Origin of the sequence: Nocardia sp. FBN12 (genome assembly GCF_050320175.1) — a bacterium.
GTDB lineage: Bacteria > Actinomycetota > Actinomycetes > Mycobacteriales > Mycobacteriaceae > Nocardia.
In genome coordinates this window covers 6900393-7131078 of sequence record NZ_CP190048.1, presented here as the reverse complement: position 1 = coordinate 7131078, position 230686 = coordinate 6900393, and the positions used below count along the sequence as shown (strand labels likewise).

The following is a 230686-nucleotide window of genomic DNA, read 5'->3' as shown; positions in this document are numbered from 1 at the left end:
GTCCATCTTGGTGCCGCCGCCGGGGTCTGCGGCCAGCATCGAACCAGAGGCGTCGAGTACCAGCATGGTCGGCGCGAACTGGGAGTCCGTCGGGGCGGCGAACGCCGGAACAGCCAGCGGCAGTAGTCCGATCGCTCCCGCCGTCGCCAGACCCATCAACTTCGCGAAACGCACGGTGCAGCTCCATCCCGATCCGCCGGACCTCGACGCACCAGCACTAGACCTTAGCCGCGCGAACGACCCAAAGGGACAATACGGACGCGCGGCCTGGTCGGTGAGCCGCCGGCGTCGCTAGCACATCGGGGCGGGGCTGACGCACGGCTGCGACGAGCCGTTGGACAACCAGGCGATCGCCACAAGCGGCAAGTATGCTCGCGCCCACCAGTACTCGCTTCATCGTGCTCCCTCGTTCGGCGGCCGCCGAGGCCACTCGGCGAGAACGCTAAGCGGGTCGGCAACGCGAGAGCAGCCACCAATTCCGATGGCAGCGTCGATCAATCGGTCAGTGCGACCGCGCCGAAGGTTTCCGGATCACCTTGCAGGACAACACGAAAGGCCACATCGCGACGGGTCCAGTAGGCGGCGCAATCACGCATGGTCGCGTCGAACCAGGCGCGTTCGGTGGGTTCGGCGGCGAGCAGGTCGTCGGCGGTGCGCACCACCACCACGTAACCGGGGGCGTCGCCGACGAAATCGTCCAGGTCGCGCAGGCATTCGTCGAAGGCGTCCTTGTTCGCGCCGAAGTAGTACGGGAACTGGAAGGACGCGGCGAATTCGTCGAACAGTTCCGCCATGGTGCGCATCTTGGTGCCGCGCAGTTCGCGGACGCGGTAGTCGGCGGGGGCGTCGTAGCGGACGCCGCTGAACTGGTTGGCATCCACCGCCAACGCGCCGAGCACCGGTGCCGTGGTGGCGGCCGGTGCTTCGGCGTCGGGCCGAGCAAGGAACTGCGACAGCGTCATTCGCGGAGTCATCAGCGCATCCCGGTGAAGGTGTCGTAGTGGTCGCCGGTGTACCAGGCGGAGCCGTCGCTGCCGGTGACGATGCGTTCGGCGTCACGACCACGGTTGGGCTGCTTGGGATTCACATCCCATTCCTGGTACTTCACCGCTTTGCCCGCCGAATCCTTGGGCGGCAGTTTGGTTCCCCGGTTCATGAACTGCTCGCCACCTTTGGTGCCCTGCGCGTTGGCCGAGCCGGGCCAGCGACCGGCATCGATTTCGACGAGGGTCGCGTAGGCACGATCGGGCACACCCGCGGTCTTGGTGACCGGCGAGGCCGACGAATTCCCGGCGGGTGGACCAGGTTTCGGCGCACCGACCGTCGTGGTGATCCCGGCGACCGCCTTCGTGCTGGTCGCGGTGGTGGTGCTGTCGGTACCGCGACCGCCGAACAGGGTGAGGCCGATGGCCGCCAGAACAAGGACGAGTCCGCCGAGCAGGCTGAGAGTCTTGCGTGAGAGTTTCATCGATACTGGACAGTAACGGGCGCGTGGTCGGACCAGCGCTGGTCGTAGGCATCAGCGCGTTCGACGACGGCCTGCTTGGCGCGACCGGTCAGCTCACCGAGGGCCAGCTGGTAGTCGATGCGCCACCCGGAGTCGTTGTCGAAGGCGCGGCCGCGGTAGGACCACCAGCTGTAGGGCCCTGCGACGTCCGGATGCAGCGCGCGGACCACGTCGACGTAGCCCGCGGCGAGCAGATCGGCGATCCAGGCGCGTTCCTCGGGCAGGAAGCCGGCCGACTTCTGGTTGCCCTTCCAGTTCTTGAGGTCGACCTCGGCGGGGGCGATGTTCCAGTCGCCGCTCACCACGAACTCGCCGGTGCGCGACTTCAGGTAGGCGCCGAACTCGGCCATGAACCGGTACTTCTCGTCCTGCTTCGGGGTGTTCTCCTCCCCCGAGTGCACGTAGACGCTCGCCGCGGTGATGTCGTCGAAATCGGCTTCGATGTATCGGCCCGAGTCCGCGAACTCGGTACTGCCGAAGCCGATCCGGACCGCATCGGGCGCGCGCCGCGACAGGATTCCCACGCCCGCGCGGCCCTTGGATTCCGGCTCGGCATGGGAGAGCACCCACCCGGCGTCCAGCGCGGGGGCCAGCGCCGCCGCGGTCTGCGCGTCGGTCGCCCTGGTCTCCTGCAGGCAGACGATGTCGGCTTCGGTCGCGGCCAACCAGGCCAGCATGCCCTTGGTCGAAGCGGCACGAACCCCGTTGACATTCACAGTGGAGAGGATTATCGGCACCGTACGACCGTACAATGCAGGAGGGATACTCCCCCGGACACCGTCGTCCAGGAAGGGGTGATGACGATGACGTCACGCACCGCCAAGTCCACCGCCCGCCCAGCGCCCGTCGCGGCGCTGCATATCGGGTCCGGCGACCCGGTCCTGCTGTTGCACGGGTTCCTGCTGTCGCCACACTGCTGGGAACAGGTCGCGCAGCGGATGTCGGCGAACTGTGAGGTGTACGCGCCCGCGTTCGCCGGGCACTGGGGTGGTCCGAAGGTCGAGGGCTGGGCCCTGGATGTGTACGCGCTCGCGGATCAGATCGAAGATCAGCTCGACGAGCTCGGCTGGCGCACCTGCCACATCGCGGGCAATTCGCTCGGCGGCTGGGTGGGGCTGGAGCTGGCGCGACGCGGCCGGGCACGCACGCTCACCACGATCGCCGCGGCGGGCGGCTGGGCTTCGCCGTCGCTGAGCCAGGTCAGGATCGGGCTCAAGTTCGCCTCGCTGATCCCGTTCATCGAAGTCGGCAAGCTGCTGGGCGAGCTGGCGGTCAACAACGTGATCGTCCAACAGGCGGCCGCGATGCTGATCACCAAGCGCACCAGCGCCGTCGCCCGCCGGGAGATCGCGACCACGCTCACCGCGGTCCTGCACTGCGACGCGATGCTCCCGCTGATCCTCGGCAGCCTGCGCGCGCCGGGCATGGACGATCTGGGCGAGCTGAGCACGCCGATCCGGATGCTGCTCGCCGAGTACGACCGGATCATCCCCAACAGCGTGTACGCCACCCGCTACCTGCGCGAACTGCCCGAGTCAGCGGATCGCATCCTGGTGCACGGGGTGGGGCACGTGCCGATGCTGGAGGCACCGGATCGGATCGCCACCCTGATCGCCGAGCACATCTACGCCAGCCGCGGGCATCTGCGCGCGGTGTGAGCACGCGAAACCCCGACCGCGACAACACTGTTCGCGGCCGGGGTCGGCGGTAGTACTACTTGCCGAGCAGACCCTTGGCGATGTGGGTCACCTGGATCTCGTTGCTGCCCGCGTAGATCATCAGCGACTTCGCGTCACGAGCCAGCTGCTCGACCCGGTACTCGCTCATGTACCCGTTGCCGCCGAACAGCTGCACCGCCTCCATCGCCACCTCGGTCGCGGCCTCGGAGCAGTACAGCTTCATCGCCGACGCCTCGGCCAGGCTCGGCGGCTTACCCGCGCGAGCCCGCTCGAGCACGTTGAACACCATGTTCTGCACATTGATTCGTGCCACTTCCATCTTGGCCAGCTTGAGCTGGATCAGCTGGAAGCGCCCGATCTCCTGACCCCACAGCGTGCGGTTGCGCGCGTAATCGACACAGAGCCGGTGACATTCGTCGATCACGCCCAGTGCCATGAACCCGACGCCGATCCGCTCGGCGGTGAAACTCGCTCTGGCGCTTTCTCTTCCGTCGCCGCCCTGGTGCTCCTCGGTCTCACCGAGCAAGCGATCCTTGCCGAGCCGCACGTTGTCGAAGAACAACTCGCCGGTCGGTGAGGAGTGCAGGCCCATCTTCTTGAACGGTTTGCCCTGGGTGAGGCCTTCCATGCCCTTGTCGAGCACGAAGGTGAGCACCTTGCGGTCGCGCTTGTCGACGCCGTCACGCTCGTCGAGCTTGGCGTAGACGATCATCACGTCGGCGCACGGGCCGTTGGTGATGAAGGTCTTCTGACCGTTGAGGATGTAGTCCTCGCCGTCGCGCTCGACGCGAGTCTGCATGCCGCCGAACGCATCCGAGCCGGAATCGGGTTCGGTGATCGCCCAGGACGCCACCTTGCGCAGGGTGACGATGTCGGCCAGCCAGCGCTGCTTCTGCGCCAGCGTGCCGCGCGACATGATCGTGGTGGCACCCAGCCCGATGCTCACACCGAGCGCGGAAACCAAACCCATGCAGACACCGGACAATTCGCTGATCAGCACCGCCATCATCGACTGCTGATCACCGAACGGGCTGGGAGATTTCTTCTCGGATCCGCCCGCCTCCTTGGCGAGCATCTTCGCGACGGCGTCCTCGCCCATCGCGTCGATCCCGAACTGGCTGAACAGCTTTCGCAGGACGGGGTACGGCAGCATCTCACCGCTGTCGAGCGCGTCCAGATTCGGCCGGACCTCCTTGTCGATGAACGCCCGTACGGCGTCGCGGATCATCAGATCGGTCTCGGACCATTCGAACACTCTCGTCTCCTGACGCTCGCCTTCCGTTCAAAAACATACACGCGTGCTTGTTTTTGCGGGGCCGTTTCGGTGACCCCGGTCACCATCGGGCTGCGTAACAGCGGCGTAACGGAAAGGAAAATTCATGTCTACATCTATGCAGGACCGTCTGTGAGTCGCCGGTTACGGGCGGCAGCGGATGAAGGAGAGACGGAAATGGCTGGAGCGGATACCGCCGCCAAAGAAACACTCGAGGACTACACGCTGCGTTTCGCCCCGCGGAGCTACCGCAAATGGAGCCCCGCGGTCGTCGGCATTTCCGCCCTCGGCGGCATCGCCTACCTGGCCGATTTCGCGATCGGCGCGAATATCGGCATCGCGCACGGCACCGGAAACGCCCTGATCGGCATCGGTATCTTCGCCGTGGTGGTGATGCTCACCGGATTTCCGCTCGCTTATTACGCGGCGCGCTACAACATCGATCTCGACCTGATCACGCGCGGTAGCGGATTCGGCTACTACGGTTCCGTGATCACCAATATCGTGTTCGCGTCGTTCACTTTCATCTTCTTCGCGCTCGAAGGGTCGATCATGGCCCAGGGCCTGTTATTGGGCCTCGGAATTCCCTTGTGGCTGGGCTATCTGGCCTCCACGATCATCATCTTCCCGCTGGTCATCTACGGGATGAACACCCTGGCCAAACTGCAGGTGTGGACCACTCCCCTGTGGCTGCTGCTGATGGTGGCGCCGTTCGGGTTCCTGCTGCTCAACCACCCCGATTCGGTCGGCTCGTTCTTCGCCTACGGCGGTAAGGACGGCCAGGGCGTGAGTGTGTCCGGCGCGCTGCTGGCCGCCGGTGTGTGCCTGTCGCTGATCGCCCAGATCGCCGAGCAGATCGATTACCTGCGCTTCATGCCGCCCCGCACCCCGGAGAACCGGGCCAAGTGGTGGGGCTGGATGCTGCTCGCCGGTCCCGGCTGGGTGCTGTTCGGTGCGGCCAAGCAGGTCGTCGGCCTGTTCCTCGCGGTGTACCTGATCGCGAATCTGCCCGCTGCGCAGGGCATCGCGAACCAGCCGGTGCACCAGTTCCTGGAGATCTACAAGGACATGGTGCCGGGCTGGCTGGCCATGACGCTGGCCGTGGTGCTGGTGGTCATCAGCCAGGTCAAGATCAACGTGACCAACGCCTACTCCGGCTCGCTGGCCTGGACCAACTCCTACACCCGCGTCACCAAGACCTACCCGGGACGCCTGGTGTTCCTGGTGGTGAACCTGGTGGTCGCGCTGATCCTGATGGAAGCGAACATGTTCGACTTCCTCAACAGCATCCTCGGCTTCTACGCCAACTGCGGCATCGCCTGGATCGTCACCGTGGCCACCGATATCGCGGTGAACAAGTACCTGCTCAAGATCTCGCCGAAGGTGCCGGAGTTCCGGCGCGGCATGCTCTACGACTTCAACCCGGTCGGCCTGGTCGGCTTCGGGCTGTCGGCGGTGCTGTCGATCATGACCTTCTTCGGTCTGTTCGGTGAGCTGCTGAAGCCGTACTCACCGCTGGTCGCGGTGCTGGTCGCCTTCATCGCGACGCCGCTCACCGCGATCGCCACGAAGGGCAAGTACTACCTGCGTCGCACCGACGACGGCATCGACGTCCCGATGTTCGACGAGCACGGCAACCCCGCCGCCGATCTGCTGCCCTGCCACGTCACCGGCCTGGAATTCGAGCGCCCGGACATGATCGCCTCGGCGGTGCCCGGTCCCGAGGGCGAGATCCAGTACATCAGCTCGCTGGCGCTGTCCACGGACAAGGACGGAAAGCACCTGCTGCCCCGTCAGTAGTATTGGAGCGCTGGCGCGCTCGAGTTCGCGGCCCCTTGTGTCCCGTCGATCAGGCACCGTTGCTTGCTCCTTCGTCGCCTACGCAACGGCACCTGATCGACGGGACGGCCGCGAACCGCCGCTGCGCGGCGGCCCCTCCTCGAGGTCGGGGCGTTCGGGGCTGGTTTCAGATCATTTTGCGGACCACCGACAGCGGCAGTATCCGCAGCGCGAAACCCAGCGGCACCCACGGCCAACCGGGAACGTAGGCATTGGCGCGACGCTTCTCGATCGCGGCGACCATGGCACGGACGCCGGTTTCGGTGTCCACCATGAACTTCGGCTGATGCTTGACGCGGTCGTTCATCTCCGAGCGGATGTAGCCGGGGTAGATCACCGAGACGTCGACGCCCGGAATCGCTTCCGCCCGAACGCCTTCGGCCAGCGCGGCGACGCCCGCTTTGGTGGCCGCGTAGGTGGTGAGCGTCTTGGGCATGCCGCGCAGGCCGGAGATCGAGGAGATCATCACCAGGTGGCCGCGCCCCTGCGCGCGGAAGATCGTCAACGCGGCTTCGCTCTGCGCGAGAGCGGCAAGGAAATTCACCACTGCCGTCTCGCGGTTGGCCTTGTGATGGCCCGTGCCGAGTGGGGCGCCCTTTCCGAGGCCCGCATTGACGATCACACGGTCGATGGCGCCGAATTCCTCGGCGAACTCGTCGAAGACGGTGAACACCGCGGCGTCGTCGGTGACATCGAGTCGCTTGACCGAGACAACGCGATCAGGGTGTTCGGCGAGGATCTCGGCGCGCAATTCGTCGAGCCGCTCGGTGCGGCGCGCGCACAGGCCGAGGTCATAGCCCAGAGTGGCGAACTGGCGCGCCATCTCAGCGCCGAGCCCGGAGCTGGCGCCGGTGATCAGGATGGTGCCCCGGCTCACGAGCGCGTCGCGGTTCGTCGTGGGGTGTTTCGCAATTCCATGCGCTCACGCTAACCACGCGCGGCGGCCCGGTCTACGACGCCGCGGCGGTTCGCGCGGTTCGGCTCCGCTGACGGCCGGGCGCAATCGGTCAGCGGGCCGCGACCAGCCTGGCCGTGTTGGCGGCTTCGTCGTCGCTCGCCTCGTTGGCCGCGAGTTCGGCGTGCACGCGGTCGTAGTAGCGATTGATCTCGGTGTCGGTGGTCTCCTCGTTCCAGCCGAGCAGGGGCGCGATCAGCCGGGCGACCTCCGGTGCGGCGGCGAGGCCGCGGTCGGGGACCTCGATGGAGATGCGGGTGCGGCGGGTGAGGATGTCGTCGAGGTGCAGGGCGCCCTCGTGCGTGACGGCGTAGACGATCTCGGCGGCGATGTACTCCGAGGCGCCCGGAATCGGGTGGCGCAGTGCGGGGTCAGCGGCGACGAGGCCGAAGATATCGGTGCTCAGCGAACCGTAGCGGCCGAGCAGGTGTGCCACCACGTCGACGGGCAGTCGCTGCGAAGCCGCCAGGGTGTTCACTTCGGCGAGCAGGTCGAAATAGCCGTCCGCGCCGACGATGGGCAACTGCGCGGTCGACGAGGCGGGGATATCACCACCGAGGCGCGCGACGGCGGCGTCGACGACATCGGCGGCCATCACCCGGTAGGTCGTGTACTTGCCGCCGGCGATCACGAACAGGCCCGGTGCGGGTTCGGCGACGGCGTGTTCGCGGGACAGCTTCGCGGTTTCCTTCGTGGCGCCGGTCATCAGCGGGCGAAGGCCCGCGTAGGTGCCGACGATGTCCGCCCTGGTCAGCGGCTCGCGCAGCAGTGAATTGACGTGATCGAGGATGTATTGCACGTCGGCGGCGGTGGCCGTGGGGTGGTTCTTGTCGAGTGCCCACGCGGTGTCGGTGGTGCCGATGATCCAGTGTTCGGCCCACGGGATCACGAACAGGACCGACTTCTCGGTGCGCATGATCATCCCGGTGTGCAGGTTCAGCCGGTCGCGCGGCACGAGGATGTGCACGCCCTTCGACATCTGGACGTGGAACGGGAAGTCGACGCCGGTCATCTTGATCATGTCGTCGGTCCACACGCCGGTCGCGCTGATCACCGTGCGGGCCCGAATCGTGTGTGCGCGACCGGTTTCCAGGTCTTCGACCCGCGCGCCGACGACCTTCTCGCCGTCGCGCACCAGCCCGATCACCTTGGTGCGGGTCAGTACTGTCGCACCGTGCTCGGCGGCGGTCCTGGCGATCATCATCGTGTGGCGGGCGTCGTCGACCTGCGCGTCGTAGTAGCGGATGGCGCCGGTCATCGCGTCATCACGCAGTGCGGGCGCGAGTTCCAGTGCGCCCGAACGGCTCAGGTGCTTGTGCATCGGAACCGTGCGCGCGCCGCCGAGGGTGTCGTAGAGGGCGATGCCCGCGCCGATGTAGGCGCGCTCCCACACCCGGTGCTGCAGCGGGAACAGGAACGGCACCGGGCGCACCAGGTGCGGGGCGAGCGTATTCAGCAGCAGCCCACGCTCTTTGAGAGCCTCGCGCACCAGCGCGAAATCCATCTGCTCCAGGTAACGCAGACCGCCGTGGATGAGCTTGGACGAGCGGCTCGAGGTACCAGCGGCGAAATCGCGTGCCTCGACCAGGGTTACGGACAGGCCGCGTGCGGCGGCGTCGAGCGCGGCACCGGCGCCGGTCACGCCACCACCGATGACCAGGACATCGACTTCGGCGGTATCGAGCGAGCCGACGGCCTGCTCACGGTAGGTGGGGTCCAGTTGCACAGACACGATGATCTCCTTCTCGAAAGTATTGGGGTGACTCAGATTTCGGCCCAGTCGAGGGTTCGCTCGACGGCTTTGAGCCAGCGGCGATAGCCCTTTTCGCGTTGCTCGTCGGACCAGGTCGGATGCCAGCGGACGTCTTCGGACCAGTTGTCGAGCAGTTCGTCGGTGCCGCGCCAGAAGCCGACGGCCAGTCCGGCGGCGTAGGCGGCACCGAGTGCGGTGGTTTCGGCGACGACCGGCCGGGAGACGGGGACGCCGAGCAGGTCGGCCTGGATCTGCATGGCCAGCTGGTTCACGGTGACGCCGCCGTCCACCCGCAACGTCGCCAGGCGCACACCGGCGTCGCGCTGCATGGCCTCGACCACGTCGCGGGTCTGGTAGGCGATGGATTCCAGGGTGGCCCTGGCCAAGTGGGCGTTGTTGCTGTAGCGCGAGAGGCCGACGACCGCGCCGCGCGCATCGGGTCGCCAGTACGGCGCGAACAGGCCGGAGAAGGCGGGCACGAAGTACACGCCACCGGAATCCTCGACCTGACCGGCGAGATCCTCGATCTGCGCCGCGCCTGCGATGATGCCCATCTGGTCGCGCAACCACTGCACCGCGGAGCCGGTGACCGCGATCGAACCCTCCAGCGCGTAGGCGGGCTTGTCGTCGCCGAACTGGTAGGCGACGGTGGTGATCAGGCCGTGGTTCGAGCGCACGATCTCCGTGCCGGTGTTGAGCATCAGGAAATTGCCTGTGCCATAGGTGTTCTTGGCCTCGCCGGGCCGAAAGCACACCTGCCCGACACCTGCGGCCTGCTGGTCGCCGAGCACGCCCGCGATCGGCACCGAGCCCTTGAACGGGCCGTCGGGTTTCGTCGTTCCGAACAGTTCCGGGTTCGCCGACGGGGCGATGGTGGGCAGCATGGCGCGCGGGATGCCGAAGATCGCGAGCAGCTCGTTGTCCCAGTCCAGGGTTTCGAGGTCCATCAGCATGGTGCGCGAGGCATTGGTGGGGTCGGTGACGTGTACGCCGCCGGTGAGGTTCCAGATCAGCCAGCTGTCGAGGGTGCCGAACAGCGCGTCACCGCGCTCGGCATCGGCGCGCACGCCCGCGATGTTGTCCAGGATCCACTTCAGCTTGCCGCCGGAGAAGTACGGCGCGGGCGGCAGGCCGGTCTTCTCGCGGATTTGTGCGCTGTGGCCCGCGTCGTCGAGGTCGGCGATGATGCGGTCGGTGCGGGTGTCCTGCCAGACGATGGCGTTGCCGTAGGGGCGGCCGGTGCGGCGATTCCACACCACGGTGGTCTCGCGCTGGTTGGTGACGCCGATGGCGGCGAGGTCGTCGGCCGTGAGATCGGCGAGCGAGAGGGCGGTCTTGACGACAGTGCGGGTACGTTCCCAGATCTCGTCCGGATTGTGTTCGACCCAGCCGGGGCGCGGCATGATCTGCGAGTGTTCGAGCTGGTGGCGGGCGACCACGGTGCCGCTGTGGTCGAAAACCATGAATCGCGTCGATGTCGTGCCCTGGTCGATCGCGCCCACGTACCGGTTCATTTTCTCGCCTTCCCGGACCTCGTCGTCGAGTCCGCCGATCGGGCACCCGTGCCCGAAACCCACGCTAGGAACGCGCGGGTGCGTACACCACACACACCGTTCGACAATGCTGAACGGTGGTAGGTTCGGGCCCATGCCTGGCCCGATCCAGTCGATCGAACGCGCCGCCGCCGTGCTGCGCCTGCTCGCGCGCGGGTCGGGGCCGCTGGGTGTCGGCGAGATCGCTACCGCGCTCGACCTGGCCAAACCCACCGCGCACGGCATCCTGCGGACGCTGCTCGGGGTCGGGTTCGTCGGCCAGGACGCGCGCACCGGCAAGTACCTGCTCGGACCGGCGATCGGCGAACTCGGGACCGATCGGCTCGATGTGAACGAGTTGCGCTCGCGCGCGATCCATCGGGCCGACGCGCTCGCCTCGCGCGCCGGGGAATCGGTACGGATCGCGGTGGCGCGGGATACCGGGATCACGGTGATCCATCACGTCTTTCGGCCCGACAACAGCGAGCAGTCCCTGGCAGTCGGCGAGGTACTGCCCGCCCATGCGACCGCACTCGGCAAGGTGCTGCTCGCCTACGACGCCGCGGCGAAAGTCGGTGCGCTCCAGGGATTCACCCGGCGGACGATCACCGAACGCGACCGGCTCGACCGTGCGATCACCGAGGTGCGACGGCGGGGCTGGGCAGACGAAGTCGAGGAGTACCACTCGGGCGAAGCGGGGATCGCCGCGCCGATTCGAGCCAGAGGTGGCCTCGTCGTCGCTGCGATCGGCATCACCGGGCCGACAGATCGGCTGTGCGACAACCGATTACATGTGCGACCTGCCGCGATCGAGCAGGTGCGCGCCGCCGCCCTCGCCGTGCACCGTGATCTGACGGCGGCGCGATGATCTGGGACGTCACGAAGATACGCGCCGACGAGAGCAGCTGCCGATGACCCAACGTTTCGTGCTCGCCATCGACCAGGGCACCACCTCGAGCCGCTGCATCGTCTTCGACCAGCACGCGCGGCTGGTGGGGATGGCGCAACGGACCCATCGTCAGCATTACCCCAGGTCGGGGTGGGTGGAGCAGGATGCGCTCGAGATCTGGCGGACGGTGGAGCGGATCGTGCCCGCGGCGCTGCGCGATGCCGGGATCACCGTCGAACAGGTGGCCGCGATCGGGATCGCCAATCAGCGCGAGACCACCGTCGTGTGGGATCGGCACACGGGGATCCCGGTGCGCCTGGCGATCGTCTGGCAGGACGTGCGGACCGAGGAACTGGTCGATCGCTTGAAGGAAATGCCTGGTGCTCAACGTATTACGGAACTGAGCGGCCTGCCCTTGGCCACCTACTTCGCCGCACCTCGCCTGCGCTGGCTGCTCGACAATGTCGAGGGCCTTCGCGCCAGGGCAGAACGCGGCGACGTCCTCTTCGGCACCATGGAATCCTGGCTCATCTGGAACCTGACCGGCGAGCACGTCACCGACGTCACCAACGCGGGTCGCACCCTGCTGATGAATCTCGCCTCCCGCCAGTGGGACGCGGAACTGTTGCGGTTCTTCGATATTCCGCCCGCCATGCTTCCCCGCATCGAACCGTCGACCGGCGATTTCGGCACCGCGCGCACCGTCGTCCCCGGTGTGCGGATCGGCGCCGCCCTCGGCGACCAGCACGCGGCTCTCTTCGGCCAAACCTGCTTCGCCCCAGGTGAAACCGAGTGCACCTATGGCACCGGTGGCTTCCTCATGATGAACACCGGCACCGAACTGATCCGCTCCGAACACGGCCTGCTCACCACCATCGGCTACCAGGTCGGCCCCGAACCGGTCTACGCGCTGGAAGGCCCGATCGCGGTCACCGGCTCCCTGGTCCAATGGCTACGCGACATCGTCGGCCTGATCGCCACCGCCCCCGAAATCGAGACTCTCGCAAGCACAGTCGACGACAACGGCGGCTGCTACCTCGTCCCCGCCTTCTCCGGCCTCTACGCCCCCCACTGGCGCAGCGACGCCCGCGGCCTGCTCATCGGCCTGACCTCCTACGTCACCAAAGGCCACCTGGCCCGCGCCGTCCTCGAGGCCACCGCCTGGCAGACCCGCGACGTGGTCGAAGCCATGAACGCCGACGCGGGCCTGGAAGCGAAATCCCTGCGCGTAGCAGGCGGCATGGCCGCCAACAACCTGCTCATGCAGATAATCGCCGACGTCCTCGACACCCCAGTGATGCGCCCGCTGGTCACCGAAACAGTCTCCCTCGGCGCCGCCTACGCGGCAGGCCTGGCCGTCGGCTACTGGCCCGATCTCCAAGGCCTACGCCGCAATTGGAAGGTAGCCGCCCAATGGAACCCCGCCCCCGACCGCCGAATCCGCGACGAAGAATACGAACGCTGGCAACGCGCCGTCCAACTCAGCGTCGGCTGGGCCCGCCCGGCGAGTGGCCTGGCCAACCCGAACCCACCCTCCACACGGCGATAGCGATCACCATCACCTGTCCGGGTACGTCCCCGATCCGTCAGCCATCTTCGCCCGCACCACGTCCGGCCACGAGGTTGGTGGCGAAACGGGTGACATCGGCGGCCACTCCGGGATGCGCGCGTGGGTGCGGCGATTCGGTGGCTGCCAGGTCCAGCACGGTCGCGAGGGTGTCATCGACAACGTCGGCGGCGTCGGACAGCCCCCAGACCTTCCCCTCGGCGATCAGATGTGTGCGGGTGATCGCGCGATGGCGGTACTCCCGGTCGACCGCCAGCGCCATTTCTCCGTCGTTGGGCTGGTGCACTTGGGGAACGACGTCGTAGGCGGGCGCGAGACTGATCGACCCGTCGGGGTGGTGCAGCAGTGAGATGTTCTTCGCGTGCATATCCAGGTTGCCGACGGCGACGGCGAGCGTCGTCATACGCAGCAACTGCGCCACTGCCGCGCGGTCGCCGACCGCTGAAAGGACTCCGGCGATGCGCGCCGCGCTGACCTTGCCACCGAATTTCTGGTACTTCTGGTCCCCGCCCGCGCCGAGCACCTGACTGAAGTCCTCCTGATGAATGCGGCAGGCGGGGGCATCGGGTGCTCGGTCGTACCGCTCGATCACCAGGGCCGCGACGCCATCGAACTCCCGTATTTCGGTGCGGAACTCGCCATCCGGGCGAGCATTCGCCCCTCGGGGAGAAGTTCTCGAAAGAAATTCTGCCGCCGATCTTTTCGCGAACGGGTCGCGATCGCCGCCAAAGGGATCGACATCGACAAGATCGTGGCGTCGATCCCGAACTTGTCGACCGCCGCCGCATCTGCGATGAAGTCGAAGTTCCGCCAAGTGCCGACAATCGTTCCGACGCGAGTGCCGTACAACTCGACGACGAGGTCAGCCACGATCGCTCTTCGGCTCGATCGTGGCGGTGAGTTCCATCCCCGTTTCCCGCATCATGGCGAACAGCCGGTCGGTGTAGATCGACGGTTTGCCCGATTCGATCTCCCAGATGTAGCGCTGGGACGTGCCGAGTCGCTCAGCGAGCTCGCGCTGACTCAACCCGTTCAGCAGCCGTGCCTGCTGCAGGATTCGGCCGAGCGATTCCGCGCCGGACACTTTGCCCGTATACGCCATGCCACCTCCCGACTACCATTTAGTAGTCACGATACATGACTACCTTTTGGTAGTCGCACAACGTGACTACCATTTAGTAGTCAGGCCGCGCGCTGGCCGGGGCCTGGGAGGTGCGTCAGACGAAGAGTTCGTCGGTGCGAGTGGCGGTTACGGCCTGGGTCAACCACGCGTCGAGTTGGCTGAGGTCGGTGCAGGCGGCGAGCTGAGTGCGCTGTGCCGCCGACAACTCGAGTCCACGAGCGGTCAGCACCGTGAGCACCGCACGAGCAGCTTGCTCAGCGCGCCCTTCTTCACGACCCTTGGCTACGTACTTGGTAGCAATGCGGCCGCGGTATTCGGGAGTGCTCTTCATCAGTTCCTCCAAACGTCGGCTAGCCGCGAGGGTCAACGCGTCGTCGACCAGGTCCAGATACATTTTCACACGTTCGTCGTCGATTTTCATCAGCCCGGCCAGGAAAGCGGGTAGGACGTCATCCATGTGGGGGCCCGCCCCGTGCGCGATCGCTGACAGTGTTGCCCGTTCCGGACAACGGCGAGCCTCGTCGGGATCGGTCACCAGCGGAAAGCGATCCGGACCGAGAACCAACGGGTGTATCACCGAACCGCAGGGGCCCAGTTCGATCGGCTTCGCCGCCCATTCCGCGACCTGCCTGCTCGGCGTCACAACGAGCAGAACGGCTGGGCAGCCCAACCGGGATCGCAAAGTCGCCACGTAGACCGGCCACTTCCATCGCCGGTCATCCTTCTTGCTCAGCTGCACCTCGACGCACACACCGAGAATGGGCTGATCGCGATCGTCATGCGTACTCAGCGCCAGGTCCCCGCGATATTCCTTGGGGCCCATGTCGGTGAAGTCACACGGCTCGGCACGCATCTGGGCCGCGGCCTGCAGTGGTACGTCGAACTCCTCGACCAGCAGTGTCGGCGCCAGGGAGACCTCCGTGCGGAAAAGATCAAGCAAACCTTCGTGTAGGTAGCTCGGCATGCGCTGCACCGTATTCAGGTGCGGTGGGATCACGAATTCGGTTGCGGGGTGGCGGGGGAAACGCGACGGGCGAGCCAGACTGTGACGGTGAACAGGAGGACACCGGCGACCGCGAGGACAGCGCCGACCATGGCCGGGGCGGTGTAGCCGAGGCCCGCGGCGATCACGAGGCCGCCGAGCCAGGCGCCCGCGGCGTTGGCCATGTTCAAGGCGGCGTGGTTGAGGGCGGCGGCGAGGGTTTGGGCGTCGGCGGCTACGTCCATGAGGCGGGTTTGCAGGCCGGGGGCCAGGGCCGCGCCGGAGGCTCCGACGAGGAAGGCCCCGATCGAGGCGGTGATGGGGTTATGGGCGGCAAGGACGAAGCCGGCGAGGATGACGACCATCGCGATCATGGCGACGAAGATCGAGCGGTCGACGCCGCGGTCGGCGAGGATGCCGCCGCCGATATTGCCCACGATCATGCCGAGGCCGAACAGGGCCAGCACGATCGGCACCGCGCCGATGGGCATGCCCGCCACGTCGGTCATGGTGGTGGCGATGTAGGTGTAGACGGCGAACATGCCGCCGAAGCCGATCGCGCCGACGGCCAGGGTGAGCAGCACCTGCGGGCGGCGCAGCGCACCGAGTTCGGTGATCGGGTTGGTGATCTTCATGCTGGTCAGAGCGGGGACGTAGCGCCACAGGGCGGCCACCGTCGCCATCCCGATCACGGCGACGACCACATAGGCGTCACGCCAGCCGAAGTGCTGACCGAGCCAGGTCGCGCCCGGCACACCGACCACATTCGCCACGCTGAGCCCGAGCATCACCGCGGCCACGGCCTTGGCCCGCTGCCCGACGGGCGCGAGCGTGGCGGCGGCCAGCGAGGCGACACCGAAGTACGCACCGTGTGGCAGGCCGGACACGAAACGGGCGAGCACGAGCGTCTCGAAGGTCGGCGCGAGCACGGTCCCGATATTGCCGATGGTGAACGCGATCATCAACACGATCAGCAATTTCTTGCGCGCCACCCGCGCGCACAACGCGGCGATCAGCGGCGCGCCGACCACCACACCCAGCGCGTACGCCGACACCGCATGCCCGGCCGACGGCTCGGAGATACCGAAGTCCCGCGCGATATCGGGCAACAACCCCATGGTCACGAACTCGGTGGTCCCGATCCCGAATCCACCCAGCGCCAACGCGAGCATCGCCGGGACATGCCAGCTGGTGCGTGGCACGTCTAGGCGATCGGGGGCTGCAGTGGAAGAAGTCACGCTTCCATGCAACGGGCACAGATACCCATCCGCTACCCGAGATGAGCGTGAGTTAGCCCACCGTGGGAACAACCACCGGGTACGGACGCAGAAAGTGCTCGCATCGGATTCGATGCGAGCACCTTCTTACAGTCGTGTGGTTTCGCGGTTCAGCGCGGAACGCAGCACATCACTTCAGAGCGCGAGCCAGGTTCACATCGAGCGCGCCGAGGAATTCCTCGGTGCTCAGGTAACCCTGGTCCCCACCGACGAGCGCGGCGAGGTCCTTCGTCATCTGACCGCCTTCGACGGTCTTGATGACCACGTCCTCGAGCGCCTGCGCGAAGCCGATCACCTCGGGGGTGTTGTCCAGCTTGCCGCGGTGTTCGAGGCCACGGGTCCAGGCGAAGATCGACGCGATCGGGTTGGTCGAGGTCGGCTTGCCCTGCTGGTGCTGGCGGTAGTGCCGGGTGACCGTGCCGTGCGCGGCCTCGGCCTCACAGGTCTTGCCGTCCGGGGTGAGCAGCACCGAGGTCATCAGGCCGAGCGAGCCGAAGCCCTGAGCCACGGTGTCGGACTGCACATCGCCGTCGTAGTTCTTGCAGGCCCAGACGTAGCCGCCCTCCCATTTCATGGAGGAGGCGACCATGTCGTCGATCAGGCGGTGCTCGTAGGTGAGGCCCGCCGCGTCGAACTCGGCCTTGAACTCGGCGTCGAAGACTTCCTGGAAGGTGTCTTTGAACATGCCGTCGTAGGCCTTGAGGATGGTGTTCTTCGTGGAGAGGTACACCGGGTAGTTCTGCTGCAGGCCGTAGTTGAACGAGGCCCGCGCGAAGTCTTCGATCGACTTCTTGAAGTTGTACATACCCATGACGACGCCGCCGTCTTCGGGCATCTTCACGACCTCGTGGATGATCGGCTCGCTGCCGTCCTCCGGGGTGAAGGTCAGCGTGACGGTACCCGCCTCGTAGACCTTGAAGTCGGTGGCGCGGTACTGGTCGCCGAAGGCGTGACGGCCGATGATGATCGGCTTGGTCCAGCCGGGCACCAGGCGTGGCACGTTGGAGATGATGATCGGCGCGCGGAAGATGGTGCCACCCAGAATGTTTCGGATGGTGCCGTTGGGCGAGCGCCACATTTTCTTGAGGCCGAACTCTTTCACCCGCGCTTCGTCGGGGGTGATGGTGGCGCACTTGACGCCCACGCCGTACTTCTTGATGGCATTGGCCGCGTCGACGGTGACCTGGTCGTCAGTCTTGTCGCGGTACTCGATGCCGAGGTCGTAGTACTCGAGGTTCACGTCGAGATAGGGATGGATCAGCTTGTCCTTGATGAACTGCCAGATGATCCGGGTCATCTCGTCGCCGTCGAGTTCTACAACGGTGCCTTCAACCTTGATCTTGGACATGGATCTTCGTGTCCTCCTCGGTGGGTGCCCTTATTGCACGGCTAGGCGAACACGCTTGTGAGCGGACCCCAGCAGTTCCAACAGACAACGTATATGCCCCGCGTTGTCTGCGGGACGTGTGGTGCAAACAAGACGAGCGTACTGCTGTCCCCCACCTCACCGCGACGGGAGGCCCCACTGTGCGGGACGGCGCGAAGCCACCCCGCCCCGACCGCCCTTCGGTACCCGATCGGGCCCTGACCGGCTACTGAACGGTAACAACCGGGCCCGCGTGGTGACGCGCGCCCGGTCAGCCTGCGATCGGCACCGCGGCGGCGAGGCATCAGCTCGTGCCCGAATGTTCGAACACCGTCGAACGAGTGATCTTCAGCCGAAATGCGGGGGAAGTTTCCGCCTGCGGGAGATGTCCGGTTAACATGACGGCAAGGTCATGAGTACCAGCGCCAAGCCCCGGCTCGCTGGTCGGCAACCCTCCAGCTGCGGTGGGGTGCTCCGGGTGATGACCGGGCTCTCGAAAGTCGAGAGCAAGCGCGCATTGCAGGAGGCCCCCATGTGTTGTTGCCAGTCGATCCGACCCAATTGACGAGATCCCCCGGCTGACACCCATTTGGAGCACGACATGACCGACTCATCCCTGCCCGAGAACTGGTCCTTCGAGACCAAGCAGATCCACTCCGGCCAGGCACCCGACGCCGCCACCGGCGCGCGCGCACTGCCGATCTACCAGACCACCTCGTACGCGTTCCGCGACACCGAGCACGCCGCCGCGCTGTTCGGTCTCGCCGAGCCGGGCAACATCTACACCCGGATCATGAACCCCACCCAAGACGCGGTGGAGCAGCGCGTGGCCGCGCTGGAAGGTGGCGTCGCGGCGCTGCTGGTGGCCTCCGGCCAGGCCGCGGAGACCTACGCGATCCTGAACCTGGCGGGCGCGGGCGACCACATCGTGTCCAGCCCGCACCTCTACGGCGGCACCTACAACCTCTTCCACTACTCGCTGCCCAAGCTGGGGATCACGGTCTCGTTCGTCGAGGATCCCGATGATCTCGCGCAGTGGGAAGCCGCGATCCAGCCGAACACCAAGGCGTTCTACGGCGAGACCATCGCCAACCCGAGCAGCGCGGTGTTCGACATTCCCGGTATCGCCGGCATCGCGCACGCACACGGCCTTCCGCTGATCGTCGACAACACCGTCGCCACTCCCTACCTGATCCAGCCGCTGGCGCACGGCGCCGACATCGTCGTGCATTCGGCGACGAAGTACCTGGGCGGGCACGGTGCGGCCGTGGCGGGTGTCATCGTCGACGGCGGCACCTTCGACTGGACCGTGCGCGACGCCGATGGCAACGCGCGTTTCCCCGGCTTCACCGAGCCCGACCCCAGCTATCACGGTGCGGTGTTCGCCGATCTCGGCGCGCCCGCGTTCGCGTTGAAGGCGCGCGTGCAGTTGCTGCGCGATCTGGGCGCGGCGGTCTCGCCGTTCAACGCCTTTCTCATCGCCCAAGGCATCGAGACGCTGAGCTTGCGGGTCGAACGGCATGTCAGCAATGCCGAGACGGTCGCGAAGTTCGTCGCCGAGCAGCCGGGCGTCGACGCCGTGTTCTACGCGGGCCTCGAGTCCTCGCCCTGGCACGCGCGGGCCAAGGAGCTGGCCCCGAGGGGCGCTGGCGCGATCGTGGCGTTCGAGCTGGCGGGTGGTGTCGATGCGGGCAAGAAGTTCGTGGACGCGCTCAGCCTGCACAGCCATGTAGCTAACATCGGTGATGTGCGTTCTCTCGTGATTCACCCGGCGTCGACCACGCACTCGCAGTTGACGCCCGAAGAGCAGCTGGCGGCCGGTGTCACTCCCGGCCTGGTCAGGCTCGCGGTGGGCATCGAGGGAATCGACGACATTCTGGCCGATCTGCGGGCCGGGTTCGCGGCGGCGACGACGTGACTGTGAGCACCGAATCGCCGATCGCCCGACCCGGAACCGGGGTGGCCCTGCTGCCACCCCCGGACGGGCGTGTCGGCGTGATCGCCATCGGGGACGTGGCGCTGGAGAACGGCGCCGAAGTCCGCGATGTGCGGCTGGCGGTGCAACGCTGGGGCGAGCTCTCGCCCACGCTGGACAATGTGGTGCTCGTCGAACACGCGCTCACCGGTGACTCCCATGTCATCGGTGGGCCCGACGGGGCGCCCGGCTGGTGGGAGGGCATGGTCGGGCCCGGCGCGCCGATCGACACCGATGAATGGTGCGTGATCGCCACCAATGTGCTCGGCGGCTGCAAGGGCAGCACCGGGCCTGCCTCGCTCGCGCCCGACGGAAAGCCTTGGGGTGCACGGTTTCCCGAGCTGACCATCCGCGATCAGGTGACCGCGGAGGCGCAGTTGTTCGACGTGCTCGGCATCGAGCGGCTCGGCGCGGTGGTCGGCGGCTCGATGGGTGGCATGCGGGTGCTCGAGTGGATGATCGGCCTGCCCGAGCGGGTTTCGGCCGCGCTCGTGCTGGCCGTCGGGGCCCGCGCCACCGCCGATCAGATCGGCACCCAGACCACCCAGATGGCCGTTATCGCGGCCGATCCCGACTGGCAGGGCGGCAACTATCACGGCACCGGTCGCGCGCCGATGACCGGTATGGGGCTGGCCCGGCGCATCGCGCACCTGACCTACCGCACCGACGGCGAACTCGACCACCGCTTCGCCAACAATGCCCAGGGCGACGAAGACCCGTGGAACGGTGGACGTTACGCGGTGCAGAGCTACCTCGAGCATCAGGCCGACAAGCTGTGTCAACGCTTCGATCCAGCCACCTACGTACTGCTCAGCGAGGCCATGAACCGCCACGATGTGGGTCGCGGGCGCGGTGGTATCGCCGCCGCGCTGGCGTCGACATCGGTGCCGTGCGTGGTGGGCGGGGTCGACTCGGATCGCCTGTACCCGTTGAACACTCAGGCCGAGCTGGCCGAGGGGCTGCCGGGCTGCGCGGGTCTCGAGATCGTGCACTCGCGCGACGGGCACGACGGGTTCCTCACCGAGGCCGCCGCGGTGTCGAAGTTGCTGACCGAGACGATGCGCCTCGCGCGGGAGAACCGCTGACGTTCACTGCCCGGTCAGCAGGGTGACGATCGAACGGACGTAGGCCTGAAGCCGTTCGCGCGGATACTCTTCCGGCTCGCTGACCCCGAGCCGGCCGAGCATTTCGGCGACGGTGAGGGTCGAGCTCGCGAGCAGCCCGGCATCCATGCCCGACCACTTCGGCAGCACTGAGATGCCCATGCGGACAAGCGCTTCCGCACGCTCCAAGATCTCGGCGCGCGACGCGCGAAGAGCCGCGCGATATTCGTCGGGCGCACTCGCCGGGGTGGCGAGGATCAGCCGCCAGCGAGTCGGATTCGCCAGTGCCACACCGACGAACGCTTCGACGGTCGCCGAGGCAGCGGCCAGCGGGTCGGCGCCGAGCAGGTCGTCGGGCAGCGTGTCGGCGATCTGATCCAGTCCGCGTTCACGTTCGCGCTCCAGCAGCGCTTCGACGAGTTCGGCGCGGGTCTTGAACACCGTGTACAGCACAGGTTTTCCGACGCCCGCCGCCTGCGCGACGGCCTCCATGCTCAGCTCGTGCAGTTCCATCCGGCCCAGGACGGTGAACGCGGCGTCGAGAAGTTGCGCGCGGCGCTGTTCCGGCGGCAGGCGCGGTGCGTAGCGCCGTCGAGGTCGTTGCTCCTGCGTCGAGGTCACCCGCCCACCTGCCTTTCGCTCGCCGACGATACCCGTCAGCCTTCGGCACAAATCCTACGCAACCGTTGTATTCCCGTCGAGTGATTGCTACGGTGGTGTTGTATTCAATCTTCCTCGCACGGCAAAGGGGCATGTGCAATGGCTTTCGATGCGTCGACTCTGCGTCGCGACGACTACGGCTTCTTCGGGCCGGATTCCCCCACCTGGAAGGTGTGGGCGGCGCCGACCGCGCTGATCGGATTCCAGCGCGCGGTCACCCTCGAGCACTTCGATCCGTTCCTGACCGCCGCGGTCGCCGATTCGCACGGGATCTACGACAACCCCGCCACCCGTCTCGACCACACGCTGTCCTACTTCCTGCTGGTCGCGCTCGGCGACGGCCGCACCGCCATCCAGGCCGCCGAACACCTGATGAAGGTGCACGCGCCGATGACGGGCGTCGAACCGATCAGCGGCAAGCGCTACAGCGCCAACAACCCCGACTCCCAGTTGTGGATCCACGTCACCGGGTGGCATTCCGTGCTCAAGGCCTACGAGATGTTCGGGCCGGGGCCGCTGAGTCCCGCCGAAGAAGACCGGTACTGGGCCGAGTGCGTGATCGCCGCCGAACTACAGACCTGCAAGCCCGCGGATGTGCCGCGCAATCGTGCCGAGGTCCGCGCGTACTTCGAGCGCGTTCGGCCGCAGTTGTGCGTCAGCGAGCGGGCCGTGGAGGCCATGCACTTCCTGCTGTGGCCGTCGGTGAGCAAGGGTTTGCCGTTCGCGGTCGGTGGCCGGTTGCTGTCGCTGGCGACGATCTCGACGCTGCCCGCCTGGATGCGCGAGCTGGGCCGATTCGACCTGCCCCGGGTTGTCGACGCCGCGGTGCGTATCCCGGGGAAGGTGCTCGTCTGGGCCGCCGCACGTCGCGGCAACCGTGGGCTGATCGTGGCCAGCCCGTACGTCGCGAAGATGACCGGACAGATCCTGGCCAACCACGCCGGCGCCGCGCCCCCGCGAACCCGGTCGACGATCAGCCCGAGCGATGCCCGCGCGCGCTACGGCAGTAACGGCACCCACAGCCTCTGGGACAAGACCTCCGCCTGAACTGCTGTTTTCAGCTGACGCCGAGAGTATTGATGGTGGCCGCGAGGAAAACGATGGCGCTGCCGAGTGCGGTCAGCGCGGCCACGTCGAACGGGCGGCTGCGCACGGCCAGCAACCCCACCTGCACGGTCGGCAGGCACAGCCGGAACGCGGCGGCCACCAGCGCGGCACTGCCGAAGATCAGCGCGCCACGGCGCCACCGATCCCACGCCACGAAGCCGACCGCGATCACGATCAGCGCGGTCACCACGGTCATCGGCAGATGACTGCGCAGGTACTGCTCCCCCGCGCTCAACCGCGCGACCCGGTGCTTGCCGGTCGTCTCCGCCTCGTTCACGAGCCCGATTGTTCCAGATACCGCCTGCGCGCGGACGGGGTGGCGCATGACAGAGTGGTCCGCTGTGCTGCACCTGATCTTTCACGAGCCCGTGATTCCGCCCAATACCGGCAATGCGATCCGGTTGGCCGCGGGGACCGGTTGCGCGCTACACCTGATCGAGCCGCTGGGCTTCGACCTCTCGGAGTCCAAGCTGCGGCGGGCCGGACTGGACTATCACGACCTCGCGGTGGTGACCGTGCATCCCGACCTCGCGACGGCGTTCGCGGCGATCCGGCCCGGCCGGGTCTTCGCCTTCACCACCCAGGCCACCACCCGCTTCACCGATGTCGCCTATCGCGACAACGACGCGCTGCTGTTCGGCACCGAGCCCACCGGGCTGCCCGAGGAAGTGCTGGCCGATCCGCAGATCACCGAGCAGGTGCGCATTCCGATGCTGCCGGGGCGGCGGTCGATGAATCTGTCGAACGCGGCGGCGGTGTCGGTGTACGAGGCGTGGCGGCAGCTGGGCTTTCCCGGCGCGGTCTGACTCAGTCGATGTCGAAGCGCTTGAACCGTGAGGTCGCGCCCGCGGTCAGCCGGACAGCGGACTTGGCGACGCCGAAGTGTTCGGCCAGTAGTTCGATCGCGGCCTTGTTGGCCTTACCTTCGACGGCCGGGGCGCGGACGTAGAGGGTGAGGGTGCCGTCTTCCGCGGTTTCGACGAGTGGACCTTTACGGCTGTTCGGTTTGATCGTCGCCCGCACTGTGGGCACCGGGCGTCTCCTTTTCGGATGCTGCCGTGCTGGATGCGGTGGCGCCGGATGTGGTGGTTGCCGGGGCGGCGGGCGGCGGGGTCGTGGCTGCCGGGGCGGTGGTCGCGTGCGCGCCGGTGCGGCGCCTGCGCAGCAATCGCAGTGCGGCGTAGAGCAATCCACCGATCACCGCGAGGAAGCCGAGCCACGGGAGGGCCTTGCCGACGAAGACGATCGCGTCCTGCAGCCAGTCGATCAGCGAATGCCAGCCCGCGACGATGCCGTCCCAGAAGTTGTCCGGGTCGCCGGGGGCGTTCTTGTCATCGGCGGTGAGGGTGATGGTGAGCGTCGAGAACGCGACCTGATCGTCGAGGCTGCGCTTCTGCGCGGTGAGGCTGTCGAGTTCACCCTGCCTGCTCGACAGCGCCTCCTCGGCGGCGATCAGATCAGCGGTGTTGGTGGCGCCGGTGATCAGCGCCTTCAACCGATCGACGGAGGCCTGCAATGCCCTGATGCGGGCGTCGAGGTCCTGCCACTGCATGGTGACATCGTCGCGGTTGGTGCTGACCCTGGTCACCGTGCCGACCCCACCGAGCCCGGTGATGAAGGCATCGGTCTTATCGGCGGGCACCCGCACACTGAGCACGGCCCGCGCGGCGCGCTTGTCGGTGCCGGGCTGTTCGGTCCGGCTGTCGATCCGCCCGTCGACCGCGCGAACCTGCTCGGTGACAGTCCCGGCGGCGGCGATCGGATCGCCGGAGGTGACATCCACCGATCCGGTGATCACCTCTTTCCGATTCGACTGATCCGTCGGCGCCGGACTGTCCTGCTGCGGAGCGCCCTCCCGGAACCCGGGTGCCACCGCGGGAGCCGGCCCACCCATGACGGTGGGCGAGGACGCCTTACCGGCATGGTCCTCGCTGTCGTCATCGCCACACCCGACCAGGAACACGAGTCCGAGCAACGCGATCATCACCACGGCAAGCTTGCGCATGCTCGCAGCGTAGTGCGTGGGAGAGCCGGAGCGGGCGCGCTCGCGCGACCTGGTCATGACGGCTGATCGTCGGCCGTTGCCCGGTGCCGTTGAAGTTCGAGCGCTTCGACCGCGCGGCGGCGGTTCTCGGGCGACGGGTGGGTATGAATCAAGGGAGCCAGTAGGCGATTCTCGGCAGGGGTAGCGTCCCAGTCCGCCTGCTGTCGTCGTAGTACACCGCGAAGATCCTGGCCGTAGCCGAGTTCCACTGCTACTCGGTCGGCACCGTACTCCTGCCACTGGGACAGCCTGGCTCGCGCGAAGGGCTGCGCGACGAGGACCACCACCACGACCAGTGTGGTCGGCAGCCCGAGAAACCGGGTCGACACGGCGAGAAGCGCCCAACCCGAGCCGAGGACGGCTGCGGTCGGCACGATGGCGACCACCAGCACGCCGAGGAGGATGACCGGCCGAGGCCCCCGATACAGTCGGTGGGCGATCCACCGAGGCCCGATCTGCACCAACAACGCGACCCTGGACACAACTTCCACAGCGAGCTTGAAGAGCAGGTCGGCAGGACTTCGATACCACTTGATCAGCCGCCGTAACCACATTTGTCCCAGCAAGTGATGGCCCAACTCGTGCGCGAGTACTGCCTGCAGTTCCCCTCGCGTGAGCACGTCGAAAGCATGCCGGGTCACGACGACGTGTCGGCCCGCAGTCGCGTATCCGTACGCCTCTCCGTTCACCGATACGAGGTCGTAAACCCATGGCGTATAGCGAGAACCGTCGATCCGGGCAACGACGGCGACCGCCGCCCACGCGTCGTCCACTTCCGCGTGCTCGGGCGACGCGGACCGGTTGGCCTGTGCTGTCGCACCGGCGACCAGGACACCGACGAGCAGAACGCACGCGCCCGATACCGGCCACACCAGCGCGGCGATGACCACGAGCCAGTCCCCGACCTGCGCCGACAATGCCCAGATGAGCCATCCGCTGAGCACGATCGACGGCAGCGAGACAACCAGATCCCCGATCAGCACGAAGAACGTGGTCCGTCGTGCGACCAGCACCGGCCCCGCGGACTCCGACTCCTGCCGAACATGCGCGTTCATGCTGTACCCCCAATTCCCAAGATACCAACGGGGTTACCGCGAGATCAGCGGAAGTCGCGGGATCGGGCGACGATTCGCAGGTCGAGATGTTCGAGGTGGTCGGCGACAAGACTGGCGGCGCCTTCGGCATTCTGGATACGGCCGCGGATGAGCAGGGCGGTGGCGCTCTGCGCGAGGCGGCGGTAGCGGGTCCACAGGCCGACCGAGCAGACGACGTTGACCATGCCGGTCTCGTCTTCGAGGTTGAGGAAGGTGACGCCCGCGGCGGTGGCGGGGCGCTGGCGGTGGGTGACAGCGCCTGCCACCAGGATGCGGGCGCCGTCTTCGACGAGCAGTAGGTCGCAGGCTGGGACGACACCGAGCGAATTCAGATGGGCGCGAAGGAATTCGGTCGGATAGGTATCGGGCGAGATACCGGTTGCCCAGACGTCGGCGGCGGCGAGTTCGAGTGCGCTCATGCCGGGCAGGGACGGGGCGACGGTGGCGGGACCCGTGCCGGGTAGGCGATCGGGACGCTCCACGGCCGCCGCACCCGCTGCCCACAACGCCGCCCGTCGCACGCTGCTACCGCGCGAATCCCGTTGCACAAAACGGTGATCCGGCACGGCGTCGGGGTCCTGAACAGCCGCGATCCCACCGTGACCGTCGCCCGCGACGAGCCCGCTCGGTGGTGCGACGCGACCATTCGCGGTGTCGTCGTGGCGCGGTTCGGTATCGACCAGAACGTCCAGCGCCCCTGCGGTCGCGAGCGATTCCGATTGCGCGACAGTGAGTTCCACCCGGCCGGTGAGGTCGAGCATCGAGGTGAAGGGGCCGTGTTCGTCGCGGTCGGCGATGATGCGGTCGGCGAGGTCGGTGCCGATGTGGCGCACGCCCGACAGGCCGAGCCGGATCTCGGTGCCCGCGTTCTCGAGGGTGGGCTCGGCGCGGCTGGCGTTGATATCGGGGCCGTGCACGCGCACACCGTGCCTACGGGCGTCGGCGACCAGCGACTGCGGTGAGTAGAAACCCATCGGCTGCGCGCGCAACAGCCCGGCGCAGAACGCGGCCGGATGGTGCAGCTTGAACCACGACGAATAGAACACGATCGAGGCGAAACTCTGTGAATGGCTTTCGGGGAAGCCGAAATTGGCGAAGGCGTAGAGCTTCTCGTAGATGCGGTCGGCGAGGTCGCCGGTGATGCCGTGCAGGTCGCGCATGCCCTGGTAGAGGCGGTCCTTCAGCTGTTCCATCTTCTCCGGCGAGCGTTTGGAACCCATGGCGCGGCGCAGCTGGTCGGCTTCGGCGGGACTGAACCCGGCGACGTCGATGGCCATCTGCATCAGCTGTTCCTGGAACAACGGAATGCCGAGAGTGCGGGCGAGCGAGTTCTCCAGCGCGGGATGGTCGCAGACCGGCGCCTCCTTGCCGTTGCGCCTGCGGATGTAGGGGTGCACCGAGCCGCCCTGGATGGGGCCGGGCCGGATCAGCGCCACCTCCACCACCAGGTCGTAGAACTCGCGCGGCTTCAGCCGGGGCAGTGTCGCCATCTGCGCACGCGACTCCACCTGGAACACTCCGATCGAGTCGGCACGCGAGAGCATCTCGTAGACACCGGCTTCGGCGAGATCGAGCGCGTGCAGTTCGACCTTCTCGCCCTTGTGCTCGTGCACCAGGTCGATCATGTAGTGCAGGGCCGAGAGCATGCCGAGGCCGAGCAGATCGAACTTCACCAAACCGACTGCGGCGCAATCATCTTTGTCCCATTGCAGCACGCTGCGACCGGCCATCCGCGCCCACTCCACCGGGCACACGTCGGCGATCGGCCGATCGCAGATCACCATGCCGCCGGAGTGAATACCCAGATGCCGTGGTAGACCGTCGAGTTCGCCCGCGAGTTCGAGCACCGCGTCCGGGATGTCGGTGCCCGTCTCGGCAGCCACGCCGGACCAGCGGCTCACCTGCTTACTCCACGCGTCCTGCTGGCCGGGCGAAAAGCCCAGCGCGCGTGCGGCATCGCGCACCGAGGACTTGCCGCGATAGGTGATCACGTTCGCCACCTGAGCGGCATAGTCGCGCCCGTACTTGGCGTAGACGTGCTGGATGGCCTCCTCGCGCCGGTCGGATTCGATGTCGACGTCGATGTCGGGCGGTCCGTCGCGCTCAGGTGAGAGGAACCGTTCGAACAGCAAATTGTTGCCGACCGGATCGACATTGGTGATACCGATGGCGTAGCAGACCGCGGAGTTGGCGGCCGAACCTCTGCCCTGGCACAGGATGTCGCTCTGCTTGCAGAACTCGACGATGTCGTGCACCACCAGGAAATAACCGGGGAAGTTCATCTTCTCGATCACCGCGAGTTCGTGCTCGATCTGCCGGTACGCCTGCGGATTCCGCTCCGGCGGGCCGTAACGCTCGGCGGCACCGCGCAGGGCGAGCTCGCGCAGCCACGAGTTCTCGTCGCGGCCTGCGGGCACGTCGAACGGGGGTAGCTTCGGGGCGATCAACCCCAGGTCGAACGCGCATTCGCGAGCCAGCGCCACCGCGTTCGCCACCGCGTGCGGGTACTCGGCGAACAACTGCGCCATCTCCGCGCCCGAACGCAGATGCGCGCCGCCGGTGGGCGCGAGCCAGCCCGCCATCTCGTCGAGACTGCTCCTTGCCCGGATCGCGGCCAGCGCCATCGCTCGGCGACGCTGCGTGGGCGAGGCGAAATGCGCACCGGTGGTGGCGAGTACGGGAACATCGAGCCGATCGGCCAACGCGACCAGCAGTGCGTTGCGCTCGTCATCGGTGGCGATGCCGTGATGGGTGAGTTCCACACTCACCCGGTCGGCGCCGAATCGTTCGATCAGATCCCGCAGCGCCGCTTCGGCTTTCGGTAATTGTGTGTCACCGGCACTCAGGTCGTGCTCGAGTGCGGTGCGCAGGTGACCTTTTCGGCAGCCGGTGAGAACGTGCCAGTGCCCGCCCGCCGACGCGGCGAGCGCGTCAAGGTCGTACCGCAGCACCCCCTTCTCCCCCGCGGCCATGTGCGCCGCCGTCATCTCCCGCGACAGCCGCCGATACCCTTCCTGCCCCTTGGCGAGGATCAGCAGGTGCGGACCGTCCGGGTCGGGAGAACCCGTGCGCGGCACCGAGTCCGGCGCATCGACACCGGCTTCGCGCACCTCCGCCCGCCCGGTGCCCGGCGTGAAACGCACTCCGCCCCGAGGTACAGAACGGCGCCGGACCGCATCCCCTCGGCCCGGCGCCGCCTTCGCATCGGTTCCCAGTGACAGTTCGGCACCGAAAACCGTTGGCATTCCCCATTCCCTGGCCGCCTCGGCGAACCGGACGGTCCACCCCCTTCTCCCCCGCGGCCATGTGCGCCGCCGTCATCTCCCGCGACAGCCGCCGATACCCTTCCTGCCCCTTGGCGAGGATCAGCAGGTGCGGACCGTCCGGGTCGGGAGAACCCGTGCGCGGCACCGAGTCCGGCGCATCGACACCGGCTTCGCGCACCTCCGCCCGCCCGGTGCCCGGCGTGAAACGCACTCCGCCCCGAGGTACAGAACGGCGCCGGACCGCATCCCCTCGGCCCGGCGCCGCCTTCGCATCGGTTCCCAGTGACAGTTCGGCACCGAAAACCGTTGGCATTCCCCATTCCCTGGCCGCCTCGGCGAACCGGACGGTCCCGTAGAACCCGTTGTGGTCGGTGAGCGCGAGCGCTTCCAGACCGAGCCGCACCGCCTCCTCCACCAGCTCCTCCGGCTGGCTCGCGCCGTCGAGGAAGCTGTAGGCGGAGTGGGTGTGCAGCTCCGCGTAGGGCACCGTCGGGCCGGTCGGCCGGTCGAGCTCGGCGGCGTGGTACTCGCCGCGTTTGCGCGACCAGGCCGGACTGTCGCCGCCGTCGCCAGGGTGCATCTCTTCGGCCGGCCTGCCACTCGGCTTGCCCGAGAGCACTCGTTCCAGCTCCGACCAGGTCGGCGGACCGTTGCTCCAGCCCATGCACCCACTCCTCTCACGACCCCCGCATCACCGCACCCCTTTCCCCTTGTCGCACAACTCAACTCGCGGGCAAACGCTCCATCGATCGCGATTCCAGCGCCGCCTCCACATGCCCGAGACCCTGGCGGATCACCGCGCCGTAGGCATCGTTGGCGAGCACATCCAGGTGCCCGCGCGCGATCGCCAACTGCATCCGCGCCATCTCGAAGTCACCGACGCGGCGATGACTGTCGGCCAGGTTCAGATACAGCGAGGGCAGGAACCCACGCAGCCCCTCATCGAGCGGAATGCCCGGCCCGAACACCGCGGCCAGCGCCCGCTGATCCCACAGCAACGCACCCTCCGGCAACTCCTGCACATCGGCCAGGTGATGCGCCACCACGCAGCGATGCAACGGGTCGCCGCCTTCCCCTATTTCGCTCCACAGCCTGGTCAGCGCCGCGCGCGCCGCATCCGGGTCGCCACCGCCGAGCCGCACCGCGGCATAGATGTCCGCCATCCGATCGTCCGCCATGTACACCAGTATCGCACATACGTTCGAATAATAGCGAGAGGCGTTCGAACATATTTTCGAGTTTCCTGGAGGGTCTAGCCCTCGAACTTACTTCGGAGTAAGTTCGAGGAAACGAGCTGCGAAGGAGCAGTGATGTCTCAGGTTTCTCCAGGTGAACAAGGCCGTCGGCGGCGCGATCTCACCGGCAGGCATGTCGTGATCACCGGCGCGTCGTCCGGAATCGGGCGGGCCGCCGCGCTCTCGGTCGCCGACAAGGGCGGTGTCGTGTTCCTGCTGGCGCGCCGCGCCGACGAACTGGCCGAGGTGGTCGCCGAGATCGTCGACGCGGGCGGGCGGGCCTACGGCTATCCGTGCGATGTCACCGATTCCGAATCCGTTGATGCGGCCGTCAAGGCCATTCTCGACCAGCACGGCCACGTCGACATGCTGGTCAACAACGCGGGCCGGTCCATCCGCCGCGCCATCCACCGCTCCACCGACCGCCTGCACGACTTCGAACGCACCATGGCGGTCAACTACTTCGGCGCCCTGCGGATGACCTTGGCGCTGCTGCCGCAGATGCGCGAACGCGGCTTCGGCCACATCGTCAATATCTCCAGCGCCGGCGTCCAAGTGGCTACCCCCCGCTTCGCCGCCTATCTCGCCAGCAAAGCGGCCCTGGACAAGTTCACCGAGGTGGCCGCGGTCGAAACCCTCGCCGATGGAGTCACTTTCACCACTATCCACATGCCGTTGGTGCGCACGCCGATGATCGCCCCCAGCGGCGAACAGGGCCCCTCCGAATCCCCCGAATGGGCCGCGGGCACGATCGTCCGCGCCCTCACCGAACGGCCCAAACGCATCGACGTCCCCCTCGGCACGCTCGCCGAATACGGCGGCATCCTCACCCCCAAACTCCGCGACCGCATCCTGCACCGCTACTACCGCGCTCTCCCGGATTCCCCTGCGGCCAAAGGGGAATCGGTCGAGCCGACCGAGGTAGCGATTCCAGCTCATCCGAAGACTCCGTCGGCAGCCCGCAAAGCCACCGGCACTGCCCTGCGCCGCGCGGCCCGCTGGGTCCCCGGCACCCACTGGTAGCCCGGCGATGACGCCGGTTCCCAACGCGCGTCAGAGTTCGGAGTGGGAAGTCTCCGGGAGTGGTTCCACCGCGGCGGTTTCCAGGTAGGTGGCCGGTTTGGGGGCGGCGCCGCAGCTGGCTTGGCGAGGGGAGGCGGCGACGGTGCGGGCGGTGACGCGCCAGCGGCGGCCGTCGCGGTGGGTGACGATGGCGGCGCCGGCCAGGGTCGGGTCGTGGGTGGGAGCCGGGTCGGGGTGGACGGTGAGGTCGGTGGCGTCGGCCGGGACCCGTTCGCGCACAGCCACTTCGGCGAGCTGGGCGATCGGGGGGTAGCAGCTGCGGCCGCGGAGGCCGGTCAGGGAGACCTCGTCGACGTCGGCCGCTTCGAGCATCGCCTTGGCGGCGGGGGCGTCGACGCGACCGTAGGTGAGGCCGGAAGGAAGCAGGACGACCGCGGGGGCGAAGCGGTGACCACCGGTGTGCGAGGCCTCCCAGACCCGGCCCGGGTAATCGGCGGCCATGGCCGCGGCGATCGGGCGGCCCAACCGGGCACAGCACTGGTCACGTTTGCCGTGGGCGCAGACCAGGACCACCGAGTCATCTACCCGCACACCGACTCCCGGGGCCGACCCGTTGACGAGATGCAGGTCTATATCGAAGAGCTGGCGCAAGTCGGTGATCTCGAACCGTTCACACCAGGACCCCGCTGGCCGCGAACTGGCCAGCAGCACGGTGCGTGTACCGGTGAACTCGTTGCGGCCGGGACGACGGATCAGCGTCGGCCGAACCTGCGCAGCCGATGTCCGCGCCGCCAGTTCCGCGGTGATCTCCGAGCCGAGCACCTCGTCACCGATCACATCACCACCCCACGCGCCGGGATGCTCGATACACAGCCAGCCGGTGAAGTGCCCCGCGGTACCGAGAAGCGGAATGTCGGCAGCGGCCGCCGTACACAACATGCCCTCGAATGGGTTCACAGCGCTCCTCCCGCGACCGAGCCTTCCGGGGCAGATCCCGGACAGGCGTCGTTTCACTCTAGAACCGAGGGCTACTCGTAGACGCCCTCGGCGTGCCATAGCGTCGCGTCGTAGACGAGGAGGACAGCGCGGATCTCGGTGGGGTCGGCATCGAGTTGGACCTGGACGCGCACGGCAATGGCGGCGGGTTCGGCGGTGGACCACCATCGTTCGATGACCGGCCACGGGCCCGCCCAGCCGAGCAGTGCCCATTCCTTGCGGCCCCAGCGCAGGCGGGTGGGGGTGGCGGTGAACAGGCCTCGGTCGGTGATCCGGACGTGGGTGCCGTCGGCGGCGGTCAGGTGCACGACCGGGCGGTGCAGCAGGAGCAGGGTGGGGGCGGGTTCGGGGAGGCGGCCGGGCCAGGGCTGGGTGGGGTCGGCGGCGGGGGTCAGTTCGTCGCCGAGGGCGATCATCGTGATGCGTTCGGCGGGACCACGGCCGCCGCTGAGCACGCCGATGCGGACCGCTTCGCCGCCGAGCAGTCCCTGCACCCGGACAAGGGCACGGCGGGCACGTTCGGTCTCCTCGCCCTCGCCGCCCCACAGGCCGAGTTGCAGGGCGCCGGCGGCGACCACCTCCACCGGTTCCAGCGTGAGCGCGACGATCGGGCCGGTGGGGCGCGCGCGGCGGGTGAGCCATCCGTCGAGTTGCCAGCGGACGCGGTCGGCGGTGTCGGCGGGGGTGAGGGGGCGGGCGCAGCGCCAGATCCTGGTCAGCTCCTCACCCGTCTCGGTGCGCGCGGTCACGGCGAGCCGGGTGCAGGCCACGCCCGCCGCCGACAGCACCGCGTGCAGCCGGGTGGACAGTTGCCTGCCCGCGAAGGCGGCCGCGTCGACCCGGTCGATGGGTGGGTCGCAGGCCAGCTCGACGGTCAGTTCCGGGGCGGGGCGGCGCGCCGACGGTGGACGTTCGGGCAGGGCGCGAGCAGTGCGATGGGCGAGGACGGCGTCGGCGCCGAACCTGGAGGCCACTTCGGCCGGAGACAGACGCGCGAAATCGCCGACGCGGCGTAAACCCAAGCGGCGCAACAGGTCCGTCAATTCCTTGCGCTCGGGTGCGGCCAGGCTCGGTTCCAGCGCGAGCTCCGAGACCGGGAGCGGGGCGAGGTACCGCGCACCCTCCCCCGGTGCCACGATCGTGCCGCGCTTGGCCGCGATCACCGCCGTCGACATGGCATCGGCGATCCCGATCTGTGCCTCGGCTCCCGTCACGGCGACCGCATCGATCAACCGCACCACCGCCGCCTCCTCCGAGCCGAAATACCGTGTGGCACCGCGCGACCCGAGCACGATGAGCCCCGGCCGCAATACCTCCACCCCCGGCACCGTCGCGTCGACAGCCTCGACCACCGGCTCGAACAATCGCGCATCCCGATCCGGGTCATCCTGCACAACAACAAGTTCCGGACAGCAGCCCTGCGCATCCCGCCTACGCATCCCCCGCCGCACCCCCTCGGCCCGCGCGATCGCCGAACACGCCACCACCGAATTCCCCCGCAACACCGCGATCGGCCGATCCGCCGACACCCCCGCCACCGCGGCCGCCGCCACCGCGGGCCAATCCAGGCACCACACCGCCACCACCCGATCAGCGCGCGCCACGACACCACCGACCCAGATGCCCACCGCTACTGCGGTGTGTGCCCGGCATTTTCGTGTAATCCGGCCGCGGCCAGTCAGTTTTCCGACTGAGCGGCTCCCTCACGCCCATCGGTCAGAACCGGGTAACGGGATCACGACACAGCCTCGTGTAATGCGGTGACCTCGGTGGTGCGGGTGACGGTTTCACGAGGCCGCCATTCGGTGCGGCCTGCCTGGGCGCACAGGTCCATGCGGCCGTGGCGGGTCTGGCCCGCCTTGGCGCTGACCCGCACGTCGAGACAGACCGAGCGCAGGCGGCCGCGACCGGGGCCGAGACCTCGGTAGCCGGTGACGCGGGAGTCGAGGCGCAGGGTCGGGTTGGCCCATTCGCCCGCGACGACCAGGGTGGCGCCGCGGTTGCGGGCGCGGGCGGCGAGGACCCGGCACCGAGACGGCGGGACAACCAGCCCACCGAGACCGAGAACCACCAGGTCGAGGCCGTCGAGCAGGACCGCGGCCACCTCGGCGGGGTCGGGGCCTGGGTCGGCGATCACCGCCAGGTGGGACAGCTGGGCGCCCATTTCCGCGGCGGCCAGCAAACCGAGCCGGGGCAGGCCGACCACTGCCGCGTGCCCCCCGTTTCCGGTGACCGCGGCGAGCAGCCCGGACAGCAGGGAGTGCGCGCCGGTATAGGCGACCACCGCGCCTTTGGGCAGCCCACCGTCGGGCAGCAAGTCGGCCAGCGGCGGCGGTACCGGCAACAGATCGCGGCGTAATGGCTGTTCACGCGGTACATGACCGGTCGCGGACTCACCACGTCCCGGCACCGCGGCCATCCGCCTTCGCAGCTCGTCGAGCATGCCCGGATCGGGCGACAACGCTTCCGAACCCATCAACACCACCTACTTCCACGATGGACCCGCGAGCGGAAAACCGCCCTGCGCCGAAACGGCAGCACCGTTCCAGCTATCGATCGTATTCGAATATACGTTCGATAGCGACCAGCGTGACACCCACCCCTCCCCGTGTCCACCGCGAGGGACGCCCAGCCTCCGGTGCCGCGAACAACCGAGCCGCGCGGAGCTGGTCCGGGCGGACTCTGACCGGGATCCCGGCCAGTCAGCGCCGGTTTCGGCTACCCTCGCACCCGTGACCGAACGTGCTCGTCCCCATATCGGCCCCGACTACCTGGTCGCGGGTCGCTACCGCCTGCAATCCAAGCTGGGTGGGGGTGGCATGGGTGCGGTCTGGCTCGCGACCGATCGGTTGCTGAACCGGGAAGTCGCGATCAAGCAGGTGCTGTCCACCGCGGGACTGAGCGCGGCCGAGGCCGAGCAGGTGCGCAGCAGCATCGTGCACGAGGGCCGGGTGGCCGCCAAGCTGTCGCACGTGCACGCCGTGGCCGTGCACGATGTGGTGATCGAGGCGGGCGAGCCGTGGCTCGTCATGGAGTACTTACCCTCGCGCAGCGTGGCCAAGGCGCTCGCGCTGGTCGACACGCTGCCCGCGGTCGAGGTCGCCCAGATCGGCGCGCAGGTGGCCGACGCGCTCGCCGCCGCGCACGCCGCCGGCATCGTGCACCGCGATATCAAGCCAGGCAACATCCTCGTCGCCGACCGCGGCAACAGCATCGGTCTGGCCAAACTCAGCGACTTCGGCATCTCGCGCGGCGCGGGCGACACGCACGGTGACGAACCCGACGGTGTGATCACCGGCACCCCGGCCTACCTCCCGCCCGAGGTCGCGCGCGGCGCAAGGCCCACCGAGGCCAGCGACGTGTTCTCCCTCGGCGCCACCCTCTACACCGCGCTGGAAGGCCAGCCGCCGTTCGGCTTCGACTCCGACGAGAACGACGTCGTCGCCAAGGCCGCGATGGGCCGGATCATCCCGCCCACCCGCAGCGGCATCCTCACCCAGCCCCTGCTGCACATGCTCGAGCCCGCCCCCCAGCGTCGCCCCACCATGGCCGAGGCTCGCGACGAAATCCTCACCGCCGCCTTCGGACCCGGCACCGGCGCCTACATCCTCGGTGTGCCGCTGCGCACCGAGGACAGCACCATCCCCGCCTGGTCCACCCGCAACTCCGCGAGCGGCCTGCGCAGCCCCAACGCCGCCCCGCTCCCGCGCCCGCACCGCGCCCCCCTCGCCGCCACCGCCGCCGCGCCCCCACAGCGCACCGGCAGCTTCATCGACAACCTCCCCAACGGCGCCCCCCTCGCCATCGGCGCAGGCGTACTGATCGGCTTGATCATCCTGATCGCCATCATCATCGCCGTGATGTAGCGCCGCGGCCCTACCGCTTCACTCGATGCGGCGCCGATGAGCCCACCGAGTCAGCGCGTTCCGGTTCGACTGTTGTGTCTTACGAAGCACATTCGACGCGTGCGTCTCGACGGTCTTCACCGAGATGAACAAGGATTCGGCGATCTCCCGATAGGTGTAACCGCGGGCGAGCAAGCGCAGCACTTCCAGCTCACGCGGGGTGAGCGAGTCCAGCTCGGGATCGAGCGGCGGCTCGGGAACCGGCGAGCGCCCGGTGAACGAGTCGAGCACGAAGCCAGCCAGCCGCGGACTGAACACCGCGTCCCCACCCGCGACCCGGCGAATACCGTCGGCAAGCTCCGCACCGGAAATCGTCTTGGTGACATACCCGCGCGCCCCCGCCCGGATCACCGCGATCACGTCCTCGGCCGCGTCGGACACACTCAACGCCAAACACACCGGCCCCGTGGCGATCCCGCTCAGCACCGCCACCCCACCGCCATCGGGCATGTGCACATCCAGCAGCACCACGTCCGGCTTCGCGGCATCGATCCCGGCCACCGCCTCGGCCACCGCGCCCGCCTCACCGACGACCTCCATGTCGGTCTCCCGGCTCAGCTCTGCCCGTACCCCCGACCGGAAAACCGCGTGATCGTCGACCAGGAAAACCCGAACACTCACTACCAGACTCCTCATTCGAACCGTGTCGATCGACCTGCTGTCATCGGTACCACACCGCGGTGTCCTGGCGCCGAAATCGGCTCGGGTCGCGCTCAGTGATCGGCTGGGTGGTCCCGCGTCGACGCGCGATCATCGGGGCGCAGTGGGGTGGTCGGCGCGTCGACGGGGCCTGGTACAGATGTTTCGGCCTCGGTCGCGATTCCGCCCGGTCCTGCGGAGTCGCCCGCGACCTGGTCCGACGCGACGCCGCTCGCGCCCTCGTCCGGCTCGGAGGTACCGGAGTCGGTGCGCGGCATGACAATCCGTACTTCGGTGCCACGGCCGATCGTCGAGTCGATCTCGGCGGTGCCGCCACGGCGCTCGATTCTGGCACAGATCGACTTGGCCACCCCGCGCCGGTCGGCCGGGACCGCGGACACGTCGAAACCGGCGCCGCGGTCGCGCACGAAGATGCTCACCTGGTGGGGTTCGGTCTCGGCGTACAGGTCGATCTCGGGGACGTCGGCGTGCTTGGCGGCGTTCACCAGTGCCTCGCGGGTAGCGCCGAGCAGGGCGGTGAAATGTTCCTTGGGCAGGCCGGCGCCGGTGTCGCCGGGGTCCATCGCGACATCGCCGACGACGACCGGGGTGACCTTCACCCCGTGCTGGTCCTCCACCTCGCCCGCGATGGTGCGCAGCGCGGTGGCCAGGCTGGACTGGGCGGGTGCGGTGTCGTCGAAGAGCCACTTGCGCAGTTCGCGCTCCTGACTGCGGGCCAGCCGGAGCACCTCTTGCGGATCCTCGGCCTGACGCTGGATCAGCGCGAGTGTCTGCAGGACCGAATCGTGCAGATGGGAGGCGATCTCCTCGCGTTCCTCATTGCGGATGCGGGCGCCGCGCTCGGCATTGAGCGCGCGAACCATGCGCAACCACAACGGCACCGTGAGCAGACCCGCGCCCACCAGGGTGACCGCCACCGCGATCAGCGCCGACCCGAGCGAGCTGAGATCGATCCTGGCCAGCACCACCACACCGAGCCCGACCACGATCAGCGTCGCCCCGGCCACGATCCGCGACCAGGTGACCACCGAGGGTCGCGCGGGCAGCCCGAACAGCGCCCGTGGACCCGGCGCGGCGACATCGTATTCGCGCCACACCAGCGCGGCACCCACCGCGACCACCACGATCGGCACGATCACCTTCGCCGCGGTCCCCTGGAACAACCAGCCCACCGTGACCGCGAGCCCGAGCCCGAGCAAGGCCAGCCCGATGGCCTGCCTGCGCTCGTCACCGGTCGGTTTCACGGCGTCCGCGCCACCGGGAGTGAAGATCCACAGCAGCCCGTACGCCACCAGCCCCGCACCGACCAGCGCGGACAGCAACACGAACGCCAGCCGCACCTTGATCACGTCGACACCGAGATGGTCGGCCAGACCACCCGCGACACCACCGACTACCCGACCACCGCTACGGCGGACCAAGCGCGGAGTCTCGGGCAAGGGCGCACCCGTCGGTTCGGGGCCGGGGGCAGGCAGCATCGGCCGATAGCCGCGAGGCACGCCGTAGCCCTGCGGATAGCCCGGCGCTGTCCGGTACTGCTGGGGCGGAATGTATTGCTGCGGCGCTCCATAGACCACCGGCTCGCGCCCTACGAAACGGTCGCGTAGCCGATGTCCCCCGAACCGCGGATCCGCCGCGGCCCCCGGCCCATCGGAAGGTCCCGCCGAACCACGCGGCCGATTCGCGGCCGCCCCTGTGCCGATTCCAGGCTGATGGCCAGGCGCGGGGCTGCTCGCGCCGTTACCGATGGCACCGTTACCGGCCATCGGCTGGTAGCCCGCCCCATACCCGCCCCCTCCGACCGTCGAGCCGACAGCACTGTTGCCTGCGACAGGCCGATAGCCGGCAACGGCACCATTGCCCACTGGCCGGTAGCCGGGCGCGACGCCGTCGCTCGCATTCGCACCGCTGCCGCCCGCGGGGGCCTGGTAGTTGGGGGCGTTGTTCCCGGCGGCGGCGCCGGGCCCGGGTGGGGTGGCAGACCCCTGGGCGGCAGTGCGGGCGGAAACAGACGGATCCATGCTCTCGATAGTGGCACGCGGGGCGGGGTGCTGACATCAGGAAAGTCCCTGATCTCGTCCCCGATGTCGGCGATTCGGCGCTGACCTGGGCGCGAGCCGTCCGGTCCGGACAGAAATCAGTCCCTACCAGGGCGGATGCCCGCGCCGGTGACGAACAGGTCCGGTGGCGCCGGATCGCCGGACCGGAAACCCCGCCGCGGAGTCCTCAGCAGGCCTTTTAAGCCGATGCGCGGCCGCTCCGAAAGCCCGGCCGCAGAGGGTTTTCCTACGTTGATGGCAGGCCGGAATTACGGCCGCCGCTTCAGGGGAGGAACACGTGAACATCTTCACCACCGTGCTGGGTGCCGCCACCATCGGACTGAGCACCATCGGGCTCACACCGATCGCCTCGGCGTCGCCGATGGCACCGCACGAGACGACCTACCACGGGCCCGACGGCTTCGAACTCACCCTCGGCCACACCGAGGAGTCCTACCGGCTGGTGCCCCCGCTCAACGCGATGCCGACCAATCGCGAGGTATTCCTGGACAACACCGCCTACGTCACCGCCCCGCCCGGCGCGACCGGTGACCTCACCTCCGGCTATCTCGTCGCCTGCGCGGTGGACCTGACCCTGTCGGTCGGGCTCGACGGCGGCATCTCGGTCGGTGCGGGGGCCACCATCGGATTCGGCTCGTCCGGACCCGACGTGTCCGCCGACATCGGTCCCTCGATCTCGGCGGGTCTGGATCTGAGCCTGTCGCTCGCGCCGGGCGAGATCAAGAAGATCGATGTGGGATCCATGCCGCTCGGGTCGGGCACCACCTATCTGGTGAACCGGGACTTCCATCTGATGGTCGGCAACTGCGGCGGACCGCTCAACATCTACTCGTGGGCGACGGTCACCGCGAGCACCGGACAGGTGCGCGCGACGAACTCGATCTTCGGCGACACCATGTTCCTGTGAGCTGAACCGGGACCCGGCGAACTCGCCGGGTCCCGGTCCAGCCGAATACCATGGCCCTCGGTCGTTTTCATCGAACGGGGGGTTCCTTGACCAACAGTGACGCGCAGAGTTCTTCACCGCGTGTGCTTTTCGCCCAGCGGTTCGCCGAACTCTATGCCGCGGCGGGCAATCCGACCTTGCGCCGGGTCGCCGCGGCCACCGAGCGGCGCATGCGCGGCACCCAGGCCGGCACGCCGTCACCCCAGCGGATCAGTGACTGGAAGGCCGGGCGCAATGTGCCCGCTCGCTTCGAATCGCTGCTGCCGGTGGTGCTCACGCTCGTCGAGCTGACCGAGAAGGCCAAGCGCGACCTACCGCGCAGACTCGCCGACCCGCACGAATGGCGACAGCTCTGGCAGGAATCGGTCACCTGGACGGCGGCCGCGGGCGACGGCGACACCTGCCCCTACCCCGGCCTGCGCGCCTACCTACCCGAGGAGCACACCATGTTCTTCGGACGCGAGCAGGCCACCGCCGAATTCGTCGAGCTGGTTCGCGTGAGCACCGGCATCGCCGTCCTGATCGGCGCGTCCGGTGCGGGCAAGTCGTCCCTGCTGGCGGCGGGTTTGCGACCGGCGCTCGACCTGCCAGCCGCCACCATGACACCGGGTGCGACGCCGACCGCCGGACTGGCCGCGACGCTGACCGACGACCTGCGGGTCTTGATCGTCGACCAGTTCGAGGAACTGTTCACCCTGTGCCAGGACGAGGCCGACCGCGCGACATTCCTGGCCGCACTCGCCGCCCTGCCCGCGTCACTGACGGTCGTCCTTGCGCTACGCGCCGACTTCTACGAACACTGTCTGCACTATCCCGTGCTGCGAAACAGCCTGCAGCACAACAACTATCTGCTCGGCGCGATGTCCATCGACGAGGTGACACGCGCGATCGCCGGACCGGCGTCCACCGCCGGGATCACGCTGGAGCCGGGTCTGGAAGAGCTGGTGCTCACCGAGCTACGTGGGCTCGGCGGACATCTCAGCACCGACGGCTACGACCCCGGTGCGCTACCACTGCTGTCGCACGTGATGGCCGCGACCTGGCAGCAGCGCGAGGGTCGCAAACTCACCGTCGCGGGCTATCGCAAGGCAGGCGGTGTCGCGGGGTCGGTCGCCGAGACCGCCGAACTCGCCTGGAGCGAGCTCACCCCGGCTCAGCAGACCGCCGCGCGGGAACTGCTCGGCTCGCTCGTCACGGTCGGTCAGGACGCGCGCGACACCAGACGGACCGTCGATCGTGCCGAATTACTCAGCCGCAGCGGCGATCCCGATGCCACCGCGGAAGCGCTCGAGGTCCTCGCGGCCAGCAGACTGATCGCCCTCGACGCGGGCTCGGTGCAGTTCTCCCACGAGATCGTGCTGACCGCGTGGCCCCGGCTGCGCGGCTGGATCGACACCGACCGGGTCGGGCACCTGGTTCGTCAGCGGCTCGAGCACGATGCGGCCGAATGGGAAGCAGCGGGCCATGATTCGGCACTGCTGTATCGGGGCACCCGACTCCACAGCGCGGGCGAGCACACCGGTCGCACTTCGATCAGCCCGCGCGTACACACCTTCCTCCAGGCCTCCCGACGGGCCGCGCGGATCGGCGGACGCTGGCGAATCGGGGCGGTCGTGGTCGTAATCGCCCTGCTCGCCACCGGTGTCATCGCCGTCGACCGCAGCAGGCTCGCCGACCAGCGGGCCATGGACCGCGACTACGCCGAACTGGTGGCCGCGGCCCATCGGACGAGAAGCATCGATCCGTCGATCTCGGCGCAGTTCCTGTTGGCCGCGTATCGAATTCGGCCCGACGACGCGACGCGCACCCAACTGTTGAACACCCAGGATTCGCCACTGGCCGTCACCGTGCCCGCTCACGAACGAGGCATCTCCGTGCTGGCCTATCGCCCGGCCGACGCGCTACTGGTCTCGATCGACTACGCGGGCGACACCGCCTTCTGGGATCTGCGCGATCCCGCACGACCGCACCGAATCACCACCTCGCTCGGCACGCGAACCCACCAGTTCGATTTCATCCCGGGCCGCACCGACGCGGTCGCCCTCGGCGATTCCGGTATCCAGCTGTGGGATCTCGCCGACCCCGAGTCACCGCGTCTGATCCACACACTCGATACCCCCCGGGCCGACACGATCGCCATCGATTCGAGCGGAACCCGACTCGCCACGGTCGAGGCATCGACACTCACACTCTGGGATATCCGCGATCGGGCACGGCCGTCGCGCACCGTCACCCGTCCACTGGCCGGTGACCACCACGCCATCGAATTCGGCCCCGGCGGCACAGTGCTCGCGGTCGGCTCCGTCACCTTCGACACCGGTCTCCCCGATACCGTGCAGTTGTGGGACACCACGGCGGCACGCCCACTCGGACCGCCGATCTCGACGACGGCAGGCGACTTCCTCCAAGAGGTCACCCTCAGTCCCGATGGCACCCGCCTGGCCATCGGCACGCACGGCGCGAAGGGCACCAGCAGCGCACCGTCGAGCCAGTTCGAACTCTGGGACATCACCGATCCGCACCACCCGCGCTCCTTCGGTGCCTCGACTCGCGTCGACAACGACGTGCTGGCCTCGATCGTTTTCCACCAGGACGGAAATCTCCTCGCCACCGGATCCGACGAGGCCGCCCGGCTGTGGAACATCTCCGACCCGGCCCAGCCCGTGCAAGCGGGCCCTGCCCTCTCGGTGAGCCCGGCCGCCTGCCCACAAGCCCGGATCTCCCTGTGCAGCGGCGGACCGACGTCGATGCTTTTCATCCCCGGTGAGCCGGTGCTCGTCAGCGCGGGGCACGACGGCCTGCTGCGCACCTGGACACTGCCTCGATCAACGATCGACGTGATTCCCCGTATGCCCTCGGGCCCGGTGTTCGATCGAGCCGGAGATCGGATGGCCATGGTGACCCGGACCGGCGACGTCGGGGTCTGGGACACCACCGATCCGCGTCGCCCGACCCGGCTGACCACGATCCCGAACGTACTGGCGCTGTCGAACCCTGTTCTGAGTCCGGACGGACGGACACTGAGCCTGCACGAACTGGGCGGCAAGCGGCGGCTCCTCTTCGACCTCGACGATCCGGGTGATCCACGACCACTGCCCAGCTGGCCGACCGGCGAGGCCGACAGCTCGACCGTCAAGGGCGACCGGATGCTGCTGACCTTCCCCGACTCGGTCCAGATGTGGGACGTCGCCGACCGCATGGCGCCCAAGCCCCTCGGGTCGCCGATCACCGCGAGTTTCGGAAAGATCGTCGGCGACAGCTTCAGCCCCGACGGCAGCCTGGTCGAAGTGATGCTCGTCGACCAGGCTGACAATTGGCAGCAATACACCCGGCAGATCTGGAGTCTGGACGACCCGGCGCACCCACGTCTGATCGCCGAAGTCGACGTGGAACTCACCACCGTTTTACAGCCGTCCCGATTTCTGCCCGACAATCGAACAGTCGCCGTCACCAAAGGCGATCGCTTCGGGCTGTGGGACACCGAAGCACCGGAGACGTTCACCCCGCTCGTCGACGCGGTCCGCACCGAAATCGGGCCGATCAGCTGGATCTCCGCGTCGACGGACGGCTCCGAACTGGCCGTGTCGAGCGACGACGGCACGACCGGCCTGTGGAATCTCGACGACCCCCGCGCACCACGCAAATACATCGGCCCACTCGGGCCCGCCGACGGCCGCGACCGCCAGGTGACCCTGCACCCAGGCGGCGAACAGCTCATGGTCGTCACCGACAACGGCCAGCTCGGCGTGTGGGACCTCGACGCCGAGACCGTCGCCGCCCGGATCTGCGCGGCCACCGGCCGACTCACCGAAGCCGTGTGGCGCGGTCACGTCGCGAACGTCGCCTACCGTTCCCCCTGTTCGTGAACCCGGGAAATTCTCAGGGTTACCCCCGATGTGCGGAAGGGGTGGCTCGGCACACCATGGATGGCATGAGCAGAACGAGCTTCGCCGACCAGGTTCACCAGATGTGGCAGACGCGGCCCGTCCGGCTGCCTCGGCAGGGCCCGATTGCCGGGGTGGCGGCGGGCTTCGGGTTGCGGTACGGGGTGGATCCGGTGCTCGTGCGAGTGGCCTTCGTGGTGTCCACGATTTTCGGCGGGGCCGGGATCGTGCTGTACCTGCTGGCCTGGCTGGTGCTCGGGTCGGCGGGGAACGAGGTGTCGGCGGCGCAGGCCCTGGCCGCGCACGATCGGGGCGGGCATTCGCAGACCAAGACGATCGTGTTGATCGTGGCGCTGGCCATCGCGGTGTCGACCATGGGCCCGATCGGGTTGGGGATGGGCGGGTCCGGGGTGATCAGTCTGGGGCTGATGCTCGCGGGCTGGTGGATGCTGTATCTGCGGCATCCCGAGTTGCCCGCGGGGTTCGACGCCTACCGCTCGCCCCTCGGCGCGACCGGCTATCCGGGCGCGGGCTACCCGACCGGTGTCCCGGTGCGCGGTTACCCGTACAACCCGGAGGTGCCGCCGACCGGGATGTACACCCCCTACACCACACTCCCCGACGCCTACGTCCCCGATCCGGCCCGCGAGGAATCTCGCACGGCCACAGCCGAATCCACGCCGCTGCTGCGTGTCGATGCGACCGAGACCGTCGTTCTACACAAGGACATCGACGAAACAGCCAGCGCCACTGCTGATTCGGTCGACACGGTGCGAATCAGCGCGACCTCGGCGAACCCCGCCGCGCCCAGCGTCGAGGCGCCGACGAACCAGCCGGACACCTCACCAGCCATCGCGGATACCGAGCACGCATCGAATTCCGATCGCCCGGTTGATGATTCGCCCGCACCCATCGACCTCGGGAAGCAGGCGGCCACCTCGAACGAGGTCGTTCCCGCCGGCGAACCGACCTCGCTGGAGGAAGCCGACGCCACCGCGATCCTGCACAAGAACCTATCCCGAACCATCTCCGCCGCACCGGAACCCCCGCGCATCAACGCGCAGGTCCCCAACGGCTGGGACCCGCTCGCCGTCGCGCCGCTGGCCTGGGAGTTCCCGGAAGCCGCACCCCGCTACGCACCCGTGGCACCCCCGGCACCGAAACGTCCACGCTCCCGGCTGACTCCGGTCACCATCGGCCTGGCGATCCTCGCCGCTGCGCTGGCCGGTGCGGCAGCGGCATCGGGTGTCGAATGGATGACCCCCGCCCGCATCGCGGCCTTCGCGTTGGCCGTGATCGGCCTCGGGCTCGTCGCAGGCGCGTTCCTGCGGCGTGGGTACGGGCTACTGGTACTCGCCGCTCCGCTGGCCGGATTCGTGGCGCTGGCCGCGCTGATCGGGCCGATCGACTTCGACGAAACCGCCATCGGCGACCGGGTCTGGGCACCGACCTCGGTGGCCGAATTGCAGCCTCGCTACGCCCTCGACATCGGTTCGGGCACGCTGGATCTGCGCGGTCTCGACCTCACCGAGTCGCGCAGTGTCGAGGTCGCGGTGAATGTCGGTGACGCGAAAGTGCAACTGCCCGAAGGGATGACAGTGAAGACGACATGTGACATCGGAGTGACCGATTCCAACTCGACCTGCCAGGACGGGCTGAGCGGGCCGAACTCCGCCGGCGCGCCGGTCCTCGACCTGCTCATCACGATGCACGTGGGTGACGCGGTGGTGACCCGTGGCTGAGCCGACCGGTACCGAACCCGCCCGCCGACCCGCGTTCACCCTGCTGACCACCGGCCTGATCGCGCTCGCCGTGAGCGTCTGGGCCCTGCTCGGCGCACCCACCCCCGACGACGGCATCCTGCCCATCGGCTGGGGCGTGGTGATCGCGGCCATCGTCATCGGCCTGCTGCTCACGCTGGCCCCGAGCCGTAAACGCCACTGAGGACAACCCCGACGAACAGCGATGGCCCGTCATCGATGACGGGCCATCGCTGTTCGCGAACCAGTTGAAAGACAAGGGCGATGGACGAATCCGAGAAGCGACCGGAAACCCCACTGGCGAAGGTCCTGCCACCGGCCACCCACCGACCACACACCGGCGGCTTCCTCCTCGGCAGGCTCCTGCTCACCCAGGCGGCGCGGCCGGCGCGGCCGGCTTAGCTCACTCCCACTCGATGGTGCCCGGCGGCTTGCTCGTCACGTCGAGGACCACGCGGTTGACCTCGGCCACCTCGTTGGTGATGCGTGTGGAGATCCGCTCGAGCACGTCGTAGGGCAGGCGAGTCCAGTCCGCGGTCATCGCGTCCTCGCTCGACACCGGGCGCAGCACGATCGGGTGACCGTAGGTGCGGCCGTCGCCCTGCACACCGACCGAGCGCACGTCGGCCAGCAGCACGACCGGGCACTGCCAGATCTGCTTGTCCAGACCCGCGGCGGTGAGCTCCTCGCGGGCGATGGCGTCGGCCTGACGGAGCAGATCGAGCCGGTCGGCGGTCACCTCGCCGACGATGCGAATGGCGAGACCCGGGCCGGGGAAGGGCTGGCGCGCAACGATTTCCTCGGGCAGGCCCAGCTCGCGGCCGACCGCGCGGACCTCGTCCTTGAACAGCAGACGCAGCGGCTCGACCAGGTCGAACTCGAGGTCGTCGGGCAGGCCGCCGACATTGTGGTGGCTCTTGATGTTCGCGGTGCCGGTGCCGCCACCGGATTCGACGACGTCCGGGTACAGCGTGCCCTGGACCAGGAACTCGACCTTCGGCGCGCTGCCCGCGGCCACACCCTCTTCGGTGACGATGCCGGCGACCGCGTCCTCGAAGGAACGGATGAACTCGCGACCGATGATCTTGCGCTTCTCCTCGGGATCGGAGACGCCCTTCAGTTCACCGAGGAACTTGTCCACCGCGTCGACGGTGACCAGCTTGGCACCGGTCGCGGCGACGAAGTCGTGCTGGACCTGCTCGCGTTCGCCTGCCCGCAGCAGACCGTGGTCGACGAACACACAGGTGAGCCGGTCACCGATCGCGCGCTGCACCAGCGCGGCCGCCACGGCGGAGTCGACGCCACCGGACAGACCACAGATGGCGTGCCCGTCACCGATCTGCTCGCGCACACTCTCGATCAGCGACTCGGCGATATTGGCCGGGGTCCACTGCGCCGGAATGTCGGCGAGCTCATGCAGGAAGCGGCTGAGCACCTGCTGGCCGTGCGGGGAGTGCAGCACCTCGGGGTGGTACTGGACGCCGGCCAGGCGGCGCGCGCGATCCTCGAACGCGGCGACAGGGGCGCCCGCGGTGGTGCCGGTGACCTCGAAGCCCGCCGGGGCATCGGTCACCGCGTCACCGTGCGACATCCACACCGGCTGGATGGTCGGCAGGCCGCCGTGCAGCACACCGCCGTCGATGTTCAGTTCGGTCCGGCCGTATTCGCGAGTGCCGGTCTCGGAAACCGTGCCGCCCAGCGCCTGTGCCATGGCCTGGAAGCCGTAGCAGATGCCGAACACGGGAATGCCGAGGTCGAACAGCCGCGCGTCGAGTTGCGGTGCGCCCTCGGCGTATACGCTCGACGGCCCACCGGACAGGATCACGGCCAGCGGCTGCTTGTCGGCGATCTCTTCCACGGTCATCGTGTGGGGAATCACCTCGGAGAACACCCGCGCCTCCCGCACCCGTCGGGCGATCAGCTGGGCGTACTGCGCGCCGAAGTCGACGACGAGGACCGGTCTCTGAGTATCTGCCACCGCCACAGTTTAGTGACGGGGTACGACGAGCAAGCAGCGGGCATCGCCAGAGCCGGACGCGCCGTAGTGACCGAGCACGACGCGCCCCCGTTTTTGGGCGTGGCGCGGCAGTGCTGGCTATCCTCGTGCTCGTGCCATTCGCCCGCGCGATCGATGCCGACATCTACTACGAGGACAGCGGTGGCACGGGCCCGGTGGTGTTGCTCGCCCACGAGTTCTTCATGGATCGCACGATGTTCGCCTCGCAACAGGCCGCCCTCGCCCCCGAATTCCGGATTGTGGCCTGGGACGCGCGCGGGCACGGCCGCACCAGAGACCAGCGGTTGCCGTTCACCTACTGGACCGCGGCCCGCGACGCGCTGACCGTGCTCGACTCGATCGGGGTCGAACGCGCCATTGTCGGCGGCACCGCGCAAGGGGGCTTCACCGCGTTGCGGACCGCGCTGGTGGCGCCCGAACGGGTCGCCGCGCTGATCTTGATCAGTACCGAGGCGCACGGGCCGACGCTCGGCCAGTCCACCGCCACCCAGCGATTCCTCGACGAGTGGCACGACCACAGCTCCCGGGAGGAAGCCGCGGGGCGCCTGGCGGACTGGCTCATCGGCGACGACACCTGGTACCGCGATATCTGGACCCGACGCTGGGTCGGCGACGCCCACAGCGGCCTCGACGCCGCCGTCGGCTGCCTACTCGGGCGCGACTCGGTACTCGACCGGTTGCGCGAGATCACCTGCCCGGCGCTGATCATCCACGCGAATCAGAGCGGCATCGCGGGCGATCGCGCCCGCACACTGGCCGACGGGCTCACCGCCTCCACCTTCGTGGAGATCGATGGCGCCCGGCTGGCCGTCACGATGACCCACCCGGAACCGGTCAATACCGCGATCTCCCGGTTCCTGCGGGATCGGGTCTCACTGACCCACGTTCGCTAGCGGACGCTCAGCCCGACCTTCTGGAATTCCTTGAGGTCGGAGTAGCCGGCCTTGGCCATCGATCGGCGCAGGCCGCCGACCAGGTTCAGCGAGCCGAACGGGTCGTCGGAGGGGCCGTAGAGCACGCGCTCGAGGCTCGGGCGGGTCACCGCGCCGTCGGGGCCGTCCAGCCAGGCCTCGTCGACCGGCAGGAACGAACCACGCGGCACCGAGGGGTGCGCGGTGGCCGAAGGCCAGTACCAGCCGCGACCGGGCGCCTCGGCCGACGCCGACAGCGGCACACCGAGCATCACGGCGTCGGCACCACAGGCGATGGCCTTGGCCAGCTGGCCCGAGGTGGCCACGTCACCGTCGGCGATGACGTGCACGTACCGGCCGCCGGTCTCGTCGAGGTAGTCGCGACGGGCCGCGGCGGCATCGGCGATCGCGGTGGCCATCGGGACGCCGATGCCGAGCACCTCGCCGGTGGTGGTGGCCCCGGGGAACGAGCCGTAGCCGACGATGACGCCCGCCGCGCCGGTGCGCATCAGGTGCAGCGCGGTGCGGTGATCGCTCACGCCACCGGCCACGACCGGCACGTCCAGCTCGGCGATGAAGGTCTTGAGGTTGAGCGGCTCGTCGCCACCCACGTGCTCGGCGGAGATGATGGTGCCCTGCACGACCAGCAGGTCGACGCCCGCCTGGAGCAGCGCGGGGGTCAGCGCGCGGGCGTTCTGCGGGCTCACCCGCACCGAGGTGGTCACCCCGGCCGCACGGACCTGGGCCACGGCGGCGGCGAGGAGGTCGGGCTGCATCGGCGCGGCGTGCAGTTCCTGCAGCAGCGAGATGGCCTTTTCGTAACCACCCTTGTCGACCAGATCGAGCAGCTGGTCGATCTTGGACTGCACGTCGGCGTGGCGGGCCCAGAGGCCTTCGCCGTTGATCACACCGAGGCCACCCTGGCGACCCAGCTCGATCGCGAACTCGGGCGAGACCAGCGCGTCGGTGGGGTGCGCGAGCACCGGGATCTCGAAACGGTAGGCGTCGAGCTGCCAGGCCAGCGAGACCAGCTTCGACGACCGCGTCCGCCGCGAGGGGACGATATCGACGTCGTCCAGCTCGTAGGTCCGCCGGGCGACCCGTCCCATACCGATTTCGACCATGTCACGCACAGTTGCTCCTGTGTTTTTGGAGCGCTGGCGCGCTCGAGTTCGCTGTGTTTATCGGCGCGCTGGCGCGCGCGTGTCCGCGGCCCCAAGGGGTCGCCGGTTAGCCACCGTTGCTTGCTCCTTCGTCGCCTACGCAACGGCGGCTAACCGGCGACCCGGTCGCGGACCGGCCACTTCGTGGCCGCCGCTCCCTAAGGGTCGCGGGTGCGGGGCTGGAAGTGCGCCAGGTAGCGAACTCAGAGTCAGCCTCCATCACTTCCGTGCTCCGGGAGCTTATCTCCCGGAGCACAAACGCATCTATTGTACTCAGCCGCGCCCGGTGTAGTTCGGGGCCTCGACGGTCATCGTGATGTCGTGCGGGTGGCTCTCCTTGAGACCCGCCGCGGTGATCTGCACGAACTGCGCGCCCTGGAGGTGCTCGATGTTCTGCGAACCGGTGTAGCCCATCGCGGCGCGCAGGCCACCGACGAGCTGGTGGATCACCTGGTTGACCGGGCCGCGGAACGGCACGCGGCCTTCGATGCCCTCGGGGACGAGCTTGTCCTCGGCGAGCACGTCGTCCTGGAAGTAGCGGTCCTTTGAGTAGGACTTGGCCTGTCCACGGCCCTGCATGGCGCCCAGCGAGCCCATGCCGCGGTAGGCCTTGAACTGCTTGCCGTTGACCAGCACCAGGTCGCCGGGCGACTCGGCGGTACCCGCGAGCAGCGAGCCGAGCATCACGGTGGACGCGCCCGCGGCGATGGCCTTGGCGACGTCGCCGGAGTACTGCACGCCGCCGTCGGCGATCACCGGCACGCCGGCGGCCTTGCACGCGGCGACGGCTTCGAGGATCGCGGTGATCTGCGGCGCGCCGACACCGGCGACCACGCGGGTGGTGCAGATGGAGCCGGGGCCCACACCCACCTTCACCGCGTCGACGCCCGCCTCGACGAGCGCGGCGGCACCGGCGCGCGTGGCGATATTGCCGCCGACGATCTGGATGCGGTCACCGACCTCGGCCTTGACCTTGGCGACCATCTGCAGCACCTGCGACTGGTGGCCGTGCGCGGTGTCGACGATCAGCACGTCCACCCCGGCGTCGGCCAGCGTCATCGCACGCGACCAGGAATCCTCGCCGACACCGATCGCGGCGCCGACCAGCAGGCGGCCGTCGCGGTCCTTGGTGGCATTGGGGTACTGATCGGTCTTGACGAAGTCCTTGACCGTGATCAGGCCACGCAGGCGGCCGTTGCCGTCGACGATCGGCAGCTTCTCGATCTTGTGGCGGCGCAGCAGACCCAGCGCGGCCTCGGCGGTGACACCCTCACGAGCGGTGATCAGCGGCGCCTTGGTCATCACCTCGTCCACGCGACGGTCCTGATCGACCTCGAAGCGCATGTCGCGGTTGGTGATGATGCCCACCAGCGCACCGGTCTCGTCCACCACCGGCAGACCCGAGATGCGGAAGCGCGCGCACATGGCGTCGACCTCGGCGAGGGTATCGGTGGGACGACAGGTGACCGGGTCGGTCACCATGCCCGCCTCGGAGCGCTTCACCGTCTCCACCTGGGCGGCCTGGTCGGCGGCCGAGAGGTTGCGGTGCAGCACGCCCATACCGCCCGCACGCGCCATGGCGATGGCCATGCGCGCCTCGGTGACGGTGTCCATGGCCGAACTCACCAGCGGCGTGCGCAGGGTGATGTCCCTGGTCAGCTTGCTGGACGTCTCGACCGAGCTGGGGATGAGATCCGAGGCGGCAGGCAGCAACAGCACGTCGTCGAACGTGAGGCCGAGCATGGCGATCTTGGTCGGATCGTCGCCCCCCGTAGGAGGGCGCACCGCGATTCGTTCGCCCGATACGGGATTACTCATTCGGATCGACCCCTCCTGGTCGTCATAGCTACCGACGCGGTAGACACGGTGCGTCGGTGCTCGAGCGGAAAAAGCTTTCGGATCGGTCGGCTGGAACAAAGTCGCCGACGCCTGTATTCCATGGTATCCGGCGCCCGCAGACGCCTGTGAAGTGAGCCCTTCCGCAAAACTTGCCCCCCGCATCGCTGGCGCGATGCACCGAGTACTGCGTACCGTGGGGATGTGCGTGACCATCTACCACCTGGCCTGCCGCCGGATCCCTTCGCCGGAGACCCCTCCGACCCGTCTGCCGCGCTCGATGCGATCGAGCCCGGTGAGCCGTTGGATCCTCATGAGCGCCTCGCGGTCGAGGAAGATCTCGCAGACCTCGCCGTATACGAAGCCCTGCTGGCCCACCGCGGTATCCGCGGACTGGTCGTCAGCTGTGAGGATTGTCGGCAAGATCACTACCACGACTGGGACATGCTGCGGGCAAACCTCCTACAGCTACTCGTCGACGGCACCGTCCGTCCACACGAGCCCGCCTACGACCCCACCCCCGAGGCTTACGTCACGTGGGACTACTGCCGCGGCTACGCGGACGCGTCGATGAACGAGGCGTTCCACGGCGACGGGTTCGACGGGTTCGACAACTGAGCGGGTTCGATAACTGAGCGGGTTCGATAACTGAACTCAGCACAGCCGGGCCTGTCGCACGACCCCGCACCCTTCGCGGTCACGCACGCGTAGGGCCCGCCGGGCTCGCCAAGCCGGCCTCACACCAAAGAAGAAGGCCCCGAACAGGTTCGGGGCCTTCTTCTTTGGTTCAATTCATCGTTCTACTACGGAACCGGCACCACGGGCGGTGACTGCAGGATCGTCGCCGGCGGGGGCACCTGCTGCGTGGGCGGCAAGCTCGGCGGCCGCGGCGCGGACGTCGGGACCACCGTCGGCACAGTGATGACCGGCGGTGGTTCGGCGATGGTGGTCGGTGGGGTCGTCGGGTCGACCGTGACGGGCGGCGGAGTCACCGGCGGCGGGGTGGTCACCGGCGGTTCCGTCGGCTCGACCGGAACCAGCGGCTTGGTCTCCGGCCCCGGTGTCTGCATGATGATCGGGCCCGACGGATCGGTGGTCACCGTTCCGGGATCGGTCGGCGCCACCGGAGCGGAGGTGCCCGGGTTCGTCGTCGGCGGGACCTGCACGGGCGAACTCGGCTTGGTCGTCGGGTCGGTCGAGGTCGGCGGCAGTTGCGCGCCGATCTCCGGGGCGACCTTGAGCAGCTGATCCCGCAGCAGGTTCCAGCGCGCGATCAGATCCTCACGCTTGGCCTGGTCGTCGACCTGGCCCGCGTTGGCGGAAGCCTGTTCCAGCCTGGCCTTGGCCTGTTCCGGATCGCCCGAGGTGAGCAAGTTCTGTGCGGCCAGCAGATCTTCGTCGGCGTACTGGACAACGGTCGACTGGGCCTGCTCGCTGAACACGACCTCCTTGACCCGCCACAGCGGATCGCCGGGTGCCGCGCTGTACGCGAACGCCGTGATGCCGCCGAACACCAGCGACAATGCCGCTGCTGCCCCGAAAATCGGGCGGACCAGTCGTAGACGTCCGCGCGAGGAAGCTCCGACTCGAACCTGCCGCGCGCCGATCTCCTGATTGACCGCCGCGAACACGGTGTCGAGGTCAGGGCCCGCGGGCATCGGCTCGGCCAGTATGTCGGCCCGCCAATCCGCGAGTAACGACGCCAGCTGGAACTCTTCGGGGCTGTCGGTTCGTACCGGACCATCGCTCGCTATCGCGTCGATCAGCGCGTCATCGCTGCGCACCGCCGCGATGTCGACCGGCCCGGAATCACCGGCACCCTCGGCGGCGTAGGGACCGCTTTTGCCAAGACCGTGCTCGCCATCCCTAGCCATACATTTCACCTGCCCTCGCCACTTGTGACTTCAGTTTCGCGAGTGCCCTGTGCTGGGCAACCCGTATCGCCCCCGCCGTGCTGCCCACGGCGACTGCGGTTTCCTCTGCTGACAGACCCATGACCAAACGCAGGATCAGGATCTCTCGATGCTTCTCGGGGAGCGTCGCCAGCAGAGTGTTCATCTGCCTGCTCGTCTCCGAGTCGAGAGCCCGCTGTTCCGGACCTTGGTCGGTGGATATGACATCTGGTACTTCGGCCATCGCCTCCGCCTTGTTACGGGCGGCGTTGCGATGGGCGTCGGCGACCTTGTGCGAAGCGATTCCGTACACGAAGGCCATGAAGGGCCGACCCTGATCCTGATAGCGGGGCAGGGCGGTCATCACAGCCAAACAGACCTCTTGCGCAACATCGTCCGCGGAGAGCTGTCCGCGCTCCGCGGCCCCGATCCGCGCCCTGCAGTAGCGAACTACCAAGGGACGGACCAGTTCCAATACCCGAGCTAAAGCGGTCCTGTCGCCCTGCGCAGCCGCAGCGACGGCGAGGTCCAACTCTTCGCCCATATGCGTCATCGTCAGAGATTTTCCTGGCGTTACGAGTGGCGCGGTCGAATGTGACCGAGCTTCCACCGAAGTGGCGGAACGGGACTAACAATAGCGACCCCCGGATCGGCCGCCAGCGGGCGTGGTCGCTTCTAACCGAGCTCTCAGAAAGATCATCCGCAGCGATTCACGCACCCAGCGGGGCGATGTCCCCACCCAAGGCGCGCAGACGGGCGCCATGATCTGCGGCTTCGTCCGCCGCGGCGCGCGCTCGCGCCGGTTCGGCGACCCCCGCGCGCAGCATCGCGGTGGCCCAGCGCAGTGGGAGAAGGGCGTTTTCGCGGCAGGCCGTGTCGACCCGTTCGGCCAGTTCCGCAGACTCGGCGAGGTCACCGTTCGCGGCGGTCGCGGCCGCGACGAGCAGTGCTGATTTCACCCGGTGGCGCACCGAAGGCAGGGCCGCGGCGAGTTCGGCAGCCATGTGCGCGTCGCTCAGCGCTTCGCGAGCGAGACCGCCGGCGAGCGCGGTCTCGGCGCGCACCCAATGCCAGCGCACTTCGGCCCGCGGGGGTGCGTCGGCGAGCAGTGGGGGCACGCGGCCGAGTAGTCGCCGGGCGAGGGCGAGCCTGCCGGTGCCGAGCGCGTCGGCGGCTAGGCCCGTATACGCGTCGGCGAGTGCCTCGGCGCGGGCCGCTCCGGTGGCGCCGAGGGCGAGCGCCGCGGCGCGGCCGTCGAACGCCGCCGCTCCCGCGTGGTCGCCGAGCTGGCGCAGCAGCGATCCGCGGGTGCTCTCGACGAGCGATTTCAGGCCGGGTTCGGTCGCGATTCGAGCCAATATTCGCAGGTCAGAGCGGGCGGCGGCATAGCGGCCCTGCCCGCCGAGCGCGACCGCGCGGTACCACCTCGACAACGGGTCCCCCGGCTCCGGCAACTCCGTAGCGGCGAGGCCCGGGGTGGGCCCGAAAGCAGTCGAAACGAGTATTTCGGAACCGATATCCGCGGGTGAGGCCGTTGTCTGCACGGCGAGACTCTAGCCGCCACCGGCCCCGATCAGTTCGCGTGTTATGGCATCGCGGCACCCATTCGGCTAACAATCAGCATTTCTCTCGAGTGCCGATGTTGCCATCAGGTAAATCTCCGCTCCTCGATGCCACTACCGCAAAGTCTCGAATTCACATGCGTTTCGCGCAATTAACCTTCACGCCCCGTTTTCGCCATCTACCCGGACTCGACCAGTACAGGCCGTTGTGATCCAGCACACCCGCTCGCGACGGGTCCCCGCCGTCCAAACCGGGCCACTACCGGCGCGACCTGGGAAAACATGCGAAGAGTCAGAGACGCGAAGACACCCGATCCATAGCCAACCAAACAGTATGGAGGGATCGGGTATGAAATGTAAATAGTGAGTAGGTTAAATTTCAGCGTTGCAGATTTACTGAACTCATGCGCCGAACTATTGACGGAATTTCCCGCGTGCACCTAACGTAGCTCATCGCCACGGTCGGCGCTGCGCGAAATCGCAGCGACCTCCGAGCGGCAACGTCAGGCACCGTCGAGCCGGCCACCCCCATTGGGTGGCGCGAAGACCTGCCGCACCACTCGCTCGACAACGCTGACGAGCTCGCGCCACAAGGAGTTCACATGCCCATGCCCACCCACCTCCCCGGACCGAACGCCGATGTCTGGGATTGGCAGATGCGTGGCTCGTGCCGCGGACAGGACTCCGCGGTCTTCTTCCACCCCGACGGCGAACGCGGCCGTGCCCGCACGGCTCGCGAGATGCGCGCCAAGGAGATCTGCCGGGCCTGCCCCGTCCTCATGCAGTGCCGTACCCATGCCCTCAAGGTGAGCGAGCCCTACGGCATCTGGGGTGGCATGTCCGAGACCGAACGCGAGATGCACGCCCGCCGCAACCGGCGCCGGATGGCCGTCTGAGCCGCCCCGAGCCCGTCTGGCGGGGTTGGCAAATCTGTTCCAATCCGCTGGCCGTGGCGCGCCGAATCTCTAGCAAACAGCTGGCACCCGAATAAAAGGCACCCCCGGTCGCGGGGGTGTCATAGCCTCGGGCTACATTCGTGACCGATGACACAGAATGGGTTCCGAAGCGAAGCCTTTCCACCGAGCGTGGATTCTGCGGTTACCGCACGCGCGGCCGAAGGAGTCGAGCTAGCTGCACTGCTGGAACGATGCGGACTGTCCGACCAGCAGGCCTTTGCCGAACTGTACGACCGGACGTCCGCACGCGTTTTCGGCCTGGTCCTGCGGGTACTCCATGACCCCGGGTACGCGGAGGAGACCACTCAGGAGGTCTATCTCCAGATCTGGCGCACCGCAACGAGTTTCGACCCCGCCAAGGGGTCGGCGGTGACCTGGCTGATGACGCTGGCACACCGGCGCGCGGTCGACCGAGTTCGCGCCGAGCAAGCCCATACCCAGCGCGAGGTCGCGTACGGGATCCGGGTGCTCGGCCACGAATTCGACGAGGTCACCGAGGAGGTGGAACGCAGACTAGAACAACAGGCCGTCCAGCGCGGGCTCTCGACACTCACCGAGACCCAACGCGAGGCGATCTCGCTCGCCTACTACGGCGGGCGGACCTACGCGGAGGTAGCGACATACCTCGGCATCGGGTTACCGACCGTTAAGTCCCGAATTCGGGACGGATTGACACGACTGAAGAAAAGTTTGGGGGTGACGTGAGATGAACGAAGCCCAGATCGATCTCGCGCACACCGTCGCGCTCGGATTGATCGACGACGAAGACCATCACGCGATCCAGACCATCATCGATACCGAAGACCCAACCCTGTGTACCGAGTTCCTGCGAGAGCTCCGCGCTACCCGCGAAATCCTCGCCCAGCTCGCGTCCACGACCCCCACCCCACCGCCACCGTCTCTGCGCGTCCGTTTACTGGCCGCACTGGATGCCGAAGATCCCCCGGTAGCCAGCTAGCGGACAACGAAAGGCCCCCAGATCGCGTCTGCGATCCGGGGGCCTTCGTTATGCGTCAGTGCGAGTGACCGTGGTGGCCGTGATCGTCTTCGGCCTCGGCGGGCTTCTCGACGATGGCGCTCTCGGTGGTCAGGATCATCCGCGCGACCGAGGCGGCGTTCACCACGGCGGAGCGGGTCACCTTGACCGGGTCGACGACGCCGTCGGCGAGCAGGTCGCCGTAGGTCAGGGTGGCGGCGTTGAAGCCTTCCTTGCCCTCGGAGACCTTCGCGACCACGACGGCACCGTCGAGGCCCGCGTTGGTGGCGATCCAGTACAGCGGCGCCTCGAGGCCCTTGCGAACCACCTCGACACCGACGGCCTTGTCGCCGGAGAACGAGTCACGCAGCTCGCCCAGTGCGGCAGCGGCGATCACGAGCGCCGAACCACCACCGGGGACGATGCCCTCCTCGACCGCGGCCTTGGCAGCGGCGACCGCGTCGTCGACGCGGTACTTGCGCTCCTTGAGCGCGGTCTCGGTGGCAGCGCCGACCTTGATCACCGCGACGCCACCGGCCAGCTTCGCCAGTCGCTCCTCGAGCTTCTCGCGATCCCAGTCGGAGTCCGACGCCTCGATCTCGCGACGCAGCTGCGCGCTGCGGGCCTTGACGTCGTCATCGCTGCCCGCGCCGTCGATCAGCACGGTCTCGTCCTTGGTGACGACGACGCGACGCGCCTGACCCAGCTGCTCGATGGTGGCCTCGCGCAGGGTGACGCCGAGATCGGGGTTGATCACGGTGCCACCGGTGACGACGGCCAGGTCGTCGAGGAACGCCTTGCGACGGTCACCGAAGAACGGCGCCTTGACGGCGACGGCCTTGATGGTCTTGCGGATCGAGTTGACCACCAGGGTCGACAGCGCTTCGCCGTCGACGTCCTCGGCCACGATCAGCACGCTCTTGCCGGATTCGGCGATCTTCTCCAGCAGCGGCAGCAGATCGGGCAGCGAGCTGATCTTGTCGCGGTGCAGCAGGACGTAGGTGTCCTCGAGCACGGCCTGCTGGGTCTCGGGATCGGTCTGGAAGTAGGGCGAGAGGTAGCCCTTGTCGAACTGCACGCCCTCGGTGATGACGAGTTCGGTGTTCGTGGTCGAGGACTCCTCGACGGTCACGACGCCGTCCTTGCCGACCGTGGTGAGCGCCTTGCCGACCATCTCGCCGATTTCGGAGTCACGTGAGGAAACGGTGGCGACCTGGGCGATGGCCTTCTCGCCGGAGACGGGAGTGGCGAGCGCGAGCAGCACCTCCGAGACCTTCTCGGCGGCAGCGGCGATGCCCTGGCCGAGGGTGATCGGGTTGGCGCCCGCGGCGACGTTCTTCAGGCCGCCGCGCACGAACGCCTGGGCCAGCACGGTGGCGGTGGTTGTACCGTCGCCCGCGACGTCGTTGGTCTTGGTGGCGACGCTCTTGACGAGCTGTGCGCCGAGGTTCTCGAAGGGGTCCTCGAGGTCGATCTCACGCGCGATGGTGACACCGTCGTTGGTGACGGTCGGGCCACCGAAGGCCTTGGCCAGCACCACATGCCGACCGCGAGGGCCGAGGGTTACCTTGACGGCGTCGGCCAGCTTGTCGACACCGCGTTCCAGAGCCCGGCGAGCCTTTTCGTCGAACTCGATCTGCTTGGGCATAAAGGATTCAGCTCCTGTTTGTGAACGCAATCCGCCCCGGGTCTAGTGAAAGACGCCGGGGCGGAACGCTGATGCGGCGTTGGCCTTACTTGGTGACGACGGCCAGGATGTCGCGCGCCGAGAGGATGAGGTATTCCCCACCCTGGTACTTGATCTCGGTGCCGCCGTACTTGCTGTAGATGACGACGTCGCCTTCCTTGACGTCGACCGGGATGCGGTCACCCTTATCGGTGACGCGACCCGCGCCGACGGCAATGACGGTGCCCTCCTGCGGCTTCTCCTTGGCCGTGTCCGGGATGACCAGGCCGGAGGCCGTCGTCGTCTCGGCCTCGTTGGCCTGGACGAGGATCTTGTCCTCGAGCGGCTTGATGTTCACGCTCGCCACGTTGAGCCCTCCACTTTCAGGGGAAATTCGGTCGTCCGGAACTGGTGTTCCGGACCGGTTTCGGTCAGCTCGCGACCCTGCGCACAGGCCCCGTCGTCGCGGGTGCCGGAGCCGAAGCCCAGAAGTCGACCGGCACAGGTACAGCTACTGCAGTGCCGACTAGCACTCTATACGCGAGAGTGCCAGCACTCAAGGTCGGGTTCTGCCGATGTCGCATTCTCGACACGCCCACACTCGCCAGTGATCTTCACATCGCCTGCCACAATCTGTAACGTTCGCATAACAGGCTGTGACATAGCACAGGAAGGCGCCATCCGCTCGTAGAGCACCATCGGCTCGAAGGGAGGTGAACATGCGAACATCCCTCGGCATCTCGGCCGGGAACGAGGTGGTGTGCTCGGCACTGGTCGCGACGGGGTCCGCCGGCGAGCAGAGTTTCGACTACCGGGTCGTCTCCTCCGATGAAGCCCATTCCGACCTCGGTGATCTCGTGTCGTCCTCGATCGAGTTGATGACCACCCAGCTGCCGGTCTCTGCCCAGCTGCCGGTGTCGGCGGGCATGCTCGGCGAACCCCTCGGGCGCTACTCCGGCGGTCACCGTCGCGCCGAATCGCGTTCGCGCCCGACCAATGTCGCCGTCGCCTACCGCAACAAGGAACAGGCACAGGCCATTCGGGCCGCCACCACCCGCCATCGCGATCTGCGGCTGGTCACCGAGGGCGCCGCCGCACTGGCCTACCTGCGCCACACCGGCCTGCTCGACCGCTACGCCACCGTCGCCGTGATCGACCTCGGCGCAACCGGACTCACCGTCACTGTGGCCGATTACGCCGACAGCGTCGTCTTACACACCGAGCGCACGCCGACACTGAGCGGCAACGCGATCGACGAGTTGATCTACCACCACCTCGTCGACCTGCACTACGCCCGCCGCGGTACCCGTCCCAATCGCACCACGCTGACCAATCGCGGCCGCGCCGCCAAGGAACACCTCTCGCTGGCGCCCGTGGTCACCATCGATCATGTTGCGGGACAAGGGCTCGAGCTCACCCGCCCGGATTTCGAGGAACTCATCGGCGGCCTGCTGCGCAACATCGCGCTGTTCTCGTCGTCGGTGTTCACCCGCGCGCCCAAGTACCCCGACGCCGTGGCCGTGATCGGCGGCTGCGCCAACATCCCGTGCGTCGTCGACATCCTCGACACCCGCCTCGACGTCCCCGTACTGACCGTGCCAGACCCCGAAGCCGTGATCGCCAAGGGTGCCGCGCTGGTCGCCGATGCCGAGGCACCGGCCGGGGCGGCGGGCGGCGCGCACGCCGACGCACCGAGCGGCACCTTCGCCAAGGTCGTCGGCACCCTGGTCGGCGCAGTGGTCGTCGTCGGCCTGGTGATCGGCTACGGCGTCCAAGCCGTCACCCCCGACACCCCCGACGTCACCCCCGCTGGCACCAGCAGCACCGTGCGTCAATCCCCCTTACCGTTAGTGCCCTCCCCCGCCCAGACCCCCGCGAGCCGCGAGAGCACCGACCGCACCAGCGCGCCCGTCGCTCCGCCTGCCACCGAGCCCCCCGCGGTCACCACCGGCCGGCCGACCCCCGCGCCGACCACAACCCCCAACCCCTCGGCGCCCACCTCGCCTACGGCCCCCACCCTGCGCCCCGACCCGAACCTCCCGCAGATCCCCTACCCCGAGTCCCCCCTCGGCCCACTGGACAGCGGTTCCGGCGCTCAGCAGCGGCGCCCGACGACACCGAACACCTCCCCCACCCAGGCCCCGGCCCGCAGCGGCCTGCCGATACCACCTGCCGCGTCCGCGCCGAGCGAAGTTCCGCTCCAGCCCACCTCCTAGCAGGCGAATCCTTCGCCATCAGCCCGGCGGACGATACCGCGCTGTCCCGGTCAGGGCCGAGTCCGCGATGCCGCCTCAGGTGGCGGGAGATCACCGTCGACCGGCGGCGCCAGGGCGTGTGTGTGCCATCGGCCGTCGGGATAGGTGATGTAGAGCGGCCCCAGATTGCACGGCGTGAGGCACCCGGTCGGGGTCACCAAGGCGTCGGGGTGATCACGCCGCAGGGTGCGGTGCAGTTCGCCCGCGCCGTACACGGTGCACCGGGGGCCGCGGCAGACCAGGATGTGCTCGGTGTGTTCGGGAATCACCGACCAGGCCGGGCTGCGGAACGCACGAGGGCTCGCGGTGACCGCGGTGCCGCTGTCGCGCATTCTGGATCGCACCACGTCGACGAACCCGGTTGCGGTGTCGATGCTTTCGGTGATGCGCACGTCGAGGTCGCGCGCGCGGATCTCTTTCCAGTTCGCCACCGCTCTGGCGATCCAGGTCTCCAGGTAGCGGTCGCGCGGCACGGCAAGGGGAATCAGGACGACCGGCGAGTCGGCGGCATCGAGGGCGGCGTGAATCGTCGGCTCCCCCTGGTCGAGCAGCGCGTAGCCGATCCCGCAGGCCTGTGCCAGCGCTTCGACGGCGGCGAGGTCCACCCCCGACGGGGTGGGCCGGGCGACCAGCACGTAGCGGGGCGTCATGCGGTACGCACCGCTCGCCCGGCCGGTACCACCAGTGGGGTGCCCGTCATCGGATCGTCGATCACCGTGCAGTCCAGACCGAACACCTCGGAAACCAGCTCTGGACGCACGATCTGGGCAGGTGGACCCTGGGCGATGACCCGCCCGTCCTTCATGGTGACGATGTGATCGGCATAGCGAGCGGCCAGGTTCAGGTCGTGCAGCACCGCGATGATGGTGCGCGGCAACAGGTTCCGCAGCACGTCGAGGATGTCGAGCTGATGGGCGAGGTCGAGGAAGGTGGTCGGTTCGTCGAGCAACATCACCTCCGGGTCCTGCGCGATCGCCAGCGCGATCCACACCCGCTGCTTCTGCCCGCCGGACAGCTGATCCATGGTCCGATCGATGAGGTCGGCGGTATCGGTGGCCACCAATGCCTTTCGGACCGCGGCCGCATCGTCGGCGGACCACTGACGGAACCAGCGTTGATGCGGATGCCGACCGCGTCCGATGAGTTCGCCTACCGTGATACCGTCCGGCGCCACGGGTTGCTGGGGCAACATGCCGAGTCGACGCGCCACCGTGCGGGCCGGTTGAGGCGCGATATCGGCACCGTCGAGCAGCACCGCGCCCGCGGTCGGTGCGATCAGCCTGGCCAGGCCGCGCAGCAGAGTCGATTTCCCGCAGCCGTTGCGACCGACGACGACAGTGATCTGGCCGACGGGAAAATCGATGGTGGCCTCGGAAACGATCACGGTGTCGCCGTAGGCGAGTGTGAGTCCGTCGGTGGTGAGATGTGCGGTCATCCAGCGTGTCCGATTCGGGTTGAGCGGGCAAGGAGATAGATCAGTACGGGTGCGCCGAGGACCGCGGTCACAACCCCGACGGGCAGTTCCGCTGGAAACAGTCGCCTGGCAGCGAGGTCGGCGGCCACAACCAGCAGGGCACCCGTGGCGGCTGCGGGTGCGAGTCCGGCACCACGTTCGGCCAGCAGGCGTCGCACGATCTGCGGCGCCACCAGCGCGACGAAAGCGATGGGCCCGGCCGCGGCCGTCGCCGCGGCGGCCGCCGCGGAGGCGAGGACGATCAGCGTGGTGCGGTGCGGCCCACGTCGTCCGGCCAGCGAATTCGCGAGTTCGTCGCCCAGTTCGAGCAGTGGCAGCGAACGCGCGACAACGACCAGCGGCGGGAAGACAACGCCCAGTGCCGCGGCGGCGAACCAGACGTGCAGCCAGTCGCGGTTGGCCAAGCTGCCGGTGAGCCACATGGCCGCCGTATGCGCCTGGTAGATGTTTGCCCTGGTCAGGATGAACGCGATCGCCGACGACAACATGGCCGTCACCCCGATCCCGACGAGCACGAGGCGGTAACCGTCGAGCCCGTCCTTGGTCGCCACCAGCACGATCAACGCCATCGCCACGAACGCACCGGCCAGCGCGCCGCCGACCAGCGCGAGACCGGAGCCGCCGAGCAGCACGCTCACCGTCAGCGCCCCCAGCGAGGCACCGGTATTGATGCCGATGATCTCGGGGCTCACCAGCGGATTCGTCGCGATCCGCTGGAGGATGGCACCGGACACGGCGAAGGCCGCCCCGGCACCCAGTCCGGTGAGCACGCGCGGCAGCCGATCGGCTACGACCACGTCGTATTCGATGAGCGTGCCGCCACCACCCAGTACTCGCGCCACATCGCCGAGGGTGAGCGAATAGTGGCCGATGGTGAGCGACCAAGCCGCCACTGCCACCGCGGCCGTCGCGATCAGCACGGTCAGCAACGCCGAGCGGCGTTGCACCCGGACGACAACGCGCCGACCGGGTGTGCGCAGCAGCACAGTGCCGCTTGGCAGCACTCCGCGTTCGGTGAGCGTCATAGGGTCGCCACCTTCCGATTGCGTACGAGGTAGAGGAAGAACGGCGCGCCGGCGAACGCGGTGACGATGCCGACCTGAATCTCCTGCGGCCGCGCGAGAACACGCCCCCCGATATCGGCGAGCAGCAGCAACGTGGGGCCGAGTACGGCGCACCAGAGCAGAATCCACCGGTAGTCGGATCCGCAGAAGGCGCGGGCGATGTGCGGGATCACCAGGCCGATGAAGGCGATCGGCCCGGCGATCGCGACGGCCGACCCCGCGAGCAGCACCACGCTCGACGCACCGATGGCACGCACCGCGACCATGCGCGTGCCGAGGGTGCGCGCCAGGTCGTCGCCGATGGCGATGGCGTTCAGCGGTCGTGCCACCACGAATGTCAGCATCGCCCCGACTGCGATGAACGGCACTATCGCCCAGACGGATTCGAGATCGGCGCGCGTCAGCGACCCCACTACCCAGAATCGGAAGTTGTCGAACGTGGTCCGGTCGAGCAAAGTGATCGCGGTGGTGATCGACCCGCACAGCGCGGTGAACGCCGCACCGGCCAGCGCCAGCTTCACCGGAGTCGCGCCACCGAATCCCATCGACCCGAGCACGTAGACGAAGGCCGCCGCGACAGCCGCGCCGAGAAAAGCGAACCAGACGAACCCCGACTGCGCGGTCACGCCAAGTGTGCCCATACCGACCACGATCGCCAGCGAAGCACCCGCGTTGATGCCGAGCAGTCCCGGTCCGGCGAGCGGGTTGCGGGTCAGCCCCTGCATCACGGCTCCGGCCAGGGCGAGCGCGATCCCCGCGAGCAGACCGGCGACAGTTCTCGGCAGCCGGATGTAGCGCACGACCCGGTCGGTATCGGTGCCGCGGAAGTCGGTGAACGCCGCGACCGCCTGGTCGAGGGTGAGCGGATGCGAACCGATCAGGATGGATGCGACACAGACAGCGGCCAGCCCGGCACCGGCCAGGATCAGGCCGGTGCCGCGCGTGGTGCGGGTCATCGCCGGAACAGATCGGGGTGGATCAGTTCGGCGACCAGTTCGGTCGCATGCGCGATTCGTACGCCCGCGGCCCGATCCGCGAACAGGAACGGGTGCACCGCGCCTGCGCGGACGGCGGTCAGGTTCGCGAAGGCCGGGTTGCCCACGATTCTGTCGACTTGCGGCTGACCGTCGGCCCTGGTGTAGGTCGACTTGCAGCACTGACTGGTCAGGATGATGTCGGGGTCGCGGGCGATGAGCTCTTCAGCGCCGATCTGCACGTTGCGACGCTCGGTGAGGTCGGCGAAAGCGTTGACGCCGCCTGCTGCCTCGATGATCTGGGTGACGAAGTCGATCCCGCCCGCCGCGGTGTAGGACCCGTCGTCCTTGGGCGTGACGACCGCGACCCGCGGCCGCGCGGAGTTCTCCACCTTCGAGCGAACCACCGCGATCCGTGAACTCAGTTGGGTCACTACGTCTTCGGCGCGATCGGAGACGCCCCAGAGCGCGCCGAGATCGCGCAGGTCCGCGTATACGTTGTCGAACCGCACGGTCTTGGGATCTATCGCTTCGTCGGCGAGTCCGTCCGAGCTCGGGCACAGCGGGCTCAGCACCCAGGTCCGAACACCCAGTTCCTGCAGGCTGGCGCGGGTGCCCACACTGTTCTGCGCGGACTTCGCGAACACGCCGTTGAACCCGGACAGCACGAAATCAGGGTTCTGGGTGAGCAGTTCGTCGCGACTCGGCAGTTTCTCGACGTAGGCCGACTTCGCCTGCGCGTCTTGGTACTCGGGTAGCACCGTGGCATCCAGGAATGCCGTGCCCACCAGCCGATCGGTGACGCCGAGCGCGTGCGCGATCTCGATGGAAGGCTGATACGCCGCGTAGATCCGTTGTGGTGGGCGGTCGACAGTGATGTCGATGCCGCAGTTCGCGCGGGTAACGGCGTTCGCACCGCCGACTTCCTGGCTGGGTTGCGCGACACAACCGGTGACAACGATCGCGCACGCGATCAGCGCGCCCGTACGCAGGCGTGCGAAAACAGAGGGGGTCAAGATAACGGCCTTCCAGGTCCTCGTGGAATCGGTAGTGCGTAGCCGTGGCCGGTCTCCTGGCTGACGGGATAGTGCGCGGCGGATCTACCTTCCCAGGGCACAGGTGCCCCAGTGGTCCCGGATATGTTCATCCGGATCGATCCGCTACTCCCGATCACAGTGGCGAGGGCCGCACCGGTTTCTAACCGGTTTCCCGAACACCACGGCACGCCGACCCTACCAAGCCCAGGTCGCCGGTATGGTCGGCGCCCGCCCACCACTGAGACCGAGGTTTCTCGATGGCATGACGGCCCACTGGTCGTCACGGCGCCTCATCACGCAGTGCTCTCTGCGCGTCCCGACGAGTCTTGACGTCGGCGACTAGCCCCGCAGCGCGCTCACTGAGACCGGCAGCCCCGGATCGGTCGCGACGGTCAGTGCGGCGGGTTGCGCGCCCGCCCCGATCACGTGGGCGCCGAGTGCCGCGATCATGACGCCATTGTCGGTACACAGCCGCGGCTTCGGCACACGAAGCGTTAAACCCGCTGCGGCACAGCGCTCTTCGGCGAGCGATCGGATCCGCGTGTTGGCGGTGGCGCCACCGCCGAGGACGATTGTGTCTACGCCGACATCGGCGGCCGCACGCACGGCCTTCATCGTCAGCACATCGGCAACCGCCTCCTGGAAGGACGCGGCGATATCGGGAATGGGCAGCTGGTCGGGGGTGATGCCCTGGCGCTGGGCGGCCTCGACGTAGCGGGCGACCGCGGTCTTGAGGCCGGAGAAGGAGAAGTCGTAGCGCGCGTCACGGGGCCCGGTCATGCCGCGCGGGAACGCGATCGCGCGGGCGTCGCCGTCGGCGGCTGCCGCGTCGAGGGCGGGCCCGCCGGGGTAGCCGAGGCCGAGCAGTCGGGCGACCTTGTCGAAAGCTTCGCCGGCGGCATCGTCGACAGTGCTGCCGAGTTCGGTGATCGGCTCACCCAGGTCGGTGACCTGCAGCAGATGTGTATGCCCACCGGAGACCAGCAGCGCCACCGCGGGCGGCATCGGGCCGTGCTCGAGCGTGTCGACCGCGACGTGCCCGCCGAGGTGGTTGAGCGCGTAGAACGGCACATCCCACGCCGCCGCGTACGCCTTTGCCGCAGCGACGCCCACCAGCAGCGCACCGGCCAACCCCGGCCCGATGGTCACGGCGAGCGCGTCGGGCTTGCTGATCCCCGCCGTCGCCAGCGCCCTTCGCATCGCGGGCACGATCGCCTCGAGATGCGCACGCGAGGCGATCTCGGGAACCACCCCACCGAACCGCGCGTGCTGATCGACGCTCGAGGCCACCTCATCGGCCAGCAACTCGACCGAACCGTCGGCATGCCTGCGCACGATGCCGACTCCCGTTTCGTCGCACGAGCTCTCGATCCCCATGACGATCACGACAGCACCTCGTCCTGCCGCCCACGCGCGGCCCATTCATCGGCCGCGGCGGTCAGTTCCGGGCGCCGCATCGTGTACGCGTCCGCCCCGCTGGGGTGGTAATAGTTCTTGCGCAGCCCGATGATGTGAAATCCGTGCTTGGCATACATCGCGATGGCGGGCGCGTTGTCGGTACGCACCTCGAGGAACACCGGCCCCCCGCGTTCGGCCGCCGTGGCCAGCAGCGCTTCGAGCAGCAACGTCCCGATGCCGCCCCGGTGGCATTCCGGGTCGACGCCGATGGTGTGCACCTCGGCCTCGGGATGGGCGTCGTCACCGAGCAGCGCGATGCCCGCGTAGCCGACCATCGTCCCGTCGGCGGTGCGCGCGGTGATGTAGCGGTTGTGCCCACCGGCCAATTCGGACCGGAACGACACCGCCTGCCACGGGTCGTCCTCGGGAAACAGCAGGTGCTCTAGTTCGACGCAGCGGTCGATATCGGGCAGCGCCATGGGAGCGATCTGGTACTCGGTCACGGCACTCACGCCCCGGTCCGGTCGAGGGTGCGGAAGCTCTTCTCCACCGCATCGGGCCTACGCAGATACAACGGCACCAGCGCCTCCGGCACGTCCCCGGCCAGCAGCGCGGGCGCGGCGACGGTGACCAGCCCGGCAGGCGAGGGCGTCTCACTCGGCAGCACCGGCAGATCGAAGTAATCCACGTGCGCGGCCGACCCGGCGACCGCCGCGGCCTCACCGACCGGCACGTCGACAGCCTTGTTCACCTCGGGACCGGCGACCCGCGCCCCGTTCAGATACTTGGCCCAGTACACCTCGCGCCTGCGCGCATCGGTGACCACCAGCAGTTCGCCGGGGTCGCGCTGCTCACCGACGGTGTCGGCGGCGATCGCGTCCAGGCTGCACACCCCGTACACGGGTAACCCGAGGGCGTCGCCGAAGGCGGCGGCGGTGGCCATCCCGACGCGCAGTCCGGTGAACGGCCCCGGTCCGAGCCCGACGACGACCGCGTCGAGCTCGCCGCGACTCACCCCCGCCTCGGCCAGACATTCCAGGATCTGCGGGGTGAGGACCTCGGCGTGCGCGCGGGCGTCGACCTTCACGCGGGCGGCGAGCGTCGCCACGGCGGGCCGGGTGCCGGGTTCGCCGGCAGGTGACAGGTGCACCAATCCCGCTGTAACGGCGGGTGTCGCGGTGTCGACTGCTAGTACGAGCATGATTGTCTCAACAATACCGGGTGGTTTCGCCGCTCGGCGCGCACCGGTGCGCGGGTGATCGCGCGTTATTCGATCCATTCCCAGATCGCCGTGCGCACATCGGATTCCGGCTCCCGGGCGAGTTGCACGTGCAGATGACGGTCGGCGAGGTGTTCGACCACCCCCTTGCCCCATTCCACGACGACGACCGCGTGGTGCAGGTCGGTGTCGAGGTCGAGGGCGTCGAGTTCGTCGAGATCGCCGGCGAGGCGATAGGCGTCGACATGAACCATCGCCACCCCGGGCGTGCCGTCCGGCCGCACCCCGGCCTTGTGCGCTCGCGCGATGATGAACGTCGGCGAGCTGACCCGGCCCGCGACACCGAGACCAGCGGCGATACCCCTGGTCAGCGCCGTTTTTCCGGCCCCGAGCGGACCGTCGAGCACGACCAGGTCGCCCGGTCGCAGGGTGGCAGCCAGCTCGCGACCGAACGCTTCGGTGTCCTCGACGGTCTCCAGGACGCGTTGTTCAGCCACCGACGGCCTCCTCGCCACGCGCAGTGATCCCCGCGCGCGCCAGCAGCCGGTCGAGTGCGGCCAGGCTCACCTCTGGGAACTGCAGATGCGGCATGTGCGCCGCCTCACGCACCCGGACCAGTTCGCTGCTCGCCAGCGCGGCCGCCAGTGCGCGGGAGTTCCGGAACGGGATCACCACGTCGTGCGCGCCGCCGAGAATCAGCACCGGCGTTTCGCCGAGGACCGCCAGCGCGGCCGATTCATCATGCAGCTCAATCGCTTTCAGGAATTTCTCGATGGTGCCGACCGGCGTGCGGTCGATCATCATGGTGGTGAATCGCGACAATGTGGGACTTACCTGCCCGTGGAACGAGCTGACGTGCAGGATCGGCGTCACCACCTGCTTGCTCGCGCTGCGGCTGAACTGCACCAGCGCCGGCGCCGTCCGCACCGCCAGCCGGAAGCCGTCGACCGCGGGATGGCGAATCAATTGCGAGATCCCGGTCGCGGTCACCTCCGCGGCCGCCGTGCTGAACAGGCCGACCGCGCGTACCCGCGCCGCGAACAGCTCGGGGAACTGCGCGGCCGCCGCGAGCACCGCCATCCCGCCGAGCGAATGCCCCACCAGCACCACCGGCCCCGTGGGCGCGCACTCCCGGATGACGGTGGCGAGGTCGCGGCCGAGCTGGGCGACCGTGCAGCTGCTGGTACTCGGCGTGCCGGAACGCCCGTGCCCGCGCAGATCGAAGAACACCATCCGGATCCGCGAACCCCACTGCCGCGCGAGATCACGGCGCTGGAAGTGGAAGGACTCCATGCTGTTGCAGAATCCGTGCACGAAAACGACCGTGAACTCGGCGGAGTCGTCGCCGACGGTACGGGTGGCCAGCGACACACCGTCGTCGGCGAGCACCATGCCCGGATCGTCGGTGTCGATCAGAGCGAAGTTCTCGTCGCGATATTCGTCGCGTTCGGCGGGCCACATCACGCGCGCGCCGATCTGGCGCAGGGTGTGGGCGATGGCGAGTCCCGCGAGCAGCCCCGCGGTCGCGATGCCGCTACGGCGGATCACCGTGCGCCGGGTCATCGGCCGGTGCCCACGTAGCGGCGGACCACGCGACCACGCGGCGCGCAGACGACCTCGTAGTCGATGGTGTCCAGCGCCCGCGCCCAGTCGAGCGCGTGTGGCTGTCCCGCGCCGCCACCGAACAGCACCGCACGGTCGCCTTCCCGCACGCCACCCGCGTTGTCGCCGAGGTCAACCATGAACTGGTCCATGCACACCCGCCCGACATTACGGTGTCGCGCCCCGCCCAACCACACCTCGAAACGACCACTGAGCGACCGGAATACACCGTCGGCATACCCCGCCGGTACCAGCGCGATCGTGGTGTCGCGCGGGGCGGTCCACCGATGCCCGTACGACACACCCTCCCCCGCCGCCACCTTCTTCACCAGCGCGACCTCCGCCTGGAACGTCATCGCAGGCTTCAGACCGAACTGACCGAGTTCCGGGATGGGCGAGTGCCCGTACACCGAGATGCCGGGGCGAACCATGTCGAAATGCAGATCCGGCCTGGTCAGTGTGGCCGCCGAATTCGACAGATGCACTAGTTCGGGTTCGAGGCCGTGCTCCTTGGCCGACGCGATCGCTTCGACGAACCGTTCCCGCTGGCGGTCCAGCATCGGATGGCCCGGCTCGTCTGCGTGCGCGAGGTGGGAGAAGATCGCCCGAAACCGCACCACCTGCCCGTCGACAAGCCCGCGCAAGGCCTGCAGGACCTGCGGATACTCCGTTACCGACACCCCATTGCGATTGAGCCCGGTATCCACCTTCAGCGTCACCGTCGCGGTCTGCCCCACCGCCACCGCCGCCCGCTCCACCGCCCGCAACTGCGCCAGCGAAGACACCCCGATCTCGAGATCCCCCGCGACAGCCGCCGCGTAATCGGCATCAACGGTATTGAGCCAGCAGAGAATCGGCGCGGTGATCCCCGCCGCCCGCAGCGCCAGCCCCTCCCCGACAGTCGTCACCCCCAGCTCGCGAGCCCCCGCCCCCAACGCGGCCCGGGCCACCTCAACAGCCCCATGGTTGTACCCGTCAGCCTTGACCACCACCATCACAGCAGCGCCTTGCGCGTACTCCCGCAACACCCGCACGTTATGAGCAATGGCGTCCAAGTCGACGACCGTCTCCACTTGCGCATTCACACCCCCGATCGTGCCAGGGTCACGAGAATTCACGCGACCTGGGGCGCATCGCCGGGACTACCACCCCTGCGCTGCGCTCCCACCCATCTCCCGCAACACCCGCACAGCCTCCCGAACATGACCGAGCAGAGGCGTCGCGGAAATGGGCGCCCCGGCATCCTGGCCCTCATGAGCAGCGAGATTCGCCGCCAAAGCATGCACCCGAGCCCCCGCGGCAGCAGCCCACCCCGGTTCACGCCCCGCAGCGAGCAACGCCCCGACAATCCCCGACAACACATCCCCCGAACCCGGCGTAGCAGCCCAATCCCCGCCCGCGTCGTTGACGAACGTCGCCTCCCCCGGAGCCGCGACAACCGTCGCCCGCCCCTTGAGCAACACCGTCACCTGCCATTCCTGCGCCAACCTGCGCACCGCCGCCACCCGGTCCGCCCCCGGAGCCGCACCGGTGAGCCGCGCGAATTCGCCGGCATGCGGAGTGAGCACCGTCGGCGCCGAACGCTCGCGAACCAACGCCGGTTCCCCGGCGAGAATCGTCAACCCATCGGCATCGACAAGCACCGGCAGCTCGGTGGCCAACACCTCGGCCAACCGGTCCCGAGCTCCCGCATCAGTTCCACCGCCCGGCCCGAAAACCCAGGCCTGCACCCGCCCGGTCTCCGAAATCGACGAACTGGCGACAACTTCGGGAAACCTCGCCGACACCTCGGCATCGGACCCCACATACCGAACCATCCCCGACGTAGCCGCCACCGCTCCCCCCGCGCACAACACCCCCGCCCCTGGATACTTCGCACTCCCAGCACAAACCCCCAGCACCCCCTGGCTGTATTTATCGTCAGCGGGCCCCGGAACAGGCCACCCAGCCCCCACCGCGCCCGGATCGAGCTGCACCAACCCAGCCTCCGGAAGCCGTAACCCGATCGGCACCAACACAATCCGCCCACACCGCGGCACAGCCAACGCATGCACCGGCTTATGGGCCCCGAACGCAACCGTCACCTCCGCCGTCACCGCGGGCCCGTCCACCGCCCCGGTATCAGGATCGACCCCACTCGGCAGATCAACCGCGATGATCGGAACATCGACGCCCGCAACCATTTCCGCAGCAAAAGACCGCAACGCCCCCCGCCCGGAGATCCCCACGATCCCATCGACCACCAGGTCGACAGAGTCGAGCCGATCGACCACCCGCCCCCCAGCCGCCCGCAACGCGGCAAGCCCCTCCGGATGCGCCCGTTCAGGATTCAGCAGAACGGCCGACACCCGAACCCCCCGCCGCCGCAGAAAAGCCCCCGCCCACAACGCATCCCCACCGTTGTCACCGGACCCCACAAGCAAACCCACCGCCCGACCGGCCACTCCCCCAGTCCGCGACCGCAATTCGCCGGCGACTACCCCAGCCAGCCCGAAGGCGGCGCGTCGCATCGGCATCCCCGCAGGCACCCGCGTGAACAGCTCGGCTTCGGCCGCCCGAACCTCGTCGACGGTGTAGTAGCCACGCCGATCCGACATAGTCGCCTCCCAGCCACCCGAACGGGCCGCCGACCGGCCCGGGGTCGATCGCAGACTACGCTCCACACCCATGTCGATGGTTCGTCACCGCGCCGCATCCGCCCGGTTTGTCGCCGGATTCGTCGTGGCCGCCGCCCTGTTCTCCGCCGGCTGTTCCGGCGACTCGGGAAACGCCGCCACCACCACAACCCGCAAACCCCGCCCGGTCGCCACCACGACCGCCCAACAGCACGCACCGACCAACCTCACGGTCGAGGTCGACGTTATGAAGTACGCCCCCGCCGACGCCACCATCAAGGTCGGCGAGACGGTGACCTGGAAGTTCTCCGACAAGGTCCCGCACAATGTGCAGGGCATCGGTGACAAGGCGATGGGCCTCAACAGCCCGATCATCGACAAGGGCGAGTGGTCCTACACCTTCACCCAGCCCGGCACGTACCGCTACATGTGCACCCTGCACCCCGACATGCGCGGCAGCATCACTGTGTCTTAGGAGCGCTGGCGCGCTCGAGTTCGCGCCCCCGGCGGTCCCGTCGATATGTGTGGGGCTCTATTCGACGGTGACCGACTTGGCCAGGTTGCGCGGCTTATCTACGTCGTAGCCCAGCGTTTGCGCCACCTCGGCGGCGAAGATCTGCAGCGGCACCGTGGACAGCAACGGCTGGTAGAGGGTCGGCGCGGCGGGGATCTCGATCAGGTCGTCGGCGAACGGGCGCACGGTGTCGTCGCCCTCTTCGGCGATCACGATGGTGCGGGCCCCGCGTGCCTGGATCTCGCGAATGTTGCTGAGCAGCTTGGAATGCAGCACCGCGCGCCCCTTCGGCGACGGCATCACGATGATCACCGGCAGACCTTCTTCGATCAGCGCGATCGGCCCGTGCTTGAGCTCACCCGCGGCGAACCCTTCAGCGTGCATGTAGGCCAGTTCCTTGAGCTTGAGCGCACCTTCCAGCGCCACCGGGTAGCCCACGTGGCGACCAAGGAACAGCACCGTCGGCACGTGCGCCAGCTCGCGCGCGATGGCCCGCACCTGCGGCGCCGTCTCGAGCACCCGCGCGATCAGCTTCGGCATCGACTCGAGCTCGGCGAACTCGCGAGCCACCTCGTCGGGGTACTTGGTCCCGCGCGCCTGGGCCAGGGCCAGACCCACCAGGTAATTGGCGGCCACCTGCGCCAGGAACGCCTTGGTCGACGCGACGCCGATCTCGGGCCCGGTCCGCGTGTAGATCACCGCGTCGGATTCGCGCGGAATCTGCGCCCCGTTGGTGTTGCAGATGGCGAGCACACGCGCCTTCTGCTCCTTGGCGTGCCGCACTGCTTCCAGGGTGTCCGCGGTCTCACCGGACTGCGAGATCGCAACGACCAGTGTCGACCGGTCGAGAACCGGGTCGCGGTAACGGAATTCGCTCGCGAGCTCCACCTCCACGGGCACTCGCGTCCAGTGCTCGATCGCGTACTTGGCGAGCAGCCCCGCGTGATACGAACTGCCACACGCGACGACGAACACCTTGTCGAACTCGCGCAGCTCCTGGTCGGCGAGGCGCTGTTCGTCGAGGACGATCCGGCCGCCCTTCTCGTCGACGACGAAATGCCCCATCAGGGTGTCGGCGACGGCGGTCGGCTGCTCCTCGATCTCCTTGAGCATGAAGTAGTCGTGGCCGCCCTTCTCGGCGGCGGCGAGGTCCCAGTCGATGGTGAACGGCCGGCTGACCACGCCCTCGGTATTGCCCGCGAAGTCGGTGACCGTGTACCCGTCCTTGGTGATCACCACGGCCTGGTCCTGACCGAGTTCGACCGCCTCGCGCGTGTGCTCGATGAACGCGGTGACATCGGAGGCGATGAACATCTCGCCCTCGCCGACCCCCACTACCAGCGGCGTCGACCGACGAGCCGCCACGATCGTGCCGGGATGGTCGGCATGGGTGAACACCAGCGTGAACGCGCCCTCGAGCCGCTGCACCACGGACAGCGCGCTCGCGGTGAAGTCTCCCGCGGTGGGGCCCGCGGCGTAGGCGCGCGACACCAGATGCACCGCGACCTCGGTATCGGTGTCGCTGAGCAGCTCAACGCCCACGTCCTCGAGCTCGCGGCGCAGCGGCGCGAAGTTCTCGATGATGCCGTTGTGGACCACGGCGAGCTTGCCGGAAATGTCGCGATGCGGGTGGGCGTTGCGGTCGGTCGGCGCACCGTGGGTGGCCCAGCGGGTGTGTCCCATCCCGGTCGACCCGGCGAACCGCTCGGTCCCCGTCTCGCCCAGTTCGGCCTCCAGATTGGCCAGCCGCCCGGCCTTGCGTTCGACCGCGAGAGCACCGTTTCCGTCGAGGATCGCGACCCCCGCGGAGTCGTATCCGCGATACTCCATGCGCCGCAGCGCGTCGACGACAACGCCCAGCGCATCCCGGTATCCGACGTACCCCACGATTCCGCACATGGTCCCCCACCCTACTGATCGGATAGTCTTCTGGCCGTGTCGGTGTCTGCGAAATCGCTCATGAGCGCCCTGTCCGTACGCGGTCCCCACCGGGTCCTGCGCGGAAATCTGGGGATCGCAGGTCAGCCGGGTGTGGTGTACACGCCCGAGTCCGGGCTGAACCTGCCCGCTGTCGCGTTCGCGCACGGCTGGCTGACCAGCGCCGAGAACTACAAGAGCCTGCTGGAACACATCGCGTCGTGGGGTTTCGTGGTCGCCGCGCCCGACACCGAACGCGGCCCGATCCCGTCACATCTGGACCTCGGCACCGACTTGCTCACCACGCTCGACATCGTCAGCAAGGTCCGCCTCGGTGACGGCACCATCAGCGTCCACCCTGACCGCCTCGCCCTCGCCGGCCACGGCATGGGAGCCGGCGCCGCCGTGATCGCCGCAGCTCAACGCCGCGTAGCCGCGGTCGTCGCACTCTTCCCCGCTCCCACCTCCCCCGCCGCGGAGAACATCGCCCCCGAACTCGACACTCCCGGCCTGATCCTGACCGGCGACGACCTCGACTCGGTCAGCTCCAACGCCCGCCCCCTCGCCACCGCCTGGTCGGGCCCCTCGATCCTGCGCACCATCGACGGCGCCACCCACAACGGCATCATCGAAGGCCGCCGCCTCTTCGCCGCCCTCGGCGCAGGCCGCTACGAACACAAAACCGACAAAGCCACCCGCGCCCTGGTCACCGGCTACCTCCTCGCCACGCTCCTCGCCGACAAGAAGTACGCGACCTTCGCCGACCCGGAAGCCGACATCCCCCACACGAAGGTTGTCGACCCGCACGCCGAGGTCGAGGTCGAGGCGCCGAAGCTGTCCATCGGCACGGTCGCCAAACTGATCCGCGGCTGAGTTCGCGAACCAGCCAGTGTCGCAGCAAGATTCACCGAAGCGCTCAGCATTCCTGATCTACCTACTGCTCGCCACCTTCGGACTCTGCCTCGGTTCGGCGACGCTGTTCTTCGCCAGCCAACCGATCAATGTCGCCGCCTACTGGCTCGGCTACGGAACACCCCAGCAGGTCGTCGTCACCAAGGGGTCTTCGAGTTTCAGCGCCGGCCGTGGCGATCCAGGCGAAGGCCGAGTAATCGCCGACAACAGCACAATTCGCCTCTACGGCGTGCAGACCGGCGAAACAGTAACGGCCCGACCACGACTGATCGCCATCGGCGCAAACTCCTACGCCTTCCACAGCCCCTTGTCTGCCACAGCGGATCTGCTGTACCTGATCCCCACCGCCCTCTTCGGCTTCCCGTTCACCCTGCTCATACTCGGCATCGTCGCCCCGCAACGCCTACGACGAATCACGGAATGGCTCAAAACCCGCACAGGGAACACCACCGACTCATCCTCGACATGAACTGAAACGGCACCGACTCATCGACGCCGAACCCCCTCCGCGAGCGGATCCGGAATGCGGCGATGTGGGTCGTCTGGGGCGCCAGGGCCGTGACGAAGATGTCCCGCATCGGACCGAGCACCATTTCTTCCGACGGTCATGACCGTATGGACTCTCTGATTCAGAAGAACAGATCCTTCGCCCGAAGGATCTCCCTGACCCGCTTGTTGTGCGCGCCGACGCGATTCCGCTCCTGCCGGGCCTGTTCGGGATCGTCGAAGTGCCGGTGCACCAAGATGAGATTCTCCAGCGGCGTAACCGAGCCATCCTCACGAATCCGGTAGTGAGAGGAGGTTTCCCCGTCGTTTCCCTCTTTGTAGAAGTCAAGGAAGTATCCGGTCTCGTCGTGCTCGGCGCGGACGACAATCCGCTCGCGGGCCGACCCTTCTGGTGCGATCAACCCGATCCCGATCCCCATCGGCAGTGGATCAGGGAGCGCGGCGATGTGGGTCGTCCCCGGCTTCAGAGTTGTGACGAAGATGTCCCGCACCCGAGCTGGCACCATCTCTTCCGACGTCATGACTGTATGGTTTCACTGATTCAGAAGAATAGATTCTTCGCCTGCAGGATCTCCTTGACCCGCTTGTTGTGGGCGCCACGGCGCTCCCGCTCTTGCCTGGCCTGTTCGGGATCGCCGAAGTGTGGGTGCACCAAGATGAGATTTTCCAGCGGCGTGATCGAGCCATCCTCACGAATCCGGCAATGCGAAGAGGTTTCCCCGTCGTTCCCCTCTTTGTAGAAGTCGAGAAAGTAGCCGGTCTCGTCGTGTTCGGCGCGGACGCGAATCCGCTCGCGCGATGAGCCTTCTGGTGCGACCAACCCTATCCGGACCCCCAGCGGCAGTGGGTCCGGGAATGCGGCGATGTGGGTCGTGGTCAAGGTCGCGACGAAGATGTCCCGCACCCGATTGGGCACTTCTTCCGACGTCATGGACGTCTCCCGTCAGCGAAGTCGGAGATGTCATAGGCCACGCCGCCCCGGACCTCGAACAGGATGTTCTCCCCAGGCTGCCGCTCCCACCACGTCCCGCCGACCTCACCAGCGACCGAGGTGAACGCATTCCAGTCGTAGACGGCACCTGTGGTGTGATTCGCGAGGAAGCCAGGCAAATCCCAAGAAGCAATGGACAGCGATCTGAACAGCTCGAGCACCGCGGCCGGGGGGAGCTTGCTCAGGGAGTCGTTGACCGCCCCCACAAGCTCTGGACTGACGACTACATCGCTACGTTCTTCGCGCAAGCCCTCACCACCTCGATGAACCCAGCCATCTCCCCTCGGTGGAAGTCGCCACGGTCTTCACGTAAGCCCACCGCCGCCAGTCAGGGAAATGTGGCATTACTCAGGAAACATAGTTGCACGAGCCGTGAATGTTATCAAGGATCAACTGTGAAAAACGTCGGAGTGAGGTTCGACTTCCAGCCGTCGGCTATCAGTGCGGAAACTGCGGACTGCAGCAATTCGTGTTCACCAGTGCCTTTTTCCATCCACCGCGACCAGTTGACCGCCAGCGTGAGGTTGGGAGCGATGTCATAGTCGATCCGGAAGGTCACCGGGGGAAGCGCGGGAAAGTCGTCTGACAGGGGGGTCAGCCATGTGGTGCCGTCTGTCCTGGAATCAGTACTCAGGACGAGATCTCGATCCCAAAGTGTCACGGGAAGCTGGCCGCCCGCAGCAGATTCGTCAACATCCACGATACGTGTTTCATATCCGTCCGGCCAAATACCCTTGAACATTACGAAATAGCCATCAGGGCACGTTGCACTTGACAGTGCCTGCCGATAGATTGTTCGCATCGATTCGCCGGTTATCTCGTGGACGCGCTTAGTCGTAGCGGGCGGACCTACCGGAGGGAATGCGGTCGCCGCTGGAACGTCGCGCTCCAAAACTTCCCAGTATGCCTCTGACGGTTCCGGATCGTCGGTTTCGAGCCATGTACCGTCGAAAGCGCAACCGAGCCACAAGTCGGCCCGCGTTGGACGTGCGACAGCCGAGAGATGATCGAGGGCCCGAATGGTGTGGGCAAAAAGCTGCTCTGAACTAGCGATGTCGTCAGAAAAATCCAGCGTGAACGCGAGGTTCTCACCATGTGGTCGATATCCAGTGTAGGCAGTCACGAATTATCCCTTTCCCATCCATTGGTTCCACGTACTATTCGCCCGAGAAGATTGCCGTGCTCGTCGACGATGTTGACTGCGTCCAGGTTAGGCAAATACTTATGTACTTTCGACTCGTTTCGGTTGAACCCCGTGGCCAGATCGTCGAGTAGGTTTCTCGTTTGTCGATGAATTCCGCCTGCATAGACGTCATAATCCAACCCGTTCGGGTGGAACCTCTTCTCATTGTTCGCGCCTGTGACAGTGTGACCCTGTTCCGGCGGAGTTGGAATGACCACCGTCGTCTCGGCGGTCGGCACACGGCCAGGAGTGGGAGTCTCCGCCTTATCAGCTCCGTGTGTTGCTTTGCCTACCATTTGAGTGTGTGCGGTCGGGACATCTTTCATACGTTCGACCTCGACACGCCGCTCTACGGCCGTCTCGCCGTTGGCAGTGCGTTCCACGAGTATGTCGAACGACCGGCCTCCGCCGTGTTCGCCGGGGTTGAAGCGGACCCGCATCTCGGGATCATCCGCAATTTCCCGTGAGAGGCGATCCAGCTCAGTGAGTTCAGCAGCCTTGTCGAGTACTTGGTCTGGGTCGTTGGTGCGGGTCTCGGTTTCACTCAGCCATCCGTCGAGTCCTCCGACGTTGCCATTGTTCGCCTCACGCTGGAGCAGCTCATGGAGAAGGTCCGCCAGATCTGGTCGGCCTGCGGCGGTTAGGACGTCGGCGATGTCATCGGCCGACGAGGCCGAATCCGAGTTGGCGCCATCGGAGGATTGCTGTTGGTCGCCGCGGGGTGAGGGGCTATGCGGGGCACTACGGTCACGGGCGGAACCGGTGTCGTAAGTGGTGGGTTGAGTGGTGCTGTGGGCTGTTGTTGTGCCGCCTGCGTGGTGGGATTGCCACTGCCCGTCGGGTGGCACTCGTGGGCTGCGGGAACCGTCGGAGTTGGTTACTGCACTGGAACTGAAGACGTTTCCGCTGGCATCGGTCCAGGCGGCTTGGGTCGGAGCCAGGACTTCTACGCCCAAGTGTTGGGCGAGGCGGCCGGCGAAGCCGTTGGTGGAAGCGTCGCAGCCGATGAGGCGGATCGGAGTTACGCCGTCCCAGTCGGAGCGTCGGATCAGGTCGCCGTATTGCTCGGGGGTGAGGGTTTGTCCGCCGACAACGGCATGGCCGTCGGGGGTTATGTGGGTGTCGGCGGTGAAGCGGTTGGGGTCGGCGGGGACTCGGTGGGGAAGGTCGCCCATGGTGGGGTCGCCGCGGTGGTGGGAGATGCCGGCGGGGGTTTGTTCGGCGTGGTTGTTGTGGATTTCGTCGAGGTCGACGGTGGGGTCGGTGTCGACGGGAGTTTCTGGGGTTGTGGCGTGCTGATCAGCCCATGAAGGCTGGTGCGCGCCGGTCATGGTCGCGCGGTCGATGTCGGCGGCGAGTTGTCGGATGTCGTTGGGGGTGAGGCCGGGGGTGTTTTGCGGTGGGAGGCCGAGGTGTTGGCGGACGGTGTCGGCTAGTTCGGTGGTGGGGGTGGTGCTGAGGTCCAGGTGGAGGTCGGCATCGTTCGGGTTGGTGGCGGGAACGACGTCGACCATTACCCAGTCGCCGTTGGCAAATTGGTTGCCCTGGTTCAGGTTGTGGTCGATGGTTCGTTGGGCGTTGTCGGCAATCGCATCGCGGACGGCCGGCGGTAGGTCCGGGTTGCTGGTGATGTGCGCGGTGATACGCATGACCTGGACGGGTTGGCCGAGCGCGTTCGGATACCGCGCCACCTGGTATTGGCGGCCGCCGTATGGACTCACTCGGACCGACTGGTTGTTTTCTGGGGTGCGAGCGCGCAGAGATTCTCTGGCATGGCGGGCTTGGTCCGCGTTGGTGAGTTCCTGCGGGGTGTAGGCAGGCTGGGCCGAGGTAGGTGAGGCAGAGGTCGAGTTGACCGACGGTGCCGACGCGGGCGGCGGTAGCGTGGCGGTTGCGGGCGCAGAAGTCGACGGGGTGGAGTCAGGGGTACTCGTTACCGCTCGATCGTTTCCTCCATCGGCCAGGATCCCGTTGTCCGGCTGAGCATCTCGGCCCAAGCCGTCGCTTCCGAGAGCGTGCCCCCGCTCGGATGGAAGTACAGGGTTTCCTTGTTGATCGTGATCAGCTCGGTTGTCCCCGGGTTGTTCGGTTGATCCAGGTCGGTCACGTGGACTTGATACTGGACCGTCTGTGGGTCCTCGAAGGTCTTCAGCAGGTGGATTCGACGGAGTGGTGGATATACCTGGCCGCCCTGGATCGGTTGGCCCGTTTCGATCGCCTGGTCGAATTCCTCCCCGATCAGATGGGGCGGCAGGCTCCGGTGCGCTGTTATCACCCCGGTGTGCTTGTTCAGAACGTAGTTCCCCTGCCCTAGTCCCATCCCCTGGGAGACTTCTTCCTCCGTCAGGACTCCCCGACCCACCCAACCGTGTCTGGTCTCGATCGTTCGAAAATCCCGATTCGGGCCAAAGACCTTGGCCAGCAGTTGTTGGGCCTGTTCCAGTGTGTGAACTTGTTCCGGCATGTGGTGTCCCTCCATTGGCATCGACTGGGAAGAAGCCCAACGCCATCGATCCCGCGACCATGGTGGGAGGCGGTGAGTCAAATGTTTGGCCGGATTGCGGATCCCACCATACGGGGCCACTCGCACCCGGCGGATACACGATAACTGTCGCGTGCGCGCCGTCGGTCTCCGGCGAACCATCCTGGTTGAACTTCGGATTGCCTTGGTTGTCGAAGGCCTGCCAGGTGTTGATTACCAGAGCGGAGGACCCTGGCCCCAACGACGCTATGTGGTCGTGGAGCGCCTGGAACTGCGCAGGAATCGGCAGACCCGCAAAATGATAGGATGTTCCGCCGAGCCACGCTGCCGCCCGTGCAGTGCCGCCCTCCTCGCCACTCTCATTATCGCGACTCCCGTCGGAAAGAGCGTCCGGCCAACGAGGCGCGGACACCTGAGGAACGCCGTAGAACGACGAAAGCGCGGACAACGAACAATCGAGACAGTTGTTTCGTCGCCCGCCTCGCGTCGGTCCGCCATCGTTGACGGATTGGCCGTACGGATGGGTGCGAGGGTCTGCACCGACCGTGAATTGGTTGCCGTTACGGAGCTGGTCCTCGACCCGATTCTGGTGGGACGCCTGCTCAACGGGTTCGAGACGGAACGGAGCCATTACTCGACTGTCGGACGGGTTGGTGAACCGGGCCGGCGTATTGGCTCGGGCAATGTCGTTGCTGATCGCGCGGAGGTCATCCGGACTCAGTGGAGTATCCGGCGCGCTGCGCGGCAAGCCCATGTGGGCACGCAGATCGTTTGCCAGGTCGAATGCGTGTTGCTGCAAGTTCAGTTGCAGGTCAGCGGCATTCGGGTCAGTGGTCAGTTCGAGATCGACCAGGAACTGGTCCCCACTGAGGAGGTCTTGGACGTGATTGAACGCGGAATCGACTGCGTGCTGGGCGAATTCGATCTCCTGGCTCAGTTCCGCCGGGGTCATCAGATGCATGTTGGGGATGTAGGCACGGATGGTGGCTACCGAGACCCAACGGTTGCCGACCTGGAAGCGGCGAATTCGGTAGGAGGGGCGCGGTTGAGAAGGATTTTGGTTCGTACCGACGGTGGTTGTCCGGCCGTCGTGTGACGGTTGGTTACGCAGAGCTTCGCGTAGTGGACGGGCGTCAGGGCTGTAGCCGGGATCGGGGAGTTGGTTCGTCGTCGGCGTCGGCGTTGTAGTCGGCGTAGCGTTTTGCGGTGTTGCCTGGGTGGGGGTTGAACCCGGATGACTGCCGGTGTCAGAAGCCGTGTGTGTTTCGAAAGGCGTCGTCGCGGGAGTCGTGGTCTGGCTATTCGACGGCGCCGTCGGGGAAACAGTGGGCGCGACTGCCTGGGTTGTAGTCGCGACTGTCGGGGGTGGCGGCGAGGTCGTTCGGGGCGACGACGTGCCCTGGACGAATAGCGGTGGCGGCGGCGTGGTCGTGGGAGGCGGGGTGACAACTGTTGCAGGCGTAGAGGTTCCGGTTGGCGGGGCCAGAGTCGTTGTGGCGGCAGCAGTTGAGGTGTCCGTGGTGGTGGGGCGGCTGGCGTCGGGGCTGTTCGTGGGTATTGACGGAGGTGACGTGGTGGAGGGCGTCGGGTTGGTGGCAGCGGGAATCGACGTGGCTGGTTGCTGAGGCGTCGATTCCGGTGTTGCGGGCGGCGTCGGCGGTGGTGTTGCTGTCTGAGGGCTCGACGAGGTGGCGCCCGGCAGCGCCGTGTCGCTCGGCGGTGTTGCGGTCGGATTCTGTTGTTCAGTCCCAGTATTCGCAGGAGCGTTGTCTGTCGGAGTGCTCGACTGGAGTGGGGATTCTTGTGAGGGAAGATCCAGCGACGAGGTCGTGTTGACCGGCGAACTGGGTGAAGACGCAGGATCGCCGGAGGGCGGGTTGCTGGGGGTTTCGGTGGTCGGGCTGGTCGACACAGGGTTGCTGGTCGGTGTCGATGTGTCGGTGCCGTTGGCGGCAGATGCCGGGGGGTCGCCCTGGGTTGGTATTGCGGTGGATCCGGTGCCGTTCGGGATCTGCGGTGTGGTGTCGCCGGTCGATGGCGTTTCGGTGGGTGTGTTGGTGTTCGGGCTCGCCGGCGAAGAGTCACCGGGCTGAGACTCCGGGGATGCCGCCCCATTCGAGGTGGGCGATGGGGCAGAAGTGTCGCTACCGTTTGACGTACCTCCCACACCGTTGCCGTCGGTATTCGGCGCAGCGGAGTCGCCCGGTATCGGAGTTCCGTTCGCGCCGTTGCTGTTCGGTGTAGCGCTGGATGGCTCGCCCGTCGAAGGGGTTTCGGGTGCACTGTTCTGGGGCGAGGTCGCTGCCCCACTGTCCGCGCTGGGTTCACCAGTGGATGCGGGGGTAGTCGGCGAGCCGGTATCTGTCGCGGCGGGAGTAGTCGGGGCGGCGGCCGTTGGGCTGCCGGTCTCGGCCCCAGCTGGGGCGGTATGGGCGCCATCAGCAGGGCTGCCGTTGTCGGCCGGCGACTGATTCCCGCCCTCTGACGGTGCACCGGTTCCCGCAGGGGACGTCGCACCGGGAACGGTACTGCCCAACTCGGGAACTGTAGGAGCTGTGGAACCCGCACCATGAACACTGGAATCGATCGCGCTGTGCACACCACCCGCGCCCGCACTGGTGAAGGTATCGACACCGATATCGAGTTGGAATTCCCGATCCATGAACGCCGCACCGACACCAGCAGCAGCGACCTGAGCCGAGACATCAGCACCCAGTTCGGTGACCGCACCACCAACGACTTTGCTCGCAGCCTTGCCCACGGCTGAGGATGCGGCGTCACCGAGAGCGCCGGTCCCACCGCCCAACACACCACCGACCGCGCCACCGACAGCACCACCCAGGGTCGCCAACCCCAGATCGGCCAACCCGAACTTGTCGCCGGTGCGATCACCGTTGGAGACCTGGATCAACCGGGCCGCGAGATCGACACCGCCTTCTTCGGCCGCTTCGAACACCGCACCCCACAACGCCATCCGGCCCGCGGCTTTGGCCGCACCCCGGGTGAGCATGCGAGCGATGAGTTGACGGACCGCGATCCGGACCGCGATCTGGCCCGCGATCCGCGCGGCCGCGGAGGCGATCAATCCGACACCGGTCCACGCGGTCGCGAGGATCTCGACCGCGGTCACGATCATCGTGCCGATGATCACGAGCTTGGTGTGCTCGATATCGTTGGCACCATCTTCGAGCAGCTCCGCCTGCTTCTCACACCACTTCCGCACCGCGGTAAAGGTGGCCTGATCACCAGCGAGGAGTTTGTCACGCAACGTCTGGATCGAGGTATGGGTTTCACCCTCGGAGATCGCCGACAACACCACGTTCAACACTTTCGCGGCGTCGTCGTCGACGGTATTGAGAGTGGTGGCCATCGCGGTCCACCCGTCAGCGACACGGCGCATCGCGGTTTCGTCACCGTCGGGCCAATCACCGGCTCCGAGAATGTATTTCGCGACCCATTGGAGTTCGTCGGGGATCTCGATACCCATCTACAACGAACCCGCTACCTGACCGAGAGCACCGGCCTGGGTGGTGTCCTGGTTGTCGAAGGTCTCGGCGACAGTGACCATGTTCTGCCCCAACTGGGTCATGATCGTGGCCAACCCCGTCACCGCTTTCTGACCCGGGTCGACACCGGGGGTGTAGTTCTTGGCGAACGCGGCACCGATCTCGTCACCACCCCAACACTCACCCTCGGCCGCGATAACTGCGGCCAGCGCTTGAGCAGCGGTCGTGATCGTGGACGCGACCGCGACGAACCCGGGTTGGGTGTTGCGCAGCGCTTCGGGATCGACGTTGACTGAACTCATCGCAGATAGGTCCGGTTGCGGAAGTAGTCACCCTCGTCATCGTCGGTGTCATCAACAAGCCGCTCGGGTGCTTCCACGACCGGTTCGGGCAGTGGCGGCGGTGGCGGGGTCAACTGCGCGATCAGGTCTTTCATGCTCGGCGCACCCGGGACCAGGTCCGACAGGTCCGGCATCGACCCACTCAACGGGCCCAATGCCTGCTGCTGGGTCTGCGCGGTTCGCCGCGACAACTCCGAGATGGCCTCGGTCACCGAGCTACCCAACGATTCCGGGGTCGTCTTCTTGAACGCATCGGCCGAGATGTGGACCTCTGACACACCCGCGATCGTCCCGGACACCCGAACCAACCCGTCGGCCGACCACACGCTCACCAGTTCCGTGGCATGGGACTGGGCGTCGAGCAAGACGGCCTTCTCCGTGTTGAACGTGTCGAGCATCGAATCGATCTGCGCACGCAACGCATCGTTCTCAGCCCGGGTGGGCGCCGACCAGTCGTCCATGAAGCCTCGATCCGATAGAAATCACGTCCACAGGATTGGACGCACGAAGACAGACAGCGGTTGCATCGTGTGACGGGAATCTCACTCGCCACCGACAACACCCTGCTGGTTACATATGTGACACGGATCTTCCTCGTCGGACTATCGTCGAACTTACGTCGCACCGCGCATAGACTCCGCAGCTGCGCGAAAGTCCGGGTGGGCCGCCACGTAAGCGAACTTCTCATCGTCTATCGGACGAAATTCCACCGGCTCGGTTCCCTGCTTGAGCAGTAGCACCGCTATTACCAGTCCGACAGGAAATGAACCGGGGACAACCATTAACACCATCGGCAAAACCAACGAATCGCTGGCTTTCAACCCAGCCCATGCGGCTACGACCAATACCACCACCACAGCCAAATTGGCGGCCATAGCCTTCATGAGAACGGACGCAATACGACGGCACCACCTACCGTAACGTTCACACCGGTCACACACCGGCCACTTACCTACCAGCACAGTCGAGCACGGCCCCAAATGCTCCGACGTACCCCGAGCGAGACCTTGGCGCGGGGAACGCGGGTGACGTCGCGTTTCGAAAAAGTGTTCGCGGATCGGCTTACGCGATGTGGCTGGGCGACCATGTCGACTACAGACATCTGGGAGATCTTGAGCAATCTCCAACTCAAGTGGCTCAGCGGTCCGCGCACTCTTTGCCACGTAGAGCAACCTGGTCGACGGCCGTGAATTCTGGCACCGACGTAAACCAATCTTGACATCGCCGCTGTATTGCCGTTGATAACTCACCGAAGCCAGCCACCGTTGCGACGATCCTGAAAGTAGAGATCGTCGTCATCCGGTTCATCAGGCGTGACGATCCGATCACGATCGGGTTTACGAGTGCCAGGAATTACGCGATCGTGCAGCCCCGAACCTCGGGCGTTCGAATTCGGGGTCGGCGAAGGAGCTGGTGGCTCGCTCGGTGAAGTGTCCGCAACCTCCTCGGGAGCTTGGTTCCGGTAGCGCTCCAGCACCGCCTCTCCAGCTTTCGCCAATTGCAGCATTTCCTTGAGAGTCTTACTATTGAGTTCGGCGGCAACAGTCGGCATGACAGCGTCACCGAGTTTCGTTAACGCACCACTTTGCGCGAGATCACGCAACGAACCATTACCGCTACGAATCTCTAGCAGCTGCTTTTTCAATTCTGCATCGATCGGACTGTCAGCCAGGACCTTTAGCGCCTTCGACAAATGGCGCGACATCCCGGCATCACCATTGACGAGATCTAGCATCGGCTCATTGTGTTGCTTCACTACGATACTCCCGGATGATCGTACGAAGAACCCGGAAGAGCCGGAATCTGCGATGCCTCTACCGCCGCTTGTACGCCGGTACTCATCAACCCGACAAGGGCCTCCGAACTGTTGACCATGTGGCCGAGGTCGCCGATGATTTTCACCACCTTGGTTGCCATCATGGCAGCGATCGCCGCCGCCGCCAGTTCGAGCGTAATCCACACTCCGGCACCAACAGCTGTCGCTGCTGCGGCCTTTGCCGCCAACCACGTCACCAACCATTGGATAGCGAGATCACCAAGCCATTGCACCAGGTCAGCTATCCCGTTTGCCATGCCGTACGAGGCAAGCGCGTAGCTGGCGATCTCTTCGGCGACCTTACCCATGGCTTCGGCCTGACCCTCGAGAGCCGCTGTCAGGGACGAAAAATAGGATCTAGCACTCTCAGCCGCATTCCCCTGCCAGGTGTTCTCCACGTTGGCCATCGCAGCCTCGATAGCCGCCCTGTACTCGGTATTGTACTCCGATAGCTTTTTGATCGCATCGCCAGACTTCTGCAGTGCAACCCAATCACCGGAAAGATTGTTGGTAATCGTGCCGATGCAATTGAATCCTTCGCCCGACATAAAGGGCGCCGTGGCCATAGAGATCAGATTGTTGAGATGATAGGTCAGACTGGTTCCGTTACCGCTGATGATCAACTCAACGTAATCATGCACGGGATCCGAGCTTTCCGGGTCCACTAGTTTCTCAACCGGATATGCAGCAGTGGATGTCACTTACCCAGCCTTCCGTAGTACTCGTCCATGCTCTTGGCCGTGGCCAAATCAGTGGTGCGATACATCCTCGAGGCATTCGTCAGTTCCGTGGATGAATTGTCAGTGACTGCCCCCAGTCGCTCGTAGTTCGATTTCAGCTGATCGCACACTTCCTGAAGTTGATCAAGCACCGGCGTTAGTACGAGACCGCCACTTTTCTCAATTTCGAGCCACTCTTTCGAATACGATACGGCTCGGCTATTATCTTCGGCTATTTTCCATAGACTACGAGCTGTCTCATCAAGATCATCTGGGATAACACTGAAATCTTTCGCCATTTCCTACCTATCGGTACTGCGGCTGATCTTCGCGAAGTCGCCGCGCGGCGGTGTCGATCCAGGCGGTGAAGACGCCGGTGAGGTTCTGTGGGGCTACCGGACGAATGTCGAGGTGGGTGCTGTTGCGTTGTTCGATGTAGCGGCCGTCGCCTGTGATGTCGTACCACTGGATGAAGCGGTGTCGATCGGAGCGGGCGTGGTAGTTGCCGAGGCGCAGGATCGCGTGCCCACCGCCGTCGGCGGGGCGATCAGCCAGACGCCGGAAACGTCGGTGTTCGGCGATGCGTCGGTCGTCGGCGAAGTAGCCGTTCGCCGCGGCCGGTGGCGGTTTGATGTCATCGACGTGGAAGGTTTCAGGGCGTGCGGTACCTGGCGTGCACGGCGGGATGGCAGCGGTGATCGCGGCGGGCAAGCTCTCGGGGCGCAGGAGTTCGGCTCGGATATCGCCGAATTCGTCGTTCATAGCGGTTTGGAAGAGCAAGGCCGCGTAGTGGGCGGTGTAGGCGCCAACGATGCGGTACTGCTTGTGTGTGGTGCCGTCACCGCGGTAATGACGCACCGTGCTGCCGATGATCTCCACGCGCATCTCACACTGCGAAATGGTGTGCATCAACAGATTGATGCGCCCGCGTTCGTCGCTATCGCAGCTCGCGCGCACGGCGGCGTGATGCGCGTCGAGTCCCTCGCGCGTGGCGAATCTGCTGCGATAACGCAGCGGGTCGGGCATCAGATCGTTTGCGTCGGAGAACCAGTGTGTCGCGAAGGTGTCCGGGTCCCAGTTCCATGTCATAGCGTGCCCCTCATGCCCCGATGACCCCACCCGGAGGCAGCGCGGGCGGCTGAACGCCGAGGAGCTCCGACTCGCGGTCGTAGACCAAGTAGTCCGGCGTGGCGTGCTCATCGTCCTCGCTGCCCTGGCCGCCACGGGCACCACCAGCGCCCATGCCTCCCATGCCGGGCATACCGTTACGTCCGGCCGCTGCGTTGCCCGCCGATGCGGCTGCGACCGTGCCAGCTCGAACACCACCGGGTGTACCCGGCACCGCCTTGCCCGGTGACGCCGCGCCGCCTGCAGCCAACCCGGCGGCCGCGCCGCCGCCCCCGCCCCCGGATCCGCCGGGAGTGCCGCCGGTGGGTGTGCCCGAACCGGGCTGTCCTGTTGACGGAACGGCGGTTTGGGGGACGGTCGACTGTGGGGTCGTTTCTCCAGGCGAGGTCGACTGCGGCGTCGTCGACTGAGGGTCCTCGGCAGTCTCGTCCCCTGGGTTCGAGGACTGAGGATCTTCGGTGGCTGGATCCTCGGTAGTCGGTTTCTCTGTGGTGGGTGTAGCAGTCGTCGGGGTTGCGGAGTTCGCACCACCGTTGCCGCCGTTACCACCGCCACCGTTGTCTCCGCCGGATGACAGATCATCGGCCTTCACCGGATCTCTGGGTTGCGGAAGTACAGGTATTCCCCCAGCTGCGGCGGAGATCGGGTTCACATAATGCTCGTCGACAATTTTCTGCGCCTTTTCTTCCTCACGCTTGTCGGGATCGCCGTCGAACCAGTCGCCAGGATTCCAAGCACTCTGCGCGTCACCGTACTCAGGCATCAGCTCTTTGGTCTTGAGCACCGCGTCGACCGCATTGCTGACTCGAGTGCTCATCGCGTTCAAGGTCGGCGTCAGATTCTGCGCGTCGACGGCGTATTCGGAGATTGCCTGCCTGGCAGTGTTAGCCGCGTTCCCGCTCCACGCCGAGGTACTCGAACGATTGATCCGTGCGGCGAAGATCTCGATGTCTTGTTGCCACCCCGAGGCGATCTTCGCGTAGTCGGCTTTGGCCTCGATCGCCGGATCGGCCACCAGCTGATCGAAGGTGGTCTTCAAGGTGATGTGCGAGCGACCTACCGCACTATCGGTCATACCCCGAGTCACCGAGTCCTCGTATTCCAATCCGCTCATTTCCTCGCCTGAAATCCGTGCGGAGCCGACTCCATCAGCTCGGTGTACTTCGCCGCGAACTCTGTATCACTTTGTTGGTAGCGGTTAGCGACCTCGCGGTGCAGCTGCTGGATGCCGTCAATGATGTCCCAGTGCTTCTGCAGGATGGCGTACACGTCATTTCCACCTGCATCGCCTTTCGCTTTCGCACGAAAGCGACCGACAAGCAGCGAGGTGGACTTGATCCAGTCGCTCTGCTCGCCCAGCCCCCAGACCTCACGGTTCGAGATATCTTGCGCCACGCCCTGGTACATCTTGATCTGATCCTTCATCGCCTGGCAGTCGCGTTCGATGTACACGAACTCCTCGACATTGACGTAAAGATCGTCGCTGAACGAAACCGTCAACTGACCGTTCTTTGCCGCATCGATCAAACCCTGCATCGGCTTATCGCCACTCATCGCCGTACCCCCTGCACCTCTCGGCGACTCGGTGAAACATTACGCCCCAGCCGCGATCAACGGAACAATCTTCTGTGCCACTGACATACCGATGTCACACGCGTTCAGATGCTTGGTCTTCGGCGACGAACCATGCCCGTTTTCGACGGAAAACTCAAGGCTGCCGCGATGCATCTGCACATTCACGACGCACTGCTCTACGCCAGTTGGATCCGCGGCCTGGTGAGTCGTCAACACTGTTCTGCCGTCAACGACATCTTCCCGCCCGGGATAGTTCTTCTGCCGCAACATATCCAGCGTGAGGTTGGTAAGGCTCACAGTCGTCGTGTAGCCATCGGACACAACATATCGACAACCACGCCACTTGATCTTGCCCCGTGCGGTGTTGTCATCAACATTGCCCTTGCGCAGCCCAGGAGTGATCGACGTCAACACATCCTGCGGAATGTTGCACGGATCAATCCCCGTCGGCACATCCTCCGCGATGCCATCGGCCGCCGATGTGCTCGTCGGGTTGCCGACCACCGGATCACCTGATGACCCGCACCCAGCCAACACCAACGCACCGACCAGCACGACGACACTCGATAGCGCTCGCATACCCACCCCACTGCCCTGCCGGGCTCTCGATTGCCGCCCAGATTAGCATCGGCGCGCAACCCTCGCCGGGCCGTGGCCGACCGGGAACACCCCCTCACGCGAGGTCCACATCGAGCGCAGCAGAGGGGCGCGACGCTCGGCGGACAACGAGTTCCTAACGGTGACACAGCCCATCTGCCTGCTCTCACTCACCCGGAGGCTCGATGAGTACCTCCACTCGCCCGGGCCAATCCGGTAGTCTCCAGTCGACCGAGGCGGGGAGCCCGAAACTGCACCGATCACGGCACAACCTGATCTTGGCGACTTGCGATGGGGATTCGCCGAAAGTTGATGGAACCGAACACATCCCTGGTGCGTCCAAAGTTGTAGACGACACTGAACCGAAGGGGGGATGCGATGAACTGGCTCGCCAGAATCGACAGCATCACTAACGAACATATCGATGCTGCCCGACAGACCCAAGACCGCGTCGAACAGGTCCAGCGCGAAGCTGATCGAGCGATACAGCAGATCGGGGAGCGTGTCGCCGCGATGGGGTTCGGCCCCGAGACGCCCGGGGAACGGACCGCTCGCGAGGCACGCGAGGAACAGGATCGACTCATGCGCGAATACCGGTTGCGACAGGAAGCGGCCGCGGCCGAACGTCCACGGGAAGGCTACGTGCAGCCGACCGACTGGACGGAACTGGACGAAGCTCGTTCGCAGGGATACGGGCGCGACTCATGGCTGGTGTAAATAGACATAAAGGCGTTGCCTATACTTTTTTAAGGGGAATGGTCGATGAGTGACTTTCTGAGCGTGGATTCGGATACCGTGCGAGCGCAGGGGGGGAAGCTTCAGGCCACTGCGCAGGAACTGACTGCCGTCGCCGGGTTATGGGGAAACATGTTCGCAGCGGGCGATTTGGGAGAAGAATACGCGGCAGAAGCACAGGAAATTGTTACTGGCTTCGAGAAAACGGTAGCCGCTGTCAAGAACTGGTCGCAGGCTTGCACAGCGTTCGGTGATGCGCTCACGAACAGCGCCAACAGCTTGCAGTACACCGATACCCAGTTTTCCGACGCGATCGGCAAAGTATCTGTCGATAACACCGGCAACCTCATCACGGGGGGGAAATAGGCGATGGGGGACAACTCTAAGATTGGACTCGGTAACGGTAACCCCGGATCGTGGGTTACCGTCAATGGCACCGGCGAAGACCGATCGGCGGTATGGGCAGGATACGGAAAACATAGCGCTGGTGACGTCCGGGTAAATGAGTCACTGTCCAGCGATTCCGGCGCCTACAACCCCGAATACGATGCGTACAAAATCCTGAGCGGCGGCTACGCCGGGTTCAGTGCCGCCAGGTTGCGCTGGTTCTATCTCGTAGCAGCACGATACGCCTTCTCCGGCCAAGGCGGAGAAACAAACGCGACCGGAATCTCAATCGAAGCAGAACGCGCGATCGACAAACCCTATTACCAGCAAGAGTATATGCAGCTAAACAACTTGGTTGGTGCCGCTCAGCGAATATCTGCCGCAATGCCGAAAATTGAGACCGCGCAGACCGATCAAGAGCAGGTAGTCCGCGTTCTCGAGGATTCCTGGCAAGGCACCAGCGGGGCAGCAGCAAAGGACAGGTTGAGCAAACTCAACACATGGTCCGACGAGGCAGCTAGCGAGATCGGGCAACTACCCGGGGTTATCAACGCCGCCGTTGATGGGATCAAGAGTTGCATTCAGAGGAAGGCCAACGCCTTTGCGGAACTATCCGGCGTTACCAAGATAAACGGCGTCGAAATGACAAACGGCGACAGTGGCGGGAACGGCATCAACCTCCGCGATGACGACGATGCAGCGGCAGGCAATGATGACGTTTCGATGATCATCAACTACGCAGCACGACGCGGTGTTGGCGATACCGTTCGAGCCCGGATACAAGTATTGGCCGACAATGGAGTATTCGGCCCAGACCGCGGCGGACTGCAGCACTTCGCTCCCGGTAAGGCGCCACACTATAGCGACGGCAACGACGTAGGCTGGGAAATTTTCGACTACCAAGCCACGCAACTATGCGATCAATGGCGCAAGCAATTTCGCGAGAGCGCGGAGGGATATTTCAGAGCGTACACAAATCTTTGCACCGAGACCGATGTCGCCGTAAAGGCATATTTGAAAGTCGTCACAGATGCGCTGAATAACGTTGAGCGTCTTTCCGCACCCCCCACGCCTGAATCCACTGGTCAGCCAGGGACAAAGACGCCGGAAACATCACCATCGACCGGCACCCCGTCAACTGGTACCCCTACGACCGCTTCTCCGACCGAGGATACGACCGCGAATCCAGCAACAACCCCCGCAGCAACAACTCCGACCACCACGACGCCAACCACCGACGACGGTTCGTCCACAGATCTGAGCAGTCTGTTGACCACAGTCTCGAGTGGACTATCGACCTTGAGCTCAGTTGTCAGCGAATTGTCGAGCCTCACGTCAGGATCAACCGGCTCAGCCGAGTCCATCGCCGAATCGCTCGGCACCGGCCTCAGTTCACTGGGAACGTCGATCACAAATGGCATCGAACAATTGAGCAGCTTGTTCAATGGAACCGGCTCCACCGAATTCAACATCGCCGGAACAACTCTCAGCTTGGCAACCGGTGAGGATGGGCAACTCAAGCTCACCACGACTGACTCGACGGGCACAGCCCACGAATACGGCCTCACCTTGAACGAAAGCGGTATCCCGGTAGTAACCGACAACACCGCAACCGACTCCCCCACCGCCGGTGAGCCATCAGCGGATTCAGGTCAAGCCCCTACGGGGCTCGAAGACGCCGGCGCAGCATCGAGCGCGACACCGAACACCGCCGGTTCGCTCAGCGCCAAAGATCAAGAATCCGAACACAACCCGAACAGTTACACCGGCGTCCCATCCTGGTCTGCAGAGAACGAAACCGATACCGAGCATCGGTCATCAATCCCCGTCGGCAGCGAGCAACAACCGAATCCTGGCGGCTCGGGGGCACAACTCGCTGAAGCAGGTCCGCTGTAAGTTGTTGCTTCGCAGTTACATGGTCAGCGACGCCAACAGCGAGTTCAGCTGAGGGGAAGCGCGTTCCACCACGCCATGAGGGCGCCCTCGACGACCGAATCGCCGACTTCGGGTCGGTCGCCGAGGTACCCGTACAGCACGTATCTCGAACGATTCAGATCGGATTCGAAGCTGGTGATGGTGGCGTAGTGGTTCCATATCTGGGTTACCGCAGTTTTGCGGTGGTAGACCGTGTAGGTCTGCCCGCCGTTTACTTCGCTGGCTTTCGCGTTCCCGGCGAACGTCGTCTCCAGGGCGGCAGCTGCTGCCTCTGGCGTTTCATAGGCGATGATGAAGTAGCCGGGGGTGCCAGTACTGCGGTTTGCGTCGCGGCTACAGTCCCAGGCAGTGGCCCAGTCCGTGTGCGTCAGCGACAGTGAGTTCAAGCCGACTGTGAGTGTGTCACCTTGCTTCCGCCAATAGCAGCGCTGCTTGTCGTGCGCCGCGATACCGTCAGCAAATGCCTCGTCGTTCGGGGGCGCCAGGAGGGGAAAGGCCTGGTGCACTGCGACCCGGTCAGTGGGCGATGCGGGCGATGCCGTGGAGGTAGCCGAGGAGGTCTGCGGTGACGACGAGCTTGCCTGGGTCGCGGCACTGCTGCGGTTGTCCCTGGTGACAGCGAAGAGAGTGCCGACAGCGACAAGTGCGATTACGGCCGCGACAGCGAGCCCGACAACCAAGGCTGCGGATCGTGTGGGCTGTCTCGGCGAAGTGAAGTCGGTCATCGGGCTCGGCGTGCCACCGCCTGGTGATTGCCAATGACGAAACTCCGCTGGAAAGGCTGAATTATTAGACAGCGCAGCATGATTCCACTGTGGTGGTGCGCTCTCATGTGTTGGACGGACTTCGGCAACGCGGGTAACCTCCGCTGCCGGCGAGGGTTCGATCAATGCCCGGCGAACAGCGGTGGCGAACTCCGTACAGGAGGCGAACCGGCCGTCAGGATGCTTAGCCATGCCCTTCGCCAGCGTTGTGTCCATTGCCACGGAGACTCCGGGGCGAGCGGCGGACAGCGATGGGGGTGGAAGTTGCAGGTGGCCGCGGATAACCTCCCCCGGGTGGGCCATATCGAACGGGCCTGCGCCGGTAAGTAGCCAGTACAACGAACATGCCAGCGAATATTGGTCAGTGCGGCCGTCGATGGTGGCACCGGTCAGTTGTTCGGGCGACGCGAAAGCCAAAGTCGCGTTGAAGGTTCCGGTCTGGGTCAAGCGGCTGGATTCCTGGTGCAATCGTGCGATGCCGAAATCTGCGAGAAATATTCGACCCTGCTGCCCTGGCTCGGAATGTTCCAGCAGGATGTTGGCTGGTTTGACATCCCGGTGGATGATGCCCTTGCGGTGGGCGTAATCCAAGGCAGCGGCCACTCCTTCGATGATCTGAATTGCTCGCTCCGCAGGAAGATCTCGCGGGGAGACAGTTCGAGCGTCGTCACCGTCGATGTGTTGCATCGAGATCCACAGCTGGTCGCCCTCGGCACCGCGGTCGTAGACCGTGACGATGTTCGGATGATCCAGCTGGGCCACGAGATCAGCTTCTCGCTCGAACCGAGTACGAACTTCCCTGTCGGAGAACAGGTCCCGATTCAGCAGTTTCAGCGCCGTTCGGCGAGGTAGTCGAGGATGATGGGCGAGGTACACGGCCCCCATGCCACCCTGGCCGAGCAGTCGCTCGATGGCGAACCCGGCGAACACCTCCCCGATTTGCAACACTATGTCCCCCAATAATCACCGGTCGAGGGGCCCACATTACCGGTGTCTCTCACCGACTTCGCGGTGTGTCTGCGGCTGGACCTGGATCAGGTGAAGGCGCACTTCGAGCCCCGGTATTCGCCTGAAGTGGTGCGTGTTCGCGGCTGCTACCCCAACCGATGCTCATCGCGGTCGCGGCGACGAGCACGTCGTTGGCACCGATCTCCTCGCCTCGATTGGTCCGGTCAGCGCACGCCCGCGTGAATGTGAACGCCCGCGGCTTGTACGTAACCACCGAGTCCAGGACCAGGTGTCGCCCCCGCCGAGTTGAGCAGGCTCAGTGCCTCAGCCATGGATCGGCCGCGTCGGCCACCCTCATTCGGCAACTGACCGGGTTGGACGTGGTCGGGGCGGTTCGGGGCTCATAGCCGCGACACACGCAGGTGGGTTGACCGCGCCGACGAAGACCAGAACGCGAAGGTCAGGCGATGCGCATGTCGTTGAGGGAGGTGGCCGTGGCGAATCTGGTCGTCCACCGATACAACTGCTCCTGATCAGCGCGGTCTACCGCGTCGGAGATCTTGGCCGGCAGGTCACCGAACTTGATGGTCAACTGTTCGGTCAGCATCTCGCGCAACGTGGCAATCCGCCCTTCAGCGCGGCCTTCGGTACGCCCTTCAGTTCGGAGTCGGTCGGCGGTTGTCACGAAGGCCTCCTTTGCTTCGGGTCCAATGCGGTCGACGATTGGTTGTAGGCGCTCGTCAGGGATATCGCCCACACTCACAATGTACGTCAGGATGGTGGTCAAGTCATCGGCATCCAACGCCTTCAGGGTTGGTAGCAGGCGTTCGAGATCGTTGTCAAGGTGCTGGTTGTCCGGGGCCTTCTTCAGCAGCACCTGCAGGGCAAGCGTCTGTGTTGGGGCGGGCGTAGATCTCATCGACAGTCACGGCCGTGAGGTCGTCGAGCAGGAAGCGCAGGTGTGGGACGAAGGCGTCTCGGCCATCGAAACGGGCGCTGAAAAGCAGATCGCTGTAGGTGCCGCGCAAGTGGCGGGAGACGAAGCTGATCGATTCGAGGGAAAGGCTGGACCAATCGACGCGGGCGGCAAGAGCGGATGCGACGACCGGGCGTGCTCGAGCCGCTGCGTTGCTCGGCCGGCCGATGAAATGCCGGAAGAGCGCGTCGTGTGGTTTCGCCGCTGAATCCCCCATAGCGACAGGCTATCTCCCGAGCTATCGGGTGGCGAATGTTGTCCAGCAGAGGCTTTGCGTCTAGCTACCAGTTAGTGATGTCGGTGGTGACCAGGATGAAGAGCACCGCCAGGATCGATACATAGACCCAGGTCAGGACTTTCCGCGGTGAGTGGCTGAAGCCGTCACCGAGGATCCGTTGTAGTGGTTCGCGCTGCGGGAGGGTCGAGACGGGGGACTCGGCGTCACGCTGCACAGTCATGTCGATCCATTCCGGCCTGCCTTTGACAGCCGGTGGGCGTACCGGGCCAGAGTCGACTGCCGAGCGGCGCGGCTTTGGCACTACTGGCCGCGGCATCGGTTCCGATTGGGGCACAACAGGGCTGGATGTAATCGGCGGACTGTGCGCACCCACGGACACCGGATCCGTCGGTGTAACAGACGGCACCGATATCAGCTGGAACGCGCGCTGCACCGCGTCCGCGAACTCCCCGCAGGACGCGTACCGATCGCCGGGTCGCTTGGCCATTGCCCGGGCAAGCACCGCGTCGAGTTCCCACGGCAGGTCCGGGCGCACTCGGGTCAGCGATGGCGGAGGGGCCGACATATGAGCTTGGATCACCATCACCGGATTGTTCGCGTCGAACGGCTGCAAACCGGTGAGCATCGCGAAAAAGGCACAGGCCAGGGAGTATTGATCGCATCGGGGATCGAGGGGCGATGCCGCCAGCTGCTCAGGTGACGCAAATGCCAGCGTGGCGGTGAATGATCCGGTGCGGGTGAGCGGACTCTGGTCTACCCGCAGTCGAGCGATGCCGAAGTCGGCGAGCATCACCCGCTCCGGCAACCCGTGAACCGATTCGCCGAGCAGGATGTTGCCCGGCTTGATGTCGCGGTGCAACACACCGTGCGTGTGCGCGAAGTCGAGGGCTGTGGCGACCTCGGCCACTACTCGCACCGCCCGTGAAGGCTCGAACACCCCGACCGCCGCCGCATCGGTCCCCTTCACATACTGCATCGCGATCCAGGGCCGATTCCCCTCCACCCCGCTGTCATACACTGCGACGATGTTCGGGTGGTCGAGCCTGGCGGCGAGATCAGCCTCCCGCTGGAATCGCGCTTGCACCTCCTCGTCACCGAACATGTTCTCGTCCAGCAGTTTCAACGCGACGGACCGCGGCAGCCGAGGATTGCGCGCCAGGTAGACCGTCCCCATTCCACCCCGCCCGAGCACGCGTTCAACCGCATACCCGGCAATGAACTCGACCATAGCTACCCCTACCCGCATGTCGGCGGCGCCATCGTATCCAACAACGGCCCCCACCGCCGGGTACGGAACTGCCGCCTGAACCGAATCCCCCACACCACCTCATCAGCTCACCTGACTGATCCGGATCTGCTGGTCAATGTGGTGGCTTCGACGCAGATTGTGGGATCAATCCAGCCACGTCGACCGGCGGTAGTACTCGGACTCCTGGTCGAAGTCACCGTCCGACGGTACGACTGTCGACTGGGCCTGTCGGGCGGCCTTCGCGCGGGCGACCGCGGCACGAATCTCGGCTTGCCGCAGTTGTTCTGGAGACCAGTTGGGGTCGGGCTGCACTGCTTCCGGCGGCGGAACCTGCCGACCCGCTTCGGGCTGACTCCATTCCTCGCGAGTCGAGGGCGGCGCGGTCGGTTCCTGTTCGGGTTCCGCTTCGCTTTCGTCCTCAACTTCTTGGTCAACCAGTTCTCGAAGCCGATTGCCCGCTTCGATCGCGAACTCCTCGGCACGGATTGTGGTCTGGCGGTTGATCTCGTCGATCTCGTCCATCAGCAACGCTGATCGGCGACGCGCTTCGAAGGCGATCTGCTCAATCTCTGCTGCGTAGTCCATGGGCGGTCATTCACCAGCCATCGATCGTGAAATACCCAGCGTCACAGTGGGCCCGCCTCGGACAGGACCGCGCCCGAGTCGGCCGGGTTGCTCGGCTGATGGTCGTCTACGGTCGGGGTGTGCTCGCCGTCGGTTTCCTGCTGGGTTGAGCGTGGTCCGATCGGTACCCCGCCTGCACCGGACGACGGATCGCCGTCGCCGGTCCCGTCGGTGACCGGCGCGTCGGCCTGATCTGGTGTTTCACCGACGGCCGGAGTGGCTCCCTCAGCGCCCTGCCCGGCTTCGGCAAGGTCCGCCTCGCCTTGTCCGGTGCCGGGTTCTGGTGTGTCCGAACCCGACACACCGTTGGATCCATCAGTCGCGGCGGTGTCGGCAGAGCTCGACTCCTGCTCGATGACCGGCAATCCGTTCTCGTCCAACGTCAATCGGTACTGCTGGGTATCACCGTTGGCATCGGTGGTCGTCAACGCCAACCCGTTCTCCCCTGCCTCGATACTCACCTTGGTGTCGCCGAGCTGGAACGAAGCCTCGTGCTCGCCCGACAACAGGCTGCTGGCTTGTTCGGTCATCTGCTCGATGCCGTCGCTGATCGAGGTACCCACCGATTCGGCAGTCGAAGTAAGGGTGTCGCCGAGGTCGCCGGTCAACGCGCTCGACAATGTAGTGCCCAACTCACTGATCGCCGAGGTGAGGGTGCTCAGCGCACTGCTGGTTTCGGTGTCATCGTCGTCGGTGTCATCGTCGTCGGTGTCAGTACTGGGCGTTGCCGTCTTCGCGGGTGATCCCGTCGCAGCGGAAGCGTCCCCGGTCTGGGTGCCTGCGGCCTCGGTGCTGCCGCCGCTACCCGACTGATCACCGTTGGCTGTCGATCCGTCACCCTTCGCCTTGCTCGAGTCTCCGTTGTCGACTGGCGCCGACGCACCACCCGCAACCGACGGATAGCTTCGCTCCTCGACCCCGGCGGCTGCTGCCTCGATGGTGGCGTACTGGCCTTGAACCGCGGTCTGCGTAGTCGTGCACTGAGCGTTGAACACGCTCAGTTTGTCGGTGAAGTCCTTCTGGAAGACGGTCTTCAGCCAGTCGTCACAGATTTCCCTGACGGCTTGTTTCCACTGGTCAGAGCCGCGTTCATGATCTTTGGCGACATTCTCGATGTCCTTCACCTCGACCAGCCGGTTGAACAGGGTCAGATTGATGTCTCCCGACTTGCTGCTGCGAATGATCTGCTCGATATCCACAACGGTCATCTCGCCGACGGTGATCAGCGTGCGCTGACTGCCCACTTGGAGGCGATATCCAGTTGCGAATGCCTTGACGGTATTCGCTTTGGCCTCGACGATCCCCTGCAAAGCGGGCACCGCGTTGACCATCGCGGTGGCAAGCGCCTGCACCTTTTCCCGGTCTTGTACAGCCATGCCGACGATCTCGCGCAGCCGCCCGATTCCGGCGTCGGCCGCCGCCCCTTGCCACGACGACCCGAGGGCGTCGGCTGCCGCGGACTGCGCGGCTCGTTGGGTGTCGGCGACTCCGAGCATCTTCTGCAGTTCCGTGGCTGCCGTCCCGAGCTTCGCCAGGTTCATCCCCCGTTCCTGGTCGTACTTCGCCTGGATCTGCTCGATCGAAACGCTGACACCGATACCGAAAGCTTGTTGATAGAGCGGCAACAGTTGTTCGAAATAGAGGAGCCCCTGCGCACCCTCGTCGAGGACGTCATTCACGGACTTGGTCACTTCGCCACGACCTGGTTCAAGGCGCGCGCGTTCTGCGCGTCCACGGCAGTGAATTCGACCGTGGCTTTGCCGACTGCCTCCGCGGTGGCTTCGACCGCGGTGGTCCAGACCTTCAACCAGGTGACAGTTCGATCGAGTCCCTCGGCGATCCGTTTGCCCTGATCGAGGTAGGCACGACCGGCTTCGTAGTCGGCCCCGTTCATACCGTCGCCCCAACTGTTGGCGTCGACCACCTTCGCAGTACCGCGTACCTCGGACACCGTGGTCTTCAAGCTGTTGACCGATTGGGTCATCGCGGCCTGATTCACCACGATCCCGCCGGAAACAGTTGTGCCCATCCCCCACCTCCAGTACTCGAGGCACGCCACAACGGCGTCCCTACCTAGTTGGACGCACGAAACCACCCGCCGGTTCCCTCGCCGGCGGGGGAGAATCTACTTCTCCAGGTTCCCCTGGTCGGTCTTGCGCCACTCCGACGTCCCATCGGGATGGCGGTGGTACTCCCAGGCGGCGTAGTCGCCGTCTTCCTCGACAACCGTGACATGGTCGGCCAGACCATCATGGTCATAGTCGGACCAGATGCTGGTCGAGTCGGTGTCGCCGGTGGAGAGGGAGTCGGCGACGCCGTCGTGGTCGAGATCGAGGGATGGGTTGTTCAGCTCTACGGCGCCCAGGCCGCCCAAAGATGAATGGGCGTCGATGTCGGGGAGGCCGAAGCCGGGGAACTCGCCCGAGGTGACCATGACTGCTCCTCCAACGTAAGAACTCGCGGATGACGACGTGGCGGGGTTGGCCACTATCTTGTCATCCGCGAGCGGGAGGCGAAGGGTTCGGGGCTACTTCTTGGGGATGAGGATCCACATCGCCAGGTAGATCAGGAACTGCGGGCCGGGGAGCAAGCAGGAGACGACGAAGACCAGGCGGACGACGTTGGGGTTCCAGCCGTAGCGTTCGGCGAGGCCACCGCAGACGCCTGCGATCCAAGAGTTGCTGGTCGAACGGGTGAGGCGGCGGGCGGGGGCGGTCATGGTGTTGCCTTCCTGTGGAGCGGTGATATCTCCACTGTGCCGTCGCAACGCCCTCACCCGCATCGGTCCACAGACCTATCCGCACCCTGATTTCCCGAGGCCCCGACCTCAGGGTCGGACCCCTAGACGGGCACAATTGTCGAGGTGAGCACGACATTGCACGCCAGCGGCCTGTCCGCGGGGCACGCCGAACGGACCCTGTTCGCCGACCTCGATTTCACTCTCGCCCCCGGCGATGTGATCGGGCTGGTCGGGGTGAACGGCGCGGGCAAGTCGACGTTGCTGCGGATGCTGGCCGAGCGTGCGCCGGGCGAGGGCACCATCGCGTTGAGCCCGCCGGATGCGACCGTCGGGTATCTGACGCAGGAACCGGAGCGCATCGAGGGTGAGACGGTGCTCGAATTCCTCGCGCGCCGAACGGGAGTGGCGCACGCACAGCAGGTGATGGACGCGGCCGCCGAACGACTCGGCGACGGTGGCGACGACGATTACTCACCCGCGCTGGAACATTGGCTGGCGCTCGGCGGCGCGGATCTCGATCAACGCGCTGAGGAGGTCGCCGCGGATCTGGGGCTCACCGACGGCTTGGCCGGCGGCCTCGACACCCCGATGACGGGCCTGTCCGGCGGCCAGGCGGCGCGCGCGGGGCTGGCCTCGGTGCTGTTGTCGCGCTTCGACATCCTGCTGCTCGACGAGCCGACCAACGACCTCGACATGGACGGCCTCGACCGGCTGGAGAAATTCGTCACCGGCGTGCGCGTGCCGCTCATGGTGATCAGCCACGATCGAGAGTTCCTGGCGCGCACCGTGAACAGCGTCCTCGAACTCGATCTGGCGCAGCAGCAAACAGGCTTCTACGACGGCGGCTACGACGCCTACCTCGCCGAACGCGAGATCGCCCGCAAGCACGCCCGTGAGGCCTACGACGAATTCGCCGACACCAAAGCGGGTTTGGAGTCACGGGCGCAGATGCAGCGCAACTGGCTCGAGCACGGCGTGCGCAACGCCCGCCGCAAGGGCAAGAACGACTCCGACAAGATGGGCCGCAAGACCCGCGCGGAATCCACCGAGAAGCAGGCGGCCAAGGCCCGCCAGACCCAGCGCCGGATCGAACGCCTCGACGTGGTCGACGAGCCGCGCAAGGAGTGGGAGCTGCGGATGGAGATCGCGACAGCCCCGCGCAGCGGCGCGGTGGTGGCGACCGCCAACAACGCCTCGCTCACGCGCGGTGAATTCACCCTCGGCCCGATCACAACCCAGATCGACTGGGCCGACCGGATCGTGCTCACCGGCGCCAACGGCTCGGGCAAGTCGACCCTGCTCGGTCTGCTGCTCGGCAAGATCGCGCCCGATTCCGGTTCCGCCGCACTGGGTTCCGGTGTCGAGATCGGCGAGGTCGACCAGGCCCGCGGACTGTTCCGCGGCGACGACGCGCTGGCCGACACCTTCGCCGCGGCGATGCCGGACTGGCCCGACGCCGAAGTTCGCACGCTACTGGCCAAGTTCGGCCTTCGCGGGCCGCACGTGACCCGCGCCTGCGACACCCTGTCCCCCGGCGAACGCACCCGTGCTGCGCTGGCGCTGCTCCAGGCACGCGGGGTGAACCTGCTCGTCCTCGACGAACCGACCAACCACCTCGACCTGCCCGCCATCGAACAGCTCGAGCAGGCGGTCGAATCCTTCACCGGCACTTTGATTCTGGTGACGCACGATCGCCGGATGCTGGATTCTGTTCGTGCGACCCGTCGTTGGCATATGTCCGGTGGGCTACTCACCGAGGAATAGGCGCATGGACGTATTAGGAATTGATACCCGAATCACCCTGCTCATCACAGGTTTCATCTTTCTGAGCGCGTTATTGCTCGGGGTCTGGAAATACCACGGCATCCGGGTCGCCGGTGCGGCACACGTCTATGTCGACATCGCCCATCGCGCCGCGCTGATGTATTCCTTCGCGGGCATCCTGCTCGCGGTGTTCACCGAGCTCAGCGCCTGGCCGACGATCGTCAACCTGACCGCCGACCTGGTCGTGCTCGCGTTCTTCGCCGGTGCGATCGCCAGCTACGCCCTGCACGGGCTGCGCCGCGACACCACCAATCAGTTCGACGGGCAGATCCCCGCCGAATTGCGGCTGTCGATGTACGGGCTGATCGCGGGCGAGATCGGCGGCTTCGGAGTGCTGTTCAGCGGGTTCGTCGTCGGGCAGTTCTAGAACGACTGCACCACAACAGGTTCGGACGCACCGAACAGTTCGATGTCGGAACCGAGCTTCGCCCCGATCAATCCGGCACCGAAGGTGACACCGAGCACGGCGACCACCGCGATGAACGAACGTGAGCGTGGTACCCGCGGCATCGAGAACGGGCGCGGCGCCTCGGCGACCGGTTCGTACTGGCCGTAGCCTTCGTCGCGAATCGGCACGGTGTGCGAATACCCTTGCGGCACTTCGCGGCACCCCGGTCGCCCACAGGCCCCACCACAGCGGTGCGGCTGGTCGGCTTCGCCGTACTCGTACGGGTACTGATCCTGATAGTTGCGGGCAGGCAGCGGCGGAACCATGATCGGCCCCCTTCGAATCGTACTGCGCGCCAAAACAACCGCCTGCGCCGAGCAGCACACACGCGCCAGTGGCACACAGGTCCTTACGGCGTATCCCGATACTAGTTGTACCGAACCCGAACCCGCCAGCTGACTAGACCGCCGCGACCCGCTTCGCCAGATCGTCGGCCAGCTGACGCGCCTGCGCCGGATCGGTGGCCTCCACCATCACCCGCACCAACTGCTCGGTCCCACTGGGCCGCAACAGCACCCGCCCGGTCTCCCCCAGGATCCGCTCGGCCTCGGCGACAGCGTCGAGCACCTCGGGAGCGGCGGCGACAGCGCTCTTGTCCGACACCGCGACATTGATCAGCACCTGCGGCACGGTGGTCATCACCGCCGCGAGCGAGGCCAGCGAGAACTTGGTCTGCGCCATCCGCGCCATCAGCCGCAGACCGGTGAGCACACCGTCGCCGGTGGTACCGAACCGCGGGAACACCACATGCCCGGACTGTTCACCGCCAAGGCTGAACCCGCCGCGACGCAGTTCCTCGAGCACATACCGGTCGCCGACAGCGGCGGTGATCACGGTGATCTCGGCGGCGCGCATCGCGATGTGCAGGCCGAGGTTGCTCATCACCGTGGCGACGAGCGTGTTGTCGACCAACTCGCCCGCGTCACGCATCGCCAGCGCGAGCACGGCCATGATCGCGTCACCATCGACAACAGCGCCCGACGCGTCAACCGCGAGGCAGCGGTCGGCATCACCGTCGAGGGCGATGCCCAGATCGGCGCCGTGTTCGAGGACCGCGCGCCGCACAGCGTCCAGATGTGTCGACCCGCAACCATCATTGATGTTGAGCCCGTTGGGTTCGGCGTTGATCGCGATCACCGTCGCGCCCGCCTCCCGGTACACCTGCGGCGCCACCTCGGCGGCCGCACCGTGCGCGCAGTCGACGACGACGGTCAGCGAGGACAGGTCCTGGCTGGTGGATTCGAGCAGATGTTCGACATAGCGTTCGTGGGTGCCCTCGACGGTGTAGTCGCCACGCACGCGGCCGATGCCCGCGCCGGTCGGGCGCACGGTGACGCCTTCGGCGATCAGGGCTTCGATTCGCGCCTCGATGGCGTCGTCGAGCTTGTGCCCGCCCGCCGCGAAGATCTTGATGCCGTTGTCGGGCATGGGGTTGTGCGAGGCGGAGATCATCACGCCGAAGCACGCGTCGTACAGACCGGTCAGATAGGCCACGGCCGGGGTGGGCAGCACGCCCACCGAGAGAACGTCGACGCCGACGGAGGTCAGGCCCGCGGTCACCGCGGCCTCCAGCATCTCGCCGCTGGCGCGCGGATCGCGACCGAGCACCGCGACCGGGCGCTTCTTACCGCGCGAGAGCACCTGCGCTGCCGCGGCGGCGACGCGCATCGCCAGTTCCGGGCTCAGCGACTCGTTGGCGAGTCCGCGAACACCGTCTGTGCCGAATAGCCGTCCCATAAAAACCCTCTACCGGTAGTAGGTCCCCGAATACAGCACGAGAGCAGGCAACCAGCGGTGCTGGAAGCCTGCTCTCGCACAGATGCTCCGCCGACCAGGCTCATCCCCACTCGCGCGGGGAGCATACCTAGCGTATGCGAAAGCCAATAGTCGGCAGTGCGTAAATCAGCGCTTCGAGTACTGAGGCGCCTTACGGGCCTTCTTCAGGCCGTACTTCTTACGCTCGGTGGCACGCGGGTCACGCGTCAGGAAGCCGGCACGCTTGAGGGCGGGACGGTCGTCCGGGGTGACCACGATCAGCGCGCGGGCGATAGCCAGACGCAGGGCGCCTGCCTGACCCGACGGGCCGCCACCGACCAGGCGAGCGTAGATGTCGAAGTTCTCGACACGCTCGACCAGCACCAGCGGGGACTTCACGAGCTGCTGGTGCACCTTGTTCGGGAAGTAATCCTCGATGGTGCGGCCGTTGAGCTCGAAGTTGCCCGAACCGGGCACCATGCGAACGCGAACGACGGCTTCCTTACGGCGGCCGACGGTCTGCACCGGGCGGTCGAGGCCGAGCGGCTCGAAGGCCAGCTCTTCTTCGACGTATTCGCCTTCGGCGTAGCCTTCGCCGTCTTCGACGATCTCGACGACGACCTCATCGGTGGCGTCGAACTCTTCGGCTGCGAACTCTTCAGGAGCGGTCACTGGGCCACCTGCTTGATCTCGAACGGAACCGGCTGCTGCGCGGCGTGGGGGTGGTTCGGGCCTGCGTAGACCTTCAGCTTGCCCGCGATCGCGTTGCCCAGCTTGTTCTTCGGGATCATGCCCTTGACGGCCTTCTCCACGAGACGATCGGGACGGGTCGCCAACACCTCGCCGACAGTGCGCGACTTGAGGCCGCCCGGGTGTCCGCTGTGGTGGTGGATGAGCTTGTCGTTCTTCTTGTTGCCGGAGATGGCAACCTTCTCCGCGTTGATGATGATGACGAAGTCGCCACCATCGACGTGGGGTGCGTAGGTCGGCTTGCCCTTGCCGCGCAGCAGGCCAGCGGCCTGCACGGCGAGACGGCCGAGGACTACGTCAGTGGCGTCGATGACGTACCACTTGCGGGTGACGTCACCCGCCTTGGGGCTGTACGTAGGCACAGTCGTTCCCTGTCTGTCGTCGGTGTTGCCGGCCCTGACGTGTGGATCGAGACTGTCCTGGCGGCCGGTGGAGACCCAGGACATCGAGGAGACGCCGATCCGCGAACGGTTCGACGTTCCACACGCCAACGGGCAACGATACCAGCCACGCATCACCGACCCACAATCGGGCGATGGGCGACCACCGCCTCGACGGCTGGAGCTAGATCACTACCGGCGGACCGGGGTCGGTCGCGCGCGCGGGACCGGGAATCAGGTAGCGCAGGGTGTCGATGCCGGGAGTGACGCAGGCCGGATCGTCGACGAGCGTCCCGCGCGCTGTCTCGATGCCCTCGCGCGGGACCGTGTTCGCGTACGGGGTGAACGCGCAGCTCACCGGTTCGGCGGCCGAGGCTACGGCGGGATCCGGCGCGAAGGCGACCACGGCCAGCGCGCCGACCACCGCCGGTGCGCCGAAGAAACCCTTCTTCACCTTGCCGAGCAGTTTGCCGCGTCGGTCGTCGTCGTCATCGTCGTGTTCGAGGGCGTGCCGCGGTGCGCGAGCGGGTGGACCGGAAGGCTGCGGCGGTTGCGTGGCGGGCGGACCGGCGACGAATCCGGCGGGCCCCGGCGGTTGAGCCGCGGGCGGTGCTGTGGGTTGCGCACCCCAGCCGACCTGCGCGGCGACCGCCTGACCAGGATGTCCGGACGCCGGATAGTCGTCCTCCTCGTCGTCGAGGTCCGGCTCGGTGACCAGCAGATGCGCGGCACCGAGGACCAGCGCGTGCATCGGATGGTCGGCCACGTGCAGACGCTGACCGAGGTGGTTCTGGAAGGCGAAGCGCAGCGCGTCGTTGAAGCAGACATTGCCCGCGAGCAGCACCGTCGAGGTGTCGGCGCCGATCGAGCGGGCCGCGGCCATCGCCTCGATCACCACGTTGTCGGCGGTGCGGGCGTCGCGCAGGGCGTCGGGGCCGACCGCGACCTCCGTCGATTCGGTCGGCTGTTCGTCGTCGCCGTGCACCGCGACGACCAGCAGCGAGCGACCGTCGGAGTAGATCCCGGTGGCGCCGATCCCGTTGCGATGCCGCTCGCTCGGCGGGGAGACCAGGCCGAGCGCGCGCACATAACCCGAGAGCGCGACGCTTTCCGGTAGCGGCTCCACGACCACGTCGAGCTGCTCGACGAGCGCCGCGTAGACCTCGACCTTGTCCTCGGGCCAGCTGTCCGGATACGGCAGCGCCACCAGTTGCGGCTTGCCCTGGAGGTACTTGCCGATAGACGCGAGGGGGTTGTACAGCCGGGCCCGGAAAACGAGCTCGGCGGGCCAGGTGGCGCCGGCGATCACGATCTGCGGATGGCCGAGGATGTCGCGTACATCGGCGATCGCCATCCCCAGATCCGGTCGTTGCCGGTCGACGCCGGCGGTGTGCAACCTGCCCGCGGCATCGGCGAGCAGGTAGGCGGGCGGGGTGTAGGTGCCCTCGACCTGTACCGGGCGGACCGGCGTCGTGCCGCCACCAGCGGCCACGGACACCACGTCCCACCCCAGATGTAGGGCCCCAACTCGAACGGTCACAGGCTCAAGTGTGCCCGGTCGGCGACAGACACGCGCAGCTTGCCCGCCGAAATGGGTTTGACCTGGCCGATCATGCCTGTGACTTCTTCAGTCGTAGCCGGCTCCAGGTGATCACGGCGAGGATCGAGGTGATCACGATGAGCATCACGATGTCGAGCAGCCAGATCCACGTGGTGTGGTCCCAGAGCACGTCCTCCTGTGAGCCGAAGACCAGCGTCTTCAAATCGACCGTCGACGCACCCGCCGCATAACCCCAGCGTGAGGGGAACAGATACGAGATCGGCTCGAGGCCGACCCGGTCGGTCACCGGAATCAGGCCACCCGCCATCACCAGCTGCACCATGATCATCAGCACGAGCATCGGCATGACCTGCTCGTTGGACTTGGCCAGGCTCGACATCAGCAGGCCGAACACCACACAGCACACCGCGGTCATCGCGATATCGAAATACAGCTCGAGGCTGCCGTTCGGAATCAGCGAACCTTCGCCGGGCGCCTTCTTACCGAGGAAGGTGATACCGACCAGAACCGCCGACTGCAGGAACGCGGTCACGCTGAACACGACGATCTTGGCCATCAGATACGCCGATGGCAGCAGGCCGACCGCGCGCTCGCGCAGGAAGATCGACCGTTCGCCCACCAGGTCACGCACGCTGAGCGTGGCGCCCATGAAGCACGCGCCGAGGATGAGCACCACCAGCAACTGCTGGGCCTCGCCGCCGCTTTCCCGCCCGAACGAGCCGTCGGGCAGCTGCACCAGCGCGCCCTCGGTGAACCCGTCACTACCCGGCACCACCAGCGACAACGCGCCGAGAATGAACGGCAGCACCACCAGGAAGATCAGATAGCCACGATCGGAGAAGATCAACCGCAACTGCCTGCGAGACAACGTGCTGAACTGCCGCATCGCACTCGACTGCGGCGGCGCGCCCACGTTGCCGCGATTCGGTTGCGCGGGCGGCGGTGGCGGCACATAGGCCTGCCTCGACCGATACTTCGCGAACGCCTGGTCGGGATTGGCCGCGACCTCGGCGAAGATCTCCGCCCAGTCACTCGTCCCCATCGCCGCACCGACCCCACCCGGATGGCCGGCGAACGCCGTCTTACCGCCGGGAGCCAGCAGCACCACCTGGTCACACATATCGAGGCAGGCCACCGAGTGCGTCACCACGATCACCACGCGCCCGGCATCGGCCAGCTCGCGCAGCATCTGCATGACCTGGCGATCCAGCGCCGGATCCAGACCCGAGGTCGGCTCGTCGAGGATCAGCAGCGACGGACCGGTGAGCAGCTCCATCGCCACCGACGCGCGCTTACGCTGACCACCGGAGAGCCGGTCGACCCGGGTGTCGGCGTGCTGGGTGAGCGAAAGCTCTTGCAGCACACCGTCGATCACCTGCTGCCGGTCGGCCTTCGTGGTATCCGGCGGCAGCCGCAGCTCCGCGGCGAAGCCCAGCGCCTGGCGAACCGTGAGCTGACGGTGCAGCACGTCGTCCTGCGGCACCATGCCGATACGCGAACGCAGTGCCTCGTACTCGGCGTGCAGGTTGCGGCCCTCGAAGGTCACCACACCACCGGAGGGCTGGGTATTGCCCGCGATCAGCTTCGACAGCGTCGACTTGCCCGCGCCCGACGGTCCGATCAGCGCGGTCAGCGTCCCGCGCCCGGCCGTCATGTTCACATCGACGAGCAGTTGCTTGTTGTTCTCGACCGTGAACCCGACCCCGTGCACCGACAGGCCCTGCTCGGCGACCGGCTTCTGCCGATGCGCCAGTGCGCCCTGGGTGACGACGAAGTCGATGTTGCCGATGGTGACGATGTCGCGCTCGCGCAGCACCGAGCGCTGCTGGCGGTGACCGTTGACGAAGGTGCCGTTGGCCGAGCCGAGGTCCTCGATCACCAGGCCCTCGGGCGAGGCGAGGAGCTTCGCGTGCGCGCGCGAGGCGAGCGGATCGTTCACCACGATCTGGTTGTCCGAGGTGCGGCCGATGCTCAGGCCACCGGGCGGAATGCGGTCACCGCGCGCGACCGGTTCGGTCGAGGCGGCCTTGCGGACCGGCGGCAGCATCGACGAGTCGGCGCGGCGGGTCATGTTGATGTTGTCCTGCGGCTGCGAGGGCAGCTGCGAGGTGGGCACGTATTGCGGTTGCGGTGGACGTGACGGTGGCTGGAAGCCCGGGTGCTGCTGCTGCGGACGCGGCTGCTGGTGATGCGGTTGTTGCTGGTGCGGCTGGTGCTGTGGTTGGGAAGGCGGTGCGACCATGGTCGCCGCGTGGCGCGCCCCAGGCGCCGCGGGGACCAGGTGCAGCAGCGGCCCGGTGATCGCGTCACCCAGGCGCACCTGGGTTGGCCGGTCGATCGACACGGGCTGGTTCAGCCTGCGCGCGTCGACGAACACACCGTTCGTGCTCCCGTTGTCGGCGAGCACCCACGCGCCGTTGCTGAATCGCAAGGTGGCGTGCACACGCGAGACCAGCGGACTGTCCACGAACAGGGTGACCTCGGGCGCGCGGCCCATGGTGATCTGCTGGCTCGCTTCGAAGACTCGTTCGGTTCCATCATGGCGCACGGTGATGGTCTGCGCCCCCGGTGAAGACATGGAGCGGATACTATGCCATCGCCCGGACATCGGCGGTGCCCCCGAGACGGCTTCGATACCTGATCCGGCGATCGACCTGCACGTGTATCCGGCCGACCAGGGGGACCGATGCCGAAAGCTCAAGTGTTCATTGCGATCTCTGTGGCGCTATGCGCGCTGCTCGGAGTGGGTTGCACGCGGGCGATCGATGGTCACGGGGTCTCCATCTACGACGATCCGTTCCAGGTGGCCGGGTTACCGACCACCGGCGGACCCAACGGGCCGCGTCCCGGCGTCCCGGATTCGCCGCTCACCGCGTCCAATGGCGACGGTGGCGAGGTGGACACCTTGGCGCTCAACGCGATCGACGACATCCAGTCCTACTGGCAGTCCGGCTTCGGCACCGAATTCCCGGGCGAGACCTTCGATCCGGTCGAGAAACTGATCTCCTGGAACGCTCGCGCGGCCCGCAGCGAAGCGGTCGAATTCTGCTCCGAAACCACCTACCACCTCGTGAATGCCGCCTACTGCCGCAGCGACAACTCGATCGGCTGGGACCGCGAGATGCTGCTGCCGACCATGAGCGAGACCTTCGGGACGATGTCGGTGGTGATGGTGCTCGCCCACGAATACGGTCACGCCATCCAGACCATGGCCAAGATGGTCACCAAGAAGACGCCGGTCCTGGTGAAAGAACAGCAGGCCGACTGCTTCGCGGGCGCGTTCATGCGTCATGTCGCCGAGGGCAACTCCGAGCACTTCACGATCAACACCTCCGACGGCCTGAATTCCGTTCTCGCCGCTACTGTTTCGATTCGCGACTCCGATCCCGACGATCCGGAGAGCGTGCACGGTTCGGCCTTCGAACGGGTCACCGCGGTGCAGATCGGGTTCACCGACGGACCGCGCGGCTGCAAGGGCATCGACTCCGACGAGATCGACTCACGCCGCGGCAATCTCCCGCAGAGCTACGGCGGAGAATCCGGCGAACAAGAGGTTTCGAAATCCAACTTGGTCGAACTGGGCAAGGCTCTCGCATCGATCATGCCGACCAACCCTCATCCAGAGTTCAGCTACAGCGGTGCCGTCATCGCCTGCGAAAACGGCGTCCCCACCGAACCCGTTTCATATTGCCCCTCGAGCAACAAGATCGCGATCGACATTCCAGGGCTGGCAGAACGCGGCTCGGTCTCGACCGATGACGACGGCCCGTTGCCGGTAAAGGTCAGCGGCGATTACAACGCGTACATCGCGGTTATATCGAGATATACGCTGGCCGTGCAGAAAAGCCAGGGTCAACCGCTGATCGGAGCGAAAACCGGACTCAGGGCCGCATGCCTGTCCGGTGCTGTCAGCCGCGAACTCGCGCGGCCGGATCGCCCCGTTTCCGAGGGGGACATCATGTTGGCCGCAGGCGACCTCGACGAGGCGGTATCCGGCCTGCTCACCGACGGGTTGGCCGCTAGCGATACCGAAGCGAAAACGGTCCCGAGCGGATTCGCCCGCGTTGACGCGTTTCGCGCAGGCGTGCTGGGCGGCCCCGCACCGTGCTCAGCAAGGTACGAGTAAGCAACAGCAGAGCGAACAAATACTGGTTGACCTGGCTGTCTTGCCGACCATACCCTGGATCGAAATGGACACTTGGGGGGAAAATGTCGAGAACTAGAACCTTGTTGATCACCGGGCTGGCCGGAATAGCGTTGAGCGCTACGTTGACAACGCCCGCGCAAGCCGTCGCGCTGACATTCGACACACTCGAGAACTGCGCAAGATACCGCGATGCACATCGAGATGCGTATCCGAATGGGTACTGCACGCATCACTCGAGGCCGGGCGATGCGTACTACCCGCGATGGCAGTTCGTTCCGAAGTGATCCACCTCGCCGACTGAGGACCGTACCCGGCGTGCAGGTGGTCGAGTAGGGGTCAGCCGAACGGTGGTGGTGCGGCTGGTTCGTAGCGCAACACTCGGTTGCCGATCATGACCTCGGTGCCGGGGACGAGCACCATGGGCTGGTTCGGTGTGAGCCGGACCCAGTCGCGGTAGCCGGGGTGCCTGCTGCGGGTGCCGTTGGTGGAACCGCGGTCGATGAGCTGCACGTCCCAATTCACCAGGTGCACTTCGGCATGCGCGCGCGACATGCCGCCGGAGGTGTCGTCGATGCGCAGCGGGATGAGGCCGCGCTGGGCCGCGTCGGAGTTCTCCGGGTCGCGTCCGATCACCGCGTCGGCGGCCATCAGGTAGGTCATGCCGTCGTCGAGCACGAGCATGCCGAGCGGCGGGCGGACCACCTCGGCGAGCGCCTGGGTCTGGTCGACCGGCATGCCGCACACCGTGCAGAACGCCGAGCGCGGATCGCTGGGATGCGCACGCGCGCACTTGAATCCCATCACCTTCACCGCGAGCACCGTCGACTTGGCGGTGGCCTCGAGCCTGCGCTGCAGGTTGGGATCGGGTTCGGGCGCGGGATTGGTTCCGGCGTGCTGGGTTTCGGCGGTGTGCGGGTCGGCGACGGGGGTGTCGACCGTGCCATGCGAGGTGCCGGTGACGGCGTCCAGCATCGAGGTCGCGGGCTGCATCCCGGTCGAAGGCTGCTCGGCCGGGCGTGAATCCGGTTGCGGTGCTTGTGGTTCCCGATCTATGCGGGCGGTGGGCGGTGGGGGTCTTCTGGTTTGGCCTACCGGTTCGGCGGTCCGCACCCGGCTGCGCACATCGTTGGACCACATCACGGCCCCGCCCGCCTGCGCGATTCCTTCGACCAGCCAACCGATTCCGCGTTCCGGTGGCAGATCCGGGATGCGGCCCTTGGCGTCGTCGGCGAACAGCGCGACCGCCTTCGCGGGCTCGGAGGCCACCCGGTCGACGGTGAACGCCGCGTCACTACCGCGGTAGTACTCCGGCCCGCGCTCGTCGGCGAGCACCGCGGTCACCGAGCCGTGCAGGAAGATCGCCACGCCGCCGTTGTCGGCGGCCGAGAGCACCCCGAAATCGATCGGCACACCCGGTGAGATCTGCTCGGCGTACTTCATGAGCCAGCGGGTCGCCTCACGCGCCACCACCGAACCCGGCCCCGACGGCGCCTGCTCGTGCGCGTCACGCACCAACTCCGCCAACGACTCCAGCGCGATCGCCGCGGTATCGCCGGGCGTGAGCTTGCCCTGCCCGCGATGCGCGACCACGATCACCGCGCCCGCGACCCGCGCCACCGCGTGACTTCCGAGCACCACTTCGACCTGCCGATCCCTCACAGGTATCGGCCTCCACCGGAACTGCACAGCAGGGGGGTCGCCATGTCATCCAGAGTATGGCAAGCACCCCGCATCAGTCCCCCTGGGCGGGTTCAGTCCGGTAACTTCATAGGTGTTGTGGGAGGAACATCGAGGGGAACCTGATGATCGATTCGACCAGAATTCGCGTCGCGCTCGCCCTGGGTGGGGCCCTCGTCGCCCTCACCGGCTGCGCCGTCAGCGGCACACCCGTCGCCGGTGAGCCCGATGTGCGCGGTCTGGAGACCGGGACCTTCGCCACCGATCGGCACACCTACACCGACACCGCGGGCAACAAAGGCGCGCTGGTCGAGGGTGCGCGGATGTCGGCGGCCGTGGTGCCCGCGGTGCGGATCGATCCGTCGCTGTCACACGGCCGCGGCGGTGTCGTCATCCCCGATGTCGAACGTGCGCTGGATTTCGTCGCGAACGTGTCCAAACCTGTTCTGGAGAACCGCAAATTCCTCACCGGCTACGTCGCGCTCGGCGCCGACAAAGCCGATCCGGACGGTGAGACCCGCCCCGGCCCCGACGCGACCGCCCTGACCACGGCCCTGTTCCGCTTTCCCACCGCGGCCGCCGCCACCCTCGCCGCGCGCGAACTCGAGGACGTCGACCTGGCCGTCTCCCCCGACAACCGCAAACTCGCCTCCACCAAATATCCCGACGCCTACCTCCATTGGCGCCCAGGCGTTCCCACCATCGGCGCCTTCCTCGCCCACAAAGAGTTCGTGATCTCGCTGTTCATCCAGCGTCCGCGTGCCGACGCGGCCGACCTCACCTCCTGGATCGACAAGAACATCGCCGCCGAACTCGCCCAGCTGTCGAAGTTCGACCCCACCCCCACCGAGAAGCTCGCCGACCTACCCGTCGACCCCGCCGGGCTACTCGCCCGCGCCGTAGTCGACAACCGTTCCGCCATGCACCCCGGCCAGTACTCCTTCGCCTCCTACGCCCCCGAACACCTCATCAACAAGGCCGCCAACCTCACCACCCGCCAAAACCTCGTCGAGGCAACAGGAGTCGAGGCCTACGCAGTCGTCGACGGCGGCGCCGTCACCCGGGTACGTGACCAGTCCGCCGCCCAATCCCTCATGCGGGGCCTCATCGATTCCGCCGGTCACTACGACCCGATCACCGCCCCCGCCGACGTCCCCACCGCGACCTGTCTGAAACTCAACGACAACGGCAACTCCGAAGACGACTACGTCTACCGCTGCTACGTCGCCTACAAGCGCTATCTGGCGATGGTCAGCGCCGACGGCGAACCCGAGGTCCGCCAGAAGATCACCGCCCAGTACGCCCTGCTGGCCAACAGTTTGTAGGTTCGCTCGGCCCCACTCCTCGAATGCGGTGACGTAGGATTCCGCCGACAATCGTTTCGGGGAGGAATGAATTGCGAGCCACGAAAGTCGTCTGCGTCCTGGCGACCGCGCTGCTGACCACTGTTGCCGCGTGCGGTGGTCCCGACGAGATCGCCGCCACCGACGCCCCCGTCGACCTCGCCTCGCTCGACGTCGGCAACTATCCGACCGAACCCCGCCAGGTCGGCACGGTCGCGAACCTGGACCAGGGCCGATTCATCGAGGCCGAACGACTCGGCGACTTCGTTCCGACGCCTGCCGACATCGATCCCAGGTTCATCCACACCAATCCGTCGATCGCGTCGGTCTTCCTCGACGCCGAAGCCGCGCTCGGCAAGATCATGGCCGTCGACCGGTTCGCCGAGGCCGCCCCTGATTTCATCGGTGGATTCGTGAGCTCGGCCGAGACGAAGCCAAAGAACATGGGCCTCGACATGGTCAACGCGGTGATGATCTTCCCCGACGCGCAGAAGGCCGCGACCGCCGCCACCGAGCTGGAAAAACTCGATTTCGGCTACGCCCCGAACAATCAGCGCATCGAGATCCCCGGTTACCCGGCGGCGACCGCGCACTGGCAGCCCGACCAGCAGTCGATCGGATCCTGGTTCGCCACCGGCCATTTGGTGATCTACACCTGGCTCTACGACTACTTGAAGATCTGGCTGGAGAAGGTCGACAAGCAGGCGCTCCTCGACCTCACCCGCAAGAGCCTCGACACGATCGTCCCCGCGGTCGCGAAGTTCACCCCCACCCCGAGCACCGAGCTGATGAGCCTGCAACGCGATCGCGACGGCATGCTCGGCCGCACCGCACCCCGCCCCCGCGAGGATTCCTGGATCAACCCACCCGGTGTCTACGCGGGCCGCACCGCCCGACATTTCCTCTCCGACCCGGTGAGCACCGCGAAAATGATCGACGACTTCGGCATCGACCTCTACGCCAACGACGGCGCCGAGGTCTTCCGGGCCCGCGACATCGCGGCCGCCCAGGGCGTCCGTGACGAACTCGGCGGCATCACCCGCAAATTCACCGCCTCCGCCGCACCCAAGAACCTGCCGAGCGCCCGGTGCAAGGAATACATCGGCCGGGAGCAACGGATCGCGATCCGCTTCTATTGCGCGGTCTCCTACGACCGGTACGCCGCCTACGTCTGGTCGAACCAGCTCCTCGATGCCCAGCAGCGGGTCTCCGCCCAGTACGCATTGTTGGTGAACGCGAAATGAGAATCCGTTACGCCCTGATCGCCGCGCTGACCACGGTCCTCACCGCGTGCGGCTCCTCGCTGTCCGGCCAGGCGCTGCCCGGCGAGATCGATGTCCGAACACTCGACGTCGGCGCGTACCCCACCGAGCCCCTCAACGCCCACGACGACGATCCCGTCCCCGCCTTCTACTCGATGTACGACGTGGCGGCGATGCGGATCGCCGACTATGTGATCAACTCCCGCGACATCGACGCTCAGATGGTCTACGGCAAACGCGGGACCACCTTCTCCGCGGGCGTGATGCCCTCAGAGATGGGCGACGAGAACGCGATGTCGGTTGTCTCGAAGAAACACAAGATGCTGTACGGCTTCGAATCCAGCGGTGCCGCAAAGGATTCACGCGTCGAAACCTACGGAGACTGGCCGACGAAGAAGGCCGAGAACCGGCTCACCGCCACCACGGTGGTCATGCAGTTCCCCGACGCGGATCGCGCCGCTGCCGCGGCGAAAGAGTTCTACGACACCGACTTCGGCGCCACGCAAGGCCGCAACCAGCCGGTCGCCGTCCCCGGACACCCTGCGGCCCTGTCACATTGGCGGCCCGACTCGCCTTTCCTGCGAACCGTGCTCCCCCACGGCCCCTACGTGATCGCGTTCCTGCTCTCGGTGCCCACCCCCGATCAGCAAGCGCTCGCCACCCTCGCCGCGAGCGCCTACACCGAGCAGATCGAGGCCCTCGCCAAAACCACACCCCTGACCGACGAACAGGTTATGACCCTGCCCTTCGACCCCGACCACCTCCTGATGCGCACCCTCAACCCCGACCAGCTCGCCAACCCCGAGGGCGCGGGTTACTACCTGGTCACCGGCAAACACGGCATCCTGCACTACGCCGGCGACCAGCTCCCCACCGATCGCCACTACATCGACGAGCAGCTCACCAAGATGAGTGCTCAGCAGGTAGCCCTGTCCTGGGGCTCGATCGGCATCCGCACCCCCGACGAGCAAACGGCCCGCCGCGCGGTCAACGAAAAAATGTTCCCCTGGCAGGTAGAAGCCGAGGCCGCAGCCCCACCGAACCTCCCCGATTCGGCCTGCATAGAGAACAAGCGCCCCGGCGCCTCGAAACGCTTCAGCTGCATCGTCGCCTACAACGAATACGTCGGAATAGTAAGCGGTAACCAACTGCTGGATGCCCACCAACGTGCGGCAGCACAATATGCACTGTTCGCCAACAGCTGATCGCGGCCTACGGATGTTCCGATTGAGCTCTACCGCAGCCGAACTCACGCCCACGTACGACCACTCGCGGCACAGGCGGGCAAGTCAGCTCCATGCCAACCGCAGCTCAGGTGCATGGAGCGGTGAGCACCGAGCACACCGGTCGGTGCGAATGCTATCTTCTCCCCAGCAGTTGGGCCGCAGGAGCAAGGCGGGCACCAACACGCGGCCCCCGCAGGGCAGGACGCGGGTCGCCTCACGACGGAGGGGAATCACATGAGGAGAACGAGTTCGGCGCTGTTTGCGGTCGGGCTCGCTGTGGCGATCACAGCGACCACCGGATGCGGGTCCGAGACCGACGCGGATGGGTCGCCCGGCGCCCAGTCCGTCGACGTGAGCAAACTCGATGTGGGGAATCTCCAAACAGAGCCCAAAGTCTTCGGGAAACCTAAGAATCTCGACATGGCACACGCCGTCGAAGCTATGCGACTCGGCAATAAGATTCCCCTACCGATGGAGATCGAACCCGACGCGGTACACGCGCCACCCTCGATGAGCGGCGCTATACGCATCTTCACGGGGTTCGACTCATCCGCTATCAAATCACGCATGAACGCTGACCCGAATAAATTGACCGAATCCGCCAAAGGGTTCATGTCAGGGTTTGTCTCCACTGCTCGATCCAACGCAGAACCCGGCCTGTCTTACGAGCTCGACAATGTCGTCATGATATTCAATACCGAAAAGGATGCGAGTACGGCCGCGGAGGTACTCGCCACCGAGGAGGCGGCTACCGATCCAGACGCTAGACCCGCTGCAGTCGGCGACGGCTTCGGAAGTCTTACAAATGTTCGCGCGCAGGTTAGTTCGAAATGGCCCGGACAAATCAAGTCGTGGAAGCCGGTCGGCAGATTCGTGATATTCACGTATGTTTACGACAGCGTCATGGGGACGCTGAAAACCTCAGATGAGGCCGAGCTCATATCCAGAGTGCAGAACAGTATAAATAAGATCGCTCCAGCCCTTCAGCGATACACTCCCACCGCACCCGATAAATTGATGGATATCGACGTGGATATGGACGGAATGCTCGGTCTCGCGATGTCAACCGTCACGGCGGACGAGAATCAGCGTGGAATTCCGGGCGTATACGACCGACACGGCGGCCTCCAACTCCTTGGCGACACAGATAAGATGGCCGCATTATTCGAAGAAACCGGGGTAGACAGAGTCTCCTGGTCGGGCAACTTTGTCTTCAGGGCCAAAGACAATGATGCTGCTGCAAAGATTGCAGACTACTACGGGGAGCCATCCAAGTTCTTACGGACCGCCCCCGCTCCAGCCAATTTACCAATTGCACAGTGCCTGGAATACGTTGGACCGAACAAGTTCGCTACGAAGTACTATTGCAGCGTTTCGTACGGCCGATACGCTTCCCAAGTCGCCGCAACGCAACTCACCGACGTGCATCAGCGAATTTCGGCTCAGTACACAATTCTCACAAAGAGCAAATGATGCATAAGAAAAGCCGAGGATCGTCGATGCCTTCGTCAAGAATCCGCGTTTTTGGATGCATCGCGGCCACATTGGTCGCCGCGCTCACCGCTACGGGCTGCGGTTCATCCACAACCGCTACCGCGCTGCCCGGAGAACTGGATGTACGCACTCTGGATACCGGGTCGTACGCTAACGCGACGGCCCCGCTGGATATGCGATTCGACTATCACAACGACCTCTCAGGCGCCTCGAATCTCGCACTGATGAGGCTCGCCGATCACGTAGTCATCGGACCGGATATTGATGCCCGTTTAAAGTTTGGAACGGGTTCAATTCCTTTCCTGGACGCCGAAAAGGCGACCAAACTTCTGGCGAACGCCAACAAGCCAGTACTCGAGCGGAACAAGATGATGTTCGGATTCGGCGCGGGGTCCAGCGACAAAGAAAACGATTCATCAGGGAAGACTCCCCCAGGATCTACTTTTACCACCGTAGCCGTGATGCAGTTTCCGGACGAGGAGGCCGCGAAGCGCGCCGCAACCGAGATCGACGAGACCGACTTCGCCATAGCTGCCGATGCCAACCAGAAAGTCAGTCTGCCGAAATACCCGGCGGCACATTCACATTGGCGCCCAGGGGTACCCACCATTGGGTCGACACTGGCCTACGGCCGCTATGTCGTCAATCTGTATATGGGCACCGCCGAAGCCAAGCTCGAAGACCTGACTGATCTCGCGCAGAAGGCGTACGCTGCGCAGTTGCCGCTCCTGGATCAGATTCCCGCCCTCCCTCCCACCGAGATGCTGTTCCTCCCGGACGACCCCGACCAGATGCTTCGCCGTACGCTCAACCCTGAAGGGTTTGGTGCACCGAATATCGGTGACCAAGCATCCTTCACAGTGCGAGGGTTCCTCCACAACGTCGGGCCGCAGGACCACTGGAAAACCGTGATGTCCGAGGCCGGAGTCGACCGATTCTCCAAATCGACATCCATGTCCAGCACGAACATGTTGTACCGTGCCCGCGATGGAGCAGGGGCCAGCATGTTGGCATCGCGAATCCTGGAACGGAACTATCCTGGCGTCGCAGCTGAACCGCCGGTGCTGCCAGAGGCACGATGCGGTGAGAATCCGAAGGATGACTACAAGACAAAGCGCTTCCGCTGTGCCATCACATACCGTCAGTATGTAGCAACCGTCGAAAGCGATCAGCTCACCGACGCACATCAACGTGCCGCGGCCCAGTATGCTCTCCTCGCGAACAGTCAGTAGCAGTGCAGTGCTGGCCAGCGACATGAACCAATATGCTCTACTGATGCAGGACAGGAGACGATCACGGTGGCGATGACTCCTGGCACCATCGTTGGCGGCTACCGAATCGAGCGGATACTCGGAGCTGGCGGTATGGGCTCCGTATATCTCGCCAAGCACCCCAGCTTGCCACGGATGGATGCGCTCAAGATCCTAAGCCCCGAACTGTCACGTGACGCGGAATTCCGTGCCAGGTTCGAACGCGAGGCTAATCTCGCGGCCGGCCTTGACCACCCCAACATCGTGTCGGTCTTCAACCGAGGCGAAGAGGATGGCCAGCTGTGGATTGCCATGCAGTATGTGGAAGGCACCGATGCCTCCGCGGAGATGGCGCGCGATCCCCATTCGATGAATCCCCTTCGGGCACTTCGAATTGTCTCCGAAGTGGGGAAGGGATTGGATTACGCACATCGCAAGGGTTTGCTTCATCGCGATGTCAAACCAGCAAATTTCCTCCTCTCCAGCATCGACAGCGAGGAGGAGCGGATATTTCTCACCGACTTCGGCGTCGCCAAGTCCAATGATGATGCGACGGAGCTCACCCAAACCGGAAGCTTCCTGGCCACCATCGCTTACGCACCACCAGAGCAACTCGCCGGGTCGCCACTCGATCATCGTGCGGATGTCTACAGCTTGGCTTGTTCATTCTTCAAGCTTCTAACAAGGAGGAATCCCTACCCCGCCACTCAACCGGCAATGGTGATGATGGGCCACCTCCATGAGCCCCCACCCAGCGCCACCGCAGTCAATATCGGTCTCCCACCTGCGATTGATGCCGTATTCGCGAGGGCAATGGCCAAGAATCCTGCGGATCGCTTCAGGTCCTGCCGTGAATTCACCGACGCCGCCGCAAATGCGCTGATGCCCGGCCATTCGCCCGCGTCCACGAATACCAGCCCTACGTATCCAATCCAATCACTCCAACAGGCTCCGTCGAGTGGCTTTCATACCACAACCTCGACTGGTCCACACACTGCGGCACCGCAATTTCCTGCCGAGCGTTTCGATACAGCGTTTCGCCCGGCTGCTCCCAAAGGCCGGTCCAAGCTCATTATTGCCAGTGCTGCGGTAGCTGTCGTCGCAGTGGCAGTGGCTATCGGTATCTTCGCGGTGCAGAGCCAGGGCGGCGATACTGATCCATCGGCGATTCATTCATCGACCCCCAGCGGTTCCAGCCCTGTCGACCAGGCACGTGCCGCCAACCCCAGCTTCGCCGGTAAGACGATTGCGATGGTTGACGTCGCCGATGGTAGTGGGTTCGAGCTGGACATGGCGATGTACTTGTCGCCAACGACGCAAACAAGCTTCTTCAGTGATCTTGGCCTTGTATACAGCCCCGCTTTGACGAAATCGTCTGACGAACCGTCACCGCGCAACGTCACCAGCGATGAGCGCTACAGCATCTTTTCGAAGTTCAAGAGTGGCGACTACATCCTCGCCATTCGGAGTGATGCGAAGGCAGGTGGCGGAGGGCTGCTCGGGCTCCCGGGAGCAATCACCACATCGAACGCCACCGTTATCGTGGTCGACGACCCTGCGACTGTCACCGCTATCAGGAATTGGTCCGACAAATCGGAGCAACTACTTGTCGACCGATTGGTTCCGATTCTGAGCAAGCGAATCCAGTAGAAGGCCTGCGAAACGAAGTTCGGCCTCAGGGTCACAACCCTGAGGCCGAACTTTGTGCGCTCGGTGTCAGACGAACTTGCCCGACAACCACTTGTCGGTGTCGTGCAGCTCGGAGTTGCCGGTCTGAACGAGCTTTGCCGCTTCCATCAGCGTCGTATTCAGCTGCCCGGACTGCGAATTCCACTCGCCCTGCATCTGCGTGAAGGCCTCGTGTGCGCTACCGCCCCACTTCTCGGCAATTGCTTCAACCTTCTTGTGGAAGGCTTGCAGCTTATCGGCCAGCTGGTTTGCAGTGGCAATCATGTCCTGGGCGCCGGTATCAACCGAGTCCCGATTAGACGCAATAACATCCGACATTGGTGTGGATCCCCTTTACTGAGAGTTACTGAGAATTACTGAGAGGTACAGGTTGCTCGATCAGATGGCGGGCAGATCGAGTTCAGCCATCTTGCTCTCGACCTGACCCTTGAACATCGCGTCCTGCTCGGTGTAGCTGTCCGTTGCCTGCATCAGCTTCTGCGACGTCTCGAGGAGCTTGTCGTTCAGCTTCTCCGCGCGCGAAGCATAGGAGTCCATCAACTGGTCGAACGCGAGCTGCGCGTTGCCCTTCCACGTCTCCGTGGCTGCCATCTTGCCGGCCCAGATCTTCTTGACCAGACCTTCGATCTCGGTGTAGGAAGCTTCCGCTTCCTTGGAGAAAGTCTGCAGGTCGGCAACATTTGCATTAAGAGTCATCGGGTTCCTTTCGGGTTGTCAGCTGATCCCGGGTCGAGGGACCACTGCTCTACACTTGGTTAGACGCGAGACATGGGCGATCGGTTCCACTCATGTCGGAACTTTTTGATTCAGCCAGCCACAGCAGGGCTGGGAAGCGTTGGCGGGACGACACTGAATGATCGTCATGTGGTTTGCCCCCATCCATCAATCTCCCCCAATTTTGATGCAGAACCGCGCCCTGCAGACGGTACCCGTCGACAGAGTCGCGCGCAATTGGCACCCGCGAGCCGCTACGCCGCACCCGGCCCGGCGCGAGTGCTGACACCTACCGTGAGCTGGTCAGCCCCGCCGCGTGGCCAGTTCTGCCGCTGGGACCCGTTCTAACGACGATGCCGACCTCTGATCGACATGGCGACCGGTTGGCTCACCTCACCGGGCCGTGAATCCCGGTACTCAGAACCCCGCGCGCTCGAGGAACTTCAGGGCCGAGTCTTTGTCCTTGAATCCTGACATCGACATGTACAGCTTCGTGGTGGTGTTGAAGGTTTCGATGGTCGCTCCACCACCCGGGATCGTGTCGTCGATGCGGAACTTCTTCTCACCTTTGTCGGTCAACCACTCCGGATGCTGACTGCTCCACTGGCGGAGCAGCTTGTCCGGGTTCGTGTCGATCCAGGCGATCGGGTAACGGTCGATGTCGACGGCGGTACGCAGGAGGCCTACCGTCAGACTGTTCTTGGCCGGGACGGTGAACACCACTCGAACCGCGTACGGGTCGTTGCCGATCGGGGCCTTCTCGGTGATGTTGTTGACGGCGACGACGTCACGCAGGGGTGCGGGCAGCGCCTCGAGGACGGCCTTGGCGTCCGCCGAAACGGATTGTGGGGCAGCTTTGCTCGTTGTCGGTGCGGTCTTGGCGGTGCTCTTCGCTGAGGTGGGCGCGGAGGGCGCCTCCTGGACTACCGACGAGGGCGCTGCGACCGTGTCGGCCTCGGCGTCGTCTCCACTCGAGATCGCGACGACCCCGGCCACCAGCGCACCGACCACCACGACCGCGGCGCCGGCCAACACGAGAGGCGACTTCCACCACGGGTTCGGTTGCGGAGGTTGTTGCTGCCATCCCTGCTGTGGCGGCTGACCCCAACCTTGCTGCGGGTGAGGCTGTCCCCCAGGGTGCGGCTGCGTCCCGTACTGCGGCGGCACCCCCTGCTGCGACGGCATCTGTGGATACGGCTGCTGACCGGAATACTGCTGCGGCGCACCCTGTCCCGGCGCGTGACCAGGCGCCCAACCCGGACCTTGCTGCGGCGGTGGATAAGTCATGGTTCCCCTCCCTATTCACAGGCCGCTCAGACGAACACGCGACCCGCAGCGAGCGTACTTGCGCACACCACCGAACCCGAATCGAGCTGAATCCTCACGATGAAGTCTCCGTCGGCCGGGTGCCGAAAAATAGCGCCCGTACATGGCCGAACCAGGCGCACCGAGAGAGGTGGCCTTAAGGGTCGACCCGAACTGCTCCGACGACCTGTTCGCAAGCGGACATCACACCGGCCCAACCGTTTTCGGCGTATTGACAGCCGATGCTGACCTGGACGCCGTGTTCGACGAGGACCTGCCAGCGGACGGTGGATCCGTCGGCGGGGCGTTCTTCGTAGGAGAGGCCGGGGCGGCCGGCTAAGACTACGTCGCGGCGGACCTCGGTGACGGTTCCTGCCGGCTTTTTGGCTATTTGGGCGGCGAGGTCGGCGGCGACCTCGTCGTAGCCCGCGCCGGGGGTGACCGGTTTCTGGGTGATGGTGATGCGGTGGCGGGCGGCGTCGTCGGGGACGAGGTCGGCGCGGGCGTCGGTGGCGGTGGTGCGGTGCCAGCCTGCGGGGACTTCCACGACGACTCGGCCGACCGTCTCCGTGGAGGGTCTGGGCTTCGGTTTCGACGACGTGGGTGCCGGGGTCACCGTGGTGGGCGCAACGGTGGTGGTCGCGACCGCTGCGGTCGCTTCCTGGTCGCCGGAGCCGAACAGAAAGATTCCGCCGATCGCTGCCGCGGCGACGACGGCGACCAAGGCCGCGGCGCCGACGTAGAGGGGGCGGCGGTCGACGGGGTTGGTGGCCGCGGCGCGCTCGCGCAGGGGTTGCATCCACTCGGCCGCAGGCGGGATGGACGGGGTGTAGGCCGGGGGCTTCCGGGCGGGGCGCGCTAGATCCGTTCCCGTCAAAGGGCTCACGGATACACCTGCGCCGCAAACACTTTCGACCACTGCGGTCACCGAGGCCAGTACCGCGGGATCGGTGGTGCCGAACACCTGGACGACGTCGGCGGGGCGGTCGGTGAGCAGGAGTCCCAGCAGCGCCGCGAGGTGGCCGAAGCCTTCCTCGCCTGCGAGTTCCGAGGCAGCGAGGTTCGGTTCGACCTCGACTGCCTCGACATGACTGCCGTTTGTGTCGTAGACGACCGACGAGGCCGAGGTCGACAGCATGCCGAACTCGATAATCGCGGTGCGGCGGCTGCGGCTAGCTGTGATGTCGGCTGCTGAGGCGCGCAGCGCACAGGACTCGAAAACAACCTCGTGTGCGAATTGCCCAGCGGCAGTACCGAACAGTTCGAGTTCAGGCGGCCCCCACGCCGTCGGGTGCACGACGACGATTCGGTCACACAGCGGCGTAACCCGCAGGGCGTCCATGACCGCGCCGAGTATTGCGGACAGGGCCTGACCTGCCGTCGGCATCCGAGGAGGCAACGCGATCACCCCGGCAGCCAGATACTGAACCGCCGACACCGCCTGGGTGGGGGCAGTTAGTGGCTCGCCGACAACAAGGTCGAAACCATTACTGCCCACCACGATCGACGGTGGAACGTCCCAGTGTGTGGTGGCGCCACGCGCCCACACCTTCGTTTCGCTGACAACCAGTTCGACGACGGTCATTCCGGTTGCGGCATCCATGCGGTCTGGATCAGACCCTCGGTGTTACGGGTGACGAAGGTACCGCGACCGGTCGGCTTCGGGCCCGGTCGGGTAGTGCCGACCAGAACACCCTCGTCACGACTGCAGCTCAGGATCAGCGCAGCCGAGCCGAGGTCCTTCATCCTGGCCAGGGTTGCTTCGTACATAGCGCGACTGGCACCACCGGAACGACGAGCGATGATCAGGTGGAACCCGAGGTCACGCGCGTGTGGAATGTGTTCGACCATCGCCGACACCGGGTTGCCCTGCGAGGTTGCGACCAGGTCGTAGTCATCGACGATGACATACAGCTCCGGCCCACTCCACCAAGACCGCTCCCGCAGCTGCTGCGGTGTCACGTCGGGTCCCGGAGTTCGCTTGGCTACATATGTCGCCAAGCCGTTCATGTAGTCGGTGAAAAGGGGCGCCGTCGAACCGTAGCCCGCCTGATAGCCCTCGGGAATGAGCCCGAGCATGTTGCGCCGGTAGTCACCGATGATGAACTTGGCTTGATCGGGAGTATTCGACGCGGCGATGCCGTCGATGATCGAGCGAAGCAACGTCGTCTTACCGGACTCGGTGTCGCCGATGACGATGAAGTGCGGGCTCTCCGCGAAATCCAGATAGACGGGCGCGAGCTCTGCCTCGTTGATTCCGATCGGGATACGCATGCACTTGGACGACGGATCGACCCGTGAAGGCCAATTGCCGGCGAGGTGCAGCAGCTGGTCGCGTGGGAACTGGTCCGGCAGCATTCTGACCTGCGGAGCGACGCGCCCAGGCGTAGCCCGGCTGATGGTCTCGACCGCGGTGGCAACCGCCTGGCCAAGATTCGACGGATCGGAAGAACCGTCGAGGCGTGGCAGCGCCGTCAACATATGCAGGCATTCGGCAGTCATACCGCGGCCGGGGCGACCCTGCGGAACCAGCGCGGCGAACTTACGACCGAGGTCGGAGTCCATAGGATCGCCGAGGCGTAGCTCGATTCGGGTACCGATCTGATCCTTGAGCGCGGGGCGGGCCTCGGCCCATCGGTTGAGCGCGATAGCGACGTGCACGCCGTACGAAAGACCCTGCACCGCAAGGTTCATGATGGTCTGCTCAAGAGCGTCGAAATCCTGGCGGATCGAGCCGTAGCCATCGATGACCAGGAACACATCGCCGAACGGATCCTCATGTGCACCCGCGGCGGCGGGGCTGGACGCGGGATCTATCGAACGCAGTCGACGGAACTCGACCATCGACTCGATGCCCAGCTGACGGAACTTCGCCTCGCGGGTGCGGACGATCGTGGTCATCTCGGCAACGGTGCGCCGGACCTGGTCCTCGTCGAGGCGGCTCGCCACTGAACCAACGTGCGGCAGGCCGAGGAGGCTGGTCATCGTGCCACCACCGAAGTCGAGGCAGTAGAACTGCACCTGCTCGGCGGTGTGGGTCAATGCCATCGCCATGATCATCGAGCGCAGGGCGGTGGACTTGCCCGACTGCGGGCCACCGACGATCGCGACATTGCCTCGCGAACCGGACAGGTCGACCACGAAGGGGTCGCGGCGCTGGTCGTAGGGGCGGTCGACGATGCCCATGGGGGCGCGCAGGGTGGCGATCGCGGAGTACTCGCCGGTGAGGATCGAGCGTGGGACGAGCTGATCCATGGTCGGCGCCTCGTCGAGCGGCGGCAGCCAGATCTCGTGGGCGGGGCGGCCGTGGCCCTGGATGCGCGAGACCAGCATGTTCAGGTTCGACATCTGGTCGTTCTCGTCGCCGGTGGGCTCCGGCTCGAACTCGGCCTCGACCGGCAGCGGGACCCGGTCGGCGGCGCGGAAGCCGACGTGGGTCGCGGCGAAAGGCCGGGCGTTGACGTCGATCTCGCCGCCGACGATGCCCGCGCTGGTGACCTCGCGGGCTGAACCACCACCGACATACGGGCCCGAGACGTAGGAGGCCTGGAAGCGCTGGATCTCGCCCGAGTCGGACTTCAGGTAACCGCCACCGGGGGTGCTCGGCAGGTTGTAGGCGTCGGGGACGCCGAGGACCTGGCGGGATTCGTTGGCGGAGAAGGTCTTCAGGCCGATGCGGTAGGACAGGTGCGATTCCAGGCCCTTGAGCTTGCCTTCCTCCAGACGCTGCGAGGCGAGCAGGAGGTGGACCTGCAGCGAGCGGCCGAGGCGGCCGATCATCACGAACAGTTCCGCGAAGTCGGGGTGCTGGGTGAGCAGTTCGGAGAACTCGTCGAGCACGACGAACAGCGCGGGCAGCGGGTCCAGGTCGGCGCCTGCCGCGCGGGCCTTCTCGTATTCGGAGACGTTGGCGAAGTTGCCTGCCTGGCGCAGGACTTCCTGGCGGCGGTTCATCTCGCCTGCCAGTGCGTCCTTCATACGGTCGACGAGGTCGGCTTCGTCCTCGAGGTTGGTGATGACCGCGGCGACGTGCGGGACGCCGTCGAGGCCGAGGAACGTCGCGCCACCCTTGAAGTCGACGAGGACCAGGTTGAGCTGGTCGGGCGAGTGGGTGGCGAGCAGGCTGAGCACCAGGGTGCGCAGGAATTCCGACTTACCGGAACCGGTCGCGCCGATGCACAGGCCGTGCGGACCCATGCCGTTCTCGGCGGCTTCCTTGATATCGAGTTCCACGGGGGCACCGTCGGCGCCGATGCCGAACGGCACGCGCAGACGTTCGCGGCCGTAGCGGGGACGCCAGGCGCTGGCCGGGTTGAAGTTGCCGATATCGCCCAGGCTCATCAGCTGCGACCAGGTGGAGATCGTCTCGGTCTCGTCGGTCTCGACGTCGCTGCTGCGCTGGGTGGCCGCGCGATAGGGCGCGAGCCTGCGGGCGAGCTGCTGTGCCTGCTCGGCGCTGACGCGGTCGATGGTGGCGAAGCGCTCCTGGTTGCCGGTGGCGCCGCGGCCGAGGCACTCGCCGTCTTCGACGACCATCTTGATGCCGCGCGAAACAGCAAGGCGCGGTGCGTAATTGCACAGGTCGATGATGGTGACACCCTCGTACCCGGACTCGCGCAGCTGGTCGTCCTCGGCCTCGAGCAGACCGCCGTCGACGACGATCACCACGTGCACCATGTTCGGGTTGTTCGGCTGGTTACGCGAGTAGCGCACCCGGTTGCCGAGCAGCGGATGCAGGCCCGCCATCGCCTCGCGGATGGAGCCGTAGAACATGCGCTGGGTGCCGACGCCGTCCTGCACCTCGGGGTGCTGGGTGTGCGGCAGCCACTTGGTCCACTCCCACTCGCGGGCGGTGTCGGGGCCGCAGACCACGGCGACAAGCACCTGGTCGGGCGCCTGGAACATGCACAGCTGCAACAACATCGCGCGCGTCATGTCGCGCGCCTGGGCGCGGTCACCGTCGAGGGCGACGGTGCCGAAACCCTTCACCGCGATAGCGGTGGGCAGGTCGGGAACCGTGGAATGCGCTCGCACGAAGCGGCGCAGCGAGACCGCGGCGATGGGCTCCAGCTCTTCGACGGGGCCGGTTTCGGGGGCCACCAGCCTGGTCGCCAGGCGCTGGCCGCCGAGGCCGATGCGCGCGTGGCAGAAGTCCTTGTCGCCGGAGCGGCGCTCCCACATCCGGCTGGTGCCCGCGAGCATCCAGATCAGGCCGGGCTCAGGGTGGCTCCACTCGACGGCGGCGCGTTGCTGTTTGGCGGTCTCGTCGACATCTTTACGGACCTGATCGAGGTAGCGCAGGTAATCCTTGCGGTCCTCGTTGGCCTCCGCGGCCTTGGCGCCCTTGCCGCCACCCTGTCCGAACATGGTGACCATCGACATGATCATCATCATCGGGAACATCATCGACATCGGGTTGGACAGCATGCCGCTGCCCTGGGTGAACATCAGCGCCATCATGCCGACCATGCCGACCACCATCACGACGGGCATCAGCTTCATCAGCAGGCTGCCCGGGGTGATCCGCGGGATCTCCGGCGGCGGCTGCAACGTGACCTCGCCACCCGGCGTACGCGGCATTTCGCGCCGGGCACGGCGCTGGAACCTGACGGTGCTCATGGTCGAAGACTCCCCCTGCTTGACTACTCGCTCATCTGTCGTCGCGACGGGCTCAGTGTAGAGGTCGCGGCCGACATGTCGTATGGTTCGTCAGGCATTCTGCTGTCCGAACGGTGGGTTCCGCAAACTGTCGACCGTTAAGAGCGGTCGAGCGGAAACACGAGGTAGAGACGGAACTGGGGGAGTTTTGACGCACGCGCGACTCGATCATGTGGAAGAGGACTCCGCACGCGGCATCGTTCGCGCGCCGGACCTTGCCCGCGTCACCATCCTGGCCAAACACACGCAGGTAGACATGGCTATTCCGGTCGATGTGCCGGTCGCCCTCGTCATTCCCAGCGTGGTCGACATGGTCGCGCAGCACAGCCGCTCGAACGATTTCGACAACGACGGCGAACGCTACGAACCCGCCGAATGGGTCCTCGCGCGCATCGGCCACCCCCCGTTCTCGAACTCGCTGAGCCTGGGCGAACAGGGCGTGCGCGACGGCGAACTGCTCATGCTGGAAAGCGCCTCGCACGCGGCGCCGACGCCACTGTTCGACGACATCATGTACAACGTCGCGGTCGCCGACGCCGAGCACTACCGCAGCTGGACGCCGAAGACGGCCCGCATCACCGGTTCGGTGCTCGCCGCGATCACCATGCTGGTCGGCTGCTTCGGCCTGCTCGCCGCGCCGGATGCGTTGCCGTTCTGGGTGTCCGGGTCGCTGGCGCTGTTCGTCTCGATCTTGTGTGTGGTGGCGGGCACGGTGCTGAGCCGCATGTACCGCGACACCTCGGCCGCGCTGGTACTCGGTGGCTGCGCGCTGCCGACCGCGTTCACCGCGGGCATGCTGCTGGTCCCCGATCATTACGGCCCGGCGCACCTGCTGCTCGGGTTCGCGCTGCTCGGCTCGATCGCGGTGCTCGCGTGGCGGGTCACCGGCATCGGGCTGGCGCTGTTCATCGGAACGGCGACGGTCTCGGTGTTCGGCGTGCCTGCCGCGCTTGTGGGATTGCTCACAGATCAGCCCGTCAAGGCGATCGGGGCGGTCGTCGCCGCGCTCGGTCTGGCCGGACTCTCACTCTCGCCGCGGGTTTCGATGCTGCTGGCGAAACTGCCGTTGCCGCCGGTCCCCTCCCCCGGCACCCCGATCGACCCGACCGAGGACGACCCGGACGATCACCGCGCCCTGCCCACCCTCGACGCCCTGCGCGCGCGCTCGGAGCGGGCCCGTAATTACCTCGCAGGCCTGGTCAGCGCGACCACGCTGGTCACCGTCGCAGGCGCGCTGCTGGCGACCGGCGCAGGCGCCGAGGATCCCTACTGGCCCGGCATCGCGCTGGCGCTGGTGTGCGCGGTGGTGCTGATGTTCCGCAGCCGCACCTACGCGGGCGCCGAGCAGGCCATCGTGTTGATCGCGGGTGGCTCGGCGATCGTGCTGATCATGCTGGTCGGCGTCGCGCTCGAAATGCGCCAGCCCCTGGTCGTTTTCGGTGCCGCGCTGGTGATGCTGATCTCGGCGCTGGTGATGGGCCTGATCCTGCCGAAGCAGTCCGCGACACCGCCGATGCGCCGGGCCGTCGAATTGCTCGAATACGCGTTCGTCGCCGCGGTGCTGCCGCTGGTGTTCTGGGTCGCCGATCTCTACTCGCTGGTTCGCGGGCTGTGAGGCTCGGCTTTCGACTGACGGCCGTTGCTCTTGTCGTCGGTCTGAACGCCGGTTTCGGTCTGTACGGCACCGCGCACGCGGACCGGCCGCCGGCGATCGACCCCGGAATGTTGCCCGCCGGTGATCCCGCCGCACCGCCGGACAAGACCGAAAAGGGCAGCGGCACCAACGGACTGTGCTTCCGCACGCAGGCGAGCACTGCGACAGCGGTGATCCCGCCGAGCCAGCGTTCGCTCGATCTCGAGCGGGCGTGGCAATTCTCCCGTGGCGCAGGACAACTCGTCGCGGTGATCGATACGGGCGTGGAACCGCACCCTCGTCTGCCAGACATGTGGGCGGGCGGCGATTACGTAGCCGCCGGTGGCAACGGCACCGAGGACTGCGATGTGCACGGCACGGTCGTGGCGGGGATCATCGGCGCGACCAAGATCGAGGGCCAAGGCTTTTCCGGTGTCGCACCGGAATCACGGATTCTCAGCATTCGCCAGAACAGCCAGCTCTACCAAGCGGAAGGCGCCGGGCGGGACAAGTCGCCCGATGACTTCCCGGACGGCTACGGCAAGGTCTCCTCGCTCGCCAGTGCAATTCGACGCGCGGCCGACTTCGGCGCCAGTGTGATAAACATCTCACTGGTTTCCTGCCCAACCAGTTCGCCGGCGAACGAGCCAGCATTCCGTGCGCTCGGCGCGGCGGTGCAGTACGCGGCAGTCGAGAAAGACTCGGTGATCGTCAGCTCTGCGGGAAACTCTGATGGCGCCTGCAAGTCAGGCAATCCCGGGCCCGACCCGCTCAAGCCCGCGCAGGACTTGTGGAGCACGGTCCGCACCTACGTGAACCCGGCCTGGTACGACGAGTACGTGCTCTCGGTAGGCTCGATCAGCGCCAACGGCGCACCGTCGTCGTTCAGCGTCGCCGGCCCGTGGGTCGGCATCGCCGCACCGGGAGAAGGCATTACGTCCCTCGATGCCAGGACCACCGGCATCTCCGACGGCAAGTACGACAACCAGGGCAAGTACATGGCTTACAGCGGAACGAGTTTCGCGTCGCCGTATGTGGCCGGTGTCGCCGCGCTGGTGCGTGACCGGTTCCCCGAACTGACCGCCAAACAGGTGATCGAACGGCTGCAGGCCACCGCCCACGCACCGGCCGAGGGCTGGAATCCGTACATCGGCTACGGCGCGGTCGATCCGGTCGCGGCGCTGACCAACGAAGTGCCGAGAGAACTTCCGCCGAAGCAGGCCAGCCCGGCGCGAAGCCTGCAGCTCGCGGTGCCCGCACCGCCGCCGCCCGCGGACAACACCGCGCGCAATGTGGCGCTGATCGGTTCGGGCGCCATCGGCCTCATCCTGGTTCTCGGCGTCCTGGCGTCGTTCCCGATCCGCCGCAAGTTCGGGATGTCGGCAGACGATCTCTGACCTGCTCGACCACAGAGCAAGGTACGGTCGGCGGGCCAGCGCCCGTCGACCCAGGTAGCCGCATGAACACGTCAACGATCGAACGTCCACCCACCCGCAGGCAACGGTGGGAACGCGCGACCAATCTGCCGTTGATCGTGCTCGCGGTGATGTTCGTCGTCATGTACGCGTGGCGGGTGCTCGACACCGACGCGTCACCGCGGCTCGATGCCAGTCTGCTGTGGGCGGATATCGCGATCTGGGCGGTGTTCGCGGTCGATTTCATGGTCAGGTTGCGGTTGTCGAGCGACAGGTCGCGATTCCTCCGCAAGCACCCGCTCGATCTGCTGGTCGTCCTCGTGCCGCCGTTTCGCCCGCTGCGCCTGCTTCGAGCCTCGCTACTGCTGCTCGACGCTCTCAACCGCGCGACGCACCCACGCACCCGCCTGGTGACCTTCGTCGGCACCAGTTCCGTACTCATTCTGCTGCTGACGAGCCTGGCCTTCTTCGACGCCGAATACGGCGCACCCGACAGCAAGATCGAGTCCTTCGGCGACGCGCTGTGGTGGTCGGCGGTCACCGTAACCACCGTCGGCTTCGGCGATGTCTACCCGGTGACCACCGAGGGTCGGTTCGTCTCCCTGATCCTGATGACCTTGGGCATCGGCCTGATCTCGTTCGCCATCGGCACCATGACCAGCTGGGTCGTCGAACAACTCAAGACCGTCGACGACGCCGCCGACCGCGCGGAGAGCACGCTCCGCGAACTGGTCGACGAGGTCAAAGCCCTGCGGACCGAGGTCGCCGAACTCCGCGCCGATTCCGCGAAGCCGGCGACCCCGCCCGACTAATTCACCGCGGCGACAGGCTTTTTGGCGGGCGACGGATCCGGCGAGACGCCATCGTGCGCCACCATCGCCTCTTCCCTGCCCATCGTCGGCCCACCCGCGAGCAGTCCGACGATCGGCCACGGCGCCGGTTCGGCGGTGACTTCCTCCAGGCCGAGTGCCTTGACCGCATCGGCGTTCTTGATGCCGTAGCGGACGCCGGTATCGGCGATGTAGAACAGGCTGTCCTTGCGGCGGCTGTTCGGTTCGATGCCGGTGGACTGCACGTAGGCGCCCGAGGCAGGCGGGATGAACACCGTGTCGGCGTTGGGACCCGCGCCGTCGGCCTGGGCGAGATCGACCATCTTGGCCTTGTCCGGGATCGGCACGTCGATGCCGGTGAGCAAGGTCAGTTCGGCGCGCGCGGTGGCGTCGGCGTTGTCGGTGGCGCCTGCGATCGGCTTCCACGACATGCAGCTGACGGGCTGGTCCTTGGCGGTGATCAGCGTCGGCCGGTCACGCGGGTAGTCCTGGACCTTCAGCGTCTGCACCTGGGGTGCGTAAGTCCGGTCGGTGGACTGGATCGTGGTGCCGCTCATGACCGTCGGATAGAAGTTGCGGATGATCTGGGCGGTCATCGCCGTGATCGCCTGCAGACCGTCCTGGAGCACCACGTAGTTCTGGTTCGACTCGTTGAAGACCTGGACCACGTCACCGATCTTGTGACCGCTCACGTTGTAGGCCGGTGTGCCACCGGGATTGTCGATGACCGGCGTGATCACCGGCAGCACTTCGGGGATCGCGTTGAGCAGTCCCTCGCTGATCGTGCGCGGGGTCAGGCCGGTGATGCCGAGCGCATGGGTGACGGCCGGATCTTCCATCTTCACGCGAGCACGCTTGCCGTCGTAGACCAGATAGGTCGCGTCCTTGCCCTTCACGAGCATGGCCTTGCCGTCTTCGACCTTCGACGCCTTGGCGCCCAGACTCGGGTCACCGGCCAGTACCGATGTGGTCAGGTCGGCGCTGCCGTCGGACTTGAGCTGATCGCACACCGTCCACGTCCGGCCCTTGCCGCCCTTGTCGTACAGGATCGACGACGGTGCGCCCGGAATGCCGATCAGCTGACCACGCGGCTTCTTGCCCAGTTCGGATTCCTTGACGATCGCCGCCTTGGACGCCTCACCGGCCGCCAACCGGGCCGAGGCCAGGTTCAGCGCGGGGTGCACGACGTTCTCGACGACCACGTAGACGCCGCCGGATTCCTTGGCGATCAGGATCTTGCTGTCGCCGATCTTGTCCTGCGGACGCAGCAGCGCGAGGATGCCGCAACCGGCCAGGACCACCAGGCCGAGTACAAGTCCGACCACGTAGGCACGGGTCTGCGCGCGCATCGGGTCGTGCAGCATCCGCACATCCCGGCGCACCAGGGCGTGCTCCATTCGCCGCACCAGGAAGCGGTATCCGCTGACCTGCCAGCGCGTTGTGGGTTTTGAAGGCATGGTTCCTCCCCCGAACAGTGCTCTCGTCCGGGCAACACAGTACAGTTCCCGGCAGCAGTTGTTCGCATTCGGCCATCGGCCGATCGACAATCGGGTACCTGGGGGAGGAACGAATGGCTGAGTTCACCGGCGCGGGACCGCGCCCGCTGTTCGGCCGGATCACGTTGCCGCACCTACTCACTGCGCAGGTCCTCGGCCTGATCGTGGGGGTTGGCGCGCTGATCGCCGGGCTGGATCCGCTGCCGTCGCTCGGCATCGCGATCGTGGTGGCACTGGTGCCGCTGATCCCGTTCGGCAAGCGCCCGATCCTCGATTGGATCGCCACGATTCGCCGGTATTCCGGCAAGCGCGACTACACCCTCGGCGACACCGTCGACTTCCGTGACACCGACGGCCGTTCGCTCGGCCTGTACTGGGACGGCAGTCGCGTGGTCACCGTGGTCGAGGTGCTGCCGCCGCGTGGTGGGCTCACCCGCATCGCCCGCACGGCCGTGCACGCCTCGCACCTGCTGCCGCTGCCAGAGCTGGCGGCCTGCCTCAACCAGCACGACATCCTGCTCAGCGGGATCGACATCATCAGCCACGGCCACCGCAGCCGGTCCGGCACGCCGGCGGGCGCCATCTACGAATCGCTGCTCGGCCCGCTGCCCGCCACCGCGCACCGCACGGTCTGGCTCGCGATCAGCTTCGACGCGGTGGCCTGCCCGGACGCCACGGCTCGTCGCGGTGGCGGCACCGACGGCGCTTCCCGCTCGGTCACCATCGCCACCCAGCGGATCATGCGCACGCTCGAAGACGCCGATTGCAACGCGCGCATCCTCACCGCGCCGGAGATCCGCAAGGCCGTGCAGCAGATCACCGCGGGTCTGGATCCGCGCACGCTGAGTCAGCGGTGGAAGTACGCCGAGATCGGCAACGCGGTGAACATCGGCAGTGCGGTGGATCCCAAGCAGCTGGGTTCGGATCTGCTCGCACAGCTGTGGGTCGCGCCGTCGCGGGGCACCACGGTGGCCGTGCGGCTGCGTCCCGGTAGCGATGCCGAATCCGTGAGTGTCGGTGCCGCATGGCGATTGACCGCGCGTGAGCTGCCGGAGAAGACCAAGTCCAAGGGCATGGTGTCGATGAGCGGTCGGCATCGCGACGCTCTGCTGGCGCACCTGCCGATCGCGGTGCCCGGTGTCGACGACACCATCCCGACCATCGAGTACCCGATCGACGTCATCGGCGCGCTGCACCTTCCGTCGTCGGGTTGCGGGCAGCTGCTCGGCTCCGACGACGAGGGCAACGGTGTCGCCACCAGGATCGTCGGCGCCGGTATCTCCACCGTGTACGTGGCCGGTGAGCTGTATCTGGCCCAGCAGTTGGTGTTCCGCGCGCTGGCTGTCGGCGAGCGGGTGCTGGTGCGCACCGATCGGGCGCAGGCCTGGGAGCAGCTGGTGACCACCGTCGGCAATCCGGAGCGGCTGACCATCGCGGTCGAAACACACCAGTCCGACGCGGGTTTCACCGCGACGGTGGTCGACGGCGTGCTCGCGCCCGCCCCGCACGCCGGTGTCACCACGATCTACCTCACCGGTGATCCGAACGGCTGGCCCGCTTCTCGCCCCGACCTGGAGATCTTCCAGCCGGGCGCGATCGGCAACCGCGTCGTGCTGCGCACGGGAACGACCAGGGTGAACCTCACGCTGGTGTCGATCCCCCGCGAGTCGACCTACATCGGTCAGCCGCGCGGGCAGCGCGCCATGGCCTCGGCCTGATCGCCAGTTGTCACCCGGGCACCCCGGGGACGGCAGAGCTCAGCCCGGATAGGGCTCGACAGTGCGGGCTGCGCGCAAAGTTGTTCCCCACCAGGACAATTGGTTGAGCATACGATCGCAGGCGTCGATCGCGGCGTCGTCGCTGGTCATGCCGGTCTTGTCGAAGCGGCGTTTGGCCTGGGCGAAGCTCACCGATTCGCGCACCGACACCATGTGCAGTTCCGCGACCACCTGACGCAACTGTTCGACCGCGCGCAGCCCGCCGGACAGCCCGCCATAGGACACGAATCCGATCGGCTTGGCCCGCCATTCGTGCTTGGCACTGTCGAGCGCGGTTTTCAGCGAGGCCGGGTAGCCGTGGTTGTACTCGGAAGTGACGGCGACGAACGCGTCCGCCGCGCCCAACCGGGCCCGGAACGCCTCGACCTCCGGGGTTTCGGTGAGGTCGACGGGCAGCGCCAGATCACGCAGATCGAGCACGCCCACCTCGAATTCCGGCCGCTCGCTCAGCGCGGTGACCAGCCAACGCGCCACCACGGGCGCGAATCGCTCGGGGCGGGTGCTGGCGACGATGATCTCCAACCGCAGCGGTGCATTCATGGCGCGAGCTTATCGACACCACAGCGCCCCCTGGTCTGCCCCGCTCGTCGGATCAGGCACGATGGTCGGTGCATTGTTCATGGGGCGAAGGGGGTCGCACGTGCTCATCGGACGTTGGCAACTGGTGGAAACGCTGGGGGCGCCACCGACCTGGTCGATGCTGACCTCGGGTACTACGCCGCGTGAGTGGGCGTCGTATCAGCGGGCGATTCCGGCCCGGCTGCAGCCGTTGATCGCGGCCGCGCACGAGACGGGCGCGCCGGTGGAGGAGGTATTGCCGAAGTCGCGAAACCCGTGGTCGGAGCACCGTTTCCGGGCTGTGCCGGTGGTGTGGCCGGATGCGCCGACGCATGCGGTGAAGGTGTGGGTCGGGCCGGAGGTCCCGGAGGAGGAACTGAGCGTCGCGCCGTTCCAGGTAGACGCGCACCGCCGCATCGTGCGCACCCGGCCAGCCGGGCTCGGCCCCCACTTCGGTTCGGTACCAGCCGAATACCGCGGTGCCGAATCGTTCCAGCGCGTCGAGCGCTTCGACCGAGCGCTGGAATTCGTTGCCGAGCTGGTCCGTTCGGAGCCACACAGTCGCTGGTCGGGAGTGGCCACCGTGCATTCGGCGATCGGCCCACGTTCACTGCTGGTGGCCGCGCGCAACGGCGACGACGGGCAGCGATTCGGGTGGCGTGGGGTCGCGGTCGACGTCACCGACAGCATCGCCCCGCAACACAAGTCGTTCGAGGCCACGACGCTCGAATTGCTGCGCGAATCCCAGCCCGGCCTGTATCTGGTCATCCTCGACACCGCGCAGGTGCGCGCGGTGCGGTGGGTCACCGAGCCGGTGCCGGGGCTGCGGTGGCGCGGGATCGATGAGCGGACCGTCCCGCATCCCGACGACCGTCCCAGGATCGTCGCGCTGCGCGCCGAAGTGCTGGCCGGTGCGGCGCGTGCCGGGCTGAGCGGACTGCGGCTGGCCGCGGTCGACGGTGGCTGGCTCACCGTCGACGTCGAGGTGTCACCACTGCCCGGCGGCGGCGCGGCGCCTGCCTTCATGCTCGCTCAGTTGCAGGTCACCGCGCCGCCGGGGTGATCAGGGCAGCTCGAAGGGCAGCGATACCCCGGCGTGCACGCGGCAGCGCTCACAGGTGCCGGTGCCGTCGACCGCGGTCACCGCGCGCCGCATGAGCTCCTTGAACGGGCCGAGGTTCTTCTTGAACTCGGCGAACACGTCGACCGCGTGCACACCGTCGCCCTCTTCGAGACCGGCGTCCAGGTCGGTGACGAGCGCGACTGCCGCGTAGCACATTTCGAGTTCGCGGGCGAGGACAGCTTCGGGGTGTCCGGTCATGTTGACCAGGTCCCAGCCCTGCCCGGCGAACCAGCGGCTCTCGGCGCGGGTGGAGAAACGCGGGCCCTGCACGACGACCATCGTGCCGGAATCCACGACCCGTAGGTCACCGGCGGACTTCGCCGTGTCCGACGGCGGGGCTCCGGTGCCCGCCGCTCGCACCGCGGCGGCCCGCAGCTCGTCGCAATAGGGATCGGCGAAGGAGACGTGGACGCCACCGCCGTCGAAGTAGGTCTGCGGGCGACCCGACGTCCGGTCGACGAGCTGATCCGGCACCGCGACAGTCCCCGGACCCCAGTCCGCGCGCAAGCTACCGACCGCGCACGGCGCGAACACCCGGCGCACCCCGAGCGAACGCAGCGCCCACATGTTCGCCTGGTAGGGCAGCGTGTGCGGCGCGAACTCGTGCTGCTTGCCGTGCCGGGGCAGAAAGGCGACAGCGCGGCCTTCGACCTCGCCGATCGCGACCGGCGCACTCGGCGCGCCATACGGTGTGTCGACCTCGACGTGCACCGCGTCGTGGTCGAAGAAGTCATAGAAACCGCTGCCGCCGATGACGGCGAGTGCGGGCCGGGGAAGCGAACTCATGGCGCCGATTCTTCCGCCCGAGCTTGCCACGCGCAGCACCGGGGACCTGTCATCTGACAATTCGATCGCGAAACTGTACCCTAGGGGGGTATTAGTTCGCCAGGCGAGCTACCAGGCAGGCGAGGAGACCTACGGTGAACACACCCACCCCCGACACCGCGACCGGCGACGAGCACGCGGGCCACGCAGGCCACGGCTACATCACCGCCAAGGACGACTACCTCAAGCGACTGCGCCGCATCGAGGGCCAGTCGCGCGGGCTCCAGCGGATGGTCGAAGAGGAAAAGTACTGCATCGATATCCTCACCCAGGTATCGGCCATGACCAAGGCGCTGCAGGCCGTCGCGATGGGCCTGCTCGAGGACCACATCTCGCACTGTGTCGTCGATGCCGCGGTGGCCGGAGGGCCCGAGGCCGAAGCCAAGATCAAAGAGGCAACCGACGCGATCGCGCGGTTGGTCAGGTCCTGACGGAACCGTTCACGCGGGCGCCCCTGCTGTCGGGACGCTGCGGTGCGTTCATTTCACTATGCGTGAAGAATTCACAGGGGAACTGTCATGCGCTGCCAACCGGCAGACCGAGCATTCCAGCAACCGTCGACGAACTGTGCGCGCGCTCACGATATTCACCGGGAGTCATTCGCATCTCGGAATGGAAAGCGCGAAACAGATTTCGTTCGCTGATAAAACCAGCGGCTGCCGCGACTTTACTCATCGATAGGCCGGGATGCGAACGCAGCACCTCGCACGCGCGCTCGACGCGCATGGCGAGCAGTGCCGGAACGGGCGCCTGTTCGCCGTCGAAGAGCCGGTAGAGGGTGCGGCGCGAGATCGCGAAGTGCGCGGCCACCGTGTCGACGGTGAGGTCGGCGTCCGCACACCGTTGCCGCATGAACGCGAGCACACCAGCCCGGGATACCGCGCTGACCTGCCCGTTGTCCGGCAACTCCCCCGCGGCCATCTGCAGTGCCGAGGCCAGCAGGTCGATGCCGTGACCGGCCGCCATCGCCGCGGCTCGTTCCGGATCGGTGCCCTGTAGGCGCGCGATGCCACGAAAGAACGTGCCGACCGCCGAGGCGGGATGGCCGCGCGCGATCGTGATCGCCGACGGAACCGCCCGCAGCGGCCGACCGGCCACGTCGACGAGCACCGGGACCGGCACCTGCACGACCACCTTGTCGAACGGTTCGTCGATTTCCCAGCGATAGGGTCGGCCGCTCTCGTAGAACACCATGTCACCCGCCGAGACGTGCGCCTGCCTGCCGTCCTGGTGCATCACCCCACGACCGCTCAGGAACATGCTCGCCAGGATGTAGCGCTCCCCCGCCGCTTCGACCAGTCGCTGCGTGCGGCGCACGGTTTGCGCGCCCGCCTGCACCGAAGTGACCAGCAGCTCGTCGAATTCGGTCGCCGCGATCCGTCCGGCGAATCCTTCGACGACGTGCGGCGACACCGCGAGCGGAATGTAGGTCTCGCTCATCACCGATTCCCAGTACTCGACTCGGTGATCAGCCGAATCCGCCGTATCGGTCGCGACATGCAGGGTCGGGCTCGCACCCGATCGTGGGGTGCTCACCCGGGCCGGTGGCTGTCACGCCACTGCGCCGGAGTGGTCCCGGTGACGTCCCGGAACACTCGATAGAACTGGCGTTCGGTGCGAAATCCCGAAGCCGCGGCGACCGCGGACAGCGCACGCGTCAGATCGGCGCCGAGCAGTGTCTTCGCCCGTTCCACCCGCATCGTCCACAGGCGGGCGAGCACCCCGGGACCGCGGTCGAACAGCCGGTACAGCGCGCTGCGCGAGAGCAGGCATTCGGCGGCGATGTCGTCGACGGTGACGTCCGGGTCGTGGCAACGACGGCGCATGACAGTCAGCGCCTGCAGCCTGGCGAGCGCCTTCCCGCTCTCCGGGTTCGGCAGCTCACCCGCGGTCATCGTCAACGCCGAGGTGAGCAGCGGGAGCACGTGCGCGCCGAGGCGAGCCGCTGCCGCCGGGTCGGTCTCCTGTGCCCTCGCCACGTCACGCAGGTATTCCGCGACGAGGCCCCCGGCCGAATCCGGGGTGACGGTGAGCGCCGCGGGGGTGGTCGGTTGCGTCCAGCCGCCGCGTTCGAGTGCGGCGACGGGGACCTGGACGATGAGTTGCTCGTGGTCGCCGTCGGACTCCCACCAGTTCGGCCGCCTGCTGTCGACGAACACCATTTCACCGGGACGTTCCAGCTCGGCCAGCCGCCCGTCCTGCTGTATCCGCCCGCTGCCCTCGGTACAGATCCCGACATAGAGCACCTCGGTACTTGATCGGGAGATCAATCGTTCGGTGCGGATCACGCGCTGACCGGTCGAGCGCAGCAGTGTGAATTCGATGTCGTCGATGGTGGAATGGGTGATCATGCCGGTGAATTCAGCGGACGACTCGGGCAATGGCTCGATCGCCACCGGGACATAGGCGTTCGACATCACCGCTTCCCATTCGTCGAATGAATGGGCACGTAGCTGATTCACGCAATCACGCATCGGCGCGTCATGGCGACAATTCTCCCACGAGAGAATGCGTATCAAAAACTCGCAGCGCAGCATTTGATACGCGCGCTGACCTGCCCGCAGGTAATCCTGGCCGCACGGTCCACGGATCGGCCGCCTCGTCGACGACCTCGTGATACACCGTGAATCCGGAGAGCGCGGCGACGTGGGCCTGCTCCCGCCACAGGTCCACGCGCCGGTCCGGGCCCAGCTGGCCGGCTGTTGTCCGAAAATCAGTGTGGGGCAAAGAGCATCACGCTCGGTAGACCTACCGTGCCAGGCCGCTGACAACCGGTGCCAGGCTGATCATCCGAGATAGGATTCGCGATATTCGCCGGGAGTCATCCCGGTCTCCTGGTGGAATACGCGGTAGAAATGGCGGACGGACGCGAACCCGGAGCCGAATGCCACCGCCGCAGGTGGATGGCTTCTATTGCAGGTCAACAGTTTTTGCGCGTGCATCACCCGTAATCTGCGCAGGGTGGCGCCGAGGCTGTCGCCCGTCCCGTCGAAGAGGCGGAACAGGGTGCGCCGCGAGATATGACAGGCGGCCGCGACCTCGTCGAGTGTCAAATCCGGGTCGGTGCACCGTTTCCGGAGGTAGACCAGGACGTGTTCGCGGCTGAGCGAGTCGGCGGGAGTCTCACTCGGTCGGCTGCCCGCCGCGAGCAGTACCGCCGAACCGAGCAGGTCGAGCGCACTGGTGGCGAGGATGTCGGCCTGCGCGGGCGATTGCGCACGGACCCGCGCGAGTTCACGGAAGTAGGTGGCTACCACGCCCGCCGGGCTCTCCGGCTCGATCGCGGTGGCGGTCGGGATACGCAGGTCGGCGAGCCCCGGCTGCAGGCGCAGCAGCCGCGTCGGCACGCGCACGAGCACCTGCTCGTAGGACATGCTGTCGTTCCAGAGCGAGGGCAGCGAGGTGTCGAGAAACGTCATCTGGCCGGGCCTGAGCAGGACCGATCGGCCGCCTTGGGTGAGCCGCGCCTGCCCGGAGACCTGAATGCTCACCAGCAGGTATTCCTCGGCCGCGCAGGCCACATGCGTCTTGGTACGCCGAAACTCCTGATTCCCACCCGCGAGCGTGGACAGCGTGAAGTCGGCCGCGCCGGGCAGCGCGCTGCTGGTCACCCGGCCGAACGTGGGTGCGTCCAAGGTCGGGTCGAGCGCGAGCGGGAAATAGGTCCGCGTCATCAACGCTTCCCACTGCTCGAACTCCACGCTCCGTGGCGACGCCGCCGCGAACTCGAGCGTCGTCGGTTCGTTCGCCATGGGCTGCCGACCTCCGAACTCAGACATATCTGCCTCTATGGCATCGACCAACAATAGCCGCGGCGCCACGCCCACTCAAGGCGGACGCGATGCCCCCACCAGCGAAAATACTCCTGCGCAAGCCGCTTTCGGCAAGTCGGGATTCGCACCGATCACCTCGGGCACCTCCGTCGAACAGGGAACAGTCCGTGTTCTACTGGTAGTTGCCAGCAGGATGCTCGTCGATGCCTCACCGAGAGGACACGCCCATGTCTGCCGATTCCGCCGTCCTGTCCGCGCGCTCCGAGGACGGCCGCTCGTTCGTCGTCGACAACGCCGCGGCCAGTCCGTTTCCCGCCGGATCACTGATCGTGGTCAGTTGCGACGGGCGCAGGCAGCTCGCGCTGGTCGAAGAGCGCACGGCGACGATGCCGGTGGGGTTGCGCGGCAGACTGATCGGCGAACTCAGCGACGACGGGATCGATGTCAGGGCCAGTCACGCCTTCGACGGCGGGGAGGTGAGTCCGGCCGATCGCGCCAACGTCGCCGCCCTGCACCTCAGCACCGGCGCCGAGCTCGAGGTCGGCGAGAGCCTGTCGGCACCCGGTGGGCCCGCTCGACTGCTCCCGACCCGCTTCAACCGGCACACGTTCTGGTGCGGACAGAGCGGTTCGGGCAAGACCTACGCCCTCGGCGTCGTCCTCGAGCAGCTGATCGCGCATACCGCGCTCCCGATCGTCATCCTCGACCCGAATTCCGACTTCGTCCGCATCGGCGAGGTGGTGCCCGGCGCCACCGGCCCGACCGCGGCGGCCTTGCGCGAGCGCGATATCCGCGTGCTGCGACCGAAGGCCGAACCACCTGCTCGGCTGCGGGCGAAGTTCATCGACATGCCGCTGAAGTCGAAAGCCGCGGTGTTGCAGCTGGATCCGGTGGTCGACCGGGAGGAGTTCAACGAACTGATCCATCTGTCATCGGCGATGACCGGCGAGCTCCACGATGTTCTGGCCAACTTGCGCGCCGTCGACACCCCGGCTCGCCGCCGCCTCGCGATGCGCGTGGAGAACCTGGGATTGCTCGACTGGGAGGTGTGGGCGGGCACTGATCGGGCGGTCACCGAGATCGTCGCCGAGCGCCCCGACGTGACCGTCCTCGACCTCGGCGGATTCTCCACGCCCGCACAGCAACTCGTGGTCGCACTGTCGTTGCTCGACGACCTGTGGGCCAGACGCGAAGAACGACGCCCGGTCCTGCTGGTGATCGACGAGGCCCACAACCTCGCCTCGCCCCGGCTGGAATCGCCGGTGGCCGTGGCGGTGCGTGAACGGTTGATCCAGATCGCCGCCGAGGGCCGCAAATTCGGTCTCTGGCTACTGCTTTCGACCCAGCGCCCGTCGAAGGTGCACCCGGGCATCATCTCCCAGTGCGACAACCTCGCCCTCATGAAAATGACCTCACCGACCGACCTCACCGAACTCGGCACCTACTTCGGCTACGCCCCGAGCGGACTGTTGGCCCAGGCACCCTGGTTCCGGCAGGGCGAGGCACTGTTCGCGGGCGGTTTCGTCCCCACGCCCGCGCTGGCCAAGGTGAACGCGCGGCTCACCCGCGAAGCGGGCGCCGACGTCTCGGTGCCGCTGAGATAGCGGACCTCACCGTCGCGACGATCAGGCCGATTCGCTGATCACCACACGCCCCGGCTCACGTCGAGCGACTCGACCACTGGAGACTCGCGACGTTGCGCGGTCGCCGGGCACGCGATGTAACGACCGTCGGATGTCGAGGTCGGCGAAGATCAGACCCTGCTGGCCTTCGGCCAGCGGAGTGGCGAGCTCCAACCCGCCGGGTCCGAAGATCCGCGAGACGCCTCCGCCACCGCGCAGCAGACGCCGATCGGGCATCCGCGCGTCGACCACCTCCCAACCGGCCACCGGCACCACGGCGACGGGGGCGATGACGTAGGTCTTGCCGTCCATGGCGTAGCGCACGGCGGCGGCGGTGTCGATTTCCTGGCCGCGCTCCTTGCCCTCGCCGTAGTACACGGTGAAGCCGGGCCACGCCGCGATGTGGATCTGCTCGTATTGCTCGTGCATGCGCACCCGCAAGTCGGCGCGGAGATGGTCGGCGCCACCGAGGACACCGACGCGGCCGAGCGCGGTGTCACGGATCAGCAAGCCGCCGTCGGAGGTGCTGAACACGGTCCGCTCCAGCCCGGTCGGTTCGGCCTTGCGGACGACGCTGATCGTGCCGTCGGCGCCGATCAGCGCCTGCGACATGAACACCTCACGCCCGGCCCGCTCGGCGAATCCGACCGAGACATGAATCCCCTTGCGGCGGGCGGCATAGGCGATCGCCCGCAGCTCCGGTCCTTCGGCGGTGAGCGAGTTGGCGAGGTAGCGGGCGAGGAATTCTTCGCCCCAGTCGACGGAGTTGAGCCACATCCACCAGGGAAATCCGGGCAGGAAGGTCTCCGGAAAGGCAATCAGTTGCGCGCCCCCGTGTTCGGCCGCTTCGATGTATTCGATTGTCTGTTCGACTCCCGCAGACAAATTCAACCATTTCGGCTCGGCTTGCACCGCTGCCACGCGTACCCGACTCATCGTGCCCCCTTGTCGCTCAACCAGTGAAGAGTGTTCAATTCACTCTCTCGCAGAATGGCGCCACACAAACTGTCATCCTGTGCCAGCCGACTGACCGTCTGTGCCAATCCACAGATTAGGGTCGATTCCGCCACGCAGTGAGCCTTGCTAAGAGTTTGCCTGAGCGCCGACCATTCTTCAAGGACGAACAGATGTACGAAGAATGGCGATATCAGATAGCCGCGGTATCACATAGCCGGCGCACCCGCCGCGACCATGCGGAATTCACCGGGGGTCATACCCGTCTCCAACCGGAAGGCGCGGAAGAAATGGCGTTCGGACGCGAACCCGGACGCGAGCGCGACGGTCGCCGTCGCCCGGCCGGGGTCACGGGCGAGCAGCGAACGCGCGCATTCCACCCGCATGCGCCGCAGCACGGCACTGAGCCCGTCCTCCACGTCACCGAACAGCCGGTACAGCGTGCGGCGCGACACCAGACAGGCACGCGCGATGTCGTCGATCGTCAGGCTCGGGTCGGCGCACCGGGTTCGCATGAAGGCGAGTACCTGCTCGCGTGACAGCGCCTGCGCGGGCTGACCCGAAGGGATTTCCCCCGAGGCCAGCCGGACCGCCGAGGCAAGCAGTTTGACACCGTTGTCGGCCAGCACGGTGGCGTGACCAGGAGCGCTCTGCTGAATGCGGGCCAGATCGCGAAAGTAGCCCGCGACCACCCCGCCCGCGCTGTCGGCGGGGACCGTCATCGCGGTCGGCAACGCGGAATCACCCGGGCCGAGCTGCTGGCGCAGGACCTCGAGCGGCGTCTGCACGACGACCTGCGCCCAGGGACCGTCGAGATCCCACTGATACGGGCGCGAGGTGTCGTAGAAGACCATGTCACCGGGGCGCAGCGACGCGACGCGATCGTCTTGGTGCAGCCGTCCGGAGCCTTCGGTCAGGATGGAGACCAAAAGGTATTCGCCGTCGGTCTTCGCGATTCCACGGGGGGTTCGGCGGATGCGCTGGCCGCTCGCACTGACCGTCGACAGGTCGAAGCCGGGCTGGCTGGTGCGCTCGATCCGGCCATGGAAGGCGCCGTCGCCGCGCGGATCCGCCATCAGCGGGACATAACTCTCCGACAGCAGCGACTCCCACTCGGCGAACGATTCGCGCGCCCCGGCACGGGTCTGGCTGATCTCCACGCCAACTACCTCGCTTCCTATCCGAGTCGAACAGCAAACAGTTGGCGTCGCACAATCGTCGGGCTCGCCCTAGGCCGAGCCTGCCAGATCAACCGTCCAATTTCCATCGACTGTTTCCGGATGGGATGGTTTGTCGACATCGGAAATGCCACTAGCACTGACGATTCCAGCGGTTATCCAACCCGGGTCTTTCAAAATGAAACCTCCGTGTGAGGCGCATCACTCAACCCGGCTTGACGGAGTTCGAGCTCCGCTGTGGGCGCCCGAACGAGCTATCACCCGGTATTCACCCGGTGTCATGCCCGTCGCCGCCTGGAACGCGCGATAGAACTGTCGCTCGGAGCCGAATCCCGACGCGGTCGCGACCGTCGCGACCGAGCGGTAGTCGCCCGCCGCGAGTAGCACCCGCGCCCGCTCCAACCGCATTTCGCGCAGTACAGTCCCGAGCCCGCCCTCGAACTCCGCGACCACCCGATAGAGCGTGCGCCGCGACACCCGGCAGGCGTCCGCGATCCGCTCGATCGTCAGCCCGGGGTCGGTGTAGTTGGCGCGCAGATAGTCCAGCACCTGCTGCCCGTTCACCGCCGCGATCTGCGCCCTGCCAGGTCGCCCGCCCGACGCGATGGTGGCCGCCGCGCCGAGCAGGTCGATGCCGCTGCCCGCGAGCACTGCCGCCGACACCGGATCGGTGCTGTGCAGTTGTGCGACCTGCCGGAAGAATCTGGCCAGCATGAGCCCGACGCCACCTTCCCCGATCACCATCCCGGCAGGCAGCGCGTCGGCCCGAATACCCAGGTAATCGACGACCTGCTGTCGGGGCACCCGGATCGTCAGATCCTCGATCAGACCCTCCGAGCGCCACCGAATCGGCTGCGCGGTGTCGTAGAAGATCATCGCGCCCGGCGACAGCTCGACACGGTTACCCGCGTGCTCGACCTGCGCGTGCCCCGCGAGCACAACACTGCCGATGACGTGGACGTCGTCAGCCCTGGCGATATGCCTGCGCGTCCGGCGCAATTCGTGACCCTCGGCGACCACCGTGCCCACGGAGATATCACCGAAGTCGGCCGATCTGATCCGCCCCTCGAACGCCCGTGGCACGGTGGGCGCAATCGACACCTCGGTGATCGCATTGGTGACCAGCTGTTCCCAATGCCCGAACGCGTCCGGCACCGCGACCTGCGCGGTCGAGCAGATCTCGGGAAACCCGTCGAACGACGACGTCACCATTCGATGTCGCTATTCCAACGCGACAGGGCGCTGGCTCGCCCGGAATTCGCCTGGCGTCATTCCATGACCACTTCCCACTCGCCGAATGAGATGGTATCCATCGTCGGAGAAATCTAACATCGCGCGGTTACCACCTCGATAACATGAATGTCACCCCCGCATCCCGGTAGCCGGGACGAAACCCGCTCCGCATGCGCTGCCGGCAGGGAGAGTCTCGAATCAATATCGAATCGTCACTCCACAGATCAGGTGTCACAGAAATTCGTCGAACGGATCAACGGCCATCAATCGCCGCAGCAACCACCTTCGGGCACCGGCACAGTTCTGGATTCCCGGGTTTGGGCATTGCGGGCGGCGAGGTCGGCGTCGGCCGGATAGTCGACGGCGATGAGGCTCAAGCCGTGGGCAGGAGCGACGGTGACCGAGCTGGATCGTTCGGTTTCGGTGAGCAGGGTGGTGGTCCAGTCGGGGGTGCGGCGGCCTTCGCCCACCGCGAGGACGGCGCCGACGAGGCTGCGGACCATCGACCAGCAGAAGGCGTCGGCGCTGACATAGGCGGTGAGCAGGTCGCCCTCGCGTTCCCAGTCGAAGCGCTGGAGTTCGCGAATGGTGGTGGCGCCCTCGCGGCGGCGGCAGAAAGCGGCGAAGTTGTGCAGGCCCAACAGGTTTCGGGACGCTGCGCGCATGGCCTCGAGGTCTACGCCCGGCTTGCACGGCACCACGCCGCGCGCCTGCAACGGCTGGGCGCCGTAGGGGGCGGTGGTGAGCCGGTAGACATAGTGACGGCGCATCGCGGAGAAGCGGGCGTCGAATTCGGGAGGGGCGGTGCGGATTTCGGTGATCCGCACGTCCTTGGGCAGGAACTTCGCCATGCGGTACATCAGCTTGTCGGCGTCGAATTCCGACTCCGTGTCGAAGTGCGCGACCTGCCCCTCGGCGTGCACACCCGCGTCGGTACGCCCGGCGACCGTCAGCTGCAGCGGTTCACGCAACACCTTCGACAGCGACTCCTCTAGCACGCCCTGCACCGTGCGCAACCCCGGCTGACGTGCCCAGCCGGTGAAATCGGTGCCGTCATAACTGATCCCGAGCCGCACCCGCGTCATGTCATCCTCCTGAAGTCGCGCACAGAAAAGAACCGAGCCCGTCACCCACGAAGGGTGACGGGCTCGGCAGAACTCCTGAGAATCAGGCGTCCTTCTTGTCCTCGGTGGCCTCGTCGGCGGCCGGGGCGTCCGCCACGGTCTCCTCGACGACCTCAGCGGCCGGAGCCTCTTCGGTCTTCTGCGAAGCGGCGACACGACGGGCCCGATCGGCCTCGTTGGTCACGGTCTTCTCGCGGACGAGCTCGATGATGGCCATCGGCGCGTTGTCACCCTTGCGCGGCAGCGCCTTGGTGATACGCGTGTAGCCACCCTCGCGACCCTCGAACGAGGGGCCGATGTCGGCGAACAGGACGTGCACGACGTCCTTGTTGCGGATGTCCTTCATGACCTCACGACGGTCGGCAAGGCTGCCGGCCTTCGCCTTGGTGATGATCTTCTCGGCGTAGGGACGCACCGCCTTGGCCTTGGCCTCGGTGGTCGTGATCCGACCGTGCTCGAAAAGCGCCGTGGCCAGGTTGGCGAAGATCGCCTTCTGGTGCGACGCCGAGCCGCCGAACCGGCGACCCTTCTTGGGCTTGGGCATTGTGGGTTTCTCCTGGGCGTATTAAAGCTGTTCGGTTTCGGCGTAGTCCTGCTCGCCGCCGTCGGTATCACTGAACGTGCCGCTGTCGCTCCACGTTCCGGTGCTCGCGTCGTAACCCACCACGGAGGACGGGTCGAACGACGCCGGGCTGTCCTTGAGCGAGAGGCCGAGCGTGTGCAGCTTGACCTTCACCTCGTCGATGGACTTCTGGCCGAAGTTGCGGATGTCGAGCAGGTCCGACTCGGTACGGGCGACGAGCTCGCCCACCGTGTGCACACCCTCGCGCTTGAGGCAGTTGTAGGACCGGACGGTGAGGTCCAGGTCCTCGATCGGCAGACCGAACGAGGCGATGTGATCTGCCTCGGCCGGGCTGGGGCCGATCTCGATGCCCTCGGCTTCGACGTTGAGCTCACGGGCCAGGCCGAAGAGCTCGACCAGGGTCTTACCGGCCGAAGCCAGCGCGTCCCGGGCCGTGATGGAGTTCTTGGTCTCCACGTCGAGGATGAGACGGTCGAAGTCGGTGCGCTGCTCGACACGGGTGGCCTCGACCTTGTAGGTCACCTTGAGCACCGGGGAGTAGATCGAATCCACGGGGATCCGGCCGATTTCCGCGCCGGTCGCCTTGTTCTGCACGGCGGGCACGTAACCGCGGCCCCGCTCGACGACGAGCTCGATCTCGAGCTTGCCCTTGTCGTTCAGGGTGGCGATGTGCATGTCCGGGTTGTGCACGATGACGCCGGCGGGCGGGACGATGTCACCGGCGGTGACGGTGCCCGGGCCCTGCTTACGCACGTACATGGTGACCGGCTCGTCCTCTTCGGAGGACACGACCAGGCCCTTGAGGTTCAGGATGATGTCGGTGACATCTTCCTTCACGCCGGGGACGGTGGTGAACTCGTGCAGGACGCCGTCGATGCGGATGCTCGTGACCGCGGCCCCCGGGATGGAGGACAGCAGGGTACGACGCAGCGAGTTGCCGAGGGTGTAACCGAAGCCCGGCTCGAGGGGTTCGATGGTGAACTTCGAGCGGTTCTCCGCCACAACCTCTTCGGTCAGTGTCGGACGCTGGGAAATCAGCATGAGGATCTACTTCCTGTCTGGGCATCCACTATTTGATGCCTGATCAGTGATTGCGGGGGCCGCCGCGTAGCGACCCCCACCAAAAGCGCTTACTTCGAGTAGTATTCGACGATGAGCTGTTCCTGCAGCGGCACATCGATCTGCGCGCGCTCGGGCAGCTGGTGCACCAGGATGCGCAGGCGGCCGGGGACGACCTGCAGCCAACCGGGAACCGGACGGTCACCGACGGTCTCGCGAGCCACCTGGAACGGCAGCGTCGGGAGCGACTTCTCCTTGACATCGATGATGTCGTACTGGGAGACCTGGTAGCTGGGGACGTTCACCTTGACACCGTTGACGACGAAGTGACCGTGGCTGACCAGCTGACGGGCCTGACGACGGGTACGGGCCAGACCGGCGCGGTACACGACGTTGTCCAGACGCGACTCGAGCAGACGGAGCAGGTTGTCGCCGGTCTTACCCTTGAGGCGGTTGGCCTCTTCGTAGTAACGACGGAACTGCTTCTCCATGACGCCGTACGAGAAGCGAGCCTTCTGCTTCTCCTGCAGCTGCATGAGGTACTCGGATTCCTTGATCCGCGCGCGGCCGTGCTGGCCGGGCGGGTAAGGACGACGCTCGAACGCCTGGTCGCCTCCGACGAGGTCGACGCGCAGACGGCGCGACTTGCGGGTGATGGGGCCTGTATAACGTGCCATTTTAAGCTTTTTCCTTTCCCGCTGTTAGACGCGACGCCGCTTGGGCGGACGGCAGCCGTTGTGCGGCTGAGGAGTGACATCGGAGATCGAGCCGACCTCCAGGCCTGCGGCCTGCAGCGAACGGATCGCGGTCTCGCGGCCCGAACCCGGGCCCTTCACGAACACGTCGACCTTCTTGACGCCGTTCTCCTGCGCCTTGCGGGCAGCGTTCTCGGCAGCGAGCTGCGCGGCGAACGGGGTGCTCTTACGCGAACCCTTGAAACCGACGTGGCCCGACGACGCCCACGAGATGACATTGCCCTCGGGGTCGGTGATCGAGACGATGGTGTTGTTGAACGTGCTCTTGATGTGCGCGTGGCCGTGCGGGATGTTCTTCTTATCCCGGCGACGCGACTTCTGAGTCTTCTTCGGGCCAGCGGCCCGGCTCTTCGGAGGCATACGCTATCCCTACTTCTTCTTGCCGGCGACGGTCTTCTTCGGACCCTTACGCGTACGCGCGTTGGTCTTGGTGCGCTGACCACGCACGGGCAGGCCACGACGGTGGCGGATGCCCTGGTAGCAGCCGATCTCGATCTTGCGACGAATATCGGCCTGCACCTCGCGGCGCAGGTCACCTTCGACCTTGTAGTCCGTGGCCTCGATGAACTCACGAAGCTTCGCGAGGTCGTCGTCGGTCAGATCCTTGGAGCGCAGGTCGGGGCTGACGCCCGTCTCGGCCAGGATCTGGGTGGCGCGGGTGCGCCCGATTCCGAAGATGTAGGTCAGCGCGATCTCCATGCGCTTTTCGCGCGGGAGATCAACGCCCATCAGACGTGCCATGTGGCAGGTTCCTTAATGGTTGCGGAGGTCTGCTCCCCGTCCGTCCCCCCGTGTACAAAATGGGGGCACCGGCCTCCGTGCCGGTGGATGGCGCGCACACGTGCGTACGCGCTGGAACTGGGAGTTCTTCTTTCGGTCAGTCCGATCAGACGATCGGTGCCCGGTGGTGAGGGGAGACTCAGCCCTGACGCTGCTTGTGGCGCAGGTTGTCGCAGATCACCATGACCCGACCATGACGGCGGATCACCTTGCACTTCTCGCAGATCTTCTTGACGCTCGGATTAACCTTCACGTCAGTCCAATCTTGTATTGGTCCACACAGGTGGTGTGAACACAGTTTTTCCCCAGCCAGAGGACTGGGGAAGTCTGGGGTGTGTCCCGTTGCCGGGACACTGTCCGACGCCGCGCGCCGGTGTGGCTCGCGACGCCGTCAGGCATCACTTGTAGCGGTAGACAATCCGGCCGCGAGAGAGGTCGTACGGCGACAGCTCGACGACCACGCGGTCTTCCGGAAGGATACGAATGTAGTGCTGCCGCATCTTTCCGCTGATGTGCGCGAGAACCTTGTGACCGTTCTCGAGCTCGATCCGGAACATCGCATTGGGCAGCGGCTCGACAACTCGACCCTCGACCTCGATGGCCCCGTCTTTCTTCGCCATATCCTCCGCGATCCCGGTTACGCTCAACCTGAGTTTTGATTACTCGTGCTGCTCACTCGCGACGGCTGACGACGGCCAGCATGCATGCGAACAGTCGGCGCATAGGTGCACCGCCGCTCAAGCTTACCGGGCCGGGCGGTCTGAGGCAAAAGTGGCCCCGCACGGTACACCCCGATCGGGTCTCACGCCGGGCTATCCGGCTGGCTTGTTTTCCAGAGTTCCAGCGGTTGACGGTGGGCGATCCGAGGTCGCCTCGGGGAGTGGCCCTAGAGATGAGGCGCCCACCACGGTGTCGGGGTTGTCGCGTAAACTCCACGGCGTCGGAGAAGTGGGTCGATCAGATCGGGGGACCCTGGTGAGCGAGGCGTGCCGGTGAGCCGCAACAACGACAGCCTCCCCATGTTGCCGCCGTGGCTGTCGGAGAGCGACGTCACGCAGGTCGGTTACGAGGCTCCGGTCGAGAACCTGCCCCAGGACGACGAGATCGACGAGGCACCCAAACGCCGCCGGTTCATGGGCCGTGGTGACGACGCGCCGCGCAAGGAGAAGGGCAGGCGTCGCCGCAGGGAGCGCGAGTCCGAGGAAGAGACCGCCGCGCAGTCCGCACGTCCGGCCGAGCCGACCCACCAGTCCGGCTGGTCCACCCAGCCGCCCGCGAACCCGCAGATCCCCGGCCCCTCTCACCAGCAACCCCACCGCGAAGAACAGCCACGTCAGCAGCCCACGTACGAGCAACAGCCCGGCCGCGACCACCCGCAGCCGACGCACGAGCAGCCCCCGCATCAGCGAACCGGCCGCGATGGGACGCCGCACCAGCAGGTGCCGGAGCAGCCGAGGCCCGGCTGGCAAGCGGCACCGAACCCGCTCGCGCCGCCGCCTGTGCAGTCACCGCCCGACTCGGGACCGTGGCAGAACGCCCAGGGACCGGCTGCGACCACAGGTCCCGCGGCGACCGACGCGTCGCCGTGGAACACCGGCCAGTCGTCGCCGACGAGCCCGGCGCCTTGGCCTACCGGTCAACCCCCGGCCGATCATGCGCCGACGTCTACCGGCTCGACTCCCGCGAACGGGCCGCTGTCCACCGGCGGACGTAGCAGTGCCGAATCGGCCGCGCCGACCGGCACGTCACCCAGGCAGGCCGGACCGGCCGCCCATGCGGGGCCCGCATTGCCCGCGCCGCCCGTCGAGTCGCCGGATCAGGGCGCGGGCTCGCTCCCGACGCGCACCCCGGCCCCACCGTCGAACGGCTTCACCCCCCTCGGCCCGTCCCAGCAGCGCCCCGACCTGCCCCCGCCCCCTCCCTTGCCGGACCCACCCGCCCGGCCGACCGAGGCCCCGCCCCGGCTGACTGTCCCGCCGCAGCCGGTCGCCCCTCGGCGCGAAGTCGAGCAACCCGCCGACTCGGCGTCGCCTCGCGACGAGCACACGCGATCCGCGACCGGCACATCGTCAGCGCCCGCTCTCGATGAGACCGGACAGTCCGCTTCCACGCGTCGTGAGATGGCGCAGTCCACCGGCTCAGGATCGCGATCTGCCCCGTCCGACGAGGTCGAGCAGTCCGCGGCGATCGAGTCGCAAGCCGCGCCGGCAACCGGCGCTCCCGAATCAGCCTCGGCGACAACCGGCGCGGCCACGGATTCGCCGGCGACCGGCGCGCGTCATGCGGTCAGCGGTTGGTCGATGCCCGACGAGGACGCCCCCGCGCCCACGCCGCCCGCCACCGAAACCCCCGCGCCCACCGCCGAACCACAGGCACCCTGGGACCCGTTCGCCGACGGCACTCCCTCGCCGACACCTGCTGTCGCCCCCGAGTCGCATTCGACGCCGGCGCCAGCTGTCACAGCTGAATCGCAGTCGCCACTGTCGGACTCCGCGACTCCCGACACGTCCACCGACAGCGGGTCCCCGCACGCCACCGGCGCATCCGCGTCGCATGGGTCTCCCTACAGCTCCGGCGAATCCGTCGCTCCGCAGCAGTCCGCGGACCAGCGATCGCCGTATGCGTCGGGCGAGACCGCGCCGCCGTCGACTTATCCTGCGACGCAATACAACCCGGTTCCCGGCGATCCCACGCCGGTCGCGCCGACGCATGCGCCGGACGGGCGGACCGAGGTGTTCCGGTCCGATGACCCACGGCTGCCGAACCGGGCAGCGAGCGAGGAGCACGGTCAGGCGAGCCATGGCTCGAACGCGGCGGAGCAGGCGCGCGCTGTGCAAACCGGTTATCGCTCGGGCGAATTCGTGCAGGCGGCCGATGCCGTCTCGCCGTATCCGCGTCCCGACGGCACCCCGGCGCAGCATCAACAGCCCGACGGCCTGCCCACCTACGGGCCAGATGGGGTCGCCGTGCGACCCGACGGTGCCGCACAGCAACGGCCCGATGCCGCTCCCACACAGCACCCCGACGGCTCACCGGCACCGCAGTATCAGCCTGACGGCACCCCGAGTCCCCAGTACCAACAGCCGAATCAGGGTGCGCAACAACAGTTCCTGCCGAACGGCCCGTCGCAGCCGTACCAGCCCGACAGGGCGCCTGCGCAGCAGCAGCCCCACGGGCCCGCCCAGCAATACCTGCCCGACGACACCCCCGCGCCGCAGTACCAACCCAACAGTCCCGGCCAGCAGTACCGGCCCGACGGCATGCCCGCGCCGCAGTACCAGGCGGACGGCACGCCCGCGCAGCAGTATCAGCCGCCCAGCGGACCCGCCCAGCAATACCTGCCCGATGGCACCCCTGCGCCGCAGTACCAGCCCGACGGCACGCCCGCACAGCAATACCAGCAACCCGCTGCCGCCCCGCAGCAGTACCAGCAACCCAACGCCGCCCCGCAGCAGTATCAGCAGCCGGGCAACTACCAGCAGGGCCAGCAACAGCCACACGGCCAACCGGGTTGGGGCGCACAGCCACAGGGCTACCAGCCCTCGCTCGACAACGTTCCGGTCAAGCGCGCCAAGAAGGCGCCGGGCAGCGGTTGGCGCAAGGCCGTGCACCATGCGTCCGGTGGCGCGATCAATCCCGGCATGTCCGCCGAGGAGTTGCGCCTGCAGGAGCTCGTGGCCCGCATCCGCCAACCCGTGCGTGGCGACTATCGCATCGCGGTCCTCTCGCTGAAGGGCGGCGTCGGCAAGACGACCACCACCACCGGGATCGGATCGATCTTCGCCTCGATCCGCGGCGACCGGGTGATCGCCGTCGACGCCAACCCCGACTTCGGCACCCTGTCGCAGCGAGTAGCCATCCAGACCCGTTCAACAGTGCGTGATCTGCTGCTCGATCCGTCGATCCAGCGCTACTCCGATGTCCGCAGGCATACCTCCCAGGGCTCGAGCCGACTGGAAGTCCTTGCCAGCGAACGTGACCCGGCCGCGTCGGAAGCGTTCAACGACGAGGAATACCGGGCCGTTGCCCGCATCCTGCAGCGCTTCTACAACATCATCCTCACCGACTGCGGCACCGGCCTGATGCACTCGGCGATGAGTGGGGTCCTCGACCTCGCGCACTCGCTGGTGCTGATCTCCTCGGCCGCCATCGACGGCGCCCGCAGCGCCGCCGCGACCCTGGACTGGTTGTCGCTACACGGCCACGACCACCTGGTCCGCAACGCGGTGGTCGTCATCAACCTTCCCCGCGAGGGCTCACCGAACGTCGGCATCCAGCAGCTGCGCGAGTACTTCCTCTCGCGCTGCCGCGCCGTCCACATCATCCCGTTCGACGAACACCTCTCCGAGGGCGCCGAAATCGACCTGCACCGCCTGCACAAGAGCACCAAGCGCGCCTATGTCGAACTGGCCGCCACGGTGGCCGACGAGTTCGGCGTACAGCACCACCGTCTCGGCTGACCCGCGCGAAGAACACCACGCCCGCGACGAACACCGCGGGCGTGGTGCGCTCAGCGCTGGGTCACCACTCCGGCAACCGCCTGCGCCCGGCCAGCACGTCCCGCACCAGATCGTCGTAGGCATCGGCCAGTTCGGCCAGGTGGTGCCACGCGCAGTGCAGCATCTCGTCATGGGCGGCCATCGTCATCAGCGCGTGGTGCGCCCGCACGGAAGCCTCGGCCATGCGGTCGATGACCGAGCCGACGGTCTCGGTGTGCAGCGTCGCGCCGAGCCGGTGCTGCGGTATTCCGCGCAGCACCCAGTCGTCGATCGCCAGTACGAGCTCGCTACGGCGACAGTCGATTTCGCGCAACACCTCCGGGTCGGTATCGACCCGTCCGCCGCGCCCGACAATGCGTTTCTCGTGCAGCACCGCCAGATCGCGGGCGAACCACAGCAGCGGTCCACCGACCACCCGATGCCCGCGACACGCGCGGACGAGAAGATCGGAAAGGGGTAACAGACCGGTAGCGGCCGGAGGCCCGGCGGTATCGACACTTCGCACTGTGTCAGGGAAAGCCATGACAACTGTTGAACTTTCCGAACCAGCCACGTTGCCTCGCCGTCATCGCCGCAGAGCACCGGATCAGGACGTTCATTACAATAAACCTCGCAAGCTCTCTGTCAAGCATTACTCGGCCGTAGGTAACCGATACGAGTACACTTCGTTACCTGCACGACCTACCGAGGAGCATGATGGCGGACGGTCCGACCTATCTCCGGATCGCGAACCTTCTCCGTGAGGAGATCCGCGCGGGCACATGGAAACCGGGCGACCGGCTACCGAGCCACTCCGAGCTCGCCGATCAGATGCAGGTCTCGATCACCACCTCGCGCAACGCGATTCAGGTGCTGGTCGCTGAAAATCTCGTCTACACAGCGACTTCCCGCGGCACCATCGTGCGAAACCAGGAAGTCCTGGAGTCGGTGGTCACCGACCACATCCGGCGCGATCGGCCCAAGTCGGCGCACGACATCTTCGAGGAGATCGCGCGCGCGGCCAACCGCGAACCGTCCAAGCAGTTCAGCACCAGGATGGAACCCGCGAACACCGAGGTCGCGCACTGGCTCGGGGTCGCCGTCGATTCCTGGGTGCTTGCCCGCACGGTCGTGCAGTACCTGGACAACGAACCGTGGTCGTGGGAGGTGAGTTTCTACCCCCGCGACCTGGCCGAAGCCGCGGGCATCGACTCCCCCCGCGACATCCCGGAGGGCACCACCCGCCGTCTGGCCGACCGCGGCTACGGCGAGACCGCCCACCGCGACACCGTGCTGGCCCGCGCCGCCACCGCCGAGGAGGCGGCCGTGCTCGGCGTCGCCACCGGCACCGTCCTGCTCGACCACCTGCGCATCGGCGCCAACCACGAACGCGTCACCCGCGCCACCCGGCACCGCTCCCTCGCGGGCCGCAACCAGCTGGCCTACCAGCTCGGCGACACCACCGGCACCGACGTCATCGCCCGCACCCTCGGCATCGCACCCGGGTTGGCCGTCGCGCTGCCATGACGGTGCGCCTGCGCCCGGCCACCCTGGGCGACCTGCCACTGATCTGCCGCCTGCGCGTCCAGCGCACGTCGTGGCTGACGGCACGCGGGTCGGATCAGTGGACGGTGGCGGGGCGCGGGCGGCCGATCGAGAGCTTCGCCGGGGCGGTGGGCCGGGCGCTGGATCAGGGCGAGACGTGGATCGCGGAGGTGGACGGTGAGTCCGCGGGGACGATCACGGTCAACCATCGGGCGGATCCGGGTCTGTGGTCGGCGTGGGAGCTGGCCGATGCGGTGATCGTGCATTTCATGATCGTCGATCTGCGGTTCGCGGGGCGGCAGGTCGGGCACCGGATGCTCGCCCACGCCGCCCGGCTGGCCGACCAGAAGCACCGGCACTGGGTCCGCCTCGATGCCTGGACCGCCAATCGCCAGCTCCACGACTACTACCGCCGCGCCGGCTTCTCCCTGGCCCGGATCGCCGACCCACGGACGACCGGCCCGTCCTGCGCCCTGTTCGAACGCCGCACCGACAGCTGGTGTGGGCCGACGGTCCACCGGCCCGCCCACCGCCGCACCGCTGCCCCTGCACTTCCGCTGATGGACCGCTTTCCCAGCTGAGCGCCCGCTACACCGGTGGCAGGTCGGCGATCTGGACGAGTTCGATGCCCTGGCTGCGGGAGATCAACGTGCCTCGGCCCGGCGGCATCTTGCTCGGGCGAACGTCGCCGATCAGCTTTCCCTCGTCCCGGGATCCGCTCATGATCAACGACTGGACCGACAGGTTCTTCATCGCGCCGAGCACCGGATCGTAAAGGGCCCGCGACGCACCGCCGATGCGGCGGGTGACGACCAGGTGCAGGCCGATATCGCGCGCCTGCGGCAAGTACTCCAGCAGCGGGGCGAACGGGTTGACCGAACCGGTGACGACCATGTCGTAGTCGTCGACGACGACATAGATCTCCGGACCCGACCACCAGCTGCGTTCGCGCAGTTGCTGCTGGGTGATGTCGGAACCGGGGATTCGCTTGGACAGGTAGCCCGCGACCTCGGCGATCATCGGCCCACAGGTCTGCGACGAGGTCGAGTAGCCGGCGAGCTGATCGCCCTCGAGCACACCGAGCATGGTGCGCCGATAGTCGATCATGATGATCCGCGCCTGCGACGCGTCGGACTGTTCGGCGATGCTCATCACGATATTGCGCAGCAGCGTGGTCTTGCCGCACTCCACATCGGCGAAGGCCATGAAGTGTGGTTCGAGACCGAAATCCAGGATCAGCGGCTGCAATTCGGATTCGCCGAGACCGACGACGACCTTGGTGCGGTCGAGCGTGACGCCCTGCTGCTTGGCGGTCGCGACGACCTCGTCGCGCGGGAAGCTCAGCGGCAGCATGCGCACCTGCGGGGCACGCCGGCCCGGATACAGCGCCACGAGTTCCTCGCGCGCACTGGTGACACCGTCGGCGACCGTGGCCGGGTCGGAGTCGGAATCCAAGCGGGGCAACGCGATCAGCATGTGCAACTGCTCGCGCGTGAGACCGCGGCCCGGCCTGCCGACCGGAACCTGGTGCGCGGTACGGCGATTCATCTCCGAGTCGCCGGGGTCGCCGAGGCGAAGCTCGAGCCTGGTGCCGACCTGGTCTTTGACCACCGGCCGGATCTCGGCCCAGCGGGATGCACCGATCACCAGGTGGACGCCGTAGGAAAGGCCCTGGGTGGCAATGGCGTTGATGTGCGGTTCGAGCACATCGAATTCCTCGCGGATGGCGCTCCAGCCGTCGATCACCAGGAACACGTCACCGAACTGGTCGGCGGCCAGCAGGTCGCCCGGCGCGGCGGTGGTTCCGTTGATCTGCCTGGCCTCCAGCGCGGAGAACTTGCGGCGACGGAACTCGGCCATCGACTCGATGCCGAGTTCGGCGAACCGTTCCTCGCGCTGGCGCATCAGCGTGGTGAGCTCGGCGATGGTGCGGCGTACCCGGTCACCGTCGAGACGACCGGCGACCGAACCGACGTGCGGAATCCCGACCAGGCCGGCCATGCTGCCACCACCGAAGTCGAGGCAGTAGAACTGCACCTGCTCGGGCGTGTGCGTGGCGGCCGCGGCCAGAATGATCGTGCGCAGCGTGGTGGACTTGCCCGACTGCGGGCCGCCGACCACCGCGACATTGCCTTGCGCGCCCGCGAGATTGATGGTGAGCACGTCACGGCGCTGTTCGTAGGGCTTGTCGATGACGCCGATCGGCATCCACAGCTGGCCGTGCCGGTTCACCGGCGAACGCCAGTCCGGGTCGGGCAGCAGCATGTCGGCGGTCGGCGATTCCTCCAGCGGCGGCAGCCACACCTCGTGGGCTGGCCTGCCGTGTCCGGTGAGCCGCTTGACCACCACGTCGAGCAACGAGTCCGGGATGCCCTCTTCCGAGGCGGGCCCGCTGGGCGGTGGCGGCGGTAGTTCCGGCCTGCCGCGCAGGATCGGGTCGGCCTCCTCCAGGTCCGGCTCGGCCTCGACCACCTCGACCGGCGCCGCGGTGAACACGACCGGCCGTTGCCCGCCCATCGGCGCGCCGTCGTCGTCGATGACCGTGCCGACCGGTGCGACATAGGAACCAGAGACGTAGCTGGCGTTGAACCGAAGCGGTTCGGACGCATCGCTTTTCAGGTAGCCCGCGCCCGGCACGCTCGGCAGGTGGTAAGCATCGGTGATACCGAGGACCGCGCGTGATTCGTTGGCCGAGAAGGTGCGAAGGCCGATCCGGTAGGACAGGTGCGATTCCAGACCGCGCAGCTTGTTCTCCTCGAGGCGCTGCGAGGCCAGCAGTAGATGCACGTGCAGCGAACGGCCGAGGCGGCCGATCATCACGAACAGTTCGGCGAAATCCGGTTTCTGCGAGAGCAATTCGGAGAACTCGTCGACCACCACGAACAGCGCGGGCAGCGGATCGAGCGGAACGCCTGCCGCCCTTGCCTTCTCGTAGTCGGTGACGTTGGCGTAGTTGCCCGCCGAGCGCAGCAGCTCCTGGCGGCGGTTCATCTCACCGGCGAGGGCGTCCTTCATGCGGTCGACCAGTGAGAGCTCGTCCTCGAGGTTGGTGATCACGGCCGCGACATGCGGCAGCGAGTCGAGGCCGAGGAAGGTCGCGCCACCCTTGAAGTCGACGAGCACCAGGTTGAGCGCGTCCGGCGAGTGGGTGGTGACCAGCGAAAGCACCAGGGTGCGAAGGAATTCCGACTTGCCCGACCCGGTGGCACCGATGCACAGACCGTGCGGGCCCATGCCGTTCTCGGCCGACTCCTTGATGTCGATCTCGACCGGCGTGCCGTCCGGGGTGATGCCGATGGGCACCCGCAGCCGTTCGCGCGCGGTCCGCGGTCGCCACACCCTGGCGGGGTCGATCTGGGCGGCGTCGGGAATGCGCAGCAGTGCCATCAGGCCGGGGTCGCTGGTGGTGCCCTCCCCCAGGCTGACGATCTGCGCGGCCGTCGCGAGCCGGTAGCGGGCCAGCGAGCGCGCGAAGGCCGCCGCCTCGGCCGGGCTGACCTCGTCGGCGGTGGCGAACCGTTCCACCCCGGCGGCACTGCGCGCCGACACCACGCCGTCGGCGACGACCAGTTGCAGGCCGCGGCGCGCCGCGAGTCCGTTCTCGGGCGCGGTCAGATCGAGCACGGTCACCGAGTCGAGGCCGGATTCGCTGATGGTGCGTTCGTTGCCGCTGATGTAGCCGTCGTCGATCACGACCACCAGGTGCAGCCTGCCCTGGGTCGGCTGCGGATTGCGCATGAAGCGACCGCGTTCCATCAGCTCGGTCTGCAACGCCGATTCGAGTTCGCCGAGCGAGGTGTACATCATCCGCGCCGAGCCGAGCCCGTCGCGCACCGACGGATGCTGCACGTGCGGAAGCCATTTGGCCCAGGCCCAGTGCGTGTCCGGATCGGCGCAGACGATGGCGACGACGAGATTGTCCGGCCCGTGGAAGGTGGTCAGTTCCATCAGCATGGCCCGCACCAATTCGCGGCCCTCGTCGAGGTCGCCGCCGATATTGATGGCGGGGAAGGCGCGCAGCGAGACCGCGGTCGGCAGTTCGTGCACCACCGAATGGGTGCGCACGAAACGGCGCAGCGCCACCGTCGACACCGGCTCCAGGTCTTCCAGCGGGCCGGTTTCGGGCCTGGCCAGCTTGGTGGCGAGGCGGTGGCTACCGACGCCGACTCGCACATGCCCGAAGTCGGGGTCGTTGGGGCGGCGCTCCCACATCCGCCTGCTGCCGATCAGCGAGGGCAGGTCGGCGGGTTCGGGATGGCTCCAGCCGAGTGTCTCGAGCTGTTTGGTGCCGGTGGTGCGCACGTCCTTGCGCACCTGGTCGAGATACCGGAAGTAGTCCTTGCGTTCCTCGTTGAGCTCCACGGCGCGCTTGGGGCCGCCGCCGCGCATGCCCGCCATCATGCCGACCATCGACATGAGCATCATCATCGGGAACATCATCATCATCGGATTGGCCAGCAGATTGCGGCCCATCGTGACCATCATCGCGATCATGCCGACCACCGCGACCACCATGATGACGGGCATCAGCTTCATCATCAGCGGCGACGGGATGGCGCGCTCGATCTCCGGCGGCGGGGAGAGCGCGACTTCACCGCCCGGTGCGCGCGGCGGCGCGATCCGGGGGCGACGGACGAAACCTTCGGTTGCCATCGATCCCTCTACTACTCGAATTCCTGGTTCAGGTCGGCACTGCGCCGGCGGAACGGAAAGCCGAACGCGGCGCCGATTCCCAAGGCGGCCAACAAGAACAGCGAACCGGCGATCGCGACCTGGCGTGGTCGCGCATCGGGTTCCGGCGCCGCGTACGGCTCGGCGATCGGGTGGCCGACGTCGGCACCCTTGCTCGGCGGCTCGGCGGACAGCGGTGCGGTGAGCGCCGCGAGCGGGTCGATCAGACCGGCGCCGATGGCGTCGTCGCGGCCGCGCCCCGGTGCGTGCGCGGTGCGGGTGATCCGTTCGATCACCTGCTGCGCGGACAGTTCCGGAAAGCGGGACCGGATCAGCGCGGCCAACCCGGCGACATACGGTGCGGCGAAACTGGTTCCGTCGACCGGTTGCACGCCCTCCATCGTCTGCACGCCGTCGACCAGGCCGGTGCCACCGGGCTTGCTGTCCAGCGACACGATATTGCGGCCGATCGCGGCGGCCCCGACCCACGGCCCGCGCAGCGACAGCGCCGACGGCTTGCCGTCGGCGTCGACCGAACCGACCGACAGCACGTACGGGGTGAACCAGGCCGGGGACGGGACCGTGGTCACCGAACTCCAGCCGGACCCCTCGTTCTGGTTCTGGCACGGCCCGCCCTGCTCCACGTTGCCCGCCGCCGCCACAACCACCACATTGCGGTCGTAGGCGTACTTCACGGCGGCACCGAGCGCGCCGTCGGCGGTATTGGAACCAGCTGCGGTGCAAGCCACTTCGGAGATGTTGATCACGGTGGCGCCCATGTCCACCGCGCGGACGACCGCGCCGGCGAGGGTGAGCACGCTGCCGTAGCCGTCGCTGCGCAGCGCACCGTCCTCCTTGACCGAACCCTGCCGGTCCTTGCGGTCGTAGGCGAGGCTGAGCTGACGGATGGCCAGGATCTCCGCGTCCGGGGCGACACCGACGAACGCGTCGTCGGGTGAGGGCCGGGCAGCGATGATGCCCGCCACCAGGGTGCCGTGGCCGTCGCAGTCGACGGTGCCGTCGGAATCGCTCACATAGTCTCCGCCCGCTTGCAGCGCGGGCAGGCGCGGATGCCGATTGACGCCGGTATCGATCACGGCCACCTTCTGCCCCGCCCCCCGGCTGAACTGCCACGCCGAGGGCAGATCGAGGACCTGCTGCGCCATCGGGGGTTCGACCGGCGCGCTGCCGCGCAGCACCGGTTCGGCGCACAGTTCCCGCTGTTCGGTCGGTTCGAGCGGAGCCGGTCTAGTGCTCAGCGCGATGGCGGCGTCGAGCGCACCGGGATCGATCCGCGGCGGGGCGATCGCGCCCGCGGGCGCCGGGAAACCGGCGACCGTGCCGAGCACGGTCGCCGCACAGGTGAGCCGCAGTAGTGCGCGCCCCATGGCCGCGCCGGTCATATGTTGCGGGCGGTCGAGTACACATCCATGACCCACAGGGCGAGCGGGATCATCGTGATGATCAACAGGTACTCGAAGATCTCGATCGCCCGCCGCGTCACCGGGGTCACTTCGACATGGGGGCCGATCACACCGAACCCGACGACACCACCTGCCATCGCCAGCAACAGTGCCACCGCGACGAATTCGAGCGAATCGTGACCGAGCCCGAGACCGGTCAGCAGCGCGAGCAGGGCGAGCGCGCCCGCGGTGATCAGCGTGGCGGCCTGCACCAGATCGGCGTAGGACCGGCCGCGCAGACACAACACGATCGCCGCGACCGCCGCGAGGGCGACACCGCCGGAATGGAACGTGCCGAACGGGTCGGCCGCGCCGATGGCACCGATCAGCGCGGCCAGCGCGCAGGCGACGACGAGACCGGTCTGGATCTGATTCGCGACCCTGGCCCGTTCGCCGAGCCCGGCCGCCGACGGCAGCGCGATCGCGCCGACCGCGCCGACGCCCTCGATGGTCGGGCGCTGTTCGTGATCGGCGGGGTCGATCGCCCCGCCCGCGGTCGGTACCGGCGGAATCGGCAGTCTGGCCGTCACCGCGGCCAGACGTGGCACCGACGACAGCAGGATCACCGCCGCGACGAGTACACCGGCGAACAGCTTGGCCAGCCCCGGATGCCAGATCAGGTAGATCGCACCGGACACCGCGCCGAACACGCTGATCGTGATCGCGGCAGCGAACAATCCGGGCCCGATCCCGGTGACCCGATACCCGACCACCGCGGCGACCAGCAGCACCACGCTGCCGAGCAGCAGATTGCCCGCGCCGAGCTGGCCCGGCACCACCAGCGCACCACCGCCGAACAACAGCAGCAGCGCGTCCAGCGAAAGCCAGTTCGCGGTAATCGAATCCGTGAATTTTCGCGCGGCGATCCCGGCCGCCGCCGACGCGGCGATCCCGGTGCCGAGCAGCGCGAACGCGGGGGCCAGCGGATCGGTGTCGGCGCGCGAGACCACCAGCAGCGCGAGCGCGGCGATGATCGAGACGGTCGCCAGCACCAGGCCGGTCCAGCGGGCCGCCGATCCGGACCAACCGCGGAACTCGCCTGCGGTGAGCCGGGATACGGCGTCGATGACGTCGTCGAACAGCGCGGGCGACTCCTTGCGGGTCACCGGGCTCAGCACCAGCAGTTCACCGTCGTAGACCTCGGCCTCGGTGAGCGTGCGGCTCGGCGCGAGCGGGTCCTGGCCGAGGCGCGCCAGCGTCCAGTGCTGGGCCCGGACCGGAGCGGATTCCTCGTCGCCGTCCGGCAAGCGCGGATCGCGAGATCGGATCAGTGCCACCAGATCACCGATGAAGCCGGCGATCGGAACCGTGGCGGGCAAACCTATGTCTAGCTGCGTATCACCCCCGATCACTGAAACTCGGCATAGTTCGGGCTCATTGCCTAACAACGTCGACACCAGTGATGAACTCTCAGTCGTAGCTGACTACTTCCGTTGCGACCACACGGCAGCGTTACCTAATCTAACGGACATGGCAAACCGGCGCGATCGAAGTCGTCGCCGCCGGATTGAACACCAGCTGTCCATCAGAGGAAGATTTCGGGGTCCGACACCACATGCCAGACATTCGCCAGGCTCAACGCGCCTTCGACGCGGGCGTCCTCTCGCTCGGTCTGTCCATCGACGGTCAGGAGTCCGCGCGTGACGAGGAGTACGCGAAGCTGGCCTTCCAGCGCGCGACGGAATGGGACTCGTCGATGTGTGACGCGTGGCTCGGCCGCGCCGCCGCCGGCGAGCTGACCAAGGAGGTGCTGTTCAATCTGCATCGCACCAGCCTTGATTCGCTCGGCCGCGAGCAGCGCCGGATCGGCCTCGCACCGCGCGCCATGGCGGGCCGCTTCCTGCCCGGGCTCTACATCGACTACCCGCTGAGCGGACTCACCGAGATCTGGCTGGCCTGGGCCTCGCAGCTGATCGCCGACACCGACTACACCCAGGCCGAGCAGGTGCTCGACGAACTGGCCAAGCTGCGGGCAGGCCGCGCCGACGACCCCGACAAGCAGATCGACGATCGGATCAGCTCCTACATCCGCGGCATCCTGCACTACAACACCCAGCGCTGGTCGGACGTGATGACCGTGCTGGCCGGTTCGGAGAGCTGGAAGGACCCGTACCTGGCCACCGGCGCGAACGTGATGGTCGGCACCGCGTGCGCGCAGCTGGGATTGTTCGGTGAGGCGATCCGGCGGATGGAACAGGCTGAGGCGGGCCCGATTCCGTCGGCCAAGTTCACCGCCATGTACAACCGCGGCCTGTGCCTGCGGGAATCGGGCAACGAGGCCGAGGCCCAGAAGCTGTTCGAGCAGGTCTACTCGCAGCTGCCCGATTTCACCGCGAACACGACGGCGATGCGTGACCGCACCTTCCGGATCGTGGTCACCAGCCGCGAGGTCATCGACGCGCGGACCGACAAGTGGGATGCCGACTCGGCGCCGACCCTGGCCACGATGAACGAGGCCGCCGCCGAGGACCGCGCCAAAACGGTGCTCGCCGAAGCACGCGCCCAGCTCGACAAGCAGGTGGGTCTGGCCTCGGTGAAGAACCAGGTGGCCAAGTTGCAGTCCTCGGCGCAGCTGGCCAAGATCCGGGCGGGCAAGGGCCTGTCGAGTCAATCCCGTGGCCAGCACCTGGCTTTCACCGGTCCGCCCGGTACCGGTAAGACGACCATCGCGCGCGTGGTCGCCAAGATCTACTGCGGTGTCGGCTTGTTGAAGACCGACAAGGTGGTCGAGGCCAAGCGGGTCGACTTCGTGAGCCAGAACCTCGGCGGCACGGCGATCAAGTCCGAGAAGCTGATCGACAGCGCGATGGACGGAGTGCTGTTCATCGATGAGGCCTACACCCTGATCCAGACCGGGCTCTCGGGTGGTGACGCGTTCGGCCGCGAGGCGGTGGACACCTTGCTGGCGCGGATGGAGAACGACCGCGATCGGCTCGTGGTGATCATCGCCGGGTACGACGGCGAGATCGACCGGCTGCTCGCCGCCAACGACGGCTTGGCCTCCCGATTCGCCAAGCGATTGCAGTTCCCGTCTTACACCGCCGCCGAGCTCGGGCAGATCGGCGAAATCGTGGCGAACAGCCGTGATTCGCAACTGTCGCCGGAATCGCTGGCAACCCTGATCGAGACCTGCGACTACCTCTACAACCTGGAGAGCACCGATCAGAGCGGAGCGCCGCGTCGCGGGGTGGACCTCGCCGGTAACGGCCGCTTCATCCGCAATGTGATCGAGTCGGCGGAAGAGGAACGCGAGTTCCGGCTCGCCAATACCGACGGACTCGACCTGGCCGAGGTCGACGACGATGTGCTGATGCGCATCGAGGAGCCGGACATGCGTACCGCGCTCGCCGGTATCGTCGCCACCCTCAACATCGGGACGATCCCGAACCTGAGCTGAGCACCGACGAGCGGGGCCGGGTGCGCGCCCGGCCCTCGCTCGTTTCGGCTACTTGCTGGCCGAGGGCAGCGAATCGTAGCTGGTGAGCGCGTCTTTCGCGGACAGCGTCGGGCCGGGCACGAGCTTGCCGATGATCGACCACGGTGCGAGCCTCGGCTTGTCACCGAGGCCGAGCACGGCGGCGGTCGCGGCGTCGGGGACACCGTAGCGAATGCCGTTGTCGGCCACATAGAACAGCGATTCACGTCGCAAACTACCCGGCTCGGCCCCGGTGACCTGGACGTATTCGCCGGTGCTCGGCGGCAGGTACACCGCGTCCATCCGGTCGCCCGAACCGTCGGCGGTCGAGAGGGTCACCGGCTTGGCCGAACCGGACAGTGGCAGTTTCGTGCCGGCGAGCAACGTCACGGTGGCGCGTTCGGCGGGGCCGTCGACCGACTTGCCTTGCGCGGTGGCTTCGCCGGGATCCTTCGCCCAGTTCACGCAGGCCACCGGGGCGTCCTCGGCGGACAGGATCCGCGGCTTGCGTTCGGGGAAGGAGTCGATCGGCAGGGTGTGCAATATCGGCATCCGGTCGAGCACGTCCGGCGCCAGTTCGGCGATCTCGCGCATGCCGCGCGAATCGGCGTTTCGCAACAGGTCGGCGGTGAATTCCGAGACGCGCTGCACACCGTCGGCCAGCACCACGTACATCGTTTCCTTGCCCGCTGCCTCGACGCCGGTTACCGCGATGATGCCGCCGATCGGCACATTCGACAGCTTGCCGGGGCCCGGTTCCCCCGCGCGCTCGATGCTCGGGACGGCCAGCGGCGGGGCCTGGGTGGTCGCGCCGAGTACCGCGCTGCCGATCGGGCGAACCTGCTGGCCGGTCAGGCCGAGAGTGCGGGCGAGCACCGAGTTGCCCGGGTCGACCTCGGCTCTGGTCCCCTGGTAGACGAGGAAGGTCTTGTCGTCGTGGCGCATCAGCATGGCGTCGTCCGCGCCGACGGCCCCGATCCGGTCACCGGTCTCCGGCTTGCCGACGATGGTGGTGGTGAGACCGCCGCCCGCACCCGACGCACTGCCCCCGGCCGAGAGCTGGGTGGTCTCGCACAACGTCCAATTCGAGCTCGACCCCTGCTTGGAACCCGGCATGGCCGCCGGGGCACCGGGAATGCCGAGCAGCGGACCGCGCGGCAGCGAGCCCAGCTTGTCGTCCTTCACCGATTTCGGCGCCTGCGCGTCGCCGGCGATGAGCCGGGCCGAAGCCAGGTTGAGCACCGGATGGAGGGTCTTCTCGCCCTCCCTGGCCTCGACGACCACATACATGGCGCCGCTCTGCTTGCCGGTGACGATCAGCGCGTCACCGATGGCGCCCTGCGGTTTGAGGAAACCGAGGATGGCCGCCCCTGCCACGATGATCAGACCGAGGACCGCGCCGACCATCAGCGACCGGCTCTGCGACTTCATCGGATCGTGCAACATGCGCACGTCACGGCGGACCAGCGCGTGGTCGAGCCTGCGAAGCAGAAAGCGATAACCATTGACCTGGGCTTTGGTTGTCAGCTGTGCCGGCACAGGTACTCCATTGCTGAGTTGATCACCATCTCGTCGGACACGGTACCGTAAATCCGGAACTTGTCCTTCACCATGATTCGACGTACGCCAAGCGGGGACAACGGCTTTGAACAACAGTATGAACGCCGGGCAAACCGGCAGCGCACATGTCTACGACACCCTGCGTGACCCGGAATTCTGGTTGTTCCGGATGTACCCGCTGCGTGCGTGTGTGCCCACCGCGGTACTCGCGGCGATCGTGGCCTGGATCGTGCTGGCTACGACGGATTCGGTCTACGGCGCGATCGGCGGGGCCGCGGTCGTCCTGGTGATCGGACTCGTGCCGATCCGGCGGCGACCACCCGCGGTACGGATCGGGGACTGGCTGGCGCGCCGCCTGCGCGGCCGCGCCGACACCCTCGATCGGGCACCCGCGTTCGACGTGCCGCTGCCAGAGGGCGGCGGCTGCGGGGTGCGCTGGGACGGCGATCTGCTGCTCACCATGCTGCGGATAGATCCGCCGCCGGACACCCTCACGCTGCTGCGCCGTGGCTCGCTGAGTGCCGACCAGTTGCTGCCGCTCACCGAAGTGGCGCGCTGCCTCGAGCAGTTCGACGTGGGGTTGGTGAGCATCGATGTGATCTCCACCGGCGCGCGCACCGCGGGCACCGGCGCGGCCGCGCACCTCTACAACCGGATTCTCGGCCCGCTGCCCGCCATCGCGCACCGCACCTGCTGGCTCGTGCTGCGATTGGACCCGGTGGCCAACGCGACGGCGGTGGACAAGCGCGGTGGTGGTGCCACCGGTGCGCTGCGCACGATGATCATCGCCACCCGCCGGGTCGCGAATCGGCTGGCCACCCATGGCATCGACGCCGCGGTCCTCACCGCGACCGAGATGAACAGCGCGCTGCGCGAACTGTCCTACGGCTTCGACCCGCTGCGGCTGACCGAGTCGGCGCACGGGCTGGAGTCCGAGTTCGGCAGGCATCTGACCCACTACCAGCTCACCGCGCCGATGATCGGCACCAACGGCCTGGCCGAGATCTGGTCGCTGCCGACGCTGTCGACCACGGTCACGCTGCGCCTGCATCCCGGTGCGGGCCGGATCGGCCGCGCGGACGACAAAGCCGGGACCGTGGTGCTCAACGCCGTCGTCCGGTTCGATTCGGCCGAGCCCTACGACAAGGCGCCGCTGCCCGGCCTGCGTGAGCTCCCCGGCAGCCAGCGCCGAATCCTGCTCGACACCTTGCCCATCGGTGCCGCCGACGACCTCGGTGGCCGCGACGGCTACCGAGGCACCCTCACCGCGCTCACCGACATCGCCGTGCCGACGACCGGCTGCGGCCAGCTGATCGGCGCCGACGAACGCGGCCAGGGCATCGCGGTCCCCCTGATCGGCGCGGGCACCCGCCACGTCGATGTGATCGGCAACCTCGACCTGGCCCAGCAGGTGGTCCTGCGGGCCACCGCGCTCGGCGCCCATGCCGTTGTGCACACCTCGCGACCGCAGGCGTGGCAGTCGATGGTCGCCAATCTGGCCACTCCCCAGCTGCTGTCGATCGCGCCACGCGCCGCGGGCGCGACCCCACAGGCACCACCGGGCCCGCCGCCCGTCCCCGCGGCTCCGTACCCGACCACGACCGTGCTGGTGTTCGACGGCATCGCGCCGACCACCCATCTCGGTGGCGCGACCTTCGTCGAAGTCCGTACCGCCGAACGTGATCCGGACGCGCTGCAGCCCGACGTGACGCTCATCCAGGACCCGTCCGCCCCGAACCGGATCACGGTGCGCACCAGTGCGGGCAGCGCGACGGTGTCGATGGTGACCACCCCCGACGAAATGCACTACATCGGCGAATCACTCGCGGCACGCTGAATTCCTGAGCAGCACAACGAGTTCGGGAAAGACCACATCGCAGATCCGGCACCGGCCACCTCACAACCCGACCCGCACGGGGCCGACCTCGAGGAGGCCCACGCCCGCGCAGCGGGCGTAGCGGCCCGGCCGACCGAAAAACGGGGCGGGACAAAGTGCCGAAGGCACGAGTCCCGCCCCGTTTTTCGGTCGACCCATCAGGGGCCGCGCTCGAGCGCGCCAGCGCTCCGATATATCAGAAGTCAGCGAACCCGTCGCCGACTTTGCCGTCGGCCTCGAGCGCGCGGTTCAGCGCGGACTCGACCTGAGCGGCGAGCTTGTCGAGCTTGTCGAGGGTGTCGGTCAGCTCGGTGGTGACGTTCTTGTGCGCGGTGTCGAAGGTCGAGATCGCCTGGTCACCCTGCAAGTTGTTCCGGAAATCCGAAGCGGCGCCTTCGAGTTCGTCGATCTCGCCCTTCATCTTCCCGCCGTAGGTCTGCAGGTCGCTGAACAGCTCGTTCATCGCCGCGGGATCGTAAAGAATGGTCATGAGCTCAGTTCCTGTTCGTTTCTGATTCGCGGTCAGAGATTGGTGTAGCCGCCGCCACCGCCGGTGGAACCACCACCGGACAGGCCTTGGCCGTCCATGTTCACCAGGGTGGACTTACCGGTGCTGACCGCTTCGGTGAGCCGGTCGAACTTCTTGTTCAGCGCGTCGGACTCGTCGTGCCAGGCCTGGGCGACCTTCACGAACTCGTCGGAGGCGTCACCCTTCCAGCCACGGAGGACGGCCTGGGCCGCGTCATCGATCTGGCCGACCGACGTGCGGAGGTTGCCGATGCTGCTTTCGAGCTTGGAGACGACGCCGTCTACGCCGCCGGCTTCTACGCCTACTGGTCCCTGAGGGGGCATATGCCGAACCTTTCCTACTTGATGGTTGAAACGAGAGATGGCTTAATCTGGCCGCCACCCCCCACCGGGAAGCCCCTCGAGGAGCGCACCGATTGCCTGCGTGAGGCGGTGATCGGTGCCCGGCGTTATGGTCGACCACACCTGCCCGTCGGGCGCCGTCATCGGCGCTACAACGATCCGGCCGCGCGCGGTGTCGTACACCGCGACCGCGCCAGGGGCTCGGGTGGTCAGCCCGTCATGGTGGACTACGGCGACGATCTCGGTGTAGCCATGGCAGGTGCCGAAGGCCGCGCCGAGCACGGTCGCCTGGTGCGCGTCGATACCGAGCGCATACATCGCGTCCACGTACTGGGAAGTTGTTTCGGCGGCGTCGAGACGCGCCGCGAGTTCGTCGGCCGCGACACTCACCGCTGCTACCTCGGCGGGCGCGCAGGTCGGCAGCGCGGCGAGCAGCAGGCGGGCGAGTTCACGGGCCGATCCGTCGATGGTGTCGGTGGCGATCTCGAAGTTCTCGCCGGTGCGCACCGCGCTGGCGTGACCGGAACCGCGCCGCGCCAGGCAGATTCGCCGTCGGCCATCGTCGCCGTAGCCGCGGGCGACGAGTTCGGCATCGGGTTGGGCCAGCGTGTACAGCGCGCCGGCCAGGTCGGGCTCGACATCGCCGTAGGTGTCGAAGATGCCGGTGGCGGTGAGTTCGGCGACGGCGGCGTCGCGGGCCGCGCGCCAGGCGTCGAAGGAGTCCTGTTGCGGGCCGACGGCGAGCACCAGCGGCAGGGTCTGCACTCCGAGCCGGTCGGCGACGGCGAGCAGCGCGTCGTTGGTGAGCGTGGTCATGGCCGTCCCTCCGCGGTGGCGGTGCCGCCGGTCTGCGGGGCGGCACGTTCGGCGACGCCGAGTACCGCGGGCGCGGCCTGGATCTCGCCTTCGGCGACCAGCTGGTCGGACTCCTCGTGGGCGAGGCCCGCGCGAGGGAAGCGGGCGGCCGAGTCCTGGCCGCCACCCTGTGCCATCGCACCGGGAACAAGTGGCGCGGACTGCCCGGCGGGGGTGGTGGTGACCGGCGCCGACTGTGTCGTGGCACCCACCGTGGTCGCGGACTGGACGAACGTCGGTGTCCGGTAAGCGGTTTGGACGGGCGCGGGCATCGACGGCAGCGCGCCGAGCCCGATCGCGCCGAGCCCCGGCATCGCCACGGCACTCGGTGCCGGGGTGGCGGCCTGGCCCGACTTTTCGCCGGTCAGTGCGGCTTCGGGGGCGATGGGCGGCGGCGGCGCGTGCAACCACGGCGTCGCCAGCGGTTCGGTGGCGGCTTCGTAGCTGCGCATCACCCGGGAGGCAACGGCTTTGGCCACGTCGGCGTCGGCGTCGGTCTGCGCCGCGATCGCCTTGATCGGCGCGCCGAGGGCGGTGCCGACCTGCTCCAGTGCCTGCTGCATCGCCGTGATGGCGGCGATGTCGGCGGTATTGGGCATGGCGATGGCCGCCACCTCGTAGGCGAGGACCTGGGCCTGCATCCTCGCCGCGTTGGCGGTCGCGGCCGCCGCGGTCTCGAGCAACCACTCACGCAGCGTCGAGATCCGTTCCCACACAAGCTCGCTGCTCCCGGACTTCCAGGATCCACGCAGCGTCTGCAGCACCTGCTCGTAGTCGAGCACGGCCGCGCCGAAGGCCGCGGCGAGCCGCGTCCAGGCGGCGGCCGCGTCGGCCATCGGCATCGGTCCGGCACCGGTGGTGAGGTCGGTGGCGAGCTTGTCCGGCTCGCGCGCCTCCCACACCACTCCGGTGAAGCCGGGCTGCGGTGGTTCGATCATTATCCGTTGAAGCCGCTGGTGTTGTCGTTCTCCATCTGATCGAACTCGCTGACCTGCGCGCGCAGGGTGGCGGCCAGCTTGTTCATCTCGTGCGCGCCCGCCTCGGCGCCGGTCAGGTAGTCGTCGGCGACACCGTTGGCGGTGTTCGCGGCGCGCACCGACACCTCCTCGGTGCCCGCCGGTGCGACGTGCAGCGCCGGGGCGACCGCGGTGAGTTCGGTGGTGAGCCGGTCGGCGATGCCGTCCAGCGCTGCCGCGGCTTTGCTCGCCGCAGCCGAATCGAATTCGAAGGTGTTACTCATTGCTACCCCTGTCGTGGTCGTGCCGCGTCACAGTGAGAGTTCTTTGTCCGGCGGCGCTTCGGTGCCCACCGGTTCGGCGGCGCCGACGACCGGGGTCGCCACCCCCGCGATCGGGCCGACGACTTCGTCGCCGTGGTTTCCGGTGACCAGTTGCGAGTGCACGGCCTCGTTGCCGCCGCCCTCCACCGCGCGCGCCATCGGCATGCCCGCGCCTGCCCCACCCATCGGCATCATGCCCGGCGACGAGCTGCCCGCCGATGCCGTGGTCATGTTCGCGCCGCCGGCACTGCTGCCGCCAACGCCGCCTGCCGCACCGGTGGCGCCGACAGTGGACAGGCCGCTGCTTCGCCCGCCCTGCCACGGGCTGAGCGGCGACGATGCCGCGGCCCCGCCGCCGATCGCGCCGACCCCACCGATCGCGCCTCCGCCACCGCCGCCACCCGCGGCAGCCAGTTCCTCGGCGGATTCCTCGCCTGTCCCGGCGATCTCGGTACCGGTGCTCGCCGCGTCGCCGGCTGTGCTGGTGGACAGCGAACTCACTTGTCCGGCAATCGAACTCAGCGAGGAGACCGCGGTGCTCGCGGTACTGATCAGCGGGGTGATCAAGCTCATCAGCTGGCTCAGCGACTCGCTGCTCGCGTCGACACCGGATGGCGCGTTGGTCACCGGGACCTTCTCGCCCGCCTGCGCCATCTCGCCGCTGCGCGCCACCATCTCGGCCTTGGTCTCGGCCGTGATCGCCAGTCCCTCGGCCATCGCCTCCATGGTCGCCGCGATCAGCACCGCCTGACCACCCGGCGTCAGCACGTAGAGCGGAGCGAGTGCCAGTGTGGCCGAGTAGCGCGCGATCACCGCGGCCAGCTTGGCTCCACCGACGGCGACGTTACCCGCCGCCTGGGCGAGCACCGCCTTCTCCTGCGTGCTCTGGGTGGCGAGCTTGGCACCGTCGGCCTGTGCCGCGGTCGCCTTGGTCGTCGCCTCCGTCGCCCCCGAGCTCTGCCACAGCTGCATCACCGTCTGCAGTGCGGTCGAGCCGAGCGACATCACCGTCTCCAGCACCGAGGTGATATTCGTCAGCGCCTCGGCGGGATTGGTCGACGTGCCGGTGTCCGACGTCGCGCTCGTGCCGCCGAGCGCACCGGTACCGAACGCGGAGGCCAGTTCGGTGAGCGGTTGCATCAGCGCCGTGAGGTCGATCGTCGGCAGCGCGGGCATTTCCGGCAACTGGATGAACTCGGGCAGCTGCGGCAACTGCGGCAACCCCATCGAGCTGAGCGCCTGACTCACCGGCTGGTCGAGCATCGGCGCCAGCGAACTACCACGCAGCAGTTCGAGCACTGTCGGATCGACCGACGCTGCCGCGCCTGCCGAATCTCCCCCTGGATACGTCATTGCTACTGATCGACCGCCGAGATACCCAGCTTGGACGCGCCGTCGGCGCCCTCATAGGTAGCGGCTGCCTGGGTAGCGGTCAGCGCGGTGCCCGCGTGCACCGCGGCCAGCTGGGCCATCGAGGTGAGATGGTTGGCCTGCGCGTACGCGAACGACATCAGGAATTCCTGGCCGATCAGGCCGAACACGGGCACCGCGGCGGCCATCGTGGCGGCCTGGTCGACCGCGCCCGCCTGGGCGACCCCCGCCGCCATCGTGGCCGAGGCACCCGCGTACGCACGTACTGCATCCGGAACTACCGCAACATGATTCATGGCTATCGTCCAATCTCGAAACAGCCCATGGTGTTTCGTTACTTTATCTACCCGTCGGAAACCGGCGCCACCCTAATCGGCGGTGAAGATCAGTTGAACCTCACGTACCGGTTCGGTTATAGGCCGTCACCAGCTCGGCTCGTTCGCCGAAGGCACGGTGCGCGGCAGTCTGCGCGGTCTGTGTCAGCACCCGCTCGAAATCCTCCGGCGACAGCTTCGCGATCGCCCCGGTGAACGCCAGCCCGACCAGGGCACCCGCACCGTCGACGGTCACCGTCACCGCGCCGTCGGGCGAAGTCTCCTGCGCCCGGATGTCATTGGTCGCCTCGGTCAGGTCCTGCAGCCGGTAGAGCTGGCCCTGCACCTTCGCGATCAGCTCGTCCATGGTCTCGACCATCGCCTCGCCCTCCCTGTCCGCTCGCTAGACCGACCGCAGCCAGCTGTCCGGCTCGGTGTCGTATTCCTGCTCCTCGACGATCTCCGACGCCGCGACCTCGGCCTCGGTCGGCAGTCCCGTCGCCGCGAGCAGCGCCGGGTCGAACCCGGCCTCCGCCAGCTGATTACGCCGCGCCAGACCCGCCCGCTTGGCCGACTTCTGGCACAACCGCAGGATCTCGGCGGCCAGCTCAGCCGGGTCGCGGCGCAGCTGTTCGCGATCGACCGTGATCCCCACCGGCAGTCCCTGCTCGGTGGTACGCACCACGATCGCGCCCGTCACCGACGACGCGCTGAACTCGGTCGGAAACTCGTCCACCACTGCCCCTTCCGTCTGGCCCGACATCATTACGCCCGATCGTCCCTGATGGCTCTGACAACTTCGGCGATCTGGGTGTTGATCAGCGACACCACCCGCCTGCGATCGGCGCCGACGGCCACCCGCGGCGTGCCGGGCACCAGCACATAGCGGCCGTCGTCGGTCAGGTCGCGCCAGCCGAGCCGCAACCGCACGATGCCGCGCGGACCGAAGCGCGACCAACCCTGCTCGATGTCGATGAAGCCGTCCCGATCGAGTGGCGCCTGCTGAAAGGTCATCGTCCGCACCGCGGCGTCGTCGTCGTAGTGCTGAACCAGCGAGCGCCCGTACGAGTGATCGAACTGATCGTCGGCCGGCTCGTCGAGGCGGATCTCCTGGCCGCGGCCCGCGTCGGCCTGCGGCAGCTGGTCCGCGACGACGTCACCGAGGCTCAGCGCATCGTGGCGGGTGATGACGAATCCCGCTGCGTGATAAAGGGTCCGGCCGGGCAGCTGGCGCACCAGAAAGCCCACGTCCCCCTTGCGCGCCGCGAGCATCCGCACCGAGAACGCGGGATCGGTGAGTCGCTCGCCGCCGCCGTACCCACGCACGATCACCCGGATATCGGGATGGGTGAGCACCTCGATGATCTCGTCGAGCTCGTGGCCCCAGCGCTGCTTGATCGTCATCCAGTTCTGTTTCAGCGCGAACTCGGCCGCATCGGCGGTGCTCGGCTCACTGCTGTGGATGAACGGGTCCGGCATGTACTCCTCGTCGATGCCTGCCCACAGCGCGTCGAACTCGTCGCCGGTGAATTCCCAGGTGGGCGTCACTGTTCCACCACCGGCCTCGCGACGATCGGCGCGTCACCGAGGGCTTCGTCCAAGTGCGTCGTCGAGTCGAGGTAGTCGGCCCGCTTGTGTTCTTTCTGCTGGCCCTGACCGCCGCCGGCGCCACCCATCGGCGACATCGGCATACCGCCCATCGGCGTGCCCGCCGCCGACGACGCGACGCCAGCGCGGAAGCCCTCCAGACCCGTGGCGGCCGAGGCCCGCGGGAACAGCTTGGACGCGCTGTCCAGGCTCGGCGAGAGCGGCGCGGCGCCCGCACCGGCGCCACCGCCGCCCGCACCCGAGCCACCGCCACCACCGCCACCCTTGCTCGCCGCGCTGAGTGCCTTCTTGGCCTGGTCCTGCAGCGAACCGAGCGCCGCCGAACTCGGAATACCCGCCAGGGCACTCTGTTCCGCGGCCGAGGTCGCCTGCTCCACGGCCGACTGCGCGGCGGAACTGGCCTGTTCGAGACCGGATTGCAGGGCCGAGGTCAGCTGATCGGTCGAGGACGACCCCGTCGAACCGGTCGAACCGGTCGAACCCAACGAGCCGTTGCCCGTGCTGTCGGTGCTGCCGTTGCCCAACTGGCTGCCGGACTTCTGCCCCTGGAGTTCCGCCATCGCCTTGTTGAACGCCGCGGAGGTCTGGCCCGAACCCGAGCCACTTCCCGAACCGGAGCCGCTCCCGCTGCCGTTCCCGGAGCCGTTTCCGTTTCCGTTGCCGTTCCCATTTCCGTTGCCGTTCCCGTCGCCGGTTCCGTTGCCGGAGGTCGGCGAGGTCGGCTCGGGAAGCGTGGGCATGTGGCTCGTGGTGCTGTTGAGTCCGGGAACGTAGGTGTTCCACATGACTTGGCGGCCGTTCTTGGCACAGGCCTCCTTGTCGGCCTGTGCCTGTGTGCCGTTGGGATCGGAGTAGCACCGGGGCAACATGAGCGCGGTACCCAGCCCGGTGGAAGTGGCGTTGATCCAGCCGACGGCGTACTCGAGCGCGGTGGCCACCTGTTTGGTCTGGTCGACCAGCAGGCCATTGCCCTCGTGATAGGCCGACATCGCCGACATCGCGCGCGTCGCGCCACCCGGGCTGGTCCAGCTCTTCTTGCTCGCTTCGACTTTGGCGTTCAGGTCGTCGAAACCAGTTTTCAGCCAGCCCGCCAGGTCGCCCCAATACAACGCGGTGTGGGCCAGGCTGCTGGGAACCGTCGACAACGACGTCATGATCGCCTGGAGGTCTTTGTAGTCGTAGCCGCCGGGGTTCTCCGCCTTCATTCCGGCCGCATCGAAGGTCTTGCCGTCGGCCAGCGATTTCGGCAGGTTGACCGCGGTCGCCACGGCCGGATATTGGATGACGGTGGGCGGCAACGGCGTCTTGCTCATGCCGGCGCTGCGGCCCTGCTCGATCTTGGTGCGCAGCGCGTCCAGATCCACCTTGTTGCCGTCCTCGGCGCCCTTGTAATGCCGGGCCGCGTCGAGAAAGGTGTTGGCGATATTGTCGAGCACCGTCTCGTGCTTGCCGATGACGGTCTTCAGCTGACCGGCCTTGTCTTCGAACTGCTTCGACAGCTGCTTGCCGGACTCCAGCGAGGAGAACTCGGGCAGGTTCGCGACATTCTCCACATTGGTCTTGACCGAGTTGACCCAGTAGCGCGCGTTATTGGCGGCTTCGACCAGGTTCGGCAGCGCCGACGGCTCGAGCATCAGTGATCCGTCCGAGGCTGCCGAACGCAGCCCCGCCCACTGATCTTGCGCCGATGGTCCCGTCATGAAGTCGACCCTCCCTGTCCGTACCGGTGTCGCCCCACGCCCCGCCTGGCACCGCTACCACGACACCGCCGATTCGCACGGCTTGCTAACGATTCTACGGCCTGACGCATGAATTCCGCATGTACAGCAATGATCTCGCTGGTAGCGAAGGCTCGACGATCTCCGATCACCAGCCCGCGTCGGTCGCGGGCCGCGACGGGTCACGGGATCCATCCTCTTCGTCGGTCGAGAGTCGTTCCCGCTCAGGCGAATTAGGTGGTTCCAGCGACGCTTCCACCGGCTGCGGAATGGCGAAACCGTCCATGTCGTCGACCAATTCGGTGATCTTCGGCAGGCGGGCGCGTTCGTTCTGGATCGGCGCCATCAGCGCCTGCGTCTTGGCGGCCACCTCGATCGAGGCCTGCTGCGCGGCCTCGGTGACGGCCTTGGCGATCTCGGTGTAGGTGAGGTCGTCGATGTCGGGGGTGAACTTCGTCTCGATGACCTTGTAGTCGGCGTTGACCGTCACCGTCACCCGTTTGCGCACCGTGGCGCTGGCGATGATCTTGGCGCGATCCTGCTGCACCTGCGCGATCGCCCGCATCTGGGTCTGGACAGTCTCGAGGATGTCCGCCATCTGTGCCTTGGCGTGCTCGTTGGCCATTCCCGATTCCCTCCGACCCGCGAGCTGTCGCACCCAGCCCGTCGGTTAGCGAGCACACCACAACCGGCACACCCTCGCAACTCCCACGGCACCGCTCGTCAGGTCGCCAGGCCCACGGTGTGGGTGCCGAGCAAACCGGCGAGATTCAGCTGGAACCAGGCGGAATCGACGTTGTAGACGTCCGAGGGAAAGACGCGGGTGAAGGCCTCCCTCGCCACGGCCGCGCGCTCGGCTGCTTCGACCAGGCCGGGGACGGCATCCTTCTGCGCCTGACCCGCTTTCGCGCCGAGCAAGCCGGTCAGCACATCGATCACGGTTCTGGTGTCCCACATGCCGGGGACGGCGGGAGTCAGCGCGTCGGCACCGGCCGAGGCGCCGCGGTACCAGCGACCGCCCTCCCACCAGTAGCAGAAGGTGAGCAGACCGTTCTCGGCCCGGCGGTTGAGCACCGGCTCGGCGACCCAGTCGGGGGCACCGAGGTAGAACTCCGGCATCGGGAGTTCCTTGTTGTAGACGGCGTCGAGTTCGGGTGCGTCCCAGACCCCGCCGGAGAGCACCGCACGATCACCCGGGAGCAGGCACAGGGTGGAACCGCTGTGTTTCGAGCCCTCGAAAACGTGGAAGGCCGGTGTCACGCGCGGGCCCCACTTGGACCCGACCGCGACGAACGCGGCGGCGATCAGCGCCCACCGACGGGCCAGCAGATCGAGCGGCGGGAATTCCACGTCCGGCGCCGAACCGATGGCGTTGCGGCCCGCCGCGGTATCGGCGCGCGCCTGCTCGGCCGCGGCCAGCGGACCGCGGATCTGCCGATTGCCGTGACCGATGTAGGCGGCCAGCCAGATCGGCAGCCGATCGCGCGGATAGATCTCGATGTCGGTGCGGTACACCGTCGGCGGGAAGAGCTGGTCGTCCGGGAACGGGTCGTCGCCGTAGTCGAATTCGACGTTCATCCGGCCCGCGTTGCTCAGGGTGAGCAGGTAGCGCCACCACGGCCCGTCGCCCATCGAGGCGGAGAGGTGCCGGTGCTCACGCAGCAGATCCAGCAGTTCCGGGCTCGGGAAGACCCGGGCGAACCGCTCCTGCTCGTCGTGGAACACGACCATCGACACCTCGGCCGCCGCCGTCATCGCGAAGGAGGCCTCGACCTTGGTCCAGCCCGGCGGACCAAGTGCCGCCAGCGTTTTCGCGATGCGATGGCTCAGCGCGGCGGCCCGGTCGGTGATTCCGTCGTCGGCCACCACCGTGGTGAGGGTGAATCCGAGATCGGGATCCCCGGCCAGCTCGTCAGCCACTGCGCACTCCTTATACCTAGTCCTGGTTCTCGCCGTACCGCGCGGTCACGGCGCCGGTCTCGTCCCATTCGGTCCGGGTGAGCAGCGCGCCGTCGGGGGCGAAAACGGTTTCTTCCTTGCGAATTCCGGTGGGGAACCACGCACACCAGCGGCCAACCGCGTGCCGATCGGCGTATTCGCGGGTGTAGCGCGGGGTTCCGTCGAGGAACCAGCCGCGCGCCGGTCCGTCGGGGTAGCCGTCGGTGTAGCCGGCGAGTTCGGTGATCGGGCTGCTCGGCGCCGGGCGACGGAACTCCTGGCCGGTGAACGGCTCGGCGCCGTAGTACATGCGGCCTTCGCCCTCGTCCCAGCGCAATGCGGGATCGTCGGCAGGCACCGCGTCGGCCGAGAGGCCTTTGCGGGTGCGCTCGTCCTCGAATTCGAGCATCTCACCCGCCTGGTCCCAGACCGAGTGGGTGAGCAGGACGCCCTCGATGTCGTAGACGTCCTCGAGGCGGCGGGAGCCGTCGGGGTACCAGTCCTGCCAGGTGCCGACCGGCCGGTTGCGGTAGAACTCGCCGTTGTAGCGCATGGTGCCGTCGGGGTACCAGCCCGACCAGTCGCCGTCGCGGTCGCCGTCGTCGTAGCTCCAGTACTCGCGCCACGAGCCGTCGGCGCGGGTCTGGATCACCGCGCCGCTGTATGCCTCACCCCGGTACGACAACCTGCCGGTCGCCGGGTCGATCGCCACATCCGGATCGCTCAGTTCGATCGGATCGTCACTCACCTGCGAAACCTCTCCGATCGCATCAGACTCGGTCGCTGAAGATTGTCATCCGGCCTGCCGGATCGGCAACCACGTTACGGATCAGCAGGCCGAGGTCCAGTTCCGGCGGTAGCGAACGGTAGATCAGCTCACCCATCGGCCTGCCGTCCACCGCCACCGTGAACCGCGTCATCCGCTGCCGCGACCGTTCCCAGCCGATGTGCGCGGCATCGGTGAGGTCGATCGGTTGGGTGCCGACCTGCACCATCAGCCGATCGGCGAGGCGGTAGAAGATCACCGTCACCCCACCGAGGTCGGCGTACAAGCCGTCGGCCCCGAGTTGTCCCGGCGGCGCGGGCCGCAACGAACCGGACCGCGGATCGAACTCGGCCAGCACGCCACTGCCATACGGCCGGACGAGCAGCACAATTCGCTCGGTCGGCGACTGATACTCCGGCCGGTAAGGCCTGCGGGAATCACCCTGCCCACCGGCAGGAGGCATCACCGGCGGCGGGTACATCGGCGCACCACCCTGCGGACTACCGGTACCCGGCTGTTGCGAACCGGGTTGTCCATGGTCCACGTTTCCGTTCCCCGGCGCGTACGACTGACCGTTCCCCGGCGCGTACGGCTGACCGCTGCCCGGCGCGTACGGCTGACCGCTGCCCGGCGCGTACGGCTGACCGTTCCCCGGCGCGTACGGCTGACCGTTCCCCGGCGCGTACGGCTGACCGTTCCCCGGCGGATAGGGCTGACCATTGCCCGGCGGGTACGGCTGACCGTTCCCCGGCGGGTACGGCTGACCGTTCCCCGGCGGGTACGGCTGACCGTTCCCCGGCGGGTACGGCTGACCATTGCCCGGCGGATACGGCTGACTGCCATCCGGCGGGTAGGGCAGGCCCGAATTCGGCGGCTGGGTCACCCACGGCGGCAGTGGTGGCATGCCGACTCCACCAGGTGGAGTCGGCTGAATCGGCCAAGACGGCACCGTCGGCTCATTCGGCGGCGGATCCGTCGGCGACGGCTCGGTAGGCGGCGGTTCCGGGTGGCCCGGAGGTACAGGCGGGACCGGTAGCTGCGGCGGCCAAGGCGGTTCCGTCGGCACCGGAGGAACCGGCGGCTGCGGAGGAACCGGCAGCTGCGGAGGAACCGGCGGCAGCGGAGGCTGCGGCGGGACAGGCGGCAGCGGCGGTTCTGTCGGCAGCGGCGGCAGCGGCGGTTCTGTCGGCACCGGCGGGCGCGGAGGTTCGGGCACCTCCGGCGGGCACGGCGGATCCTGCTGGTCCGGAGGGCACGGCGGGAGCGGTGGAAGTGGCGGTCGCGGCGGTTCCGGCGGTTCTTGGGGTTCCGGCGTCAATTCCAGTGGCGGAACCGGCCATTCGACAGCGTCGAACACCGGCACCTCGAGCTCCACCTCGTACTCGTGCGGCGGATGCGGAATATGCGACCGATAGGCCGACCCCGGCAACTCCCGACGTGCGCCCGGCCGATCCCCGTCCGACAACCGCGGCGGCGGCCCCTGCTCGCCCGGATCGAATCCCTTGTCCGGATCCGCATCCGAGTCCTCGGACCTGCTCGCATCGACACCCGAATCCGGGTCAGCGGGCACACCGGGCTTCACCTCATCGGTACCGGATCCATGAGGCCTGCGCGAATCACCCTCACCGACAACCGAATCCGGGTCCACAGAAGGACGCCGTCCCGACCCGTCACCAGGATCCGACCCCACGGGCTCGGGCGAACCAGTGCCATCGGCATCGCGCTCAGCCTCAGGCCGGTGAGCCCCCTGGCCCAGCTGCCGATCCTTCGGAATGCCGGGATCACCCGGGTCGGTCACCGGGTCGAGAACTGGTGGGACGGACGGATCACGTGGGTACGGCCGACTCGCGTCTGCTCCGTTCTCGGCAACAGGATCAGCACCGCGCCGCTGCGAGCCATCGCCAGCCTCTGACGAACCATCGGCATCTGGCTCAGCCGTCGGACGATGGGCCCCCTGGCCAGGCTGCCGATCCTTCGGAATGCCGGGATCGCCCGGGTCGGTCACTGGGTCCAGAACCGGTGGAATGGAAGGACTCTCGACCGACGCCGAAGGGTCATGACCATTGGCAGGTGGGCGGGGCCGGCTCGAGCCGGCGGGTTCTGCGTTCTCGGCCGGGGGCAGGTCTCCGGAACGATCGGCCGATGGGGTTCCGTTGTCGCCGTTGGTCGCCGGGCCGGCGGGCAACCCGGGCCGCACCGGCGCTCCGGGCACACTCGGGCTCGGCGAGCCGTTCGGGTCCGACGCAGGCACGCCCTCGGACGGCCCGTCGCCCAGTGCGGGCGCTTCCGCGTCATCGGTCGCGGGCTCGGTGACGAACGGCTCGTTGAACAGCGCCCGCAAACGGGCGATGTCGGCGGCCTGCCTGCGGATCTCCGCGCGGATCTGCTCGTGCACCGCGGCGAGTTTGTCCAGGGTGAGGCGTTCGTGCTTGTCGATGCGGCCGTCGCGGAACCAGTCGTAGACCTTCGCGACCTTCTCGTCGTCGGCGTCGGTGAGGTCGGCGCCGAGCAGGCGGGCGTGATCGCGGCTCGGGCCGGGGACGGCGTCCTCGGGTGCGGGCGGTCGCGGCGACCGGTCGCTCAGATCGTCGGCGCCCACTTCGCGCAGGAAGTCGAGGGCGTCGCGCGGATGGACCGGCGGGTCGTCGCCGATCGCCCGCGGGTCGGTGTCCGGCTTGTAGACCAGTCCCTCGGCGTAGGGGTCGATCTTCGCCAGTGCCCGCACATAATCGGCGAGCGGGCCGGCGAGGTCGGCACGATCGCCGCGCGCGGCCTGGTTCGACAGGGCCTCGGCCAGAGCGGCGGCGGCATCCAGCGGCAGCCCACCGCGTGACAAGCCGAGATGCGGTGCGAGCGCGTCGCGCGCGGCATCGACGGCGGCCGGGTCGAGCGCGTGCAGCAGTTTCGCGTACTCGGTGAGGTCCTCGGCCCGCTGACGGTGCAGCGCCCCGGGGGTCGCGGGATCGGCGAGGTGGTCGGCGACCAACTCGGGGCTGAGGTCGCCCGCGTCGACGTCGAACCGCAGCGCCAGCGCGCTCCGTGCGACGTGCAGCGCGTTGAAGTTGTCGATCGCGTCCACGCTGAGCGCGTGGTCGACCAGACCCTCCAGTTGCCTGGCCCGCACCTGATTGGCCCGATCCAGTTCGGCGAGCAGTTCGTTGAGCTGCTCGGGCGACAGGTTCGACGGGTCATCGATCCCGAGCCGCCGCGCCACCTCGGCGACCTCGGCGCGCACCTCCACCAGCGAACGGGGCTCCGGGACAGCCTGATTCACGTCATCGGCGACGGCGGGCAGGTTCTCCGAGGCGGCGTGCCGGGGCGGCGTCTCGACCATCCGCCACGGCCCGGTGCCGTCGCGCACCATCGTCGCGTCGACGGTGCGACCGTCCAGCTCGCCACGCAGCTGACGCACTTGTGGCGCGTCGACTTCGCTGACCCGCACGCGCCCTTGGTCATCGACCCCGACGATCCTGACCTGGATGTCGACCTCACCCCGATTGAGCCGGTCGATGAAGTCGGCATCGGCGTCGGCGAGTGCCCGCGCCAGCGCGGCTTCGTGTCCCGCCCCGGTGTCGACGATCGCGATCGTGCCGTGCTCGGGATCGAGAACGAGCCGGTCGCCGGTGTCGCTGTCGGTGAAATCGGCTATCCGCCGGGCGAATTCGTCGAGCACGCCGACGTTGGTGTCGAGCTGATCCCGCAGCTTCGCGATCTCGGCGTCGAGATTGCTGACCAGCGCCGCGAGATCGGCGGCGGCGAGAGTGGCCCAGGTGGACCGCTCGTCACGCAGCCCCGCGCGGCGAAGGGCGTCGTCGAAGATCTTGCGCGCGTCCTCGGCGTGGATGGTCTGCGAGCCACCGTCGTCGCTCAGATCGGGCCAGAGGTCGACCCATTCGCCGCCGTTGTTCACCCCGCGCCAGTTCAGCATGTCGAAGCTGAACTTCTCGCCCCTGGCCGCGACGACTTCCTTGAGGTAGGCGCCCAGCGGGTCCTTGCTGAAGAAGTTGGCGGGCCGGAACGCGATGTCGGCGTGCTCGGCGTTGAAGGACCGCGCCGCGGCCTCCAGCGCCTGGATGACACCGTCGCGGCGCAGCAGCCGGTACTTCGCCTCGGCGAGCGCCTTGCGCAGACCCTCTTCGCTGAAATCGGTGATCCGCATACCGAGTTCGCCGGCGAGCGCGTCGAGCACGGTGGCGTCGGCGATCCGCTGATTGACCGCGTCGACCACGTCCCGCAGCCACGGCGGCACCGGTTCGGCCGGTTCGGGAGTCCGCTCGGGTTCGGCGTGAAGAGGTTGCCGCTCACCGGTTTCCGGCAGCTCGGTGGCCTGTCTTGCCGCCAGTTCCTCGGGCGTCAGGCTTTCCGGTTCGAGCAGATGCTCCAGTCCGGCGTCGCGCAGGTCCTGTTCGACCTGGCGGCGCAGCTCCGGATCGGCATCGGAGATCCACGGCTTGTACTCGGACCCATCGAGATTGCGCAGCGGCAGGAACTCGCCCGCCTGATCGGCGATCCGCGAGGACAGGTGCTTGAGAATGGGCACCAGCTCGCGCTTTTGCCACATGTCGATGAGCTCTTTGAGAATGCGCACCGGGTTGAACTTGACCTGCAACTGGTCGTACTCGCCGCCGGGCGCGTTGGGCGTCGAATCCTTCACCGCGGTCAGCGGAAGGCCAGCATGGTGGCCGACCATCGACAGACCCGCGCTGTCCTGGGTGGAGCCCGACGGGTACTTCGGATTCTCGCCCAGGTACGGCCGGTCGAAGACCCGATCCCAGAGCCTGCGCAGCCAGTTCTTCTTCGGTGTCTCGACCACCTTCTCGGCGGCCGGCGCCCGCGGCGTCGGCTCGGGGTGTGCCACGGGTTCCAGATGCCAGCGGTCGGGCCCGTCCTCGACCCGTCGCACCAGTGTCCGGTCCCCCTCGACGTCGACGGAGAGCATCCGGTCGTCGAGCTCGGTGCGTGCCAGCCGGTCCAGGTGCGCGAGGTCGGCGGCATCGCGGGACACCGAGCCACGCAAGCGGGTGATGTCGTCGGCCGCGCGGACCAGTCCCGGATCGGCAGGCAGACCGAGCCGGCCCGCCCACCGCCGCACGACGGCCTCGCGCACCGCCCGCTGCTGCGGATCGGTGGCCGCCTCGGCATGGCGCACCGCCGCGGCGAACGCCTCGACCGCACCCGCCCGCAACAACTGCCGGTAACGCGCCGCGTCGAACGAACCCGGATCGGTCAGGTCGACGCCGAACCTGGCGGCGAGCCGGTCGAGGGCCTGCTGCGCGGGTTCCATCCGTGGCCTACCCGGCTGCGCACCGTCGTCCGGCGGCAACACCGCGGACGGACGCAGCGGCTCTGCCTGCGGGTGCGGTTCCGGCTCGGCGCCGAGACCAGGGCGCGAACCGTGTTCGAGCCCGGCCCGGCGTAGGTCGTCGGCGATCTCCGCGCGCACCTCGGGGTCACCTTCGACCCGCCAGTGCTCGAGCCCGTCCTGCAGCTGGTCGAGATCGAGCGGGCTGTAGTCGTCGGGATACCGCATCGGCGCACCGAGCTCAGCGTCGGGATCCAGTGCGCTGTCGAGGAATCCGCGGGCCCGCGCCATGTCGGCGATCTCGGCCAGCGCGCCGAGCGGATCACGCTGGCCGGTGAGGGCTTCACCCAGACCGAGCGCGTCAGCGAGCCTGCGCACCTGCTCGGCCTGCTCCGGGGTCAGCGGCGGCGCGTCGGCATGGGCCGAGGGCGGCAGATCACTGAGATCCCGAAGGAACTGGCGCACGTCGTCGAGGAGATCGCCGCGCTGCTGGGCGCGGGTCGGCGGGTCGGCGGGCGTGTCACTGTCCGGCTGCACCAGGTCGGCGTCACCGGGCACCGCGAGCTCGGCGGGCGGCTTCGGCAGTTCACTGCCGCGCGGCGACGAACTCTTCGACGGCTCTTCGGGTTCCGGACTCAGCGCGGTCGGCGGATGCGCCGGCGGCTTCGAGGGCGGGCCACCGGGCGCGGGCGTGGGAGCGGGCGGATCGCCGGATTCGTCGTCACCACGCGATCCGTCGGCGCCATCGCGCGATCCCTCGGCGCCGGTCGACGGTGAGCTCGCCTGGTCAGCACCGTTCGCCGTGGGATCGAGGGCGCCAGGCGGGCGCGGCACCCCCGCATCCGCGCTGGGCGTACCGGGATCGGCGTTCAGCATGCGGTTCGCGTCGGCGGGCGGAGTTCCATTGTCGCCGTTGGCTTCCGGAGCAGCGGGCAACCCCGGCGGCACAGGCGCGCCCGGACCACTGGTCGGCAGACCGGGAGTGCCAGGTGGCGACGACCCGTCCGAGGCCGGCGCGGGCGGCCCATCGAGCGCTGGCGTGTCCGCACCACCGATCTCCGGATCGGTGACGAACGGCTCGTTGAGCAACTCGCGCAGCCTGGCGATATCGGCGCCCCGCTGCCGGATCTCGTTGCGGATCTCCTCGTGCACCTGCGCGAGTTGTTCGAGGGTGAGGCGCTCGTGCTTGTCGATGCGACCGTCGCGGAACCACTGGTAGACCTGGGCGACCCGCGCGTCGTCGGCGTCGGTCAGGTCGACGCCGAGCAGGCGGGCGTGATCGCGGCTCGGGCCCGGGACCGCGTCCTCGGGCGCGGCAGGCAGCGGCGACCGGTCGCTGAGATCGTCGGCGCCCACTTCACGCAGGAAGTCGAGGGCGTCGCGATCGTGCACCGGCGGGTCGTCGCCGATGGCGCGCGGATCTGCTTCCGGGTTGTAGACCAGATTTTCGGCATAGGGATCGATCTCGGCGAGCGCGCGCGCATAGTCGGCGAGCGGCCCGGTGAGGTCGTCCAGTTCGACACGCGCGGCCCGGTTCGAGACCGCCTCGGCCAGCGCGTCCGCGTCGAGCGACAGCTCCCCGCGCGACAGCCCGAGATGCGGGGCGAGCGCGTCGAGCGCGGCATGGACGGCGGTCGGGTCGAGCGCGCGCAGCAGCTCCGCGTACTCGGTGAGATTCTTCGACCGCTGACGATGCAGCTCCACCCGCGTCGCGGGATCGGCGAGCCCGCGGGCGATCACCTCCGGCGTGAGCGCCTCCGGGGTGACGCCGAACCGCAACGCCAGCGCACTGCGCACATTGTGCAGCGCGTTGAAGTTGTCGATCGCGTCGGCGCTGCGCGCGTAGTCGACCAGGCCCTCGACCTGCCTGGCCCGCACCTGATTGGCGCGTTCCTGCTCGGCCAGCAGCGAGTCGAGCCGCTGCGCGGACAGGTTCGACGGATCGTCGATACCGAGCCGCCGCGCCACCTCGGCGATGTCGGCACGCACTTCGGCCAGCGAACGTGGCTCCGGGACAGGCTGATTCGTGTCATCCGGCACGGCGGCCACCTCGGCGCCGGGCTCGACAGGCTTGGGCGGCAGCTCGACCATTCGCCAAGGCTCGCCACGGTCGCGCACCATCGTCGCGTCCACCGGGTGCCCACCGACCTCGGTGCGCAGGTGCCGCACCTCGGGCGCGTCGACCTCGAGCAGATGCACGCGGCCGTTCTCGTCGATTCCGACCACCCGGATCTCGAGGTCGACCTCGCCACGGTTGAGGCGGTCGATGAAGTCCGCGTCGGCTTCGGCGAGTGCGCGGGCCAGGGCGGCCTCGTGCCCGGCGCCCGTGTCGACGATCGCGATCTCGCCGTTCTCGGTGTCGACCACGAGCCGATCGCCGGTATCGCTGTTATTGAAATCAGCCATCCGCCGGGTGAATTCATCGAGCACCCCGATGTTTCTGTCGAGCTGATCCCGGACCTTCGCGATCTCGGCATCGAGATTGTTGACCAACGCCTCGAGGTCGGCACCCGCGAGATGCGCCCACGTGGACCGCTCGTCACGCAGCCCCGCGCGGCGAAGGGCGTCGTCGAAGATCTTGCGCGCGTCCTCGGCGAGAACGGTCGGGTCGTTGCCGTCGTCGGCGAGGTCGGTCCAGAGGTTGGGCAGCTCGCCGCCGTTGTTCACCCCACGCCAGTTCAGCATCTGGAAGCTGAACTGGTCGCCCTTGGCCGCGACGACTTCCTTGAGGTAGGCGCCCAGCGGGTCGTTGCTGTGGAAGTTGGCCGGCCGGAACGGGATCTGCGCGTGTTCGGCGTTGAAGAACCGCGCGGCCGCTTCCAGCGCCTGGATCACCCCGTCGCGACGCAACAGCCGGTACTCGGCCTCCGCGATCGCCTTGCGCAATCCTTCCTCGCTGTAATCGGTGAGCCGCACCCCGAGTTCGTGGGCCAGCGCCTCGAGCACGGTGGCGTCGGAGAGCCGTCCGTTGACCGCGTCGACCACCTCCCGCAACCACGGCGGCAGCGGCTCGGCGACCGGGGGGACTTCCGCACCCTTGCTCGAAACCTGCACCGGATCAGCGGATTCCGGCAGCTGCTTCGACTCCCGCGCGGCCAGTTCCGCGGGGGTCAAGCTCTCGGGTTCGAGCAGATGCTCCAGCCCCGCATCCCGCAGATCCTGTTCGATCTGACGGCGCAGCTCCGGATCGGCGTCGGAGATCCATGGCTTGTACTCGGTGCCGTCGAGATTGCGCAGCGGCAGGAACTCGCCCGCCTGGTCGGCGATGCGCGAGGACAGGTGCTTGAGAATCGGCACCAGTTCGCGGTTCTGCCACATGAGCACACCCTCTTTGAGGATGCGTGCGGGGTTGAACTTGATCTGCAACTGGTCGTACTCGCCGCCGGGCGCGTTGGGCGTCGAATCCTTCACCGCGGTCAGCGGCAGCCCGGCACCGTGGCCGAGCATCGACTGACCAGCACCATCGATACTCGATCCCGACGGATACTTCGGGTTCTCACCGTAGTGGCCACGATTGACGAACCGGTCCCACAGCTTGCGCAGCCAGTTCTTCTTCGGCGCCACCTCGACCGCCTTGTCCACGGTGGGCCCGAACGGCTTCGGTTCGACTCGCGCGAGGGGTTCGAGGTGCCAGGCCTCCGGCCCGTCGGCAACCAGCCGCACCAGCATCTTCTCGCCCTCGACGTCCATCGACAGCACGCGGTCGTCGAGGGTGTTGCGCACCATCTGATACAGATGCGCCATATCACCGGCGTCGCGCGTCACCCCCGCCCGCAACCGGTTGATGTCGTCGGCGGCGCGCACGAGACCGGGGTCGGCCGGTAGTCCGAGCCGGGCGGCCCAGCGCCGAGCGACGGCCTCGCGCAGCGCGCGCTGCTGCGGATCGGTAGCGGCCTCGGCATGCCGGACCGCGGCGGCGAACGCCTCGACCGCACCCGCCCGCAGCAACTGCCGGTACCGCGCGGCATCGAGGGAACCCGAATCGGTGAGATCCACCCCGAACCTGGCGGCCAGGCGATCCATCGCCTGCTGCGCGGGCTCGATCCGCGGACTGCCGGGCTGCCGCGCACCGTCTTCCGGCGGCAGTATCGATGACGGCTGCAACGGTGTGGCCTGCGGGTTCGGCTCCGGTTCTGTGCCGAGCGAGGGGCGCGCGCCGTCCTCGAGTCCGGCCAGCCGCAGGCCCTCGGCCATCTCGGCTCGCACCTGCGGATCGCCCTCGACCCGCCAGTGGTCGAGGCTGTCCTGCAACTCGTCGACGTCGAGCGGTTCGTAGTCGTCCGGATACCGCATCGGTTTGCCGAGTTCGGCGTCGGGATCCAGTGCGCTGTCGAGGAATCCGCGCGCCCGCGCCATATCGGCGATCTCGGCGAGCGCCCCGAGCGGATCACGCTGCCCGGTGAGCGCGTCGCCGAGACCGAGAGCTTCGGCGAGCATGCGGACCTGCTCGGCCTGCTGCGGCGTGAGCGGTGGCGTGTCGGCGGTTGTCGAGGGCGGCAGATCGCTCAGTTCCTGCAAGAACTGGTGGACGTCGTTGAGGAAGTCCCTGCGCTGGTACGCGCGTTGTGGTGCGCCGTCGGCATCGACACCGTCGGCGACCGGTCGAGTCTGCGCGGCGTCGCCGGGTACGGCCAGTTCGGCCGCCGCCGCGGGCATGCCGAAGTCCAGTGGCGACGAATTCTGCGACGGCTCTTCGGGTTCCGGGCTCGGCGCCGTCGGCGGCCGTGACGGTGGCTTGGACGGCGGGCCGCCGGGAGCAGTGCTCGCCGCGGGTGGTTCGCCCGGGTCGTCGCCGTTGTCCCGCGATCCGTCGTTGCCGGACGGATCCTGCTCGCGAGAACCGTCCTCGCCGGGGGAATCCTTCTCGCGTGCCCCGGCGACGCCGTCGGTGGTCGACCCGTCGCCGCTGCCCTGCCGTTCGACCGCTGCGGCGAACCTGGCTGCCATTTCCGCACGGGCGGCGTCGAATTCCTGCTGCGCGCGAAGGTACGACTCCAGTGCCTGGTTGTCGGCGAGTGCTTCGGCGTCGAGATCCTCGGCCCGCACCTGCGCGGCCTCGGCCACCTCGGCGCGCAGCGCGTCGAACTTCTGCTGCGCGGCGAGGAACGACTCGAGCGCGGCCAGGTCCGCCGCGCGCACGGCGAAATCCGCGTCGGGGTCGTTGCCACGCTGCGCGGCGGCCTCCGCGTCTCGAGCCGCCAGCTCCTCGAATCTGGCGGCGATCTCGGCCTGCGCGGCCTCGAAATCCCGCTGGGCGCGCAGGTACGACTCCAGCGCGGCCACGTCCGCTTCGAGGCCGTCGAGTTCACGCAGCGTGTCGTCCAGCGCGGCATCGGCCTGATCGGCGCGGCGCTCGTCGGCCTGATCGTGCAGCTTCTGCTGGCGTTCGACGGCGTTGTCGATCATCGCCAGCGGATCGACCGGCTCGCCCGGTCCGACCAGATCGTCCAGCGCGGCAATCGGTTCGGCGAGTTCGTCGGCGACCTCGTCCAGCTTGCGCATGGTCTGATCGAGCTTCGCCTCGGCCCGATCGTCGAGGTCGGTGCCACGTTCCGGCGGCACCTGCGCGTCGGGTCGACCCGAATCCGGTTGTGGTCCAGGCGGTTGCGTGCGCGGAGTGCCGTTCGGCCCACCACCTTCGGGCGCGCCGGGCAGCCCCCGCCGCCCCGCCGGCAGCTCGTCGGGCTGCGGGCCGGGATGCTCCCTGGCCGCGGCGCCGTCGCCGGCGGGCAGGTCCGCCACCGGCCGGTAGAACTCGTCGGTGAGCGCCTTCAACTGCTCGAGCCGCTCGGTCCTGAGGCGGATCTCCGCGCGGATGGCCGCGATCTCGGCGGCCAGCTTCTCCGGGCTCAGGCCCTCGTGCTTCTCGATCTTGCCGTCGCGGTAGGCCTCGTAGATCTCGACGAACTTCGCGTCGTCGGCGGTGGACACATCCACGCCAACCAAGCGCGCCCAGTCCCGATTCGGCTGTGGCCGTGGATCGTTCGGGCCGACCGGCTCGTCCGCGCCATACGAGCGGGCGACGTTGTCGGCGACCTGCGCGGCGAAATCGACCGGGTTCGCACCGGGCTCGGCGGCGCCGACCACATCGCGCAGGGCGTGGAGCGCGTCGCGGTCATAGATGTGGGGGTCGCCGGTGGTGCGCGGATCGGGCGCTCTGGTGCCTGCGGGGTGGTCGGTGTACGGGTCGATCCGCAGCAGCGCGTCGGCGTAGGTAGCCAGCGCCGTCCGGGCGTGGTCGCCCGCGCCGAGCCGATGCATCCGGGTGACGAGCTTGCGCAGCTTGGCCGGGTCGATGCCGGTGTCGGCGGGCCCGACCTTCGACCGGCCGGTGAGCGGGTCGGTCTTGCTCACCTTCGGCCGCAACGCCTCCGGATTCCCTGGGCTCAGCGCCTGGATCAGCGCTTCCTGCGCCGCCTTGACCGCGGCCTCGTCGACATTGCGCAGCTGCTGGGAGTAGCCGGCGGTATTGCTCGGGTCGCGCTGCTGCCCGTCGAGCAGGTCCTCGAACTGCTGCTGGCGTTTGCCGCGCCGCTGCTTCGGATCGGTCAGCGCCTCGGCGATCCGCTGGGGCGTGAGCTCGCCCGCCGGGATACCGAGCCGGGTGCCCAGTTGATCGCGCGCGTCACCGATCAGGTGGAAGGTCTCGATGTCGGCCATCGTGCGGGCGTAGTCCGACAGTGCCTCGGCCTGCCCGGCGCGCACCGCGTTGTCCAGGTGCAGCTCGCGGATGGTGGCGTCGATGTTGTCCGGGTGTAGCGCGGCAGGCCCGAGGTTCAGTTGCCTTGCCAGATCGACGATTTCGCGCACCATGTCGGCGCGGTCGCGCGGGGTGGGCGGCGGTTCCGGCGTCGGCTGGACCGGTCGCCACTGGCCGTCCTCGCCGCGCATCATCGTCACCTGCAGTTCGGCGCCGTCCACGGTGCGCCGAATGTGCTGTACCTCCGGCGTCGCCACCGGGTCCAGGAACTGCCTGCCCGCACCGTCGGCGTGCACGGTCCGGAAGTCCGGCCGCAGCACCCCGTTGTCGATGTCGATCGCCAGCTCCGGGTTGTCCCGCAACGCGCGGGCCAGCGCCTCCTCGCGGTCGAGCGGACCGTCGACGACCAGCAGCCGGTCCGGCCCACCGTCCGCGTCCGGCACCCGCGCGACCTGATCGCCGTAGGACTTGCCGACCGGTTCGGCGCCGTCGCCCTGCAGGATCGGCTGCGCGGCGGCGATGAAATCGGCCAGGTTCTGCGCCCGCTGCCGCGCCGCGTCCCGCAGTTCGCTCAGCGTCGGATCCATCCGGTCGCCCGACAGATCGCTCAGGTCGCGGCCGAACATCGCTGCCCAGCCGGACAATTCGTCACGCAGCTGGTCGCGGCGCAGCGCGTGTTCGAAGAACTCCCGCGCCCGCGCCTCGTCGCGGCCCGGTTCCCGATCGTCGGAGAAACTCGCCCATTCGGGCAACCGGTCCGCGCCGTTGCCGACCCGGTCGTAGTCGCGCAGCGAGGTGACGCCCTCGAAGGCGACGATCAAGTCGCGCAGGAACCTACCCAGCGGATCGTTGTCGAGGAAGCTGACCTCCCGCGAGAACGGCACCGGGCGTGGGGCACTGGTGTCGCCCCAGTGGCTCTGGCGCGGCTCGGAGGCACCCGGCTCGTCGTCGAAGTCGTCGTAGTCGTCGCGCGGTTCGTCCGAGTCGATCGCGCGCCGCTGGTCCGGTTCCGACAGCGCGCGCCCGTCGGGTGCCTGCGCCGGGTCGGCGGGATGATCCGCGCGCCGGTACGGGCGGGTCTGTTCCTCGTCGGCTCGTCGCGCCGCGTCGGCCAGGCCCTCGATCGCGCCGATCTCGCGCAGCAGCCGGTGGCTCTGCAGGTCGATCGCCCGGCGGATCTCCGCCGCCCCGTCACCACGCAGGTGGATACCGAGCCGGTCCGCCATCTCGGTCAGCGTCTCGCCCTCGGGCGGCGGCCCCTGCTGCTCCGGCTTCGGATCCACGGGCGGGACGGGTGCGTCCTCCATCGCCCGCGCCTCGTCGGTATCGATGAGCCCGTTGTATTCCAGATCGTCGATCAGGTCCTGGCGCAGCTGCGGATCGCGCGCGTTGCCGAACAGCTCCTTCAGGATGTCGCGGACCTCGTCGGCGTCCATCCGGTTGGCCCGTAGCTCGCTGATCACGGTGTCGCGCACCGCGTTCGGATCGGCATCAGAGATCCACGGCCGGTATTCGGTGCCGTCGGGGAAGTACACCGGGTGGTAATTGCCCGCCGAATCCGCCTCGCGCCCCAGCAATCCGCCGATGATCGGAATGTGCTCACGGTTGTGATACCAGGTGAGACCCTCGCGGCCGATCCGCGCCACATTCAGCGCGGGATCGCCTGCCCCCGGCGGCGGCTCGCCCATCACCGGGCCGTCCACCGGCGGCGGTGCGGGCTGTGCCGGTGTCGGTGCCGGACCGGAGATCAGCTGAGCGCCACCGGTCACACCATCGCGGATCGCGGTCTGCCCGAGATGATCGAGGCCGGAACCGGACGGGTACTTGAGATTCAGGCCCTGATAGCCGGCGTTGAGATCATCGACCAGCTTGCGCAGGGCGTTGCGGTTGTCGATCTCGCGAATACCCGCGTCGTTACGCGCGGGCACAGGCTGGGTGGCCTCGTCGCCGTCGTTGCGCGCGACCACCCATTGCCCGTCGGCCAGCTGGATGTGCAGCGCGACCACATCCCCGTTGTCCCCGAGCTCGATCCGCACTTCGCGCTGCGGGGTTTCCGGCTCCGGATCGGCGAAGTCCGGTTTGCGATGATGGTTTTCGCCGTCCTCGTCACCCATGAAGTCGGCATCGTCGTCGACACGCGGCGCACCGTCCCACGAGACCAATCCCGGTTTGCGTTGGGTGCCATCGGGATTCAGCTGGCCGGCCAGGTCGGCACGCCGCTCGGGGGCTGCCGGATCCTTCGGTTCGAAGCCATCATGATTGCGGTAGTGCCCCTCAGCACTCTCGGTCCCGGAGATCATTCTGGTGCAGTTCGCACAGCAGAGCATTCCGGGGTGTTCGCGGTTACCGACACTCACCGGAGCGTGCACCAGTGAGCGCATAGCATTTCGATCCGCCGGCACACCCAGCCGGTCGCGATCGTGCAGCGCCTCGTTGGTAGTCCGGACCTCGGCGTGGCGTAGCGGATCGTCACCGTGCGGGAAGGCCTGATCGTCCTTCTGGCCGCGCGCGAGCTCCGCGAGATCCTGCCCGGTGGCCCTGACGTTTTCGGCAAGGCGCGGATGGAGCTCACCGACCTCGATTCGGCTGCCGCTTGGACCGTTGGCCGCTTCGTAGACCCGTCCGGTGAGGCGATCGATCGTCACAGCCATGACCGGACCGATGGGATTCTGGGTGCCTGCGGCCCTGACACACGCACGCTGGGCGCGGTCGAGTTCTTCGCGCAGGCCGTTGAACGCCGCCTCAGTGCGCTTCAGCGCCTGGACCGCGGCACGCTTGTCCTCCGGCGCCGCTTGTTTCAGCGCGGCGATCGCGTCCGCTTTCGCTGTCTTCGCCGTCTCGAGCCGCCCCTCGACTTCGCTGCGCTTGCCCTCGGCAGCCGCGATATCCGCCGCCCGCTGACTCTTGGCGGCGTCGGCCGCCGCCGCGTAGTCGGCCGCGCGGTCGGTGGCGAGCCTGCGCGCGTAGTCGTCGATGTACTCGTTGTCGATCGACACGATTTCACCGTCAGCGTCTCTGACGATGTCACCGTCCAATTCGCCCAGCAGGTGTGCCTTCGCATCGGGCACATCACTGGAACCCGGCGAATCGGCGGTCTCGGGCACCGGTGCGATCTTCGCCATCGCCGACCCGAGGTCGGCCGTGTCGTCGGTCCGCGATTCCGGGGTATCAGACGCGTCCGGCGGCACGACATCGTCGTCATCCATATAGTCGATCCGGTCGTCACCGTTCCGAATATCCGAATCGCCGTCGATTGCCGGTGAATTGTTCAGCGCCGCTGCCGCATCCGCGACGAAGGGCAGCGGCACATCCGCGAGAACATTCGTGCCGTCCCGCTCGAGCAACAGTTCGGTGACCGTCACCTTGCCCTTTTCGGACGCGTGGACCAGCTTGTACTCGACCCGCAGCGTGCCGTCGTCGCGGGCAGCGCGCAGCGCGTCCACGGCTTCCCGCAGTGCGCGCCCTTCGGGGCTGTCGGGGTCGATGCCGCGCGCTCGCATCTGTTCGGGCATCTCGTTGAGAATGCGGCGCAGATTCCGATCCATGTCCAGCGTGCGCCGGAGGTACTCGGGCGACCCCTGTTCCGCTCGAGCGATCTTCGAACCGCCGAGTCCCGCGCCGACACCCTTGGCCTCGACCACGAGCAGGGTCGGCGGCGAACCGGCACCTGCGGGCGGCACATAGGACGCGATATCGACGACACCGGCACCGTCGAACGCACCGACGAACGGCGTGAGCAGCACCGCACCGGGTCGACTCAGCGCGACATCGAGTCCCGCTGTCTCACCCAGCAGTTTCGAGACGCCGACCATCTCCGTGCCGAGGGTGAAGTACCGCTCGGCGGCGGACTCCAGATCCGCCAGGGCCTCCAGCTTGCTGACCATTTCCTCCGGCGTCAGCGATTCGTCGGCCATGACGTCCGCGGTGAGATCCTCGATCTTCGCGGCGACCTTCTCCGGCGCCAGATCGTGTCGTTTCTTGACGTCGAATTCACCCATGAGGCGATCGAGGTCGTCTCGTACCCCATTGCGCTCGGTTTGGAGTTCCATCCGGCGCTCTGACGCATCACTCAATGCGTCGGCACGATCCGAATCCCGCATGGTGTGCGAGTCGGAATCGCCCTTCTGCACCTCGTAGAGGTACGCACTGTCGACGAGGGGGTCGCCGCGCAGAAACCCACCTTCGGGCCGTTGGAGCCGGAAACCCTTGTCACGAACCGAGTTCGCGGGATCATCGACGTGGTGCCAAGTCCCGTCCGGATCCCGATAGCTGTCCAGCCGATCGTCGGGCCGACGCAACAACCCATCGTCCCCACGAATCATCCCCGGTGGGACCGAATCCGCTGATCCACGATCCGGACCGGCGACATCGTCGTCGTCGCCCATGAAGTCGGTCTCCGGGTATTCGGGTGAGACCAACCGGGGTTCGGTGGGATTGCCGTCGCGTGCCGCCTGCTCGAGATCGGCATGGCGCAGCGGATCGACCCGGGGCGCGCCCTCGTCGATGATGTGGCCCGCGGTGCTCTCGGTGCCCTGGACCACGCGGGTGCAGTTGGCGCAGCAGGGCAGTTCGCCATGGCCCGGTACATACGGCGAGTTGAGGATGGAGGACAGACCGTCGAAGTCGGTCGGCAGCTGGTCCTCGGGGCCACGTTTCTGGTTGAGCAGTTCCCGGTCGTGCAGGGCGGCGTTGGTGCCGCGCACCTCGGCGTGGCCGAGCGGGTTGTCGTGGTGCGGGAATTGGGCTGGGTCGCGACCGTTGTGGTAGACGTCCAAGGGGTCCTGATAGCGAGCGACGTTGCCGTCGCGCAACGTCGAGTGCAGCTCGGAAGGGTGGATGCGGTAGTCGGAGGGGCCGTTCGCGGCCTCGTACACGCGACCGGTCAGCCGGTCGATGGTGATGGAGGTGACGTGGCCCCGCTGGGCCACCGGCAACCGCTCGGCTTCGGCCTTCGCCAGGCGCTTCGCGGGCGAATTGCCCACCGCGGCTTCGGCTTTGTCGGCGGCGATGAAGTTGTCGAGGGCGGCCTTGGCCGCTGCGGCTTCCGCCTTGGCCGTCGCGACGTCGGCCTGCGCGCGGCGGATCTGCTCCTCGCCGTCCTCGGCGCCGAGCTTGCGTGCGTTCTCGGCATCCTTCAGCGCGATGATGGCGTCGCGAACCGCCCGGCCCGTCGTCGCCTTCTGGACTTCCAGCGCCGTCTGCTTGGCCTTGTGCTGCTCGTTTTCGGCGACCAGGGCTGCGTCGGGTGTGGCTGCGACGACGAACGCGTCGCCACGCTCGGCACTGAGCCGGCGGGAGAAATCGTCGATCGGTTCACCGTCGACATGGGTGATCCGGGGCGGATCGCCTGCGGTCCGCACCAGTGGGTCGTTCGTATCCAGCACGCCGAGCAGATGCGCGTCCACCTCGGGCGCCCGGTTGAAAGGGGTGCCGTCGGTGCCGACTACCGGATCGAGGAACGACATCGCGGCCGGGCGGGTCGGCGGCGGATCCTGGTCGCTCATGAAGTCGACGAGGTCGCGATCCAGCGGTGGACCGTCGCCGTCGAGCGGGTCACGAGTATCGGACGGATCGGAATCCGTTCTCGGCGAAGGTGTATCGCTGGGCGTTGTCGCGGACTCCGGGCTGAACGTGCGCCAGTCGCCGCCACGATCGATCACCGGGTCCGAACCAGGCTCGCGCCGCACACCGACCCGGTCGGTGGGCGCGGTGACATCGACACCGAGCTGGTCGGCGACGTACTGCGCCCAGCCATTGCTGTTGCCCGCGTGGCAGGCGAGCAACCGGATAGGCGTTCCTGGAACATAATTCGGGTTGCTGCGGATCGCGTCGACGATATCGCGCGGGTGGACCGGGTCCCCGTTGCTCGGGGTCACCGAGCCGTCACGCCGCCCGTGCACGACCACGTCGTGGGAGCCGTCGTTACGGACGTTCTCGCTCACCCGGTGGGTACGGGCGTCCTCACCGATGGCCGTGCCGGTCGGATGGTGCACGACACCTTGACCGTTGGGCAGACGGGTGTCGTAGACCGGGCCGCTGTCCTCGTCGGCCTGCGGCTGCCTGCGATCATCCCCGGCGTCGGTGCGATCCCGCGGCGATGCGGTGTCGTCGGCGCCCGCGCGGCCGGGACGACTCGTTTCCGGGCCCGACCGGGCGGGGTTCGCGCCCGGATCGGCCCCGACGATCGGCACCACCGGCGCGATATCGGCCAGCGGATCAGCTTCGGACCTGACTTCGGAATCCCGCGAGCGCACCGGTTCGGCGGTGACCTCGGACTCGCCGGATTGCATCGGCGGCGCCTCGCCCGGTGCGGCCCGCAATCCCTGCAAAGGGGTATCGGCGAGGCCCGCTCCGCGCTGTTCGCCCACACCGGCGCGGCCTTCATCGGGACGGTTGGTCGGCGCACCGGGATCTTCGGCGGTGCCCTGCGAGTCGGCCACCCCCGACTCATCGACAGTCGGGCTGTCGGTTCTGACTTCCGGTGCGCCGGAACGGATGTCGGACCCGGGCTGCGCACCATCGGTCAACCCGGCGCGGACTTCCGGCGCGCCGGGGCGGGCCGCGGGCTGCGATCCCTGAGCAGGCGTCGACTGCTGGCCAGGCGTCGACTGCTGTGTCGACGTCGATTGTGTTGGCGCAGTGGGTGATTGAGTGGGACTCGCGGCCGGCTGGCCGGTGGCCGGCGTCGCGGCTTGATTGGTGACCGGCGCCTGACCGGTGGCGGCAGGCGATGGCCCCGCCGTCGCCACCGGCCCGGCAGCCGCCATGCCCGCACCGACCGGCGCCCCGGCATGTGTTGTCGTGTCCCGGTTCGTCGTCTGTGTGTCGTTGACCTGCGTGACCGGCTGACCACTCGACTGCGCGTCAGTGCGCGTGCCCTCGCCGACGCTCGCGCCGTCGGCTTGCTCGGCCTCACCCGCCCGCGACTTGTCCTGACCGGAATCCGATTGCGCCGCAGGGCTTTCCCCTTCGGCGCGGCCGCCGCCGTCCTGACGACCGCCGTCACCTACCTGCGATTCGCCGCCATGGACCTCGGGCTTGGACTCTTGACGCCCGGCACCCGCGCCGCCGTCGCCCGCGGTCTGCTGGTCGTCGCCGGACTGCTGATTCGCCCGTCCCTCTTCGGAATTCGTCGGTCCCTGCGCGTCGCCCTCGGGCGACTGCGTGCTGCCCGCGGGGCGCATCGACTGGCTGTCGTCCCCGGCACCGGCCCGCGACTCACCCGACCCCTCGTCGCCCATGGTGTCGTCGCCCGCACCCGCGCGCACGCCGTCGTCACCGCCTGCCCCGGTCGCCTCGTCGTCGGCACCGGCCCGGTTCTCGCCCTCGCCACCGGGACGGTTGGACGACCCGTCCCCGCCCGCGGTGTCGCTGAGCCCGAATGTTCCGAGGTCGTAGCCGGGCCCCATGGCTTCGCGAATCTGCGAGCTGAAGCTTGGCCGGTCGAAAAGGCCGGGCTTCATCGCCGACCACGCCGAGTTCGCCCCGGCCTTGTTCAGGCCGGAGAGACCGCCGTTGCTGGCACCCGCACTCCACATGAGCGGGTCGGACGCCGCGGTCTGCAGGTTGTCCCAGGCCTTGTCCCACCCCTGGGTGAACCCCTCGTAGCCGAACTGACCGAGCATGCCGCCGCCCGCGCCGACCAGACCGGCACCGGTGCCGGTGATCGCGCCCTTGAGCCACGGCGCCATCCCGTCGCCGAGTTTCTTGCCGAGGAAGTTGCCGAACGGGCCGGCCGCGAGACCACCGGCGGCGGACGAGACCGCGGCCGCCTTGACCTGGTTCCAGTCGACCTCCTTGCGGTGGCCCTGATCCACCTGCCACTGCTGGACACCGAGTTCCTGCAGCGTGCCGAGCGCCGTATCGATCGCCACGTGCTGGCCGATGAACTTCAGGACCCTGGTGATCGTCGCTTTCGCGCCGTGTCGCAGGATCGCCGCCAGCACGCGGCCGAAGATTCCCCGTGCGATGACGCGGGTCACGCCGACCGCGGCCGCCTGCACAGCGGGTGCCGTCGGCGGAAACACCCACGCCGCAGCGATTTCCAGCGCCAGCAAGCCCAGCGAGGAAAGGAACATGATCTTGGTGTATTCGATCTCGGTGCCGGTCTGATAGACCGAATCGCCGAGGACGTCGAACAGTTCGGCCAGCTTGGTCACCGACTGGTCGCCGCGGGCCATCCCCTCGAAGGCTTTGAGCATGTCCTCGACACCCTCGCCCTGCGGATACGCCTTGAACGCAGCAGCTTTGGCGGCGTCGACATCGTCGACCAGACCACGAAGACCGTCTGCGGCCGTGCGCCAGTCCTCGGCCATGGCCCACATCTCGTCTTCATTGCCCTCTGGCCACTCCATGCCGGCAAGAATCGAGAGCCAATGCAGCCCAGATGGGAGATCGATCATGGAGCGCTACGTCACCAACTCGAGTCCGTGAACGTCGCCATCGCCCCTCATCCCTCAATAGTGATGCCCGGTCGAGCACACCACAACTCGTTCGCCGCCGCAACAACAGTGTCAGGCACCGGCGAAGTCGCGGTGACGACAGAATGAACGCCAGGCGGCTGAAACGGACCCCGCACCGCCCGCATCGACCTGCCCGCGCGGGCGACTTGACGACCAGCCGGTCCGCGCGAAGGATCGGGGTCGGCGGCTCGCCGAAGTGCAGGCGCGCGGTGGGCACCCGCGCCGACGAGCACGGAAGCCGCGCACAGCCTCCAGGAAATCGAGAACGGGACGCACGCAATGGAATTGAAGCCGGTGGTCATGTACCGCGAGATGTACGAGCGCGGTCACGACGAACTGCCCTCGGTATTCGACGCGCCCACCGGCACTGTCGAGGGCGATCGCGACCGGATTCTGAACTACATGCGCAAGGTCCGCGCCATCTTCGACGTGATGGGCGAATCCCCTGACCTGTTCACCAAGGACACCGATATCGAGGGCGGCCCCTCCCTGTACTCCGACGGCGTCTGGATCTGGCGCGAGGACTCGCTGAAGTACCTCGCCGAACAGCCCCTCACCCTGCCCGCCGAGTTCGTCGAACACGTCCGCGCCCTCGACTACATTCCCCAGAACTTCGACACCCGCGCCCCTGATTTCGACGCGGCGTTCCTGTCGTACTTCTGACGGCATCCGGGTCCGATCGAGCAGTCCGACAGCGGAGGGTTCACATTGGCTGACGACGAAGACATCTACGACGAAGAGATCCAGAAACTTCTGGACAGCCAGATCAGTCTCCACGACGCCGATGTGCGGATGGACGGCGACAGGGCACTGTACAAAGGCAAGCCGTTCACCGGCGACATCGTCGACGACAGGGACGGCACGATCGTCGAAGGATGCGAGTATGTCGACGGCGTGCGTGAGGGCTACTGCTACGGACGCTTCCCAGACGGCAGTCAGCGGTTCTTCGGCGAGTACCACCGCGGCCTGCCGGGCGGCCGTTGGACCTTCCGGAACGCGGCCGCAAGCATCGTCGAGGAGTACGAATTCGATCCGAGCGGCTGCCTGCGATACCGCAAACGCTGGAACGACGACGGTGTTCTGATCGAGGATTTCGACGCTCGAGCGATCGCCACACCCACCATCGCCGGCGTGCGTGACCGCGAAGATCCCGACATCCACTACGACTCCGCCACCGACACCCGCTACGACCGCAGCGAATTGTTCACCGGGCAACTTGCCGAATACACCTGGGTGACCCGCGATATCGTCGAACTGTCCTGGTACACCCGCGGCCACTGGGACGGGCCACAACTCGCCTGGCATACCCTCGGCAGCCGCAAGTACGCGGGCACCTCGACCCACGGACAGCACTTCGGTCTCTGGCTCGCCTGGCACGAAGACGGCACCCTCCGCCGACGCACCCTCTTCGGCCTCGACGGGACGACCGTGCTCCTCGAGGAATGGGACGAGAGCGGTCAGCGCACCGAACACACCGCCGCCGACGACGTTCGCGTCGACGAACTGCTCCATACCGAGTACGACGACGGCCGGCTCATCCGCGCCGGGATGCGAACCCCCACCGGGCCCGTCGGTTACTGGTGCACCTGGGATGCCACCGGCCGCATCCGCCGCGAAGACCATTACAGCCCTCGACACCAGCTGCTCCTGCGCAGGGACTGGGACGAAGAGGGCGCGCTCGACCGGCCTGCCGAAGGCTCCGCACTCCAACCGGACAGGACACAACTGTGACTGCTTGGCGCACGAGAACCCCCGAAGAAGTCGCCGACCTGGCAATCCGGTTGCGCGCCGTCGACTGGACCTGGCAACTCACCGAAATCCCCCGGATCGCTGAACACTTCGGTTGGACGGTCATCTCCAGCAAACCCGCGTGGGCCCTGCTCGACACCGGACTCGGCCCGGCCAGTGGAAAGGCGTTCGCCGACAACGGACTGGTCGAACGTCTCCAAGTCGACGCCAGCACAATCGGACCCGACACGATCGAGACCCGCACACAGGTGCACGCCACCTATACGGCCATGGCCGACGCCCTGGTCGCGGCACTGGGCGAACCAACCGCCGAAGCTGACGGTGACCTCCGAGAACTGCGCTGGGCACGACCTGATTCCACCCTGCTCCTGCAAGAACTGGCGCGTTCGATCAAGTTGTCCCTGGTCACCAACGAATGGCTGACCGGATTCGACCACCGAGTCCAACTCTCCCGGCAAGGACAGCTATGAGCGACTGGGCTAGCTTCGCCGACTACCTGGCCGCGGAGCTCGACGAACTCCCCATCACCTCCCGCGTGATCATTTTCGAACCGGCGCCGGCGCCCAGCCGGAGGTTCGTGCAATTCGCGAGAGATGAGGACGTGCTGTCTGCCCAACTCGTCGGCAACAAGTCACTCGAACCCGAGCGCCGGCCCGACGCGGCGGGCTGGCGTGCGATCACTCGCGCGGGTTGGCACCAGCCCGACGCGGCCAACGCCCACCTGTGGTGGATCGACTTCGATGCCCCGGTCACCATGGACGACTGCCGACGAGCCGCCGCCATCGCCGTCACCGGCCTCCGCGACGGTTACGGCATCACCGGCCCGGACGCCCTGGTGTACGACGCCTGGGTCGAGCGGGCCGGAAACCGCACCATCGATCTGCGCACGCTGGGACTGAAGCAGCAAAGGATGTAGATATTCATCCCGGGCACACAGGCCCCCAAGGAGAGCGCCGAGCTGGGAGCGGCTACGTCAGGCCGTTGCGGTTGCCGTTTTCCATCTTGTCGATGTAATCGGCGCTTTCGGTCTGGCCGTCGGCGAACTCGCCCATGGACTTGGCCATGGTCTTGACGTTGTCGCTGGTGTTGGTCCAGGAGGAGTCGTAGCCGTCGTTCCCGCCGGGGCCGTCGTTGAAGCTCTGGCCGAGTTTGTCGTTGCCCCAGACATTTCCGCGGCCGTTGAGCGAGGCGTTCAGCGTGTTGATGATGCCGGTGAGCTGATTGCCGACACTGCGCGACTTGCCTGCCGCGGTCCGGAAGTCGTCGGCGTCGTATTCGAATGTCATCGCGCTCATCCCTCCACAAGTGATGCCTGTCGAGCACATCACAACTCCGATGCGTGCGCAACAGCCTCGCACGATGGTGCGAACCGCGGATGACCCCGCCGTGAACGGCCGGTGCCCTAAGCGCTTGCCTCCCAGTGCGATTCCACGCGCGACATCATGCGCTCGATGGAAGCGTTGATCTTCCCGGTCAGGTCGGACCGTGACATCGGGGTAGCGATGGGGTTCTCGCTGGGGAGATCGATGCCGTAGCGCCCGTCGCCGGGGAGGTCACGCCACACCACGATGTCGCGATGCATGCCGCGTGAGCCGAACATGGACTGGTTCTGCAGGATATTGATGGTCCCGGTGCGATCGGCGGGACGGTTGAAGAACTCGGTGCTGCGCTCGACGATCGAGGTGTCGGCTTGCTCGAAGAACATCGAGGATCGCTGCCCGTACTCGTCGCCGGTGCCCGCGTCGGTGGCGAGCGGGATCACCCCGCCGACGCCGGCACCGGTATCCGGCATCAGGTCCACGATGGCGTCGGCCAGGCCGTGCGGTCCGATGTCGAGCACCGTGTAACCACCACTGTGGGTGGGGGTTTCACCCGGCAGCTGGTAGATCAGATAGCCGTTGGCACCGGCCCTCGCCGCCCTGGCCTTGAGCCACTGCTCGGCGTCGTCGCGCGCCCGGTCGTGCCAACCACGCAGCCGCACATACACTTCCGGCCGCTCCAGGACATCGAAGACCGAACGAAGCGTCGGGTCGACGGTGTCCTGCAGCCGCTGCCAGACCTGATACTTCTCCTGCTCGTAGTCCTCGTGCAGGCGAGTCCTGGACTGGAAGGTCAGCGGGCGCGGCAGATCGGTGCCGACGAATCGCTGCCACAGCACCCGGAATTCGATATCGGTGAGTTCCCACTGCTGCGTCACGCCTGCGCCTCCGGCCGCGCGTGCGCGAGCGAGTCGGTACTGCCGACTTCCACGGACTCGACCGGCGCCTCGATGATCTGGGCAGGCGCTTCGGTCGCCGACGATTCGGCGAGCAGACCGGTGAGCGGGGTGACGACCTCGCCCAAGCCCGACAGATTGGAGAAATCGGGCAGCGAGGCGCGCGGGAATGCCTCGCCCTCAGCCGTTTCGGTGCTCTCCCCCGGCACGCTCGCCCCGTCGACCGCTGTCGTCGCGGTCTCGATGCCGAGCAACTCCGCCAGCGGCGAGAGGGCGGGGTTGTCCGCGATCAGCTGGTTGATCTCGGGCGACTGCGACAGCAGTTCGGTCAGGTCGGGGAATTGCCCGAACAGGTTGCCGAGCTGGGTGAAATCGGGCAGGCCCGATGTGGCGCCGGTCGCGCCGGTGTCGGCCGATACCTGCTGCAGCGCGGTGGCCAGCGACGGCAGCGCCTGGGTGAGCGAGGAGACCGCGGAGGTGACCGCCGACATCACCGAGGACAGGATGCTGGACATGTCGCCCGAGCCGGACCCGCTCGACCCCGACGAGGACCCGGTCGAACCCGACGATCCGGTAGAACCCGACGTCTGACCGTTCACACCCTGCTGCGAACCGTTGGTGCCGTTCTGCTGGAGCGCCGCCGCCGCCTGCTGAGCGGCTTGCTGGGCGGCCTGCTGCTTGGCCACGTCGGGCGCGACTGCCTGCTGCTGGCCGCCACCTCCGGAATTGCCACTACCACCGGAGTTTCCGCTGCCACCGTTGTTGCCGGTGCCACCGTTGTTGTTATTTCCAGCGTTATTGTTATTGCCGTTATTGTTGTTGTTGTTGTTGTTATTGTTGTTATTGTTCTCGGGCGGCTTCACCGGCCCCTTCGGCGCGGCAGGCTCCGCCGCCGCCGGGAACAGCTTCTCGGTGTTGGTCACACCGTTGACATAGTGGCGCTCGTACCGATCGCGATTCTCCTGCAGATCGTCGTCGCACTTGTCTTCGGTCTCGATCGGCATCGACACCTTCGTCGCGTACAGCCAGTTCGCCGTGTACTCGAGATTCTGCTGCATCATCTTGAAGGAATCACTGGCCACCATCGCCGACTTGCCGAAAGTCGTGATCGCGGCCAAGGCGGCCTCGCCGCCCTGACTCTCCCACCGGTCGCCGGTGATCTCACCGAGCTTCTGCTCGAGGTTGTAGGCGGCGCCGTGCACGGCGTGGGCCATCGCCTCCCAGATCGGTGCGTCGTTGGCCACCTCCTGCCAGGAGATCCGCTGACCGAGGTCGTACATATCGCGCCAGGACATGTTGTCCGCGGCGCGGACCGGGATCCGCACGCCGACCGATTCCGCCGTCGCGGTGCCCGCGTGCTTCGGCACGTTCGCGGTCTCGATGTCGTAGTTGTGCTTCTCCATCTTGATATCCATGCCGGTGCCCTGTCGCACCTTGACATCGACTTCCCAATGCGCCGGGTAATAGCCGCCGGCCTGGGAGACCTCCCCCTTCATATCCTTGGCGCCGGGCGAGGAATTCACATTCTTCAGATCGCCCTTGAGGGCGGCGATGTTGTCGCCCGAGCCCTTGTCGGTCTCGGTGTACGACTCGCCTGCGGCCTTGAACATCGAGACAAGGTCCTCGAGCGAGTCGATATAGCGCCCGAGCAGGTCCTTGGCCTGGGTGGCCTCGGAGATGAACTTGGTCCGCAGCGGCGGCCCGGCATCGACCTGGCTGCCACCCAGCTTGGACTCGTCATAGTTGTTGAGGTCGTGGTCGCGGAACAGATTCTGGCAACCCTTGAACACCTCGATCGCCTGGCTGCACGCCTTGGCGGCCTCGAGCGCGGCTCCCGTCTCGACCTTGACCTTCGCCTTGCCCGCCAGCCCCTCGAAGGGAGAATCGCCCACGCCAACCGCTCCTCGCAGCACCCCACCGACGACCCTCGCGCAGTCGGCTCGATCGCATCGCAGTCTAGTGAGCGATGCGAAATATGCACAGCCACACGGAAACACCGATCTGCTTCAGGATGAACATCCGGGTTCCGCCGACGATCAGGCAACCGTCGCCGATCTGTGACAAACTCGAACAACCACCATCGGCCGGTTACGGCCGTGCTCGACCAATGGATGAGGCCCAGGATTGACGTCGCGACGGAACTGCTCATGGCCAACGTGGACACGTCAACTCGGCCCACGATTGACGTCGCGACGGAACTGCTCATGACCGACCTGAGCGACCTCGAACGGCGCGTCGCAGCCAATCGCGCCAATACCCGCAGCCAGCACGCCGACGATTACCTGAGCTTGGCCGGTTCACTCACCGAGCTGGCCCAGGGTCTGCTCGCCACCCGGGACGACCCGTCGGGGCGGGATCGCACGGCCGAGGCGTTGGAGCCCGCGCAGGAAGCGGTGGCGATCCGGCTGCACTGGCTGGTCGGAGGGTACGTCTCCTACGAGTACGCGGGTGCGTTGCAGGACGCGTTGCGGTTGTTCGAGCAGGCAACCCGGCTGGTCGGGCATCGACAGCTCGCGACCAACACCATTCGCAGTGCCTGCTCGGCGTATCGGCAGGTCGCGCAGGACTACCCGGATGTTTCGGCCATGTGCGCCGATGGGCTGTCCAAGTGTGGCGTGTGGTTGATGCGGCTCGATCACGATGCGGCGGTAGCGGCCAGCGAGTCGGCGGTGCGGATTCGGGCGGGGATGTACGCGCGCACTTCCGAACAGCCGGGCAAATACCTGGCGAGCCTGAGTTCCCTGTTGCGCACTCTGATGGTGGGGCGCTCGCGTAAGCAAGCCATCGCCAGCTATCGCACGTTGTACTCCGAGGTGACCACGACCGCGAGCACCGCGAAACTGCGCGAAACCCGGGTCGAGGAACTCGATCTCACGGTCAAGACCACGCAGGCGCTGGTGAAGCTCGGTGCGCACACCCTGGAACGCGCGGGGCGGCTGACCCAGCAGCAGATCCTGTACCAGTCGGGTGGCGACCTGGCCACAATCGACGAGATCAATTGGCGATTGGCGCTCGTCGGTCTCAAACCCCTCGCGGCAGGGGCGATGCCGGAGCCGCCGTCACGCCCGGTGGAGATCTCGGCGACCTATGGCGCGATCGCCGTTCGCTGTTCGGCACCGGACGGGCTCGAGCAGGTGCGGGCCGCGATCGTCGCCGCCTTCGCCCAGGACGGGGCCGAACCGGTCGACGCGGGCAGGTTCGCGGGCGTGCACGAGAAGCATTGGGGCGTCAAAGAACCCAAGACCAATCTCGACACGAAGCTCAGCGCCGACGTCGTGCTTGTCGAAAAGTCTTCCGGCAGCTGGATTTCGGTGAAGAGTCTCAACTGGGAGATCGGCGCACTCGGCAAACACCCACTCGCCGTTGCCCTTTCAGTGAAGTGGCCGGTGCTCACCGTCGCCACGATCGAGAAGATCTCCTACGAACTGTGCCTCTACGACAACGGCGTCGCCACCCAGTACGCCGCCCTCGGCAGACCGGCCGGGCAGGCACCGCTCGACACCCCGCTGGCCCCGCTGGATTTCGCGACACTGGCCGACTACGGCGCCGACTACGCCTCCGAAACCCAGGTCAGAGCCGCCTTCGGCAACGCCGAAATGTTCGCCAAGGTCACCGAACTCCCCGGCGCTGGCATCCGCCAGGCCGCGGAGAAAGCCCCGCTCACCGACTACGGCCCGAATATTCTGTTCTTCGGCGAGAACTGACCCGGTACCGGCGCAAGCCGGTCGACCACCACACGTTCGCCCAGACATCTGACGCCGCCTTGTGCACGGGAGTCGCCCCGGCATGCCGCGGAGCCCGGCCGCCCGGCATGATCGGTGCCTGTGCGAGTACTGCTGCAACGTGTGACCACCGCCCAGGTGAGCGTCGACGGTCAGGTCGTCGGACACATCGACCCGGCGTCGAAAGGTGTCCCCCACGGCCTGCTCGCCCTGGTCGGTGCCACCCACACCGACACCGAAGCCATCGCGAAAGCCCTGGCCGACAAGACCTATCGCCTGCGCATCCTCGACGGCGAACGCTCCGCCGCCGATCTCGACGCCCCCATCCTGGTCGTCAGCCAGTTCACCCTCTACGCCAACACCGCCAAAGGCCGCCGCCCCTCCTGGAACGCTGCCGCCCCCGGCCCCCTCGCCGAACCCCTGGTCGACACCTTCGCCGAAACCCTCCGCGAACTGGGCGCCACCGTAGCCACCGGCAAGTTCGGCGCCCACATGCAGATAGAACTCACCAACGACGGCCCGGTAACCGTCCTCCTCGAAGGCTGACTACACCTACAGATCCAGATGCAGCCGAAGCGCGCGATCCAGATCCGCGGCGAGCGTAGCGGTCAACCGCCCGACTACTCGGCCGACCCGATCGACCGACACCGATCGGACCTGCTCTGCGTGCGCTTTCGACACCACGCGCAACCCGACATCGTCGAGCAGGACCTGGAACGGGTACACCTGATCGACGTTGCTGGTGACGGGCACCACCGTGATCACACCACGACCCAACTGGTCTGCTCGCCGATTCGCGCCGTCATTACTGACGATCACCGCGGGACGAACCTTGTTGACTTCGTTCCCGCGAACCGGGTCGAAATCAACGAGCACGATATCGCCGCGGCGCATCAGGAAAGGCCGTCAGCGAGCGTTTCCGACCACGCCGCTTCCTCGCCTGCCGCATCCCACTCTTCCCACGCGGACTCGTAGGCATCTTCGAGCGCACGTGCGCGCAACAAGGCAATCGCCCGCTGGATGGCCGCCGAGCGCCCGGGCAGACCCGACCGGCAGACTTCCTGGTCGAGAACCTGCAGATCTTCCTCTGAAAGGCTCACGCTAAGCTTCATACCAATAATGCTACCAGGGTAGCAACTGTGGTAGTACCACGGCGGGCAACTACTTGTCGCCAGGTCGGTATGGAATGCCGTCGGCCGCGGGCGCCACAGCTTTCCCGATGAATCCGGCGACCACGACGAGGGTGACGATGTAGGGCAGCATGCCGAGGAATTCGGTGGGGATGGGGTTGCCGGGCATGGTGTTGAGGAAACGTTCCAGGGCGCTGGAGAAGCCGAACAGCAGGGCGGCCAGGAGGGCACCGATCGGCTTCCAGCGGCCGACGATCATCACCGCCAGCGCCACGAAGCCGAGAGCGGCGGTCATGTTCTTGCTGAAGGCCACGTTGTTGGCGATCGTGAAGAAGGCGCCGCCGAAACCAGAGAGGGCGCCGGCGCAGGTGACGTTCCAGAAGCGCAGGCGGTTGACGTCGATGCCCGCGGCGTCGGCCGCGGCGGGGTGCTCGCCGACAGCGCGGGTGCGCAGGCCCCAGCGGGTGCGAAACAGCAGGTACGAGAGCCCGAACACGCAGGCCAGCGCGACATAGACGAACAGGTTCTGGTCGAACAGCACCGGGCCGAGCACGGGGATGTCGGTGAGGAAACCGAGACCGATGTCGTGCAGGAACTCGCCGATGCGCGGCACCGTGCTCGGCTCGTTGAGCGAATGGTCCATGCGCATGAGCCGTTCGAACAGGAAGCCGGTCAGGCCGAGCGCGAGCAGATTGAGGATGACACCGGTGACCAGCTGATTGACCTCGAAGCGGGTCGCCAGCCAGGCCAGCAGCAGCGTCGAGAGCATCCCGCTGATCACCGCGGCCAGAATGCCGATGTAGGGATTGTCGGTGATCGAGGAGAAGAGCACCGCCGTGAACGCACCAGCCAGGAACTGCCCCTCGATCCCGAGGTTGATCACGCCCGAACGCTCACAGACCACACCGGACAGCGCACCGAAGATGAACGGCAGCGCCAGGAACAACGTCGACGCCAGCACGAACTCCACCGGGAACCCGACACCCGGCGTCACCACCCACGACAGCGCCGCGATCACCAGCGCCGCCACCGCCGCGCCGACGATCACCCCGTGCGCTCGCTGCGACAACGGCCGGGCGAGCAGCACAGCCCCGAGCACCACCGTCACCACGCTGAGAATCAAGACGATCACGAGAGTGCCGACAGTCCAACCACTTTCGACCGTCTGATCCAGCCGGAAGGTGGTGGTCCGCCCGCCATCGATGAACAGCAGCCCCAGCACGCCGAGACCGATACCCAGCACGATCAACACCGCCCCGGCCAAGCTGTGCCGGGTGGTCTCGGCCGTGACGACCGGTGACGCGGTAGTGGTACTCACCAGCCCCTCGCTTCCAGAGTGTTGAGCCCACCACGCGGTGTACGCAGGTGCAGCAGGGTTTTCACCAGCGCGGGCGCGGCGACGAACAGCACGATCACCGCCTGCAGCAAGGTCGACATCTCGACCGGAATGGCCGGCTGCATGTGCAACGTGCCCGATTTCAGCGCACCGAACAGCAGTGCCGCGGCCACGATCCCGCCCGGATGCGCCCGCCCGAGCAGTGCGACGGTGATCCCGTCGAACCCGAATTCCGCGACCGTCCCCGGATTGACCGTGTACGGATTGAGCCCGAGCACCAGTGCGGCACCACCCAACCCGGCGAGCCCGCCCGACACCCCCATCGTCGTGATGAAGGTGCGCCCGATGTCGATACCGGCCGTAGCCGCCGCGTGCGTATTGGCGCCGACCGCCCGAATCCGAAACCCGAAGGTGGATTTCCGCAGCAGCCACCAGATTCCGGCGGCCAGCGCCAACCCGATCAGCAACCCCGCACTCACCCGCAAGCCCGAACCTGCCCAGCCGAGCAGCCGTGGCAGCCGACCGGAGAAGTCCACCTGTTTGGAGACCAGCTCCTGCGAGGTCGTCGAATGGATGAACGTGGTGCCCAACGCCCACAACAGGAAATAGGTGGCGATGTTGTTCAGCATGATCGACGAAATAACCTCGTGTGCACCGGTTTTCGCCTTGAGTACGCCGGGAATCGCCCCGAGCAGACCACCGGCCAGCGCACCCGCGAGCAACGCCAGCGGCACGTGCAGCAGCGGCGGCAGGTCAAGCGCGAACCCGACGATCACCCCGCCGAGCATCCCGAAGATGAACTGCCCGTGCCCACCGATATTGAACAACCCGGCCCGGAAGGCCAGGCCGACGGCGAGTCCGGTGAAGATCAGCGGGGTCGCGTAGGTGAGCGTCTCCGAGATCGGCCGCAGCACCTGGGCCAGGGTCGCGTCGCCGTCGAAATACTGTTGCAGGCGCCCGAAGTCGATGATCGCGCCTTCGAACATGTCGCGATATCCGGTGCTCACCGCCTGCCACGAGAAGCTCAGCGCGTCGGCGGGCCGGTTGAAGAAGTAGCCCCAGGCACTGCGGACCGACGCGTCGGAGACGATGATCAGCAAGGCACCGATCGCGAAGGCCAGCAGCAACGAGTAGATCGTCACCATCACGCTGTTGGCTTCGGTCAGGTATCCGATGAAAGTGCGGCCGACGTCGCGCTTTTCGGGTTTACGCTCGCCGGGTGAGTCGATGTCTGGCTCGGTGGTGGTACTCGGCATGAATGTCCTCAGCTCGCGGGGGCTGGATCTGCGGGACGGTGGCCTGCCATCAGCTGGCCGATGATCTCGCGCGGCGTGTCCGGAGCGAGCACACCGACGATCTGCCCGTTGTGGATCACCGCGATGCGGTCGGACAGGGCCAGGATCTCGTCCAGCTCGGCGGAGATGAGCAGGACCGCGGTCCCCGCATCACGTTCGGCGACCAGGCGGCGGTGGATGAACTCGATGGCACCGACATCCACGCCGCGGGTGGGTTGGGCGGCCACCAGAACCGAACGCGGCCTGGAGAATTCGCGCGCGATCACGACCTTCTGCTGATTGCCGCCCGACAGCGCCGACACCAGCTCACCCGGCCCCCTGGTGCGGATATCGAAATCGGCGATGGCCTTGTCCGCCAGGGTTCGTACCGCCGCCGCGTCGACTACGCCCCGATGCGACAGCGGTTTGTCGCGGTACTGATTGAGCACGAGGTTCTCGGCGACGGTGAAATCGGCGGCCAGCCCGTCGCGGCCGCGATCCTCCGGGATGTAGCCGAGCCCGGCGACAATACGCCGATACGGGTCCCGCCCGGTGACCGCGACACCGCCCATGTCGATCGAGCCACTCGCGGGTGTGACAGTCCCCAGCACCGCCCTGGCCAGCTCGGTCTGACCGTTGCCCTCGACCCCGGCCAACCCGACGATCTCACCGGCCCGCACAGCCAGATCCAGTCCGTCGAGCATCGGTGTGCCGCGCTCGCCGAGCACCGTCAGATTCTTGATATCCAGCGCGACCTCGCCCGGCTGCGCCGGCGGTCGATCCACGGTCAACACGACCGACCGCCCGACCATCGCCGCCGCCAGCTCGGCCTCGCTGTCATCGGGTGAAGCCTCGGCCACGACCTTCCCGCGCCGCAGCACGGTGATCGTGTCCGCGATGGCCTTCACCTCTTTGAGCTTGTGGCTGATGAAGATCACCGACATCCCCGAGGCCGTGAGATTGCGGATGATCCCGAGCAATTCGGCGACTTCGGGTGGTGTGAGCACCGCGGTCGGTTCGTCCAGAATCAGCAAATCCGTCTTACCCGACAGCGCCTTCACGATCTCGACCCGTTGCTGCACGCCGACGGGCAGCTCCTCGCAGATCGCGTCCGGGTCGAGCGCCAGCCCGTACTGCTCGGACACCTCCAGCACCGCCCGCCGCGCGGTCGCGCGATCCAGACTCCCCCGCTTGACGTGTTCGCGCCCCAGCTGCACATTGTCGGCGACACTGAACGGCCCGACCAGCTTGAAATGCTGATGCACCATGCCGATTCCCGCCGCGATGGCATCGCCCGGCGAACGCAGACGCACCGGCTCGCCATCGATCAGGATCTGGCCACTGGTCGGTTCGAGGATGCCGTACAGCATGTTCATCAGCGTCGACTTGCCCGCGCCGTTCTCCCCGAGAATCGCGTGCACCTGGCCCGGTTCGACGACCAGGTCGACACTGTCGTCGGCGAGGAAAGAGCCGAATGCCTTGGTCAAGCCCTGTACTTCGAGTCGCATGATTGTCCTCAGAGCTTCGGGGCGGCCGGGGAATTGATCACGATCTTGCCGTCGACGATGTCGCGTCGCAGCGCGATGAGCTCCTGCTTCAGCGGCTCGGGCACCTTCGCCTCGAAGTCGTGGAACGGTGCGAGCCCGACCCCGGCATTACTCAAGGTGCCCACGTATCGACCATCCTTGACGCCCTCGCCGTAGGCATTGTCGATCGCCACGCGCACCGCGGCGGAGATGTCCTTCATCGAGGACGACAGCATGATGTCCTTGTACTCCGGAACCGCCTCGTACCCATCGGAATCCACCCAGATCATGGACACGTTCGGCGAATCCTGCGCGGCGGAGGCACCGCCCATCCCGACCGGCCCGGCGACCGGGTGGATCACATCGGCACCCTGGGCGATGAAGTTCTCGGTGAGCGAGCGACCGGCGCTCGTATCGTCGAAATTGCCGGTGAACGAACCGTTCTGGTCCTCGACGTCCCAGCCGAGCACAGCGATCGCGGTGCCGTGCGCCGCGTTGTATCCGGCCACCCCGGCGGCGAACCCGTCCATGAAGATGGTCACCGCCGGAATCTGCATGCCACCCCAGGTGGCGACCCGGCCGGTCTTGGACATACCCGCCGCGAGATAGCCTGCGAGATAGGAGGATTGGGCCGCGTTGAATTCCATCGAGTAGACATTGTCCAACTCGACATGCGCGTCGACGATCGCGAAACGCTGATCGGGGTACTCCGCGGCCACCTGTGCCACCGCCTCGGCCATCAGGCCGCCGACGCCGATCACCAGATCGCAGTCGTCGTCGGCCGAGGCTCGCAAGTTGGGTTCGTAGTCGGCGGAGCTGTTGGACTGACGGTAGGAGCCGTAGACGCCGGGGTTGGCGTCGATCGCGGCTTTCACCCCGTTCCAGCCCGATTCGTTGAACGACTTGTCGTCGACACCACCCGCGTCGGTCACCATGCAGGTCTCGAAACCCGCGTTCGCCGTGCCGTAGGTGTTGCCCGACCCCGTGTAGCGCGTGTTCGGCGGCGGCTCGGCACAACCGGCGAGCAGTGCCGTGGCCGCGCAAGCGACCAGCGCGATGCGAGATCTCATCACTCAGAGATACAGGATCACACCGGCGAACAGACGGATTAGAAAGATTAATTCACCGGCGAAGTCGCCGGCGGAGCTACTCCGGGCGCAGGGTGAGGATGCGCGGGCCGTCCTCGGTGACAGCGACGCTGTGCTCCCAATGCGCGGCGCGCGACCCGTCGGTGGTGACCACCGTCCAGTCGTCGTCGAGCGTCTTGGTGTCGGTGGTGCCGAGCGTGAGCATCGGCTCGATCGCCAACACCGACCCGACCACCAGGCGCGGGCCCTTGCCGGGTGCGCCTTCGTTGGGCAGGAAGGGATCCATGTGCATCTCGCGGCCGATGGCGTGGCCACCGTAACCGTCGACGATGCCGTACTGCCGACCGTGCGCCTGCTCGGCCGCCCGGGTACCCAGCTCGATGGCGTGCGAGACGTCGGTCAGCCGGTTGCCCGGCTGCATCGCCGCGATACCGGTCTCCATCGAGAGCCGCGTGGCCTCGCTCAGGAGCTGATCGGCTTCGATGATATTGCCGATGCCGAACGTCCACGCGGAGTCGCCGTGCCAACCGTCGAGGATGGCGCCGCAGTCGATGGAGACGAGATCGCCCTCGGCGAGAATTTCCTTCGCCGAGGGGATCCCGTGGACCACACGGTCGTTGACCGAAGAGCAGATCGAGCCGGGGAAGCCGTGATAACCCTTGAACGACGGGACAGCGCCCGCGTCACGGATCGTCGCCTCGGCGACCTCGTCGAGCTCCAGCGTCGAAACGCCGGGCTTGGCCGCCGCGCGAACGGCGACCAGCGTCCGTCCGACGATCGCGCCGGCTGCCTGCATGGCATCCAGCTCGCCCGCCGAACGGAACGGCACGACCTTCTTCTTACGGTTGAAGACCATCCGGCCTCAGTACTCCGATCGGGGCTCATCCCCGCTCACGCGGGGAGGGAGAGCTACTTGCCGAGCGCGGCGAGCGCCCGTGCGTTGACTTCGTCGACCTCGCCGACACCTTCGACCGTCACGACCAGGCCGTCGTAGTACTCGAGCAACGGCTCGGTCTCCTCGCGGTAGACGCGCAGGCGGTTGTCGATCACCTCTTCGGTGTCGTCGGCACGGCCGCGCGCGAGCATCCGCTCCTTGAGCAGCGACTCGGGCACCACGAAGCACAGCACCGCGTCGACCTTGGTGCCGTGGTGCTCGAGGATCTTCTTCAGTGCGTCGCCTTGGTCGACCGTGCGCGGGTAGCCGTCGAGCACGAAGCCGTTCGAGGCGTCCGGCTCGGCCACGCGGGCCTCGACCATGCGGTTGGTGACGTCGCTGGGGACCAGGTCGCCCGCGTCCATGTACTTCTGCGCCTCGCGACCGAGAGCGGTCTGCTGACTGATATTCGCGCGGAAGAGGTCTCCGGTGGAGATGTGCGGAACGCCCAGCTTCTCTGACAGCAGGACGGCCTGAGTACCTTTGCCGGCACCCGGCGGACCGAGCAGAACAACTCTCACTTGAGGAACCCTTCGTAATTTCGATTCATCAGCTGGCTCTCGATCTGCTTGACCGTGTCGAGACCCACGCTGACCATGATGAGCACCGCGGCACCGCCGAACGCCATGTTCGCCGACTGGCCCGTGCTGCCCCCGCCGAGGAAAATGCTCGGGAGCACGGTGACCACACCGAGGTAGATCGAGCCAGGCAGGGTGATGCGGCTCAGGACGAAGTTCAGGTAGTCGGCGGTCGGCTTACCGGGCCGGTAGCCCGGGATGAAGCCACCGAACTTCTTCATCTCGTCGGCGCGTTCCTCCGGATTGAAGGTGATCGCGACGTAGAAGTAAGTGAAGAACACGATCAAGCCGAAGTAGATGGCGATATAGACCGGGTTGCTCGGGTCGACCAGGTACTTCTGGATGATCTCCTGCCACCAGCTCGGCTCCGTCGCCGTGCTGGATCCGGTCAGCTGCGCGACCAGGTTCGGCAGGTAGAGCAGCGAGGACGCGAAGATCACCGGGATGACACCGGCTTGGTTGACCTTCAACGGCAGGTACGTCGACGAACCGCCGTACATCTTGCGACCGACGACGCGCTTGGCGTACTGCACCGGAATCCGGCGCTGACCCTGCTCGACGAAGATCACGGCCACGATGATCGCCAGCACGGCAGCGCACACCAGGCCGAAGACCAGACCACCGCGGGTATCCAGAATGGCCTTGCCGTCGAGCGGAATACGCGCGGAGATACCGGCGAAGATGAGCAGCGACATGCCGTTACCGACACCGCGCTCGGTGATCTGCTCGCCGAACCACATGACCAGGCAGGCACCGGCGGTCATCACCAGCACGATGATGATCATGCCGAAGATGCTGGTATCGGCCAGAATCGGCTTGTTACAGCCCTGCAGCAGCTGCCCGCGGGCGGCGAGCGCGACGAGACCGGTGGCCTGCAGGATCGCCAACGCGACCGACAGGTACCTGGTGTACTGCGTCATCTTGGTCTGGCCGGATTGGCCTTCCTTGCGCAGTTCCTCGAACCGCGGGATGACGACGGTCAGCAGCTGGATGATGATGCTCGCGGTGATGTACGGCATGATGCCGATCGCGAACACCGAGAGCTGCAGTAGCGCACCACCGGAGAAAAGGTTGATGAGCTGGTAGATACCGGCGGAATCCCCACCGGAGACCAGCTTCACGCAGTCCTGGACCGCGCGGTAGTCGACACCGGGGGACGGCAGCGCGGCACCCAACCGGTACAGCGCGATCAACCCCAGCGTGAAGAGAATCTTCCGCCGTAAGTCCGGAGTCCGGAAGGCCGATACGAAGGCGGAAAGCACAAATCCTCCTGGCGAACGACATGGTCATGCCATGCGACTGGACCACTGGACAGCATGTGGAATCGTCAGCCGATGACGAGCTTGGCAGACAACACTTGGAACTCTAACAGTGACACCGGACGAGCTCGCGACTCGTCCGGTGTCAGCTGTTGACTACAGTACCGTCAGGCCAGTTCGGTGACAGTGCCACCGGCGGCGGTGATCTTCTCCTTGGCGGAGCCGGTCACCTTGTCGGCGGTCACCTGGATGGCGACACCGATCTCGCCGTCGCCGAGAACCTTGACGAGCTCGTTCTTGCGAACGGCGCCGGCCTCGACCAGTTCTGCCTTACCGATGACGCCGCCCTGCGGGAACAGCTCGGCGATGCGACCAACGTTGACGACCTGGTACTCGACCCGGAAGCGGTTGGTGAAGCCGCGAAGCTTCGGCAGACGCATGTGCAGCGGCATCTGGCCACCCTCGAACGCCGCGGGGACGTTCTTGCGTGCCTTGGTGCCCTTGGTACCGCGACCGGCGGTCTTACCCTTGGAACCCTCACCGCGACCCACACGGGTCTTCTCGGTCTTGGAGCCAGGGGCGGGACGCAGGTGGTGCAATTTGATGGTCATGTCTAGACCTCCTCAACTGTTACGAGGTGGCGCACGACGTTGATCAGACCGCGGTTCTGAGCGTTGTCCTCACGAACCACCGACTGGCGGATCTTCCGCAGACCAAGCGTCCGCAGGCTGTCGCGCTGGTTCGACTTGGCACCGATCGTGCTCTTGATCTGAGTCACCTTGAGATCAGCCATGTCAGGCTCCCTGTCCCGCACGCGCACGCAGCATGCCCGCCGGAGCGACGTCCTCGATCGGCAGACCGCGACGAGCGGCAACCTCTTCGGGACGCTGGAGCATCTTGAGCGCGGCGACCGTCGCGTGAACGACGTTGATCGCGTTGTCGCTACCGAGCGACTTGGCCAGAATGTCGTGAATGCCTGCGCATTCGAGCACGGCGCGAGCCGCGCCGCCCGCGATCACACCGGTACCGGGCGAAGCCGGACGCAGCATGACCACACCGGCCGCCGCCTCACCCTGAACCGGGTGGGTGATGGTCGAGCCGATCATCGGGACGCGGAAGAAGCTCTTACGAGCCTCCTCGACGCCCTTCTGGATGGCCGCGGGAACTTCCTTGGCCTTGCCGTAGCCGACGCCGACCAGACCGTTGCCGTCACCGACGATCACGAGGGCGGTGAAGCTGAAGCGACGACCACCCTTCACGACCTTGGAGACACGGTTGATCGCGACTACGCGCTCGAGCTGGTTCTTCTCGGCCGCATTGTCACGACGGTCGCCGCCACCGCGACGATCGCCACCGCCACGACGGTTGCCCTCGGGGCCTCCGGCGTTGCTGTTGGAGTTGCTGTTGGGTCCGGCGGGTCCGCTGCCGCCGTCACGCCGCTGACGTCCCGGCATCAGACGTTCCTTCCGTTGGAAATAATGGTCATCAGAACTTCAGCCCGCCTTCACGAGCGGCATCGGCCAGCGCCGCGATACGGCCGTGGTAGTCGTGACCACCACGGTCGAACACGACCGCCTCGATACCGGCAGCCTTGGCACGCTCGGCGATCAGCTGACCGACCTTCGCGCCCTTGGCGGACTTGTCACCTTCGAGCGCGCGCACGTCGGCCTCGATCGAGGAAGCGGCGGCAATGGTCTTGCCCACCGAGTCGTCGATCAGCTGAGCGTGCAGGTGGCGCGCGGAGCGGTTGACCACCAGGCGCGGACGCTCGGTGGTGCCTTCGACCTTCTTACGAAGACGGAAGTGACGGCGGGTCTTCGACAGGCGACGCTTCGTGGAAGCGTCCTTGCCCAGCGGAATCCGCTTCGCCTTCTGGTTAGCAGTTTGCGCCATGATCACTTACCCGTCTTTCCGACCTTGCGGCGAACGACCTCGCCGGCGTAGCGGATGCCCTTGCCCTTGTACGGGTCGGGCTTACGCAGTCCGTGGATGACAGCGGAGATCTGACCGACCGCCTGCTTGTCGATGCCGGACACCGAGAACTTGGTGGGCGATTCCACCGCGAAGGTGATGCCTGCCGGGGCCGTGATCGGCACCGGGTGGCTGTAACCGAGGGCGAACTCGAGGTTCGAACCCTTGGCCTGAACGCGGTAACCGACGCCGAAGATTTCCATCTTCTTCTCGTAGCCCTTGGTGACACCCTCGACCATGTTGGCGATCAGGGTGCGGGAAAGGCCGTGCAGCGAACGGTTCGCGCGCTCGTCGTTGGGACGAGCAACCTCGAGCTCATTACCTTCACCCTTGGTGACGGTGATGGGCTCGGCCACGGTGTGCGACAGGGTGCCCTTGGGCCCCTTGACCGTGACAACCTGGCCGTCGATGTTGACGTCGACGCCGGCCGGAATCTCGATGGGCTTCTTACCAATACGCGACATTAGTCCTGACCTCCCTTACCAGACGTAGGCGAGGACTTCGCCCCCGACGCCCTGCTTGGCCGCCTGACGGTCGGTGAGCAGACCGGTCGACGTGGAAATGATCGCCACGCCGAGGCCGCCGAGGACCTTGGGCAGATTGGTGGACTTCGCGTACACACGCAGACCCGGCTTCGAGACGCGACGCAGGCCCTGCAGGCTGCGCTCACGGCTGGGGCCGTACTTCAGATCGACGACGATGGCCTTGCCAACGGTCGCGTCTTCGGTGCGGTAATCGGAGATGTAGCCCTCACGCTTGAGGATCTCGGCGATGTTCACCTTGATCTTCGAGTGGGGAGCCTTCACCTGATCGTGGTACGCCGAGTTGGCGTTGCGCAGACGCGTCAAGAAGTCTGCGATCGGATCAGTCATGGTCATGGTTAGACCTCGACACCTTTCTCGCTGCGGTTCCCATGCAACATCTCCGGCGTTCGCACGCAGGTGACCGTGGGCCTACAACAATTCGGCTGGTCCGGTCGGCACTTACCGACCGGATGAGTTCTCTTGCGAGCTCTCGGCGCCTGGGGCGATCCGCTCACGTGGAGCGGACACAGATCTGCCCAGGCAACCGCTCTAGTGTAGGCAATGCCGTGGTCAGGACAAAACCCGGGGTCAGGCGATCTCCGTCACGCGGCCGTATGGTCCGCCCTGGCGCCCGCCTTCGAGGTGATCAGGATCGCCGAGGCCGAGACGCCGGTGGCGACGATCAACATCATCTCACCGCCCACCACCGTGCTCATCAAGCCACCGAGCAGGGCGCCGACGCCGAAGGCCGCGTACTGCAACCCGTAGCCGAGCCAATCGCGCGAGCTACCCCCGCTGACATGGCTTTCGATGCCCTGGCTCAGTTTGACGACCGTTCCGGTGGCGTAGCTGAGCGGAACGCTCGTCTCGCCGTTCTTGACGAACGCGGTGTTCAGCGCGCCCACCGCGAAGGCGACGAACGCGATCGGGATGAATCCCACGTCCGATCCGCCGGTGCGGTCGAGGGCGTAATCGACGACCGCCGCCACCGCGAGCGCCACCGTGGTGACCACCGACGCTCCGTAGTGGCCACTGCGCCACAGCCGTCGGCGGAGCAACGAGGCGACGAACACACCGAGCCCGAAGGAAAAGAGCAGGGTGATGGCACCGGTGGCCAGCAATTGATCGTTGTCGAACCAGCCGAGAACGGCGCGCTCGGTATTGCCGGTCATAAATGTCACGAAATATCCGGCGGAATGTGTATAAGCTGCCGCGCCGATAAATCCCGCCAATATCGAAAGAAAGGCGACCATCGGCATCGCGCCCGCGGGAATGCCACGTAGCGGCGGCCGGTGGGCCAGGTCACGCGGCTTGTTTACTGTGGTCAGGGTCACGAACTCACATCCTCTGCATTCGTCCGGCAAGGGATCGACACTGACACCCATCTACACGCTGCATTCTCACGCAACCACCCCGACAGTAGCGACGAAAGAAATCGCCGACCAGCCTCGGGATCACATTCTCGGGAAAGACACAGAAAAATGAGATGCCGGTAATGCTGCGGTAACCGAAAAATTCGAAATCAATTCCGGATATTCCCTTCGCGGACTGCGGGTGACCTGCGACGATGCCGCCGCAGGAGGCCGACCAGGGATCGAATTGTGTTAAGTACCAACCACTTTGCGTTCGTGAGCGCTGCTCACGATGTGGTAGCTTCGCGAGGTTCGTCGGATCTGCGCAGGAGGCTCGGCCGTTGTCTTCCCACCGTGCGTGCCGCCGGGGCTCGGCCTCTCTACTCGCCGCACTGCTCGGGATCGGCGTGCTCGTCGCGCCCGCGCATGCTGCGGCCGATCCCTATGTCGATCCGCTCGCCGAGGCGGCCGCCACTCCCACGCTGGCGTGGGAGGGTTGCGCGGACGGGTTCGAATGCGCGTCGGCCGAGGTACCGCTGGACTACAACCGCCCAGGGGCCGCCCAGATCGACCTGGCTGTGATCAAGTTGCCCGCGTCCGATCCCGACCGGCGCATCGGAACACTGTTCGTCAACTTCGGCGGGCCTGGCCCCTCCGGCGTGGATCGACTCCGCGAACGGGCCCGCTGGCAGTGGCTGTTCTCCGACGAACTGCGCGCCCGCTTCGACCTGGTCTCCTGGGACCCGCGCTCGGTCTCGCGCAGCGCGGGTACCCAGTGTTTCGCCGGTGCCGCCGAGCAGTCGAGCTACCTCGGCTCGTTCCCCGGAACACCGACCGATCCACGCGACGAACCCGCCTTCTTCGCCGCCGCCGCCGACATCGCCGACCGCTGCGCCCGCAACGCGGGCCCGATCCTGCACCACGCCTCCACCGCCAACACCGCCCGCGACCTGGACCTACTGCGCCGCGCGGTCGGCGACGAGTCGCTGACCTTCCACGGCATCTCCTACGGCACCCAGGTCGGCGCGGTCTACGCCAATATGTTCCCCGGCCGGGTCCGCGCGATGGCGTTCGACGGTTCCCTCGACTTCGAGGGCAATGTGAACGGCCACGGTGCCGACGGCGTGAATCTGCCGCTCGACACCCGGCAAGGCGTCGCCGCGGGCATCGCCGAAACCTTCGACACCTTCCTGCGCGACTGCTCCGCCGCGGGTCCACGCTGCGCGTTCGCCGCGGGCGACCCGAAACTCAAGTGGATCGCACTGGCCGAACGCGCCCGCCTCGCCCCGATCACGGTCGACGGAACCGCATGGACGTTCTCCCAGATAGTGAGCACCGCGGGCAGCTTGTCCCGCCCCGAAACCTACCCCGACCTGGCGATTTTTCTGCAAAGCCTCTTCGATGCGGTGACGGTCCTGCCCGTCCGGAACCCCGATGCCCTCTTCGCGAGTGACCACCCCGCCAATCGCGTCGAGGCCTTCTACACGATCCAATGCGCCGACAGCACCGTCCCGACAGACCCCGCCGTCTACAGCCGCGCGGCCGCGGCCGCCGACCTCCAGTCCCGCTACTTCGGCCGAACCGCCGTCTTCAACGCCACCCCCTGCGCCTTCTGGCAGGCCGAGGACCGAGACCGCTACACCGGCCCATGGAACCGCGAAACCGCCGCCCCGATCCTCGTCCTCAACAGCCGCTACGACCCGGCCACTCCCCTAGCCGGCGCGAAAGCTGGCGCGGCCCAACTAAACCGGGCCCAGGTAGTCGTCATCGAAGGCGCGGGCCACAGCTCCATGTACGTCCAGAGCACCTGCGCCGAACACCTCAAACGCGACTACCTGTTCACCGCCCAACTCCCACCGGCAGGCATCAGCTGCGGAATCGACCGCTCCCCGTTCAGCTGAACATGCAGAGCAAGTCGTAGAGCGGCGGCTTCTCGACGCTGCCGGTAGCGAACAGGATTCCCGCGATCGGCGAACAGATCAGCGCGGTCTCCGACGAACCCGACCCTCCCGACCCGGAATCAGCGATAGGGGCGGCGGACGCGACAGCAGGCGCCCCGAGGAGCGCGACGGAAAAGACAGCGACAGTGGCGAACTTCTTCATCCGCCCAAAGAACACACCGCCACGCCTCAATGGAGTGAAATGACTACATTTCATCAAAAGTCGGTGAGATCCCACAAACCCTGGGGCGCAGTGGCGTCCGTCTATCATCGAGCCATGACGAACGCGCATCCCCAGCGCCCCGACCTGCCCGAATACATGACGTGGGAAGAGCTCGAGCAACTCCCCGAGGAAATCGCCTCATGCATCGAACTGTGGGATGGGCGGGTGGTCTGGACGCGGCGTGGGCCAGGAGAACATCAGGAAGCCAGCAACCTGCTGTGGAGCACTCTCCGCCGAGACGCCAAGCGCGCGATGACCAACGAGCCCGAGAAGTGCTGGCAGGTTCGCACCGAGACGAACGTCTTCTTCGGCCAGCACGGCAAATCTGACTTCGTGACTCCAGATTTCATGATCCATCGATGCCTGGACAAGGCGTACGCCCACGTTCGCGCGGACGATGCGGTCCTGGTCGGCGAGGTTCTCTCCCCGTCGAACACTGCTGCCGAAATGGAAGCCAAACGAGCCCGATACGCCGCCGCGGGCATACCGTGGTACTGGGAAGTCACCCTCCATCCGCGGCGCAGCGAGATCGCGTATGTGCAGGTATATGGCCTGGCATCCGGGACCGGGGCCTTACCGGCGGGCGTTTCACCGCTCCACAAGGCCAACTACCTCCTGGCCGGTGCATGGTCACCGGCCGACTCCACTGAAATCACCATCAACTTCCCGTTCCCGATCACCATCGGGTGGCCTGAGCTGTCGCTCTGACCGCTGTGCACCAACCGCTCCGAAACGCACGAAGACACGGACTTCACGCGGAAGTCCGTGTCTTCGTTCGATATTCGCCTAGGCGGGTGCGCTCACGAGGAGCGCGAGCTCACCAGGAGCTCTTGTGCACGCCCGGGAGCTCACCGCGGTGCGCCATTTCGCGGACGCAGATACGGCACAGGCCGAACTTGCGGTAGACCGCGTGCGGGCGACCGCAACGCTGGCAGCGGGTGTAGGCGCGAACCGCGAACTTCGGCTTCGCCTCGGCCTTGATGCGCAGTGCTTTCTTAGCCATGTGCTCAGTTCTCCTTGAACGGGAAGCCGAGGTGCTTCAGCAGCGCGCGGCCTTCTTCGTTGTTGGTCGCCGTGGTGACAACCGTGATGTCCATACCGCGCGGGCGGTCGATGGAATCCACGTCGATCTCGTGGAACATCGACTGCTCGCTGAGGCCGAACGTGTAGTTGCCGTTGCCGTCGAACTGCTTCGGCGACAGGCCGCGGAAGTCGCGGATACGGGGCAGCGCGATGGACACGAGACGGTCCAGGAACTCCCACATACGGTCGCCACGAAGGGTGACCTTCGCGCCGATCGGCATGCCCTCACGCAGCTTGAACTGCGCGATCGACTTGGTGGCCTTACGGATTTCGGGCTTCTGGCCGGTGATCAGCTCGAGGTCCTTGACGGCACCGTTGATCAGCTTCGCGTCACGGGCGGCGTCGCCGACACCCATGTTCACGACGACCTTGACGACGCCGGGGATCTGCATCACGTTGGCGTACTCGAACTCGCCGTTCAGCGCGTCCTTGATCTCGGCGCGGTAGCGCGCCTTCAGCCGGGGCTGAGTCTGCTCAGAGGTGGTCATGTCAGATGTCCTTCCCGTTTTTACGGGAGATCCGGACGCGCTTGCCGGACTCTTCGTCGGTGCGGTAGCCGACGCGAGTCGGGTTACCGTCGGAGTCGACGACCATCACGTTGGAAACCTGGATGGGGGCTTCCTGGGTGACGATGCCACCCGAGGACGCGCCACGCTGGTTCGCGGAGTCCGCGACGTGCTTCTTGATGCGGTTCACGCCTTCGACGAGAACCTTGCCGGTCGCCGGGAAGGCCTGAATGACCTTGCCCTTGGCGCCCTTGTCCTTGCCCGAAATGACGAGCACGGTGTCACCCTTGTGCACCTTCATAGTCAGAGCACCTCCGGGGCCAGCGAAACGATCTTCATGAAGCGCTTGTCACGCAGCTCGCGGCCGACCGGGCCGAAGATGCGGGTGCCACGAGGATCGTTGTCCGGCTTGATCAGCACGGCAGCGTTCTCGTCGAACTTGATGTAGGAACCGTCCGGACGACGACGCTCCTTGGTGGTGCGAACGACGACAGCCTTGACGACGTCGCCCTTCTTCACGTTGGCGCCGGGGATGGCGTCCTTCACGGTGGCGACGATGATGTCACCGATACCGGCATAGCGACGCGACGAGCCACCGAGCACGCGGATGCAAAGGATTTCCTTCGCTCCGGTGTTGTCGGCGACGCGCAGTCGCGACTCCTGCTGAATCACTTCAGCACCTCCTGGACCTGGATGTATACGTACGCCGGATTGCCGACCCGACGCACATGGTCAGTCGCCCTCCGGACGCGCGCCTGCCAGCGGTTTTGTCCACCACTGGGGGTTCACTGCCGGATTGCGAGGGCATAGCTCCCGCAGGCAACCGTTCTAGTGTAGGTGAATCCCCAGGAAGAACCGAATCGGGGTCGATCCGCCGCATTACGCCGCTCAACTAGGTAAACCGGTTTACCCTTATTCAGGTAAACCCATTTACCTACTCGGAGGCGAAGTGGACAAGCCCGATCGTATCGTCGGCCGCGATCGCCAGTGGGGTGCGGTAGAGCGCTTCCTCTTCGACGGCGGCTTCGACGGCCCACTCCGACTCGGTCTCGTCTCCGGCCGCCGCCGCACCGGCAAAACCCAACTCCTCGCCGAGGCATGTCGCGAGGTCGGCGGCCTGTACACGGTCTGCGTCCAGGACGAGGGCGACTTGGCCGCCCGACGTCGCTTCGCCGCCGACATCAGCGGACACCTGTTGACCACCCCCATGTCGGCTGATCCACCCGACTGGGAAACGCTGCTGCGTTCCGCACTGGAAGTCGCCGAGCGAACAACTCCCCGAGGCAGACCACCGCTTGTCGTCATCGACGAGTTTCCGTACGCCGTAGCGCACGCACCGGAACTTCCGTCGATCCTGCAACACCTCTACGACCGAGTCCAACGTGGCAGCGGACTCACCGGCCGGTTGATCCTGTGCGGTTCCGCGCTCAGCGTGATGCACGAGTTGCTCTCGGGCGCGAAACCGCTGCGTGGTCGCGTCATGCTCGATCTGAGAATGCCGCCGTTGGACTATCGCGAGGCAGCCCATCTCTGGGGAATCGCCGACCCTCAGGTCGCCTTCCGCGTACATGCCACGGTGGGCGGCATCCCTGGCTACCGTCCGCTGATCCTGGGCACTCCACGCAGCGTCACCGAATTCGACGACTGGGTGACTACGAACCTCCTCGCCGTCGACTTCGGGGTATTCACCCACAGCGAAGTCGACCATCTACTCCGCGAGGATCCCCGAATCACCAGTCGCGCAATATATTTCGACATTCTCAGCGCGATCGCGGCTGGCGCCCACACGCCGACGGCGATCGGCGGCGCCATCGGCAGAGATGCCAACGCCGTCCGCTACCAACTGGGGGTCCTCGAGTCGGCGGGCTATATTTCCCGCGCGTCCGACCTCCTGCGCGCCCGGAAACCGACGATCACCGTGGCGGACCCACTGATCAGATTCGACCGCCTGATCACCGCGCCCCACCTCGGTCAACTCGAATTCGGCCGGGCCGCGCGAGTCTGGGCCGCGGCCGCGCCGACGTTCCGATCGAACATCCTCGGTGCCCACTTCGAGCAACTCGCGCGCGACTGGGCAGGCCGTTTCGCCCCCGACGAACTGAACCGCCCCGACGGTTTCGGCGACATCGGATTCGCGACCGTGCAGGACAATGCGGGGCGCGCCAAGCACGAAATCGACGTTCTCGGCGTCAGCGGCCGCTCGATCACGCTGATCGGTGCGGCGAAAGCCACCCTCGGCCGACGAGGGATCGCCGACTTGGCGCGGCTGGACCATATCGCCGGCATTCTCCGCACGTCCGACTACGACACAGCCGACTCGACGATCGTGTTGTTTGCGTCGTCGGGGTTCACGAGCGAGCTGGAACAGGCGGCCGCGCACCGCCGCGATGTCGAATTGGTCGACTTGGATCGGCTGTACGGCGGCTAGAGAATTCGGCGGGGCCGCAGCGGCCGAGCAAGCCCGATCAGGGCTTTGCTCGGCCGCTACCGGATCGATGTCGGATCAGCCCTTCACCGGCGCCAGTTCCCACGGACCGTTGCCTTCGAGGGTGAGGACCTGGGTGTGATGCTGGTCGACCGTGCTGCGGTGCGCCACCGAGACGACGATGGTGTCCGGCACCTCGGTGCGAATCAGCTTGTAGAGGGAGTATTCCAAGCCCTCGTCCACGGCGGAGGTGGCCTCGTCGAGGAAGACCACCTTGGGGCGGACCAGCAGAATGCGAGCGAAGGCCAAGCGCTGCTGCTCACCCGGCGACAGGATCTTCGCCCAGTCGGCCTCTTCATCGAGGCGGTCGACGAGATGGCCGAGGTGGACCTTGGCGAGGACCTCACGCAGCGTCTCGTCGGTGACGTCCTCGGCCTTGGCCGGGTATTCGACCGCAGTCCGCAGATCGCCGAGCGGGAGATAAGGGAGCTGGGACAGGAACAACGTATCGGTGCCGGCAGGCCGGCTGATCTCGCCGTCGCTGTACGGCCACATCTGCGCGAGCGCGCGCAGCAACGTGGTCTTTCCGCTACCCGAGGCGCCCTTGACGACCAGCGCGTCAGTGGGGACGAGTCGCAAATTCAGGTCGTCGATGAGCACTTCACCGTCGGGCTTGCGGACGTCGACCTTGTCGAGGCGCACGGCGTCGTCCAGGTCGACGGCGGCGAGCTTGGGCAGCTCACGCGATTCCTTGCTGGCAAGCAGCAGTCCATCGAGACGGATGAGGGAGGCCCGGTACTCGGCGAAGTCGTCGTAGGACTCACGGAAGAACGACAGGGAGTCCTGAATTTCCCTGAATGCCGTAGCGGTCTGATTCATTCCACCCAGGGTGATCGAGCCACTGAAGAAGCGCGGTGCCTGAATGAGATACGGGAAGAGATAGGCGGATTGGGTGACCACGAAGTTCCAGCCGGTGAACTTGATGTACCGATAGATGTAGGCCCACTGGACCCGGATCACCGCGGCGAATCGGCTGAGCAGGTTGGTCCGCTCGACACCCTGACCCCGGTAGAACGCGATGCTCTCCGCCGCGTCACGCACCCGAACGAGCGCGTAGCGGAAGTCGGCCGTGGTCCGTTCTCTCAGGAAGTTGATCCGGATCAGCGGGTGACCGATCCAGAAAGCGATCACGGTGGACACCAGGACATAGGCGAGCACGATGACCAGCGCTGCCCGGGGAATGGTAACGCCGAGAATGGTCATCGGCCCGGACAGATCCCACAGGACCTTGGTGAAGGACACGACCGAGACAACGGCCGTCACCGCGCCGAGCGCCAGTGCGCGGGACTGCACGGTGAACGTGTCGGTGTCGGCCTGGATTCGCTGGTCGGGGTTGTCGATCGTGTTGTCGATGAACCGGGCCCGGTAGAAGGCGCGGCCCTCCATCCAGTCGCCGGTGACACGCTCGGTCAACCACACCCGCCAGCGGATGTCGAAGGCCAGTTTGGCGTACAAGTACACCAGTTCTTTGACCGTCCAGATCGTGATCAGCAGGGTGAACAGCTTCGCGGAGTTCCAGAACCCGGTCTTGGCCTCC

At 66.9% G+C, this 230686-nt stretch carries 206 protein-coding genes, 3 pseudogenes and 2 riboswitches (2 of these 211 only partly in view); of the genes and pseudogenes, 61 read left to right on the top strand and 148 right to left on the bottom strand.

Features of this window, described 5'->3' with window-relative positions:
* From ACQHI0_RS33475 to ACQHI0_RS33460, 4 genes are all read right to left on the bottom strand, one after another.
* A protein-coding gene (locus ACQHI0_RS33475) for a vWA domain-containing protein (protein WP_427905676.1) crosses the window boundary here: on the bottom strand, window positions 1–174 show its 5' end (the start). The gene continues 1680 nt to the left of window position 1, outside the view; 174 of the gene's 1854 nt are visible here — the first part of the coding sequence; it begins with the start codon at window positions 172–174; its stop codon lies beyond the left edge, outside the window.
* Window positions 175–494: 320 nt separating this feature from the next.
* Window positions 495–974, bottom strand: coding sequence for a barstar family protein (locus ACQHI0_RS33470; protein ID WP_427905675.1), 480 nt, complete (start codon window positions 972–974; stop codon window positions 495–497).
* Complete coding sequence (locus ACQHI0_RS33465; RefSeq protein ID WP_427905674.1) at window positions 974–1468, bottom strand: ribonuclease domain-containing protein; 495 nt, start codon at window positions 1466–1468, stop codon at window positions 974–976. Before ACQHI0_RS33465 ends, ACQHI0_RS33470 begins: the two co-directional genes overlap by 1 nt.
* Entirely contained in the window at window positions 1465–2244 is a 780-nt protein-coding gene (locus ACQHI0_RS33460; RefSeq protein WP_427905673.1) for an exodeoxyribonuclease III, read from the bottom strand. The genes ACQHI0_RS33465 and ACQHI0_RS33460 overlap by 4 nt, the downstream gene beginning before the upstream one ends.
* Before the next feature lie 66 nt (window positions 2245–2310).
* Here ACQHI0_RS33460 and ACQHI0_RS33455 point away from each other — a divergent pair, with 66 nt between their 5' ends.
* The gene (locus ACQHI0_RS33455; protein WP_427905672.1) at window positions 2311–3165 is read left to right on the top strand and encodes an alpha/beta fold hydrolase; all 855 of its coding nucleotides are present in this window, start codon (window positions 2311–2313) and stop codon (window positions 3163–3165) included.
* 55 nt (window positions 3166–3220) lie between these two features.
* On the opposite strand, the gene ACQHI0_RS33450 is transcribed toward ACQHI0_RS33455, so the two are convergent.
* Window positions 3221–4441, bottom strand: a complete 1221-nt coding sequence (locus ACQHI0_RS33450) for an acyl-CoA dehydrogenase family protein (protein ID WP_427905671.1) — start codon at window positions 4439–4441, stop codon at window positions 3221–3223.
* A gap of 195 nt (window positions 4442–4636) precedes the next feature.
* Between ACQHI0_RS33450 and ACQHI0_RS33445 the strand changes: the two genes are divergently transcribed.
* Window positions 4637–6259 carry a purine-cytosine permease family protein gene (locus ACQHI0_RS33445; protein WP_427905670.1) on the top strand — a complete coding sequence of 541 codons (1623 nt, stop codon included), beginning with the start codon at window positions 4637–4639 and terminating at the stop codon, window positions 6257–6259.
* A gap of 166 nt (window positions 6260–6425) precedes the next feature.
* On the opposite strand, the gene ACQHI0_RS33440 is transcribed toward ACQHI0_RS33445, so the two are convergent.
* The 3 genes from ACQHI0_RS33440 to glpK (ACQHI0_RS33430) all read right to left on the bottom strand — a co-directional run bounded on the left by ACQHI0_RS33440 (window position 6426) and on the right by glpK (ACQHI0_RS33430) (window position 10520).
* A complete protein-coding gene (locus ACQHI0_RS33440) occupies window positions 6426–7175 on the bottom strand; it encodes an SDR family oxidoreductase (RefSeq protein WP_427905669.1) in 750 nt (249 codons plus the stop codon).
* A gap of 130 nt (window positions 7176–7305) precedes the next feature.
* Window positions 7306–8985 carry a glycerol-3-phosphate dehydrogenase gene (gene glpD / locus ACQHI0_RS33435; protein WP_427905668.1) on the bottom strand — a complete coding sequence of 560 codons (1680 nt, stop codon included), beginning with the start codon at window positions 8983–8985 and terminating at the stop codon, window positions 7306–7308.
* A gap of 32 nt (window positions 8986–9017) precedes the next feature.
* Window positions 9018–10520: a glycerol kinase GlpK gene (gene glpK, locus ACQHI0_RS33430; protein ID WP_427905667.1), complete on the bottom strand. Its 1503-nt coding sequence runs from the start codon at window positions 10518–10520 to the stop codon at window positions 9018–9020.
* Between the two features lie 133 nt (window positions 10521–10653).
* Here glpK (ACQHI0_RS33430) and ACQHI0_RS33425 point away from each other — a divergent pair, with 133 nt between their 5' ends.
* Both ACQHI0_RS33425 and glpK (ACQHI0_RS33420) read left to right on the top strand, forming a co-directional pair.
* Window positions 10654–11406, top strand: a complete 753-nt coding sequence (locus ACQHI0_RS33425) for an IclR family transcriptional regulator (RefSeq protein WP_427905666.1) — start codon at window positions 10654–10656, stop codon at window positions 11404–11406.
* Window positions 11407–11449: 43 nt separating this feature from the next.
* Entirely contained in the window at window positions 11450–12976 is a 1527-nt protein-coding gene (glpK, locus tag ACQHI0_RS33420; protein ID WP_427905665.1) for a glycerol kinase GlpK, read from the top strand.
* A 37-nt stretch (window positions 12977–13013) separates the two neighbouring features.
* Here the strand turns inward: glpK (ACQHI0_RS33420) and ACQHI0_RS33415 are convergent, their stop codons facing one another.
* From ACQHI0_RS33415 to ACQHI0_RS33390, 6 genes are all read right to left on the bottom strand, one after another.
* Window positions 13014–13586, bottom strand: a complete 573-nt coding sequence (locus tag ACQHI0_RS33415; protein ID WP_427905664.1) for a type II toxin-antitoxin system HipA family toxin — start codon at window positions 13584–13586, stop codon at window positions 13014–13016.
* Window positions 13583–13864, bottom strand: a complete 282-nt coding sequence (locus ACQHI0_RS33410) for a HipA N-terminal domain-containing protein (protein ID WP_427905663.1) — start codon at window positions 13862–13864, stop codon at window positions 13583–13585. The genes ACQHI0_RS33415 and ACQHI0_RS33410 overlap by 4 nt, the downstream gene beginning before the upstream one ends.
* Entirely contained in the window at window positions 13857–14096 is a 240-nt protein-coding gene (locus ACQHI0_RS33405; RefSeq protein WP_427905662.1) for a helix-turn-helix domain-containing protein, read from the bottom strand. The genes ACQHI0_RS33410 and ACQHI0_RS33405 overlap by 8 nt, the downstream gene beginning before the upstream one ends.
* 115 nt (window positions 14097–14211) lie before the next feature.
* A complete protein-coding gene (locus ACQHI0_RS33400) occupies window positions 14212–15081 on the bottom strand; it encodes a hypothetical protein (RefSeq protein ID WP_427905661.1) in 870 nt (289 codons plus the stop codon).
* A gap of 29 nt (window positions 15082–15110) precedes the next feature.
* Window positions 15111–16271 (bottom strand): MFS transporter, encoded by a 1161-nt coding sequence (locus tag ACQHI0_RS33395; RefSeq protein WP_427909380.1) that lies wholly within the window; start codon window positions 16269–16271, stop codon window positions 15111–15113.
* A gap of 235 nt (window positions 16272–16506) precedes the next feature.
* Window positions 16507–17724, bottom strand: coding sequence for an NADP-dependent isocitrate dehydrogenase (locus ACQHI0_RS33390; protein ID WP_067447965.1), 1218 nt, complete (start codon window positions 17722–17724; stop codon window positions 16507–16509).
* 426 nt (window positions 17725–18150) lie between these two features.
* Window positions 18151–18261, top strand: a riboswitch (SAM riboswitch).
* An 82-nt stretch (window positions 18262–18343) separates the two neighbouring features.
* Here ACQHI0_RS33390 and ACQHI0_RS33385 point away from each other — a divergent pair.
* Together ACQHI0_RS33385 and metX are read left to right on the top strand one after the other, a co-directional pair.
* The gene (locus ACQHI0_RS33385; protein ID WP_427905660.1) at window positions 18344–19660 is read left to right on the top strand and encodes a bifunctional o-acetylhomoserine/o-acetylserine sulfhydrylase; all 1317 of its coding nucleotides are present in this window, start codon (window positions 18344–18346) and stop codon (window positions 19658–19660) included.
* Window positions 19657–20802, top strand: a complete 1146-nt coding sequence (gene metX, locus ACQHI0_RS33380; RefSeq protein WP_427905659.1) for a homoserine O-acetyltransferase MetX — start codon at window positions 19657–19659, stop codon at window positions 20800–20802. Before ACQHI0_RS33385 ends, metX begins: the two co-directional genes overlap by 4 nt.
* Window positions 20803–20805: 3 nt before the next feature.
* Here the strand turns inward: metX and ACQHI0_RS33375 are convergent, their stop codons facing one another.
* Entirely contained in the window at window positions 20806–21441 is a 636-nt protein-coding gene (locus ACQHI0_RS33375; RefSeq protein WP_427905658.1) for a TetR/AcrR family transcriptional regulator, read from the bottom strand.
* Between the two features lie 138 nt (window positions 21442–21579).
* Between ACQHI0_RS33375 and ACQHI0_RS33370 the strand changes: the two genes are divergently transcribed.
* Entirely contained in the window at window positions 21580–22527 is a 948-nt protein-coding gene (locus tag ACQHI0_RS33370) for an oxygenase MpaB family protein (protein ID WP_427905657.1), read from the top strand.
* A 10-nt stretch (window positions 22528–22537) separates the two neighbouring features.
* Here ACQHI0_RS33370 and ACQHI0_RS33365 read toward each other — a convergent pair whose 3' ends face one another.
* The gene (locus tag ACQHI0_RS33365) at window positions 22538–22864 is read right to left on the bottom strand and encodes a DUF3017 domain-containing protein (protein WP_235569656.1); all 327 of its coding nucleotides are present in this window, start codon (window positions 22862–22864) and stop codon (window positions 22538–22540) included.
* A gap of 46 nt (window positions 22865–22910) precedes the next feature.
* Between ACQHI0_RS33365 and ACQHI0_RS33360 the strand changes: the two genes are divergently transcribed.
* The gene (locus ACQHI0_RS33360; RefSeq protein WP_427905656.1) at window positions 22911–23393 is read left to right on the top strand and encodes a tRNA (cytidine(34)-2'-O)-methyltransferase; all 483 of its coding nucleotides are present in this window, start codon (window positions 22911–22913) and stop codon (window positions 23391–23393) included.
* Between the two features lies 1 nt (window position 23394).
* Here ACQHI0_RS33360 and ACQHI0_RS33355 read toward each other — a convergent pair whose 3' ends face one another.
* From ACQHI0_RS33355 to ACQHI0_RS33330, 6 genes and pseudogenes are all read right to left on the bottom strand, one after another.
* Entirely contained in the window at window positions 23395–23619 is a 225-nt protein-coding gene (locus ACQHI0_RS33355) for a DUF167 domain-containing protein (RefSeq protein WP_427905655.1), read from the bottom strand.
* Window positions 23579–24592: a DUF4349 domain-containing protein gene (locus ACQHI0_RS33350; RefSeq protein ID WP_427905654.1), complete on the bottom strand. Its 1014-nt coding sequence runs from the start codon at window positions 24590–24592 to the stop codon at window positions 23579–23581. The genes ACQHI0_RS33355 and ACQHI0_RS33350 overlap by 41 nt, the downstream gene beginning before the upstream one ends.
* A 53-nt stretch (window positions 24593–24645) precedes the next feature.
* The gene (locus ACQHI0_RS33345; protein ID WP_427905653.1) at window positions 24646–25686 is read right to left on the bottom strand and encodes a M48 family metallopeptidase; all 1041 of its coding nucleotides are present in this window, start codon (window positions 25684–25686) and stop codon (window positions 24646–24648) included.
* 44 nt (window positions 25687–25730) lie between these two features.
* Window positions 25731–29003: pseudogene (locus tag ACQHI0_RS33340) on the bottom strand (error-prone DNA polymerase); the annotation flags it as partial.
* Window positions 29004–29331: 328 nt separating this feature from the next.
* A pseudogene (locus ACQHI0_RS33335) lies at window positions 29332–29571 on the bottom strand (PHP domain-containing protein); the annotation flags it as partial.
* A gap of 142 nt (window positions 29572–29713) precedes the next feature.
* Window positions 29714–30169 (bottom strand): hypothetical protein, encoded by a 456-nt coding sequence (locus ACQHI0_RS33330; protein WP_427905652.1) that lies wholly within the window; start codon window positions 30167–30169, stop codon window positions 29714–29716.
* A gap of 132 nt (window positions 30170–30301) precedes the next feature.
* Between ACQHI0_RS33330 and ACQHI0_RS33325 the strand changes: the two genes are divergently transcribed.
* Window positions 30302–31249: an SDR family NAD(P)-dependent oxidoreductase gene (locus ACQHI0_RS33325; RefSeq protein ID WP_427905651.1), complete on the top strand. Its 948-nt coding sequence runs from the start codon at window positions 30302–30304 to the stop codon at window positions 31247–31249.
* 30 nt (window positions 31250–31279) lie between these two features.
* Here the strand turns inward: ACQHI0_RS33325 and ACQHI0_RS33320 are convergent, their stop codons facing one another.
* The 3 genes from ACQHI0_RS33320 to ACQHI0_RS33310 all read right to left on the bottom strand — a co-directional run bounded on the left by ACQHI0_RS33320 (window position 31280) and on the right by ACQHI0_RS33310 (window position 34721).
* On the bottom strand, window positions 31280–32188 hold the full coding sequence (locus tag ACQHI0_RS33320) for a sucrase ferredoxin (RefSeq protein ID WP_427909379.1): 909 nt from the start codon (window positions 32186–32188) through the stop codon (window positions 31280–31282).
* Between the two features lie 89 nt (window positions 32189–32277).
* Window positions 32278–33849: a DNA polymerase Y family protein gene (locus tag ACQHI0_RS33315; protein WP_427909378.1), complete on the bottom strand. Its 1572-nt coding sequence runs from the start codon at window positions 33847–33849 to the stop codon at window positions 32278–32280.
* 131 nt (window positions 33850–33980) lie between these two features.
* Window positions 33981–34721 (bottom strand): hypothetical protein, encoded by a 741-nt coding sequence (locus ACQHI0_RS33310; protein ID WP_427905650.1) that lies wholly within the window; start codon window positions 34719–34721, stop codon window positions 33981–33983.
* 256 nt (window positions 34722–34977) lie between these two features.
* On the opposite strand from ACQHI0_RS33310, the gene ACQHI0_RS33305 reads away from it, so the two are divergent.
* A complete protein-coding gene (locus ACQHI0_RS33305) occupies window positions 34978–36111 on the top strand; it encodes a serine/threonine-protein kinase (protein ID WP_427905649.1) in 1134 nt (377 codons plus the stop codon).
* 18 nt (window positions 36112–36129) lie between these two features.
* On the opposite strand, the gene ACQHI0_RS33300 is transcribed toward ACQHI0_RS33305, so the two are convergent.
* Together ACQHI0_RS33300 and ACQHI0_RS33295 are read right to left on the bottom strand one after the other, a co-directional pair.
* Window positions 36130–36786: a response regulator transcription factor gene (locus ACQHI0_RS33300; RefSeq protein WP_101464335.1), complete on the bottom strand. Its 657-nt coding sequence runs from the start codon at window positions 36784–36786 to the stop codon at window positions 36130–36132.
* 77 nt (window positions 36787–36863) lie between these two features.
* Window positions 36864–38288 carry a PspC domain-containing protein gene (locus ACQHI0_RS33295; protein ID WP_427909377.1) on the bottom strand — a complete coding sequence of 475 codons (1425 nt, stop codon included), beginning with the start codon at window positions 38286–38288 and terminating at the stop codon, window positions 36864–36866.
* A gap of 859 nt (window positions 38289–39147) precedes the next feature.
* Here ACQHI0_RS33295 and ACQHI0_RS33290 point away from each other — a divergent pair.
* The 5 genes from ACQHI0_RS33290 (at window position 39148) to ACQHI0_RS33270 (ending at window position 45862) form a co-directional block, all read left to right on the top strand.
* Window positions 39148–39777, top strand: coding sequence for an MspA family porin (locus ACQHI0_RS33290; RefSeq protein ID WP_427905648.1), 630 nt, complete (start codon window positions 39148–39150; stop codon window positions 39775–39777).
* A gap of 86 nt (window positions 39778–39863) precedes the next feature.
* On the top strand, window positions 39864–43682 hold the full coding sequence (locus ACQHI0_RS33285) for a WD40 repeat domain-containing protein (protein WP_427905647.1): 3819 nt from the start codon (window positions 39864–39866) through the stop codon (window positions 43680–43682).
* 65 nt (window positions 43683–43747) lie between these two features.
* Complete coding sequence (locus ACQHI0_RS33280) at window positions 43748–45442, top strand: PspC domain-containing protein (protein WP_427905646.1); 1695 nt, start codon at window positions 43748–43750, stop codon at window positions 45440–45442.
* Window positions 45435–45644, top strand: coding sequence for a hypothetical protein (locus ACQHI0_RS33275; protein ID WP_427905645.1), 210 nt, complete (start codon window positions 45435–45437; stop codon window positions 45642–45644). The genes ACQHI0_RS33280 and ACQHI0_RS33275 overlap by 8 nt, the downstream gene beginning before the upstream one ends.
* Before the next feature lie 80 nt (window positions 45645–45724).
* On the top strand, window positions 45725–45862 hold the full coding sequence (locus tag ACQHI0_RS33270; protein ID WP_427905644.1) for a hypothetical protein: 138 nt from the start codon (window positions 45725–45727) through the stop codon (window positions 45860–45862).
* A gap of 1 nt (window position 45863) precedes the next feature.
* On the opposite strand, the gene guaA is transcribed toward ACQHI0_RS33270, so the two are convergent.
* Window positions 45864–47438: a glutamine-hydrolyzing GMP synthase gene (gene guaA, locus ACQHI0_RS33265; protein WP_427905643.1), complete on the bottom strand. Its 1575-nt coding sequence runs from the start codon at window positions 47436–47438 to the stop codon at window positions 45864–45866.
* Window positions 47439–47569: 131 nt separating this feature from the next.
* On the opposite strand from guaA, the gene ACQHI0_RS33260 reads away from it, so the two are divergent.
* Complete coding sequence (locus ACQHI0_RS33260) at window positions 47570–48370, top strand: alpha/beta fold hydrolase (RefSeq protein ID WP_427905642.1); 801 nt, start codon at window positions 47570–47572, stop codon at window positions 48368–48370.
* Here the strand turns inward: ACQHI0_RS33260 and ACQHI0_RS33255 are convergent.
* Both ACQHI0_RS33255 and guaB read right to left on the bottom strand, forming a co-directional pair.
* Window positions 48367–49521 carry a GuaB3 family IMP dehydrogenase-related protein gene (locus tag ACQHI0_RS33255; protein ID WP_427905641.1) on the bottom strand — a complete coding sequence of 385 codons (1155 nt, stop codon included), beginning with the start codon at window positions 49519–49521 and terminating at the stop codon, window positions 48367–48369. The genes ACQHI0_RS33260 and ACQHI0_RS33255 overlap by 4 nt on opposite strands.
* A 303-nt stretch (window positions 49522–49824) precedes the next feature.
* A complete protein-coding gene (gene guaB, locus ACQHI0_RS33250) occupies window positions 49825–51369 on the bottom strand; it encodes an IMP dehydrogenase (RefSeq protein ID WP_427905640.1) in 1545 nt (514 codons plus the stop codon).
* 222 nt (window positions 51370–51591) lie between these two features.
* On the opposite strand from guaB, the gene ACQHI0_RS33245 reads away from it, so the two are divergent.
* Window positions 51592–52005 (top strand): DUF5319 domain-containing protein, encoded by a 414-nt coding sequence (locus ACQHI0_RS33245; protein ID WP_022567296.1) that lies wholly within the window; start codon window positions 51592–51594, stop codon window positions 52003–52005.
* A 185-nt stretch (window positions 52006–52190) separates the two neighbouring features.
* On the opposite strand, the gene ACQHI0_RS33240 is transcribed toward ACQHI0_RS33245, so the two are convergent.
* The 3 genes from ACQHI0_RS33240 to ACQHI0_RS33230 all read right to left on the bottom strand — a co-directional run bounded on the left by ACQHI0_RS33240 (window position 52191) and on the right by ACQHI0_RS33230 (window position 54823).
* A complete protein-coding gene (locus ACQHI0_RS33240; RefSeq protein ID WP_427905639.1) occupies window positions 52191–53261 on the bottom strand; it encodes an anti-sigma-D factor RsdA in 1071 nt (356 codons plus the stop codon).
* Window positions 53254–53832: a sigma-70 family RNA polymerase sigma factor gene (locus tag ACQHI0_RS33235; RefSeq protein ID WP_266296525.1), complete on the bottom strand. Its 579-nt coding sequence runs from the start codon at window positions 53830–53832 to the stop codon at window positions 53254–53256. The genes ACQHI0_RS33240 and ACQHI0_RS33235 overlap by 8 nt, the downstream gene beginning before the upstream one ends.
* 157 nt (window positions 53833–53989) lie before the next feature.
* Window positions 53990–54823: a hypothetical protein gene (locus ACQHI0_RS33230; RefSeq protein ID WP_427905638.1), complete on the bottom strand. Its 834-nt coding sequence runs from the start codon at window positions 54821–54823 to the stop codon at window positions 53990–53992.
* 620 nt (window positions 54824–55443) lie between these two features.
* On the opposite strand from ACQHI0_RS33230, the gene ACQHI0_RS33225 reads away from it, so the two are divergent.
* The 3 genes from ACQHI0_RS33225 (at window position 55444) to ACQHI0_RS33215 (ending at window position 56755) form a co-directional block, all read left to right on the top strand.
* Window positions 55444–55737 carry a WhiB family transcriptional regulator gene (locus tag ACQHI0_RS33225; RefSeq protein WP_022567299.1) on the top strand — a complete coding sequence of 98 codons (294 nt, stop codon included), beginning with the start codon at window positions 55444–55446 and terminating at the stop codon, window positions 55735–55737.
* Between the two features lie 147 nt (window positions 55738–55884).
* Window positions 55885–56502, top strand: coding sequence for a sigma-70 family RNA polymerase sigma factor (locus ACQHI0_RS33220; RefSeq protein ID WP_378635331.1), 618 nt, complete (start codon window positions 55885–55887; stop codon window positions 56500–56502).
* 1 nt (window position 56503) lies between these two features.
* Window positions 56504–56755, top strand: coding sequence for an RskA family anti-sigma factor (locus ACQHI0_RS33215; protein ID WP_427905637.1), 252 nt, complete (start codon window positions 56504–56506; stop codon window positions 56753–56755).
* Window positions 56756–56810: 55 nt separating this feature from the next.
* On the opposite strand, the gene groL is transcribed toward ACQHI0_RS33215, so the two are convergent.
* Together groL and groES are read right to left on the bottom strand one after the other, a co-directional pair.
* Window positions 56811–58421, bottom strand: a complete 1611-nt coding sequence (gene groL, locus ACQHI0_RS33210; protein ID WP_427905636.1) for a chaperonin GroEL — start codon at window positions 58419–58421, stop codon at window positions 56811–56813.
* Between the two features lie 85 nt (window positions 58422–58506).
* Complete coding sequence (gene groES, locus ACQHI0_RS33205) at window positions 58507–58806, bottom strand: co-chaperone GroES (RefSeq protein WP_056818214.1); 300 nt, start codon at window positions 58804–58806, stop codon at window positions 58507–58509.
* Window positions 58807–59158: 352 nt separating this feature from the next.
* Here groES and ACQHI0_RS33200 point away from each other — a divergent pair, with 352 nt between their 5' ends.
* Window positions 59159–60655 carry an Hsp70 family protein gene (locus tag ACQHI0_RS33200; protein ID WP_427905635.1) on the top strand — a complete coding sequence of 499 codons (1497 nt, stop codon included), beginning with the start codon at window positions 59159–59161 and terminating at the stop codon, window positions 60653–60655.
* A 50-nt stretch (window positions 60656–60705) separates the two neighbouring features.
* Here the strand turns inward: ACQHI0_RS33200 and ACQHI0_RS33195 are convergent, their stop codons facing one another.
* From ACQHI0_RS33195 to ACQHI0_RS33140, 12 genes are all read right to left on the bottom strand, one after another.
* Complete coding sequence (locus ACQHI0_RS33195) at window positions 60706–61344, bottom strand: (2Fe-2S) ferredoxin domain-containing protein (protein ID WP_427905634.1); 639 nt, start codon at window positions 61342–61344, stop codon at window positions 60706–60708.
* The gene (locus tag ACQHI0_RS33190; protein ID WP_427905633.1) at window positions 61341–62129 is read right to left on the bottom strand and encodes an ABC transporter ATP-binding protein; all 789 of its coding nucleotides are present in this window, start codon (window positions 62127–62129) and stop codon (window positions 61341–61343) included. The genes ACQHI0_RS33195 and ACQHI0_RS33190 overlap by 4 nt, the downstream gene beginning before the upstream one ends.
* Window positions 62126–63193 carry a FecCD family ABC transporter permease gene (locus ACQHI0_RS33185; protein WP_427905632.1) on the bottom strand — a complete coding sequence of 356 codons (1068 nt, stop codon included), beginning with the start codon at window positions 63191–63193 and terminating at the stop codon, window positions 62126–62128. The genes ACQHI0_RS33190 and ACQHI0_RS33185 overlap by 4 nt, the downstream gene beginning before the upstream one ends.
* Complete coding sequence (locus ACQHI0_RS33180; protein ID WP_427905631.1) at window positions 63190–64188, bottom strand: FecCD family ABC transporter permease; 999 nt, start codon at window positions 64186–64188, stop codon at window positions 63190–63192. The genes ACQHI0_RS33185 and ACQHI0_RS33180 overlap by 4 nt, the downstream gene beginning before the upstream one ends.
* Complete coding sequence (locus ACQHI0_RS33175) at window positions 64185–65222, bottom strand: ABC transporter substrate-binding protein (protein ID WP_427905630.1); 1038 nt, start codon at window positions 65220–65222, stop codon at window positions 64185–64187. The genes ACQHI0_RS33180 and ACQHI0_RS33175 overlap by 4 nt, the downstream gene beginning before the upstream one ends.
* 29 nt (window positions 65223–65251) lie before the next feature.
* Window positions 65252–65441: riboswitch (cobalamin riboswitch) on the bottom strand.
* A gap of 141 nt (window positions 65442–65582) precedes the next feature.
* Window positions 65583–66629 carry a tRNA (adenosine(37)-N6)-threonylcarbamoyltransferase complex transferase subunit TsaD gene (tsaD, locus tag ACQHI0_RS33170; protein WP_427905629.1) on the bottom strand — a complete coding sequence of 349 codons (1047 nt, stop codon included), beginning with the start codon at window positions 66627–66629 and terminating at the stop codon, window positions 65583–65585.
* Window positions 66626–67120, bottom strand: coding sequence for a ribosomal protein S18-alanine N-acetyltransferase (gene rimI, locus ACQHI0_RS33165; protein ID WP_427909376.1), 495 nt, complete (start codon window positions 67118–67120; stop codon window positions 66626–66628). The genes tsaD and rimI overlap by 4 nt, the downstream gene beginning before the upstream one ends.
* Window positions 67121–67149: 29 nt before the next feature.
* Window positions 67150–67842 carry a tRNA (adenosine(37)-N6)-threonylcarbamoyltransferase complex dimerization subunit type 1 TsaB gene (tsaB, locus tag ACQHI0_RS33160; protein WP_427905628.1) on the bottom strand — a complete coding sequence of 231 codons (693 nt, stop codon included), beginning with the start codon at window positions 67840–67842 and terminating at the stop codon, window positions 67150–67152.
* A 65-nt stretch (window positions 67843–67907) separates the two neighbouring features.
* Window positions 67908–68357, bottom strand: coding sequence for a tRNA (adenosine(37)-N6)-threonylcarbamoyltransferase complex ATPase subunit type 1 TsaE (gene tsaE, locus ACQHI0_RS33155; protein ID WP_427905627.1), 450 nt, complete (start codon window positions 68355–68357; stop codon window positions 67908–67910).
* On the bottom strand, window positions 68350–69423 hold the full coding sequence (locus ACQHI0_RS33150; protein WP_427905626.1) for an alpha/beta fold hydrolase: 1074 nt from the start codon (window positions 69421–69423) through the stop codon (window positions 68350–68352). Before ACQHI0_RS33150 ends, tsaE begins: the two co-directional genes overlap by 8 nt.
* Window positions 69420–70547 carry an alanine racemase gene (gene alr / locus ACQHI0_RS33145; RefSeq protein WP_427905625.1) on the bottom strand — a complete coding sequence of 376 codons (1128 nt, stop codon included), beginning with the start codon at window positions 70545–70547 and terminating at the stop codon, window positions 69420–69422. The genes ACQHI0_RS33150 and alr overlap by 4 nt, the downstream gene beginning before the upstream one ends.
* Window positions 70548–70604: 57 nt before the next feature.
* Window positions 70605–72059, bottom strand: a complete 1455-nt coding sequence (locus tag ACQHI0_RS33140) for an NAD(P)H-hydrate dehydratase (protein WP_427905624.1) — start codon at window positions 72057–72059, stop codon at window positions 70605–70607.
* A gap of 70 nt (window positions 72060–72129) precedes the next feature.
* Between ACQHI0_RS33140 and ACQHI0_RS33135 the strand changes: the two genes are divergently transcribed.
* Window positions 72130–72552 (top strand): plastocyanin/azurin family copper-binding protein, encoded by a 423-nt coding sequence (locus ACQHI0_RS33135; protein WP_427905623.1) that lies wholly within the window; start codon window positions 72130–72132, stop codon window positions 72550–72552.
* Window positions 72553–72609: 57 nt separating this feature from the next.
* On the opposite strand, the gene glmS is transcribed toward ACQHI0_RS33135, so the two are convergent.
* Entirely contained in the window at window positions 72610–74490 is a 1881-nt protein-coding gene (gene glmS / locus ACQHI0_RS33130; RefSeq protein WP_427905622.1) for a glutamine--fructose-6-phosphate transaminase (isomerizing), read from the bottom strand.
* A 36-nt stretch (window positions 74491–74526) separates the two neighbouring features.
* On the opposite strand from glmS, the gene ACQHI0_RS33125 reads away from it, so the two are divergent.
* Together ACQHI0_RS33125 and ACQHI0_RS33120 are read left to right on the top strand one after the other, a co-directional pair.
* Window positions 74527–75381, top strand: a complete 855-nt coding sequence (locus ACQHI0_RS33125; protein WP_427905621.1) for a chlorophyllase/cutinase-like alpha/beta fold protein — start codon at window positions 74527–74529, stop codon at window positions 75379–75381.
* A gap of 16 nt (window positions 75382–75397) precedes the next feature.
* Window positions 75398–75889, top strand: a complete 492-nt coding sequence (locus tag ACQHI0_RS33120; protein WP_427905620.1) for a hypothetical protein — start codon at window positions 75398–75400, stop codon at window positions 75887–75889.
* Window positions 75890–76049: 160 nt separating this feature from the next.
* Here ACQHI0_RS33120 and ACQHI0_RS33115 read toward each other — a convergent pair whose 3' ends face one another.
* From ACQHI0_RS33115 to ACQHI0_RS33085, 7 genes and pseudogenes are all read right to left on the bottom strand, one after another.
* Entirely contained in the window at window positions 76050–76448 is a 399-nt protein-coding gene (locus ACQHI0_RS33115; RefSeq protein ID WP_427905619.1) for a hypothetical protein, read from the bottom strand.
* 20 nt (window positions 76449–76468) lie between these two features.
* On the bottom strand, window positions 76469–76858 hold the full coding sequence (locus tag ACQHI0_RS33110; RefSeq protein ID WP_427905618.1) for a hypothetical protein: 390 nt from the start codon (window positions 76856–76858) through the stop codon (window positions 76469–76471).
* Window positions 76855–77166 (bottom strand): hypothetical protein, encoded by a 312-nt coding sequence (locus ACQHI0_RS33105; protein ID WP_427905617.1) that lies wholly within the window; start codon window positions 77164–77166, stop codon window positions 76855–76857. The genes ACQHI0_RS33110 and ACQHI0_RS33105 overlap by 4 nt, the downstream gene beginning before the upstream one ends.
* A 134-nt stretch (window positions 77167–77300) precedes the next feature.
* The gene (locus tag ACQHI0_RS33100; protein WP_427905616.1) at window positions 77301–78041 is read right to left on the bottom strand and encodes a hypothetical protein; all 741 of its coding nucleotides are present in this window, start codon (window positions 78039–78041) and stop codon (window positions 77301–77303) included.
* On the bottom strand, window positions 78038–79750 hold the full coding sequence (locus ACQHI0_RS33095) for a hypothetical protein (protein WP_427909394.1): 1713 nt from the start codon (window positions 79748–79750) through the stop codon (window positions 78038–78040). The genes ACQHI0_RS33100 and ACQHI0_RS33095 overlap by 4 nt, the downstream gene beginning before the upstream one ends.
* 284 nt (window positions 79751–80034) lie before the next feature.
* Window positions 80035–80565 carry a hypothetical protein gene (locus tag ACQHI0_RS33090; RefSeq protein WP_427909393.1) on the bottom strand — a complete coding sequence of 177 codons (531 nt, stop codon included), beginning with the start codon at window positions 80563–80565 and terminating at the stop codon, window positions 80035–80037.
* A 100-nt stretch (window positions 80566–80665) separates the two neighbouring features.
* Window positions 80666–81214: pseudogene (locus ACQHI0_RS33085) on the bottom strand (toxin glutamine deamidase domain-containing protein); the annotation flags it as partial.
* Between ACQHI0_RS33085 and ACQHI0_RS33080 the strand changes: the two are divergent.
* From ACQHI0_RS33080 to ACQHI0_RS33065, 4 genes are all read left to right on the top strand, one after another.
* Window positions 81104–81679, top strand: coding sequence for a hypothetical protein (locus ACQHI0_RS33080; protein WP_427909392.1), 576 nt, complete (start codon window positions 81104–81106; stop codon window positions 81677–81679). The pseudogene ACQHI0_RS33085 and the gene ACQHI0_RS33080 overlap by 111 nt on opposite strands.
* A gap of 148 nt (window positions 81680–81827) precedes the next feature.
* Window positions 81828–82208 carry a hypothetical protein gene (locus tag ACQHI0_RS33075; protein WP_427909391.1) on the top strand — a complete coding sequence of 127 codons (381 nt, stop codon included), beginning with the start codon at window positions 81828–81830 and terminating at the stop codon, window positions 82206–82208.
* 207 nt (window positions 82209–82415) lie between these two features.
* Entirely contained in the window at window positions 82416–82676 is a 261-nt protein-coding gene (locus ACQHI0_RS33070) for a hypothetical protein (RefSeq protein ID WP_427909390.1), read from the top strand.
* A 476-nt stretch (window positions 82677–83152) separates the two neighbouring features.
* On the top strand, window positions 83153–83350 hold the full coding sequence (locus tag ACQHI0_RS33065) for a hypothetical protein (RefSeq protein ID WP_427909389.1): 198 nt from the start codon (window positions 83153–83155) through the stop codon (window positions 83348–83350).
* A gap of 720 nt (window positions 83351–84070) precedes the next feature.
* On the opposite strand, the gene ACQHI0_RS33060 is transcribed toward ACQHI0_RS33065, so the two are convergent.
* The 10 genes from ACQHI0_RS33060 to ACQHI0_RS33015 all read right to left on the bottom strand — a co-directional run bounded on the left by ACQHI0_RS33060 (window position 84071) and on the right by ACQHI0_RS33015 (window position 90223).
* Window positions 84071–84391, bottom strand: coding sequence for a type VII secretion target (locus ACQHI0_RS33060; RefSeq protein WP_427905615.1), 321 nt, complete (start codon window positions 84389–84391; stop codon window positions 84071–84073).
* On the bottom strand, window positions 84388–84891 hold the full coding sequence (locus ACQHI0_RS33055; protein WP_427905614.1) for a YbaB/EbfC family nucleoid-associated protein: 504 nt from the start codon (window positions 84889–84891) through the stop codon (window positions 84388–84390). Before ACQHI0_RS33055 ends, ACQHI0_RS33060 begins: the two co-directional genes overlap by 4 nt.
* Before the next feature lie 153 nt (window positions 84892–85044).
* Complete coding sequence (locus ACQHI0_RS33050) at window positions 85045–85305, bottom strand: hypothetical protein (RefSeq protein WP_427905613.1); 261 nt, start codon at window positions 85303–85305, stop codon at window positions 85045–85047.
* A gap of 371 nt (window positions 85306–85676) precedes the next feature.
* On the bottom strand, window positions 85677–86165 hold the full coding sequence (locus ACQHI0_RS33045; protein WP_427905612.1) for a hypothetical protein: 489 nt from the start codon (window positions 86163–86165) through the stop codon (window positions 85677–85679).
* A gap of 20 nt (window positions 86166–86185) precedes the next feature.
* On the bottom strand, window positions 86186–86947 hold the full coding sequence (locus ACQHI0_RS33040) for a hypothetical protein (protein WP_427905611.1): 762 nt from the start codon (window positions 86945–86947) through the stop codon (window positions 86186–86188).
* Window positions 86944–87264 carry a type VII secretion target gene (locus ACQHI0_RS33035; RefSeq protein WP_427905610.1) on the bottom strand — a complete coding sequence of 107 codons (321 nt, stop codon included), beginning with the start codon at window positions 87262–87264 and terminating at the stop codon, window positions 86944–86946. Before ACQHI0_RS33035 ends, ACQHI0_RS33040 begins: the two co-directional genes overlap by 4 nt.
* A 7-nt stretch (window positions 87265–87271) precedes the next feature.
* Window positions 87272–88054: an ESX secretion-associated protein EspG gene (locus tag ACQHI0_RS33030; protein ID WP_427905609.1), complete on the bottom strand. Its 783-nt coding sequence runs from the start codon at window positions 88052–88054 to the stop codon at window positions 87272–87274.
* A gap of 10 nt (window positions 88055–88064) precedes the next feature.
* A complete protein-coding gene (locus ACQHI0_RS33025; RefSeq protein ID WP_427905608.1) occupies window positions 88065–89168 on the bottom strand; it encodes a hypothetical protein in 1104 nt (367 codons plus the stop codon).
* Window positions 89169–89203: 35 nt separating this feature from the next.
* Entirely contained in the window at window positions 89204–89647 is a 444-nt protein-coding gene (locus tag ACQHI0_RS33020; protein WP_427905607.1) for a hypothetical protein, read from the bottom strand.
* Between the two features lie 39 nt (window positions 89648–89686).
* Complete coding sequence (locus ACQHI0_RS33015) at window positions 89687–90223, bottom strand: DUF3558 domain-containing protein (RefSeq protein WP_427905606.1); 537 nt, start codon at window positions 90221–90223, stop codon at window positions 89687–89689.
* A gap of 420 nt (window positions 90224–90643) precedes the next feature.
* On the opposite strand from ACQHI0_RS33015, the gene ACQHI0_RS33010 reads away from it, so the two are divergent.
* The 3 genes from ACQHI0_RS33010 to ACQHI0_RS33000 are packed head-to-tail and all read left to right on the top strand — an operon-like array spanning window position 90644 to window position 93283.
* Complete coding sequence (locus ACQHI0_RS33010; protein WP_427905605.1) at window positions 90644–90982, top strand: hypothetical protein; 339 nt, start codon at window positions 90644–90646, stop codon at window positions 90980–90982.
* 45 nt (window positions 90983–91027) lie between these two features.
* Entirely contained in the window at window positions 91028–91366 is a 339-nt protein-coding gene (locus ACQHI0_RS33005; RefSeq protein ID WP_427905604.1) for a hypothetical protein, read from the top strand.
* Window positions 91367–91369: 3 nt separating this feature from the next.
* Window positions 91370–93283 (top strand): hypothetical protein, encoded by a 1914-nt coding sequence (locus tag ACQHI0_RS33000; RefSeq protein WP_427905603.1) that lies wholly within the window; start codon window positions 91370–91372, stop codon window positions 93281–93283.
* Window positions 93284–93327: 44 nt separating this feature from the next.
* Here ACQHI0_RS33000 and ACQHI0_RS32995 read toward each other — a convergent pair whose 3' ends face one another.
* The 9 genes from ACQHI0_RS32995 to ACQHI0_RS32955 form a co-directional block, all read right to left on the bottom strand.
* Window positions 93328–95034, bottom strand: a complete 1707-nt coding sequence (locus ACQHI0_RS32995) for a serine/threonine-protein kinase (protein WP_427905602.1) — start codon at window positions 95032–95034, stop codon at window positions 93328–93330.
* A 460-nt stretch (window positions 95035–95494) separates the two neighbouring features.
* Window positions 95495–95911, bottom strand: a complete 417-nt coding sequence (locus tag ACQHI0_RS32990; RefSeq protein ID WP_427905601.1) for a hypothetical protein — start codon at window positions 95909–95911, stop codon at window positions 95495–95497.
* The gene (locus ACQHI0_RS32985) at window positions 95874–96227 is read right to left on the bottom strand and encodes an Rpn family recombination-promoting nuclease/putative transposase (protein WP_427905600.1); all 354 of its coding nucleotides are present in this window, start codon (window positions 96225–96227) and stop codon (window positions 95874–95876) included. Before ACQHI0_RS32985 ends, ACQHI0_RS32990 begins: the two co-directional genes overlap by 38 nt.
* A gap of 64 nt (window positions 96228–96291) precedes the next feature.
* Window positions 96292–97476: a serine/threonine-protein kinase gene (locus ACQHI0_RS32980; protein WP_427905599.1), complete on the bottom strand. Its 1185-nt coding sequence runs from the start codon at window positions 97474–97476 to the stop codon at window positions 96292–96294.
* Window positions 97477–97641: 165 nt separating this feature from the next.
* The gene (locus tag ACQHI0_RS32975) at window positions 97642–98082 is read right to left on the bottom strand and encodes a hypothetical protein (protein WP_427905598.1); all 441 of its coding nucleotides are present in this window, start codon (window positions 98080–98082) and stop codon (window positions 97642–97644) included.
* Between the two features lie 41 nt (window positions 98083–98123).
* Window positions 98124–99812, bottom strand: a complete 1689-nt coding sequence (locus ACQHI0_RS32970; protein ID WP_427905597.1) for a hypothetical protein — start codon at window positions 99810–99812, stop codon at window positions 98124–98126.
* Window positions 99809–100150, bottom strand: coding sequence for a hypothetical protein (locus tag ACQHI0_RS32965; RefSeq protein ID WP_427905596.1), 342 nt, complete (start codon window positions 100148–100150; stop codon window positions 99809–99811). The genes ACQHI0_RS32970 and ACQHI0_RS32965 overlap by 4 nt, the downstream gene beginning before the upstream one ends.
* A gap of 96 nt (window positions 100151–100246) precedes the next feature.
* Window positions 100247–100555: a DUF6802 family protein gene (locus tag ACQHI0_RS32960; protein ID WP_427905595.1), complete on the bottom strand. Its 309-nt coding sequence runs from the start codon at window positions 100553–100555 to the stop codon at window positions 100247–100249.
* A 93-nt stretch (window positions 100556–100648) separates the two neighbouring features.
* A complete protein-coding gene (locus tag ACQHI0_RS32955) occupies window positions 100649–100840 on the bottom strand; it encodes a PspC domain-containing protein (RefSeq protein ID WP_427905594.1) in 192 nt (63 codons plus the stop codon).
* 198 nt (window positions 100841–101038) lie between these two features.
* On the opposite strand from ACQHI0_RS32955, the gene ACQHI0_RS32950 reads away from it, so the two are divergent.
* On the top strand, window positions 101039–102625 hold the full coding sequence (locus ACQHI0_RS32950) for an ABC-F family ATP-binding cassette domain-containing protein (RefSeq protein ID WP_427909375.1): 1587 nt from the start codon (window positions 101039–101041) through the stop codon (window positions 102623–102625).
* A 4-nt stretch (window positions 102626–102629) separates the two neighbouring features.
* On the top strand, window positions 102630–103052 hold the full coding sequence (locus tag ACQHI0_RS32945) for a hypothetical protein (RefSeq protein ID WP_427905593.1): 423 nt from the start codon (window positions 102630–102632) through the stop codon (window positions 103050–103052).
* Here the strand turns inward: ACQHI0_RS32945 and ACQHI0_RS32940 are convergent.
* From ACQHI0_RS32940 to ACQHI0_RS32915, 6 genes are all read right to left on the bottom strand, one after another.
* On the bottom strand, window positions 103049–103399 hold the full coding sequence (locus ACQHI0_RS32940) for a hypothetical protein (protein ID WP_427905592.1): 351 nt from the start codon (window positions 103397–103399) through the stop codon (window positions 103049–103051). The two genes, ACQHI0_RS32945 and ACQHI0_RS32940, sit on opposite strands and share 4 nt — an antisense overlap.
* Window positions 103400–103532: 133 nt before the next feature.
* Window positions 103533–104870 (bottom strand): phosphoglucosamine mutase, encoded by a 1338-nt coding sequence (gene glmM / locus ACQHI0_RS32935; RefSeq protein WP_427905591.1) that lies wholly within the window; start codon window positions 104868–104870, stop codon window positions 103533–103535.
* Window positions 104871–105035: 165 nt separating this feature from the next.
* Window positions 105036–105560 carry a 30S ribosomal protein S9 gene (rpsI, locus tag ACQHI0_RS32930; protein WP_378632416.1) on the bottom strand — a complete coding sequence of 175 codons (525 nt, stop codon included), beginning with the start codon at window positions 105558–105560 and terminating at the stop codon, window positions 105036–105038.
* Window positions 105557–106000 carry a 50S ribosomal protein L13 gene (rplM, locus tag ACQHI0_RS32925; RefSeq protein WP_101468214.1) on the bottom strand — a complete coding sequence of 148 codons (444 nt, stop codon included), beginning with the start codon at window positions 105998–106000 and terminating at the stop codon, window positions 105557–105559. The genes rpsI and rplM overlap by 4 nt, the downstream gene beginning before the upstream one ends.
* A gap of 202 nt (window positions 106001–106202) precedes the next feature.
* Entirely contained in the window at window positions 106203–107558 is a 1356-nt protein-coding gene (locus ACQHI0_RS32920) for a hypothetical protein (RefSeq protein ID WP_427905590.1), read from the bottom strand.
* Window positions 107559–107628: 70 nt separating this feature from the next.
* Entirely contained in the window at window positions 107629–110157 is a 2529-nt protein-coding gene (locus tag ACQHI0_RS32915) for an ATP-binding cassette domain-containing protein (protein WP_427909374.1), read from the bottom strand.
* Between the two features lie 108 nt (window positions 110158–110265).
* Here ACQHI0_RS32915 and ACQHI0_RS32910 point away from each other — a divergent pair, with 108 nt between their 5' ends.
* On the top strand, window positions 110266–111705 hold the full coding sequence (locus ACQHI0_RS32910; protein WP_427905589.1) for a metallopeptidase: 1440 nt from the start codon (window positions 110266–110268) through the stop codon (window positions 111703–111705).
* A gap of 357 nt (window positions 111706–112062) precedes the next feature.
* Here ACQHI0_RS32910 and ACQHI0_RS32905 read toward each other — a convergent pair whose 3' ends face one another.
* Window positions 112063–113385 carry an FHA domain-containing protein gene (locus ACQHI0_RS32905; RefSeq protein WP_427905588.1) on the bottom strand — a complete coding sequence of 441 codons (1323 nt, stop codon included), beginning with the start codon at window positions 113383–113385 and terminating at the stop codon, window positions 112063–112065.
* Between the two features lie 143 nt (window positions 113386–113528).
* On the opposite strand from ACQHI0_RS32905, the gene ACQHI0_RS32900 reads away from it, so the two are divergent.
* The 6 genes from ACQHI0_RS32900 to ACQHI0_RS32875 all read left to right on the top strand — a co-directional run bounded on the left by ACQHI0_RS32900 (window position 113529) and on the right by ACQHI0_RS32875 (window position 121628).
* Window positions 113529–114728, top strand: a complete 1200-nt coding sequence (locus tag ACQHI0_RS32900; RefSeq protein WP_427905587.1) for a DUF7373 family lipoprotein — start codon at window positions 113529–113531, stop codon at window positions 114726–114728.
* Between the two features lie 71 nt (window positions 114729–114799).
* Window positions 114800–115990 (top strand): DUF7373 family lipoprotein, encoded by a 1191-nt coding sequence (locus ACQHI0_RS32895; RefSeq protein WP_427905586.1) that lies wholly within the window; start codon window positions 114800–114802, stop codon window positions 115988–115990.
* The gene (locus ACQHI0_RS32890) at window positions 115987–117213 is read left to right on the top strand and encodes a DUF7373 family lipoprotein (RefSeq protein WP_427905585.1); all 1227 of its coding nucleotides are present in this window, start codon (window positions 115987–115989) and stop codon (window positions 117211–117213) included. The genes ACQHI0_RS32895 and ACQHI0_RS32890 overlap by 4 nt, the downstream gene beginning before the upstream one ends.
* Window positions 117214–117468: 255 nt before the next feature.
* Complete coding sequence (locus ACQHI0_RS32885; RefSeq protein ID WP_427905584.1) at window positions 117469–118707, top strand: DUF7373 family lipoprotein; 1239 nt, start codon at window positions 117469–117471, stop codon at window positions 118705–118707.
* Window positions 118704–119960 (top strand): DUF7373 family lipoprotein, encoded by a 1257-nt coding sequence (locus tag ACQHI0_RS32880; protein ID WP_427905583.1) that lies wholly within the window; start codon window positions 118704–118706, stop codon window positions 119958–119960. Before ACQHI0_RS32885 ends, ACQHI0_RS32880 begins: the two co-directional genes overlap by 4 nt.
* Before the next feature lie 72 nt (window positions 119961–120032).
* Entirely contained in the window at window positions 120033–121628 is a 1596-nt protein-coding gene (locus tag ACQHI0_RS32875; RefSeq protein ID WP_427905582.1) for a serine/threonine-protein kinase, read from the top strand.
* Between the two features lie 66 nt (window positions 121629–121694).
* On the opposite strand, the gene ACQHI0_RS32870 is transcribed toward ACQHI0_RS32875, so the two are convergent.
* From ACQHI0_RS32870 to eccCa (ACQHI0_RS32850), 5 genes are all read right to left on the bottom strand, one after another.
* Entirely contained in the window at window positions 121695–121985 is a 291-nt protein-coding gene (locus tag ACQHI0_RS32870) for a WXG100 family type VII secretion target (protein ID WP_427905581.1), read from the bottom strand.
* A 60-nt stretch (window positions 121986–122045) separates the two neighbouring features.
* The gene (locus ACQHI0_RS32865; protein WP_427905580.1) at window positions 122046–122363 is read right to left on the bottom strand and encodes a WXG100 family type VII secretion target; all 318 of its coding nucleotides are present in this window, start codon (window positions 122361–122363) and stop codon (window positions 122046–122048) included.
* Window positions 122364–122798: 435 nt separating this feature from the next.
* Window positions 122799–123416, bottom strand: coding sequence for a hypothetical protein (locus ACQHI0_RS32860; RefSeq protein WP_427905579.1), 618 nt, complete (start codon window positions 123414–123416; stop codon window positions 122799–122801).
* A gap of 427 nt (window positions 123417–123843) precedes the next feature.
* Complete coding sequence (locus ACQHI0_RS32855; protein ID WP_427905578.1) at window positions 123844–125289, bottom strand: type VII secretion-associated protein; 1446 nt, start codon at window positions 125287–125289, stop codon at window positions 123844–123846.
* Complete coding sequence (gene eccCa / locus ACQHI0_RS32850) at window positions 125268–129305, bottom strand: type VII secretion protein EccCa (protein WP_427905577.1); 4038 nt, start codon at window positions 129303–129305, stop codon at window positions 125268–125270. Before eccCa (ACQHI0_RS32850) ends, ACQHI0_RS32855 begins: the two co-directional genes overlap by 22 nt.
* Window positions 129306–129492: 187 nt before the next feature.
* On the opposite strand from eccCa (ACQHI0_RS32850), the gene eccD (ACQHI0_RS32845) reads away from it, so the two are divergent.
* The 3 genes from eccD (ACQHI0_RS32845) (at window position 129493) to ACQHI0_RS32835 (ending at window position 133204) form a co-directional block, all read left to right on the top strand.
* Window positions 129493–130959, top strand: a complete 1467-nt coding sequence (eccD, locus tag ACQHI0_RS32845; protein WP_427905576.1) for a type VII secretion integral membrane protein EccD — start codon at window positions 129493–129495, stop codon at window positions 130957–130959.
* Window positions 130956–132374, top strand: coding sequence for a type VII secretion-associated serine protease mycosin (gene mycP / locus ACQHI0_RS32840; protein ID WP_427905575.1), 1419 nt, complete (start codon window positions 130956–130958; stop codon window positions 132372–132374). The genes eccD (ACQHI0_RS32845) and mycP (ACQHI0_RS32840) overlap by 4 nt, the downstream gene beginning before the upstream one ends.
* A 62-nt stretch (window positions 132375–132436) precedes the next feature.
* The gene (locus ACQHI0_RS32835) at window positions 132437–133204 is read left to right on the top strand and encodes a potassium channel family protein (RefSeq protein WP_427905574.1); all 768 of its coding nucleotides are present in this window, start codon (window positions 132437–132439) and stop codon (window positions 133202–133204) included.
* Here the strand turns inward: ACQHI0_RS32835 and eccB (ACQHI0_RS32830) are convergent.
* Entirely contained in the window at window positions 133201–134679 is a 1479-nt protein-coding gene (gene eccB / locus ACQHI0_RS32830) for a type VII secretion protein EccB (protein ID WP_427905573.1), read from the bottom strand. The two genes, ACQHI0_RS32835 and eccB (ACQHI0_RS32830), sit on opposite strands and share 4 nt — an antisense overlap.
* A 113-nt stretch (window positions 134680–134792) precedes the next feature.
* On the opposite strand from eccB (ACQHI0_RS32830), the gene eccE (ACQHI0_RS32825) reads away from it, so the two are divergent.
* Window positions 134793–136436 (top strand): type VII secretion protein EccE, encoded by a 1644-nt coding sequence (gene eccE / locus ACQHI0_RS32825; RefSeq protein ID WP_427905572.1) that lies wholly within the window; start codon window positions 134793–134795, stop codon window positions 136434–136436.
* 39 nt (window positions 136437–136475) lie between these two features.
* On the opposite strand, the gene ACQHI0_RS32820 is transcribed toward eccE (ACQHI0_RS32825), so the two are convergent.
* Entirely contained in the window at window positions 136476–137036 is a 561-nt protein-coding gene (locus tag ACQHI0_RS32820; RefSeq protein WP_427905571.1) for an NADPH-dependent FMN reductase, read from the bottom strand.
* Between the two features lie 100 nt (window positions 137037–137136).
* Between ACQHI0_RS32820 and ACQHI0_RS32815 the strand changes: the two genes are divergently transcribed.
* On the top strand, window positions 137137–138117 hold the full coding sequence (locus ACQHI0_RS32815; protein ID WP_427905570.1) for a GAF domain-containing protein: 981 nt from the start codon (window positions 137137–137139) through the stop codon (window positions 138115–138117).
* Here the strand turns inward: ACQHI0_RS32815 and ACQHI0_RS32810 are convergent, their stop codons facing one another.
* Window positions 138118–138963, bottom strand: a complete 846-nt coding sequence (locus ACQHI0_RS32810; RefSeq protein WP_427905569.1) for an S-methyl-5'-thioadenosine phosphorylase — start codon at window positions 138961–138963, stop codon at window positions 138118–138120. It abuts the gene before it with no gap.
* Window positions 138964–139097: 134 nt separating this feature from the next.
* Between ACQHI0_RS32810 and ACQHI0_RS32805 the strand changes: the two genes are divergently transcribed.
* Window positions 139098–139433: a metal-sensitive transcriptional regulator gene (locus ACQHI0_RS32805; RefSeq protein ID WP_427905568.1), complete on the top strand. Its 336-nt coding sequence runs from the start codon at window positions 139098–139100 to the stop codon at window positions 139431–139433.
* 85 nt (window positions 139434–139518) lie between these two features.
* On the opposite strand, the gene ACQHI0_RS32800 is transcribed toward ACQHI0_RS32805, so the two are convergent.
* From ACQHI0_RS32800 to ACQHI0_RS32790, 3 genes are all read right to left on the bottom strand, one after another.
* Window positions 139519–140538, bottom strand: coding sequence for a helix-turn-helix domain-containing protein (locus tag ACQHI0_RS32800; RefSeq protein ID WP_427905567.1), 1020 nt, complete (start codon window positions 140536–140538; stop codon window positions 139519–139521).
* Window positions 140535–141464 carry a helix-turn-helix domain-containing protein gene (locus ACQHI0_RS32795; RefSeq protein ID WP_427905566.1) on the bottom strand — a complete coding sequence of 310 codons (930 nt, stop codon included), beginning with the start codon at window positions 141462–141464 and terminating at the stop codon, window positions 140535–140537. The genes ACQHI0_RS32800 and ACQHI0_RS32795 overlap by 4 nt, the downstream gene beginning before the upstream one ends.
* A 324-nt stretch (window positions 141465–141788) precedes the next feature.
* Window positions 141789–142754, bottom strand: coding sequence for a helix-turn-helix domain-containing protein (locus ACQHI0_RS32790; RefSeq protein WP_427905565.1), 966 nt, complete (start codon window positions 142752–142754; stop codon window positions 141789–141791).
* A 248-nt stretch (window positions 142755–143002) separates the two neighbouring features.
* On the opposite strand from ACQHI0_RS32790, the gene ACQHI0_RS32785 reads away from it, so the two are divergent.
* Window positions 143003–144379 carry an ATP-binding protein gene (locus tag ACQHI0_RS32785; protein ID WP_427905564.1) on the top strand — a complete coding sequence of 459 codons (1377 nt, stop codon included), beginning with the start codon at window positions 143003–143005 and terminating at the stop codon, window positions 144377–144379.
* A gap of 21 nt (window positions 144380–144400) precedes the next feature.
* Here the strand turns inward: ACQHI0_RS32785 and ACQHI0_RS32780 are convergent, their stop codons facing one another.
* The 11 genes from ACQHI0_RS32780 to infA all read right to left on the bottom strand — a co-directional run bounded on the left by ACQHI0_RS32780 (window position 144401) and on the right by infA (window position 152683).
* Window positions 144401–145333, bottom strand: a complete 933-nt coding sequence (locus tag ACQHI0_RS32780) for a nitrilase-related carbon-nitrogen hydrolase (RefSeq protein ID WP_427905563.1) — start codon at window positions 145331–145333, stop codon at window positions 144401–144403.
* A gap of 227 nt (window positions 145334–145560) precedes the next feature.
* Entirely contained in the window at window positions 145561–146511 is a 951-nt protein-coding gene (locus ACQHI0_RS32775) for a helix-turn-helix domain-containing protein (protein WP_427905562.1), read from the bottom strand.
* Window positions 146512–146730: 219 nt separating this feature from the next.
* Entirely contained in the window at window positions 146731–147741 is a 1011-nt protein-coding gene (locus ACQHI0_RS32770) for a helix-turn-helix domain-containing protein (protein ID WP_427905561.1), read from the bottom strand.
* A 284-nt stretch (window positions 147742–148025) separates the two neighbouring features.
* Complete coding sequence (gene truA, locus ACQHI0_RS32765; protein WP_427905560.1) at window positions 148026–148847, bottom strand: tRNA pseudouridine(38-40) synthase TruA; 822 nt, start codon at window positions 148845–148847, stop codon at window positions 148026–148028.
* An 82-nt stretch (window positions 148848–148929) separates the two neighbouring features.
* Window positions 148930–149430 (bottom strand): 50S ribosomal protein L17, encoded by a 501-nt coding sequence (gene rplQ / locus ACQHI0_RS32760; RefSeq protein WP_379326965.1) that lies wholly within the window; start codon window positions 149428–149430, stop codon window positions 148930–148932.
* A gap of 21 nt (window positions 149431–149451) precedes the next feature.
* Entirely contained in the window at window positions 149452–150510 is a 1059-nt protein-coding gene (locus tag ACQHI0_RS32755) for a DNA-directed RNA polymerase subunit alpha (protein WP_056818293.1), read from the bottom strand.
* An 89-nt stretch (window positions 150511–150599) separates the two neighbouring features.
* The gene (gene rpsD, locus ACQHI0_RS32750) at window positions 150600–151205 is read right to left on the bottom strand and encodes a 30S ribosomal protein S4 (RefSeq protein ID WP_019045111.1); all 606 of its coding nucleotides are present in this window, start codon (window positions 151203–151205) and stop codon (window positions 150600–150602) included.
* A gap of 24 nt (window positions 151206–151229) precedes the next feature.
* A complete protein-coding gene (gene rpsK / locus ACQHI0_RS32745; protein ID WP_019045110.1) occupies window positions 151230–151643 on the bottom strand; it encodes a 30S ribosomal protein S11 in 414 nt (137 codons plus the stop codon).
* A 9-nt stretch (window positions 151644–151652) separates the two neighbouring features.
* Window positions 151653–152024 carry a 30S ribosomal protein S13 gene (gene rpsM, locus ACQHI0_RS32740; RefSeq protein ID WP_266296680.1) on the bottom strand — a complete coding sequence of 124 codons (372 nt, stop codon included), beginning with the start codon at window positions 152022–152024 and terminating at the stop codon, window positions 151653–151655.
* A gap of 178 nt (window positions 152025–152202) precedes the next feature.
* Complete coding sequence (rpmJ, locus tag ACQHI0_RS32735; protein ID WP_056818299.1) at window positions 152203–152316, bottom strand: 50S ribosomal protein L36; 114 nt, start codon at window positions 152314–152316, stop codon at window positions 152203–152205.
* Between the two features lie 145 nt (window positions 152317–152461).
* Entirely contained in the window at window positions 152462–152683 is a 222-nt protein-coding gene (gene infA, locus ACQHI0_RS32730; protein ID WP_003418601.1) for a translation initiation factor IF-1, read from the bottom strand.
* Window positions 152684–153055: 372 nt separating this feature from the next.
* Between infA and ACQHI0_RS32725 the strand changes: the two genes are divergently transcribed.
* Complete coding sequence (locus ACQHI0_RS32725; RefSeq protein WP_427905559.1) at window positions 153056–156523, top strand: AAA family ATPase; 3468 nt, start codon at window positions 153056–153058, stop codon at window positions 156521–156523.
* A 61-nt stretch (window positions 156524–156584) separates the two neighbouring features.
* On the opposite strand, the gene ACQHI0_RS32720 is transcribed toward ACQHI0_RS32725, so the two are convergent.
* Window positions 156585–157067, bottom strand: coding sequence for a DUF4254 domain-containing protein (locus ACQHI0_RS32720; RefSeq protein ID WP_427905558.1), 483 nt, complete (start codon window positions 157065–157067; stop codon window positions 156585–156587).
* 191 nt (window positions 157068–157258) lie between these two features.
* On the opposite strand from ACQHI0_RS32720, the gene ACQHI0_RS32715 reads away from it, so the two are divergent.
* Both ACQHI0_RS32715 and ACQHI0_RS32710 read left to right on the top strand, forming a co-directional pair.
* Window positions 157259–158068 (top strand): GntR family transcriptional regulator, encoded by an 810-nt coding sequence (locus ACQHI0_RS32715; RefSeq protein WP_427905557.1) that lies wholly within the window; start codon window positions 157259–157261, stop codon window positions 158066–158068.
* A complete protein-coding gene (locus tag ACQHI0_RS32710; protein WP_427905556.1) occupies window positions 158065–158667 on the top strand; it encodes a GNAT family N-acetyltransferase in 603 nt (200 codons plus the stop codon). The genes ACQHI0_RS32715 and ACQHI0_RS32710 overlap by 4 nt, the downstream gene beginning before the upstream one ends.
* Window positions 158668–158674: 7 nt before the next feature.
* On the opposite strand, the gene eccCa (ACQHI0_RS32705) is transcribed toward ACQHI0_RS32710, so the two are convergent.
* The 3 genes from eccCa (ACQHI0_RS32705) to eccD (ACQHI0_RS32695) are packed head-to-tail and all read right to left on the bottom strand — an operon-like array spanning window position 158675 to window position 165617.
* A complete protein-coding gene (gene eccCa, locus ACQHI0_RS32705; protein ID WP_427905555.1) occupies window positions 158675–162739 on the bottom strand; it encodes a type VII secretion protein EccCa in 4065 nt (1354 codons plus the stop codon).
* An 11-nt stretch (window positions 162740–162750) separates the two neighbouring features.
* On the bottom strand, window positions 162751–164145 hold the full coding sequence (gene mycP / locus ACQHI0_RS32700; protein WP_427905554.1) for a type VII secretion-associated serine protease mycosin: 1395 nt from the start codon (window positions 164143–164145) through the stop codon (window positions 162751–162753).
* A gap of 11 nt (window positions 164146–164156) precedes the next feature.
* Window positions 164157–165617 (bottom strand): type VII secretion integral membrane protein EccD, encoded by a 1461-nt coding sequence (eccD, locus tag ACQHI0_RS32695; RefSeq protein WP_427905553.1) that lies wholly within the window; start codon window positions 165615–165617, stop codon window positions 164157–164159.
* Window positions 165618–165775: 158 nt separating this feature from the next.
* On the opposite strand from eccD (ACQHI0_RS32695), the gene eccA reads away from it, so the two are divergent.
* A complete protein-coding gene (eccA, locus tag ACQHI0_RS32690; RefSeq protein ID WP_427905552.1) occupies window positions 165776–167617 on the top strand; it encodes a type VII secretion AAA-ATPase EccA in 1842 nt (613 codons plus the stop codon).
* Between the two features lie 48 nt (window positions 167618–167665).
* Here the strand turns inward: eccA and eccB (ACQHI0_RS32685) are convergent, their stop codons facing one another.
* Window positions 167666–169174, bottom strand: a complete 1509-nt coding sequence (gene eccB / locus ACQHI0_RS32685) for a type VII secretion protein EccB (protein ID WP_427905551.1) — start codon at window positions 169172–169174, stop codon at window positions 167666–167668.
* Window positions 169175–169292: 118 nt separating this feature from the next.
* On the opposite strand from eccB (ACQHI0_RS32685), the gene eccE (ACQHI0_RS32680) reads away from it, so the two are divergent.
* Window positions 169293–171032 (top strand): type VII secretion protein EccE, encoded by a 1740-nt coding sequence (eccE, locus tag ACQHI0_RS32680; RefSeq protein WP_427905550.1) that lies wholly within the window; start codon window positions 169293–169295, stop codon window positions 171030–171032.
* A 235-nt stretch (window positions 171033–171267) separates the two neighbouring features.
* Here the strand turns inward: eccE (ACQHI0_RS32680) and ACQHI0_RS32675 are convergent, their stop codons facing one another.
* From ACQHI0_RS32675 to ACQHI0_RS32605, 15 genes are all read right to left on the bottom strand, one after another.
* Window positions 171268–171561, bottom strand: a complete 294-nt coding sequence (locus ACQHI0_RS32675; protein ID WP_378632332.1) for a WXG100 family type VII secretion target — start codon at window positions 171559–171561, stop codon at window positions 171268–171270.
* 32 nt (window positions 171562–171593) lie between these two features.
* On the bottom strand, window positions 171594–171923 hold the full coding sequence (locus ACQHI0_RS32670; RefSeq protein ID WP_427905549.1) for a WXG100 family type VII secretion target: 330 nt from the start codon (window positions 171921–171923) through the stop codon (window positions 171594–171596).
* 42 nt (window positions 171924–171965) lie between these two features.
* Window positions 171966–172757 carry an ESX secretion-associated protein EspG gene (locus ACQHI0_RS32665; protein ID WP_427905548.1) on the bottom strand — a complete coding sequence of 264 codons (792 nt, stop codon included), beginning with the start codon at window positions 172755–172757 and terminating at the stop codon, window positions 171966–171968.
* Window positions 172754–173734 carry a PPE domain-containing protein gene (locus tag ACQHI0_RS32660; RefSeq protein WP_427905547.1) on the bottom strand — a complete coding sequence of 327 codons (981 nt, stop codon included), beginning with the start codon at window positions 173732–173734 and terminating at the stop codon, window positions 172754–172756. Before ACQHI0_RS32660 ends, ACQHI0_RS32665 begins: the two co-directional genes overlap by 4 nt.
* Window positions 173734–174036 carry a PE family protein gene (locus ACQHI0_RS32655; RefSeq protein ID WP_427905546.1) on the bottom strand — a complete coding sequence of 101 codons (303 nt, stop codon included), beginning with the start codon at window positions 174034–174036 and terminating at the stop codon, window positions 173734–173736. The genes ACQHI0_RS32660 and ACQHI0_RS32655 overlap by 1 nt, the downstream gene beginning before the upstream one ends.
* Window positions 174037–174063: 27 nt before the next feature.
* The gene (locus ACQHI0_RS32650; protein ID WP_427905545.1) at window positions 174064–175428 is read right to left on the bottom strand and encodes a hypothetical protein; all 1365 of its coding nucleotides are present in this window, start codon (window positions 175426–175428) and stop codon (window positions 174064–174066) included.
* A gap of 2 nt (window positions 175429–175430) precedes the next feature.
* Window positions 175431–175742 carry a type VII secretion target gene (locus ACQHI0_RS32645; protein WP_427905544.1) on the bottom strand — a complete coding sequence of 104 codons (312 nt, stop codon included), beginning with the start codon at window positions 175740–175742 and terminating at the stop codon, window positions 175431–175433.
* Window positions 175743–175842: 100 nt separating this feature from the next.
* Window positions 175843–176139 carry a YbaB/EbfC family nucleoid-associated protein gene (locus ACQHI0_RS32640; RefSeq protein WP_427905543.1) on the bottom strand — a complete coding sequence of 99 codons (297 nt, stop codon included), beginning with the start codon at window positions 176137–176139 and terminating at the stop codon, window positions 175843–175845.
* Between the two features lie 24 nt (window positions 176140–176163).
* A complete protein-coding gene (locus ACQHI0_RS32635) occupies window positions 176164–176496 on the bottom strand; it encodes a hypothetical protein (protein WP_427905542.1) in 333 nt (110 codons plus the stop codon).
* 29 nt (window positions 176497–176525) lie between these two features.
* The gene (locus ACQHI0_RS32630; protein ID WP_427905541.1) at window positions 176526–177308 is read right to left on the bottom strand and encodes an ESX secretion-associated protein EspG; all 783 of its coding nucleotides are present in this window, start codon (window positions 177306–177308) and stop codon (window positions 176526–176528) included.
* Complete coding sequence (locus ACQHI0_RS32625; RefSeq protein ID WP_427905540.1) at window positions 177305–179068, bottom strand: hypothetical protein; 1764 nt, start codon at window positions 179066–179068, stop codon at window positions 177305–177307. The genes ACQHI0_RS32630 and ACQHI0_RS32625 overlap by 4 nt, the downstream gene beginning before the upstream one ends.
* A 166-nt stretch (window positions 179069–179234) precedes the next feature.
* A complete protein-coding gene (locus ACQHI0_RS32620) occupies window positions 179235–179711 on the bottom strand; it encodes a YbaB/EbfC family nucleoid-associated protein (RefSeq protein ID WP_427905539.1) in 477 nt (158 codons plus the stop codon).
* A gap of 98 nt (window positions 179712–179809) precedes the next feature.
* The gene (locus ACQHI0_RS32615) at window positions 179810–181006 is read right to left on the bottom strand and encodes a hypothetical protein (RefSeq protein ID WP_427905538.1); all 1197 of its coding nucleotides are present in this window, start codon (window positions 181004–181006) and stop codon (window positions 179810–179812) included.
* A gap of 16 nt (window positions 181007–181022) precedes the next feature.
* A complete protein-coding gene (locus tag ACQHI0_RS32610; RefSeq protein WP_427905537.1) occupies window positions 181023–181772 on the bottom strand; it encodes a hypothetical protein in 750 nt (249 codons plus the stop codon).
* Between the two features lie 22 nt (window positions 181773–181794).
* The gene (locus ACQHI0_RS32605) at window positions 181795–202146 is read right to left on the bottom strand and encodes a hypothetical protein (protein WP_427905536.1); all 20352 of its coding nucleotides are present in this window, start codon (window positions 202144–202146) and stop codon (window positions 181795–181797) included.
* Between the two features lie 387 nt (window positions 202147–202533).
* Here ACQHI0_RS32605 and ACQHI0_RS32600 point away from each other — a divergent pair, with 387 nt between their 5' ends.
* The 4 genes from ACQHI0_RS32600 to ACQHI0_RS32585 are packed head-to-tail and all read left to right on the top strand — an operon-like array spanning window position 202534 to window position 204919.
* Window positions 202534–202917: a hypothetical protein gene (locus tag ACQHI0_RS32600; RefSeq protein ID WP_427905535.1), complete on the top strand. Its 384-nt coding sequence runs from the start codon at window positions 202534–202536 to the stop codon at window positions 202915–202917.
* 45 nt (window positions 202918–202962) lie between these two features.
* A complete protein-coding gene (locus ACQHI0_RS32595; protein WP_427905534.1) occupies window positions 202963–203985 on the top strand; it encodes a hypothetical protein in 1023 nt (340 codons plus the stop codon).
* Window positions 203982–204473 carry a DUF6301 family protein gene (locus tag ACQHI0_RS32590; protein ID WP_427905533.1) on the top strand — a complete coding sequence of 164 codons (492 nt, stop codon included), beginning with the start codon at window positions 203982–203984 and terminating at the stop codon, window positions 204471–204473. Before ACQHI0_RS32595 ends, ACQHI0_RS32590 begins: the two co-directional genes overlap by 4 nt.
* Complete coding sequence (locus tag ACQHI0_RS32585) at window positions 204470–204919, top strand: TY-Chap domain-containing protein (RefSeq protein WP_427905532.1); 450 nt, start codon at window positions 204470–204472, stop codon at window positions 204917–204919. The genes ACQHI0_RS32590 and ACQHI0_RS32585 overlap by 4 nt, the downstream gene beginning before the upstream one ends.
* A gap of 52 nt (window positions 204920–204971) precedes the next feature.
* Here ACQHI0_RS32585 and ACQHI0_RS32580 read toward each other — a convergent pair whose 3' ends face one another.
* The 3 genes from ACQHI0_RS32580 to ACQHI0_RS32570 all read right to left on the bottom strand — a co-directional run bounded on the left by ACQHI0_RS32580 (window position 204972) and on the right by ACQHI0_RS32570 (window position 208110).
* On the bottom strand, window positions 204972–205289 hold the full coding sequence (locus tag ACQHI0_RS32580) for a hypothetical protein (protein WP_427905531.1): 318 nt from the start codon (window positions 205287–205289) through the stop codon (window positions 204972–204974).
* Between the two features lie 116 nt (window positions 205290–205405).
* The gene (locus tag ACQHI0_RS32575) at window positions 205406–206200 is read right to left on the bottom strand and encodes an ESX secretion-associated protein EspG (protein ID WP_427905530.1); all 795 of its coding nucleotides are present in this window, start codon (window positions 206198–206200) and stop codon (window positions 205406–205408) included.
* The gene (locus ACQHI0_RS32570; RefSeq protein ID WP_427905529.1) at window positions 206197–208110 is read right to left on the bottom strand and encodes a hypothetical protein; all 1914 of its coding nucleotides are present in this window, start codon (window positions 208108–208110) and stop codon (window positions 206197–206199) included. The genes ACQHI0_RS32575 and ACQHI0_RS32570 overlap by 4 nt, the downstream gene beginning before the upstream one ends.
* Before the next feature lie 312 nt (window positions 208111–208422).
* On the opposite strand from ACQHI0_RS32570, the gene ACQHI0_RS32565 reads away from it, so the two are divergent.
* Window positions 208423–209922, top strand: a complete 1500-nt coding sequence (locus tag ACQHI0_RS32565) for a hypothetical protein (RefSeq protein WP_427905528.1) — start codon at window positions 208423–208425, stop codon at window positions 209920–209922.
* A gap of 120 nt (window positions 209923–210042) precedes the next feature.
* The gene (gene dtd / locus ACQHI0_RS32560) at window positions 210043–210486 is read left to right on the top strand and encodes a D-aminoacyl-tRNA deacylase (protein ID WP_427905527.1); all 444 of its coding nucleotides are present in this window, start codon (window positions 210043–210045) and stop codon (window positions 210484–210486) included.
* Window positions 210487–210492: 6 nt separating this feature from the next.
* On the opposite strand, the gene ACQHI0_RS32555 is transcribed toward dtd, so the two are convergent.
* From ACQHI0_RS32555 to ACQHI0_RS32480, 16 genes are all read right to left on the bottom strand, one after another.
* Window positions 210493–210837, bottom strand: coding sequence for a type II toxin-antitoxin system PemK/MazF family toxin (locus ACQHI0_RS32555; RefSeq protein WP_427909373.1), 345 nt, complete (start codon window positions 210835–210837; stop codon window positions 210493–210495).
* The gene (locus tag ACQHI0_RS32550) at window positions 210834–211040 is read right to left on the bottom strand and encodes a ribbon-helix-helix protein, CopG family (protein WP_427905526.1); all 207 of its coding nucleotides are present in this window, start codon (window positions 211038–211040) and stop codon (window positions 210834–210836) included. Before ACQHI0_RS32550 ends, ACQHI0_RS32555 begins: the two co-directional genes overlap by 4 nt.
* Window positions 211041–211101: 61 nt before the next feature.
* Window positions 211102–212388 carry an ABC transporter permease gene (locus ACQHI0_RS32545; protein ID WP_427905525.1) on the bottom strand — a complete coding sequence of 429 codons (1287 nt, stop codon included), beginning with the start codon at window positions 212386–212388 and terminating at the stop codon, window positions 211102–211104.
* Entirely contained in the window at window positions 212385–213662 is a 1278-nt protein-coding gene (locus tag ACQHI0_RS32540) for an ABC transporter permease (RefSeq protein ID WP_427905524.1), read from the bottom strand. The genes ACQHI0_RS32545 and ACQHI0_RS32540 overlap by 4 nt, the downstream gene beginning before the upstream one ends.
* Window positions 213663–213670: 8 nt before the next feature.
* Window positions 213671–215188 (bottom strand): ABC transporter ATP-binding protein, encoded by a 1518-nt coding sequence (locus ACQHI0_RS32535; RefSeq protein ID WP_427905523.1) that lies wholly within the window; start codon window positions 215186–215188, stop codon window positions 213671–213673.
* Between the two features lie 8 nt (window positions 215189–215196).
* Window positions 215197–216276: a BMP family ABC transporter substrate-binding protein gene (locus ACQHI0_RS32530; RefSeq protein ID WP_427905522.1), complete on the bottom strand. Its 1080-nt coding sequence runs from the start codon at window positions 216274–216276 to the stop codon at window positions 215197–215199.
* Between the two features lie 76 nt (window positions 216277–216352).
* Window positions 216353–217150, bottom strand: coding sequence for a type I methionyl aminopeptidase (gene map, locus ACQHI0_RS32525; RefSeq protein WP_427905521.1), 798 nt, complete (start codon window positions 217148–217150; stop codon window positions 216353–216355).
* 53 nt (window positions 217151–217203) lie between these two features.
* A complete protein-coding gene (locus tag ACQHI0_RS32520) occupies window positions 217204–217749 on the bottom strand; it encodes an adenylate kinase (protein WP_427905520.1) in 546 nt (181 codons plus the stop codon).
* Window positions 217746–219068, bottom strand: a complete 1323-nt coding sequence (secY, locus tag ACQHI0_RS32515) for a preprotein translocase subunit SecY (protein ID WP_427905519.1) — start codon at window positions 219066–219068, stop codon at window positions 217746–217748. Before secY ends, ACQHI0_RS32520 begins: the two co-directional genes overlap by 4 nt.
* A gap of 164 nt (window positions 219069–219232) precedes the next feature.
* Entirely contained in the window at window positions 219233–219676 is a 444-nt protein-coding gene (rplO, locus tag ACQHI0_RS32510) for a 50S ribosomal protein L15 (RefSeq protein ID WP_101464424.1), read from the bottom strand.
* A gap of 2 nt (window positions 219677–219678) precedes the next feature.
* Window positions 219679–219858, bottom strand: coding sequence for a 50S ribosomal protein L30 (gene rpmD / locus ACQHI0_RS32505; RefSeq protein ID WP_056819257.1), 180 nt, complete (start codon window positions 219856–219858; stop codon window positions 219679–219681).
* Between the two features lies 1 nt (window position 219859).
* Window positions 219860–220519: a 30S ribosomal protein S5 gene (rpsE, locus tag ACQHI0_RS32500; protein ID WP_378919123.1), complete on the bottom strand. Its 660-nt coding sequence runs from the start codon at window positions 220517–220519 to the stop codon at window positions 219860–219862.
* Window positions 220520–220550: 31 nt separating this feature from the next.
* Window positions 220551–220958, bottom strand: a complete 408-nt coding sequence (gene rplR, locus ACQHI0_RS32495) for a 50S ribosomal protein L18 (protein WP_266296784.1) — start codon at window positions 220956–220958, stop codon at window positions 220551–220553.
* Window positions 220959–220960: 2 nt separating this feature from the next.
* Window positions 220961–221500, bottom strand: coding sequence for a 50S ribosomal protein L6 (gene rplF, locus ACQHI0_RS32490; RefSeq protein ID WP_378953800.1), 540 nt, complete (start codon window positions 221498–221500; stop codon window positions 220961–220963).
* A 15-nt stretch (window positions 221501–221515) separates the two neighbouring features.
* Window positions 221516–221914: a 30S ribosomal protein S8 gene (rpsH, locus tag ACQHI0_RS32485; RefSeq protein ID WP_410873947.1), complete on the bottom strand. Its 399-nt coding sequence runs from the start codon at window positions 221912–221914 to the stop codon at window positions 221516–221518.
* A gap of 248 nt (window positions 221915–222162) precedes the next feature.
* Window positions 222163–222894, bottom strand: coding sequence for a YoaK family protein (locus ACQHI0_RS32480; RefSeq protein ID WP_427905518.1), 732 nt, complete (start codon window positions 222892–222894; stop codon window positions 222163–222165).
* A 359-nt stretch (window positions 222895–223253) separates the two neighbouring features.
* On the opposite strand from ACQHI0_RS32480, the gene ACQHI0_RS32475 reads away from it, so the two are divergent.
* A complete protein-coding gene (locus ACQHI0_RS32475; RefSeq protein WP_427905517.1) occupies window positions 223254–224813 on the top strand; it encodes an alpha/beta hydrolase in 1560 nt (519 codons plus the stop codon).
* On the opposite strand, the gene ACQHI0_RS32470 is transcribed toward ACQHI0_RS32475, so the two are convergent.
* Entirely contained in the window at window positions 224806–225015 is a 210-nt protein-coding gene (locus ACQHI0_RS32470) for a hypothetical protein (protein WP_427905516.1), read from the bottom strand. The two genes, ACQHI0_RS32475 and ACQHI0_RS32470, sit on opposite strands and share 8 nt — an antisense overlap.
* 114 nt (window positions 225016–225129) lie before the next feature.
* On the opposite strand from ACQHI0_RS32470, the gene ACQHI0_RS32465 reads away from it, so the two are divergent.
* A complete protein-coding gene (locus ACQHI0_RS32465; protein ID WP_427905515.1) occupies window positions 225130–225783 on the top strand; it encodes a Uma2 family endonuclease in 654 nt (217 codons plus the stop codon).
* 109 nt (window positions 225784–225892) lie between these two features.
* Here the strand turns inward: ACQHI0_RS32465 and ACQHI0_RS32460 are convergent, their stop codons facing one another.
* The 4 genes from ACQHI0_RS32460 to rplN are packed head-to-tail and all read right to left on the bottom strand — an operon-like array spanning window position 225893 to window position 227336.
* The gene (locus ACQHI0_RS32460) at window positions 225893–226078 is read right to left on the bottom strand and encodes a type Z 30S ribosomal protein S14 (protein WP_056818387.1); all 186 of its coding nucleotides are present in this window, start codon (window positions 226076–226078) and stop codon (window positions 225893–225895) included.
* Between the two features lie 4 nt (window positions 226079–226082).
* The gene (gene rplE / locus ACQHI0_RS32455) at window positions 226083–226646 is read right to left on the bottom strand and encodes a 50S ribosomal protein L5 (RefSeq protein WP_056818389.1); all 564 of its coding nucleotides are present in this window, start codon (window positions 226644–226646) and stop codon (window positions 226083–226085) included.
* A 1-nt stretch (window position 226647) separates the two neighbouring features.
* A complete protein-coding gene (rplX, locus tag ACQHI0_RS32450) occupies window positions 226648–226965 on the bottom strand; it encodes a 50S ribosomal protein L24 (RefSeq protein WP_056818391.1) in 318 nt (105 codons plus the stop codon).
* A 2-nt stretch (window positions 226966–226967) separates the two neighbouring features.
* Window positions 226968–227336, bottom strand: coding sequence for a 50S ribosomal protein L14 (gene rplN / locus ACQHI0_RS32445; RefSeq protein ID WP_056818394.1), 369 nt, complete (start codon window positions 227334–227336; stop codon window positions 226968–226970).
* Window positions 227337–227613: 277 nt separating this feature from the next.
* Between rplN and ACQHI0_RS32440 the strand changes: the two genes are divergently transcribed.
* On the top strand, window positions 227614–229092 hold the full coding sequence (locus tag ACQHI0_RS32440) for an AAA family ATPase (RefSeq protein WP_427905514.1): 1479 nt from the start codon (window positions 227614–227616) through the stop codon (window positions 229090–229092).
* Window positions 229093–229167: 75 nt separating this feature from the next.
* Here the strand turns inward: ACQHI0_RS32440 and ACQHI0_RS32435 are convergent, their stop codons facing one another.
* Window positions 229168–230686, bottom strand: partial view of an ABC transporter ATP-binding protein/permease gene (locus ACQHI0_RS32435; protein WP_427905513.1) — the 3' portion only. Its footprint extends 329 nt past the window's final position; 1519 of the gene's 1848 nt are visible here — the last part of the coding sequence; its start codon lies off the right edge, out of view — the gene reads right to left on this strand; it ends in the stop codon at window positions 229168–229170.

What these genes read in the sequence shown, in the direction of transcription:
- ACQHI0_RS33235 (WP_266296525.1), bottom strand. Translation starts at nt 53,832, where the DNA reads ATGACGCATATGGGCGAAGAGTTGGACCTCGCCGTCGCTGCGGCTGCG.
- ACQHI0_RS32985 (WP_427905600.1), bottom strand. Translation starts at nt 96,227, where the DNA reads ATGGGGGATTCAGCGGCGAAACCACACGACGCGCTCTTCCGGCATTTC.
- ACQHI0_RS33400 (WP_427905661.1), bottom strand. Translation starts at nt 15,081, where the DNA reads ATGCCGAGCTACCTACACGAAGGTTTGCTTGATCTTTTCCGCACGGAG.
- ACQHI0_RS32535 (WP_427905523.1), bottom strand. Translation starts at nt 215,188, where the DNA reads ATGCGACTCGAAGTACAGGGCTTGACCAAGGCATTCGGCTCTTTCCTC.
- ACQHI0_RS33020 (WP_427905607.1), bottom strand. Translation starts at nt 89,647, where the DNA reads ATGAGTGGCGATAAGCCGATGCAGGGTTTGATCGATGCGGCAAAGAAC.
- rplE (WP_056818389.1), bottom strand. Translation starts at nt 226,646, where the DNA reads ATGACCACCTCTGAGCAGACTCAGCCCCGGCTGAAGGCGCGCTACCGC.
- ACQHI0_RS33045 (WP_427905612.1), bottom strand. Translation starts at nt 86,165, where the DNA reads ATGCTAGATCTCGTCAATGGTGATGCCGGGATGTCGCGCCATTTGTCG.
- ACQHI0_RS32565 (WP_427905528.1), top strand. Translation starts at nt 208,423, where the DNA reads ATGACCGACCTGAGCGACCTCGAACGGCGCGTCGCAGCCAATCGCGCC.
- ACQHI0_RS32625 (WP_427905540.1), bottom strand. Translation starts at nt 179,068, where the DNA reads ATGACGGGACCATCGGCGCAAGATCAGTGGGCGGGGCTGCGTTCGGCA.
- ACQHI0_RS33360 (WP_427905656.1), top strand. Translation starts at nt 22,911, where the DNA reads ATGACAGAGTGGTCCGCTGTGCTGCACCTGATCTTTCACGAGCCCGTG.
- rpsM (WP_266296680.1), bottom strand. Translation starts at nt 152,024, where the DNA reads ATGGCACGTCTGATGGGCGTTGATCTCCCGCGCGAAAAGCGCATGGAG.
- ACQHI0_RS33425 (WP_427905666.1), top strand. Translation starts at nt 10,654, where the DNA reads ATGCCTGGCCCGATCCAGTCGATCGAACGCGCCGCCGCCGTGCTGCGC.
- ACQHI0_RS32620 (WP_427905539.1), bottom strand. Translation starts at nt 179,711, where the DNA reads ATGGCCAACGAGCACGCCAAGGCACAGATGGCGGACATCCTCGAGACT.
- ACQHI0_RS33185 (WP_427905632.1), bottom strand. Translation starts at nt 63,193, where the DNA reads ATGACGCTCACCGAACGCGGAGTGCTGCCAAGCGGCACTGTGCTGCTG.
- ACQHI0_RS33330 (WP_427905652.1), bottom strand. Translation starts at nt 30,169, where the DNA reads ATGGCGGACGATCGGATGGCGGACATCTATGCCGCGGTGCGGCTCGGC.
- ACQHI0_RS32940 (WP_427905592.1), bottom strand. Translation starts at nt 103,399, where the DNA reads ATGGTTCCGCCGCTGCCTGCCCGCAACTATCAGGATCAGTACCCGTAC.
- rimI (WP_427909376.1), bottom strand. Translation starts at nt 67,120, where the DNA reads ATGGCGCTGCCCGATATCGACCGCTGCGTCGAACTAGAGCACCTGCTG.
- ACQHI0_RS32670 (WP_427905549.1), bottom strand. Translation starts at nt 171,923, where the DNA reads ATGCCCCCTCAGGGACCAGTAGGCGTAGAAGCCGGCGGCGTAGACGGC.
- glpK (WP_427905665.1), top strand. Translation starts at nt 11,450, where the DNA reads ATGACCCAACGTTTCGTGCTCGCCATCGACCAGGGCACCACCTCGAGC.
- ACQHI0_RS32755 (WP_056818293.1), bottom strand. Translation starts at nt 150,510, where the DNA reads ATGCTGATTTCCCAGCGTCCGACACTGACCGAAGAGGTTGTGGCGGAG.
- ACQHI0_RS32870 (WP_427905581.1), bottom strand. Translation starts at nt 121,985, where the DNA reads ATGTCGGATGTTATTGCGTCTAATCGGGACTCGGTTGATACCGGCGCC.
- ACQHI0_RS32465 (WP_427905515.1), top strand. Translation starts at nt 225,130, where the DNA reads ATGACGAACGCGCATCCCCAGCGCCCCGACCTGCCCGAATACATGACG.
- ACQHI0_RS32785 (WP_427905564.1), top strand. Translation starts at nt 143,003, where the DNA reads ATGTCTGCCGATTCCGCCGTCCTGTCCGCGCGCTCCGAGGACGGCCGC.
- ACQHI0_RS33025 (WP_427905608.1), bottom strand. Translation starts at nt 89,168, where the DNA reads ATGACCGATAGTGCGGTAGGTCGCTCGCACATCACCTTGAAGACCACC.
- ACQHI0_RS32810 (WP_427905569.1), bottom strand. Translation starts at nt 138,963, where the DNA reads ATGAGTTCGCTTCCCCGGCCCGCACTCGCCGTCATCGGCGGCAGCGGT.
- ACQHI0_RS33135 (WP_427905623.1), top strand. Translation starts at nt 72,130, where the DNA reads ATGTCGATGGTTCGTCACCGCGCCGCATCCGCCCGGTTTGTCGCCGGA.
- rpsE (WP_378919123.1), bottom strand. Translation starts at nt 220,519, where the DNA reads ATGCCGGGACGTCAGCGGCGTGACGGCGGCAGCGGACCCGCCGGACCC.
- ACQHI0_RS32665 (WP_427905548.1), bottom strand. Translation starts at nt 172,757, where the DNA reads ATGACCACGCTCACCAACGACGCGCTGCTCGCCGTCGCCGACCGGCTC.
- ACQHI0_RS32910 (WP_427905589.1), top strand. Translation starts at nt 110,266, where the DNA reads ATGCCGAAAGCTCAAGTGTTCATTGCGATCTCTGTGGCGCTATGCGCG.
- ACQHI0_RS32855 (WP_427905578.1), bottom strand. Translation starts at nt 125,289, where the DNA reads ATGGATGCCGCAACCGGAATGACCGTCGTCGAACTGGTTGTCAGCGAA.
- ACQHI0_RS33030 (WP_427905609.1), bottom strand. Translation starts at nt 88,054, where the DNA reads ATGACATGGAACTGGGACCCGGACACCTTCGCGACACACTGGTTCTCC.
- ACQHI0_RS32945 (WP_427905593.1), top strand. Translation starts at nt 102,630, where the DNA reads ATGGACGTATTAGGAATTGATACCCGAATCACCCTGCTCATCACAGGT.
- ACQHI0_RS32880 (WP_427905583.1), top strand. Translation starts at nt 118,704, where the DNA reads ATGATGCATAAGAAAAGCCGAGGATCGTCGATGCCTTCGTCAAGAATC.
- ACQHI0_RS32960 (WP_427905595.1), bottom strand. Translation starts at nt 100,555, where the DNA reads ATGGTCACCTCGGGCGAGTTCCCCGGCTTCGGCCTCCCCGACATCGAC.
- ACQHI0_RS33090 (WP_427909393.1), bottom strand. Translation starts at nt 80,565, where the DNA reads ATGCCGGAACAAGTTCACACACTGGAACAGGCCCAACAACTGCTGGCC.
- ACQHI0_RS33385 (WP_427905660.1), top strand. Translation starts at nt 18,344, where the DNA reads ATGACCGACTCATCCCTGCCCGAGAACTGGTCCTTCGAGACCAAGCAG.
- ACQHI0_RS33110 (WP_427905618.1), bottom strand. Translation starts at nt 76,858, where the DNA reads ATGACGTCGGAAGAAGTGCCCAATCGGGTGCGGGACATCTTCGTCGCG.
- rplX (WP_056818391.1), bottom strand. Translation starts at nt 226,965, where the DNA reads ATGAAGGTGCACAAGGGTGACACCGTGCTCGTCATTTCGGGCAAGGAC.
- ACQHI0_RS33115 (WP_427905619.1), bottom strand. Translation starts at nt 76,448, where the DNA reads ATGACGTCGGAAGAGATGGTGCCAGCTCGGGTGCGGGACATCTTCGTC.
- ACQHI0_RS33220 (WP_378635331.1), top strand. Translation starts at nt 55,885, where the DNA reads ATGACACAGAATGGGTTCCGAAGCGAAGCCTTTCCACCGAGCGTGGAT.
- eccCa (WP_427905555.1), bottom strand. Translation starts at nt 162,739, where the DNA reads ATGGCAACCGAAGGTTTCGTCCGTCGCCCCCGGATCGCGCCGCCGCGC.
- ACQHI0_RS33395 (WP_427909380.1), bottom strand. Translation starts at nt 16,271, where the DNA reads ATGCTCGCGTTGGCGCTGGGTGGATTCGGGATCGGGACCACCGAGTTC.
- ACQHI0_RS33080 (WP_427909392.1), top strand. Translation starts at nt 81,104, where the DNA reads ATGGGTGCGAGGGTCTGCACCGACCGTGAATTGGTTGCCGTTACGGAG.
- ACQHI0_RS32650 (WP_427905545.1), bottom strand. Translation starts at nt 175,428, where the DNA reads ATGACGTATCCAGGGGGAGATTCGGCAGGCGCGGCAGCGTCGGTCGAT.
- ACQHI0_RS32780 (WP_427905563.1), bottom strand. Translation starts at nt 145,333, where the DNA reads ATGAGTCGGGTACGCGTGGCAGCGGTGCAAGCCGAGCCGAAATGGTTG.
- ACQHI0_RS32585 (WP_427905532.1), top strand. Translation starts at nt 204,470, where the DNA reads ATGAGCGACTGGGCTAGCTTCGCCGACTACCTGGCCGCGGAGCTCGAC.
- ACQHI0_RS33060 (WP_427905615.1), bottom strand. Translation starts at nt 84,391, where the DNA reads ATGAGTTCAGTCAACGTCGATCCCGAAGCGCTGCGCAACACCCAACCC.
- eccA (WP_427905552.1), top strand. Translation starts at nt 165,776, where the DNA reads ATGCCAGACATTCGCCAGGCTCAACGCGCCTTCGACGCGGGCGTCCTC.
- ACQHI0_RS33195 (WP_427905634.1), bottom strand. Translation starts at nt 61,344, where the DNA reads ATGACGCCCCGCTACGTGCTGGTCGCCCGGCCCACCCCGTCGGGGGTG.
- ACQHI0_RS32865 (WP_427905580.1), bottom strand. Translation starts at nt 122,363, where the DNA reads ATGACTCTTAATGCAAATGTTGCCGACCTGCAGACTTTCTCCAAGGAA.
- ACQHI0_RS33215 (WP_427905637.1), top strand. Translation starts at nt 56,504, where the DNA reads ATGAACGAAGCCCAGATCGATCTCGCGCACACCGTCGCGCTCGGATTG.
- ACQHI0_RS32820 (WP_427905571.1), bottom strand. Translation starts at nt 137,036, where the DNA reads ATGAATGCACCGCTGCGGTTGGAGATCATCGTCGCCAGCACCCGCCCC.
- ACQHI0_RS32915 (WP_427909374.1), bottom strand. Translation starts at nt 110,157, where the DNA reads ATGTCTTCACCGGGGGCGCAGACCATCACCGTGCGCCATGATGGAACC.
- glmM (WP_427905591.1), bottom strand. Translation starts at nt 104,870, where the DNA reads ATGGGACGGCTATTCGGCACAGACGGTGTTCGCGGACTCGCCAACGAG.
- ACQHI0_RS33010 (WP_427905605.1), top strand. Translation starts at nt 90,644, where the DNA reads ATGAACTGGCTCGCCAGAATCGACAGCATCACTAACGAACATATCGAT.
- ACQHI0_RS33350 (WP_427905654.1), bottom strand. Translation starts at nt 24,592, where the DNA reads ATGCGCAAGCTTGCCGTGGTGATGATCGCGTTGCTCGGACTCGTGTTC.
- ACQHI0_RS32660 (WP_427905547.1), bottom strand. Translation starts at nt 173,734, where the DNA reads ATGATCGAACCACCGCAGCCCGGCTTCACCGGAGTGGTGTGGGAGGCG.
- rplR (WP_266296784.1), bottom strand. Translation starts at nt 220,958, where the DNA reads ATGGCGCAAACTGCTAACCAGAAGGCGAAGCGGATTCCGCTGGGCAAG.
- truA (WP_427905560.1), bottom strand. Translation starts at nt 148,847, where the DNA reads ATGACGCGGGTGCGGCTCGGGATCAGTTATGACGGCACCGATTTCACC.
- glmS (WP_427905622.1), bottom strand. Translation starts at nt 74,490, where the DNA reads ATGTGCGGAATCGTGGGGTACGTCGGATACCGGGATGCGCTGGGCGTT.
- ACQHI0_RS32715 (WP_427905557.1), top strand. Translation starts at nt 157,259, where the DNA reads ATGGCGGACGGTCCGACCTATCTCCGGATCGCGAACCTTCTCCGTGAG.
- ACQHI0_RS32770 (WP_427905561.1), bottom strand. Translation starts at nt 147,741, where the DNA reads ATGGTGACGTCGTCGTTCGACGGGTTTCCCGAGATCTGCTCGACCGCG.
- ACQHI0_RS33280 (WP_427905646.1), top strand. Translation starts at nt 43,748, where the DNA reads ATGAGCAGAACGAGCTTCGCCGACCAGGTTCACCAGATGTGGCAGACG.
- ACQHI0_RS33200 (WP_427905635.1), top strand. Translation starts at nt 59,159, where the DNA reads ATGCGAACATCCCTCGGCATCTCGGCCGGGAACGAGGTGGTGTGCTCG.
- infA (WP_003418601.1), bottom strand. Translation starts at nt 152,683, where the DNA reads ATGGCGAAGAAAGACGGGGCCATCGAGGTCGAGGGTCGAGTTGTCGAG.
- ACQHI0_RS33310 (WP_427905650.1), bottom strand. Translation starts at nt 34,721, where the DNA reads ATGGGTTCGGAAGCGTTGTCGCCCGATCCGGGCATGCTCGACGAGCTG.
- ACQHI0_RS32530 (WP_427905522.1), bottom strand. Translation starts at nt 216,276, where the DNA reads ATGAGATCTCGCATCGCGCTGGTCGCTTGCGCGGCCACGGCACTGCTC.
- ACQHI0_RS33405 (WP_427905662.1), bottom strand. Translation starts at nt 14,096, where the DNA reads ATGGCGTATACGGGCAAAGTGTCCGGCGCGGAATCGCTCGGCCGAATC.
- ACQHI0_RS33465 (WP_427905674.1), bottom strand. Translation starts at nt 1,468, where the DNA reads ATGAAACTCTCACGCAAGACTCTCAGCCTGCTCGGCGGACTCGTCCTT.
- ACQHI0_RS32580 (WP_427905531.1), bottom strand. Translation starts at nt 205,289, where the DNA reads ATGACATTCGAATACGACGCCGACGACTTCCGGACCGCGGCAGGCAAG.
- ACQHI0_RS32600 (WP_427905535.1), top strand. Translation starts at nt 202,534, where the DNA reads ATGGAATTGAAGCCGGTGGTCATGTACCGCGAGATGTACGAGCGCGGT.
- ACQHI0_RS32540 (WP_427905524.1), bottom strand. Translation starts at nt 213,662, where the DNA reads ATGCCGAGTACCACCACCGAGCCAGACATCGACTCACCCGGCGAGCGT.
- rplO (WP_101464424.1), bottom strand. Translation starts at nt 219,676, where the DNA reads ATGACCATCAAATTGCACCACCTGCGTCCCGCCCCTGGCTCCAAGACC.
- ACQHI0_RS33005 (WP_427905604.1), top strand. Translation starts at nt 91,028, where the DNA reads ATGAGTGACTTTCTGAGCGTGGATTCGGATACCGTGCGAGCGCAGGGG.
- ACQHI0_RS32975 (WP_427905598.1), bottom strand. Translation starts at nt 98,082, where the DNA reads ATGGACTACGCAGCAGAGATTGAGCAGATCGCCTTCGAAGCGCGTCGC.
- ACQHI0_RS32835 (WP_427905574.1), top strand. Translation starts at nt 132,437, where the DNA reads ATGAACACGTCAACGATCGAACGTCCACCCACCCGCAGGCAACGGTGG.
- eccCa (WP_427905577.1), bottom strand. Translation starts at nt 129,305, where the DNA reads ATGAGCACCGTCAGGTTCCAGCGCCGTGCCCGGCGCGAAATGCCGCGT.
- ACQHI0_RS32980 (WP_427905599.1), bottom strand. Translation starts at nt 97,476, where the DNA reads ATGGTCGAGTTCATTGCCGGGTATGCGGTTGAACGCGTGCTCGGGCGG.
- ACQHI0_RS33390 (WP_067447965.1), bottom strand. Translation starts at nt 17,724, where the DNA reads ATGTCCAAGATCAAGGTTGAAGGCACCGTTGTAGAACTCGACGGCGAC.
- rpsK (WP_019045110.1), bottom strand. Translation starts at nt 151,643, where the DNA reads ATGCCTCCGAAGAGCCGGGCCGCTGGCCCGAAGAAGACTCAGAAGTCG.
- ACQHI0_RS33035 (WP_427905610.1), bottom strand. Translation starts at nt 87,264, where the DNA reads ATGGCGAAAGATTTCAGTGTTATCCCAGATGATCTTGATGAGACAGCT.
- ACQHI0_RS32885 (WP_427905584.1), top strand. Translation starts at nt 117,469, where the DNA reads ATGAGGAGAACGAGTTCGGCGCTGTTTGCGGTCGGGCTCGCTGTGGCG.
- eccE (WP_427905550.1), top strand. Translation starts at nt 169,293, where the DNA reads ATGAACGCCGGGCAAACCGGCAGCGCACATGTCTACGACACCCTGCGT.
- ACQHI0_RS32790 (WP_427905565.1), bottom strand. Translation starts at nt 142,754, where the DNA reads ATGGCGAACGAACCGACGACGCTCGAGTTCGCGGCGGCGTCGCCACGG.
- ACQHI0_RS32890 (WP_427905585.1), top strand. Translation starts at nt 115,987, where the DNA reads ATGAGAATCCGTTACGCCCTGATCGCCGCGCTGACCACGGTCCTCACC.
- ACQHI0_RS33055 (WP_427905614.1), bottom strand. Translation starts at nt 84,891, where the DNA reads ATGGACGACTGGTCGGCGCCCACCCGGGCTGAGAACGATGCGTTGCGT.
- ACQHI0_RS33225 (WP_022567299.1), top strand. Translation starts at nt 55,444, where the DNA reads ATGCCCATGCCCACCCACCTCCCCGGACCGAACGCCGATGTCTGGGAT.
- ACQHI0_RS33190 (WP_427905633.1), bottom strand. Translation starts at nt 62,129, where the DNA reads ATGACCGCACATCTCACCACCGACGGACTCACACTCGCCTACGGCGAC.
- ACQHI0_RS32655 (WP_427905546.1), bottom strand. Translation starts at nt 174,036, where the DNA reads ATGAGTAACACCTTCGAATTCGATTCGGCTGCGGCGAGCAAAGCCGCG.
- ACQHI0_RS32955 (WP_427905594.1), bottom strand. Translation starts at nt 100,840, where the DNA reads ATGACCGCCCCCGCCCGCCGCCTCACCCGTTCGACCAGCAACTCTTGG.
- ACQHI0_RS33345 (WP_427905653.1), bottom strand. Translation starts at nt 25,686, where the DNA reads ATGAACGCGCATGTTCGGCAGGAGTCGGAGTCCGCGGGGCCGGTGCTG.
- ACQHI0_RS33470 (WP_427905675.1), bottom strand. Translation starts at nt 974, where the DNA reads ATGACTCCGCGAATGACGCTGTCGCAGTTCCTTGCTCGGCCCGACGCC.
- ACQHI0_RS33300 (WP_101464335.1), bottom strand. Translation starts at nt 36,786, where the DNA reads ATGAGGAGTCTGGTAGTGAGTGTTCGGGTTTTCCTGGTCGACGATCAC.
- map (WP_427905521.1), bottom strand. Translation starts at nt 217,150, where the DNA reads ATGGTCTTCAACCGTAAGAAGAAGGTCGTGCCGTTCCGTTCGGCGGGC.
- rplQ (WP_379326965.1), bottom strand. Translation starts at nt 149,430, where the DNA reads ATGCCCAAGCCCAAGAAGGGTCGCCGGTTCGGCGGCTCGGCGTCGCAC.
- ACQHI0_RS33095 (WP_427909394.1), bottom strand. Translation starts at nt 79,750, where the DNA reads ATGCGTATCACCGCGCACATCACCAGCAACCCGGACCTACCGCCGGCC.
- ACQHI0_RS33180 (WP_427905631.1), bottom strand. Translation starts at nt 64,188, where the DNA reads ATGACCCGCACCACGCGCGGCACCGGCCTGATCCTGGCCGGTGCCGGG.
- guaB (WP_427905640.1), bottom strand. Translation starts at nt 51,369, where the DNA reads ATGAGTAATCCCGTATCGGGCGAACGAATCGCGGTGCGCCCTCCTACG.
- ACQHI0_RS33320 (WP_427909379.1), bottom strand. Translation starts at nt 32,188, where the DNA reads ATGTTGTGTACGGCGGCCGCTGCCGACATTCCGCTTCTCGGTACCGCG.
- rpmD (WP_056819257.1), bottom strand. Translation starts at nt 219,858, where the DNA reads ATGGCTGATCTCAAGGTGACTCAGATCAAGAGCACGATCGGTGCCAAG.
- glpK (WP_427905667.1), bottom strand. Translation starts at nt 10,520, where the DNA reads ATGAACCGGTACGTGGGCGCGATCGACCAGGGCACGACATCGACGCGA.
- ACQHI0_RS32875 (WP_427905582.1), top strand. Translation starts at nt 120,033, where the DNA reads ATGACTCCTGGCACCATCGTTGGCGGCTACCGAATCGAGCGGATACTC.
- eccB (WP_427905573.1), bottom strand. Translation starts at nt 134,679, where the DNA reads ATGCCTTCAAAACCCACAACGCGCTGGCAGGTCAGCGGATACCGCTTC.
- ACQHI0_RS33455 (WP_427905672.1), top strand. Translation starts at nt 2,311, where the DNA reads ATGACGTCACGCACCGCCAAGTCCACCGCCCGCCCAGCGCCCGTCGCG.
- ACQHI0_RS32675 (WP_378632332.1), bottom strand. Translation starts at nt 171,561, where the DNA reads ATGACCATTCTTTACGATCCCGCGGCGATGAACGAGCTGTTCAGCGAC.
- rpsD (WP_019045111.1), bottom strand. Translation starts at nt 151,205, where the DNA reads ATGGCACGTTATACAGGCCCCATCACCCGCAAGTCGCGCCGTCTGCGC.
- ACQHI0_RS33270 (WP_427905644.1), top strand. Translation starts at nt 45,725, where the DNA reads ATGGACGAATCCGAGAAGCGACCGGAAACCCCACTGGCGAAGGTCCTG.
- ACQHI0_RS32460 (WP_056818387.1), bottom strand. Translation starts at nt 226,078, where the DNA reads ATGGCTAAGAAAGCACTGCGCATCAAGGCCGAGGCGAAGCCGAAGTTC.
- ACQHI0_RS33150 (WP_427905626.1), bottom strand. Translation starts at nt 69,423, where the DNA reads ATGACCCGGCGCACGGTGATCCGCCGTAGCGGCATCGCGACCGCGGGG.
- ACQHI0_RS32605 (WP_427905536.1), bottom strand. Translation starts at nt 202,146, where the DNA reads ATGGAGTGGCCAGAGGGCAATGAAGACGAGATGTGGGCCATGGCCGAG.
- ACQHI0_RS32900 (WP_427905587.1), top strand. Translation starts at nt 113,529, where the DNA reads ATGATCGATTCGACCAGAATTCGCGTCGCGCTCGCCCTGGGTGGGGCC.
- ACQHI0_RS33295 (WP_427909377.1), bottom strand. Translation starts at nt 38,288, where the DNA reads ATGCTGCCTGCCCCCGGCCCCGAACCGACGGGTGCGCCCTTGCCCGAG.
- rplF (WP_378953800.1), bottom strand. Translation starts at nt 221,500, where the DNA reads ATGTCGCGTATTGGTAAGAAGCCCATCGAGATTCCGGCCGGCGTCGAC.
- ACQHI0_RS32645 (WP_427905544.1), bottom strand. Translation starts at nt 175,742, where the DNA reads ATGAATCATGTTGCGGTAGTTCCGGATGCAGTACGTGCGTACGCGGGT.
- ACQHI0_RS33140 (WP_427905624.1), bottom strand. Translation starts at nt 72,059, where the DNA reads ATGTCGGATCGGCGTGGCTACTACACCGTCGACGAGGTTCGGGCGGCC.
- ACQHI0_RS33050 (WP_427905613.1), bottom strand. Translation starts at nt 85,305, where the DNA reads ATGGCCGCCAATTTGGCTGTGGTGGTGGTATTGGTCGTAGCCGCATGG.
- ACQHI0_RS33370 (WP_427905657.1), top strand. Translation starts at nt 21,580, where the DNA reads ATGGCTTTCGATGCGTCGACTCTGCGTCGCGACGACTACGGCTTCTTC.
- ACQHI0_RS33445 (WP_427905670.1), top strand. Translation starts at nt 4,637, where the DNA reads ATGGCTGGAGCGGATACCGCCGCCAAAGAAACACTCGAGGACTACACG.
- ACQHI0_RS33000 (WP_427905603.1), top strand. Translation starts at nt 91,370, where the DNA reads ATGGGGGACAACTCTAAGATTGGACTCGGTAACGGTAACCCCGGATCG.
- ACQHI0_RS32470 (WP_427905516.1), bottom strand. Translation starts at nt 225,015, where the DNA reads ATGAAGAAGTTCGCCACTGTCGCTGTCTTTTCCGTCGCGCTCCTCGGG.
- tsaB (WP_427905628.1), bottom strand. Translation starts at nt 67,842, where the DNA reads ATGCTCGTACTAGCAGTCGACACCGCGACACCCGCCGTTACAGCGGGA.
- ACQHI0_RS33065 (WP_427909389.1), top strand. Translation starts at nt 83,153, where the DNA reads ATGAACACTGGAATCGATCGCGCTGTGCACACCACCCGCGCCCGCACT.
- ACQHI0_RS32710 (WP_427905556.1), top strand. Translation starts at nt 158,065, where the DNA reads ATGACGGTGCGCCTGCGCCCGGCCACCCTGGGCGACCTGCCACTGATC.
- groL (WP_427905636.1), bottom strand. Translation starts at nt 58,421, where the DNA reads ATGCCCAAGCAGATCGAGTTCGACGAAAAGGCTCGCCGGGCTCTGGAA.
- ACQHI0_RS33240 (WP_427905639.1), bottom strand. Translation starts at nt 53,261, where the DNA reads ATGGCTAGGGATGGCGAGCACGGTCTTGGCAAAAGCGGTCCCTACGCC.
- ACQHI0_RS32965 (WP_427905596.1), bottom strand. Translation starts at nt 100,150, where the DNA reads ATGGGCACAACTGTTTCCGGCGGGATCGTGGTGAATCAGGCCGCGATG.
- ACQHI0_RS32640 (WP_427905543.1), bottom strand. Translation starts at nt 176,139, where the DNA reads ATGGTCGAGACCATGGACGAGCTGATCGCGAAGGTGCAGGGCCAGCTC.
- eccE (WP_427905572.1), top strand. Translation starts at nt 134,793, where the DNA reads ATGGCTGAGTTCACCGGCGCGGGACCGCGCCCGCTGTTCGGCCGGATC.
- mycP (WP_427905554.1), bottom strand. Translation starts at nt 164,145, where the DNA reads ATGGGGCGCGCACTACTGCGGCTCACCTGTGCGGCGACCGTGCTCGGC.
- ACQHI0_RS33325 (WP_427905651.1), top strand. Translation starts at nt 30,302, where the DNA reads ATGTCTCAGGTTTCTCCAGGTGAACAAGGCCGTCGGCGGCGCGATCTC.
- rpsH (WP_410873947.1), bottom strand. Translation starts at nt 221,914, where the DNA reads ATGACCATGACTGATCCGATCGCAGACTTCTTGACGCGTCTGCGCAAC.